Origin of the sequence: Cupriavidus necator A5-1 (genome assembly GCF_000744095.1) — a bacterium.
GTDB lineage: Bacteria > Pseudomonadota > Gammaproteobacteria > Burkholderiales > Burkholderiaceae > Cupriavidus > Cupriavidus necator_A.
This window is the reverse complement of record NZ_JQLI01000008.1, coordinates 283,974-511,782: the sequence shown is the minus strand read 5'-3', so window position 1 is coordinate 511,782 and position 227,809 is coordinate 283,974. Positions and strand designations below refer to the sequence as shown.

212 protein-coding genes and 6 pseudogenes (2 of these 218 only partly in view) are annotated in these 227,809 nt (G+C 65.8%); 92 read left to right on the top strand and 126 right to left on the bottom strand.

Translation table 11 applies throughout. The features are described 5' to 3' along the window. Positions 1–315 carry the 3' end of a LysR family transcriptional regulator gene (locus K307_RS26520; protein WP_042883830.1) on the top strand. It extends 621 nt beyond the left edge of the window, so only the last 315 of its 936 coding nucleotides appear in the window; the start codon falls outside the window, past its left edge; its stop codon occupies positions 313–315. Positions 316–538: 223 nt separating this feature from the next. Here K307_RS26520 and K307_RS26515 read toward each other — a convergent pair whose 3' ends face one another. Continuing rightward, positions 539–1,030, bottom strand: a complete 492-nt coding sequence (locus K307_RS26515) for a copper chaperone PCu(A)C (RefSeq protein WP_042883829.1) — start codon at positions 1,028–1,030, stop codon at positions 539–541. Between the two features lie 174 nt (positions 1,031–1,204). Here K307_RS26515 and K307_RS26510 point away from each other — a divergent pair, with 174 nt between their 5' ends. Then, a complete protein-coding gene (locus K307_RS26510) occupies positions 1,205–2,605 on the top strand; it encodes an ATP-binding protein (RefSeq protein ID WP_042883828.1) in 1,401 nt (466 codons plus the stop codon). 2 nt (positions 2,606–2,607) lie between these two features. Continuing rightward, entirely contained in the window at positions 2,608–3,219 is a 612-nt protein-coding gene (locus K307_RS26505; protein WP_042883827.1) for a response regulator transcription factor, read from the top strand. Between the two features lie 53 nt (positions 3,220–3,272). Here K307_RS26505 and K307_RS26500 read toward each other — a convergent pair whose 3' ends face one another. The 5 genes from K307_RS26500 to K307_RS26480 form a co-directional block, all read right to left on the bottom strand. Further along, entirely contained in the window at positions 3,273–3,569 is a 297-nt protein-coding gene (locus K307_RS26500) for a hypothetical protein (RefSeq protein WP_010813289.1), read from the bottom strand. Positions 3,570–3,886: 317 nt separating this feature from the next. Continuing rightward, the gene (hslU, locus tag K307_RS26495) at positions 3,887–5,218 is read right to left on the bottom strand and encodes an ATP-dependent protease ATPase subunit HslU (RefSeq protein ID WP_042883826.1); all 1,332 of its coding nucleotides are present in this window, start codon (positions 5,216–5,218) and stop codon (positions 3,887–3,889) included. Positions 5,219–5,296: 78 nt separating this feature from the next. Next, positions 5,297–5,833 carry an ATP-dependent protease subunit HslV gene (gene hslV, locus K307_RS26490; protein ID WP_042883825.1) on the bottom strand — a complete coding sequence of 179 codons (537 nt, stop codon included), beginning with the start codon at positions 5,831–5,833 and terminating at the stop codon, positions 5,297–5,299. Positions 5,834–6,083: 250 nt separating this feature from the next. After that, positions 6,084–7,070 (bottom strand): tripartite tricarboxylate transporter substrate-binding protein, encoded by a 987-nt coding sequence (locus tag K307_RS26485; RefSeq protein ID WP_042883824.1) that lies wholly within the window; start codon positions 7,068–7,070, stop codon positions 6,084–6,086. A 287-nt stretch (positions 7,071–7,357) separates the two neighbouring features. Beyond that, positions 7,358–8,257, bottom strand: a complete 900-nt coding sequence (locus K307_RS26480) for an alpha/beta fold hydrolase (RefSeq protein WP_042883823.1) — start codon at positions 8,255–8,257, stop codon at positions 7,358–7,360. 163 nt (positions 8,258–8,420) lie between these two features. Here K307_RS26480 and K307_RS26475 point away from each other — a divergent pair, with 163 nt between their 5' ends. Together K307_RS26475 and K307_RS26470 are read left to right on the top strand one after the other, a co-directional pair. Further along, a complete protein-coding gene (locus tag K307_RS26475) occupies positions 8,421–8,924 on the top strand; it encodes a Fur family transcriptional regulator (RefSeq protein ID WP_042883822.1) in 504 nt (167 codons plus the stop codon). Positions 8,925–8,957: 33 nt separating this feature from the next. Beyond that, positions 8,958–10,031, top strand: a complete 1,074-nt coding sequence (locus K307_RS26470; protein WP_042883821.1) for a CobW family GTP-binding protein — start codon at positions 8,958–8,960, stop codon at positions 10,029–10,031. Between the two features lie 182 nt (positions 10,032–10,213). Here the strand turns inward: K307_RS26470 and K307_RS26465 are convergent, their stop codons facing one another. Further along, on the bottom strand, positions 10,214–11,299 hold the full coding sequence (locus tag K307_RS26465) for an IS630 family transposase (protein WP_042875676.1): 1,086 nt from the start codon (positions 11,297–11,299) through the stop codon (positions 10,214–10,216). A gap of 488 nt (positions 11,300–11,787) precedes the next feature. Between K307_RS26465 and dksA the strand changes: the two genes are divergently transcribed. The 4 genes from dksA (at position 11,788) to K307_RS26445 (ending at position 16,492) form a co-directional block, all read left to right on the top strand. Next, entirely contained in the window at positions 11,788–12,207 is a 420-nt protein-coding gene (gene dksA / locus K307_RS26460; protein ID WP_010813282.1) for an RNA polymerase-binding protein DksA, read from the top strand. A 257-nt stretch (positions 12,208–12,464) separates the two neighbouring features. Further along, complete coding sequence (locus K307_RS26455) at positions 12,465–13,730, top strand: GTP-binding protein (RefSeq protein WP_042883820.1); 1,266 nt, start codon at positions 12,465–12,467, stop codon at positions 13,728–13,730. Then, the gene (locus K307_RS26450; protein ID WP_080745242.1) at positions 13,681–14,133 is read left to right on the top strand and encodes a hypothetical protein; all 453 of its coding nucleotides are present in this window, start codon (positions 13,681–13,683) and stop codon (positions 14,131–14,133) included. Before K307_RS26455 ends, K307_RS26450 begins: the two co-directional genes overlap by 50 nt. A 154-nt stretch (positions 14,134–14,287) precedes the next feature. Beyond that, positions 14,288–16,492 carry a TonB-dependent receptor gene (locus K307_RS26445; RefSeq protein WP_042883819.1) on the top strand — a complete coding sequence of 735 codons (2,205 nt, stop codon included), beginning with the start codon at positions 14,288–14,290 and terminating at the stop codon, positions 16,490–16,492. A 220-nt stretch (positions 16,493–16,712) separates the two neighbouring features. Here K307_RS26445 and K307_RS26440 read toward each other — a convergent pair whose 3' ends face one another. The 26 genes from K307_RS26440 to K307_RS26315 all read right to left on the bottom strand — a co-directional run bounded on the left by K307_RS26440 (position 16,713) and on the right by K307_RS26315 (position 41,906). Then, positions 16,713–17,669: an MBL fold metallo-hydrolase gene (locus K307_RS26440; RefSeq protein WP_051975195.1), complete on the bottom strand. Its 957-nt coding sequence runs from the start codon at positions 17,667–17,669 to the stop codon at positions 16,713–16,715. Then, positions 17,639–17,890, bottom strand: coding sequence for a DUF1289 domain-containing protein (locus K307_RS26435; RefSeq protein WP_419187202.1), 252 nt, complete (start codon positions 17,888–17,890; stop codon positions 17,639–17,641). The genes K307_RS26440 and K307_RS26435 overlap by 31 nt, the downstream gene beginning before the upstream one ends. A gap of 30 nt (positions 17,891–17,920) precedes the next feature. Further along, complete coding sequence (locus K307_RS26430; RefSeq protein ID WP_042883817.1) at positions 17,921–18,349, bottom strand: thioesterase family protein; 429 nt, start codon at positions 18,347–18,349, stop codon at positions 17,921–17,923. Continuing rightward, positions 18,346–18,846 (bottom strand): YbaK/EbsC family protein, encoded by a 501-nt coding sequence (locus tag K307_RS26425; RefSeq protein ID WP_042883816.1) that lies wholly within the window; start codon positions 18,844–18,846, stop codon positions 18,346–18,348. The genes K307_RS26430 and K307_RS26425 overlap by 4 nt, the downstream gene beginning before the upstream one ends. Before the next feature lie 13 nt (positions 18,847–18,859). After that, entirely contained in the window at positions 18,860–19,795 is a 936-nt protein-coding gene (locus K307_RS26420) for a hydroxymethylglutaryl-CoA lyase (RefSeq protein ID WP_042883815.1), read from the bottom strand. 50 nt (positions 19,796–19,845) lie between these two features. Next, positions 19,846–20,787, bottom strand: coding sequence for a 2-hydroxyacid dehydrogenase (locus tag K307_RS26415; RefSeq protein ID WP_042883814.1), 942 nt, complete (start codon positions 20,785–20,787; stop codon positions 19,846–19,848). A gap of 131 nt (positions 20,788–20,918) precedes the next feature. Further along, positions 20,919–22,937: an acetyl/propionyl/methylcrotonyl-CoA carboxylase subunit alpha gene (locus K307_RS26410; protein WP_042883813.1), complete on the bottom strand. Its 2,019-nt coding sequence runs from the start codon at positions 22,935–22,937 to the stop codon at positions 20,919–20,921. A 73-nt stretch (positions 22,938–23,010) separates the two neighbouring features. After that, positions 23,011–24,033, bottom strand: coding sequence for a biotin synthase BioB (gene bioB, locus K307_RS26405; protein WP_042887432.1), 1,023 nt, complete (start codon positions 24,031–24,033; stop codon positions 23,011–23,013). A gap of 19 nt (positions 24,034–24,052) precedes the next feature. Then, complete coding sequence (gene bioD, locus K307_RS26400; protein ID WP_042883812.1) at positions 24,053–24,787, bottom strand: dethiobiotin synthase; 735 nt, start codon at positions 24,785–24,787, stop codon at positions 24,053–24,055. After that, positions 24,784–26,001, bottom strand: a complete 1,218-nt coding sequence (gene bioF, locus K307_RS26395) for an 8-amino-7-oxononanoate synthase (protein ID WP_042883811.1) — start codon at positions 25,999–26,001, stop codon at positions 24,784–24,786. The genes bioD and bioF overlap by 4 nt, the downstream gene beginning before the upstream one ends. Next, positions 25,991–27,397 carry an adenosylmethionine--8-amino-7-oxononanoate transaminase gene (bioA, locus tag K307_RS26390; protein WP_051975194.1) on the bottom strand — a complete coding sequence of 469 codons (1,407 nt, stop codon included), beginning with the start codon at positions 27,395–27,397 and terminating at the stop codon, positions 25,991–25,993. The genes bioF and bioA overlap by 11 nt, the downstream gene beginning before the upstream one ends. Before the next feature lie 319 nt (positions 27,398–27,716). Then, the gene (locus tag K307_RS26385) at positions 27,717–28,505 is read right to left on the bottom strand and encodes an enoyl-CoA hydratase/isomerase family protein (protein WP_042883809.1); all 789 of its coding nucleotides are present in this window, start codon (positions 28,503–28,505) and stop codon (positions 27,717–27,719) included. 49 nt (positions 28,506–28,554) lie between these two features. Next, positions 28,555–29,457 carry a dienelactone hydrolase family protein gene (locus tag K307_RS26380; RefSeq protein WP_042883808.1) on the bottom strand — a complete coding sequence of 301 codons (903 nt, stop codon included), beginning with the start codon at positions 29,455–29,457 and terminating at the stop codon, positions 28,555–28,557. A 31-nt stretch (positions 29,458–29,488) separates the two neighbouring features. Then, on the bottom strand, positions 29,489–31,096 hold the full coding sequence (locus K307_RS26375; protein ID WP_042883807.1) for a carboxyl transferase domain-containing protein: 1,608 nt from the start codon (positions 31,094–31,096) through the stop codon (positions 29,489–29,491). A gap of 23 nt (positions 31,097–31,119) precedes the next feature. Next, positions 31,120–31,791, bottom strand: coding sequence for a glutathione S-transferase family protein (locus K307_RS26370; protein ID WP_042883806.1), 672 nt, complete (start codon positions 31,789–31,791; stop codon positions 31,120–31,122). After that, positions 31,788–32,240: a YchJ family protein gene (locus tag K307_RS26365; RefSeq protein ID WP_042883805.1), complete on the bottom strand. Its 453-nt coding sequence runs from the start codon at positions 32,238–32,240 to the stop codon at positions 31,788–31,790. Before K307_RS26365 ends, K307_RS26370 begins: the two co-directional genes overlap by 4 nt. Beyond that, entirely contained in the window at positions 32,237–32,923 is a 687-nt protein-coding gene (locus tag K307_RS26360; RefSeq protein WP_042883804.1) for an HAD family hydrolase, read from the bottom strand. Before K307_RS26360 ends, K307_RS26365 begins: the two co-directional genes overlap by 4 nt. Then, the gene (locus K307_RS26355; protein WP_042883803.1) at positions 32,920–33,594 is read right to left on the bottom strand and encodes a 2-hydroxychromene-2-carboxylate isomerase; all 675 of its coding nucleotides are present in this window, start codon (positions 33,592–33,594) and stop codon (positions 32,920–32,922) included. The genes K307_RS26360 and K307_RS26355 overlap by 4 nt, the downstream gene beginning before the upstream one ends. Before the next feature lie 104 nt (positions 33,595–33,698). Then, on the bottom strand, positions 33,699–34,829 hold the full coding sequence (locus K307_RS26350) for an acyl-CoA dehydrogenase family protein (protein ID WP_042883802.1): 1,131 nt from the start codon (positions 34,827–34,829) through the stop codon (positions 33,699–33,701). Between the two features lie 25 nt (positions 34,830–34,854). Next, entirely contained in the window at positions 34,855–35,535 is a 681-nt protein-coding gene (locus K307_RS26345) for an SDR family oxidoreductase (RefSeq protein WP_042883801.1), read from the bottom strand. Between the two features lie 218 nt (positions 35,536–35,753). Then, a complete protein-coding gene (locus tag K307_RS26340) occupies positions 35,754–36,932 on the bottom strand; it encodes an acetyl-CoA C-acetyltransferase (protein WP_042883800.1) in 1,179 nt (392 codons plus the stop codon). A 52-nt stretch (positions 36,933–36,984) separates the two neighbouring features. Next, complete coding sequence (gene can / locus K307_RS26335; RefSeq protein ID WP_042883799.1) at positions 36,985–37,656, bottom strand: carbonate dehydratase; 672 nt, start codon at positions 37,654–37,656, stop codon at positions 36,985–36,987. Further along, the gene (gene aceK, locus K307_RS26330) at positions 37,653–39,488 is read right to left on the bottom strand and encodes a bifunctional isocitrate dehydrogenase kinase/phosphatase (RefSeq protein WP_042883798.1); all 1,836 of its coding nucleotides are present in this window, start codon (positions 39,486–39,488) and stop codon (positions 37,653–37,655) included. The genes can and aceK overlap by 4 nt, the downstream gene beginning before the upstream one ends. Positions 39,489–39,590: 102 nt before the next feature. Then, positions 39,591–40,772, bottom strand: coding sequence for an isovaleryl-CoA dehydrogenase (locus K307_RS26325; protein ID WP_042883797.1), 1,182 nt, complete (start codon positions 40,770–40,772; stop codon positions 39,591–39,593). Positions 40,773–40,824: 52 nt separating this feature from the next. Then, complete coding sequence (locus tag K307_RS26320; RefSeq protein ID WP_042883796.1) at positions 40,825–41,304, bottom strand: PaaI family thioesterase; 480 nt, start codon at positions 41,302–41,304, stop codon at positions 40,825–40,827. Between the two features lie 137 nt (positions 41,305–41,441). Further along, a complete protein-coding gene (locus tag K307_RS26315; RefSeq protein ID WP_042883795.1) occupies positions 41,442–41,906 on the bottom strand; it encodes a MerR family transcriptional regulator in 465 nt (154 codons plus the stop codon). Positions 41,907–42,119: 213 nt separating this feature from the next. Between K307_RS26315 and K307_RS26310 the strand changes: the two genes are divergently transcribed. Next, a complete protein-coding gene (locus tag K307_RS26310) occupies positions 42,120–43,199 on the top strand; it encodes an MBL fold metallo-hydrolase (RefSeq protein ID WP_042883794.1) in 1,080 nt (359 codons plus the stop codon). Positions 43,200–43,204: 5 nt separating this feature from the next. On the opposite strand, the gene K307_RS26305 is transcribed toward K307_RS26310, so the two are convergent. The 5 genes from K307_RS26305 to argS all read right to left on the bottom strand — a co-directional run bounded on the left by K307_RS26305 (position 43,205) and on the right by argS (position 48,575). Continuing rightward, positions 43,205–44,041: a helical backbone metal receptor gene (locus K307_RS26305; RefSeq protein ID WP_042883793.1), complete on the bottom strand. Its 837-nt coding sequence runs from the start codon at positions 44,039–44,041 to the stop codon at positions 43,205–43,207. A 2-nt stretch (positions 44,042–44,043) separates the two neighbouring features. Beyond that, positions 44,044–44,847, bottom strand: coding sequence for an SDR family oxidoreductase (locus K307_RS26300; RefSeq protein WP_022533223.1), 804 nt, complete (start codon positions 44,845–44,847; stop codon positions 44,044–44,046). Between the two features lie 259 nt (positions 44,848–45,106). Beyond that, on the bottom strand, positions 45,107–45,742 hold the full coding sequence (locus tag K307_RS26295; RefSeq protein WP_042883792.1) for a thiol:disulfide interchange protein DsbA/DsbL: 636 nt from the start codon (positions 45,740–45,742) through the stop codon (positions 45,107–45,109). A gap of 181 nt (positions 45,743–45,923) precedes the next feature. Beyond that, positions 45,924–46,661, bottom strand: a complete 738-nt coding sequence (locus K307_RS26290; RefSeq protein WP_042883791.1) for an SPOR domain-containing protein — start codon at positions 46,659–46,661, stop codon at positions 45,924–45,926. A 126-nt stretch (positions 46,662–46,787) separates the two neighbouring features. Further along, positions 46,788–48,575: an arginine--tRNA ligase gene (gene argS / locus K307_RS26285; protein WP_042883790.1), complete on the bottom strand. Its 1,788-nt coding sequence runs from the start codon at positions 48,573–48,575 to the stop codon at positions 46,788–46,790. Positions 48,576–48,854: 279 nt separating this feature from the next. Here argS and K307_RS26280 point away from each other — a divergent pair, with 279 nt between their 5' ends. Then, positions 48,855–49,178 (top strand): DUF1840 domain-containing protein, encoded by a 324-nt coding sequence (locus tag K307_RS26280; protein WP_042883789.1) that lies wholly within the window; start codon positions 48,855–48,857, stop codon positions 49,176–49,178. Between the two features lie 164 nt (positions 49,179–49,342). Here the strand turns inward: K307_RS26280 and K307_RS26275 are convergent, their stop codons facing one another. Both K307_RS26275 and K307_RS26270 read right to left on the bottom strand, forming a co-directional pair. Continuing rightward, entirely contained in the window at positions 49,343–49,771 is a 429-nt protein-coding gene (locus K307_RS26275; RefSeq protein ID WP_042883788.1) for a DUF883 family protein, read from the bottom strand. 52 nt (positions 49,772–49,823) lie between these two features. Further along, positions 49,824–49,991 carry a DUF1328 domain-containing protein gene (locus K307_RS26270; RefSeq protein ID WP_010812883.1) on the bottom strand — a complete coding sequence of 56 codons (168 nt, stop codon included), beginning with the start codon at positions 49,989–49,991 and terminating at the stop codon, positions 49,824–49,826. A gap of 303 nt (positions 49,992–50,294) precedes the next feature. Here K307_RS26270 and K307_RS26265 point away from each other — a divergent pair, with 303 nt between their 5' ends. Continuing rightward, positions 50,295–51,698: a CHASE3 domain-containing protein gene (locus K307_RS26265; RefSeq protein ID WP_042883787.1), complete on the top strand. Its 1,404-nt coding sequence runs from the start codon at positions 50,295–50,297 to the stop codon at positions 51,696–51,698. A 76-nt stretch (positions 51,699–51,774) separates the two neighbouring features. Here the strand turns inward: K307_RS26265 and K307_RS26260 are convergent, their stop codons facing one another. The 5 genes from K307_RS26260 to K307_RS48065 all read right to left on the bottom strand — a co-directional run bounded on the left by K307_RS26260 (position 51,775) and on the right by K307_RS48065 (position 57,737). After that, positions 51,775–52,182 (bottom strand): response regulator, encoded by a 408-nt coding sequence (locus K307_RS26260; RefSeq protein ID WP_042883786.1) that lies wholly within the window; start codon positions 52,180–52,182, stop codon positions 51,775–51,777. Positions 52,183–52,227: 45 nt separating this feature from the next. Then, a complete protein-coding gene (locus K307_RS26255) occupies positions 52,228–52,860 on the bottom strand; it encodes a response regulator transcription factor (protein WP_022533215.1) in 633 nt (210 codons plus the stop codon). 346 nt (positions 52,861–53,206) lie between these two features. Continuing rightward, complete coding sequence (locus K307_RS26250; protein ID WP_042883785.1) at positions 53,207–53,647, bottom strand: hypothetical protein; 441 nt, start codon at positions 53,645–53,647, stop codon at positions 53,207–53,209. Between the two features lie 266 nt (positions 53,648–53,913). After that, the gene (metH, locus tag K307_RS26245) at positions 53,914–56,661 is read right to left on the bottom strand and encodes a methionine synthase (protein WP_042883784.1); all 2,748 of its coding nucleotides are present in this window, start codon (positions 56,659–56,661) and stop codon (positions 53,914–53,916) included. Between the two features lie 17 nt (positions 56,662–56,678). After that, entirely contained in the window at positions 56,679–57,737 is a 1,059-nt protein-coding gene (locus K307_RS48065; protein ID WP_042887431.1) for a homocysteine S-methyltransferase family protein, read from the bottom strand. A 204-nt stretch (positions 57,738–57,941) separates the two neighbouring features. Here K307_RS48065 and K307_RS26235 point away from each other — a divergent pair, with 204 nt between their 5' ends. Beyond that, positions 57,942–58,334, top strand: coding sequence for a rhodanese-like domain-containing protein (locus tag K307_RS26235; protein ID WP_042887430.1), 393 nt, complete (start codon positions 57,942–57,944; stop codon positions 58,332–58,334). 70 nt (positions 58,335–58,404) lie between these two features. Here the strand turns inward: K307_RS26235 and K307_RS26230 are convergent, their stop codons facing one another. From K307_RS26230 to K307_RS26215, 4 genes are all read right to left on the bottom strand, one after another. After that, entirely contained in the window at positions 58,405–58,662 is a 258-nt protein-coding gene (locus tag K307_RS26230) for a DUF3567 domain-containing protein (RefSeq protein ID WP_018314386.1), read from the bottom strand. A gap of 225 nt (positions 58,663–58,887) precedes the next feature. After that, positions 58,888–59,730, bottom strand: coding sequence for a 3-oxoadipate enol-lactonase (pcaD, locus tag K307_RS26225; protein ID WP_042883783.1), 843 nt, complete (start codon positions 59,728–59,730; stop codon positions 58,888–58,890). A 50-nt stretch (positions 59,731–59,780) separates the two neighbouring features. Then, the gene (locus K307_RS26220; protein ID WP_419187181.1) at positions 59,781–60,875 is read right to left on the bottom strand and encodes a DUF3108 domain-containing protein; all 1,095 of its coding nucleotides are present in this window, start codon (positions 60,873–60,875) and stop codon (positions 59,781–59,783) included. Next, on the bottom strand, positions 60,841–61,668 hold the full coding sequence (locus K307_RS26215; protein ID WP_042883782.1) for an IclR family transcriptional regulator: 828 nt from the start codon (positions 61,666–61,668) through the stop codon (positions 60,841–60,843). The genes K307_RS26220 and K307_RS26215 overlap by 35 nt, the downstream gene beginning before the upstream one ends. Positions 61,669–61,920: 252 nt before the next feature. On the opposite strand from K307_RS26215, the gene K307_RS26210 reads away from it, so the two are divergent. The 8 genes from K307_RS26210 (at position 61,921) to rfaE2 (ending at position 69,598) form a co-directional block, all read left to right on the top strand. After that, the gene (locus K307_RS26210; protein WP_042887427.1) at positions 61,921–62,877 is read left to right on the top strand and encodes a Bug family tripartite tricarboxylate transporter substrate binding protein; all 957 of its coding nucleotides are present in this window, start codon (positions 61,921–61,923) and stop codon (positions 62,875–62,877) included. Positions 62,878–62,967: 90 nt separating this feature from the next. Further along, on the top strand, positions 62,968–63,948 hold the full coding sequence (locus K307_RS26205; protein WP_042883781.1) for a fumarylacetoacetate hydrolase family protein: 981 nt from the start codon (positions 62,968–62,970) through the stop codon (positions 63,946–63,948). Between the two features lie 123 nt (positions 63,949–64,071). Next, positions 64,072–64,917 (top strand): enoyl-CoA hydratase/isomerase family protein, encoded by an 846-nt coding sequence (locus tag K307_RS26200; RefSeq protein ID WP_042883780.1) that lies wholly within the window; start codon positions 64,072–64,074, stop codon positions 64,915–64,917. Between the two features lie 69 nt (positions 64,918–64,986). Further along, on the top strand, positions 64,987–65,814 hold the full coding sequence (locus K307_RS26195; protein ID WP_042883779.1) for a PhaM family polyhydroxyalkanoate granule multifunctional regulatory protein: 828 nt from the start codon (positions 64,987–64,989) through the stop codon (positions 65,812–65,814). An 80-nt stretch (positions 65,815–65,894) separates the two neighbouring features. Beyond that, complete coding sequence (locus K307_RS26190) at positions 65,895–67,157, top strand: patatin-like phospholipase family protein (protein WP_051975192.1); 1,263 nt, start codon at positions 65,895–65,897, stop codon at positions 67,155–67,157. Positions 67,158–67,349: 192 nt separating this feature from the next. Continuing rightward, on the top strand, positions 67,350–68,207 hold the full coding sequence (locus tag K307_RS26185) for a ferritin (protein WP_042883777.1): 858 nt from the start codon (positions 67,350–67,352) through the stop codon (positions 68,205–68,207). Positions 68,208–68,791: 584 nt separating this feature from the next. Beyond that, positions 68,792–69,100 carry a hypothetical protein gene (locus K307_RS26180; protein WP_155301285.1) on the top strand — a complete coding sequence of 103 codons (309 nt, stop codon included), beginning with the start codon at positions 68,792–68,794 and terminating at the stop codon, positions 69,098–69,100. A gap of 3 nt (positions 69,101–69,103) precedes the next feature. Next, positions 69,104–69,598, top strand: a complete 495-nt coding sequence (gene rfaE2, locus K307_RS26175) for a D-glycero-beta-D-manno-heptose 1-phosphate adenylyltransferase (RefSeq protein ID WP_042883775.1) — start codon at positions 69,104–69,106, stop codon at positions 69,596–69,598. A 27-nt stretch (positions 69,599–69,625) separates the two neighbouring features. Here the strand turns inward: rfaE2 and K307_RS26170 are convergent, their stop codons facing one another. The 3 genes from K307_RS26170 to K307_RS26160 are packed head-to-tail and all read right to left on the bottom strand — an operon-like array spanning position 69,626 to position 72,126. Beyond that, positions 69,626–70,342 (bottom strand): SPOR domain-containing protein, encoded by a 717-nt coding sequence (locus tag K307_RS26170; RefSeq protein WP_042883774.1) that lies wholly within the window; start codon positions 70,340–70,342, stop codon positions 69,626–69,628. A 48-nt stretch (positions 70,343–70,390) separates the two neighbouring features. Continuing rightward, a complete protein-coding gene (locus K307_RS26165; protein ID WP_042883773.1) occupies positions 70,391–71,221 on the bottom strand; it encodes a type III pantothenate kinase in 831 nt (276 codons plus the stop codon). After that, positions 71,218–72,126 (bottom strand): biotin--[acetyl-CoA-carboxylase] ligase, encoded by a 909-nt coding sequence (locus K307_RS26160; RefSeq protein WP_042883772.1) that lies wholly within the window; start codon positions 72,124–72,126, stop codon positions 71,218–71,220. The genes K307_RS26165 and K307_RS26160 overlap by 4 nt, the downstream gene beginning before the upstream one ends. 182 nt (positions 72,127–72,308) lie before the next feature. Between K307_RS26160 and K307_RS26155 the strand changes: the two genes are divergently transcribed. The 5 genes from K307_RS26155 to K307_RS26135 are packed head-to-tail and all read left to right on the top strand — an operon-like array spanning position 72,309 to position 77,248. Further along, positions 72,309–73,445, top strand: a complete 1,137-nt coding sequence (locus K307_RS26155; protein WP_080745241.1) for an MlaE family ABC transporter permease — start codon at positions 72,309–72,311, stop codon at positions 73,443–73,445. Next, positions 73,442–74,326 (top strand): ABC transporter ATP-binding protein, encoded by an 885-nt coding sequence (locus tag K307_RS26150; protein ID WP_042883771.1) that lies wholly within the window; start codon positions 73,442–73,444, stop codon positions 74,324–74,326. The genes K307_RS26155 and K307_RS26150 overlap by 4 nt, the downstream gene beginning before the upstream one ends. Then, the gene (locus K307_RS26145) at positions 74,323–75,267 is read left to right on the top strand and encodes an MlaD family protein (protein WP_042883770.1); all 945 of its coding nucleotides are present in this window, start codon (positions 74,323–74,325) and stop codon (positions 75,265–75,267) included. Before K307_RS26150 ends, K307_RS26145 begins: the two co-directional genes overlap by 4 nt. A 52-nt stretch (positions 75,268–75,319) precedes the next feature. Then, on the top strand, positions 75,320–75,955 hold the full coding sequence (locus K307_RS26140; protein ID WP_419187180.1) for an ABC-type transport auxiliary lipoprotein family protein: 636 nt from the start codon (positions 75,320–75,322) through the stop codon (positions 75,953–75,955). A gap of 21 nt (positions 75,956–75,976) precedes the next feature. Beyond that, the gene (locus K307_RS26135; protein ID WP_042883768.1) at positions 75,977–77,248 is read left to right on the top strand and encodes a VanZ family protein; all 1,272 of its coding nucleotides are present in this window, start codon (positions 75,977–75,979) and stop codon (positions 77,246–77,248) included. 14 nt (positions 77,249–77,262) lie between these two features. On the opposite strand, the gene pcp is transcribed toward K307_RS26135, so the two are convergent. The 9 genes from pcp to K307_RS26090 form a co-directional block, all read right to left on the bottom strand. Further along, positions 77,263–77,931, bottom strand: coding sequence for a pyroglutamyl-peptidase I (pcp, locus tag K307_RS26130; protein WP_042883766.1), 669 nt, complete (start codon positions 77,929–77,931; stop codon positions 77,263–77,265). A 16-nt stretch (positions 77,932–77,947) separates the two neighbouring features. Further along, positions 77,948–78,898: a DUF979 domain-containing protein gene (locus tag K307_RS26125; protein WP_042883765.1), complete on the bottom strand. Its 951-nt coding sequence runs from the start codon at positions 78,896–78,898 to the stop codon at positions 77,948–77,950. 10 nt (positions 78,899–78,908) lie between these two features. Continuing rightward, on the bottom strand, positions 78,909–79,637 hold the full coding sequence (locus K307_RS26120) for a DUF969 domain-containing protein (RefSeq protein WP_042883764.1): 729 nt from the start codon (positions 79,635–79,637) through the stop codon (positions 78,909–78,911). Between the two features lie 102 nt (positions 79,638–79,739). Then, positions 79,740–80,480 (bottom strand): 5-oxoprolinase subunit PxpA, encoded by a 741-nt coding sequence (gene pxpA / locus K307_RS26115; RefSeq protein ID WP_042883763.1) that lies wholly within the window; start codon positions 80,478–80,480, stop codon positions 79,740–79,742. A 102-nt stretch (positions 80,481–80,582) separates the two neighbouring features. After that, positions 80,583–81,602 carry a biotin-dependent carboxyltransferase family protein gene (locus K307_RS26110; protein ID WP_042883761.1) on the bottom strand — a complete coding sequence of 340 codons (1,020 nt, stop codon included), beginning with the start codon at positions 81,600–81,602 and terminating at the stop codon, positions 80,583–80,585. Then, on the bottom strand, positions 81,599–82,249 hold the full coding sequence (gene pxpB, locus K307_RS26105) for a 5-oxoprolinase subunit PxpB (RefSeq protein ID WP_042883760.1): 651 nt from the start codon (positions 82,247–82,249) through the stop codon (positions 81,599–81,601). The genes K307_RS26110 and pxpB overlap by 4 nt, the downstream gene beginning before the upstream one ends. Positions 82,250–82,490: 241 nt before the next feature. Further along, complete coding sequence (gene lipA, locus K307_RS26100) at positions 82,491–83,486, bottom strand: lipoyl synthase (RefSeq protein ID WP_042883758.1); 996 nt, start codon at positions 83,484–83,486, stop codon at positions 82,491–82,493. Positions 83,487–83,526: 40 nt separating this feature from the next. Further along, on the bottom strand, positions 83,527–84,282 hold the full coding sequence (gene lipB, locus K307_RS26095) for a lipoyl(octanoyl) transferase LipB (RefSeq protein ID WP_042883756.1): 756 nt from the start codon (positions 84,280–84,282) through the stop codon (positions 83,527–83,529). A gap of 159 nt (positions 84,283–84,441) precedes the next feature. Further along, positions 84,442–84,810 carry a DUF2917 domain-containing protein gene (locus tag K307_RS26090; protein ID WP_042883754.1) on the bottom strand — a complete coding sequence of 123 codons (369 nt, stop codon included), beginning with the start codon at positions 84,808–84,810 and terminating at the stop codon, positions 84,442–84,444. A gap of 237 nt (positions 84,811–85,047) precedes the next feature. Here K307_RS26090 and K307_RS26085 point away from each other — a divergent pair, with 237 nt between their 5' ends. Beyond that, positions 85,048–86,010 (top strand): transcriptional regulator GcvA, encoded by a 963-nt coding sequence (locus tag K307_RS26085; RefSeq protein WP_042883752.1) that lies wholly within the window; start codon positions 85,048–85,050, stop codon positions 86,008–86,010. Here the strand turns inward: K307_RS26085 and K307_RS26080 are convergent. The 7 genes from K307_RS26080 to K307_RS26050 all read right to left on the bottom strand — a co-directional run bounded on the left by K307_RS26080 (position 86,007) and on the right by K307_RS26050 (position 94,309). Continuing rightward, positions 86,007–87,077: a tyrosine recombinase XerC gene (locus K307_RS26080; RefSeq protein WP_042883751.1), complete on the bottom strand. Its 1,071-nt coding sequence runs from the start codon at positions 87,075–87,077 to the stop codon at positions 86,007–86,009. The genes K307_RS26085 and K307_RS26080 overlap by 4 nt on opposite strands. 28 nt (positions 87,078–87,105) lie before the next feature. After that, on the bottom strand, positions 87,106–87,786 hold the full coding sequence (locus tag K307_RS26075) for a DUF484 family protein (protein WP_042883749.1): 681 nt from the start codon (positions 87,784–87,786) through the stop codon (positions 87,106–87,108). Positions 87,787–88,088: 302 nt separating this feature from the next. After that, a complete protein-coding gene (gene rodA, locus K307_RS26070; protein WP_042883748.1) occupies positions 88,089–89,231 on the bottom strand; it encodes a rod shape-determining protein RodA in 1,143 nt (380 codons plus the stop codon). Between the two features lie 11 nt (positions 89,232–89,242). Further along, positions 89,243–91,549, bottom strand: coding sequence for a penicillin-binding protein 2 (gene mrdA, locus K307_RS26065; RefSeq protein ID WP_042883746.1), 2,307 nt, complete (start codon positions 91,547–91,549; stop codon positions 89,243–89,245). A 53-nt stretch (positions 91,550–91,602) separates the two neighbouring features. Continuing rightward, positions 91,603–92,115 (bottom strand): rod shape-determining protein MreD, encoded by a 513-nt coding sequence (gene mreD, locus K307_RS26060; protein WP_042883744.1) that lies wholly within the window; start codon positions 92,113–92,115, stop codon positions 91,603–91,605. After that, entirely contained in the window at positions 92,112–93,077 is a 966-nt protein-coding gene (mreC, locus tag K307_RS26055) for a rod shape-determining protein MreC (RefSeq protein ID WP_042883743.1), read from the bottom strand. Before mreC ends, mreD begins: the two co-directional genes overlap by 4 nt. A gap of 188 nt (positions 93,078–93,265) precedes the next feature. Further along, positions 93,266–94,309: a rod shape-determining protein gene (locus K307_RS26050; protein WP_008648066.1), complete on the bottom strand. Its 1,044-nt coding sequence runs from the start codon at positions 94,307–94,309 to the stop codon at positions 93,266–93,268. A gap of 683 nt (positions 94,310–94,992) precedes the next feature. Between K307_RS26050 and gatC the strand changes: the two genes are divergently transcribed. From gatC to gatB, 5 genes are all read left to right on the top strand, one after another. Then, on the top strand, positions 94,993–95,292 hold the full coding sequence (gatC, locus tag K307_RS26045; RefSeq protein WP_042883741.1) for an Asp-tRNA(Asn)/Glu-tRNA(Gln) amidotransferase subunit GatC: 300 nt from the start codon (positions 94,993–94,995) through the stop codon (positions 95,290–95,292). An 84-nt stretch (positions 95,293–95,376) separates the two neighbouring features. After that, on the top strand, positions 95,377–96,882 hold the full coding sequence (gene gatA / locus K307_RS26040) for an Asp-tRNA(Asn)/Glu-tRNA(Gln) amidotransferase subunit GatA (protein ID WP_042883740.1): 1,506 nt from the start codon (positions 95,377–95,379) through the stop codon (positions 96,880–96,882). Then, positions 96,879–97,355, top strand: coding sequence for a hypothetical protein (locus K307_RS26035; protein WP_080745240.1), 477 nt, complete (start codon positions 96,879–96,881; stop codon positions 97,353–97,355). The genes gatA and K307_RS26035 overlap by 4 nt, the downstream gene beginning before the upstream one ends. Positions 97,356–97,384: 29 nt before the next feature. After that, a complete protein-coding gene (locus tag K307_RS26030) occupies positions 97,385–98,446 on the top strand; it encodes a dienelactone hydrolase family protein (RefSeq protein ID WP_042887423.1) in 1,062 nt (353 codons plus the stop codon). Between the two features lie 88 nt (positions 98,447–98,534). Next, complete coding sequence (gatB, locus tag K307_RS26025) at positions 98,535–99,992, top strand: Asp-tRNA(Asn)/Glu-tRNA(Gln) amidotransferase subunit GatB (protein WP_042883738.1); 1,458 nt, start codon at positions 98,535–98,537, stop codon at positions 99,990–99,992. A gap of 253 nt (positions 99,993–100,245) precedes the next feature. On the opposite strand, the gene K307_RS26020 is transcribed toward gatB, so the two are convergent. Then, positions 100,246–100,947: a tetratricopeptide repeat protein gene (locus tag K307_RS26020; protein WP_042883737.1), complete on the bottom strand. Its 702-nt coding sequence runs from the start codon at positions 100,945–100,947 to the stop codon at positions 100,246–100,248. A gap of 157 nt (positions 100,948–101,104) precedes the next feature. Then, a complete protein-coding gene (locus K307_RS26015) occupies positions 101,105–102,076 on the bottom strand; it encodes a magnesium and cobalt transport protein CorA (protein WP_022533168.1) in 972 nt (323 codons plus the stop codon). Positions 102,077–102,328: 252 nt separating this feature from the next. On the opposite strand from K307_RS26015, the gene minC reads away from it, so the two are divergent. The 4 genes from minC (at position 102,329) to K307_RS25995 (ending at position 105,740) form a co-directional block, all read left to right on the top strand. Further along, positions 102,329–103,141: a septum site-determining protein MinC gene (gene minC, locus K307_RS26010; protein WP_042883735.1), complete on the top strand. Its 813-nt coding sequence runs from the start codon at positions 102,329–102,331 to the stop codon at positions 103,139–103,141. Between the two features lie 69 nt (positions 103,142–103,210). Beyond that, on the top strand, positions 103,211–104,026 hold the full coding sequence (minD, locus tag K307_RS26005) for a septum site-determining protein MinD (RefSeq protein ID WP_042883734.1): 816 nt from the start codon (positions 103,211–103,213) through the stop codon (positions 104,024–104,026). Positions 104,027–104,047: 21 nt separating this feature from the next. Then, entirely contained in the window at positions 104,048–104,302 is a 255-nt protein-coding gene (gene minE, locus K307_RS26000) for a cell division topological specificity factor MinE (RefSeq protein ID WP_042883732.1), read from the top strand. Positions 104,303–104,642: 340 nt separating this feature from the next. After that, a complete protein-coding gene (locus K307_RS25995; RefSeq protein WP_042883730.1) occupies positions 104,643–105,740 on the top strand; it encodes a porin in 1,098 nt (365 codons plus the stop codon). A 51-nt stretch (positions 105,741–105,791) separates the two neighbouring features. On the opposite strand, the gene K307_RS49865 is transcribed toward K307_RS25995, so the two are convergent. Continuing rightward, positions 105,792–106,067 (bottom strand): hypothetical protein, encoded by a 276-nt coding sequence (locus tag K307_RS49865; protein ID WP_230626134.1) that lies wholly within the window; start codon positions 106,065–106,067, stop codon positions 105,792–105,794. Positions 106,068–106,069: 2 nt separating this feature from the next. On the opposite strand from K307_RS49865, the gene K307_RS49860 reads away from it, so the two are divergent. Next, positions 106,070–106,558 carry a hypothetical protein gene (locus K307_RS49860; protein WP_230626132.1) on the top strand — a complete coding sequence of 163 codons (489 nt, stop codon included), beginning with the start codon at positions 106,070–106,072 and terminating at the stop codon, positions 106,556–106,558. An 8-nt stretch (positions 106,559–106,566) separates the two neighbouring features. Here the strand turns inward: K307_RS49860 and K307_RS25985 are convergent. Further along, positions 106,567–107,284 (bottom strand): annotated as a pseudogene (locus K307_RS25985) (response regulator transcription factor). 251 nt (positions 107,285–107,535) lie between these two features. Between K307_RS25985 and K307_RS25980 the strand changes: the two are divergent. Beyond that, positions 107,536–108,216, top strand: coding sequence for a response regulator transcription factor (locus K307_RS25980; RefSeq protein WP_042883728.1), 681 nt, complete (start codon positions 107,536–107,538; stop codon positions 108,214–108,216). A gap of 20 nt (positions 108,217–108,236) precedes the next feature. On the opposite strand, the gene K307_RS25975 is transcribed toward K307_RS25980, so the two are convergent. From K307_RS25975 to K307_RS25965, 3 genes are all read right to left on the bottom strand, one after another. Continuing rightward, positions 108,237–109,229 carry a Bug family tripartite tricarboxylate transporter substrate binding protein gene (locus K307_RS25975; RefSeq protein WP_042883726.1) on the bottom strand — a complete coding sequence of 331 codons (993 nt, stop codon included), beginning with the start codon at positions 109,227–109,229 and terminating at the stop codon, positions 108,237–108,239. 123 nt (positions 109,230–109,352) lie between these two features. After that, positions 109,353–109,658 (bottom strand): hypothetical protein, encoded by a 306-nt coding sequence (locus K307_RS25970; protein ID WP_042883724.1) that lies wholly within the window; start codon positions 109,656–109,658, stop codon positions 109,353–109,355. Between the two features lie 62 nt (positions 109,659–109,720). Beyond that, positions 109,721–110,662 carry an EamA family transporter gene (locus K307_RS25965; RefSeq protein WP_230626131.1) on the bottom strand — a complete coding sequence of 314 codons (942 nt, stop codon included), beginning with the start codon at positions 110,660–110,662 and terminating at the stop codon, positions 109,721–109,723. A 107-nt stretch (positions 110,663–110,769) separates the two neighbouring features. On the opposite strand from K307_RS25965, the gene K307_RS25960 reads away from it, so the two are divergent. After that, positions 110,770–111,336 carry a MarR family winged helix-turn-helix transcriptional regulator gene (locus K307_RS25960; protein ID WP_051975191.1) on the top strand — a complete coding sequence of 189 codons (567 nt, stop codon included), beginning with the start codon at positions 110,770–110,772 and terminating at the stop codon, positions 111,334–111,336. A gap of 3 nt (positions 111,337–111,339) precedes the next feature. On the opposite strand, the gene K307_RS25955 is transcribed toward K307_RS25960, so the two are convergent. Then, positions 111,340–112,575, bottom strand: coding sequence for an MFS transporter (locus K307_RS25955; protein WP_042883723.1), 1,236 nt, complete (start codon positions 112,573–112,575; stop codon positions 111,340–111,342). 127 nt (positions 112,576–112,702) lie between these two features. On the opposite strand from K307_RS25955, the gene K307_RS25950 reads away from it, so the two are divergent. Next, positions 112,703–113,575, top strand: a complete 873-nt coding sequence (locus tag K307_RS25950; protein WP_042883721.1) for an AraC family transcriptional regulator — start codon at positions 112,703–112,705, stop codon at positions 113,573–113,575. 9 nt (positions 113,576–113,584) lie between these two features. On the opposite strand, the gene K307_RS25945 is transcribed toward K307_RS25950, so the two are convergent. The 3 genes from K307_RS25945 to K307_RS25935 form a co-directional block, all read right to left on the bottom strand. Next, complete coding sequence (locus K307_RS25945; protein WP_042883719.1) at positions 113,585–114,823, bottom strand: M20 aminoacylase family protein; 1,239 nt, start codon at positions 114,821–114,823, stop codon at positions 113,585–113,587. Positions 114,824–115,110: 287 nt separating this feature from the next. Then, entirely contained in the window at positions 115,111–115,959 is an 849-nt protein-coding gene (locus K307_RS25940; RefSeq protein ID WP_042883718.1) for a fumarylacetoacetate hydrolase family protein, read from the bottom strand. A 26-nt stretch (positions 115,960–115,985) separates the two neighbouring features. After that, positions 115,986–116,705, bottom strand: a complete 720-nt coding sequence (locus tag K307_RS25935; protein WP_230626129.1) for a GntR family transcriptional regulator — start codon at positions 116,703–116,705, stop codon at positions 115,986–115,988. 188 nt (positions 116,706–116,893) lie between these two features. On the opposite strand from K307_RS25935, the gene K307_RS25930 reads away from it, so the two are divergent. The 6 genes from K307_RS25930 to gstA all read left to right on the top strand — a co-directional run bounded on the left by K307_RS25930 (position 116,894) and on the right by gstA (position 123,276). Continuing rightward, a complete protein-coding gene (locus K307_RS25930; protein WP_042883715.1) occupies positions 116,894–118,192 on the top strand; it encodes an MFS transporter in 1,299 nt (432 codons plus the stop codon). Positions 118,193–118,313: 121 nt separating this feature from the next. After that, complete coding sequence (locus K307_RS25925) at positions 118,314–119,510, top strand: serine hydrolase domain-containing protein (RefSeq protein ID WP_042883714.1); 1,197 nt, start codon at positions 118,314–118,316, stop codon at positions 119,508–119,510. A gap of 68 nt (positions 119,511–119,578) precedes the next feature. Further along, on the top strand, positions 119,579–120,307 hold the full coding sequence (locus K307_RS25920; protein WP_042883713.1) for an aspartate/glutamate racemase family protein: 729 nt from the start codon (positions 119,579–119,581) through the stop codon (positions 120,305–120,307). A 4-nt stretch (positions 120,308–120,311) separates the two neighbouring features. Continuing rightward, positions 120,312–121,733, top strand: a complete 1,422-nt coding sequence (hydA, locus tag K307_RS25915; protein WP_042883712.1) for a dihydropyrimidinase — start codon at positions 120,312–120,314, stop codon at positions 121,731–121,733. Between the two features lie 43 nt (positions 121,734–121,776). Further along, complete coding sequence (locus tag K307_RS25910) at positions 121,777–122,514, top strand: aspartate/glutamate racemase family protein (protein ID WP_042883711.1); 738 nt, start codon at positions 121,777–121,779, stop codon at positions 122,512–122,514. Positions 122,515–122,649: 135 nt separating this feature from the next. After that, entirely contained in the window at positions 122,650–123,276 is a 627-nt protein-coding gene (gene gstA / locus K307_RS25905; RefSeq protein ID WP_042883710.1) for a glutathione transferase GstA, read from the top strand. On the opposite strand, the gene K307_RS25900 is transcribed toward gstA, so the two are convergent. The 3 genes from K307_RS25900 to K307_RS25890 all read right to left on the bottom strand — a co-directional run bounded on the left by K307_RS25900 (position 123,277) and on the right by K307_RS25890 (position 126,511). After that, the gene (locus K307_RS25900) at positions 123,277–124,062 is read right to left on the bottom strand and encodes an MBL fold metallo-hydrolase (RefSeq protein WP_042883709.1); all 786 of its coding nucleotides are present in this window, start codon (positions 124,060–124,062) and stop codon (positions 123,277–123,279) included. A 144-nt stretch (positions 124,063–124,206) separates the two neighbouring features. Further along, positions 124,207–124,851, bottom strand: coding sequence for a glutathione peroxidase (locus tag K307_RS25895; protein WP_042883707.1), 645 nt, complete (start codon positions 124,849–124,851; stop codon positions 124,207–124,209). A gap of 109 nt (positions 124,852–124,960) precedes the next feature. Further along, the gene (locus tag K307_RS25890; protein ID WP_080745239.1) at positions 124,961–126,511 is read right to left on the bottom strand and encodes an MDR family MFS transporter; all 1,551 of its coding nucleotides are present in this window, start codon (positions 126,509–126,511) and stop codon (positions 124,961–124,963) included. A 252-nt stretch (positions 126,512–126,763) separates the two neighbouring features. Between K307_RS25890 and K307_RS25885 the strand changes: the two genes are divergently transcribed. After that, positions 126,764–127,027: a hypothetical protein gene (locus K307_RS25885; protein WP_051975190.1), complete on the top strand. Its 264-nt coding sequence runs from the start codon at positions 126,764–126,766 to the stop codon at positions 127,025–127,027. A 77-nt stretch (positions 127,028–127,104) separates the two neighbouring features. Here K307_RS25885 and K307_RS25880 read toward each other — a convergent pair whose 3' ends face one another. The 3 genes from K307_RS25880 to K307_RS49850 all read right to left on the bottom strand — a co-directional run bounded on the left by K307_RS25880 (position 127,105) and on the right by K307_RS49850 (position 128,408). Next, positions 127,105–127,545, bottom strand: a complete 441-nt coding sequence (locus K307_RS25880) for a CBS domain-containing protein (protein WP_042883703.1) — start codon at positions 127,543–127,545, stop codon at positions 127,105–127,107. Between the two features lie 154 nt (positions 127,546–127,699). Then, complete coding sequence (locus K307_RS49855; protein WP_230626127.1) at positions 127,700–128,047, bottom strand: hypothetical protein; 348 nt, start codon at positions 128,045–128,047, stop codon at positions 127,700–127,702. Further along, positions 128,007–128,408, bottom strand: coding sequence for a TetR/AcrR family transcriptional regulator (locus tag K307_RS49850; RefSeq protein WP_230626125.1), 402 nt, complete (start codon positions 128,406–128,408; stop codon positions 128,007–128,009). Before K307_RS49850 ends, K307_RS49855 begins: the two co-directional genes overlap by 41 nt. Before the next feature lie 67 nt (positions 128,409–128,475). On the opposite strand from K307_RS49850, the gene K307_RS48060 reads away from it, so the two are divergent. Continuing rightward, on the top strand, positions 128,476–128,715 hold the full coding sequence (locus K307_RS48060; RefSeq protein ID WP_230626123.1) for a hypothetical protein: 240 nt from the start codon (positions 128,476–128,478) through the stop codon (positions 128,713–128,715). Here the strand turns inward: K307_RS48060 and K307_RS25870 are convergent. Together K307_RS25870 and K307_RS25865 are read right to left on the bottom strand one after the other, a co-directional pair. Then, complete coding sequence (locus tag K307_RS25870) at positions 128,692–130,233, bottom strand: RNA-guided endonuclease InsQ/TnpB family protein (protein WP_051974952.1); 1,542 nt, start codon at positions 130,231–130,233, stop codon at positions 128,692–128,694. The genes K307_RS48060 and K307_RS25870 overlap by 24 nt on opposite strands. Continuing rightward, complete coding sequence (locus tag K307_RS25865) at positions 130,214–130,855, bottom strand: IS607 family transposase (RefSeq protein WP_042883702.1); 642 nt, start codon at positions 130,853–130,855, stop codon at positions 130,214–130,216. The genes K307_RS25870 and K307_RS25865 overlap by 20 nt, the downstream gene beginning before the upstream one ends. Positions 130,856–130,896: 41 nt before the next feature. Here K307_RS25865 and K307_RS25860 point away from each other — a divergent pair, with 41 nt between their 5' ends. After that, entirely contained in the window at positions 130,897–131,820 is a 924-nt protein-coding gene (locus tag K307_RS25860) for a DUF2855 family protein (RefSeq protein WP_268989263.1), read from the top strand. A 33-nt stretch (positions 131,821–131,853) separates the two neighbouring features. Here the strand turns inward: K307_RS25860 and dbpA are convergent, their stop codons facing one another. The 3 genes from dbpA to K307_RS25845 form a co-directional block, all read right to left on the bottom strand. Continuing rightward, entirely contained in the window at positions 131,854–133,263 is a 1,410-nt protein-coding gene (dbpA, locus tag K307_RS25855) for an ATP-dependent RNA helicase DbpA (RefSeq protein WP_042883700.1), read from the bottom strand. A gap of 23 nt (positions 133,264–133,286) precedes the next feature. Next, entirely contained in the window at positions 133,287–134,192 is a 906-nt protein-coding gene (locus K307_RS25850) for a DUF72 domain-containing protein (RefSeq protein WP_042883697.1), read from the bottom strand. Between the two features lie 141 nt (positions 134,193–134,333). Then, on the bottom strand, positions 134,334–135,545 hold the full coding sequence (locus K307_RS25845; protein ID WP_051975189.1) for a DUF4382 domain-containing protein: 1,212 nt from the start codon (positions 135,543–135,545) through the stop codon (positions 134,334–134,336). Between the two features lie 540 nt (positions 135,546–136,085). Between K307_RS25845 and K307_RS25840 the strand changes: the two are divergent. The 5 genes and pseudogenes from K307_RS25840 (at position 136,086) to K307_RS25820 (ending at position 144,728) form a co-directional block, all read left to right on the top strand. Continuing rightward, positions 136,086–137,884 (top strand): annotated as a pseudogene (locus K307_RS25840) (methyl-accepting chemotaxis protein). 134 nt (positions 137,885–138,018) lie between these two features. Continuing rightward, positions 138,019–139,473 (top strand): DUF3375 domain-containing protein, encoded by a 1,455-nt coding sequence (locus tag K307_RS25835; protein WP_042887415.1) that lies wholly within the window; start codon positions 138,019–138,021, stop codon positions 139,471–139,473. A 2-nt stretch (positions 139,474–139,475) separates the two neighbouring features. Then, a complete protein-coding gene (locus tag K307_RS25830; protein WP_080745237.1) occupies positions 139,476–140,183 on the top strand; it encodes a DUF4194 domain-containing protein in 708 nt (235 codons plus the stop codon). Continuing rightward, a complete protein-coding gene (locus tag K307_RS25825; protein ID WP_042883696.1) occupies positions 140,176–143,550 on the top strand; it encodes an ATP-binding protein in 3,375 nt (1,124 codons plus the stop codon). Before K307_RS25830 ends, K307_RS25825 begins: the two co-directional genes overlap by 8 nt. Then, positions 143,550–144,728, top strand: coding sequence for a DUF3322 domain-containing protein (locus tag K307_RS25820; protein WP_042883694.1), 1,179 nt, complete (start codon positions 143,550–143,552; stop codon positions 144,726–144,728). The genes K307_RS25825 and K307_RS25820 overlap by 1 nt, the downstream gene beginning before the upstream one ends. A 53-nt stretch (positions 144,729–144,781) precedes the next feature. On the opposite strand, the gene K307_RS49845 is transcribed toward K307_RS25820, so the two are convergent. From K307_RS49845 to K307_RS25810, 3 genes and pseudogenes are all read right to left on the bottom strand, one after another. After that, positions 144,782–144,919, bottom strand: a complete 138-nt coding sequence (locus K307_RS49845; RefSeq protein ID WP_419187179.1) for a hypothetical protein — start codon at positions 144,917–144,919, stop codon at positions 144,782–144,784. A 131-nt stretch (positions 144,920–145,050) separates the two neighbouring features. Continuing rightward, positions 145,051–146,165: pseudogene (locus K307_RS25815) on the bottom strand (Fic family protein). Between the two features lie 103 nt (positions 146,166–146,268). Further along, a complete protein-coding gene (locus K307_RS25810) occupies positions 146,269–146,703 on the bottom strand; it encodes a helix-turn-helix domain-containing protein (RefSeq protein ID WP_042883693.1) in 435 nt (144 codons plus the stop codon). 74 nt (positions 146,704–146,777) lie between these two features. Between K307_RS25810 and K307_RS25805 the strand changes: the two genes are divergently transcribed. The 4 genes from K307_RS25805 to K307_RS25790 all read left to right on the top strand — a co-directional run bounded on the left by K307_RS25805 (position 146,778) and on the right by K307_RS25790 (position 150,592). Then, positions 146,778–147,668, top strand: coding sequence for a class I SAM-dependent methyltransferase (locus K307_RS25805; RefSeq protein WP_080745235.1), 891 nt, complete (start codon positions 146,778–146,780; stop codon positions 147,666–147,668). After that, entirely contained in the window at positions 147,661–148,167 is a 507-nt protein-coding gene (locus K307_RS25800; protein WP_042883691.1) for a DUF2938 domain-containing protein, read from the top strand. The genes K307_RS25805 and K307_RS25800 overlap by 8 nt, the downstream gene beginning before the upstream one ends. A 167-nt stretch (positions 148,168–148,334) precedes the next feature. Further along, entirely contained in the window at positions 148,335–149,327 is a 993-nt protein-coding gene (locus K307_RS48055; protein ID WP_042883690.1) for a hypothetical protein, read from the top strand. A gap of 233 nt (positions 149,328–149,560) precedes the next feature. Next, on the top strand, positions 149,561–150,592 hold the full coding sequence (locus tag K307_RS25790) for a hypothetical protein (RefSeq protein WP_230626118.1): 1,032 nt from the start codon (positions 149,561–149,563) through the stop codon (positions 150,590–150,592). A gap of 26 nt (positions 150,593–150,618) precedes the next feature. Here K307_RS25790 and K307_RS25785 read toward each other — a convergent pair whose 3' ends face one another. Beyond that, positions 150,619–150,942 carry a nucleotide pyrophosphohydrolase gene (locus tag K307_RS25785; RefSeq protein WP_042883688.1) on the bottom strand — a complete coding sequence of 108 codons (324 nt, stop codon included), beginning with the start codon at positions 150,940–150,942 and terminating at the stop codon, positions 150,619–150,621. A gap of 146 nt (positions 150,943–151,088) precedes the next feature. Between K307_RS25785 and K307_RS25780 the strand changes: the two genes are divergently transcribed. The 8 genes from K307_RS25780 (at position 151,089) to K307_RS25760 (ending at position 155,763) form a co-directional block, all read left to right on the top strand. After that, the gene (locus K307_RS25780) at positions 151,089–151,748 is read left to right on the top strand and encodes a methyltransferase family protein (protein ID WP_042883687.1); all 660 of its coding nucleotides are present in this window, start codon (positions 151,089–151,091) and stop codon (positions 151,746–151,748) included. Positions 151,749–151,999: 251 nt separating this feature from the next. Then, the gene (locus K307_RS49840) at positions 152,000–152,233 is read left to right on the top strand and encodes a saccharopine dehydrogenase NADP-binding domain-containing protein (protein ID WP_329955928.1); all 234 of its coding nucleotides are present in this window, start codon (positions 152,000–152,002) and stop codon (positions 152,231–152,233) included. Further along, positions 152,149–152,883, top strand: coding sequence for a saccharopine dehydrogenase NADP-binding domain-containing protein (locus K307_RS49835; RefSeq protein WP_230626116.1), 735 nt, complete (start codon positions 152,149–152,151; stop codon positions 152,881–152,883). The genes K307_RS49840 and K307_RS49835 overlap by 85 nt, the downstream gene beginning before the upstream one ends. Then, positions 152,807–153,394, top strand: a complete 588-nt coding sequence (locus K307_RS49830) for a hypothetical protein (protein ID WP_230626114.1) — start codon at positions 152,807–152,809, stop codon at positions 153,392–153,394. The genes K307_RS49835 and K307_RS49830 overlap by 77 nt, the downstream gene beginning before the upstream one ends. Beyond that, positions 153,394–154,071, top strand: coding sequence for a glutathionylspermidine synthase family protein (locus tag K307_RS49825; RefSeq protein ID WP_230626110.1), 678 nt, complete (start codon positions 153,394–153,396; stop codon positions 154,069–154,071). The genes K307_RS49830 and K307_RS49825 overlap by 1 nt, the downstream gene beginning before the upstream one ends. Continuing rightward, on the top strand, positions 153,986–154,570 hold the full coding sequence (locus K307_RS49820; RefSeq protein ID WP_230626108.1) for a glutathionylspermidine synthase family protein: 585 nt from the start codon (positions 153,986–153,988) through the stop codon (positions 154,568–154,570). Before K307_RS49825 ends, K307_RS49820 begins: the two co-directional genes overlap by 86 nt. Before the next feature lie 6 nt (positions 154,571–154,576). Continuing rightward, the gene (locus K307_RS25765) at positions 154,577–155,302 is read left to right on the top strand and encodes a hypothetical protein (RefSeq protein ID WP_042883686.1); all 726 of its coding nucleotides are present in this window, start codon (positions 154,577–154,579) and stop codon (positions 155,300–155,302) included. Positions 155,303–155,364: 62 nt separating this feature from the next. Next, positions 155,365–155,763, top strand: a complete 399-nt coding sequence (locus tag K307_RS25760) for a DUF350 domain-containing protein (protein WP_080745233.1) — start codon at positions 155,365–155,367, stop codon at positions 155,761–155,763. A gap of 222 nt (positions 155,764–155,985) precedes the next feature. On the opposite strand, the gene K307_RS25755 is transcribed toward K307_RS25760, so the two are convergent. From K307_RS25755 to K307_RS25725, 8 genes and pseudogenes are all read right to left on the bottom strand, one after another. Then, the gene (locus K307_RS25755) at positions 155,986–156,357 is read right to left on the bottom strand and encodes a type II toxin-antitoxin system VapC family toxin (protein ID WP_042883685.1); all 372 of its coding nucleotides are present in this window, start codon (positions 156,355–156,357) and stop codon (positions 155,986–155,988) included. Beyond that, on the bottom strand, positions 156,354–156,551 hold the full coding sequence (locus K307_RS25750) for a type II toxin-antitoxin system VapB family antitoxin (RefSeq protein WP_006159576.1): 198 nt from the start codon (positions 156,549–156,551) through the stop codon (positions 156,354–156,356). The genes K307_RS25755 and K307_RS25750 overlap by 4 nt, the downstream gene beginning before the upstream one ends. A gap of 325 nt (positions 156,552–156,876) precedes the next feature. Further along, positions 156,877–157,047, bottom strand: coding sequence for a tyrosine-type recombinase/integrase (locus K307_RS49815; RefSeq protein ID WP_230626362.1), 171 nt, complete (start codon positions 157,045–157,047; stop codon positions 156,877–156,879). A gap of 26 nt (positions 157,048–157,073) precedes the next feature. After that, positions 157,074–157,353 (bottom strand): annotated as a pseudogene (locus K307_RS49810) (IS21 family transposase); the annotation flags it as partial. 188 nt (positions 157,354–157,541) lie between these two features. After that, the gene (locus K307_RS25740; RefSeq protein WP_042883684.1) at positions 157,542–158,234 is read right to left on the bottom strand and encodes a helix-turn-helix domain-containing protein; all 693 of its coding nucleotides are present in this window, start codon (positions 158,232–158,234) and stop codon (positions 157,542–157,544) included. A 15-nt stretch (positions 158,235–158,249) separates the two neighbouring features. Further along, positions 158,250–159,620 (bottom strand): MFS transporter, encoded by a 1,371-nt coding sequence (locus K307_RS25735; RefSeq protein WP_051975187.1) that lies wholly within the window; start codon positions 159,618–159,620, stop codon positions 158,250–158,252. Between the two features lie 185 nt (positions 159,621–159,805). Beyond that, positions 159,806–161,194: a GABA permease gene (gene gabP / locus K307_RS25730; RefSeq protein WP_042883682.1), complete on the bottom strand. Its 1,389-nt coding sequence runs from the start codon at positions 161,192–161,194 to the stop codon at positions 159,806–159,808. 166 nt (positions 161,195–161,360) lie between these two features. Then, positions 161,361–161,711 (bottom strand): DUF2958 domain-containing protein, encoded by a 351-nt coding sequence (locus K307_RS25725; RefSeq protein WP_042883681.1) that lies wholly within the window; start codon positions 161,709–161,711, stop codon positions 161,361–161,363. Positions 161,712–161,991: 280 nt separating this feature from the next. Here K307_RS25725 and K307_RS25720 point away from each other — a divergent pair, with 280 nt between their 5' ends. Continuing rightward, positions 161,992–162,216 (top strand): helix-turn-helix domain-containing protein, encoded by a 225-nt coding sequence (locus K307_RS25720; protein ID WP_230626106.1) that lies wholly within the window; start codon positions 161,992–161,994, stop codon positions 162,214–162,216. 1,451 nt (positions 162,217–163,667) lie between these two features. On the opposite strand, the gene K307_RS44585 is transcribed toward K307_RS25720, so the two are convergent. The 4 genes from K307_RS44585 to K307_RS44580 all read right to left on the bottom strand — a co-directional run bounded on the left by K307_RS44585 (position 163,668) and on the right by K307_RS44580 (position 167,419). Then, entirely contained in the window at positions 163,668–164,501 is an 834-nt protein-coding gene (locus tag K307_RS44585) for a hypothetical protein (RefSeq protein WP_051975186.1), read from the bottom strand. Positions 164,502–165,011: 510 nt separating this feature from the next. Beyond that, entirely contained in the window at positions 165,012–165,527 is a 516-nt protein-coding gene (locus K307_RS25710; protein ID WP_042883679.1) for a hypothetical protein, read from the bottom strand. Beyond that, complete coding sequence (locus K307_RS25705; RefSeq protein WP_042883678.1) at positions 165,527–165,979, bottom strand: hypothetical protein; 453 nt, start codon at positions 165,977–165,979, stop codon at positions 165,527–165,529. Before K307_RS25705 ends, K307_RS25710 begins: the two co-directional genes overlap by 1 nt. Positions 165,980–166,438: 459 nt before the next feature. Continuing rightward, positions 166,439–167,419, bottom strand: a complete 981-nt coding sequence (locus tag K307_RS44580) for a DNA translocase FtsK (protein ID WP_051975185.1) — start codon at positions 167,417–167,419, stop codon at positions 166,439–166,441. A gap of 552 nt (positions 167,420–167,971) precedes the next feature. Between K307_RS44580 and K307_RS25695 the strand changes: the two genes are divergently transcribed. Together K307_RS25695 and K307_RS25690 are read left to right on the top strand one after the other, a co-directional pair. Further along, complete coding sequence (locus tag K307_RS25695) at positions 167,972–168,742, top strand: TIR domain-containing protein (RefSeq protein ID WP_042883677.1); 771 nt, start codon at positions 167,972–167,974, stop codon at positions 168,740–168,742. Positions 168,743–169,584: 842 nt separating this feature from the next. Next, positions 169,585–170,160 (top strand): hypothetical protein, encoded by a 576-nt coding sequence (locus K307_RS25690; RefSeq protein WP_051975183.1) that lies wholly within the window; start codon positions 169,585–169,587, stop codon positions 170,158–170,160. 808 nt (positions 170,161–170,968) lie between these two features. Here the strand turns inward: K307_RS25690 and K307_RS25685 are convergent. Together K307_RS25685 and K307_RS25680 are read right to left on the bottom strand one after the other, a co-directional pair. Then, on the bottom strand, positions 170,969–171,457 hold the full coding sequence (locus tag K307_RS25685) for an MbcA/ParS/Xre antitoxin family protein (RefSeq protein WP_042883676.1): 489 nt from the start codon (positions 171,455–171,457) through the stop codon (positions 170,969–170,971). Between the two features lie 524 nt (positions 171,458–171,981). Further along, positions 171,982–173,552, bottom strand: a protein-coding gene (locus K307_RS25680; RefSeq protein WP_155301284.1) for an IS3 family transposase whose coding sequence is annotated in 2 segments (ribosomal slippage) — positions 171,982–173,123 and positions 173,123–173,552 — 1,572 coding nt in all. Because the reading frame shifts where the segments join, the coding sequence is not laid out codon by codon here. A 173-nt stretch (positions 173,553–173,725) separates the two neighbouring features. Between K307_RS25680 and K307_RS25670 the strand changes: the two genes are divergently transcribed. From K307_RS25670 to K307_RS25645, 5 genes are all read left to right on the top strand, one after another. Beyond that, complete coding sequence (locus K307_RS25670; RefSeq protein WP_155301283.1) at positions 173,726–175,954, top strand: hypothetical protein; 2,229 nt, start codon at positions 173,726–173,728, stop codon at positions 175,952–175,954. Positions 175,955–176,307: 353 nt separating this feature from the next. Beyond that, the gene (locus K307_RS51175) at positions 176,308–176,886 is read left to right on the top strand and encodes a PGN_0703 family putative restriction endonuclease (RefSeq protein ID WP_051975182.1); all 579 of its coding nucleotides are present in this window, start codon (positions 176,308–176,310) and stop codon (positions 176,884–176,886) included. 9 nt (positions 176,887–176,895) lie between these two features. After that, positions 176,896–178,466, top strand: a protein-coding gene (locus tag K307_RS25655) for an IS3 family transposase (protein WP_155301184.1) whose coding sequence is annotated in 2 segments (ribosomal slippage) — positions 176,896–177,325 and positions 177,325–178,466 — 1,572 coding nt in all. Because the reading frame shifts where the segments join, the coding sequence is not laid out codon by codon here. Positions 178,467–179,380: 914 nt separating this feature from the next. Next, entirely contained in the window at positions 179,381–179,749 is a 369-nt protein-coding gene (locus K307_RS48600) for a hypothetical protein (protein ID WP_063771720.1), read from the top strand. 286 nt (positions 179,750–180,035) lie between these two features. Next, a complete protein-coding gene (locus K307_RS25645; protein WP_419187178.1) occupies positions 180,036–180,245 on the top strand; it encodes a phage tail assembly chaperone in 210 nt (69 codons plus the stop codon). Positions 180,246–180,666: 421 nt separating this feature from the next. On the opposite strand, the pseudogene K307_RS49805 reads toward K307_RS25645, so the two are convergent. Continuing rightward, a pseudogene (locus K307_RS49805) lies at positions 180,667–180,939 on the bottom strand (transposase); the annotation flags it as partial. Between the two features lie 1,123 nt (positions 180,940–182,062). On the opposite strand from K307_RS49805, the pseudogene K307_RS46575 reads away from it, so the two are divergent. The 7 genes and pseudogenes from K307_RS46575 to K307_RS25610 form a co-directional block, all read left to right on the top strand. Continuing rightward, positions 182,063–182,287 (top strand): annotated as a pseudogene (locus K307_RS46575) (transposase); the annotation flags it as partial. Positions 182,288–183,426: 1,139 nt separating this feature from the next. Continuing rightward, on the top strand, positions 183,427–183,981 hold the full coding sequence (locus K307_RS48050; RefSeq protein ID WP_155301282.1) for a hypothetical protein: 555 nt from the start codon (positions 183,427–183,429) through the stop codon (positions 183,979–183,981). A 12-nt stretch (positions 183,982–183,993) separates the two neighbouring features. Further along, a complete protein-coding gene (gene dbpB, locus K307_RS25630; RefSeq protein WP_042883670.1) occupies positions 183,994–185,124 on the top strand; it encodes a DGQHR domain-containing protein DpdB in 1,131 nt (376 codons plus the stop codon). Further along, positions 185,121–186,416: a tRNA-guanine transglycosylase DpdA gene (gene dpdA / locus K307_RS25625; RefSeq protein ID WP_042883669.1), complete on the top strand. Its 1,296-nt coding sequence runs from the start codon at positions 185,121–185,123 to the stop codon at positions 186,414–186,416. Before dbpB (K307_RS25630) ends, dpdA begins: the two co-directional genes overlap by 4 nt. Then, the gene (gene dbpB, locus K307_RS25620) at positions 186,413–187,483 is read left to right on the top strand and encodes a DGQHR domain-containing protein DpdB (protein WP_042883668.1); all 1,071 of its coding nucleotides are present in this window, start codon (positions 186,413–186,415) and stop codon (positions 187,481–187,483) included. The genes dpdA and dbpB (K307_RS25620) overlap by 4 nt, the downstream gene beginning before the upstream one ends. Further along, positions 187,483–188,199: a 7-cyano-7-deazaguanine synthase QueC gene (queC, locus tag K307_RS25615; RefSeq protein WP_042883667.1), complete on the top strand. Its 717-nt coding sequence runs from the start codon at positions 187,483–187,485 to the stop codon at positions 188,197–188,199. Before dbpB (K307_RS25620) ends, queC begins: the two co-directional genes overlap by 1 nt. Before the next feature lie 41 nt (positions 188,200–188,240). Continuing rightward, positions 188,241–188,606 (top strand): 6-pyruvoyl trahydropterin synthase family protein, encoded by a 366-nt coding sequence (locus tag K307_RS25610; RefSeq protein ID WP_042883666.1) that lies wholly within the window; start codon positions 188,241–188,243, stop codon positions 188,604–188,606. Here the strand turns inward: K307_RS25610 and dpdD are convergent, their stop codons facing one another. The 11 genes from dpdD to dnaA form a co-directional block, all read right to left on the bottom strand. Further along, a complete protein-coding gene (gene dpdD / locus K307_RS25605) occupies positions 188,607–190,847 on the bottom strand; it encodes a protein DpdD (RefSeq protein ID WP_042883665.1) in 2,241 nt (746 codons plus the stop codon). Further along, on the bottom strand, positions 190,837–191,361 hold the full coding sequence (gene dpdK, locus K307_RS25600) for a phospholipase D-like domain-containing protein DpdK (RefSeq protein WP_042883664.1): 525 nt from the start codon (positions 191,359–191,361) through the stop codon (positions 190,837–190,839). Before dpdK ends, dpdD begins: the two co-directional genes overlap by 11 nt. Then, positions 191,358–196,127 (bottom strand): protein DpdJ, encoded by a 4,770-nt coding sequence (dpdJ, locus tag K307_RS25595; protein ID WP_042883663.1) that lies wholly within the window; start codon positions 196,125–196,127, stop codon positions 191,358–191,360. The genes dpdK and dpdJ overlap by 4 nt, the downstream gene beginning before the upstream one ends. Further along, positions 196,118–196,864 (bottom strand): hypothetical protein, encoded by a 747-nt coding sequence (locus K307_RS25590; protein ID WP_155301281.1) that lies wholly within the window; start codon positions 196,862–196,864, stop codon positions 196,118–196,120. The genes dpdJ and K307_RS25590 overlap by 10 nt, the downstream gene beginning before the upstream one ends. Continuing rightward, positions 196,852–199,959: a protein DpdH gene (gene dpdH / locus K307_RS25585; RefSeq protein WP_042883661.1), complete on the bottom strand. Its 3,108-nt coding sequence runs from the start codon at positions 199,957–199,959 to the stop codon at positions 196,852–196,854. The genes K307_RS25590 and dpdH overlap by 13 nt, the downstream gene beginning before the upstream one ends. After that, positions 199,959–200,852 (bottom strand): protein DpdG, encoded by an 894-nt coding sequence (gene dpdG, locus K307_RS25580; RefSeq protein ID WP_042883660.1) that lies wholly within the window; start codon positions 200,850–200,852, stop codon positions 199,959–199,961. Before dpdG ends, dpdH begins: the two co-directional genes overlap by 1 nt. Then, entirely contained in the window at positions 200,849–203,422 is a 2,574-nt protein-coding gene (dpdF, locus tag K307_RS44575) for a protein DpdF (RefSeq protein ID WP_080745230.1), read from the bottom strand. Before dpdF ends, dpdG begins: the two co-directional genes overlap by 4 nt. Beyond that, positions 203,419–206,691, bottom strand: a complete 3,273-nt coding sequence (gene dpdE, locus K307_RS25570) for a protein DpdE (RefSeq protein WP_042883659.1) — start codon at positions 206,689–206,691, stop codon at positions 203,419–203,421. The genes dpdF and dpdE overlap by 4 nt, the downstream gene beginning before the upstream one ends. Positions 206,692–207,054: 363 nt before the next feature. Then, positions 207,055–209,580 carry a DNA topoisomerase (ATP-hydrolyzing) subunit B gene (gyrB, locus tag K307_RS25565; RefSeq protein ID WP_042883658.1) on the bottom strand — a complete coding sequence of 842 codons (2,526 nt, stop codon included), beginning with the start codon at positions 209,578–209,580 and terminating at the stop codon, positions 207,055–207,057. A gap of 239 nt (positions 209,581–209,819) precedes the next feature. Next, positions 209,820–210,935 carry a DNA polymerase III subunit beta gene (gene dnaN / locus K307_RS25560; RefSeq protein ID WP_042883657.1) on the bottom strand — a complete coding sequence of 372 codons (1,116 nt, stop codon included), beginning with the start codon at positions 210,933–210,935 and terminating at the stop codon, positions 209,820–209,822. Between the two features lie 358 nt (positions 210,936–211,293). Next, a complete protein-coding gene (dnaA, locus tag K307_RS25555) occupies positions 211,294–213,108 on the bottom strand; it encodes a chromosomal replication initiator protein DnaA (protein WP_042883656.1) in 1,815 nt (604 codons plus the stop codon). A gap of 819 nt (positions 213,109–213,927) precedes the next feature. Here dnaA and rpmH point away from each other — a divergent pair. The 5 genes from rpmH (at position 213,928) to tam (ending at position 217,614) form a co-directional block, all read left to right on the top strand. Next, a complete protein-coding gene (gene rpmH, locus K307_RS25550) occupies positions 213,928–214,062 on the top strand; it encodes a 50S ribosomal protein L34 (RefSeq protein WP_008650850.1) in 135 nt (44 codons plus the stop codon). Positions 214,063–214,235: 173 nt separating this feature from the next. Further along, positions 214,236–214,709, top strand: coding sequence for a ribonuclease P protein component (gene rnpA, locus K307_RS25545; RefSeq protein WP_155301280.1), 474 nt, complete (start codon positions 214,236–214,238; stop codon positions 214,707–214,709). A 10-nt stretch (positions 214,710–214,719) separates the two neighbouring features. Continuing rightward, positions 214,720–215,028 (top strand): membrane protein insertion efficiency factor YidD, encoded by a 309-nt coding sequence (yidD, locus tag K307_RS25540; protein WP_022537110.1) that lies wholly within the window; start codon positions 214,720–214,722, stop codon positions 215,026–215,028. A 21-nt stretch (positions 215,029–215,049) separates the two neighbouring features. Further along, on the top strand, positions 215,050–216,720 hold the full coding sequence (gene yidC, locus K307_RS25535; RefSeq protein WP_042883654.1) for a membrane protein insertase YidC: 1,671 nt from the start codon (positions 215,050–215,052) through the stop codon (positions 216,718–216,720). Positions 216,721–216,843: 123 nt separating this feature from the next. Continuing rightward, entirely contained in the window at positions 216,844–217,614 is a 771-nt protein-coding gene (gene tam / locus K307_RS25530) for a trans-aconitate 2-methyltransferase (protein WP_042883653.1), read from the top strand. 30 nt (positions 217,615–217,644) lie between these two features. On the opposite strand, the gene K307_RS25525 is transcribed toward tam, so the two are convergent. Both K307_RS25525 and K307_RS25520 read right to left on the bottom strand, forming a co-directional pair. Further along, complete coding sequence (locus K307_RS25525; RefSeq protein WP_042883652.1) at positions 217,645–218,031, bottom strand: VOC family protein; 387 nt, start codon at positions 218,029–218,031, stop codon at positions 217,645–217,647. Positions 218,032–218,057: 26 nt separating this feature from the next. Then, positions 218,058–218,495, bottom strand: coding sequence for a PaaI family thioesterase (locus tag K307_RS25520; protein WP_042883651.1), 438 nt, complete (start codon positions 218,493–218,495; stop codon positions 218,058–218,060). A gap of 180 nt (positions 218,496–218,675) precedes the next feature. Between K307_RS25520 and K307_RS25515 the strand changes: the two genes are divergently transcribed. The 6 genes from K307_RS25515 (at position 218,676) to K307_RS25490 (ending at position 223,903) form a co-directional block, all read left to right on the top strand. Continuing rightward, positions 218,676–219,494 (top strand): CHAD domain-containing protein, encoded by an 819-nt coding sequence (locus K307_RS25515; RefSeq protein ID WP_042883650.1) that lies wholly within the window; start codon positions 218,676–218,678, stop codon positions 219,492–219,494. A gap of 102 nt (positions 219,495–219,596) precedes the next feature. Continuing rightward, positions 219,597–221,024 (top strand): tRNA uridine-5-carboxymethylaminomethyl(34) synthesis GTPase MnmE, encoded by a 1,428-nt coding sequence (gene mnmE, locus K307_RS25510; protein WP_042883649.1) that lies wholly within the window; start codon positions 219,597–219,599, stop codon positions 221,022–221,024. Between the two features lie 106 nt (positions 221,025–221,130). Beyond that, on the top strand, positions 221,131–222,375 hold the full coding sequence (locus tag K307_RS25505) for a glycosyltransferase (protein ID WP_042883648.1): 1,245 nt from the start codon (positions 221,131–221,133) through the stop codon (positions 222,373–222,375). Positions 222,376–222,417: 42 nt separating this feature from the next. Next, complete coding sequence (locus tag K307_RS25500) at positions 222,418–222,996, top strand: OB-fold putative lipoprotein (RefSeq protein ID WP_042883647.1); 579 nt, start codon at positions 222,418–222,420, stop codon at positions 222,994–222,996. Between the two features lie 30 nt (positions 222,997–223,026). After that, on the top strand, positions 223,027–223,227 hold the full coding sequence (locus K307_RS25495; protein WP_022537101.1) for a hypothetical protein: 201 nt from the start codon (positions 223,027–223,029) through the stop codon (positions 223,225–223,227). A 133-nt stretch (positions 223,228–223,360) separates the two neighbouring features. Next, the gene (locus tag K307_RS25490) at positions 223,361–223,903 is read left to right on the top strand and encodes an Sbal_3080 family lipoprotein (protein WP_042883646.1); all 543 of its coding nucleotides are present in this window, start codon (positions 223,361–223,363) and stop codon (positions 223,901–223,903) included. A gap of 18 nt (positions 223,904–223,921) precedes the next feature. Here the strand turns inward: K307_RS25490 and K307_RS25485 are convergent, their stop codons facing one another. The 4 genes from K307_RS25485 to K307_RS25470 form a co-directional block, all read right to left on the bottom strand. Next, positions 223,922–224,896 (bottom strand): M14 family metallopeptidase, encoded by a 975-nt coding sequence (locus K307_RS25485; RefSeq protein ID WP_042883645.1) that lies wholly within the window; start codon positions 224,894–224,896, stop codon positions 223,922–223,924. A 112-nt stretch (positions 224,897–225,008) separates the two neighbouring features. Next, a complete protein-coding gene (locus K307_RS25480; RefSeq protein ID WP_042883644.1) occupies positions 225,009–225,980 on the bottom strand; it encodes a Bug family tripartite tricarboxylate transporter substrate binding protein in 972 nt (323 codons plus the stop codon). Between the two features lie 114 nt (positions 225,981–226,094). Beyond that, entirely contained in the window at positions 226,095–227,048 is a 954-nt protein-coding gene (locus K307_RS25475; RefSeq protein ID WP_042883643.1) for a LysR family transcriptional regulator, read from the bottom strand. 87 nt (positions 227,049–227,135) lie between these two features. Further along, positions 227,136–227,809, bottom strand: partial view of an AraC family transcriptional regulator gene (locus K307_RS25470; RefSeq protein ID WP_196251620.1) — the 3' portion only. Its footprint extends 391 nt past the window's final position; only the last 674 of its 1,065 coding nucleotides appear in the window; the start codon falls outside the window, past its right edge — the gene reads right to left on this strand; it ends in the stop codon at positions 227,136–227,138.

Sequence of the window (227,809 nt, the reverse complement as noted above, 5' to 3'; positions counted from 1 at the left end):
GCGATCGACACAGCCGTCGCCAAGCTCGGCGGGCGCCGCAAGATCGCCTGCGTGGTGCCGCACTGGAGCGTGGCGCCGGCGCTGATCGCCGGGACCAACCTGGTGCTCACCACCGCGCGGCGCAGCCTGGCCGCGCTGGAAGACGACCCCCGCTACGCCGTATTCACGCCGCCCTTTGCGCTGGACGACTTCACCTTCAGCATGATCTGGCACGAGCGCACCGAGGCCGATCCGGCCCACGCCTGGCTGCGCGAGCGCATGCTGGCGGCCGCTGCCAGTCAGGAATCGGAAGAGCCGATCAGCTTGCGCGGCTGACGGCGCGTTGTGGGCTGAGCGGGCCGAGCGGGCTGGGCGGGCTTGCCGCCAGCCGGCTTCGGCGGCTGCGCGCTGGCATCGCGGCGCTGGGTGGCGCCGGTGGCTGGCCTGGCCGGCCGCGTGTCCCCGCGAAAAACCAGCTTCTGCCGGGTACCGTGCTGCTTGTTGGCCATGATGGCTGGATGGATGAGGCCCGGCGGATCCGGCAGGGCCCGTCAGGCGATCAGTGCTTGTGCTCGCCGTGGCTGCCGCTCGCGCCGGCGGCAGCGGGCACCATGTCGCGCACTTCTGCCGTGACCTTCTGCTCGGTCACCTTGCCGCCCTGCTCGATCTTCAGCGTGATGGGCACGGTGTCGCCCTTCTTCAGCTGCGACTTCAGGTCCATCAGCATCACGTGGTAGCCGCCGGGCTTCAGCTCGACGTCCTTCATCTTGGGCAGGTCCAGCGACTTGATCTGCCGCATGCGCATCACATTGCCTTCCATCTTCATCTCGTGCAGCTCGGCCGTGCCCACCGGCGACGATACGCCGACCAGCTTCGCGTTCTCGTGCGCGTGCAGCACCATGAAGGCGCCCGATGCGGCCTGGGTCGGCACGGTGCCGCGCACCCAGGCATTGCTGACGTCGACCTGGGCCAGCGCGGCGCCGGAAGCCAGCGTGGCGGCGAGCGCGGCGAACGATGCGGCCAGCGTGGCCGCGCGGATCTTGGCTTGCATGAAAGACTCTCCTGAAAGCAGACATTAGACCATGCCGATGCCTGGCCGTGCCCGGCAAGGGGAGCGCCGGCGCGGCGCCTAGCCGGCTAGTCTGGCAGGCCGCGCGGCGCGCCGCCAATGCGGCAAGGTGTCGCACGCGCAGGTGCCCCGCGGCGGCATTGATACACTCGCGCCATGACCACCCGCGCCGTCGTGCCAAGCCTGCCCGAACTCCCCTTCCTGACGCCGCTGCCGGCCGGCTCCTCCGCCCGCCACGGCCAGGTGACGTTGCGCCGGCTGTTCTGGCTGCGCTGGGCGCTGCTGGCCGGGCAGGCGCTGACCATGCTGAGCTGCGACCCGATGGCCGGCATCCGGCTGCCCTACGGGCCGCTGCTGGTGGTGTTCGGGCTGCAGGCACTGTTCAACCTGATCACCGGCCTGCGCCTGCGCCAGCACACGCGGCGCAACAGCGCGCCCGGCGAGGCCGAACTGATGGGCCAGCTGCTGGTGGACCTGACCGCGCTGTCGGCGATCCTGTTCTTTACCGGCGGCGCCACCAACCCCTTCGTCTCGTTCTACCTGCCGGGCCTCGCCATCGCTGCCGCGATCCTGCCGTGGCGCCAGGTGATCGCGCTGGCGCTGTACGCGCTGGCCTGCTACACGGTGCTGCTGTTCGAGTACGTGCCGCTGGACCTGCACAACCCCGACAACGCGGTGAACTATCACCTGGCGGGCATGTGGCTGAATTTCGTCGCCAGCGCGGTGATGATCGCGCTGTTCGTCGCGCGCCTGTCGGGCGTGCTGCGCCAGCGCGAGGCGCAGCTCAATCTGGCGCGCGAGCAGTTGCTGCGCGAGGCGCGCGTGGAAGACCTCAACGGCCAGGCGGCCGCCGTGGCGCATGAGATCGGCACACCGCTGGCCACGCTCGCGGTGATCGCCGGCGAACTGCGCGCCGATGCCTCCGCCCCCGGCCGCGGCGCCACCGCGATCAGCGCCTACCTGCCCGACCTGCAGACCATGGAGCAGCAGCTCGGGCTGTGCCGCACCACGCTGGCACGGCTGCGCGAAGATCCCGCCACGCTGGCGCCGCAGCGCATCGACGGCTGGCTGCCGGCCTTTGCCGAACGCTGGCAGCTGCGCCATCCCGGCGCCGGCCTGCAGGCCGGCGCCACCCCGGGCGCCGGCGCCCAGGCGGTGGAAACCGCCCGCGTCGGCCAGATCCTGACCATCCTGCTCGACAACGCCGCGCGCAGCCAGCAGGCCGCCGGCCGCGGCAACGAACCGCTGCAGCTGCAGATCGCGATGGAGCCCGGCTACACCGCGCCGTGGCTGTCCTTCCGCGTGGCCGACCACGGCGACGGCATCCCCGAATCCCTGCGCGGCCAGCTCGGCGAAACGCCGGTGGCCAGCCAGCACGGCGGCCAGGGTATCGGCCTGTACCTGGCGCAAAGCGCCGCGCGCCAGATGGGCGGCGAACTGGCCTGGCACGACCGCCCCGGCGGCGGCACCGTGGCCGAGCTGCGCCTGCCCGCGCTGTCCGCGCTATCGACCTTTTCCGCGCCTGCCGCGCATCCGGAACCATCGCGCCACCACTGAACATGACCGACACCTTCCACCCGGTACCTGAAGCCACCGCACCCGCAGGCACGTCCTTCCTCGTCATCGACGACGATGAAGTCTTCGCCGGCACGCTCGCGCGCGCGCTGACGCGCCGCGGCTACTCGGTGCAGGTCGCGCACGACGGCCGCACCGCGCTCGCGCTGGCCTCGCGCACGGCCTTTGCCTACGTCACGCTGGACCTGCACCTGGAACCGCCGCCCGAGGCCGGCAGCACCGCGCCGGCCGAATCGGGCCTGCAACTGGTATCGCCGCTGCGCCAGGCGCTGCCCGACGCGCGCATCCTGATCCTGACCGGCTACGCCAGCATTGCCACCGCAGTGGCGGCGGTCAAGCAGGGCGCGGACGAGTACCTGGCCAAACCGGCCAATGTCGATTCGATCCTGACCGCGCTGATGGCGGGCGTGTCGGAAGAGGCGGCGCAGGCCGCGATGGAAGAGCCGGTGCCGCTGTCGGTGGCGCGGCTCGAGTGGGAGCACATCCAGCGTGTGCTGGCCGAGCACGGCGGCAATATCTCCGCCACCGCGCGGGCGCTGAACATGCACCGGCGCACCTTGCAGCGCAAGCTGGGCAAGCGGCCGGTGTCGCGCTAACGAAAAAGGCCACGCATATTGCACGGCCTTTCCGGTGGGAACTGCTGTCGGTGTTACAGGCGCAACTGGACGTAGTCCCAGTCCAGCCCGTCGGCGCTGCCCTGCGGCGTGCTGCCCTGCGCGACGATGCGCATGGCATCGCCGGCATGCCGGTCGGCCAGCGTGAACAGGCCGCCAGAATCCAGCGCCAGCTTCGCGGCCGCGGCAGTGGCCGCGCCGCGCGAACCCGATTGCGCCGCCTCGGCGGCGGGCACGGCGGGACGGATGCAAAGGAAGGCCGTCGCGGCGGCCAGCGCGGCCAGCAGGCCTCCTGTGGCTAGCACGACACGGCGGGTCTTGTAATGGACCATTCGATTTCTCCTGCCAGTGAGTTGAGTGGGATGCGGTGGCTCCCGCACCGGTCAATCGACCGTCAAGGTGACGAAGGGTCGCATTGGCGGGCGCTGGCGCGCTAGTGTGCTTACCAATGCTTACGATGCTTACCGGGATGTGGCAGGCGGATACGCATGGACGCAAAAAGGGCGCACCACGGTGCGCCCTTTTTTGCATGCTGCTGGTTGGCTCCCCTCTCCCCCTGAGGGGAGAGGGAGAACACCTTGCTTAGGCTAGCTCGGGCGGCTTTGGAGCACCCAAAACAGCTCTCCTTTTCTGCCCCGGGGGAACGCCCTTACAGCACGTAGCGCGACAGATCCTCATTGACCGCCAGGTCACCCAGGCGCTCTTCGACATACGCCGCGTTGATCGTCACGGTCTCGCCCGACGACCTGGTCGCATGGAACGACAGGTCTTCCAGCAGCCGCTCCATCACCGTGTACAACCGGCGCGCCCCGATGTTCTCCACCTTTTCATTGACCGAGAAGGCGATCTCCGCCAGCCGGCGGATGCCGTCATCGGCAAACACCAGGTCGACCGCTTCCGTGCTCAGCAGCGCCTGGTACTGCTTGGTCAGGCTCGCGTCGGTCTGCGTCAGGATGGCCTCGAAGTCCTGCACGGACAGCGAGTCCAGCTCCACGCGGATCGGGAAGCGGCCCTGCAGTTCGGGGATTAGGTCGCTCGGCTTGGACAGGTGGAACGCCCCCGAGGCAATGAACAGGATATGGTCCGTCTTGATCATGCCGTACTTGGTGCTCACCGTGGTGCCTTCCACCAGCGGCAGCAGGTCACGCTGCACGCCCTGGCGCGACACCTCGCCGCCGCCGATTTCGCTGCGGCTGGCGATCTTGTCGATCTCGTCCAGGAACACGATGCCGTTCTGCTCGACGTTGGTGATGGCCTTGTGCTTGAGCTCGTCGTCATTGACGAGCTTGGCGGCCTCTTCGTCGATCAGCAGCTTGAAGGCTTCCTTGACCTTCATCTTGCGGCGCGCCTTCTTGCCCTGGCCTAGGCCGGCGAACATCGAGCGGATCTGCTCGGTCATGTCTTCCATGCCCGGCGGGCCCATGATGTCCATGCTCGGCATGCCGGCGGCCAGCTCCAGCTCGATTTCCTTGTCGTCGAGCTGGCCTTCGCGCAGCTTCTTGCGGAACACCTGGCGCGTGTTGGAATCCTTCTCTTCCGGCTGCGCGAAGCCGATATCGCGCGCAGGCGGCAGCAGTACGTCGAGCAGGCGGTCCTCGGCCGCATCCTCGGCCTTGGTGCGCACCTTCTTCATCTCGGATTCGCGCGTCTGCTTGATCGCCATCTCGGCCAGGTCGCGCACGATGGTGTCGACGTCGCGGCCGACGTAGCCCACCTCAGTGAACTTGGTCGCCTCGATCTTGATGAAGGGCGCGTCGGCCAGCTTGGCCAGGCGGCGCGCGATCTCGGTCTTGCCGACCCCGGTCGGGCCGATCATCAGGATGTTCTTGGGGGTGATTTCCTGGCGCAGGGGCTCGGCCACCTGCTGGCGGCGCCAGCGGTTGCGCAGCGCCACGGCCACGGCCTTCTTGGCCTTGTTCTGGCCGATGATGTGCTTGTCGAGTTCGGAAACGATTTCCGACGGGGTCATGGTGTGCGACATGGTATCCGTTCAGTAGGGGCGCGGCGGGGCGTGCGGGCCGGCAGTGGATGGCCGTAGCGGGCAGTGGCCGGCCTTCGCTTATTCCAGCGTCTCGATGACGAAGTTGGTGTTGGTATAGATGCAGAGCTCGCCGGCGATGGTCAGCGCCTTCTCGACTACGTCCTTCGGCGACAGTTCCGTGTTTTCCACCAGCGCCTTGGCGGCCGACTGCGCATACGCGCCGCCCGAGCCGATCGCGGCAATGCCGCCCTCGGGGTCGAGCACGTCGCCGTTGCCGGTGATGACCAGCGTGGTGTCGCGGTCGGCGGTGATCAGCATGGCTTCCAGCCGGCGCAGCGCGCGGTCTGAGCGCCAGTCCTTGGCGAGGTCGACCGCGGCGCGGGTCAGGTTGCCCTGGTACTTCTCCAGCTTGGCCTCGAAGCGGTCCAGCAGCGAGAAGGCATCGGCCGTGCTGCCGGCGAACCCGACCAGCACCTTGTTGTTGTAGATGCGGCGCACCTTGCGCGCGGTGCCCTTCATCACGATATTGCCGAGAGTGACCTGACCATCACCGCCGAGTGCAACCTGGTTGCCGCGGCGGACGCTGACGATGGTAGTGCCGTGATACTGTTCCATGGTGGCTTCCGTGAATATGTCAGGACCGTAGTTGGCGACGCCCCCGGCCGGTTTCAAGGCCCTGTGCAAGGCCTCGTGCATGGCCCGGCGCGTGCGCCGGCCAACACGGGCGGTCTGACCAATATAGGATGCCTGCCGCCACGCTGCCGGGCGGCGCGCCCGAACAAAAAGGGCCATGCGTTGCCGCATGGCCCTCGTCCGCAACGCGCGAGGCCACGGCCCCGCGCGCCCCGCGCATCACTCCACCAGATCAGTCCGCATACACGCCGGCCTTCTTGATCACCGGGGTCCACTTGTTGATCTCGGCGGTCAGGTAGTTGCGCAGCGAATCCGGCGTGGCGCGCTGCGCCGGCACGGCCTCGGCACCCAGCTCGGCCATCTTGGCGCGGAAAGCCGGGTCGGCCACGGCCTTCTGCAGCGCAGCCGACAGCTTGTCGATCACCGGCTTGGGCGTGCCCTTGGGCGCGTACATGGCGTGCCAGACCTTCACTTCCACGCCCGGCAGGCCTTGCTCAGCCGCCGTCGGGACATCCTTGAACGCTTCCACGCGGCGTGCCTGCATGGCCGCGTACGGCTTGACCGAGTGAGCCTTGAGATGGCCGGCGAGATTGGTAGTCTGGTCGCACAGCAGGTTGACCTGGCCGCCCAGGATATCGGTCAGTGCGGGCGCGGCCCCCTTGTACGGCACGGTGGTCAGTTCGGTCTGGATCGCGCTCTGGAACAGCAGGCCGCACAGGTGCGAGGCCGAGCCGATGCCGGCATTGGCCAGCGACAGCTTGCTGGCGTTGGCCTTGATGTACGGCAGCAGGTCCTTGAAGCTGTTCGGCGGTAGCGACTTGTTGCCGACCAGGATCATCGGCACGTCGGCGATTTCGCCGACCATCTCGAAGTCCTTGAGCGGATCGAAGCCCAGGTTGCGGTACAGCGCCGGGGCCGTGGCCATGCCGATATGGTGGATCAGCAGGGTGTGGCCGTCGTTCTTGGCCTGGGCCACCTTCTTGGCGCCGATGGTGCCGCCGGCGCCGCCGAGGTTCTCGATCACGATGGTCGCGCCCAGATGCTTGGACATGATCGCGGTCAGCTCGCGCGAGACCTTGTCGGTCGGACCACCCGCGGCAAACGGCACCACCGCCGACACCGGCTTGCCGCCGGGATATTCCTGGGCGTACGCGCCCGACACCACACCCATTGCGCTGACTGCCAGCGCGGCCGCGACCATCTTTGCCACTCGTTTCATGCTCTCTTCTCCTGGTTCCTTCAAATACCCGTCTGCAATGCGTTGCCGCCGACCCGGCCCCGGCTGTGGGGGCGCTGTTTGCGCTGACTCTTTGGCCGCGCTTTGACCATGCCGGCAGGCACCGCCGCCCGCCGCACGCAGCGGCAGGGCGGGGGATGATGTTAGCAACGCCAGACAATGTGCAGGTATAGGGGCTAACCCGCCTGCAACGCTGCACATATGGCGGCATACGCCGAAGATATGGGAGGAATACGCGGAAAAACGCGCGGTTCGCAGCGGCGCGGGCGCTAGCGGAAAAAACCGAGCATGTCTTCCAGCAGCGGCTCGGGGGCTTCCTCCGGGATGTAATGCCCGCACGGCAGCGCGCGGCCGCTGACATCGGCAGCCACCTCCTGCCACAGCGCCATCGGCTCGAAGCAGCGCGCCACCACGCCGTGCTCGCCCCACAGCACGCGCAGCGGCAGTTCCAGCCGGCGCCCGGCCTCGCGGTCGGCGCGGTCGTGCTCCAGGTCGATGGTGGCGGCGGCGCGGTAGTCCTCGCACATCGCATGCACGTGTGCGGGGTCGCGCATGGCGGCCACGTAGGCGGCCATGGCATCGGGGGCGAACGGGCTCGGGCCGGCCTGGCGCAGGCCCATCAGTTTCTGCAGGTAGAACTCCGGCTCGGCGTTGATCAGCGTCTCGGGAAAGGGTGCGGGCTGGATCAGGAAGAACCAATGCCAGTAGGCGGCGGCGAAGGCCATGCTGGTGCGCTCGTACATCGCCAGCGTGGGCGCGATGTCCAGCAGCATCGCCCGGCTGACCGCCTCGGGATGGTCAGCGCACAGCCGGTGCGCCACGCGCGCGCCGCGGTCGTGGCCGCACAGCGCAAAGCGCTCGAAGCCGAACGCGGCCATCAGCGCGACCTGGTCCTGCGTCATGGTGCGCTTGCTGTAGCCCTCGTGTCCGGGGTTGCCCGGCGGCGCGGAACTGCTGCCGTAGCCGCGCAGGTCGGTGGCGATCACGGTGAAGTGGTCGGCCAGCGCCGGCGCCACGCGGTGCCAGATCAGGTGGCTCTGCGGGTGGCCGTGCAACAGCAGCAGCGGCGGGCCCGAGCCGCCCTGCACGCCGGCGATCTCGATCTCGCCGACCTGGCGCCGGAAGGGCTCGAAATTGGGGAACAGCAGCGCGCTGGCGTCGTTCAGCATGGGTGTCTCCACGTGTGTCTGCTCTGTTAGACGGACATCTCTGTGCCGATCATAGGCGCAAACAGCACCACGGAGGTGGTGCCGGCATTACAACGCCGCCCCCGGGTAGCCCCACTGACGCAACTGAATTGCATCAACCGGGGCCCTATGGTTAAATCGCCCCATGACCCATCCCAGCCCGGACCGGCCGGCCCTTGCGCCGGAACCGGCGATTCTAGAAGCCGCCCACGAGCGCCTGCGCCGCCTGGGCGCGCGCGTGACGCAGCCGCGGCTGTGCATCCTGGCCTGCCTTATCGGCAGCGACGAAGCGCTGACGCACCAGGCCGTGATCGACCGCCTGCCCGAGCAAGGCGAGACCGTCGACCGCGTCACCGTTTACCGCGTGCTGGACTGGCTGGTGGAACAAGGCGTTGCGCAGAAGCGCGCCGGCAACGACCGCGTGTTCCGCTTCAGCCTGGTCGAACACGAGGCTGCGCGCGCGCAGGAGCATCGCCAGCACAGCCATTTCCACTGCACCCGCTGCGACCGCACCTTCTGCCTGGACGATGCCAGTGCGCCGGCACTGCCGGTCGCGCCGCGCGTGCCCAGCGGCTTTGCCATCGAACATGTCGAACTGACCGTGAACGGCGTCTGCGCAGAGTGCGGCAAGCGCGCGCCCGCGCACTGAACACGGCCTTCTCAAATTCCCGGAGAACAACAAATGTCCAAACTGACCCCGGTCACGATCCTGACGGGCTTCCTCGGCAGCGGCAAGACCACCCTGCTCAAGCGCATCCTGAACGAGCCGCACGGCATGAAGATCGCCGTGATCGAGAACGAGTTCGGCGAAGAGAACATCGACAACGAGATCCTGGTGCAGGACGGCCGCGAGCAGATCGTGCAGATGAGCAACGGCTGCATCTGCTGCACCATCCGCGGCGACCTGGTGCAGGCGCTGTCCGGGCTGCTGACGCGGCGCGACGCCGGCGAGATCGACTTCGACCGCGTGGTGATCGAGACCACCGGCGTGGCCAACCCCGGCCCCGTGGCGCAGACCTTCTTCATGGACGAGGAAATCGCCTCGCGCTACCTGCTGGATGCGGTGATCACGCTGGTCGACGCCAAGCATGGACATATGCAGCTCGACAAGCAGGAGGAGGCGCAGCGCCAGGTGGGCTTCGCCGACGCCATCTTCATCACCAAGTCCGACCTGGTCGGCAAGAACGACGTGACCGAGCTGCGTCACCGGCTGGTGCACATGAACCCGCGCGCGCCGATCCGCCTGGTCAATTTCGGCGAGGCGCCGATCGACACCATCTTCGACCTGCGCGGTTTCAACCTGAATGCCAAGCTGGAGCTGGACCCGGAGTTCCTGCGCGCGGAGGATCATGACCACGACCATGATCACGACCACGGCGAGCACTGCGGCACCGACTGCGGCCACGATCACGACCACGATCATGGCCACGGGCACGACCACCACCATCACCACAACCATACCGACCGCATCGCGTCGTTCGTCTTCCGCAGCGACAAGCCCTTCCACTACGGCAAGCTGGAGGAATTCCTGTCCGGAATCCTGGCGGTATACGGGGAGAAACTGCTGCGCTACAAGGGCGTACTATATATGGAGGGCGTGGACCGCAAGGTGGTGTTCCAGGGTGTCCACCAACTGATGGGCAGCGATATCGGCGGCAAGTGGGAAGACGAGACCCCGGGCACCCGGATGGTGTTCATCGGCGTGGACCTGCCCCGCGACGCCATCCTCAAGGGCCTGGAGAACTGCCTGGCCTGAGTGCACCAGCCGCCCCTCGGGGCGGCTTCCTCCAGATACCGCCCTGCGGCGGCCCCCTCGTTCGGGGTACCGGGGAAATACCGAAGTGCTGGCTGGCTTTCCCCCGTATCTCGGAAAAATTTGTTCAAGTACAATAGGCCGGATTTGATACCGGGGGCGCACCTTTTTTCCGCTACCGGGATCTAGTGCAGCGTTCCATTCTGTTTGGAACTTAAGCGGCGGTTGGCGCGAATGACCTTCTGTAGGATGTCGCGAGCGCTCTTGGTCCAGATGAACGGCTTGGGGTTGGTGTTGTGGTGAGCGATGTATTCGTTGATGGCGTCGACCAGTTCCGGCACGCTGGTGAATACGCCGCGGCGAAGTCGCTCGGTTGTGATGTCGCGAAAGAACCGCTCGACCATGTTCAGCCATGATGCCGAGGTGGGTGTGAAGTGCATGTTGAATCGAGGATGCTTGGCCAGCCAGTCTTGCACCGCAGGATGCTTGTGGGTGGCGTAGTTGTCGGCGATCAGATGCAGCGTTTTGTCCTTGGGCGTCTCGCGGTCGATCTTGCGCAGGAACTTCAGCCACTCGGTATGGCGGTGGCGCTGCTGGCACTGGGCGATGACTTGGCCATCGAGCACGTTGAGCGCGGCAAACAGCGTGGTCGTGCCGTTGCGCTTGTAGTCATGCGTCATGGTGGCCGCACGCCCCTTCTTCAACGGCAAGCCGGGCTGCGTGCGATCCAGCGCCTGCACCTGGCTCTTCTCATCGCAGCACAGCACCAGCGCGTGCTCGGGCGGCGACATGTAGAGGCCAACGATGTCTTCAAGCTTCTCGACGAACTTCGGATCGCGCGAGACCTTGAAGCCGCGCACGATGTGCGGCTTCAACCCGTGGGCGTGCCAATGGCGCATGACGGTGCTGGCGCTCACGCCCAACTCGGCGGCCATCTTGCGCGTGCTCCAGTGCGTGGCTGCTTCGGGCTTGCTTTGCGTGGTCAGTTCCACCAGCCGCGCCGTGTCCACCTTCACCGGCGGCGCACCGCGCGGCAAGTCGCGTTCGATACCGGCCAGCCCCGATTGTGCATACCGCTCACGCCAACGCGACACCTGCACGCGTCCGATTCCCAACTGCTCGGCGATGTCCTTGTTCTGCATTCCGTTGGCGGCCAGCAGCACGATGCGCGCGCGCTGCGCCAGCCTCACGCTCGTGAGCTTTGACCGAACCAGCCTCGTCAACTTGGTTCGCTCCTCGTCGGTCAACATGATCTCGGGGGCAACTCGCACTCGCTCTCTCCACGTTGTGGTCGCAGTAGAGCATTGGAGACGCCGAATTCATATAGGTTCCATCAAGAACAGAACGCTACACTAGCAGGGCGGCGGTTGTCGTCAACACGAGGCAGGCCGCCGGGCAGGTGCGGTCGCAGTGCTTCGTGCGGAGACCGCCTTTCCGCTTGGGGTACCCCGGCACGCGCCGTCACTGACTGACGCGAGAGAGAGGTGTCCCCATGACAGCCGCAACGAAGACCAAAGAAAGCCGCAGCAAGACTGGTAGTGCAGCGGCAGAGACGCTCAAGGCGCAGCCTGTGAAGGCCGCGCCCGCTCCCCGCGGCAGTACGGCGAACGCCGAAGCGGGCGCATCGAAGGGAGGCCCGCGAAGCAGCAAGACTGCAGCCAGCCAGAGTGAAACAACCGTGGCGCGCAAGCCCGCGGACAGCGCACCCGAGCGGACCCAGACGCCGCCGGCCGCATCAACAAGAGAATCAGCAGCAACCATGAGCAGCAACAAACTTCTGACTGAAGCTGAAATCCTGAAGATGAGCGACAAGGATTACATGAACGAAGCGCAGCTCGCCTTCTTCAAGCATCGCCTGGAGCAGCTGCGCGACGAAATCCTGAAGAACGCTGACCAGACCACGGAACACCTGCGCGAAACGGTCATCGTGCCGGATCCGGCCGACCGCGCCACCATCGAGGAAGAGCATGCGCTGGAACTGCGCACGCGCGACCGCGAGCGCAAGCTGCTGAAGAAGGTCGAGCAGTCGCTGCAGCGCATCGAATCGGGCGACTACGGCTGGTGCGAGGAAACCGGCGAGCCGATCGGCGTGCCGCGCCTGCTGGCCAGGCCCACCGCCACGCTGTCGCTGGAAGCCCAGCAGCGCCGCGAACTGCGCCAGAAGCTGTTCGGCGACTGAGACTGCGCGCGCCGGCAACGCCGGCGCGGCAGGCGCGACGTGACGGCCCGGTTCTCCGGGCCGTTTGCGTTTGCGTTTGCATCAAAGCCAGGCGGCGCTTTGTCGTGGCGTCGCCACGGCCTACCATGGTCAGAATCCTCCGGCTGTCGCCGGGCCGGCCTTTCTGGTAAATTCGCAACTTTGTTGCAACAACGAGGCAACGGCCGCCGAGGTGCGCCCGCTGCCTGCGGTATTTTCTGTCCTTCTGCCCTCCTGCCATGGCTGATCGCCTGCCCGTCACCGTGCTGTCCGGTTTCCCCGGCGCCGGCAAGACCACGCTGCTGAACCACCTGCTTGCGCATAGCGCGGGCAGCCGCGTGGCCGTGCTGGTCTGCGGCGCGCAGGACGGGCAGACGCTGGCTCCGCTGCCGCCGGGCTGCGAGGCCACCGTGCTGCCGTCGGGCGATGCCATGCTCGCCGAAGCGGCGCGGCTCGCCGCCGAAGGCCGCTTCGACGCGCTGCTGGTGGAAGCCGACGGCCTGGACGATCCGCTGGCCATTGCCGAAGGCTTCCTGTTCGAAGCCGAGCATGGCACGGGGCCTGACGCCGCAGTGCAGCCCGACACGCTGGTGACGGTCATCGATGCCGCCACCTTCCTGCGCGACCTCAACGAGGCCGAGTTCCTCGGCGACCGCGGGCTGGCGCAGGGTGGTGGCGACGACCGTACCGTGGCCGAAGTGCTGCTCGCGCAGGTCGAGTTCTGCGACGTGATCGTGCTGAACAAGGCCGACCTGGCCGACGCCGCCGAGTTCGCGCGCCTGCATGCGGTGCTGCATGCGCTCAACCCGCGTGCCGACATCGTCGAGGCCAGCTTCGGCAAGGTGCCGACGCAGCGCGTGCAAGGCACCGGCCGCTTCGACTTCGAGGCCGCCGCCGATGCCCCGGGCTGGCTCGCCGCGCTGCGTGGCGAGGTTCCCGCCGCCGACGTCGCCACCGGCGTGTCCACGCTGGTCTACCGGCAACGGCGCCCGTTCCATCCGCAACGCTTCGCCGACCTGATCCATACCGAGTGGCTGCGCGAACACGGCAGCGTGCTGCGCTCCCGGGGCCTGTTCTGGCTGGCCAGCCGCATGGAAACCGCCGGCGACTGGAACCAGGCCGGCGGCGTCTGCCGCCACGGTGGCGCCGGCGCCTGGTGGGCCGCGCTGGACCCGGCCGAATGGCCGGGCGACCCGGCGCAGCGCGCCGACGTGGAAGCCGACATGCTGGTCGACGGCGCCCCGGCGCCGTTCGGCGACCGCCGCCAGGAACTGGTGCTGACCGGCCTCGGCCTGGACCATGCCGCGCTGCAGGCGCGACTCGATGCCTGCCTGCTGACCGATACCGAGATGGCGGCAGGCGCCGATGCCTGGGCGGCCTACCCGGATCCCTTCCCTGCCTGGGTCGACGACTTCGACGACGAAGATGGCCACGATCATGGCCATAGCCATGGTGATGACTGCGGCTGCGGCGACCCCGACCACCACCACGGCCATGCGCACTGACTGGTTCGCCCGCCTGCGCACGCACGGCCCGGGCCTCTGGTCCGCGCTGTGGCTGGCGCTGTGCCTGCTGCTCGCGCAGCATGCCGGGCTGACCCACCGTATCGTGCACGGCGGCGTGCTGACGCCGGCGGCTGCCCTTGCCGCCACGGTGACGGCAACTGACACCGCGCCAGCGGGCGATACCGACCCACACTCGCTGGCGCAGACGGTCACCGGCCACTCGTGCGTGCTGTTCGACGGCGCCACCGTTGCCGACACTCTGTGCGGCAAGCTGCCGCTGCCGGATCTCGCCTTCGGCAAGCCGGTCAAGCCGGCCAACCTGGCCTGGCGCTGGCCCGATCTGCCCGCTGCACAACCCTTCCATTCGCGCGCGCCACCGGCGCCGGCCATCGCCCTCGCCTGATCCGGGATGCGGCCCTCGCCGCGCGCCCGGCGCCATGAATCCGAGCTGAACGCCTGCCACCTCCGGCTGCGCGGCCACGCCCATCGCGGGCCGGCCGGCGCCGGGCGGCCGCCGTGCCAGCCGGGCCGATTGCCACTGCCTCACTCCGCGCGCCATGTCCAACCGCTCACACCCCAAAGCCAGCGCACCGCGCCTGACCCCGCTGGCGGCCTTTGCAGCTTCCCTCACCGCCACCGTGGCGACCGCCTTCGCGGCACCCGCCGCGCTGGCGCAGACTGCCACGCCGCCCGCGGCGCCCGCTGCCGACACCGCACCGGCCACGCCTGCGACGCCTGCTACGGCCGATGCGCCTGCCGGCGCGACCCTGCGCGAAGTCGTGGTCACCGCCAACCCGCTCGGCAGCGACCTCAACGACATGGTGGCGCCGGTATCGACGCTGGGCGGCGACGCCCTTGCCGTGCGCCAGGCCAGCACGCTGGGCGAGACCCTCGACAAGCTGCCCGGGGTCTCGTCGACTTACTTCGGGCCCAACGCCAGCCGGCCGGTGATCCGCGGCCTGGATGGCGACCGTATCAAGGTGCTGCAGAACGGCGGCACCACCGTCGACGCCTCCACGCTGTCCTACGACCACGCCGTGCCCGTCGATCCGCTGGTGGCCGAGCGCATCGAAGTCGTGCGCGGCCCCGCCGCGCTGATGTACGGCGGCAACGCCATCGGCGGCGTGGTCAACGTGATCGACAACCGCATTCCCAAGGAGCCGATCGAAGGCATCGGCGGCGCGGTCGACGCCAGCGCCACCGCGGGGGGCGACCAGGCACGCAATGCCAGTGCACTGATCGAGGCCGGCAACGGCAAGTTCGCCGTGCACGCCGATGCCTTCGCGCGCAAGACCAGCGACCTGCGCATCCCCGGCTTCGCCCGCAGCGACCGCCTGCGTGCCGCCCAGCCGCTGCCTGAAGGCGAGACCGAAGCCTACGGCCGCCTGCCCAACACCAGCGCCGAGCAGCAAGGCGGCTCGCTGGGCGGCTCCTACACCTGGGCCGACGGTTTTGTCGGCGCCAACTACAGCGCCTACCGCAACGAGTACGGCACCCCGGCCGAGGACGACGTGCGGCTGAAGATGCGCCAGGACCGCTTTGCGCTGGAAGGCGAGGCGCGCAACCTCGCCGGCAACACCGGCGGCTGGATCGAATCGGTCAAGGGCAAGTTCAGCTACACCGACTATGAGCACAAGGAAATCGAAGACGGCGAGACCGGCACGATCTTCAAGAACCGCGGCTGGGACGCGCGCCTCGAGGCCAAGCACGCCAGGATCGGCAACATGACCGGCGTGATTGGCACGCAGTTCGGCCACACCGACTTCTCGGCGCTGGGCGAAGAGGCGTTCGTGCCCAGCACCAACACCGACAACGCCGCATTGTTCGTGTTCGAGGAACTGCCGCTGACCGCCTCGGGCGACCTCAAGCTGAACCTGGGCGGGCGCCTCGACCACAGCAGCATCAAGGCCAGCGCCAACGGCAACGACCGCTTTGCCGACGCCAGCCGCAGCTTCAACGCCACCAGCGCCTCGGCGGGACTGCTGTACAAGGTCAATCCGCTGTGGTCGCTGACCAGCAACCTGTCATACACCGAACGCGCGCCGACCTTCTATGAGCTGTACGCCAACGGCCCGCACGTGGCCACCGGCGCCTGGGAGTTGGGCGACCCCAACGCCAACAAGGAGCGCGCCACGTCGATCGACCTCGGCGTGCGTTTCAAGTCGGGGGAACACAGCGCGAGCGTGTCGGGCTACTACAGCCGCTTTGCCAACTACCTGGCGCTGACCTCGACCGGCCGCGCGCGCGATGAAGCGGGCGACGTGGTCGCCGCCGGCAGCCCCAATTCGCTGCCTGAGTTCCAGTACCTGGGCGTGCCGGCCACGCTGTATGGCTTTGAGGCCGAGGGCAGGACGCGGCTGTTGCAGAAGATGCTGACGACCGGCGATACGCTCGACTTCGAAGCGCGTGCCGACTATGTGCGCGGCGAGAACCGCGATACCGGCGAGCCGCTGCCGCGGCTGGCGCCGCTGCGCTTGGGCGGCGCGCTGGTGTATGGCGCGGGGCCGTGGGGGGCGCGCGTGGATGTCACCTATGCGGCCAAGCAGACGCGCGTGCCGGTGAATGACACGCCGACCGATGCCTATACGCTGCTGAGCCTGGCGCTGACCTACAAGTTCAAGACGGCGGGCACGCAGACGCTGGTGTACCTGCGCGGGGACAACCTGACCAACCAGGATGCGCGCAATGCGGCGTCGATTCTGCGGGATATCGCGCCGTTGCCTGGGCGCAGTGTGAAGGTGGGGTTCAGGACGACGTTCTGAGGTGAACTCGGCATAGCGGCGGCGTTACTTCGTTGATGCGCCGGCCCTCTCCCCAACCCTCTCCCGCAAGCGGGAGAGGGAGCACGCAATCGGGAATTGATGGGGCGACGTGATTGCCATCGCCGCCGGTTTGCTCCCCTCTCCCGCCTGCGGGAGAGGGGCCGGGAGAGGGGCCGGGGGAGAGGGCAGGCGCGTCTATACCTGCGCCGCCCGAACCAGCTCAATCCCGATTCACCACCCACTCCCCATCAACCTGCAGCGCCCCCACACCCGCCAGCGCTGTCACCGTCTGCGCACAAATCTCCGCCACCGCCTGCCCCGGCATGAACCGCTCCCGGATGCGCACCATCAACGGCGCCGCCTCCATCCATGCGACCAGCTCAGCCCGCGCCATGCGCTGCTGCTCCAGAAGCTTGAACTTCACCAGCACCTTCACCGCATGGCTGGCATTGCGCGCGGGATCGGCACTCAGATAGCCGAGGCGCCCCTTCGCGCGCTCGAGCGCCGCGGCCACTTCGGCAAACATCCGCCCGTGCCCCGGGATCACCACCCGCGCATCGAGCTCCGCAATCCGCTCCAGCACCGCCGCCTGCTCGGCAAACCCACTCTCACCTTCGAGCTCGGGAAAAATCACGCCGAAGCCGTTCTCCCACAGCGCATCGCCCGAAATCAAGATGCGCTGCGCCGGCGCGAACAACATCACCGCATGCGGATCGTGCCCGGGCGCGGCCACCACCTGCCAGTCGATGCCGCCGAGGCGCAGTACGTCCCCATCCTGCAGCACGCTGTCGAACGTAAAGCGGTCGCACTGCTGCCCCGTGGCTACATAGCTGAGCGCATCGGTATCCCAGGCGGCCACGGCTTCGGCCTCGGCGGCGGGGATCGCGGTACGCGGCTGCCAGCGCGCCTGCAGCGCGGCGTTGCCGCCACAGTGGTCGGAGTGCAGGTGCGTGTTGACGATGCGCGCGAGCGGGCGGCCCTGCAGCGCAGCCTCCACCAACGCCACGGTCTGCGGCGCGTGCGTGACGTAGCCGGTGTCGACCAGCACCGTGTCTTCATCGTCGACAAACAGGATATTGTTGGCCGACAGCCAGCCGCGCTCGAATACGCGCATCGTGGCCGGCAGCTGCGGAACGGGTGCTTCGCTCAAGGGGATGCCTCCTCGCCAGCCAGCCATGCGGCGCGCTGCGGCAGTTGCGCCCAGATGCGGCGCTTGTCCTCGTCGCTGGCCGACGACCAGCCCGCGATCTCTTCGATGGTGCGCAGGCAGCCTTCGCAGTAGCCGCTGGCCGCGTCCATGCGGCAGACGTTGCGGCACGGCGACGGCACGGGTGCGGCCTGCAGCGCCGCGTCAGCCTGCGCAGCCATCTCTGCGGCGGACGTGACGGGCGCGGGCATGTCAGCCATGTCGATGCAGTCGGGCGGCACTCAGAGCGCCGCGCGGGCGGCCTTGGCTGCCACCTTCTCGTTGAAGCGGCCGGCGTCGATCAGGTGGCGCTCATGCACGCCCTCGGAGATCTTGTCCTCGTCGTCCCAGGCGCTGAGCTGGAAGCGCAACCGGCGCCCGTCCACCTCGACCAGCTCGCCCTTGACCGTCACCGTCATGCCCGGCGGCGTCGGCGCCAGGTGCGAGAAGCTGACCAGCGTACCGAGCGACTGCTCGCGCGGCCAGTCCAGGTGTTCGCGCAGCATCTGCAGGCAGGCGCATTCCATGATGCCGACCATATAGCCGGTGGCCAGCACGTCTGGCATCTCCGGGCAGCAGGGAATGTCGTCGTACATCCGCGGCACCGTGGCCTTGGGCGGCACCGTGTATTGCCAGCGGAAGGTCAGGCCGGGGCGCAGGTCGGGGCTCATGCAGCGGATCCCGCCGCTACGTCGGCCACTTCCGCACCGGTCATCTGCTGCAGCTGATGCGGCGTCAGGTTGAACACCGCGTGCGGATGCCCCGCCGCCGCCCACAGGCTGTCATAGCGGAACAGGTCCTGGTCCAGCAGCATCACCGGCGCCACCGCATGGCCGATCGGGCAGACGCCGCCGATGGCATAACCGGTCTTCTCGCGCACGAAGCGCGCGTCGGCTTTGCCCAGCGCGCCCACGCGCGCGGCCACCTTGGCCTCGTCGACGCGGTTGCTGCCGCTGGCGATCACCAGCACCGGCGCATCGTCGGCCACGCGCCGGAAGATGATCGACTTGGCGATCTCGGCCACGCTGCAGCCCAGGCCCGCCGCGGCTTCCGCTGAAGTCTTGCCGGTCGCGGGCAGCATCACCACCGGGCGATCGTGGCCGAGTTCGACCAGCAGGTCCGCGACGCGCTGCGCGGACTCGGGCAGCGCTTCGTTACTTGCCGTCATGCATTCTCCTTGCTCAAATACAGGCGGGCGCCGCGTCGCTGGCGGCGGCCCATTTGGTCAGCAGGGCGCGGCCCACGCGCGAACTGTTGGCGCGGCCGATCGCCTGCGAGATGTAGTCGCCGGTGCGCACCACCGCTTCCAGGTCGATGCCGGTGTGGATGCCCATGCCGTGCAGCATGTACAGCACGTCCTCGGTCGCCACGTTGCCGGTCGCGCCCTTGGCGTAGGGGCAACCGCCCAGCCCCGCCACCGAGGCGTGGAAGATCGAGATGCCCACTTCCAGGCTGGCCAGGATGTTGGACAGCGCCTGCCCGTAGGTATCGTGGAAATGGCCCGAGAGGCGGTCGAGCGCAAATTCTGCCGCGGCGGCACGCATCACTTCCTGCACGCGGCCGGGCGTGCCCACGCCGATGGTGTCTGCGATATCGATCTCGTCGCAGCCCAGCTCGCGCATGCGGCGCACCACGTCGACCACCGCGTGCACCGACACTTCGCCCTGGTACGGGCAACCCAGCGCGCACGAGATGCTGGCGCGCAGCCGCACGCCCTTTTCTTTCGCCGCCGCGGCGACGGGCTCGAAGCGCGCGATCGATTCCGCGATCGAGCAGTTGATGTTCTTCTGCGAGAACGCCTCGCTGGCCGCGCCGAAGATCACCACCTCATCGGCACCAGCGGCGATCGCGCCCTCGAAGCCCTTCATGTTCGGCGTCAGCGCCGAGTACAGCGTGCCCGGCCGGCGCTGGATGCGCGCCATCACCTCGGCACCGTCAGCCATCTGCGGCACCCACTTGGGCGAGACGAACGACGCCGCCTCGATATTGACGAAGCCGGCGTCGGTGAGCTGGTTGATCAGCGCGACCTTGACCTCGGTCGGCACCATCCCCTTTTCGTTCTGCAGGCCGTCGCGCGGGCCCACTTCAACGATCTTCACATAGTTCGGCATGGTCATGGCTGTCTCCTGTCCGTTGTTCGTTATCTTGGTGGCGCGCAGTGCCGGCGTCAGTAGCCGCGCTGCACGTCGACCACGCCCGCGATCGGCTGGCCCGCGCGCAATGCGCGGATCTTGCCGGCGATCTGGGCGATGCTGTCCTCGCGCAGCGTCAGCGCCGAGATATGCGGCGTGATGGTGATGCGCGGCTCCTGCCAGAACGGGTGCTCCGCCGGCAGCGGTTCGGTGCGGAACACGTCGAGCGTGGCGCCACCGATCTGCCCCGCTTGCACCGCGGCCAGCAGGTCCTCTTCGACCAGGTGCTGGCCGCGCGCCACGTTGATCACATACGCGCCCTGCGCCAGCCGCGCGAACAGCCCCGCGTTCAGGATGTTCTCGGTCTGCGGTGTCAGCGGCAGCACATTGACCAGCACGCGCAGGCCATCGAGGAACGGCGACTGGCCCGCATCGCCATAGAAACCGCTCACGCCTTCGATGGCGCGCGCGGTGCGGCTCCAGCCGCGCACCGGGAAGCCGAAGCCTGCCAGCGCGCGGGCGATATGCGTGCCCAGCGTGCCCACGCCCATCACGCCGACGGTGAAGTCGGCGCGGCGGTGCGGCTTGAGGAATTTCCAGGTGCCGGCGCGTTGCTGCGCTTCATAGGCATCGAGCTTGCGGAAATAACGCAGCACGGCATGGGTGACGTACTCGGCCATCTGCGCGGCCATGCCGGCATCGTCGAGCCGCACGATCGGCACGCCCGCGGGCAACGCATCCGGCGCTTCATCGCGCAGGCGCAGGATGCCATCGACGCCAGCCCCCAAATTGAATACCGCCTTCAGGTCGGTACGGCCACGCAGCATTTCCACCGGCGGGCGCCAGACCACGGCGTAGTCGGCTGGTTCGCCACGGCTGCCCTCCCAGGTCACGCATTCGGCTTCGGGGAGTGCTTCGGCGAAGCCTTCGATCCACGGATCATAGCGGCCATCGGGGACGTACAACTGCACCTTCATTTTGTCTCCAGGGGGATTCTGGTGGTGGGGTAAACGGGTATTTTGGCAGAGTAATGGGGTTGGCGTTCGCACGCCAACCGCCATGGCCGGCGCGGGGCCGCGGTCGGCGATCCCGGCCCCCACGATCTGGCTTACTTTCCTTCGAACGCCAGCAGCTGCGCCCCTTCGGCCACCTGCTCGCCGACGCCGTACAGCACTTCGCTGACCACCCCGTCGGCCGGTGCGCTGATGGTGTGCTCCATCTTCATCGCTTCCATCACCAGCAGCGGCGCGCCGCGCGTGACGGTGCTGCCGGCCTCGACCATCACGGCGATGACCTTGCCCGGCATCGGCGCGGTGAGCTTGCCGCCTTCGCTCTCGGCTTCGCCCGCATGCGCGAGCGGATCGAGCCAGGTCAGGCTGGCATGCCGCCCCGCATTGAAGACATGGAACGTCTCGCCATCGACATGCACCTGTCCGTGCGCGCGGCGCGTGCCAAGGTCGACGCGGATATCGCCCGCCTGGCAGGTGCAGGCGAACGGCGCGGCCTGGTCGGCATAGATCAGCGTGCTGCGGCGCTCATTGCTGTGCAGCGTCACGTCGAGCACCTGCTCGCCATAGCCAAAGCGCAACTGGCGCGTCGCGCCCCCGTTCAGCCGCCACGTGCCGCCGCGGGTCCACGGTGAATGCTGGTCGGCGGCGTCGATGCGGCGCTCGCGGTTCTCGCGATCCAGCAGCGCGGCCACGGCCAGTGCGATGATCTCCATGCCGACCGGCGCCGGCGGCGGGAACAGGACCTTCTCGTTGCGCTCGATCAGGCCGGTGTCGAGATCAGCGGTGCGGAACGCCTGCGACGACACCAGCCGCTGCAGGAAGGCAACGTTGGTCGACAGGCCGACCACGTGGTACGACGCCAGCGCCTGGCGCATGCGCGCCAGCGCTTCGTCGCGATCCTTGCCCCAGACGATCAGCTTGGCGATCATCGGGTCGTAGAAGGGGCTGATGGCATCACCTTCACGCACGCCGGCGTCGATGCGGATGCCGGCCGGGCCATGCATATCGCCGCCGCGCATGAACTGCACCGCCGGCGGCGTGCGCAGGAAGCGCAGCGTGCCGGTGGACGGCAGGAACTGATTGTCGGGATTCTCGGCGTAGATACGCGCTTCCAGCGCGTGGCCGTCGATGCGCAGCTGCTCCTGCGTCAGCGGCAGCGGCTCGCCAGCGGCGACGCGCAACTGCCATTCGACCAGGTCCTGCCCGGTGATCATCTCGGTGACCGGATGCTCGACCTGCAGGCGCGTGTTCATCTCCATGAAGTAGAAGGAGCCATCCTGGTTGGCGATGAACTCGACCGTGCCGGCGCCGACATAGCCCACCGCTTTGGCCGCAGCAACCGCGGCCTCGCCCATGGCGCGGCGGCGTTCTTCGGTCATGCCCGGCGCCGGCGCTTCTTCCAGCACCTTCTGGTGGCGGCGCTGCACCGAGCAGTCGCGCTCGAACAGGTAGACGCAGTTGCCGTGGGTATCGGCAAATACCTGGATCTCGATATGGCGCGGGCGGGTCAGGTATTTCTCCACCAGCACCTTGTCGTCGCCGAAGCTGGCCGTCGCCTCGCGCTTGACCGAGGCCAGCGCGGCCTCGAAGGCATCGCCCGACTCGACCACGCGCATGCCCTTGCCGCCACCGCCGGCGCTGGCCTTGAGCAGCACCGGGTAGCCGATGCGGTCGGCCTCGCGGCGCAGCAGCGCCGGATCCTGGTCCTCGCCGTGGTAGCCCGGCACCAGCGGCACCGAAGCCTTTTCCATCAGCTGCTTGGCCGCGCTCTTGCTGCCCATCGCGTTGATGGCAGACGCCGGCGGGCCGATGAAGACCAGCCCGGCTGCGGCGCAGGCCTCGGCAAAGGCCTCGTTCTCGGACAGGAAGCCGTAGCCCGGGTGGATGGCCTGGGCGCCGGTCTCCTTCGCCATCTCGATGATGTGGTCGGCGCGCAGGTAGCTGTCGCGCGCCGCCGCGCCGCCGATATGCACGGCCTCGTCGCAGAAGGCGACGTGGCGCGCCTCGGCGTCGGCATCCGAGTACACCGCGACGGTGCGGATGCCGAGCCGGCGGCAGGTGGCGGCCACGCGGCAGGCGATTTCACCGCGGTTGGCGATCAGGATCTTGTTGAACATGGCTCCCTCCTTGTTATCCCTGTGATTGGGATCTTACGGCGGCGAGCTGTCCAGCGGGCTATCTCCTACCTCGTCATCCCGCGTAGCCCTCTGCGCGGATATCGAGGCGAGCCAGCAGGGCGCGATCGCGGTCGGCCTGCGGGTTGCCTGTGGTCAGCAGCTTTTCACCGTAGAAAATCGAATTGGCGCCGGCCATGAAGCACAGCGCCTGCAACGCTTCGTCCATGGCCTCGCGGCCGGCGGACAGGCGCACCATCGCGCGCGGCATGGTGATGCGGGCCACGGCGATGGTTCGGACGAACTCGAACGGGTCCAGCGCTTCGGTGCCGGCCAGCGGCGTGCCTTCGACCTGGACCAGGTTATTGATGGGCACCGACTCCGGATACGGGTCCATGTTGGCCAGCTGCGCGATCAGCCCGGCGCGCGCCTCGCGCGACTCGCCCATGCCGACGATGCCGCCGCAGCAGACATTGATACCGGCGTCGCGCACATGGCCGATGGTATCGAGCCGGTCCTGGTAGGTACGCGTGGTGATGATCTTGCCGTAGAACTCCGGCGAGGTATCGAGGTTGTGGTTGTAGTAGTCGAGGCCGGCTTCCTTGAGCTGCTGCGCCTGTTCGGCCTTGAGCATGCCCAGCGTCACGCAGGTCTCCAGGCCCATGGCCTTCACTTCGCGCACCATGTCCATCACCGGCTCGAGGTGGCGATCCTTCGGGCTGCGCCAGGCGGCGCCCATGCAGAAGCGCGTGGCGCCGTTGGCCTTGGCCGCGCGCGCTGCGTCAAGCACCTCGTCCAGCGCCATCAGCTTTTCGGCCTTGACGCCGGCATCGTGGTGCGCGCTCTGCGGGCAGTAACCGCAATCCTCTTCGCAGCCGCCGGTCTTGATCGACAGCAGCGTGGAAAGCTGCACGGTGTTGGCGTCGAAGTTCTCGCGATGCACTTGCTGGGCGCGGAACAGCAGGTCGTTGAACGGCAGCGCGAACAGTGCGGCGACGTCGTCGACACGCCAGGCGGCATCATCAGGCAGGGCGTGCGAGCGCGCGGTCTGACGCAGGGAGTCGACGGAAACGGTAGTGACGATTTGGGCTTGGGTCATGATCGATTCGAATTCTGGTTCAGGCGGCGAGGCCACTGGCCTCGGCCTGATATTGATTGGCGGCAAACAGCGGCGAGAGATCTAGCCTGGCAGCGGCAGCGGCGGGTTCGAGTTGCCAGGGCAGTTCACCCAGGCAAGGCGCGTCCAGCGCCGCATGCAGCGTGGCGATGTTCTCGTCGGCGAGCAGCATGTCCGGGTCGACCCGGTTGGCGATCCAGCCGGCCAGGTTAAGGCCGCGCGCGCGGATGGCCTGGGCGGTCAGCACGGCGTGGTTCAGGCAGCCAAGCCGGATGCCGGCCACCATCACGACCGGCAGGCCGAGCATGTCCGCCAGGTCGGCGGTGCTCCAGCGCACCGCGCCGACATCCAGTGGCACGTGGAAACCACCCACGCCCTCCACCACCACGGCCTCGGCCTGGCGGCGCAGCGCGTCGAACGCTTCGCGGATCGGCGCGCGCGTGATGCGCACGCCCTCCTGCGCGGCGGCGAGGTGCGGCGAGCACGGCGTGCGCAGCAGGAACGGGCAGGTATGGCCGAGCGGCACCGTCACCGAGCTGGCGGCGCGCAGTTGCGCCACGTCGTCGTTGTGCCAGTGGCCGTCGCGCCAGTCGCTGCCGCTGGCCACGGGCTTCATGCCCGCGGTGCGGTAGCCGGCGGCGTTGAGCGCATGCAGCAGCGTGGCGCTGGCGTGGGTCTTGCCGACGCCGGTATCGGTGCCGGTGACAAAGCAGGCAAAAGGCTGGCGCACTGTCATGCGGCCTCCCGCTGCGCCACCGCGGCGCTCAGTACGTCGAGCAGGCGCTGCACGTCGGCTTCCGTATGCGAGGCCGACAGCGTGATGCGCAGCCGCGCGGTACCCTCGGGGACCGTCGGCGGGCGGATCGCGCCGACGCGGATGCCGTCGCCCTCCAGCGTTGCCGACAGCGCCAGCGCGGCGCCGTTGTCGCCGACGATCAGCGGCTGGATCGCGGTCTCGCTGTCGCCGAGCGACCAGCCGGCGATCGCGGCCAGTTGCGCCAGCCCGCCGCGCAGCATGGCGATGCAGCGCGTCAGTTGCGCGCGGCGTTGCCTGCCTTCTTCGCCTTCGATGATCGCCAGGCTGGTCAGCAGTGCATGCGCCACCGCCGGCGGCGCGGCCGTGGTGTAGATATAGGGCCGTGCGGTGTTGACCAGGTGCTCGATGATGGTCTCGTGCGCGACGACGAACGCCCCCGCCACGCCCGCGGCCTTGCCCAGCGTGCCGATATAGATAAAGCGCTCGGACGACAGGCCCAGCGCCTCCAGCACGCCGTGGCCCTGTTCGCCCAGCACGCCGAAGCCGTGCGCATCGTCGACGATGATCCACGCGTCATAGCGATCGGCCAGCGCCAGCAGTTCGCGCAGCGGTGCGACGTCGCCGTCCATGCTGAACACGCTGTCGGTGACGATCAGCTTGCGTTCGCTGGTGCTGGCCGCCAGCAGCGCCTCCAGCGCGGCGGTATCGCAGTGCGGGTAGCGCTGCACGTCCGCGCGCGCCAGCCGGGCGCCGTCGATCAGCGAGGCATGGTTGAGCAATTCGCAGAACAGCGTCGCGCCCGCCGCGCCCAGCGCGGTCAGCACCGCCATGTTGGCCATGTAGCCGGTGCAGAAATACAGCGTGCGCGCGTGCGGGATATGCGGCGCGAACCAGCGTGCCAGTTCCGCTTCGAGCTGCGCATGCGCCAGCGAATGGCCGCTGACCAGGTGCGAGGCGCCGCTGCCGGCGCCATAGCGATGCGCGCCTTCGGCCAGCGCGGCGATCACGTCGGGGTGGTTGGCCAGCCCCATGTAGTCATTGCTGCAGAAAGTCAGCAGCGCTTCCGGCTGCGTCTCGTCCACTTCGCCCACGGCCTGGTGCGGGGCGCACGCGGTGTGCGCGATGCGGCGGCGCCGCGTCAGGGCCAGCGCATGGCGTTGCTCGGCGGCCTGCTTCAGTTGTTCAAGCAGCATGGCGCACCTCCCCGTTCACCAGCGTGGTCACATCGTCGAGCGTGGCCAGCAGTTGCTCGCCCAGCCAGCGCGCCTGCGCGGCGTCGAAGACGTAGGGCGGCATGACGTACAGCGTATTGCCGATCGGGCGCACCAGCAGTTCGCGCGCACGCGCCGCGTGGTGGAAGCGCGAGGCAAAGTCGGCGCCCGCGACGTCATCGCGCACATCGGCGGCCCAGATCAGCCCGCGCTGGCGCACGTGCTGCAGGCGCGGGTCGGCGGCCAGGGTGGACATCGCCTCGGCCAGCCACTGCGCGCGTTCGCGGTTGCGCGCGAGCACGTCGTCCTGCGCGAACAGGTCGAGCGTGGCCAGCGCGGCGCGGCAGGCCAGCGGGTTGCCGGTATAGGAATGCGAATGCAGGAAGCTGCGCGCCAGCTCGTCGGCGACGAAGGCGCGCTGGATCTCCGGGCGCGACAACGCCAGCGACAGCGGCAGGTAGCCGCCACTGATGCCCTTGGACAGGCACAGGAAGTCGGGCCACAGGTGCGGGGGCAGCGGCGCTTCTTCAGCGCGCGACTGTTCCCACGCGAAGAAGGTGCCGGTGCGGCCGCAGCCGACCGCGATCTCGTCGGCAATCAGGTGGACCCGGTAGCGGTCGCACAGCGCGCGTGCGCCGTCGAGGTAAGACGGGTCGTACATCGCCATGCCGGCGGCGCCCTGCACCAGCGGCTCGACGATCAGCGCGGCGATCTGGCCGGCGCGCTCGCGCAGCAGCGCTTCCAGTTCCGCCAGCGCACGGGCGGCAACATCCGCCGCCGACTCGCCGCGCGCAGCCTGGCGTGCGTCGGGCGACATCACCACGTGCGCGCGCCGGATCAGCGGGTCGTAGGCGTCGCGGAAGACTTCCACGTCGGTCACGGCCAGCGCGCCCACGGTTTCACCGTGGTAGCCGTGGCGCAGGCAGACGAACTCGCGCTTGGCCGGCAGGCCGGTGTTGCGCCAGTAGTGGAAGCTCATCTTCAGCGCAATCTCGACGGCCGAGGCGCCGTCCGAGGCGTAGAAGACATTGCCGAGCGCGCCGCCGGTCAGTGCGGACAGGCGCTCGGCCAGTTCGACCGCCGGTGCGTGGGTGCAGCCGGCCAGCATCACGTGTTCGAGCGTCTCCAGCTGGTTTGCTAGCGCGGCGTTGATGCGCGGGTTGGCGTGGCCGAACAGGTTGACCCACCATGAGCTGGTGGCGTCGAAATAGCGGCGGCCGCTGGCGTCATGCAGCCACGGACCTTCGCCGCGCACGATCGCCAGCGGTACGGCGTCGTCGTCGGGGCGCAGGCGCGTGCAGGGGTGCCAGACCGCGTTGCGGCTGCGCTGGCCCAGGGCCTGCGAGTCGCTGCCTGGGGAAAGGGACAGGTGATCCAAGGTAGCCCTCCTTTGTTGACCGTCCGTGTGCGTGGCGCTGCCGGCTTGGCCGGGCAGTGCGACGGTGGCGGACTGGTTGGGGAGGGTCATGTTAGGAATGTCTCTTCAATGTTGGCAATGACGGCGGGATTTTTGCGTTAGCGGTGGTTTAGCTGAACTTGATGGATGTTACAAGGGCGAAGCATTCTCTTGTCGCTAGCGTGCTGCGATCTCCACCCAAGTCTTTTTTCAGCGCGGCACGCTTTCGCATGCTGCTGCGGGACTCCCCTCTCCCGCGCGCGGGAGAGGGGAGCAAACAAGCGGGCGGGAGACGCCGTCCTCAAGCCGGCCGCCACGACGGCGTCCGCTTCTCCAAAAACGACTTCACCCCTTCCCGCCCCTCCTCCGACGCCCGGATCTTCGCAATCCGGTCCGCCGTATCCGCCAGCAGGTCGTTGTCGATCACGCGCCCCGACACGTCCTGCACCAGCCGCTTGCTCTCGCGCACGGCATTGGGACTGTTGGCGACCAGCGCCGTAGCCAGCTCGCTGACCTTGGCATCGAGCCCCTCCGCCGGCACCACCGCATGCACGAACCCCAGCCGCAGCGCCTCGGCCGCATCGAAGCGTTCCGCAGTGATGAAATAACGGCGCGCCGCCTGCTCGCCCATCGCACGGATCACATACGGGCTGATGGTGGCGGGGAGCAGGCCCAGGCGCGCCTCGGACAGGCAGAAATGCGCGTGCTCGGCCGCCACCGCGATATCGCACGCGGCCACCAGCCCCATGCCGCCGGCATAGGTATCGCCCTGGATGCGCGCGATCACGGGGCGCGGGCACGACCAGATGGTGTGCAGCATCTGCGCCAGCGTCAGCGCATCGGCGCGGTTCTGGTCGTCGGAGTAGCCGGCCATCTTCTTCATCCAGTTCAGGTCGGCGCCGGCACAGAAGGCGGGACCGTTGCCCGCGAGCACGACGGCGCGCACCTCGTCCATGTCGCCGAGGGCACGGAAGGCCCCGGTCAGCTCGGCGATCACGGTCTCGTTGAAGGCGTTGCGCACGTCGGGCCGGTTCAGCGTGACGGTGGCCACGTGGCTGGCGATATTGACGGTCAGGGTGGTGAATTCCATGGTTCGTCTCCGTAGACAGATAGTTATCAGAGTGCCGCTCAGGTGCCGCTCAGGTACCGGTATCGAACGGTAGCCCTAGCGAGCGGAAAAAGTCGCCCACTTCCGGCAGCCACAATGGGATGCCCTCGCGCAGGCTGAACAGGCGGTGCGAGTCGGCGCCGAACTCGCCCACGTCAAACAGCCGCGCATTGGCCCCCGGGCCGGTGGCGCGCGACTTGAAGGCGTTGAACATGCGGCCGGGCAAGGGCACCGGCCAGTAGCTGTCGTTGTCGCCGTACACCCATAGCGAGGGGTAGCGGGCCGAGCTGCCGTAGCTGGCAAAGACATCGACCAGCCGCTCTTCCCAGTCCGGGCAGTTCAGGTTGCGCAGCCCGCCGGCAAAGTTGACCACGCCGCGCACGCCGGGATAGCCGATGGTGCTGAATGCCATCGTGGTCAACCCGCCCTGCGACTGGCCGATCACGACGATGCGCTCCATGTCCACGTAGGGCAGCGTGGCCATGTAGTCGAGCGTGGCGACGACATCGTCGGCCTGCATCAGGCCGTTGGTCTCGATGTCGCAGCTGCTGCCCACATAGGCGCCGCCCGAGCGCGCGAAGCCCTGCCGCATCGGCAGCACCACCACATAGCCGCGCCGCAGGAACTCGGCGCTCTGCGCCGCAAAGCGCGCGCGCCCCTGCATGAAGGGCCGGCCCGGCGCCTTGCCGTGGTTGATCACTACCAGCGGGAACGGCCCCTCGCCCGAAGGCTTGAACACCGTGGCCTCGAGGTCGATGCGCGACGGGATCGCCGCCTTGGGCAGCATCAGCACCTGCTCAGTGAAACGCATGCGCGGCGCCGCCTTGCCCGAGCCAGCGCCGTCGGCGTACTGCGCATGGCCCGCCGGCGGCTGCAGCACGGCGAGCGCCGCTACCAGGGCAAGACTGCGAAACAGGCGGACGACACTGCGCATGGTGATGGGTACGGCTGCGATGGCGTCGTGATTACATGCGGAATACGCCGAACTTCATGTCGTCGATCGGCGCGTTCAGGCTCGCTGACAGGCCCAGGCCGAGCACGGTGCGGGTCTGCGCGGGATCGATCACGCCGTCGTCCCACAGGCGCGCACTGGCGTAGTACGGGTGGCCCTGGTGTTCGTACTGGTCGCGGATCGGCTGCTTGAAGGCGTCTTCCTCCTCCGCGCTCCACTTGCCGCCCTTGCCCTCGATGCCGTCGCGCCGCACCGTCGCCAGCACGCTCGCGGCCTGCTCGCCGCCCATCACCGAGATGCGCGCATTCGGCCACATCCACAGGAAGCGCGGCGAATAGGCCCGCCCGCACATGCCATAGTTGCCGGCACCGAACGAGCCACCGATGATCACGGTGAACTTGGGCACCTGCGCAGTGGCGACCGCGGTCACCATCTTGGCGCCGTTGCGGGCGATGCCTTCGTTCTCGTACTTGCGGCCAACCATGAAGCCGGTGATGTTCTGCAGGAACACCAGCGGGATCTTGCGCTGGCAGCACAGCTCGATAAAGTGGGCGCCCTTAAGCGCCGACTCCGAGAACAGGATGCCGTTGTTGGCGATGATGCCGACCGGGTAGCCCCAGATGCGCGCGAAGCCGCACACCAGCGTGGTGCCGTAGCGCGCCTTGAACTCGTCGAACTCGGAGCCGTCGACCAGGCGCGCGATCACCTCGCGCACGTCATAGGGCTTGCGCGTGTCGGTCGGGATCACGCCGTACAACTCTTGCACCGGGTACAGCGGCTCCACCGGCTCGTGCAGGCGGATCTGGTCCGGCTTGCGGCGGTTCAGGTGCTGCACGATATTGCGCGCCAGCGACAGCGCGTGGTGGTCGTTCTGCGCGAAGTAGTCGGCCACGCCCGACAGGCGCGTATGCACGTCGGCGCCGCCCAGGTCCTCGGCGCTGACTTCCTCGCCGGTGGCGGCCTTCACCAGCGGCGGGCCGCCCAGGAAGATGGTGCCCTGGCTCTTGACGATGATGGACTCGTCGCTCATCGCCGGCACATAGGCGCCGCCGGCGGTGCACGACCCCATCACCACCGCGATCTGCGGGATGCCCTGCTTGGACAGGTTGGCCTGGTTGTAGAAGATGCGGCCGAAGTGGTCGCGGTCCGGGAACACATCGTCCTGGTTGGGCAGGTTGGCGCCGCCGGAATCGACCAGGTAGATGCAGGGCAGGTTGTTCTGCTCGGCGATCTCTTGCGCGCGCACATGCTTCTTGACCGTCATCGGGTAGTAGGTGCCGCCCTTGACGGTGGCGTCGTTGCAAACGATCACGCATTCCTGCCCGGCCACGCGGCCGATGCCGGTGATGATGCCCGCGCCGGGCGCGGCATCGTCGTACATGTCATAGGCCGCGAGCTGCGACAGCTCCAGGAACGGCGTGCCCGGATCGAGCAGCTGCTGCACGCGGTCGCGCGGCAGCAGCTTGCCGCGCGACAGGTGCTTGTCGCGCGCTTCTTCGCCACCGCCCTCCGCAAGCTTCGCGATCTTCGCCTTGAGGTCGGCTACCAGGGCCTGCATGGCCTCGGCGTTGGCCTTGAACGATTCGGAGCGGGCGTTGAGTTTGGTTTCCAGCGTGGGCATTGTTTGTCCCTTCCTGCTTCTTTTTACCGCCGATTGAGAGGATGTCCCGGCATCAGGTCGTAGGGATGCTTCCACCCCGGCAGCGCGCGCATGCGCTCGGCCCAGGCATGGATATGCGGATACTCCTTGCGCCAGTGCACGCCGATCTCGTCGTCGAAGAACACATAGCCCGCCAGCGAGAAGTCGGCGATGGTGGTGCGCTCGCCCACCACGAAGGCACGCCCGGCCAGATGCGCATTGAGCACGTTCCACGCGCCTTCGCAGCGCGCGCGGAAAAACTCCAGCACGGCCGGGTCCGGCGTCCTGGCGAAGTTGCGCATGAAGCGGTAGGTAGCGGTGTAGGAGGTGAACTTGTGGTTGTCGAACAGCAGCCAGCGCAGCACCTCGGCACGCTCAGCGTCGTCGCGCGGGCCGTAGGCATCGAGGCGCGCGGCCAGCGTCTCCAGGATGACGCCGGACTGCGACAGGCGCTGCCCGCCGAACTCCAGCACCGGCACCTCGCCCATCACGTTGATGGCACGGTACTCGGGGGTGCGGGTCTCACCGTTGAAGAAGTCGACGAAGCGCGGCTGCCACAGGCGCTGGCCGCGCTGCACGCCGACCGTCTCCAGCAGCAGCGCCACCTTGTAGGCGTTGCCGGACTGGGCAAAGCAATACAGCAGGTACTCAGGCTGGGTCTGCTTTTCGGTGCTCATGATGTCTCCCCGATCATGTCGCCATCCACATAGAGCCAGCGCGGCGCCTCGCCAGGCGCGCGCGGCTCGCGCACAAAGCGGCTGCGTTCGTGCAGCCGCATGGCGCGCCCGCCTACCTTGTAGCGCGCCACGAATTCCACTTCGGCATGCGTGTCGTCCTGCTGCGCATGCGCCTTGACGGTCAGCCCGAGCCAGCGCGTGGCGGTGTCCGGCAAGAGATCGGCCGGGCAGGTCGACGGGTGCCAGGTCTGCCGCAGCCAGTCAACATCGTTCAGCACATAGGCGCTGTAGCGCGAGCGCATCAGCGCCTCGGCATTGGGCGGCAGCGCTTCGCCACGATGGAAGCGGCCGCAGCAGGCGGCATAGTCCGCGCTGCCGCACGGGCACGGCAGCGGCCCGGCCTTGGGCAGGCGGCGTGCCGCGTTCTCTGCCGCCTTTCCCCTGGTCATCCCACCAGCTCCGGCAAGTCGCGCATGTCGGTGAAGATGGTGTGCGCGCCGGCCTCGCGCAGCAGCGCGGCGTCGTTGCGCTCGGCATAGCCGAACACCGTCATGCCGGCGGCCACGCCCGCGGTCACGCCGGTCGGGCTGTCTTCCACCACGGCGCAGCGCGCCGGCGCCACGCCCATGGTGCGCGCGGCCAGCAGGTACACATCGGGCGCGGGCTTGCTGCGCGCCACTTCGGTGGCCGAAAAGATATGCTCGCGCTCATCCTGCTGGAACAGCTCGACCAGGCCGGTCTTGGTCAGCTGCAGCTTGACCTTGATGCGGTCCGCGCCCGAGGCCACGCACACCGGCATGCCGGTGGCCGCGATCTTGCCAATGGCGTCGCGCACGTGCGCCACCGCGGCGACTTCGGCTTCCAGCACCGCGTTGCGGCGGGCGAGCCAGGTCGACAGCCAGTTCTCGGGCAGCGGCGCGCCGCGCATGCGTTCGATCATCTCCAGCTCCTCGCGCACGGCGCGGCCGAGGAACAGGCGCGTGGAGTCTTCCAGCGAGATCTCGATGCCGAGTTCGTTCAGCATCTGGTTGAGCACGCGGTTGACGATGGGCTCGCTGTCGACGAGCACGCCGTCGCAGTCGAAAATCACACAATCGAATCGGCCGGAATGGCCACGGGTTACTGCAGTCATGCGGGTTTCTTTTCCATGTTGTCCAGGCTCGCCGCACTGGGTACGGCCCGGAGTTCACCGATTCCGGCCTTGCGCCGGCTCTTCAGGTGCGCCTCGACCTGGTCGAAGCGGTCGAAGCCCCAGAACGGCTCGCCGTCGACGATGACGAAGGGCGAACCGAACACGCCCTTGGCCATCGCCACTTCGATCTCGGCCTTGAGCTGGTCCTTGATCTGGTAGCTGGTGGCGCCGGCGTCCAGCGCCTGCACGTCGACGCCCAGCGGTTCGGCCAGCTTCATGATCTCGGCCGGCTCGGCGATATTGATGTCGTCGACGAACAGCGCGCGGTACACCAATTTGGCGAAGGCCGCGGCGATATCGTCGCCGTGATGGTTCTGCAGCCACAGCATCGCACGCGCGGCGTGCGTGGTCGGCAGCGGGAAATGCGTGGGGCGCTTGTATTCGATGCCGTGGAAGCGCGCGGTGCGCTCGAAGTCGCGCCAAGAGTAGTCGCCCTTGAGCGGCAGCTGCGGCAGCGGCGAGGCGCCGGTGGTCTTGAACACCACGCCCAGCAGGATCGGATGCCAGGCGACGATGCGCCCGTACTTCTGCGCCAGCTCGTCGATGCGGGTGCTGGCGAAATAGCCATAAGGCGAAGAGAAATCGAAGTAGAAGTCGATCGCTGCGGTCATGTCGGGGGGCCCTTCTTGTTGGGGTTGCCGGTACTGGGATCAGGGGGTGTGCCGCTTGCGTGGCACGCCCCCTCATCGTACGCGCTTATTTGCGCAACAGGCCACTAAGCGAGTGCGCGTGCGATCAGGATCTTCTGGATATCGCTGGTGCCCTCGTAGATCTGGCACACGCGCACATCGCGGTAGATGCGCTCCACCGGGAAGTCGCTGACATAGCCATAGCCGCCGAACACCTGGATCGCGTCCGAGCACACCCGTTCGGCCATCTCGCTGGCAAAGAGCTTGGCCATCGCCGCTTCCTTCAGGCAGGGCCGGCCGGCATCGCGCAGCGCGGCGGCGTGCCATACCATCTGGCGCGCCACGTCGATGCGGGTGGCCATCTCGGCCAGGCGGAACTGCACCGCCTGGTGCTGGAACAGCGGCTGACCGAAACTCTCGCGTTCCTTGGCATACGCCAGCGCCGCCTCGAACGCGGCGCGCGCCATGCCGATGCTCTGCGAGGCGATGCCGATGCGCCCGCCTTCCAGCCCGGACAGCGCCATCTTGTAGCCGCCGCCCTCGTCGCCCAGCAGGTTGGCCGCCGGCACGCGGCAATCCTCGAACAGGATCTGCGCGGTGTCCGACGAATGCTGGCCGAGCTTGTCCTCCAGGCGCGCCACCACGTAGCCGGGCGTGGCAGTCGGCACGATAAAGGCGCTGATGCCGCGCTTGCCGGCCGCCTTGTCGGTCACGGCCAGAACGATCGCCACGTCGGCGTTCTTGCCGCTGGTGATGAACTGCTTGACGCCGTTGAGCACGTAATCGTCGCCGTCGCGGACGGCGGTGGTACGCAGCGCCGACGCGTCGGAGCCCACATGCGGCTCGGTCAGGCAGAACGCGCCGAGCATCTCGCCGCGCGCCAGCGGCACCAGCCATTGCTGCTTCTGCGCCTCGCTGGCAAACGACATCAGCATGCTGCACACGGGGCAGTTGTTGACGCTGATCACGGTGGAGGTGCCGCCGTCGCCGGCAGCGATCTCTTCCAGGATCAGCGCCAGCGACAGGTAGTCGAGGCCGGCACCGCCGTATTCCTCGGGCACGGCCACGCCGTAGGCGCCGAGCGCGGCCAGCTCGCGGTGGACATCCTTGGGGAAGGTCTTGTCGCGGTCCCACTGCGCGGCCTGCGGCGCGATCACCTCCTGCGCGAACTGGCGCACGGCGTCGCGGATCATTTCCTGTTCGAGGGTCAGCAGCATGTCGGTTCGGTGGTAGTGGCGCGCCTTACCAGGGGATAGGCATGCCGTCGTAGTTGTGGAAGGTACCGTTGTCGCGCCGCTTGACGCCGGCCAGCACCTGGCGCATGCCCTTGACGCTTTGCTGCACGGTCAGGTCGGCTTCCTGGCCGCCCATGTCGGTCTTGACCCAGCCCGGATGCAGCGCGACGCAGGTGGCGTGGCGCGCATCCAGCGACACCGCGCGCAGCGCCGCATTGGCGCCGGCCTTGCTGACGCGGTACAGCCAGCTGGTGTTGTGCTCCATCGCGCCGATGCTGCCCATGCGCGAGGACAGCACCGCCAGCACGCCGCCGTGGCCGGACTGGCCCGCTTCGACATAAGGCAGCAGCAGCGGCAGCGCCATCATCGGTCCGAGCACGTTGACGTGCATCACCTGGTCGAACTCCTGCGGCGTGACCGGTTGCGCGCCTTCCGTGCGCGGACCCAGCACGCCGGCGTTGTATATCGCCACGTCGAGCGCTTCGCCGTCTAGCTTCCAGCCCAAGCCCGCGACCGCGCCGGCATCGGCCAGGTCGACCTGGTGGGCTTCGGCGCCGAGCGCCTGCAGCGCGCCGACGCCTGCGGGCGTGCGTGCCGCCGCAATGACGCGCCAGCCGTCGGCACGGTACTGGCGCACGAATTCAAGGCCGATGCCGCGCGAGGCACCGAGGATCAGGACGGTTGGCAAGGCTGTGCTCCTTTTATAGGCTGCCCAGCGCGCGAAACGGCACGTCAGGCCACGGGTTCAGCAAACTGCCTCGGTCTTGCTCCCCTCTCCCGCTTGCGGGAGAGGGGTGGGGGTGGGCGCTGGCTCGAAGTGAGGGCGGTATGCCTGCGCCCCGCCCTCACCCCCGGCCCCTCTCCCGCGCGCGGGAGAGGGGAGGAACAGCGAGGAGAGGGAAAGCGTTACAGGATCTCGATCCCCACTGCGGTAGCTTCACCACCACCGATACACAAGCTCGCCACCCCGCGCTTGCCACCCGTCTTGCGCAGCGCGCCGATCAGCGTGGTCATGATGCGCGCGCCCGAAGCGCCGATCGGGTGGCCCAGCGCGCAGGCGCCGCCGTGGATATTGACCTTGTCGCGCGGGATCTTGAGGTCGTGCATGGCAGCCATCGGCACCACGGCAAAGGCCTCGTTGATCTCGAACAGGTCGACGCTGTCAGTGGTCCAGTCCAGCTTGCGGTACAGCTTGGAAATCGCTTCCACCGGCGCGGTGGTGAACCAGCCCGGCGCCTGCGCGTGGGTGGTATGGCCCAGCATGCGGGCGATCGGTTGCAGGCCCAGCTTCTTCGCGGTGGCGGCGCGCATCATCACCAGCGCCGAGGCACCGTCGTTGATGGACGACGACGAGGCCGCGGTGATGGTGCCGTCCTTGGCAAACGCGGGCTTCAGCGAGGGGATCTTGTCCAGCTTGATGCGGCGCGGACCTTCGTCGGTGTCGATCACGGTGTCGCCGCCCTTGCCCGACACGGTCACCGGCGCGATCTCCCAGCGGAAGTCGCCGTTCTCGGTAGCCTGCTGCGCGCGGCGCACGCTTTCCATGGCAAAGGTGTCCTGCTGCTCGCGCGTGAAGCCATACTTGGCGGCGCAGTCCTCGCCGAAGGTGCCCATGGCGCGGCCCTTGTCGTAGGCGTCTTCCAGGCCGTCCAGCATCATGTGGTCGTAGATCATGCCGTGGCCGATGCGGTAGCCGCCGCGGCCCTTCGGAATCAGGTACGGGGCATTGGTCATGCTCTCCATGCCGCCGGCGACGGCGACCTCGAACGAGCCGGCGATGAGGCCGTCATAGACGGTCATCGCCGCGCGCATGCCCGAGCCGCACATCTTGTTGACGGTGGTGCAGCCCACGCCCAGCGGCAGGCCTGCGCCCAGCGCCGCCTGGCGCGCCGGCGCCTGGCCCTGGCCGGCGGGCAGCACGCAGCCGAACACCACTTCTTCCACCTGCTCGGGCTTGAGGCCGGCGCGCTCGACGGCGGCGCGGATGGCCACGGCGCCCAGTTGCGGCGCGGTGACGCTGGCGAATTCGCCCTGGAACGCAGCCATCGGCGTGCGGGCGGCTGAAACGATGACGATCTCTTCCATGTCGGGTCTCCTGGATCGGTGTGTGATGAAGCGGTATTCGTTGCGGCAGCAGTCAGCGGATCGATGCCTGCGGCGGGTCGCCGTACTGGCGGTAGGCCGCGGCCAGTTGCTCGTGCAGTTCGTCGTTGTTGCTGGCGGCCATGCCCAGGTCGCGCAGCAGGCCGTCGGACACGCCGTAGACCCAGCCATGCACGGTCACGGCCTGGCCGCGCGACCAGGCGTCCTGGATCACCGTGGTCTGGCAGACGTTGTTGACCTGCTCGATCACGTTGAGCTCGCACAGCCGGGTATGGGCGTCGTCCTCGCGCAGCAGCGTGCCGAGGTAGGCCTCGTGCTTGTCGGCGACGTCGCGCACATGGCGCAGCCAGTTGTCGGCCAGGCCGATGCGCTCGCGCTTGAGCGCGACCTTGACGCCACCGCAGCCATAGTGGCCGACCACGGTGATGTGGCGCACCTTCAGCACTTCCACCGCGAACTGGATCACCGACAGCGCGTTCAGGTCACTGTGCGCGATCACGTTGGCGATATTGCGGTGGACGAACACTTCGCCCGGAGCGAGTCCCAGGATCTGGTTGGCCGGCACGCGCGAATCGGAGCAGCCGATCCACAGGTATTCCGGCGCCTGCTGGTTGGCCAGCCGGGTGAAGAAGGTCGGGTCCTCCGCATTGACGCGGTCGACCCACTCGCGGTTGTTGCGGAACAGCTGGGCGATGGCTTCAGTCATGCGACCCTCCTTGCAGGACCGGCGTCAGCTGCGGCGCCAGGCGCGCCGCCGGCGTTGCCGTAACGGTGGATGAATCGCTCTGTACTCTGATAGGCAAAGAAGTCATGAACATGTCCGGCCAGGAGCCGGTCCTTGTGGCCCTGCCACATGGCAGGGTCGAAAAAATCCGCATGATGGCGCAGGAACGCCGCGCGCACGCGCGGATCGCCCAGGAGGAAGGTGCGGAAGGTCTCTGGGAAAATATCGTGCGGACGCACCGTGTACCAGACTTCGCCCGACATCTCCTCTTCCTCGTTGCGCGGCTGCGGAACTTGGCGGATATTGCAGTCGGTCAGGTACTCGATCTCGTCGTAGTCGTAGAACACCACGCGCCCGTGGCGCGTGACACCGAAGTTCTTGTACAGCATGTCGCCGGGGAAGATGTTCGCGGCCATCAGCTCCTTGATGGCGTTGCCATATTCGAGCACGCCGTGCTCGACCTGCTCGTCTGTGCCCTCCTGCAGGTAGATGTTCAGCGGCGTCATGCGGCGCTCGATATAGACGTGGCGCACCACGATCTCTTCGCCGCCGTCCTTGCCGCGCTGGTATTCGATCATCGACGGCGCGTGCTGCTCGAACTCGCGCACCAGCGCATCGTCGAAGCGCGACCGCGGGAAGGCCACGTCGGAGTACTCCAGCGTATCCGCCATGCGGCCGACGCGGTCGTGCTGCTTGACCAGCTGGTACTTGGACTTGACCAGCTCGCGCGTGGTGTCCTTGGGTGCCGGAAAAAAGTCCTTGATGACCTTGAACACGTACGGGTACGACGGCAGCGTGAACACCAGCATCACCAGCCCGCGGATGCCGGGCGCGACGATGAACTTGTCCGACGAATGCTGCAGGTGGTGCAGGAAGTCGCGGTAGAACAGGTTCTTTCCCTGCTTCTGCAGACCCAGCGAGGTATAGATCTCCGCGCGCGGCTTGCGCGGCATGATGTCGCGCAGGAAGGTCACGTAGGCCGACGGGATCTCCATGTCGACCATGAAGTAGGCGTGCGTGAACGAGAACAGGATCAGCAGCTGTTCCTTCTTCAGCAGCACCGTGTCCAGCACCAGCTTGCCCGAGGGGCCGTGCACGATCGGGATCGCCAGCGGGAAGGTGTGGTCGCCGTTCAGGATGCGGCCGATGATGAAGGCCGACTTGTTGCGGAAGAACAGCGACGACAGCGTATGGATCTGGAAATTCGGCGCGATGCGCAGGTCGCCGAAATGCTCGCTGACCGCGCGCACCACGTAGCCGATATCGCGCTGAAGGTCTTCGAACGGGCGCTCGAGCTGGAAGTTGTGCACGATGCGCTCGAAGCACGCCGCCATGCCGGCGCGGCTGCCCGGGTAATACGCACGGAAGGTCGGGCGCGTGGGCGATTCCTCGTTCTCGATATATTCGGTCGAGATCGCCGGGCGCACGAAGATAAAACCGTTGTTGAAGTACGAGCGGTGCAGGATGCGCGTGCAGACCGAGTTGAAGAAGGTCTCGGCCAGTTCGGGCTGGTGATGGTTGGTCAGCAGGCCGATGTAGTGCAGTTTGATCTGCTGCCAGATCTCGTCCTCGATATTCTCGGCGTCGTACTCGTCTTCGAGGATGACGCTCGATTCGCGCACGCGCTCGTTGTAGAACGCGATGCGGTCGCGCTGGATCTGCTGCAGCCCGTGCCAGTCGCCGGCCTCGAACTTGATCTTGGCCTGGTGGCTGACCTCGCGGAACAAACGGTAGTGCTTGTCGAACCCGTCGAGCATCGTTCTCGCCACATCGTAGGCAATCTGCGAGGAGAGCAGTTTGGGGAAGTGGGACATGGGTCGACGGGGGGCGGCTGGCGCAGCGGTCTTGCGACGGGTAGTGAGATTGTAAATGGGTTCGGGCGGGGGCTCCGGGTGATTTCGGCGCCCCCTCACCTTTTACATGGTCTCGGCGAACAGTTCGCGGCCGATCAGCATGCGGCGGATCTCCGAGGTGCCGGCACCGATCTCGTACAGCTTGGCGTCGCGCCACAGCCGGCCGGCGGGGTATTCGTTGATATAGCCGTTGCCGCCCAGGATCTGCACGGTCTCGCCCGCCATCCAGGTGGCCTTCTCGGCCGTGTACAGGATCACCGCGGCGCAGTCCTTGCGCACCTGGCGCACGTGGTCGCTGCCCAGCCCGTCGAGGTTCTTGCCGACCGTGTACAGGTAGCTGCGCGCCGCCTGCAGCGTGGTGTACATGTCGGCCACCTTGCCCTGGATCAGCTGGAACTCGCCGATGCTCTGGCCGAACTGCTTGCGGTCGTGGATATACGGCGTGACCACGTCCATGCACGCCTGCATGATGCCGACCGGGCCGCCCGACAGCACCGCGCGCTCGTAGTCCAGCCCGCTCATCAGCACCTTGGCGCCGCCGTTCTCGGCGCCGAGGATGTTCTCGACCGGCACTTCCACGTCCTGGAACACCAGCTCGCCGGTGTGCGAGCCGCGCATGCCCAGCTTGTCCAGCTTCTGCGCCACCGAGAAGCCCTTCATGCCCTTCTCGACGATAAACGCGGTCATGCCGCGCGCGCCCAGGTCGGGCTCGGTCTTGGCGTAAACCACCAGCACGTCGCAGTCCGGGCCGTTGGTGATCCACATCTTGGTGCCGTTGAGCACGTAGCGGTCGCCCTTGAGCTCCGCGCGCAGCTTCATGCTGACCACGTCTGAGCCGGCGTTGGGTTCGCTCATCGCCAGCGCGCCGATCCACTCGCCCGACACCAGCTTGGGCAGGTATTTGGCCTTCTGCGCCGGCGTGCCGTTGCGGTGGATCTGGTTCACGCACAGGTTGGAATGCGCGCCGTACGACAGGCCCACCGAGGCCGAGGCGCGGCTGATTTCTTCCATCGCGATCATGTGCGCCAGGTAGCCCATGTTGGCGCCGCCGTATTCCTCGGCCACCGTGATGCCGAGCACGCCCAGGTCGCCCATCTTCTTCCAGGCGTCCATCGGAAACTGGTCGGTGCGGTCGATCTCGGCGGCGCGCGGGGCCAGTTCGGCCTGGGCCCAGGCGCGCACGGAGCTGCGCAGCATCTCGATGTCTTCGCCCAGATCGAATTTCAGGCCTGGCAGTTCGGTCATGATGATCTCCTGTTGGATTCGGGTGTCGTGTTTTTGTCGCCGGGTAGGCGGTTCAGACGTGGTCCAAGGTGCGGACCACACAAAGCGTCATCAGCATGGTGGCCACCTGCTTGCGGCTGCCGGCCTGCTCGACGTAGACCTCGCCCTGCGCCACGATCAGCGTGCGCCCGGGCTTGAGGACGCGGCCCACCGCCACCAGGCGTTCGCCCTGGGCCGGGGACAGCAGGTTGATCTTGTATTCGGCGGTCAGGCCCGCCTCGCCCTCGCCCACCATCGACAGCGCGGCGTAGCCGCAGGCGCTGTCGGCCAGCGCGCCCACCGCGCCGCCGTGGAAGAAGCCGTGCTGCTGGGTCACGCCGTCGGACCACGGCATCGCGATCTCGACCTCGCCGCGCTCCACCCGCTGCAGCGTGGCGCCGAAGGCGGTCATCAGCCCCTGGCGCGAGAAACTGGTGGCGATCGCGTCGGCGCGCGCGGCGGACAGAGCTTCGTCGGGTTCAGCGGGGGCGGCACAGGCGTTGGAGGACGGCATGGCGGGTTTCCGGTGTGAAGGCCAATCAAGGCGTTGGGTCGCGGCGCGCCGCCGCAGTGGCGGGCTGTCCGGGTATTCTATTTACGTTTACGTAAACGTCAATCCCGTCCGGCACGGATGCCAGGCAAAGTGCTGCATCAGGCCGATCGGGTACGGGCCGGCGCATCGTCGCCCTCCGGGGCCGGGGTCTTGCCGCCGGTTTGTGCGGCCAGCAGCGCCTTGCACTGGCGCTCGTGCTGGTCGATCTCGGCCAACTGTGCCTGCAGGTCTTCCAACTGGCGCTCGAGCGTGCGGCGGTGGTCGGCCAGCGAGTCCAGGAAGCGCTCAAGTTGCGGGGCGGTGTCGCGTGGCGACTCGTAAAGATCAAGGATCTCACGGATCTCATTGAGAGTGAGCCCTAACCGCTTGCCGCGTAGCGTCAGCTTCAGTCGGGTGCGCTCACGGCCGTTGTAGATGCGCTTGCGCCCGCCCGGGCCTTCGCGCTCCGGCGACAGCAGGCCTTGGTCCTCGTAGAACCGGATGGCGCGGGGCGTGACGTCGAACTCGCGGGCGAGATCGGTGATGGTGTAGGTGGCGGAGCCGGGGGATTGCGTGACTGCCATGATGCGCCCAGGAAGTGAACGGTCGTTCGTTGCGGAATCAAGTTTTCGCTTAAGATGGAGACGAACCGCTTGAGTTGACGTTTACGTTAGCGTCAACTCCGGCGACTGGCAACTAGCGCTTACACGCCCACAGGGCATGACGCAGCAACGAGAAAGCCCGCCTGCCCCCGATCCCCGATCCTCCGGCACAAGGCTTCGACCAAGAGACTCCTCATGAACGCACTCGAACACCAGCTCCAATACCCGTTCGGCGACACCATGCCCGAGCCCGGCACCAAACAACAGGTCGCCCCCGGCGTCTACTGGCTGCGCATGCCGCTGCCGTTCGCGCTCGACCATATCAACCTGTGGCTGGTGCGCGACCGCCTGGACGGCGGCCGCGAGGGCTGGACTATCATCGATTGCGGCATCACCAACGATGTCATCAAGGGCCACTGGGAAACCATCTTCGCCAATGAGCTGGAAGGCCTGCCGGTGGTGCGCGTGCTGGTGACGCACAGCCACCCCGACCACGTCGGCCTGGCGCACTGGCTGTGCAAGCGTTTCGGCGTGCGGCTGTGGATGAGCCTGGGCGACTACATGAGCGCGCGCGTGATGGGCAGCGGCACCGGCGCCGGCTCCAGCGCGGGCGGCGAAGCGGCCGCCGCGCACTTCGCGCTGCATGGCCTGACCGATCCCGACAGCCAGGAAAAGCTGCGCGCGCGCAAGACCTACTACCCGTCGCTGGTGCCCGACCTGCCGGCGCAGTACCGCCGGATGATGGAGGGCGAGACGGTGCGCATCGGCACCGATGCGGCCACCTCCGGCTGGCGCGTGATCACCGGCTTCGGCCATTCGCCCGAGCACGTGGCGCTGTATAACGAAGCCACCAATGTGCTGATCTCCGGCGACATGGTGCTGCCGCGCATCTCGACCAACGTCAGCGTGTTCGACATGGAGCCCGAAGGCAATTCGCTGCAGCTCTACCTGGATTCGCTCGGCAAGTACGAGCCGCTGCCGCAGGACGTGCTGATCCTGCCCTCGCACGGCCGCCCCTTCCGCAACCTGCATACCCGGATCAACCAGCTGCGCGAGCACCATGTCGACCGTCTCGCCGAGACGCTGCAAGCCTGCCGCGAGAAGGCCTGCAGCGCCCACGACATCGTCAGCGTGATCTTCAAGCGCCAGTTCGATATCCACCAGATGACCTTCGCGATGGGCGAGTCGCTGGCGCACCTGCACTGCCTGTGGCACCGCGGTGAACTGGTACGTGAGACGGGCGATGACGGCGTGATCCGCTTCCGCGCCGCCTGATTCGCTTAGTTGGCGGCCGCCAGCGCCGCCAGGTAGCGCACGCCAGCGACGGCGCGGCTGCCGTACCACGACAGCATCTCGCCATCGACCAGCAGCACCGGCTTGCCGAGCTGGCGCTCGAGCGCATCGGCGTGGTCCTCGGTAAAGCGGTAGGGCTCGGTCGACAGCAGCACGAGGTCGAGCTCGCGCACCAGCGCATCGCTCCAGCGGAAGGTGGGATAGCGTTCGCCGGGCGTGTTGGGGCGGCTGCAATCGCCGTCGACGCACGCCTGCGGCGTGCCGTCGGCGGGCTCCGGCCAGGTCTGCCAGTTGGCCAGCGCCAGCATGCGGCTGATATAGGTGTCGCGCGACACTGTCATCCACGGGTCCTGCCAGATCGCGTACAGCACGCGGCGCTGCGGCCACGCGCGTGCGCGGATGGCGTCCAGCTCGGCTTGCAGCGCGGCGCACAGCGCTTCGGCCTCGGTGTGGCGGCCGAAGATGCCGCCCAGCAGCCGGTACAGCCCGAGGTTGTCTTCCGGCGCGCACGGATGGGTGACGATCACGTTGGGCACGAAGGTACGGATCTCATCCACGGTTTCGCGCCGGTTCTCGTCGATATTGACCACCACGTGCGTGGGCGCCAGCTCGCGCAGGCGCACCACTTTCACGTCCTTGGTACCGCCCACCTTGGGCACCGCGCGCACGGCCGGCTCCGGGTGGATGCAGAAGCCGGTGCGCGCCACCATCTGCCCGCCCAGCCCGAGCGCGAACAGCAGCTCGGTCACTGACGGCACCAGCGAGGCGATGCGCACCTCGCCGCTGGCGGCGGCCTGCTGCTGGCCAATGGCGTCGCGCCACATGGTTAGGGCTCCTGGCTTTCTGCGCGCCGCGGCTTGCGCGGCGCGCCCGCGGCCAGCGCGTCATACAGCCAGCGCGGCATCACATGCAGCAGCGCCGCCACCACGCCCATCGGCCACGGAATCACACGGAAGCGCCGTCCGGCGGCAATTACGCGGACCGCTTTGCGCGCGAACACGTCGGCATCGGTCAGGAACGGCATGCGGTAAGGGTTGTGCGCGGTCATCGGCGTACGGATATAGCCCGGCGCGATCGTGACCACTCGGATGCCGTGCTCGCGCTGCTCCAGGCGCAGGCTCTCCAGCAACTTGATCACCGCCGACTTGGAAGCGCTGTAGGCGCCCGCACCCGGCAGCCCACGCACACCGGCGACGCTGGCGATGCCCACCAGCGTGCCGCGCCGCCCGAAGTGCCCGGGCTCGCGCGCCTGCATCGCATGCATGAAGGGCTGGAAGGTGGTCAGCAGGCCGAACCAGTTGGTGTCCATCACCTGGCGAAAGGCGTCGAGATCCTCGCGCTCGCTGGCGACCGTGCCGACCGAGACGCCGGCATTGGCGATCACCACGTCAGGGCAGCCGAAATGGCCGAGGAAGTCTTCCGCCGCGCGCGCCATGGCGTCGGCATCGCGCACATCGGCGCCGTAGACGCGCACCGCGCCCGGGTTGGGCAGCGTGGCGACGAACTCGCGCAACGCGTCCTCGCGGCGCGCCACCAGGCCAAGGATGGCGCCTTGCGACGCGTATTCGCGCGCGAGGGCCTGGCCTAGTCCGCTGGAGGCGCCAGTGAGGAAGACTTTGAGGGGACGCATGGGAGGCGAGAGAATGTCCAAAATAAAAAAGGCTGGTACATCGTACCAGCCGGCTAGCTATCCGCGCCCCATCCGCAGATCTTTGAAAGTCCCGCTTGGGTGCTCCCTCTCCCGCTTGCGGGAGAGGGTTGGGGTGAGGGCGGCCGTTTCGACGAAGTCCCAGGCAGCGGTATGCCAGTGCCTGCCCTCACCCCCTGCCCCTCTCCCGCAAGCGGGAGAGGGGAGCAAACTCTCGGCATGCGAAGGTTCCGTCAGCAGATTACAGCTTCTTGCCCCGCACCTGCTCCACCAGGTAATCCATGGTCTGGACCGCGCTGGTCTTGTTGCCGGCGATCGACGGCGAGGTCACGTACTTGCCCTGCACCACCACGGTCGGCACGCCGTCGATCTTGTAGGTGTCGGCGATCTTGTTGGCGCGCTGCGAGTTGGTGGTCACCGTGAACGAGTTGTACGCGTCCAGGAAGGCCTTGCGGTCCACGCCGTTCTTGGCCATGAAGTCGGCGATCTCGTTGGGATCGAGCATGCGCTTGCGGTCCACGTGGATGGCGTTGAAGACCTTTAGGTGCATCGCGTCGAGCTTGCCGATGGCTTCCAGCGCATAGAAGATCTTGGTGTGCGGCATCAGGTCGTCGCGGAAAGCGACCGGCACGCGCTTGAACACCACGTTGTTGCCCTGCTTCTTGACCCAGGCCTCCAGGTCGGGTTCGAAGTCAAAGCAGTGCGGGCAGCCGTACCAGAAGAACTCGGTGACCTCGATCTTGCCCGGCGTGACCGGCTGGGCCGTCTTCAGGATCTGGTATTCCTTGCCCTCGGCGGGCGCCGCCTGGGACGGGGCGGACATCAGCAGGCCGCCCACGGCGGCGAACATGGCGAACAGTGCGGCGAGTTTCTTCATTTGGTGCGGCCTTGCGGTTTGGACGATGAGCGTATGACAGCGGCGGCGGCGTCCGGTTCAGCGGGACGCCGGCCGCGGCGGTGACAAGGTGTTGCGGTGGTTACCGGGTATTAATCAGCTACCAGGCGCTGCGGCAATCCGCCGCAGCCATCCCGGATAACGCCTGACCCTGCGGTCCGGCTTACTGCTTGGTGTAGCGAATCACGGACGCCTCGAAGCCCGACGACTGCAGCCGCTCGCGCGCCTTGTTCATCTCCTCGATGCGATTGAAGGGCCCCATGCGCACGCGGTACATCTTGACGCCATTGACGTCGCGCTCGGTGATCTTGGCTTCGAAGCCCTGCATCGCCAGGTTGGCTTTCTGGCGGTCGGCGTCGTCCGACGAGCGGAACGCGCCCACCTGCAGCAGGTAGCCGACCTTGTTGGCGTCGGCCTGGGCGATCTCGGCGATCGGGTCAGCCACCGGCTTCTCGGCCGGCTTGTTGGCGAGGGGCTTGTCAGCCGGTTTTTCCGCCGGCTTCTCGATGGGCTTTTCCAGCGGCTTCTCGGCCGGGCGGGCCACCGCCACCGGTGGTTGCTGGCCGTTCTGGCCATGCTGTCCGCTCTGCTTCGGTTCCGGCTCGGGCGCCTGGCCCACCGGCTTGGCCGGGGTCTTGCTCCACAGCGGCTTGTTGGGGTCGCTCGGGCCCTCGTCGGCACGCTGGGCCGGCGGCGGGAGCTGGCTGGCGACATTGCCGGGCTCGCTCGGCCGCGGGGCGTTCTTCTGCTGGAACGGCGTCGGCGACTTGGTGATGTACAGGGCGACCACCACGGCGATGGCCAGCCCGACGATCAGCCCGAGCACCAGGCCCAGGAACGTACCGCCGCGCTGCTGGCTGCGGCGGACCTTGCGCGCGTCGCGCTTGCGTTGCTGTTGCATGAAGTCCTCTTTGGTGATGCCGGGATTATAGAGCCAGTGCCGCCACGGGCAGCACCGGCTGTTTTCCCGGGGCTGCGCACTCGGCGCGGCCCCACTTGCGCGCCCGGCGTGGCGCCGCGCGCTTCCTTACATGCGGCGCGGCGCCGAGACGCCGATCACCGCCAGGCCGTTGCGCAGCACCTGGCGCGTGGCGGCCAGCAGCGCCAGCCGGGCGCGCTTGACGGCCTCGTCGTCCACCAGCACGCGGTCGGCGTTGTAGAAGGCGTGGAAGTCGCCAGCCAGGTCGCGCAGGTAGAAGGCGACCGCGTGCGGCGCCAGTTCGGTGGCGGCGTCCGACAGCATGTCCGGGAACTCGGCCAGGCGGCGACCCAGCGCCAGCGCCTGGGCGCTGACCTCGGGGCCGGTCACGGCCGACAGGTCGGCGCCGGCCAGCTCGGCCAGGCGGCTTTCCCAGTCCGCGCCGCCCCACGACTCGAAGATCGAGCAGATGCGGGCATGCGCGTACTGCACGTAGTACACCGGGTTCTCGTCGTTCTGCTTGAGCGCCAGGTCGACGTCGAACACGAACTCGGTATCGGCCTTGCGCGACAGCAGGAAGAAGCGCACCGCGTCGCGCCCGCGCGTGAAGTGCCCGGGCCAGTCGGCCACGCCCGCATCCAGGCAGCCGCGGATGGTCTCGTCGCCGCCGTTGGACCATTCGATCAGGTCGCGCACGGTGACGTAGGAGCCGGCGCGCTTGGAGATCTTGACCTCCTCGCCGTTCTTCATCACCGTGACCATCTTGTGCAGCACGTAGTCGGGGTAGCCCTGCGGGATGCCCATGTCCAGGCCCTGCAGGCCGGCGCGCACGCGCGCGATGGTGCCGTGGTGGTCGCTGCCCTGCACGTTGATGACCTTGGTGAAGCCGCGCTCCCACTTGGTGGTGTGGTAGGCCACGTCCGGCACGAAGTACGTATAGGTGCCGTCGCTCTTCTTCATCACGCGGTCCTTGTCGTCGCCGTCGTCGGTGGTGCGCAGCCACAGCGCGCCCTCGCTCTCGTAGGTCCTGCCCTTGGCGACCAGCGACTGCACCGCGGCTTCGACGCGGCCGTCGCTGTACAGCGACGACTCCAGGTAGTAGCGGTCGAACTTGACGCCGAAGGCCTGCAGGTCGATGTCCTGCTCGTTGCGCAGGTAGGTGACGGCGAACTTGCGGATCGAGTCGATGTCCTCGACGTTGCCCGAGGCGGTCACCGGCTCGCCATCGGAGGCGCTGACGGTCTTGCCGGCCAGGAAGTCGGCGGCGATGTCGGCGATGTAGTCGCCGTTGTAGGCGGCCTCGGGCCAGTCGGCGTCGCCCGGTTTCAGGCCGCGCGCGCGCGCCTGCACCGACAGCGCCAGGGTCTGGATCTGCACGCCGGCGTCGTTGTAGTAGAACTCGCGGTGCACGTGGAAGCCCTGCCACGACAGCAGGTTGGCCAGCGCATCGCCCAGCGCCGCCTGGCGGCCGTGGCCGACGTGCAGCGGGCCGGTCGGGTTGGCCGAGACGAACTCCACCAGCACCTGGCCGTGCACGCCGCGCTCGCGCGCGCCGTAATGGTCGCCCTCGGTCAGCACCGCGCGCAGCACGTCGGCCTTGGCCGCGGGCGTCATGCGCAGGTTGATAAAGCCGGGACCGGCGATTTCCATGGCCTCGACCAGGCCCTGCGCGCGCGCGTCGGCCTGCACGGCCGCGACGATGCGCTGCGCCAGCTCGCGCGGGTTGCTCTTGAGCGCACGCGCGACCTGCATGGCGACGTTGCAGGCAAGGTCGCCATGGGCGGCCACCTTGGGCCGCTCGAAGGTGACGGCGGGCAGGGTGGCATCGGCCGGGGCGAGCGCACGCACGGCATCGGTGAACGCAGCGGCGAGATTGGAGGTCTGAACAGGCAGCATGGATGTCGGAAGCCCTGTGGGCTAGGTATTCAGGCACCGCCTTGGGCGGCGCCGTCGCCCGGAAGGCGGCAAGTGACGGCAAAGGAACAGTGAACGCCGCGCCGCGCCGCGTGACAGGCATTGGATTCGGGAACGCCGAATTTTATCAGGTGCTATGCTGACATCATGCGCGAGGATGGCCCCGGGCCACAATCCGGGCCACATTCGGGGCCACTATCGGCGCGGCATCCCGCCCCCGGGACCGCCGCGCGCCGCACTTCCGTGAAAGGAAAACACATCATGCTGATCACCTTCAAATCCCACGCCGCGCAGGACCTGATCATGATGAAGGATCTGGCGATGACGCTGCTGGGCATCATCGGCAAGCGTCTCGGGGAACGAGGGGTGATCACCGTTGAAGAGCTTCCAACCGCGATCCACAAGCTGGAAGCCGCGGTCGCCGATGCCCGCAAGCCCCATCCCGCCGACTCGGCCGTCGAAACGGCCACCAGCAGGGACGAAGAAGAGGAAGAACCGCTGCACCTGGGCCAGCGCGCCTACCCGTTCCTGGACATGCTGCGTGCCTCGCAGCGTGAGGGGACCAACGTGATGTGGGGCGTGTGACGGGAAAAGACGCCCGCTTGCGCCCGGCACGGATTGCCGCGCGGACAAAAAAACGCCCGGCACCGCAGTAGGGTTGCCGGGCTTCCGGACGAGGGTTCCGGAAAGGGGGGAATTCCTGCCGGGAGCCGTCGGCTCCCGGTCATGCGTCTTATCGCTGGCCGGGCCTATTCCTCATCGCCATGGTGGCGGCCGTTGGCCAGCAGCAAACCGATTAGCGCCCCCACGGCAGCAGCGAGCGCCACCGCCTTCAGCGGGGATTCAGCCACACGCTGGCGCGAGTGCTCCACGGCACCGTCCATGCGTTCGCGCGCGCGCATCACACCGTCGGTAGTCTGGGCGCGCAGGCGCTGGGCCATTTCCGAGGCCCGTTCGCGCAGCCGCTGCCCCGCACGCAGGCTCTCGGCCGAGCCTTCTTGCGCCAGCACTTGAATGGTGTGCTCCAGCTGGGCGATCAGGGCCTTGACCTCGCCCGACACCGGCGCAGCCGCTTCACGCGTGTCGCGCGCGGCGTGCTTGAGATGGCTGATGGCGCTGTCGGCACTGTCGGACAGGTGATTCAGTTCCTTTCGGACTTTGGGGTTCTGCGTCAGCATACGGGCTCCTCAGGTGTCGGTCGGCGGGGAGGAACCGGCTCGCGGCCGGTACTTAGCGTCCTCTGCGGACCAGGCCCATCACGGCGGCAACGAGCGCCACGACCAGGAAGATGAAGAACAGGATCTTGGCGATTTCCACGGCACCGGCAGCAATACCGCCGAAGCCGAAGATCGCGGCGATCAGGGCAATGACGAAAAATACGAGTGCATACTGCAGCATGGCTAGGCTCCGGAAGATGTCGGACCACGCCAGCGCACTGGCCGGGCCCATGTGAGGGCTTGCGCCAAGCGGTGCAAGCTCATAGCCTCATCGTAGGAAGCCAGCCGGCGCGCCAATACCGACAGGGAGCCTATTCCGCTGTCAGCCGAGTCCTACAACCACACCTATAGCCCCGACAGCGCCGTGGCCGCGCCCTCCGCGCGGCCACGGCGCCCCGGTTGACCCATGGCAATCGATGTGATTCCATGAGCGCTCCTGGCGCTGCGCGGGCAGGCGGCGCGCCTCCACTACAGGAATTGCCCCATGTTCAAGCAGTCCTTCCTCCCCCACACGCTGCTGCTCGCGGGCGGCATCGTGCTGACGCTGGCAGTGCTGGTGGCGTCCGAGACCGGCAATATCCGCTTGCGCGAAAGCTATACCGACGTGATCCGTTCGCAGCGCGTACAGACCGAGCTGGCCGCGCTCAACGGCGAGCTGGTCAACGCCGAGGCGGGCCAGCGCGGCTTCCTGCTGACCGGCAAGGAAAGCTACCTGGAGCCGTACTACAAGGCCCTGCCCCGCATTGCCGAGCTGATGGCGCAGGTCCGCGACGACTATGCCAACGACCCGGAGGCGCTGAAGCTCTTCGGCGACACCTCCAAGCTGATCAACAGCAAGCTCAACGAGATGGCGCTGACGCTGGTGTACGGCAAGCGCGACCTGGAAGTGGCGCTGGAGCTAATCCGCACCGACTACGGCAAGGAGACCATGGACAACGCGCGCCGCGGGCTGGACCAGCTGCAGGCGCGCGAGGCGGGCTCGGTCTCGCACCGGCTCGAAGGCGCCGAGACCGATGTGCAGCTGTCGCGCTACGGCATCGGCCTGCTCACGGCGATTAACATCATCCTGCTGATGGCCGTGGGCGTGGGCCACGCCAAGCGGCTGTCGATGGCCGAGGCGGCGCGCACCCAGCTGGAAGAGGAAAGCGCGAAGCTGGACCGCAAGGTGCGCGCGCGCACGCGCCAGCTGTCGGCACTGGCGGGCCACCTGCAGCGCGTGACCGAAGACGAGAAGACGCGCCTGGCGCGCGAGTTGCACGACGAGCTGGGCGCGATCCTGACCGCGATCAAGCTGGACCTGCACTGGGTGCGCCGGCAGATACAGCAGGACCACGCGGTGGCCGCCGAGCGGCTCACGCGCGTGATGCTGCACGTGGACCAGGGCATCCAGATCAAGCGCCGCCTGATCGAAGACCTGCGCCCAACCGTGCTGCTCAACCTGGGCCTGCGCGCCGCGGTGTGCCAACTGGTGGAGGAAGTGGGCGCGCGCAACAACTGGGAAACCGAGGTCAGCGTACCCGAGGACCTGCCACCGCTGCGCGACGAGGCTGCCATCGCGCTGTACCGGATCGTGCAGGAATCGCTGACCAATGCCAGCAAGTACTCCGAGGCGAAGCGCATCGACGTCTGCCTGGAATGCCACGAGGACCGGCTGACGCTGACCGTGCGCGACGATGGCAAGGGCATGCCGCCCGACTTCGACGCGGGCAGCACCTCAGGCCACCACGGGCTGCTGGGCATGGAGCAGCGCGTCACCGCGCTGGGCGGCAGCATGCAGATCGATTCCGCGGCGCACGCGGGCGTACGCATCCATGTCGAGGTGCCGCTGACGGCGTCGGTGCTGCAGCCGGCGGAGGAGCCGGAAAACCAGGAGCCGGCGCGCGCCTGAGGGGCGCGGAGGAATCAAGGGAGACGCGCGCGGCCTGCGTGGCCGGGCGCACAGACTTGCATGGCGCCGCCTGGTATCAGGGCGCGGGCGCCGCGTGCTCCTCGATCACGCGGAACACCTGCTCCAGTTCGAGCGACTTGTCGAAGAAGTAGTCCGCCCCAGCCTCGGCGCACTGGCGCCGATACATGTCGACCTGGGCATGGTTGGTGTAGACGATGCGCACCGTGCCGGAGCCGTTGCGCTGCATCGCGCGCAGCACATTGATGCCGTTGCCCTGGCGCAGCTGCAGGTCGACGATGGCGACATCGTACTTGCCGGCCGCGAGCAGGCGCAGGGCCATCGCCTCGGTATCGGCCCAGTCCACGTTCTCGATAAACGGGAAGTCTTTCAGGTATTCGAGCAGCATGCCTCGCAGGACAGCCGAGTCTTCAATCAGCAGTATGCTCAGCGCCCGGTAGGAAGTGTTCGAAGCCTGCTCCGACATATTCAGGTTTGCTCGCCCGGTCCGGCACAGCCCAGCCGCGGGCTGCTACTCGACCAGGCCATTTTTGATGGCGTAGTAAGTCAGGTCCGCGTTGGTCTTCATGCCCATTTTCTCGAGGATGCGGGAACGATAGGTACTGACGGTCTTGACGCTGAGAAACAGTTCGTCGGCGATCACCGACACGGACTGCCCGCGCGAAAGCTTGCAGAAGATCTGGAACTCGCGCTCGGACAGCATCTGGTGCACCGGCTGCTCGGTGGGCTTGTCGAGCCCGCCGATCAGCAGGTCGGCCACGGTTGCGCTCACGTAACGCCGGCCCTGGGCCACCGTGCGGATGGCCTTGACCAGGTCGTCCGGGGCGCTTTCCTTGGTCAGGTAGCCGGAGGCGCCGGCACGGATCAGGTTGATCGCGTACTGGTCTTCCGGGTAGGTGGACAGGATCAGGACCGGCAGGTCGGGCTTGCGCTGGCGGATCAGCTTGAGCACGTCGATGCCGTTGCGGTCAGGCATCGAGATGTCGAGAACCAGGACATCGAACTCGGCGTCGCGCAGCTTTGCCATGACCTGGTCGCCGCTTCCGGCTTCGCCTGTCACCTGGATGTCGGGCTCTTCGGAAATGAACTGGCGCAGCCCGGCACGCACAATCTCGTGATCGTCAGCGATCAGGACGCGGATCATGTGGGGCTCCACGGATAGAACGGACCGGCACACTGCCCGGTGCACGTCGGGGTGCAGGCGGAACCGCTTGCGTTGCTGTCATTGTAGTGCCGGGCGCCGGCGCGGGCTGTCAGTGTCAGGCTGACACGACGCGCGGCCACACGCGTGCGCAGCACATGGGGCCGGCCTATGCGGCATGCACGCCGCGCAGGGTGCGGACTTGCCGGATCGCCGCGCACAAATGGACGCACAAACGCAAAGCGGGACGGATGCGATCCGTCCCGCTTTGCTGCGGCGCGTCAGGGGTTGGGAGAATCCCGGGAGGGTCCTGGCGCCAGTGACTGCAGGGGGCTAGTACTGCAGGGAATTACTGCGCCTTGGCGCCTGCTTCGGCACCGGCACCCACGCCCACGCTGGCGTCAGCCTTCGACTTCTTGGTCGACTTGGCGGCGTGCTTGCCGGACTTGGCCTTGCTGCCGGCCTCTGCCTTGGCCGCACCCGTGGTGTCGGCCGCGGCGCCGGTGGTCTTGTCTACCGCCGCGCCGGCGGTGGACAGGCCCTTGTCCGCTGCCGTACCCGCTGCCGACAGGCCCTTGTCAGTTGCCGCACCGGCGGTCGACAGGCCCTTCTCGGCCGCGCTGCCCGCGGTGGACAGGCCCGACTGCGCGGCGCCAGTTGCCGGCGCTGCGTTCACCGAAGCGCCCGCATCGGCCTTCGTACCCACGGAGACGCCGGTGCCTTGTGCCATGGCGAGCGAGGAAGCAGCGGCGAGCGACAGAGCGGACAGGGAGATCAGCAGTTTCTTCATGGAAGGACTCCTTTCAGGATGCCCCGCGACGAAACATTCGCCGCGGTGTTCACGCCGTGGTGTTTGCGTGAATCGAGCCCTCAGTCTAGGGACCGGGGCTGCGCCGGTCTGTGAGGAGTTGAAAGGCTGTGTAAGGAGTTGTGTTGCGCCGCAAACAACGTCGACATTCGGCGGATGCGGCCTGCCACGCAGGTTTTCCCTGCTGCATCAAGGCCCCGGGCAGCAGTGCGGTGCCGATATCGGCACCGCACTACCGTCGCACCCGGTTACAGGTTGGGCGCGAGCGCGCGCTCCAGCGTCGCGCGGTCTTCATGGCGGCGCGCCGCCATGTCGTCGAGCTGGTCCTGTCCGATCTTGCCGATGGTGAAGTAGGTCGAGTCGGGATGCGCCAGGTAGAAGCCGCTGACCGAAGCGGCCGGCGTCATCGCCAGCGACTCGGTGATGCCCATGCCGATCTCGGCCGCATCGAGGAATTCGAACATCGGGCCCTTGACGGTGTGCTCCGGGCAGGCCGGATAGCCGGGCGCGGGGCGGATGCCGCGGTACGACTCGGCGATCAGCTGCTCGTTGCTGAGTTGTTCGCCCGCGTCATAGCCCCACAGGTCCTTGCGCACGCGCTCGTGCAGGCATTCGGCGAAGGCCTCGGCGAGGCGGTCGGCCAGCGCCTTGAGCATGATCGCGCTGTAGTCGTCGAGGTCGGCTTCGAACTGCGCTTCCTTCTTGTCCACGCCCAGGCCCGCGGTGACCGCAAACATGCCGACGTAGTCGGCGATGCCGCTGTCCTTCGGTGCCACGAAGTCCGCCAGGCAGCGGTTCGGGCGGCGCACGCCGTCGACCACCGGGCGCTCGCTCTGCTGGCGCAGGTTGTGCCAGGTCAGCGCGACCTTGCTGCGGGTCTCGTCGGTGTAGATCTCGATATCGTCGTCGTTGACCGTGTTGGCCGGCAGCAGCGCGATCACGCCGTTGGCGGTCAGCCAGCGGCCCTGGATCAGGCGCGACAGCATCGCCTTGCCGTCCGAGAACACGCGGCGCGCGGATTCGCCGACGATCTCGTCGTTGAGGATGTCGGGGAATTTGCCGGCCAAGTCCCAGGTCTGGAAGAACGGGCCCCAGTCGATGTAGTTAGCCAGCTCGGCCAGATCGTAGTTGCGGAACACGCGCCGGCCGATGAACTTGGGCTTGTGCGGCACGTAGCCGCTCCAGTCCAGCGGCGTCTTGTTGGCGCGCGCCTGCGCCAGCGTCACCATCGGCGTGGCTTTCTTGTTGGCGTGCTGGGTGCGGATGCGGTCGTAGTCGGACTTCAGTTCGTCCAGGTACTTCGCCGCGCCGTCATCCGACAGCAGGCTCGACGCCACGCTTACCGAACGCGAAGCGTCCGGCACGTACACCACCGGGCCTTCGTAGTTCGGCGCGATCTTGACCGCGGTATGCACGCGCGAGGTGGTGGCGCCGCCGATCAGCAGCGGGATCTTCTTCACGCGGAAGTAGTCGTCGCGCTGCATTTCCGAGGCGACGTAGGCCATTTCTTCGAGCGACGGCGTGATCAGGCCCGACAGGCCGACGATGTCCGCGCCCTCGACCTTGGCCTTGGCCAGGATCTCGTTGCACGGGACCATCACGCCCATGTTGACCACTTCGAAGTTATTGCACTGGAGCACCACCGACACGATGTTCTTGCCGATATCGTGCACGTCGCCCTTCACGGTGGCGATCACGATCTTGCCGCGCGCCTTGACGTCGCCGCCGGCCTCGGCCAGCAGGCGCTTCTCTTCTTCGATGTAGGGCAACAGGTGCGCCACCGCCTGCTTCATCACGCGCGCGCTCTTGACCACCTGCGGCAGGAACATCTTGCCGGCGCCGAACAGGTCGCCGACGATGTTCATGCCATCCATCAACGGGCCTTCGATCACCTCGATCGGGCGGCCGCCGCGCGCCTCGACCTGCTGGCGAACTTCCTCGGTGTCTTCGACGATGAAGGTGGTGATGCCATGCACCAGCGCGTGCGCCAGGCGCTCGCCCACCGGCACCGGCTGCTCGGGCGTGCCGCGCCAGGCCAGGTTTTCTTCCCTCTTCGCGCCGCCGCCCTTGTAACGGTCGGCGATTTCCAGCAGACGATCGGTGGAATCTTCGCGGCGGTTGAGGACCACGTCTTCCACGCGCTCGCGCAGCTCGGGATCGAGCTGGTCATACACGCCGAGCTGGCCGGCGTTGACGATGCCCATGTCCATGCCCGCGCCGATGGCGTGGTAGAGGAACACGGTGTGGATCGCCTCGCGCACCGTGTCGTTGCCGCGGAACGAGAACGACACGTTGGACACGCCGCCGCTGACCTTGGCGTACGGCAGGTTCTGCTTGATCCAGTGCGTGGCTTCGATGAAGTCGACCGCGTAGTTGTTGTGTTCCTCGATGCCGGTCGCGACCGCGAAGATATTCGGGTCGAAGATGATGTCTTCCGGCGGGAAGCCGACTTCATTGACCAGGATGTCGTAGCTGCGCTTGCAGATCTCGGTCTTGCGCTTGAAGGTATCGGCCTGGCCCTTCTCGTCGAACGCCATCACCACCGAAGCGGCGCCGTAACGGCGGATCAGCTCGGCGTGGTGGCGGAACTGCTCCTCGCCTTCCTTCAGCGAGATCGAGTTCACCACCGGCTTGCCCTGCACGCATTTCAGGCCGGCCTCGATCACCTCCCACTTGGACGAGTCGATCATGATCGGCACGCGCGCGATGTCCGGCTCGGAAGCGATCAGGTTCAGGAATCGAACCATGGCCGCCTTCGAGTCCAGCATGGCCTCGTCCATGTTGATATCGATGATCTGCGCGCCGTTCTCGACCTGCTGGCGGGCCACCGCCAGCGCCTCGTCGAACTGGCCGTTCAGGATCATGCGCGCGAAGGCCTTGGAGCCGGTCACGTTGGTGCGTTCGCCGACGTTGACGAACAGCGTGTCGTCGTCGATCGTGAAGGGCTCGAGGCCGGCAAGGCGCATCGGACGCGGGGGCAGTTTGTTGTCGCTCATGTTTTCAGGCTCCGGGCTCAGGCGGCGTCGCGATACTGGCCGGGCCAGGTGCGGGGGGTCTTGTCTGCCACGCGCTGGGCGATGGCGGCGATATGCTCGGGGGTGGTGCCGCAGCAGCCGCCCACCAGGTTCACCAGTCCGGAAGCGGCGAATTCTTCCACCAGCGACGAGGTGACTTCAGGCGTTTCGTCGAAGCCCGTGTCGCTCATCGGGTTCGGCAAACCCGCGTTGGGGTAGCACGACACCGCGGCGTCGCACACCTTGGCCAGCTCGGCGATATACGGGCGCATCAGCGTGGCGCCCAGCGCGCAGTTCAGGCCGAAGGTGATGGGCCGGGCGTGGCGCAGGCTGTTCCAGAACGCTTCCACGGTCTGGCCCGACAGGATGCGGCCCGAGGCATCGGTGACGGTACCCGAGATCATTACCGGCACGCGTTCGCCGGTGTCCTCGAAGAGCTGGTCGATGGCGAACAGCGCCGCCTTGGCGTTGAGCGTGTCGAAGATGGTCTCGACCAGGAACACATCGGCGCCGCCTTCGAGCAGGGCCTTGCCCTGCTCGTAGTACGAGACGCGCAGCTCTTCGAAGGTCACGTTGCGCGCGCCCGGGTCGTTGACGTCGGGCGAGATGCTGGCGGTCTTGGGCGTGGGGCCGAAGGCGCCGGCGACAAAGCGCGGCTTGTCGGGCGTGCTGTACTTGTCGCAGGCGGCGCGCGCTAGGCGCGCGGCCTCGACGTTCATCTCGTACGCCAGGTTGGCCATCTTGTAGTCTTCCTGCGCCACGCGGGTGGCGCCGAAGGTATTGGTCTCGATCAGGTCGGCACCGGCGGCCAGGTATTGCTCGTGGATCTCGCTGATGACCTGCGGTCGCGTCAGCAGCAGCAGTTCGTTGTTGCCCTTGACGTCCACCTTGTGTTCGGCGAAGCGTTCGCCGCGGTAGTCCGCCTCGGTCAGCTTGTAGCGCTGGATCATGGTGCCCATGGCGCCATCCAGGATCAGGATGCGTTCTTGCAGCAGCCGGGGCAGCTCGGCAGCCCGGGTGTAGGGGCGCGGCGTGGCGCGGGATTCAGGGGCACTCATGGCGGGGAACTCTGGAAAGGCGGGCCGGCGCAGGTTCGGCGGCGGGCCGCGGCTGTGGCCGATGCTGGCCAAAGAGATGCGATTTTATCAGGTGTATCAAGGCCTTGCGGCCGCCAGTGGTTGCCTGTCGGACGTTCCGGCGCCTACACTGAGAGACGTAACCGTCACCACATGGGCACTTCCGCGCCCTGTTCCTTCCCGACCATGCAACACCTCATCCCCGCCGACGCCCAGGCCCTGCTGGAGCAAACGCCCGAGACGCTTTTCATCGACTGCCGCAGCGAGATGGAATACCTGTTCGTCGGCCACCCCAAGGGCGCCCACAACGTGCCGTGGAACGACGGCCCGGACTGGGAGGTCAACCCGCACTTCGTACAGGTGGTGAAGAAGCTGGCCGGCCAGGCCTCGGCGCGGCCGGTGCTGCTGATCTGCCGCAGCGGCAACCGCTCGTCGGCGGCGGCGCGGGCGCTGGAAGGCGCGGGCTTTTCCAACGTCTGCTACGTGCTGCATGGCTTCGAGGGCGACCTCGACGCGCAGCGCCACCGCAATACGCTCAACGGCTGGCGCCATGACGGGCTGCCGTGGGAGCAGTACTGAGCGCGGCACGCTGCGCCCAGAAAACAAAAACGCCCGCCGAAGCGGGCGTGACTGTTCATGGCAAAGCCGCTCAGTGCATCACCAGCGGGTGCGTCATCACATTGTCGAACTTGCCAAGGAAGTCATCGACTTCCTCCACGGATGGCTCGCTTTCAATCAGGCGCTTCACATCGGCGCGGAAGCTTTCGGCCAGATGTCCACCAAGGAAAATCTCGCGCTTCAGGTTCTTGTCGACGATTTCATAGCCGCCGAACTCAAGCGGCGCCTGATCGACATCCGCACCGAATTCAACGATGCAGTAGTTGTCGCTGTTGTAGATCATTTGCATGGCACACCTCCTGGGCGTCATGGATGGGCGGCATGCCCTTGTGATTCTTGCCTCGTTGATGCCTTGAGGGGGGCGCCGCGGCTTTACCTCCAAACTTGGGATGACCTGCGGGAAATCAAGCTGCCGGTGCGGGTCACCACGTTGCCACGATTTTCTGCCTGACATAGGTTGGGCATCGGCCAATGCAACAAGTTTCTTGAGCGTTCTACATCAGTGTGTTGCTTGTCACGGAACGTCGCACTGGCCTCCGCATGCGGCGTTGCCGAGAAAAGCGTCCAGGACGGCGTGGAAGCGCTCGGGCTGCTCCACATGAACCAGGTGCGCCGCCTGTGGCATGACTTCAAGCCGGGCGCCGGGGATGGCAGCGGCGATGCTCTGTGCCATCGCCACCGAGGCGCCCTGGTCTTGCTCGCCCGCTACTACCAGCGTAGGACAATGTATGCGGGAAAGCGCGCCGGTCAGGTCAAAAGCCATGATGGCCTCGGCCACACCCACATATCCGCGCACTTGGGTGGCCACCAGCATGTCGCGGATCCGCGACACTTCTTCGGGATGGCTGGCACGGAACGGGGCCGTGAGCCAACGCTCGAGCGTGGCTTCGGCCATGCCGGCCATGCCGTGCGCCTCGGCCTGGCCAATGCGGTTATGCCACATCGGGTGCGCTTCCATCGGCGTCTGGCTGTTGGTGGCCACCAGCGCCAGCGACAACAGCCGCTCGGCATGGCGCAGCCCCAGCGTCTGCCCGACCATGCCGCCGACGGAAATGCCGCAGAAATGCGCCTGCGGTATCTCCAGCGCGTCCATGACCGCGACGACGTCGTCGGCCAGCCGCGTCATGGTGTAAGGGCCAAGCGGCGCATCGCTGGCGCCGTGGCCGCGCAGGTCGGGGCGCACCACGCGGTAGCGCGAGGCCAGGTGCTGCGCGGTGGCGTCCCAGAGCGTGTGGTTGGCGCCCAGTGCGTGGGCCAGGATCACCCACGGCCCGTCGGCACCGTCCAGCCGCACATAGATGTCGGCGCCATCGGCGCGGATGCGGCGGGTTTCGGCGGGTGGCATGGCATCGGTCATGGCTGGGCTCCTTGCAGTTGGCAATGCGTCAGTCAGTGTCGGCGGCGGGGCTACCGGCCCTCGGCGCCGCGATATACCAGGTCGATCTGGGTCCCGTCGGGCTCGGTCTGGCGCAGCCGCACCGGCATCCAGCCCAGCGACTGGGCCAGCCACAGTTCGACGCGGCGGCGGTCGTTGGCGCGGCGCTGCAGCCGCACGAAGTGCTTGGCACGTATCAGGCCCTGGCCGGTATCGATCTCGTCTTCTCCAACATACTGCACTTGCATGGGTTCCACATCGCGTGTATCGGCCACGAGGAACGTTTCCGTCACACCGGGCGTGGTGTAGCGCTGCGGGTTGCCGCGCAGCAGGCCCACGAGCTGGAGGAAGACACTGAAGCGGTCCTGCGCCCCGGGCGGGAATTGTGCCTGGGCGCCCGAGGCCAGCACGGCGGCGCCGGTCGCGGCGTCGAAGCGCGAGGCCTCCAGCTTGTTGCGGCGGCGCTCTTCGTAGCGCTCCGGCAACAGTCCCTGCTCGACCATCGCGCCGCTGCTCTGGAAGGCGAACTTGAACCACAGCACACGGGTCTCCACCGCGAGCCGGTAGCGCTTGCCGTCCTGCTCCCAGCGGATCAGGCCGTCCGGGTTCTGCACGCCGTTGACGAAGCTGGCGTAGTGCATCGTGGCCGACGGCGGCGCGTTGTAGCGGGTGCCATCCGGGGCACCCCCACCATTCGGTGCAGCGGGCGGCGCCGCGGGTCCGGCCCCAGTACCTTCGCCGCCAGTACCGGATGCCATCTCGGCCGGGCCTTGCGGGCTGGTGGCAAGGGGTGGCGCAGGCGTCTCTTGCGCTTCTGGGGCAGGGGTCGGCGCGGCCGGTTTCGGGCGCGGACGCGGGGCGGGGAGCGGCCTGGGCGGGGCGGGTGGCTTGGGCGGCGGCAGCAAGACCGCTTCCAGCGTGGGCGTGTTGGTGACGTCCACCGGGATCAGCGGCCCCGGCATGCGCACGAAGCCCACCACGGCCAGCAGGTGGACCAGCAGGACCAGCGCAATGACGATGATCCAGCGTCGCCGGCGCCAGACGCGGGGATCCGTGCCGGGCCGCGCGGGGTGGCGGGGGCCCGGGTCGGGTTTAGCCGGTTTGTCCGGCCGGAGGGGCGGCACCAAGGTAGCCGAGTTCCGATGAGAGCTGTTGGGCGATGTCGCGTACGCGGCAATCCATCGTACCGCCCCATTCTGCATCGAATATGCTTTGCGCGCCCAGTACGATCAGTCCCATCGAAAGGTGGCCGTTGGCGTCGAACACCGGCATCGAGAATGCATTGATGCCCGGCAGCACCCCGCCCCGCGTGCGCGCGGCACCATGGGCGCGCACCTCGGCGCAGATCGCATCGTACTCGGCCAGCGAGCGCGGCATGTCCGGCACGCCATCGTTGCCGCGCGCACCCAGTTCGCGCTCGATCAGCGGCAGCGTCTGCTTGCGCGGCAGGTAGGCGCCGTACAGGCGGCCGGTGGCGGAGTTCAGCATCGGCATCACGTCGCCCAGGCGCAGGCTGACGGTGACGGGGTGGCTGGATTCCTCCCAGTGGACGATGGTGGGGCCGTGGTTGCCCCAGACCGCGATGCCGGCGGTCAGGTCGATCTCGTCGCGCAGCTGCGACAGGATCGGGCGCGCCTTCTTGACCGGGTCGAGCCGGTTCAGCCCCGCCAGCCCCAGCTGCAGCGCGAATGGCCCCAGGTCATAGCGCCCGCTGACCGGGTCCTGCGCCACCGCCCCCAGCCGCATGAAGCTGACCAGGTAGCGGTGCGCCTTGGCTGGGTTCATGCCGGCGGCCGCGGCCAGGTCGCGCAGCATCATCGCGCGCGGCGATGCCGCCAGCGCCTGCAACAGTTTGAAGCCCACCTCGATGGACTGGATCCCGGAACGCAGCTTGGCGTCGTCTTCTTCGAATTCGGACATGCGGCGGATGGTTGGCTTTCTGATGGGCCCGGAAGGCCGCTTCCTGGCAACATTCCCGGGAAAATTCCTAGGTAAATTTACTATAGCGAAATCGATTTACCAATTTTTAAGTCATCGGTAGACTTCCTTCGCAACAGACCTGGCCGGCGCACGCATGGCATGCCCGCCGAGCCGTGCCCCTTTTTAACACGGAGACTACCGATGCGCCCCCTGCGTCCCTTGCTTCAGCTTCGTTCCACCCGCATCGTGCTGATGGCCCTGGCCGCGGCAGGCGCACTGTCCGGCGCCAGCACGCCTGCCCGCGCCGACGACTGGCCGGCGCAGCCGATCCGCTGGGTCGTGCCCTACCCGGCCGGCGGCGGCACCGACGTGGTGGCGCGCACCATCGGCCAGGCGATCACGCCGGGGCTGGGCAAGCAGGTGGTGATCGACAACCGACCGGGCGCGGCCACTATCGTCGGCGCCGATGCCGTCGCCCACGCCAAGCCCGACGGCTACACCGTGCTGACCGCCGACACCGCCACGCTGGCCGCCAACCCGTCGCTGTACAAGAAGCTGCCGTACAACCCGGACAAGGATTTCGTCTACATCGGCCAGCTGGCGCGCTTCCCGCTGGTGCTGGTGGCCAATCCCAAGTTCCCGGCGCGCACGCTGAAAGAGGCGGTCGAGTACGCGCAGAAGAACCCGGGCAAGGTCAACTTCGCCTCGCCCGGCGCGGGCAGCCCGCACCACCTGGCCATGGAACTGTTCATGGACCAGACCAAGGTCAAGATGACGCACGTTCCCTACAAGGGCGCCGCCCCGGCCGTGCAGGACCTGCTGGCGGGCCAGGTCGACCTGATGTTCCTGGACCTGGCCTCGGGCCAGCAGAACGTGACGGCAGGCAAGCTGCGCGCGCTCGGCGTGGCCACGCCCAAGCGCCTCGCCGCCCTGCCCGGCGTGCCGACCGTGGCCGAAGGCGGCGTGGCCGGCTTCGAGGCCTACGCCTGGCAGGGCATGGTGGCGCCGGCCGGCACGCCCAAGGCCGTGGTCACGCGCCTGAATGCCGAACTGGTCAAGGCGCTGAAAACGCCCGAGGTGCAGAAGAAGCTCGAAGGCGTGGGTGTCGAGGCGGTCTACAGCACGCCCGAGGAATTCGCCAGCTATGCGCGCGCCGAGGCCGACCGCTGGGGCAAGCTGATCAAGGCCAAGGGCATCACGGTGGACTGAATGTCGGCCACGGTAGACTAGCGGGCGTTGCGTCCGCCATGCGTGGACGCCCCCGCCTATTCCCGGTATCTACCGCACCGCACCGCATTCATGAAACTCGCAACCCTGAAGGACGGTTCGCGCGACGGCCAGCTGGTGGTCGTGTCGCGCGACCTGAAGCAAGCCCACTACGCCACCGATATCGCCGGCAAGCTGCAGACCGTGCTGGACGACTGGAATTTCTACGCGCCCCAGCTGCAGGACCTGTACGACGCACTGAACGCCGGCCGCGCGCGCCACCCCTTCCCGTTTGCCGCCAAGGACTGCATGGCGCCGCTGCCGCGCGCCTACCAGTGGGCCGATGGCTCCGCCTACGTCAACCATGTCGAGCTGGTGCGCAAGGCGCGCGGCGCCGAGATGCCGCCCGAGTTCTGGACCGATCCGCTGATGTACCAGGGCGGCTCGGACGACTTCGTGGGGCCGCAGGACGATATCGTCTGCGCCAGCGAAGCCTTCGGCATCGACTTCGAGGCCGAGGTGGCGGTGATCACCGGCGACGTGAAGATGGGCGCCAGCCCCGAGCAGGCCGGCGACGCCATCCGCCTGGTGATGCTGGCCAACGATGTCTCGCTGCGCAACCTGATCCCGGCCGAGCTGGGCAAGGGCTTCGGCTTCTTCCAGAGCAAGCCCGCCACGGCGTTCTCGCCGGTGGCGGTGACGCCGGACGAGCTGGGCGAAGCCTGGCGCGAGCGCAAGGTGCACCTGCCGATGACCGTGCACTGGAACAGCAAGAAGGTCGGCCAGCCCGACTGCGGCACCGACATGGTGTTCGACTTCGGCCAACTGATCGCGCATATCTGCAAGACGCGCAATGTGCGCGCCGGCAGCATCGTCGGCTCGGGCACGATCTCCAATGTCGACCGCAAGAAGGGCTACTGCTGCATCGCCGAGAAGCGCATGCTGGAGACCATCGACGAAGGCAAGCCGTCGACCGAATTCATGAAGTTCGGCGACGCGGTCAAGATCGAGATGTTCGATGCGCAGGGGCTTTCGGTGTTCGGCGCGATCGACCAGCTGGTGGCGGCGGCCTGAACGCCGCCCGGCCTGTCGGCGAGGCCGCGCCCGTCCGGATGCGCATATAATTAACCGACCGATCGGTTGGTAAATTCGCAATCCATCCGGCGCGGCCCGCGCCCCTCACCTGACAGGCCACCCATGACTGCCCCCAACGACTCGCACGACTCGCCTTCCGCTGAACTCTCCGAACGCTACGCCCGCTATCGCGCGCTGACGCTGCGCCGCCACGGCCCCATCCTGGAAATCATCATGGGCGCGGCCCAGTCGGCCAACCAGAAGCTGGCCACGGCGGACGCCAACATGCACCGCGAGCTGGCCGAGATCTGGCGCGACGTCTCCGCCGATCCCGAGGTGCGCGTGGCGCTGATCCGCGGCGAGGGCAAGGGCTTTTCCGCCGGCGGCGACCTGGCGCTGGTGGAGGACATGGCCAATGACTTCGAGACCCGCACGCGCGTGTGGCACGAGGCGCGCGACCTGGTCTACAACGTCATCAACTGCGACAAGCCGGTGGTCTCGGCCATGCACGGCCCGGCCGTCGGCGCCGGGCTGGTGGCGGGCCTGCTGGCCGATATCTCGATCGCCGCCAGGACCGCGCGCATCGTCGACGGCCATACCCGGCTGGGCGTGGCGGCGGGCGATCATGCCGCGATCGTGTGGCCGCTGCTGTGCGGAATGGCCAAGGCCAAGTACTATCTGATGCTGTGCGAGTCGGTCAGCGGCGAAGAGGCCGAGCGGATCGGCCTGGTCTCGCTGGCGGTGGAAGAGGACGAACTGGTGGCGCGCGCTTTCGAAGTCGCCAACCGGCTGGCGGCCGGGTCGCAGACCGCGATCCGTTGGACCAAGTACGCCCTCAACAACTGGCTGCGCATGGCCGGCCCCGCCTTCGATACCTCGCTGGCGCTCGAATTCATGGGCTTTGCCGGCCCCGACGTGCACGAAGGCATGGCGAGCCTGCGCCAGAAGCGGCCGCCACAGTTCAGATAACTACGACGCAGCCGCCGGCCCCCCCCTGTTGGCCGGCCCGGGGCTGCGTCGCACACGGAGCACGCGACCATGTTCGGACAGATTCCCGATTTCACCAACGGCTTCGACTTTGTGCGCCGATTGTGGGGCAGCGGTACCGGCATGCCCGGCGGCCTGATGCCCGGGCTGCAGGCGATGGCCCCGCCGATGGACCTCGATGAGCTCGACAAGCGCATTGCCGACCTGAAGGCGGTGGAGAGCTGGCTGCAGCTCAATACCAACCTGCTGCACACCACCATCCAGGGCCTGGAGGTGCAGCGCGCCACGCTGGTGGCGCTGCAGACGTTCGGCAACGCGCTCTCGCCCGAGGCCATGCAGTCAGCAATGGAGAACGTCGCGCGCGCGGCCAACGCGCCCAGCGCCACGCCGCCGCAGCGGTCCGGCGCCGATACCGGCGCCACTGGCCACCACGAGCCGCAGGCCGAGGCCCCGCCGCAGGAGCCTGCCGAGGCTGAAGGCGCACAGGCCGCAGCGGGCACCGGGCCCGCCGCGCAGCCCAACGCGGGGCTTTGGTGGGACATGCTGCAGCAGCAGTTCAGCCAGATCGCCAGCAGCGCCGCCGCGGCCAGCATTGCGCCGTTCGGCATGGGCGGCTTCGGCGCGGCCGGCCCCGCCACGCCTGCCCAAGAGCCCGCCGCAACGCCGAAGAACGACGCCCCGCGCAAGGCCGCCGCGGCCAAATCCGCTGCCAAGCCGGCGGCAAAGAAACCCGCTGCCAAGAAGGCGGCAGCCAGTAAGGCGGCCAAGGCCAAGCCCGCCAGGAATGCCGGGAATGGCAACGGCAACGGCAACGGCAGCAACGGCAGCAATGGCAGCAATGGCAGCAATGGCGCCAACGGCGGCAGCAACGCTTCCTGACCCCAACCGGCGCGGCCCCGCCGCGCCGACGCCCTCGACTCAACGTACCGGCCCCGCCACAACCCTCGCCCACGCCCCCAATGCACCGCGATCCCCTGGCGGGACCCCGCCCTGCCCTGCAAACCGGACCCAACCCCGCTGCCACCGCGCTGATCATGATGGGCGGCGGCGCCCGCGCCGCGTACCAGGCGGGCGTGCTGTGCGGGCTCGCGCGCATCGCCGCGCGCCACGGCAAGGCGCACGGGGCGCTGCCGTTCGGCATCATCGCCGGCACCTCGGCGGGCGCGATCAACGGCGCCGGGCTGGCCATCCACGCGGCCGACTTCCAGGCCGCCACGCAAAGCCTGGGCGCGCTGTGGCACAGCATCCATGCCGACGACGTCTACCGCACCGACGTGCTACGCGTGGGCATATCGGGCGCGCGCTGGCTGTCGACGCTGGCGCTGGGCTGGGCCACGCAGCGCCGGGCCCCGCGCGCGCTGTTCGACAACACCCCGCTGGGCAGCATGCTGGGCGAGCTGTTCGAGCCCGCGCGCGTGCAGGCCAGTCTGGACAGCGGCGCGCTGCAGGCGTTCGCGGTGACGGCACTGTCGTACAGCACCGGGCGCCACGTGACCTTCTACCAGTCCCACCACCGCATCCACCCGTGGCATCGCAGCCAGCGCATCGCCGTGCCGGCGCAGATCACGGTTGACCACCTGGTGGCATCGGCGTCGATCCCGTTCCTGTTCCCGGCCATGCCGCTGGAGATCGACGGCCACCACGAGTGGTTCGGCGACGGCACCATGCGGCAGATGTCGCCGCTATCACCGGCGATCCACCTGGGCGCGTCGCGCATCCTGGCGATCGGCGCAGCCTCGCGCCAGCGCTCGGGGTGGTTCGACACGGTGCCGGCCGGCGGCTACCCGTCGCTGGCGCAGGTGGGCGGCCAGGCGCTGGCCAGCATCTTCCTGGACGGCCTCAGCGCCGACCTGGAGCGGCTGCTGCATATCAACCGGCTGCTTTCGCGCATGCCGGAAATGGCCGGCGACCGCGAGGGCTGGCGCCCGGTGCAGGTGATGACGATCTCGCCAAGCGAGCCGATCGAGGCCATCGCCGCCGAGCACCAGAAGCAGCTGCCGCGCACCGTGCGCGCGCTGCTGGCGCCGCTGGGCGGCACCGAGGCGCGCGGCGCGGCCTTTGCCAGCTACCTGCTGTTCGAGCCCGAATTCACCCAGGCGCTGATGGCGCTGGGCGAACGCGACGCCGAGGCCCAGGCCGCCGAACTGGCGGCGTTCCTGTTCGGCATCGTGCCCGATGCGGCGCCCCCGGCGTTGGCGGCGGAGCAGGCGGTGTCGCCCTGAGCGCCCGGCGTCACAAAGACGGGGCGGCGTGAATGGCACTTGGCAGGCCCGGGCGCCGCTGATCGCCCCCAAAATGCAGCCGGCTGCGCCAAACCTCGCAAATAACGTTGCATTTGGCCCGATCCCGGCTAAAAAAGAAGAAGAGAATAATTCGCATCTGGTAGAATCTGCCCGTAATTTCAAAGGCTTACCATGCTCTACCCCGAACTGTTCAAATCGTTGGAAGCCGTCCGCTGGCACATGGACAAGGACATCCCGTGGGATACCTTTGACGCCAGCATGCTGACGGACGACCAGGCCAAGACCATCCGGATGAACGCGATCACGGAATGGTCCGCCCTGCCCGCGACCGAAATGTTCCTGCGCGACAATCGCCACGATTCCGACTTTTCGGCGTTCATGAGCATCTGGTTCTTCGAGGAACAGAAGCACTCGCTGGTGCTGATGGAGTACCTGCGCCGCTTCCGCCCGGACCTGGTGCCGACCGAAGAAGAGTTGCACGCGGTGCGCTTCGAGTTCGACCCGGCCCCGCCGCTGGAAACGCTGATGCTGCATTTCTGCGGCGAGATCCGCCTGAACCACTGGTACCGCCGCGCCGCCGAATGGCACACGGAACCGGTGATCAAGCATATCTACCGCACCCTGTCGCAGGACGAAGCCCGCCACGGCGGCGCCTACCTGCGCTACATGAAGAAGTACCTGGCCCAGTTCGGCGACAACGCGCGCGCCGCCTTCGCCAAGATCGGCGTGCTGATGGCCTCGGCGCGCCGCACCGAGAAGCCGCTGCACCCGACCAACCTGCACGTGAACAAGGCGCTGTTCCCCAACGACACAGTGCAGTCGCGCCTGCCGGATCCGGACTGGCTCGAGCACTGGCTGGACGAGCAGATCCGCTTCGACGAAGGCTGGGAGAAGAAGGTCATCGAACGGATCCTGCACAACATGTCGCTGCTGTTCGAGCGCACCTTCGAGACGGTGCAGGACCTGAACCGCTACCGCAAGGAACTGAATGCGCGCCTGCCCGGCGCGGGCGGCGCGCAGCCGGCCTGAAGTCGTTCGGTTGCAGTCAGTCAGGAAGGCCCCGCTTTGGCGGGGCTTTTTTCTTTGGGCTTCGCGACTGGCTTCAAGAATGCCGCCGGTGTGCTCCCCTCTTCCGCTTGCGGGAGAGGGGAGCGTTCGCCAGGGGCGGCGGGCAATCAGACGTCATCATTGCGCACCAGCCACAACGCCATAGGGACTGAAATCCGATGGCCTAATTGCGCGCCAAGAATCAGAACCTTCGCACCAACAAGCAATTTGCAATGCCGTCGTAATTTTCAATTATTTCAGAAAATAAGCGCACCACCAACGCCGCCACTAAAACCGTGAGCCCCACACCAGGCGCGGCTAACAAAGATTTTTATTTCACAAAATAAAATACTAAATTCACCCACCATCCATCACCGCACGCTAAAAGCAGCATTAAATCAATGCATTTTGTAATATCTCGCAATTCGGATAGCATCGCTTTCACCGCCGGCTTGGCAGGGGTAAGAATTGCGTCATATCGATTTCAAGGCGCTGGGCATCTTTGTCCAGGTCATGCGCTACGGCGGCGTCGGCAGTGCTGGCGCTCGCGCGGTGGCGTGACGCCGGTGCTGAAGTTCAACGTACCGTGGATCGAAGGCGCCAGCGCGGCCTATGTGGCGGACGTGCCCGAGGGCTTCCCGGCGTGGGCCAGCGTCAGCCTGCTTTACCTGGGCGGGCGCGCACAGGCCGCGCGCATCGACGCCGTGCGGCAGGCGCTGGTGGCGGTCTTGCGCGGCATTGCCGCCGCGAGCGTGCCGCTGCCGCTGGCGGGCCAGGCCGCAAACCCGCCCGCGGTGTCGGGCGCGAGACGGGGTACCATCTCGGACAAGCGCGCCGGGCCCGTTGCGGGGCCGGCCTCCAACTTCCGACCCTGACCCATGTCCGTACCCGCCTTCGAATCCAAGCTGACACCCTCCGACGACCCCGCCGCGCTGGCCGCGCGCATTGCCGCGCTGCCGCGCCCGCTGGTGTTCACCAACGGGGTCTTCGACATCCTGCACCGTGGCCATGCCACCTACCTGGCGCAGGCGCGCGCCCTGGGCGCGAGCCTGGTGGTGGGCGTCAACAGCGATGCCTCGGTGAGGATGCTGGGCAAGGGCGATGACCGCCCGCTCAACCATGAGTCGGACCGCATGGCGCTGCTGGCCGCGCTGGAATCGGTCGACCTGGTGGCGATGTTCCGCGAGCAGACCCCGGTGGAGCTGATCCGCCTGGTGCGCCCCGACATCTACGTCAAGGGCGGCGACTACGACATCGACACGCTGGAAGAAACCCGGCTGGTGCGCAGCTGGGGCGGCCAGGCCTACGCCATCCCCTTCCTGCACGACCGCTCGACCACCAAGCTGCTGACCAAGGTGCGCCAGGGCAACTGACGCCGGCGTGCGGCTCAGCGTGCGGGCTCAGGAGCAGGCCAGCACGTCCTCGGCGCCGTAGCGCTGGCGCATGTCCTCGAGCCGTGCGCGCGCCGCGTCATCGGCATCGCGCACGCGCAGCCACTGGCGCGTGAGCGGGCGCGCGGCCTCGGTCAGCATGGCGGTGCGCACGCCGTGGCCGCGCAGCGTGTCGAGGTAGTGCTCGGCGCGCTCGCGCTCGCGGAACAGGCCCAGCGACACCGTGTACGTGGCCGCCTCGGCCGGACCGGCGGTCACCAGCGAGTATTCCGTCACGTTGCGCCGGCGCAGTTCGGCGAGCTTGCGCTCGGCGTTCTCGCGGGTGGGCTGCGGCGGCAGGTGGATCCACCAGCGCACCTGTTCCTGGCGCTCGAAAGCCTCCACCCGCAGCGCGGCAGCGGCCAGGTCGTCGGCGGCGCGGCGCGCGGCCTGGGCGCTGAAGCCGCCGATTTCCATGCAGGCGGCAGCCAGCGTGGTCACCGTGCCTGCCGTGGTGGCGGGCAACCCGCTGCGCGGCGCGGCCTCTGCCGCCGATGCCGGTGGCTGCAACCGCATGCGCTCGCCGCGCACCTGCTGCTCCAGCCGGTGCGGCTCACGCGGCGATTCAAACCAGCCCGACAGCGGGTGCGCCCCGAACACCCCGAGCACTGCTGCCAGCAGAGCGACATTGGCGAGCAGCAGCAACAGCAGCGCGATGCGCAGCGAGCGTGGCAGGTTGGCAAGCATGGGGCGGGGACGGAATGAATCGTGTGGGAGAGCAGATGGCAGGCAGCGCTACGCCTCGGCCAACGCCATCGCATGCAGGCCGAGCAGCACCAGATTATCGTGCATCTCGCATGGCATCGCGAGCGCGCCGGCCAATGCAGCGCGCGCTCCGCCCGAGAGCAGGCAGCGCGTGGGACCGCGCTCGCCCAGCGCGCGCCAGGTGCGTTCGATCGCGCCAGCCTGCGCCGCCAGGCAGCCGGCGGCAATCGCGTCGTGGGTGTTGTCGGCCCAGCGCAGGTGCGCGCCGGCCACGGTGCCGGCGTCATCGACATCCAGCGCCGGCAGCTGCGCGGTATTGCGCGCCAGCGTGCCCAGCATCAGTGCCAGCCCGGGCAGGATCAGCCCGCCTTCGAAGCGCGCCTGGCCATCGGCCGAGACCGTGACGATATCCAGCGTCGTGGCCGTGCCCGCGGTCACCACCAGCAGCGTGTCGTGCGGCAGCCAGCGGTGCGCGCCGATGGCGCCGACCCAGCGGTCCACGCCCAGTTGCGTGGGCTCGCGGTAGCCGTTGGCGAGGTTGCCGTGCGCGGCGGCGCTGCGCGCCCATTGCACCGGGGCGCAGGCGCCGAAGGCATCGACCAGCGCCGCATCGACGGCCGCCGCGATCACCGGGCCGGCCACGTTGGCGATCCATACCGCCGGCATCGGGCCGCCGCCGCGCAGCGCGCGCAGGTCGGCGGCGAGCGTCTTCAGTGCGCCGTCGTCGGCATGCGTGACCGCGCCGCCGTGCTGCCATGGCGTGGGCAGGCCCGCGGCCGCCGGCACCGGCGCATCCGGCTCGCACCATGCCCATTTCAGGCGGGTATTGCCGATATCGATCAGCAGCCGCGGCGTGCTCATGCGGCGCCTCCCTGGCCCGGCGCAGGCCGCAGCGACAGTTCGCCGCTGGCGATGCGCTCCAGCCCCGCCGGCGTTTCCAGCAGCAGGTGGCCGGCCTCGTCGACGCCGCGCGCCATGCCCTCGGCGATCACCTGGCCGTCGTGCAGCAGCCGCACCGGCTGGTCGCGATAGGCATCGACGGCGGACCAGCGCCGCGCCATCGGCCCGAAGCCATGCGCGAGGAAGTCCGTGCGCATCACCGCCAGCCGCTCCAGCAGCGCGGCCAGCAGGCGCGGCGCGTCGCGTTGGGCGTCAAAGCCGGGCAGCGCCTCGGCCACGCCCGCCAGTTCGCGGCCCAGCGCCGCCTCCATCTGCGCGTCGCGCACCAGGTTCAGGCCGATGCCGATCACGGCCCAGACCCGCTGCGGGCCCGCGGGCACCGATTCGATCAGGATGCCGGCCAGCTTGCGGCCGTCGATCTGCAGGTCGTTGGGCCACTTCAGGCCGACGCGCGCGCCCAGCCGCGCATCGACATCGCCCAGCGCCTCGGCCAGCGCCAGGCCCACGCCCAGGCTCAGGCCGCTGAGTTGCGCCGGCGCCAGCGCCAGCGGCAACGCCACCGAGAAGGTCATGCCCGCCTGCCCCTGCCAGGCCCGGCCCTGGCGCCCGCGTCCGGCGGTCTGGCGGTAGGCAAGGCGCAGCCGGCCGGCGTCGGACCAGGGCGCCTGGCGGCAGGTGGCGGTCAGGTCGGCATTGGTCGAGCCGGTTTCCTCCACCAGTTCCAGCGTCCAGTCGCGCAGCGCGGGCGAGAGCGCGGCGCGCAGGGCGTCGGCATCGATGCGCCAGGAGAGGGCGGAGGTGGCGGACTGGGTGGACTGCGCGGACTGGGCAGACGAATTGGACGGGCTGGCAGGATCGGCGGGCATGCGGGACAAAGGGAGCAAGAGGACTGGGATCGACGGGGATCGTATAGCGCACAGGCAAACGCGGGCGCCGGCCACGGATGCCGCATTGTAGCCGTGCGGCGCGCCCGGCCAGGGCGGCGGCATGCCCGCGGTCGCGCCAGCGGGGCGGGTGGCTTAGAATCGGGACTCGGCCATCACATCCCTTGCCCTTGGAACAGCAGACGACGCCAGATTTCCAGATCACCCGCGGGGACGGAACCGTCAGCGTACAGCTGCGTGGCGACTGGACCGCGCTCGCGCTGGCCGGCTGCCACCAGGCGCGGCAGTTGCGGTCGCAACTGCACGAACTGGCCCTGGCGCCGGAGCATGCGCAGTGGTCGCTCGCCGAGGTGGAGCGCCTGGACCACATCGGCGGGCAGCTGCTGTGGCAGGCGTGGGATGGCAAGCTGCCGTCGCAGCTCGATGCCAGCGACGGCCAGCGCCGCGTGTTCGAGCGCATCGCCGCGGTGCAGGATGAAGGCTGGAAGAAGCACATGGTGGACCGCTTCAACCCGGTCACGCTGTTCGGCGCGAACGTGCTGTCGTTCGGCGAGCAGCTGGGCCGCGGCATCACCATGCTGGGCCAGCTCGCCTTCGACCTGCTGCGCTTCGCGCGCATGCCGCAGCGCGGACCGTGGCGCGAGATCTCGGCCAATATCTATAACGTGGGCTACAAGGCGCTGGGCATCACCGCGCTGGTCGGTTTCCTGATCGGCATCGTGCTGTCGTACCTGTCGGCCAACCAGCTGCGCACCTTCGGCGCCAGCACCTTTATCGTCAACATCCTCGGCATGGCGGTGATCCGCGAGCTGGGGCCAGTGCTGGCGGCGATCCTGATCGCGGGGCGCTCGGGCTCGGCCATCACCGCGCAGATCGGCGTGATGCGCGTGACCGAGGAACTCGACGCGATGCGCGTGATGGGCATCTCGCACGGCTTCCGGCTGATCATGCCGCGCGTGATCGCGCTGGCCGTCGCCATGCCGCTGCTGGTGGCGTGGACCGACGTGCTGGCGCTGGCCGGCGGCATGCTGGCCGCGCGCATGCAGCTTGGCATCAGCGCCGCCTTCTTCCTGCGCGAACTGCCCGACGCGGTGCCGGTGGCCAACCTCTGGCTGGGGCTGGGCAAGGGCGTGGTGTTCGGCATCCTGATCGCGCTGACAGCGTGCCACTTCGGGCTGCGCATCAAGCCCAACACGCAGAGCCTGGGCGAAGGCACGACCGCCTCGGTGGTGACCGCGATCACCATCGTGATCCTGGCCGACGCGGTGATTGCGATCCTGTTCAAGGACGTGGGCTTATGAGTTCCCTGCCATCCGCCTCGCAAGCCGCCTCGCATGCCTCGCAATCGAAGCCCACCCCGGTGATCGAGGTGCGCAACCTGGTCAAGCGCTTCGGCAAGGCCGTGGTGCACGACGGCATCGACCTGGACGTCTACCGCGACGAGGTGCTGTCGATCGTGGGCGGCTCGGGCAGCGGCAAGACCGTGCTGCTGCGCCAGATCGTCGGGCTGGAGCGGCCCACCTCGGGCACCATCCGCGTGTTCGGCGAAGAGCCACGCCGGCTGAACGCGGCGCAGCTGCAGGCGCTGCGCAACCGCTGGGGCCTGCAGTTCCAGCGCGGCGCGCTGTTCTCGGCGCTGTCGGTGATCGACAATATCGCGCTGCCGCTGCGCGAGCTGCGCGCGCTGCCCGACAACCTGATCTGCCGCGCGGCGCTGCTCAAGCTGCAGCTGGTGGGCCTGTCCGCGCGCGACGCCGACAAGATGCCGTCGGACCTGTCCGGCGGCATGATCAAGCGCGTGGCGCTGGCACGCGCGCTGGCGCTGGAGCCCGAGTTGCTGTTCCTGGATGAGCCCACCGCCGGCCTGGACCCCATGGCCTCGGACGACTACGTGGCGCTGATCCGGGAACTCCGGCGCGAACTGGGCCTCACGGTGGTGATGATCACGCATGACCTGGACACGCTGGTGGCGCTGTCCGACCGCGTCGCGGTGCTGGCCGACCACAAGCTGGTGGCCGCGGCGCCGATCGCAGAAGTAGTGAAGGTGGATCACCCCTTCATCCGCGAGTATTTCCTGGGCGAGCGTGCCCAGCGCGCCATGCAGGCGCTGCAGCAGCCAGGGCAGTCCGTGCCGTCCGCAAACCCCGCGCGACCGGATGCGGCGCCCTCTGGAGAAGCATGATGGAAAACAAGTCAAATGCATTCCTCGCGGGCGTGTTCACGATCGGCCTGGCCGTGCTGGTCATGTTCGCGATCTTCTGGTTCAGCAGCGACCACGCGGTGCGCGTGCCGTATGACCTGATCACGCGCTCCACCGTCAACGGGCTGGGCCCGCAGGCAGACGTGAAGTACCGTGGCCTGCCAGTGGGCAAGGTCGAAGCGATCAAATTCGATCCGCAGGTGCCGGGCCAGATCATTGTGCGCATCAGCGTCAACAAGGACACGCCGATCACGCGCACCACCTATGCCACGCTGGGCTTCCAGGGCGTGACCGGGATCGCCTACGTGCAGCTCGATGACTCCGCCGCGCACGATGGCGACGCCGCGACCTCGCCGCCGCTGCCCACCTCGCCCAAGGCGCCGGCGCGCATCGCTATGCGCCCCGGCTTCTTCGAGGAGCTGGAAAAGCGCGGCGACACGCTGCTGACCCAGGCCGAAACGCTGCTGGCCTCGCTCAACGACATGTTCCAGATCGCCAACCGCGCCGAGCTGATGGCGGCGATCCGCTCGGTGCGCAAGACCGCCGAGGATTACTCGCAGCTGTCGGCTTCGCTGGCGCCGGCCACGAACCGGCTGCCGAAAGTCACCGAGAACCTCAACGCCACGCTGGAATCGACCCGACGCCTGACCCAGGAGCTGGCCAACCCGAACGGCACCGTGATGCGCACCGTCGACAGCGTCGGGCGCGACCTGCAGGGCGCGTCCGCCTCGGTGCAGTCGGCGGCCGGCACCTTCAGCCAGGAAACGCTGCCGCAGCTCAACGGCCTGGCCCGTGACGCGCGCCAGACCGCGCGCACCTTCGAGCGCGCCGCCGGCCAGTTCAACGAGAGCCCGAGCAGCGTGCTGTTCGGCGCGCCGACGCCGACGCCCGGGCCGGGCGAGCCGGGCTTCAGCGCGCCCTGATGACAGCGCCATCCCGCCCAGACCCAGAAACCGCCAACGCCGAGACATCGCCGTGAACCCTGCCCCCGAGATGCCACGCCAACACCGCCGCGCCTCCGTCCCCGCCACGCTGCTGGGGCTGGTGGCCGCGGCGCTGGTGCTGTCGGGCTGCGCGCTGTCGCGCGGCACGCCCACCGTCACCTATGACCTGGGTCCGTCCGCTGCCCTGCCCGCGACAAATCCGGGCCCCGCGCCGCTGCCCAGGCTGCGCGTGGCGCAGACCGACGGCCCCGACTGGCTCGAAGGCAACGCGCTCTACTACCGGCTGCAGTACGCACAGGCGCAGCGGCTGCAGGCCTATGCCACGCAGCGCTGGGTGATGTCGCCCACGCGCCTGTTCGACGAGCGGCTACGCGAAGCCGTGGCGGCGCGCGGCGCGCTGACCTGGTCGGGCGATAGCAGCGTGCCGGCGCTCAAGGTCGACCTGCTCGAGTTCGAACAGGTATTCGACAGCGCCAGCACCAGCCAGGGCGTGGTGCGGCTGCGCGCCACGGTGTACCACCACGGCATGATCGGCCAGCAGACCTTCGAGGCGCGCCGGCCCGCGCCCAGCGGCGACGGCGCCGGCGGCGTCAAGGCGCTGGCCGACGCCAGCGACGCGGTGATCGCCACGGTGCTCGACTGGGCCGGCACACTGCAGCTAAAGTAAGACAAGCAAGGAGATATGCCCATGGAGCCGGCTCCCCCGCCGCCCTCCGCGCCGCCCTCGCCGCTGCCTGCGGCGGCAACGTCCGTACCCAAACCCGCCGGGCCGCAGGGGCCGCAGTATTCGCCGCTGTCCCGCGTGGGGCTGCTTTGCTTCACGCTGCTGGTGGTGTACGCCAGCCTGTACCCGTTCTCCGGCTGGGTCGACAACGGCATCTCGCCGTTCGCCTTCCTGACCGCGCCCAAGCCGCGCTACATCACCGACTTCGACCTGCTGACCAATGTGCTGGGGTATTTCCCCTTCGGCGCGCTGGTGGTGCTGGCGTTGCATCCGCGCATGTCAGGCGGGCGCGCCACGCTGGTGGCGCTGGTGGCGGGCGCGCTGCTGTCGGCGTGCATGGAGGCGTTCCAGACCTGGCTGCCGAGCCGGATCTCGTCCAACATCGACCTGATCACCAATGCGCTGGGCGCGCTGCTGGGCGGCGCGGTGGTGGCGCCCTTCACGCGCGCGCTGATCGACGACGGGCGTCTGACGCGGCTGCGCCATGCCTGGTTCGAGCCGCACGCCAGCTTTGCCATCATCCTGCTGATGCTGTGGCCGTTCGCGCAGATCTTCCCGCAGGAGCACCTGTTCGGCATGGGCGGCATCGTGCGCGAATGGCTGACCGATCCGGATTCGTGGCCGATGCAGGTGCTGCAGATGCTGTTCCCGCAGCTGGAGGCGTGGCAGGACCATATCGGACTGCGGCCCGAGGACATGCAGAGCCAGCAGTTGCTGGAATCGCTGGTGACCGCCAGCAGCTGGATCGGCACGGGGCTGTTCGCCTCGATCGCCATGCGCCGCAGCGCACCGTCGCTGCGCATCCTGGCCGGCCTGCTGGCGGCGGCGCTGCTGCTCAAGGCCACCGTGGCCGAGCTGCAGTTCCCGGCCGAAAGCGCCTTCGTCTGGCTGTCCGAAGGCGGCCGCTTCGCGCTGGTGACCAGTTCTCTGGTGCTGGCGCTGCTGCTGTACCTGCCGCGCTGGCTGCGCGCGATGCTGGCGATGGCGTCGCTGGCCACGCTGGTGGTACTGACCAACGTGCTGCCGTCCAATCCCTATGCGTGGATTTCCGAGCAAGGCTGGCGCATGGGCCGCTTCGTCCACTTCAACAGCCTGGCGCAATGGCTGGGCTGGCTGTGGCCGTTCCTGGCGTGCTGTTATGTGATCTGGCGCTTCGAGCAGGTCAGCGTGCGGCGCCTCGCCATGAAAAAAGCCGCGGCGCGCCGTGAGGCGGCCGCGGCCGGTACGCAGGAGTAGCCAGGGCCGGCAGGCTAGTGCAGCTGGCCGCCCTGCTCGCGTACGTCCGCTCGGGTCGCCAGCGCCGTCGCCACGGCCTGGCGCAATCCCTTGACCAGCGTTTCCTGCGCCAGGCTCGGCTGGCCGGGATGGCGCGCCGCCTGTTCCGGCAGGTAGGGGATGTGGATAAAGCCGCCGCGTACCTCACCGCCCTTGTGGTCCTTGTGGCCCTTGTGCTGCGCCAGCCGGTGCATCAGCCCGTAGAACACGTGGTTGCACACGAACGTGCCCGCCGTCTGCGACACCGAGGCCGGCACGCCCGCGGCGCGCATGTCGCGCACCATGGCCTTGATCGGCAGGGTCGAGAAATATGCCGCGGGACCGTCTTCGACGATGGCCGTATCGATCGGCTGCTCGCCGGCGTTGTCGGCGATGCGCGCATCGTCGACATTGATCGCCACGCGCTCCACCGACATCTCGGCACGCCCACCCGCCTGGCCCACGGCGATCACCAGCGCCGGCTGCAGCGCGCCGACCAGCTCGCCGATCGCGTCGATCGCCGCGCCGAACACGCACGGCAGCTGGCGCGCCACGATCACGGCATCGCCGACGCGCTCGCCATCTAGCGCGCGCACCGCCTCCCAGGACGGATTGATCGGTTCGTTCTCGAACGGCTCGAAGCCGGTCAGCAGCACGGTACGCATGGCAAGGGCTCCGCGGTTACATCAGGAAGTACAGCAGCGCGATATTGGCCGCCAGGATGGCGAGTGCGGTCGGCACCTGGGCGCGGATCACGGCGTTCTTGTCGTCGAGTTCCAGCAGCGCCGCCGGCACGATATTGAAGTTGGCCGCCATCGGCGTCATCAGCGTACCGCAATAGCCCGAGAACATGCCGATCGCCGCCATCACCGCCGGGTTGCCGCCGAACATGCCGACCAGGATGGGCACGCCCACGCCGCCGGTCATCACCGGGAAGGCCGCGAAGCCGTTGCCCATGATCACCGTGAACAGCGCCATGCCCACGCAGTAGACCGCCACCGCCACCAGCTTGTAGTCCATGTTGATGTAGGCAGTAGTCAGGTGCGCCACGGCCTTGCCCACGCCGGCGTCGGCGAACACCAGGCCCAGCATCGCCAGCATCTGCGGCAGCACCAGCGCCCAGCCGAGCGAATCGGTCAGCCGGCGCGATTCGCGCAGGCCCTGCGCCACGGTGTCGCGCGTGAGCCAGCACACCACGGCCAGCGAAATCAGGCAGCCGATGCCGAGCGAGACGAAGGTCACGTTCTTGGGATCGAGCAGCGGCAAGCCCGCCACCTTGACGTCCTTGAACAGCACGGTGCCGATCACGGTCACCAGCGGAATCAGCAAGGCCGGGATAAACAGCTTGTTGCCGAGGCGGCGGGCGCTGGTGCGGCGCTCTTCTTCCGGCAGGCTTTCATGCTTGCCGTGGGCAACGCCGCCAAAGCCCGCGATCAGCGCCATCACCACCGCGCCGATGCCGACCGCCGCCGGCGGCAGCCGGTCGCCGATCAGGAACACGATCGCGTACAGCAGCCAGAAGAGGCCGGTGCTGAAGCGACGGGGATGCGCGCGGTCGGTGAAGGTCATCAGCGCGGTGATGGCCAGCACCAGGCCGGCGAGCCAGTAGAGGTATTCGATGGAAACGATCATGGCTGGCTCCTTACTCGACGCTCTTGAGGGCTACGTCGCCCGCAGGGGCCTTGCCGCCCAGCTCGCGCTCCAGCCAGCCATCCAGGCGCTTCAGGCGCACCGCATGGATCAGGAAGGCGCAGATCGCGGTAGGGATGCCCCACACGGCGATATGCAGCGGTTCGACATCAATGTTCGACGACAGCAGGAACGTATGCATCAGCGCGATGGCGCCGAACGCGACGAAGATATCCTCGCCGAAGAACAGGCCCACGTTGTCGGTGGCGGCGCAGAAGGCCAGCACGCGCTGGCGCACCGGCTCGGGCAGGTGGCCGAAGCGGTTCTCGGCCGCGCCCTCCGCCATCGGCGCCAGCAGCGGGCGCACCATCTGCGGATGGCCGCCCAGGCTGGTCAGGCCGACCGCAGCGGTCAGCTCGCGCACGCCCAGGTAGACGATCAGCAGCCGCCCGACCGTGGCCGAGGCGATGCGCGCGATCCAGGCCTGCGCATGCTCGCGCAGGCCGTGCCGCTCGAGCAGGCCGATCACGGCCAGCGGCAGCAGGATGATCAGCGGCAGGTTGCGCGCCTTGACGAAGGCGGTGCCGATCGCGGTGAAGATCTGCATCAGCGGCATCGGCGCGGCCAGCCCGGTGGCCAGCGCGGCGAGCACCACCACCAGCATGGGATTGAAGCGCAGCACGAAGCCGACAATGATGACGCCGACCCCGACAAGGGGCCAAAGGTTAACTGCCTGTTCCATGGAAAACACCCGACTTTCTTGGTGAGACCGGACGGTACTTTGCCGTCCGGCTGAGGCAGCGCGGCGTGCCGCGCAAGGTACCGCCGACTGTGCTGCTTGCGCTCAGTCGCCGGCGCGGATCGCGATGCCTTCCGCGCCCAGCCGTTCCCGGATGCGGCGCGCAAAGGTAAGCGCGTGGGCGCCGTCGCCGTGCAGACACACGGTTTCAGCGCGGATCGGTACCCAGGTGCCGTCGATGGCGCGCACGCGCTGCTCGCGCACCATGGTCAGGGTCTGGTTCAGGGCAACTTCCTCGTCCTCGTGCAGCGCGCCGGGCGTGCCGCGCTTGACCAGCGTGCCGTCGGGGTTGTAGCCGCGGTCGGCAAAGACTTCCTGCTTGACGCGCAGGCCGGCCTCCTTGGCGATGTCGATCATCTGGCTGCCGGCCAGGCCGAAGAACACCAGGTCGGAATCGAAGTCGCGCACCGCGCGCACGATCGCGCGGGCCAGCGCGGGGTCGCGCACGGCCTGGTTGTAGAGCGCGCCATGCGCCTTGACGTGATGGAGCTGGCCGCCCTGAGCGCGCACGATCGCGTCGAGCGCGCCGATCTGGTACAGCACGTCGGCGTAGACCGCCTCGGGGTCGCGCTGCATCTCGGTGCGGCCGAAGTTCTCGCGGTCCGGGTAGCTCGGGTGCGCGCCGATGGCGACGCCACGCTCGATCGCCCACTTCACCGTCTGCAGCATGGTGGACGCGTCACCGGCATGCCAGCCGCATGCCACGTTGGCGGAACTGATCAGCGCCAGCAGCGCCTCGTCGTTGCCGCAGCCTTCGCCGAGGTCGGCGTTCAAATCGATCTGCATTGCCGTTCTCCTGTGCGGGGCGGTGCTATGCGCCGCCGCCTCTGTCTGCATGCCGGTGCGTGGCTGCGCGCCGGCGCGGTTATCTGTCTTGCGCCCGCGACGTCACGCCGCCGCGCGGGTCAGCGTGCGCCGGCGCGCGGCGATGGTCATGCCATCACCCTGCCATTGCAGCGCCTGGTCGATCTGGCGCAGGTAGCGGTCGACCTCGGCCTGCGCCGCCGTGGCCTGGTCCAGCGTGACCCGCACGAAGCGCACCGGCGCGCCCAGCGGCACCTGCGCCAGCCGCCACAAATCGGCGCCGATCACCACGCCGATCTTGGGATAGCCGCCGGTGGTCTGCGCATCGGCCATCAGCGCGATCGGCTGGCCGGCCGGCGGCACCTGCATCACGCCCGGGACCACGCCGTGCGACAGCAGGTCGGCGCTGCGCTCGGGCCGGCGCGCCAGCGCCGGTCCGTTCAGGCGCAGGCCCATGCGGTTGCTGTTGGGCGTGACGGTCCAGTCGGCCTGCCACAGCGCCTGCTGCGAGGCGGTGTCGAAATCCTCGTACTCGGGCCCGGGCAGCATGCGGACCGGCGTGGCCTTGCCGTCGACTTCGGCCGGCAGTGCCCAGGCCGGCGCCTGCACGCCGAGCCAGTCGCCTTCGGCCGCCAGGCCCGGGCGCCCCGCGGGGAGGCGATCGCCTTCCTGCAGCGCGCGCCCGCCCAGGCCGCCGAAACCGGATTTCAGGTCGGTGCTGCGCGAACCCATCACCGGCTCGACAGCGATGCCGCCGGCCACGCACAGGTACACCCGCGTACCGCCGCGCGTCGACGGCAGCGTCAGGGTCTCGCCCTTGTGCACGTCGAAGGCATGCCACGACCACACTGGAACGCCGTCCAGGTTGGCGCCGCACTCGGCGCCGGCCAGCGCCACGCGCAGGTCCGCATGAAAGCGCACCGCGGCGCGGCCCAGCGTGAATTCAATGGCGGCGCAGCCAGGGTCGTTGCCCAACAGCCGGTTGCCGACCGCCACGGCCAGCGGATCCATCGCACCGCAACGGCCCACGCCGAAACGGCGAAAGCCGGTTCGGCCCAGGTCCTGCACCGAGGCAAGCGCGCCAGGTCGGATGATCTCGATCACGCGATGATTTCCTCGGCGACAAAGCGCACGATGTCGCCGGGCGCGAACAGGGACGGCGGATCGCGGTCCGCCACGAAGAGTTCGGCTTCGGTATGCCCGATCAGTTGCCAGCCGCCCGGCAGCACCGCCGGATAGATGCCGGTCTGCTCGCCGCCGATGCCGACCGAGCCGGCCGGCACCGCCACGCGCGGCTCGCGCCGGCGCGGCGTGGCCAGCTCGGGCGCCAGGCCGCCCATATAGGCGAAACCGGGCTGGAAACCAAGGAAGTAGACGACGTACTCGCCAGCCGCATGGCGGCGCGCCACTTCCTGCGGCGACAGGCCGGTATGGGCCGCCACGTCGCCCAGGTCCGGGCCGTGCTCGCCGCCGTATCGCACCGGGATCTCCACCAGCTTGCCGGTTGCATTGCGCGCCTCGCCCGAGGCCCACGCGAGCTTCAGGTTGCGCTCCAGCGCGCCCACATCGGCACTGCCATCGAAGATCACCGTCAGGTTGTTCATGCCCGGCACCACGTCCACCACGCCGCGCCAGTCCGCCGCCCGGGCGGCCATCGCCCAGATGCGACGCTGGACTTCCAGCGATGCGGGCGGCGCCACGCTGTACAGCAGCGCCTGCTCGGCGAGTCGGTGGACGGTGCAGGAGTTCATGGGATTCCCGGTAGCGCACTTGCTACCAGTGTAGGCAGGCAAGCCGGAATGTGACGTAGCTGTATTTCATCGACAATTTATCGATGAATTCATCATATCGAAATGAAAGCGGGAGAAACAGTCAGGGTTGACCCTATGGGCGCATAGGCCACTGCAACCCGCCGCACCATGACGGGGCACCAAAGAAAAAACGGCCGGAAATCCCGGCCGTTTCTACTCGAACAGTGTGCAGTGCTACCGCTCAGGCAAATCCCGCCTGATGCGCCTGCTGGTCAGCGTGGTACGAACTGCGCACCATCGCGCCCACCGCGGCGTGGGTGAAGCCCATCTTGTAGGCCTCTTCCTCGAACATCTTGAAGGTATCGGGATGCACGTAGCGCAGCACCGGCAGGTGGTGGTTCGACGGCGCCAGGTACTGGCCGATGGTCAGCATGTCGATGTCGTGGGCGCGCATGTCGCGCATGACCTCGAGGATTTCCTCGTCGGTTTCGCCCAGGCCCACCATCAGGCCGGACTTGGTCGGCACGTTGGGGTTGCGGCGCTTGAATTCCTGCAGCAGCTTGAGCGAGTGCTCATAGTCCGCGCCCGGGCGGGCCTGCTTGTACAGGCGCGGCACGGTTTCCATGTTGTGGTTCATCACGTCCGGCGGGCAGGCCTGCAGGATGTCCAGCGCCTTGTCCAGGCGGCCGCGGAAGTCGGGCACCAGCACTTCGATGCGGGTGGCGGGCGACAGCTCGCGCGTCTGCGAGATGCAGTCGACATAGTGCTGGGCGCCGCCGTCGCGCAGGTCGTCGCGGTCGACGCTGGTGATCACCACGTAGTTCAGCTTGAGCTGGGCGATGGTGCGCGCCAGGTTGCCCGGCTCATTCACGTCGAGCGGATCGGGGCGGCCGTGGCCGACGTCGCAGAACGGGCAGCGGCGCGTGCACTTGTCACCCATGATCATGAAGGTGGCGGTGCCCTTGCCGAAGCATTCACCGATGTTGGGGCAGCTCGCTTCCTCGCACACTGTCACCAGGTTGTTGGCGCGCAGAATGTCCTTGATCTCGTAGAAGCGTGAGTTGCCGGTGGCGGCCTTGACGCGGATCCAGTCCGGCTTCTTGAGCTTTTCGGCCGGCACGATCTTGATGGGGATGCGTGCGGTCTTGTCGGCCGACTTCTGCTTGCGGGTCGGGTCATACTGCTCCGCGGGGGACTGCGGGGCTTCGCTGGAAGTGGCGATCAGGGCGTCGCTCATACATTTCTCCGCACGCGCTCAGCGTGCATTTCGCTTTTGACTAGGAGGCCAGGGCCGTTTCGCCCGGCTGCTTCGTTGCAGCCGGGGCGGCATTTCCTTCGGCCGCCAGCACACGGGCTTCGTGCGCTGCCAGCACCTCGCACAATGCCGCCGCCAGGCGCTGTGCGATTTCCGGTTGTGTTGCCGCGGTCACGGGCAGTGGCGCGCCACTGGCATCCGCCACCGGGCAGGTGGCGCCCGCGCTTGCCATGTCGACCGTTTCCAGTCCGGCATAGCCGCAGGGATTGATGCGCAGGAACGGCGACAGGTCCATCTGCACGTTGAGGCTGACGCCGTGGTAGCTGCAGCCGTTGCGGATCTTGAGGCCGAGCGCGGCAATCTTGGCGCCCTGGTGCGGCCCGTCGGACAGGTAGATGCCGGGGGCGCCGGGCTTGCGTTCGGCTGCGAGATTATACGCCGCGAGCGTGTCCAGCACCGCCTGCTCGATGCCGTGCACGAGCTCGCGCACCATCAGGTGGCGGCGGCGCAAATCGAGCAGCAGGTAGGCCACCACCTGGCCGGGGCCGTGGTAAGTGATCTGCCCGCCGCGGTCGATCTGCACCACCGGGATGTTGTCATCCGGCGACAGCAGGTGTGCGGGATCGCCCGCCTGGCCCAGCGTGTAGACCGGCGGATGCTCGACCAGCCAGATCTGGTCGGGCGTCTCGGGCGTGCGTGCGGCGGTAAAGGCGCGCATCGCGTCGAAGCACGGCTGATAGTCCTCGCGGCCGCGTTCGATGACTTGGATCGGATGCATGGCGAGAGTGTAACGAAAAGGGCCGGCTTGCGCCGGCCCCTGCCCTGCACCGCTTACGGTCGCGAGCGGGGCGAATCGTCCGATTCGTCACGCGACCAGACCAGGCGCAGGTGCGCGCGGCCCGGGCGTGAGGTGGACGATGCCGCGCCGGCTCCCGCGTCAGGATGCGGTGACCTGGTCCTGGTTAGGCGTCCACTCCGTACCTCGAACCAAACGGCGCAGGCTGCGATACACCAGGTGCGGCACATCGGCCAGTGCGAGCGCCGGGCGGCGCGCTTCGGCAATCAGCGCCAGCCGCACCGGCTGCTCCGCGCGCGGATCCACGCTGACCACCACCTCATCGCCGGAGCGCAGCAACAGGCTGCCGCCACAACGCAGCCAGTAGTCCTCCGAATCTTTCTCGCGCGTGAGCCATACGTCGGTGCCGCGGGCATTTTCCACGTCCAGGCGCTGGGCGGCGTGCACCGACAGCGCGGTGACTTCGCCAGGATTCAGGGTGAACACAGTCGTTGTGAGCACGGTTTTCATGAGGGTTCTCCATTCAGCCGGCTTCGGCAGGGGGCGCCGAAGTGTCGCGGGTTTCGCGGCAACTGGCACGGTATTGGGACCGGGCCAGTTAAATAACGTGGAAATCACCGTGAAAGAAATCGCAACAGCAGGGGCCGGTGAAGGAATATTAGTGATTGCCCGGGCACTATCAAAACGATATATTTTCTTTGTTCTTGTTAGGCAAATTCACATAACCCAGAGACTACGGAGGCGGCCATGGCCTGGAAAAGCGCCTGGGAAAAAGACCTGCCGCGCGGCTGGCATCGCGAACTGCCGCGCCTGCCCGCGCTGACCGCCTTGCGCGCGTTCGAGGCTGCGGCGCGACACGAAAGCTTTTCGCGCGCGGCGACCGAGCTATTCGTCACCCACGGCGCGGTCAGCCACCAGATCCGCGCGCTGGAAGAAGAGCTGGGCATGCCGCTGTTCGAGCGCCACGGCAAGCGCGTCGCGCTGACGCCGGCCGGCCGCGTCTATGCCGAGCGCGTGCGCGACGCGCTGCTGCAGATCGCCGATGCCACGCGCGTGCTGCAGGCCGGCAGCCGGGACAAGCGGCTGACGATCAGCACCATGCCGTCGTTCGCCGCGCGCTGGCTGACGCCACGCATCGGCAGCTTTATCGAGCGCCACCCGGAACTGGACGTCGAGCTGCTGTCATCCAACACGCTGGTCGACTTTGGCCGGGAGGAAGTCGATATCGCGCTGCGCATGGGCAGCGGCGACTATCCCGGCCTGTATGTCGAGAAGCTGATGGACGACGTCTTCTTCCCGGTCTGCAGCCCGAGCTTCAACGGCGGGCGCCTGCCCGAGCGGCCACAGGACATGGCTGGCCTGCCGCTGCTGCGCGGCGAGGGCGATCCGTGGAAGCCGTGGTTCGAGGCCGCCGGGCTGGACTTGCCGGAGCCGCGCAAGGGCCTGCTGCTGCAGGATTCGTCGCTGGTGCTGCAGGCCGCGGCCGAGGGCCAGGGGATCGCGCTGATCCGCTCGTCGCTGGCCTACAACGACCTGCTGGCGGGCCGGGTGGTGCGGCTGTTCGATGTCAGCATCCCGTGTCCGTGGTTGCTGTATTTCGTGTGCGCGCCGGGCATGCTGGAAGCACCCAAGGTGCAGGCGTTCCGCGCCTGGTTCCTGCCGGAGATGGAGCGCTTTCGCGAAGTGCTGGCGCAGTGGGCTGACGACTAGTCTTCAGCCGCGTCGTCCGCAGCCTCGGGTTCCTGCGGCGCCGCTGCCTTGCGCGCGCGGCCGGCGCGCGGATGGGCCTTGTCGTAGACGCGCGCCAGGTGCTGGAAATCCAGCGCGGTATAGACCTGCGTGGTCGAGATGCTGGCATGTCCCAGCATTTCCTGCACCGCGCGCAGGTCGCCGGACGACTGCAGCAGGTGCGTGGCGAACGAATGCCGCAGCATATGCGGATGCACGTCGGCCGGCACGCCCGCGCGCAGCGCCTGCTGCTTGAGCCGCAGCTGCACGGTACGCATCGACAGCCGCTGCCCGCGCGGCCCCAGGAACAGCGCGTGCGCGTCTTCCGGCGCGACGCCGGGTCGCAGCAGCGTGTCGCGCACCGCCAGCCAGGCACGCAGGGCCTCGACCGCCTTGCTGCCGACCGGCACCGAGCGCTGGCGCGATCCCTTGCCGGTCACCGTGACCTCGGCGCCGGCCAGGTCGAGCCAGCTGCCGGAGCGGTAGCCATCGGCATCGGCGTAGCGCACGTCGAGCTGCACCAGCTCGGACAGCCGCAATCCGCTCGAATAGAACAGCTCGTAGACCGCGTGGTCGCGCAGCGCCTGGGCGTCGGTGCCGGCCGGGTGCGACACCAGCGCCACCGCGTGCTCGACCGACAGCGCCTTGGGCAGTGCGTGGCCCGAGCGCGGTGCGCGTACGCCGTCGACCGGATTGACGGTGACGCCGTGGCCATGGCGCGCCGCCCACTGGAAGAAGCCGCGCCAGGCCGACAGCGTGCGCGCGATGCTGGTGCCGACCAGCCCGACGGCGTGCAGCCGGGCGGCGAAGTTGCGGATATGGTGGGTCTGCAGCGCCAGCAGCGCGACGCCGGGCGCGTAGCGTGCCGCGTGGGATTGCAGCACGCGCAGGTCGCGGCTGTAGCTGGAGAGCGTGTGTTCGGCCAGCTTGCGGCTTCCACGCAGCCAGTCGAGGTAGTGCGTGACGAGCGGATCGGGAGCCGGCGGCGGCGCGCTGTCGCTGGCCGGTACGGGATCGTTGGCCTGGCGGGGCGGCCGGCGTGCGGTCATGGCGTCAGCCGCTGGGGTCGGCCGCGCCTCAGTCGCGCAGCCGGTTCAGCGCGGCACCGGCGACTTCGCCGATCTGTGCCAGGTAGGCGGTGCCCATGCCTTCATGGAAGCGGCGCGGATCGGGCGAGCCCAGCACCAGCAGGCCGAAGGCGGCGCCCTGTGCGTCCACACCCGCGTCGGCGGCGCGCACGGGCACGCGCAGCGTCACCATCGCCAGCGAGACGATATCGTCGCGCTCCAGCAGCGCCGCGGCCTCGAAGCCACCGTTGGTGCCGCAGTATGGTGCGCGCAGGCCTTCGGCAAAGATGCGCAGGTCTTCGCTGGCGCCCTGCGCCACTTCCATATGGGCGTACTGCTCGGCCACGTCCCACAGCTTGAGGGCCACCGCCGGCACGTCGAACACCTGCTGCAGGCCGTCCTGCACGGCATAGGGCAGCGCGTGCGAATCGGCTTCGGCCAGCAGGCGCAGCTGCCAGTCGTGCATGCGCTGCTGGGTGCGGTCGTTGTCGTGGCCGTGGCGGACCAGGTCCGCCAGGCGCAGCTCCAGGCCCTTGTTCTTCTCGCGCAGGATTTCCATCTGGCGCTCCTGCAGCGACACGGCGCGGTGGCTGTGCGGGCTGGTCAGCTGCACCGCGGCCAGCAGCTCGGCGTGCTCTTCGAAGAATTCAGGGTTGCTCTGCAGGTAGGCGGCGACGTCTTGGGCGTTCATGGCGGGAACCGGTAGAGAAAATTGGGTGGCAGTTTAACAAACCCACCCAGCCAGACGAGGAGCGCGGTTTTGGGTGCTCCCAAGCCGCCCGAGCTTGCCTAAGCAAGGTGTTCTCCCTCTCCCCTCAGGGGGAGAGGGTCGGGGAGAGGGTCGGGGGAGAGGGGTGGGCTAGCTAGGAGCCACATCAAGCGGGGCCAACGGTTTTAACCCACCGACCTCAGCCTTTGACACTCCTGCCCTCTCCCCCGGCCCCTCTCCCGCAAGCGGGCGAGCGGAGCAAACCCTCAGCACGCTGGGCCGCGCTACGTCTGAATCAACCGCTTCTGCCGCGAAATACTCATCAGAATCCCAATCCCCGCCCCCAGCGTCACCAGCGCAGTCCCGCCATAGCTTATCAGCGGCAGCGGCACCCCCACCACCGGCAGGATGCCGCTCACCATGCCCATATTGACGAAGGCATAGGTAAAGAAAATCAGCGTGATCGACCCCGCCAGCAGCCGCGAGAACAGCGTCGGCGCGTTGGCCGCGATAAACAGACCGCGGAAGATCAGCAGCAGGTACAGCACCAGCAGCAGCGCATTGCCGATCAGCCCGAACTCCTCCGAGTACACCGCGAAGATAAAGTCGGTGTGCTTCTCCGGGATGAACTCCAGGTGCGTCTGCGTGCCCTTGAGCCAGCCCTTGCCCTCGACCCCGCCCGAGCCGATGGCGATGATCGACTGGATCGTGTGGAAGCCCTTGCCGAGCGGGTCGCTGGTCGGATCGAGCAGCGTGCAAATGCGATGCTGCTGGTAATCGTGCAGCACCGGCCAGTTCACGCCCGGTGCGCACATATCGTTCTGGAACGTGATCAGCAGCGTGACTGCCACCACCAGCAGCCCCAGCAGCGGCAGGATCAGCCGCCACGACAGGCCGGCAAAATAGATCACGTACACGCCGGCGGCCATCACCAGCAGCGCCGTGCCCAGGTCCGGCTGCTTGGCGATCAGGCCGATCGGGATCAGCAGCAGCACCAGCGCCACCACAAAGTCGAACCACTTGATCACGCCCTCGCGCTTCTGGAAGTACCACGCCAGCATCAGCGGCATCGAGATCTTCATGATCTCGGACGGCTGGATCACCATGCCGACATAGAGCCAGCGGCGCGCGCCCTTGCGGATCAGCCCGAACATGGCCACCGCGATCAGCAGCGCCACCCCGACCGTGTAGATGGGCACCGCCACCCGCATCAGCGTCTGCGTGGGCAGGTAGGCGATCACCAGCATCACCACGTACGACAGCAGGATGTTGCGCAGCTGGTCTTCGACCCGGCCCGGCATGTCGATGGCGGCCGAGTACAGCGCCACGATGCCGGTGGCGAACAGCAGGAAGACGATCAGTGAGAGCGGCTTGTCAAAACCGGTCAGCGCGGTCTTGATGAGCGACAGGACGCGGCGTCGATCCATGCGCGTCTCCTTCAGCGAGTGGCGTCGGCACCGCTGGCCGCCTTGGCGGACACGGGCTTGACGCGTGGTTTGGGCGCGGGCGCCTTGACCGGCTGCACGGCGGGCGCGGAGGCCGGCTGTGGCGCCAGGGGCTTGCTGTGGCCCAGCGCCTGCAGCATGCGTTCATCGAGCGACTGCACCGCCGAAGCCGGCGCGATCGCGGCCGGGTCGATGGCCGCGGCGATGGTGTCGGAGGCGCCGGCATGTGGTGCGGAGGCCGCGGCCACCGCGCTGGCGCCCGCCTCGCTCGCGGCCGCGCCGCCGGACATCACGGTGGCGCTGGCGATGCTGGCGGTCTGGCCGGTGGTGAACACGCTGGGCGTATCGACCGGGGGGCGGCCCGCCAGGCGCTCATTGGCCGGCGGCGCGATCGCTTCCAGTTCGCCCGGCCATTTGCCGGTCAGGTAGTAGTCCATCAGCTTGCGCGCGATCGGCGCGGCCACCGCGGCGCCGAAGCCGGCGTTCTCGACGATCAGCGCGATCGCGATCCTGGGGTTGTCGGCCGGCGCAAACGCGGTGTACAGCGAGTGGTCGCGCTTGCGCTCGTCCAGCGCGTGGTGGTTGTACTTCTCGCCCTTGCCCAGGCTGTAGGTCTGCGCCGTGCCGGTCTTGCCGGCGGATTCATAGGCCGCGCCGGCAAACGCGCGCGCGGCCGTGCCGGAATGCGTCACCGCCACCATGGCACGCTTGATCACGTCGATATCGGCCTGCTTGAGCGGGATGCGGTAGCTTTCCTTGGGCACGGTCAGCGTGCGCTTGCGCGTGACCGCGTCTTCCACCGCCTTGACCAGGTGGGGCTTCATCACGCTGCCGTTGTTGACGATGACCGATGTGGCCTGCGCCAGCTGCAGGATGGTGAAGCTGTTGTAGCCCTGGCCAATGCCCAGCGAGATGGTCTCTCCGTCATACCACTTCTGCTGCTCGGGCTTGCGGTACGCCTTGCGCTTCCAGTCGGTGGACGGCAGGATGCCGCGGCTTTCGCCCTCGATGTCGATGCCGGTGATCTGCCCGAAGCCCAGCGGCTTCATGAAGTCATGGATGCCGTTGACGCCCATGTCGCGCGCCAGCGCGTAGTAATAGGTATCGCACGACTGCACGATCGAGCTGTGCATGTCGACCCAGCCGTGCCCGCCCGGCTTGTCATCGCGGAAGGTGTGGTTGCCCAGCGTGAAGAAGCCCGGGTCGGACATGCCCCAGGCCGCGGTGCGCTTGCCGGTAGTCAGCGCCGCCAGCGCCATGAACGGCTTGTAGGTCGAGCCCGGCGGGTAGGTGCCGCGCAGCGGGCGGTTCAGCAGCGGCTTGTCGGGCGAGTTGTTGAGCTCGTTCCAGGTATTGGTGTCGATGCCTTCGACGAACATGTTGGGGTCGTAGGTCGGCTTGGAGACGAACGCCAGGATGTCGCCCGTGGACGGCTCGATCGCCACCAGCGCGCCGCGGCGGTCGCCATAGAGCGCCTCGGCCAGCTGCTGCAGGCGGATGTCGAGCGACAGGATCAGGTTGTTGCCAGGCGTGGCGGGCGAGGTGGACAGCGTGCGGATCGGGCGCCCGCCCGCGCTCACTTCCACTTCCTCGAAACCGGTCAGCCCGTGCAGTTCGGTCTCGTAGCTCTGTTCCAGGCCGATCTTGCCGATGTAGTTGGAGCCCTTGTAGTTGTCGGCGTCCTTGCGTGGGTCGTATTTGGCGCTCTCGGCATCGTTGGCCTCGTCCATGGCCTCGATGCGCTCCTGGTCGCGCTGCGAGATGCGGCCGATATAGCCGATCACGTGCGAGGCCGACTCGCCCAGCGGATACTGCCGGAACAGTCGCGCGCGCACGTCCACGCCCGGGAAGCGGAAGCGCTGCGCGGAAAAGCGCGCCACTTCCTCGTCGCTCAGCTGGCTGCGCAGCGGCAGGCTCTCGAAGCTGCGCGACTCTTCCATCAGCCGCTTGAAGCGGCGCCGGTCACGCGGCTGGATATCCACCAGCGCCGACAGGCCCTCGATGGTGCTGTCCAGCGTATCGGTCAGCTTGGACGGCGTGATCTCGAGCGTATAGGCGGAATAATTGCGCGCCAGCACGATCCCGTTGCGGTCCATGATGATGCCGCGGTTGGGCTCGATCGGCGCCACCGAGATGCGGTTGTCCTCGGCCTTGGCCGAGTACTGGTCATGCTTGTACCACTGCAGCCACAGGAAGCGCGTGAACAGCAGGCCAAAGCAGATCACCGTGAACAGGGCGGCAGCCGCCACGCGGATGCGGAAGCGGCCGATTTCCAGTTCGACGTTGCGAATTTCGGTCATGGTACTGCTTTGGCCAGGGATGAGCGTTTAGGTGCGGTCAGGTGCGTGCGGCGTCAGATCGGACGCGTCTCGTCGACATCGCTCGAACGGCGCTGCGGCGCCAGCAGCAGGCTGGTGGCCAGCGGCCACAGCAGCGCCTCGATCGCCGGCGCCAGCAGCAGCGGCCAGCCCGGCAGCGGCGCGCCCATCGCCAGCCGGATCAGCACCGGCACCGCGTGCGCGACAAACAGCAGCGGCAACACATGCAGCGCCTGGGTATAGACGGTGAACCACAGCACGCGCCGGTGGATGGTGATGGCGAAGTAGGCCAGCAGCGTGTAGGCCAGCGCGTGCTCGCCCAGCAGCCGCGCATCGTGCACGTCCATCAGCAGGCCGAGCGCGAACGCCACGCCCATGCCCACCTTGCGCGGCTGGTGGATGTTCCAGAACACCAGCACCAGCGCCACCATGTCGGGGATCCACAGCGTGTCGCCCCAGGGCATCAGGTTGAACAGGAACGCCAGCACGAAGCTGAGCGCGATAAAGGCGGGATTGACCGGCCGCAGCAGGTATTGGGGATTGGTCACTGTGACGCCTCCTTGGCGGGCGGGGCCTTGGCAGCGGCGGCGCTGGCGGCGGCCGCGCGCGCTGCGGCGGACTTGGCGCCCTTGACCGGCGCTTCCGGCTTGGCCTCGACGGTCTCGCGCGCCGGGATGGCGGCGTCATAGCGCACCACCAGTAGCTGGCGGTGCGCGCGCACGCCGGCCACCGGCTCGCAGTACACGCGCGAGAACGCGGTATCGGCCTTGCGCTCTATATGGACGATCTTTGCCACCGGCAGGCCCGGCGGATAGGTGCCGTCCAGGCCCGAGGTCACCAGCAGGTCGCCCTGCTGCAGGTCGGCCGCGGCGGCCATGAAGCGCAGGTCGAGCTGGCCCGCGCGCTGGCCGCCGAAGGCCACGCTGCGCAGGCCGTTGCGCACCACCTGCACGGGGATGGCCTGGTCCTTGTCGGTCAGCAGCGTCACTTCGGACTGGAACGGCGACACGCGCGTGACCTGGCCCACCACGCCGCGCTCGTCGATCACCGGATAGCCGGCACGCAGGCCGTGCTGGCTGCCCTTGTCGATCACGATGCGCTGGCTGTAGGGATCGCGCGCGTCATAGAGGATCTCGGCGGCCGTGACCGGCGTGGCCGACTGCTGCGCCAGCCCAAGCAGCTTGCGCAGCTGGTTGTTCTCGGCCTCGAGCTGCGCCTGGCGCACCGAGGCCTCGGCCTGCTGCACCGCGCTCTGGCGCAGTTCGCGGTTCTCGGTGGCGAGCCTGGCGGAGGACTGCGCATAGTCGAACACCGTGCGCAGCGCGTCGCGCGGCGTGAGCACCAGGCGTTCGACCGGCATCAGCACGGTGGCGGCAACCTGCCGGCCCACGCTGAGCGCGTCGAAGCGGGCGTCGACCACGAGCAGCGCCAGGGCGATGGTCACGTACAGGACCAGCCGGGCGACGGCCGAGGAGCCTTGCTTGAAGAGCGGCGGAGGGGAGTAATCCATTTACCCGATTGATAGCCGGTGCACACGCGGAAACGCCCCGCCGCCCGCCGTACCGCGCCCCAAAAGGGGGCGGCACGGCCAGGCGGCGGGTGCGGTGGGGGCAGGCCCCTGACGGATGCAGCGCCGCGACACTGCCCTGATCGCTGGATCCGGCAGGCCGCGCATCGCCACGTGAGCGTCCTTCTGCCTTACTCGTAGGAGAAGATGCTGCCCAGCTTGTCCATGCGTTCCAGCGCCATGCCGGAGCCGCGCACCACGCAGGTCAGCGGGTCTTCGGCGACCAGCACCGGCAGGCCGGTTTCCTCGGCCAGCAGGCGGTCCAGGTCGCGCAGCAGCGCGCCGCCGCCGGTCAGCATCATGCCGCGCTCGGCGATGTCGGCGCCCAGCTCCGGCGGGGTCTGTTCCAGCGCGATCTTCACGGCCGAGACGATCTGGTTGAGCGGATCGGTCAGGGCTTCCAGGATTTCGTTGGACGAGACGGTGAAGGCGCGCGGGATGCCTTCGGACAGGTTGCGGCCCTTGACTTCCATCTCGCGGACCTCGGAACCCGGGAAGGCCGAGCCGATTTCCTTCTTGATGGCTTCGGCGGTCTGTTCGCCGATCAGCATGCCGTAGTTGCGGCGGATGTAGTTGACGATGGCCTCGTCGAACTTGTCACCGCCCACGCGCACCGAACCCTTGTAGACCATGCCGCCCAGCGAGATGATGCCCACCTCGGTGGTGCCGCCGCCGATATCCACCACCATCGAGCCCGACGGCTCCGACACCGGCAGGCCGGCGCCGATCGCGGCCGACATCGGCTCCTCGATCAGGTACACCTGGCTGGCGCCGGCGCCCAGCGCCGATTCACGGATGGCGCGGCGCTCGACCTGGGTCGAGCCGCACGGCACGCAGATGATGATGCGCGGGCTCGGACGCAGCAGCTTGCTGTCGTGCACCATCTTGATGAATTGCTTGAGCATCTGCTCGGTGACGGTGAAGTCGGCGATCACGCCGTCCTTCATCGGGCGGATGGCTTCGATATTGCCCGGCACCTTGCCCAGCATCTGCTTGGCTTCCTTGCCCACCGCCGTGATGGTCTTCTTGGCGTTGGGGCCGCCTTCCTGGCGGATCGCGACGACCGAGGGCTCGTCCAGCACGATGCCCTTGTCGCGCATGTAGATCAGCGTGTTGGCGGTGCCGAGGTCGATCGCCAGGTCGTTGGAGAAGTAGCTGCGGAGAAATCCGAACATCAGGAATCCTGTCTGTGGTGGTGTTCGCGGGTAGGCGAAGCGGCCGGCGCCGCGAGCGGCCCGGCCACGAAATACGTGTGTTGAATACGGAATGGTTCTCGGCTTCCCGGCCCGCCCGCCGTCCGGCGCGGGGCGGCCGGGAGCGGAGTCGGGATCGGCACCGCCGCCGGCACGCGGTTGCAAAGTTGCAATCTAGCACTTTTGCGAATTTGCATTTTTGCGATTTGCAATGCGCGATGCCGGCCCTACGGGAACCTTTGATTAGACCTCGCGCAAAAGTTCGCGAGTATTTGTCGGGCGCTGGACCGGCATGTCATAAGACATTGAGACATAGTCCGGCCGGCGGCAGAGGCCTAATCAGAGGACCCAGGTTTTTTTCCACCTTCTGGCGCTTTCGGCGGCCCTGGCGCGGGGACGCCGGCCAGGGCTGTTTTGCAGCCAGTTTGGCAGCCATGTGACGAAGGCGTTGCCAAAGGTTGGAAGCACGCAATGATACCTTATAATTCCTGCTGCTTCGGGCGTTTACAGCCTGAAAATACCTGTAATTCCGACGACTCCGTGGCGTCTTTGCCGCGCTCCGGAGCCGCCTGTCCGGGCCGCGCGACGCCTGCGCCGCACGGCCGGCCGCCGGCCCCGCCGGCGCCTTCCGCATCCGAGCATCCGAGCATCCGAACCACCACGCCATGGCCCTCGACCTATCCGACGTCAAGCGCATCGCCCACCTGGCCCGCATCGAAACCAGCGATGACGAGGCCGCCCAGACGCTTGCGCAGCTGAACAACTTTTTCTCGCTGGTCGAGCAGATGCAGGCGGTCGACACCACCGGCATCGTGCCGCTGGCCCATCCGCTGTCGGTCGTGCGCGACATGGCCCAGCGCCTGCGCGACGACGTGGTCACCGAAGCCGACCGCCGCGAAGATTACCAGCGCCCCGCGCCCGCCACCGAAAACGGCCTGTACCTGGTGCCCAAGGTGATCGAGTGACCGCCGCCGCCGCCGCGAACCCCGCTATCGCGGCCGCCAGCTCACTACGTCACCCTGCGCCACCCCTGATGCCAACCGACTGTCATGCCCTTTTCCGCTGATTCCGTGACTTCCCTGCGCCAGCTCGCCGACGCCCTGGCCGCGCGCTCCGTCTCCGCCGAGGAGCTCGCGCGCGAATACCTGTCCCGCATCGAGCAAGCCGCCGCGCTCAACGCCTTTATCCACGTCGATGCCGAGCGCACCCTGGCGCAGGCGCGCGCCGCCGACGAACGCCGCGCGCGCGGCGAGGCCACGCCGCTGACCGGCGTGCCGGTCGCGCACAAGGACGTGTTCGTCACGCGTGGCTGGCGCGCCACCGCCGGCTCGAGGATGCTGGGCAACTACGAGAGCCCGTTCGACGCTACCGTGGTCGAGCGCATGGCCGCGGCCGGCATGGTCACGCTGGGCAAGACCAATATGGACGAATTCGCGATGGGCTCGTCCAACGAGAACTCGCATTTCGGGCCGGTGCGGAATCCGTGGGACACCAGCCGCGTGCCGGGCGGCTCGTCGGGCGGCTCGGCCGCTGCCGTGGCCGCCGGCCTGGCGCCCGCCGCCACCGGCACCGACACCGGCGGCTCAATCCGCCAGCCAGCGTCGTTCTCGGGCATCACCGGCATCAAGCCGACCTACGGCCGCGTGTCGCGCTACGGCATGATCGCGTTCGCCTCGTCGCTGGACCAGGGCGGCCCGATGGCGCACAGCGCCGAGGACTGCGCGCTGCTGCTCAACGCCATGGCCGGCTTCGATCCCAGGGATTCGACCAGCATCCCGCCCGAGCAGGGCGGCGTGGACGAGGACTACACCCGCCTGCTGGGCCAGCCGCGCGCCGGCGCCACCGCCGAGCGCCCGCTGGCCGGCCTGCGCATCGGCCTGCCCAAGGAATACTTCGGCAAGGGCCTGTCCGCCGACGTCGAGCAGGCCGTGCGCGCGGCGCTGGCCGAGTATGAAAAGCTCGGCGCCACGCTGGTCGAGGTGTCGCTGCCCAAGACCGAGCTGTCGATCCCCGTGTATTACGTGATCGCGCCGGCCGAGGCCTCGTCCAACCTGTCGCGCTTCGACGGCGTGCGCTACGGCCACCGCGCCGCCGAGTACCGCGACCTGCTCGACATGTACAAGAAGAGCCGCGCCGAAGGCTTCGGCCCGGAGGTCAAGCGCCGCATCCTGGTGGGCACCTACGTGCTCTCGCACGGCTACTACGACGCCTACTACCTGCAGGCACAGAAGATCCGCCGCATCATCGCCGACGACTTCCAGCGCGCCTTCGCCCAGTGCGACGTGATCATGGGCCCGGTGGCGCCGACGGTGGCGTGGAAGCTGGGCGAGAAGACCTCGGACCCGGTGCAGATGTACCTGGCCGACATCTTCACGCTGTCGACCAGCCTGGCCGGCCTGCCCGGCATGAGCGTGCCGTGCGGCTTCGGCGAGGGCAACATGCCCGTCGGCCTGCAGCTGATCGGCAACTACTTCGATGAAGCGCGCCTGCTGCAGACCGCGCACGCGTTCCAGCAGGCGACCGACTGGCACCTGCGCCGTCCCGCCAAGGCATGATCATGACCTCGCGCTCCACCCTCGCTCTGCGCCTGATGGCGGCGGCCGCGCTCGCCGCGGCGGTGGCGGGCTGCATCCCGCTGCCGGGCGGACTCGGCCGGCCCACGCCGATCGCCAGCCGCGACATCGACCTGGCCGGCGACTGCCGCCGCACCGAGGAAGACGGCTTCCGCGAAGACGCCCAGCTGCGCGTATCGGACAACAACGTGCAGCAGCTGTCGTGGAAGCTGTGGGTCGGCAAGCGCGGCTCGTGCAGCTTCAACCTGGCGGACTTCCGCCAGGTCCAGAGAAAGCCGCATATCGAGCTGCGCGCCAATGACGGCAGCGGCTGCAAGCTGATGGTCTGGCAGGATCCGCGCCGCGTCACGCTGGCGCACGCCAACTGCCAGCAGCGCTGCACGCCCGGCATCTACGAGCAGGCCTGGCCCGTGATGTTCGAGCCCGGCAGCGGCGCCTGCGCCAGCACGCGCTGATCCTGCCGATACCGCCAATGCCGACCGCCATGGCCACCGCCTCCGCCACCCCGCCCCGCTCCGCCAGCGCCGCCTGCCGGCTGCTGCGCTCGGCCGTGGCGCTGGCGCTGGGTGCGTGGCTGGCCGGCGCCGCGGCGCATATGCCTGACCTGCCCGCGCCTGCGCTGACGCAGCCGGCCCCGCTGACACCCGCCGGCGCGCTGGCGCCGAACGCGGTGACGCGGGCGACGCCCGGATCCGCAGCGGCACCCGTGCCAGCGCAGCGCGTCCAGCTGCGCGGCGACGCGACCACGCCCGCGCTGACCGCCTATTGGTTCCTGCCGCGCGAAGGCGCAACGGCGCGCGCGCTGCCGGTGGTGGTGGCGCTGCACGGCTGCGGCGGGCTCCTGTCGGCGCGCGCCGCGCGCGAGACCACGCCGGGCGGCGAGGTCTCCGCCATGCTGCAGCAGCGCTATGGCGAATACGCCCAGTGGCTGACCGAACGCGGCTACGCGGTGCTGATGCCCGACAGCTTCAGCGCGCGCGGCAGGCCCCAAGGCATCTGCACCGAGCCCAACGACACCCGCGGCATCGACGACCGCACCCGCCGCGGCGATGCACTGGCCGCGCTGCGCTGGGTCGCCGACCAGCCGGGCATCGATACCTCGCGCATCGTGCTGCTGGGCTGGTCCAACGGCGCGCAGGCGGTGCTGGCCACCGTCGACGCCAGCCGCCCGTGGCCGGCCGGCACGCCGCAGGTGGAACGCGCGGTTGCGTTCTACCCCGGCTGCAAGCGCGCGGTGCAGCAGCACAGTTTCCGCCTGCGCGCGCCGATACTGCTGATGATCGGCGGCGCCGACGACTGGACGCCCGCAACCCGCTGCGCCATGCTGCAGAGCGCCGTGCTGGCGCGCCAGCCCGGGGCGCGCTTCCGGCTGGAGATCTTCCCGGGCGCGTACCACGGCTTTGACGGCACCAGCGAGCTGCATATGCGCCGCGACGTGCCCGCTGCCGCTCGCAAGGTGCAAGGCGTTACCGTCGGCGGCGACGCGGTGGCACGCGTGGCCGCGCTCGCCCAGCTCGACTCATGGCTCGCCAGTCCCGATCCCTAGAAGGCGGGACGAAGCCAAAGAACACCGGGGCGGCAGCGCCGCTCCACCGCAACAGACAGAACCGAAAGAACCGAACAGGAATACCGCCATGCAATGGGAAGTGGTGATCGGCCTCGAAACGCACGCGCAGCTTTCGACGGCCTCCAAGATTTTTTCCGGCACCTCCACCGCCTTCGGGGCCGAGGCCAACACGCAGGCCTCGCCGGTGGACCTGGCGCTGCCGGGCGTGCTGCCGGTGCTCAACAAGGGCGCGGTCGAGCGCGCCATCCAGTTCGGCCTGGCGATCGGCGCCACCATCGCGCCGCGCAGCATCTTTGCGCGCAAGAACTACTTCTACCCCGACCTGCCCAAGGGCTACCAGATCAGCCAGTATGAGATCCCCGTGGTCCAGGGCGGCACCATCACCATCCAGGTCGAGGGCAAGAAGGGCGAGTTCTACGAGAAGACCGTCAACCTGACGCGCGCCCACCTGGAAGAAGACGCGGGCAAGTCGCTGCACGAGGACTTCGCCGGCATGACCGGCATCGACCTGAACCGCGCCGGTACGCCGCTGCTGGAAATCGTCACCGAGCCCGACATGCGCAGCGCCGCCGAAGCCGTGGCCTACGCCAAGGCGCTGCACTCGCTGGTGGTATGGCTGGGCATCTGCGACGGCAACATGCAGGAAGGCAGCTTCCGCTGCGACGCCAACGTGTCGGTGCGCCCGTTCGGGCAGAAGGAATTCGGCACCCGCCGCGAGATCAAGAACCTGAACTCGTTCCGCTTCCTGCAGCAGGCCATCGAGTACGAAGTGCATTGGCAGATCGCCGAGATCGAGGATGGGCGCAAGATCCAGCAAGCCACCGTGCTGTTCGACCCGGATACCGGCGAGACCCGCGCGATGCGCACCAAGGAAGATGCGCACGACTACCGCTACTTCCCTGATCCGGACCTGATGCCGCTGGAAATCGACGCGGCGTGGGTCGACCGCGTGCGCGGCGAACTGCCCGAACTGCCGGCAGCGATGCAGGCGCGCTTTGTCTCGCAGTACGGCCTGTCGGCGTATGACGCCACCACGCTGACCGCGACCAAGGCGTTCGCCACCTACTATGAGGCCGTGGTGGCCGACGCCGGCGTGGCCAATGCAAAGCCCGCGGCCAACTGGCTGATGGGCGACGTGGCCTCGCAGCTTAATCGCGAAGGCATCGCCATCGATGCCGCGCCGGTCACGCCGGCGCAACTGGCGAAGCTGCTGACGCGCATTGCCGATGGCACGGTGTCGAACAACACTGCCAAGAAAGATGTGTTCCCGGCGATGTGGGCGGGCGAGCATGGCGGTGATGCCGATGCCATCATCGCGGCCAAGGGGCTGAAGCAGATGTCCGACAGCGGTGAGCTGGAGAAGATCATCGACGACGTGTTGGCGGCCAATGCCAAGTCGGTGGAGGAATTCCGCTCGGGCAAGGAGAAGGCGTTCAATGCGCTGGTGGGGCAGGCGATGAAGGCGACCAAGGGCAAGGCGAATCCCGCGCAGGTGAATGAGTTGCTGCGCAAGAAGCTCGGCTGAGGTCAGAGGACTGAGACAGCCTCAACAGACCGCCTGTTTGCTCCCCTCTCCCGCTTGCGGTAGGGGCGGGGGAGAGGGCAGGAGCGTCAAAAGCTGAGCGCGGCGGCTTAACACCGTTGGCCCCGCTTGATGTGGCTCCTTGCTAGCCCACCCCTCTCCCCCTGAGGGGAGAGGAAGAACACCTTGCTTAGGCAAGCTCGGGCGGCGTTGGTGCATCCAACACCGTCGGCTTCGCTTTCTGCTTGCCTCTTCCCTACATCCCCGCCCTGCCCCGCACCGACTCCTGCAGCAACGACCTCAACTTCGCCAGCGCCCCCGGATCCCCATGCGCGGCCGAGCGCGCATACCAGATCTTGGCCTGCTCGATATCCCGATCGACCACGCCCGGCTCGCCGTGCTCATAGAAACTGCCAACGATGTACTGCGCGCCGCCGTCGCCGGCACTGGCCGCGCGGCTGTACCACGCGAACGCCTGACCATAGTCCCGCGGCACCCCGCGCCCGGTGAAGTAGTTGGTCGCCAGCGCCATCTGCGCCTGCACGTGCCCGCCCTGCGCCGCGCGCTCATACCAGCGGTTGGCTTCCTCGAGTGACTTGGGCACCAGCTCGCCGCGCTCATGCAGGTCACCCCAGGTGTACTGGGCATGGGTCATCTCGTTGTCGGCCGCCTTCTTCAGCCATACCAGAGCCTCCTGTGGCCGGGCGGGCGTGCCCTCGCCGCGCAGCAGCATCATGGCGTAGTTGAACTGGGCGAGGCGGTTGCCCAGGCGGGCGGCACTGGCGAAACCGCGCAGGGCCTGGTCGAAGTGGCCGGCCTCATAGGCCGTGACGGCGTCGCGGGTCTGGGCCTGCGCCGGCGCGGGCGGCTGCGGCGCGGCAGCAGCGGGTTGCACAGACAGCCATGCGGCGATGGTGCCGGCCAGCAAGACGGCAATCGGGGAACGGGCAATCGACATGGCGGACTCCGGGCGCGGCGCCTTCTTTGCTCCAGTGTAGGAGTCAGGACACGCGCCCGGTAGGCAGCCTCCATAGCAGCCTTACTATCCGTGCGAATAATCAACGCACCTGAATTTCACCCCCATCACATTCGTCGCGCAGATAGTCAGCAACGTTTCAGATCCATCCGGCCCGGTGCAGCCGCCGCCACAGCGCACCGCAGGCAAGCGCCGTCACGCCAATCACCGCCGGGTAGGCGTAGTGGAATTGCAGTTCGGGCATGAAGTCGAAGTTCATCCCGTACAGGCTGAACACCACGGTCGGGATCGCCAGGATCGCGCCCCAGCCCGCCAGCCGCTTGACTACCTCGTTCTGGCCCACGGTGACCAGCGCCAGGTTGACCTGCACTGCGGTGGTCAGCATTTCACGCACCACGTCGAGCGTGCGCACCAGCCGGCTGGCGTGATCCTCGATGTCGCGGAAGTAGGCGCGCAGCTCCTTTGGCACCAGGTCCTCGTGCAGCCGGATCAACTGGCCGCACATATCCTCAACGGGACTGACCGCATTGCGCAGCCGCAGCACCTGGCGCTTGATCCGGTACAGGCGCTCGATCGCCGCGCGGTCGAACTCGTCGCGGAAAATGCCTTGCTCCAGCGCCTCGAAGGTGTCTTCCAGCCGCGTCACGATCGGCAAGTAGTGGTCGACGACAAAGTCCATCAGCGCGTACAGCACGTAGCCGGGACCGTTGGCCAGGCCTTGCGGGTCGTGTTCGCAGCGCTCGCGCACCGGGGCGTAGGTGCTGCTGGCGCCGTGGCGCACCGAAACCACGTAGTTGGGGCCGACAAAGAGATGGGTTTCGCCCACCACGACTTCATCCTCCACCAGTTGCGCGGTGTTGAGCACGACGAAGACCGAATCGCCGTAGGCCTCCAGCTTGGGACGCTGGTGCGCGTCGAGCGCGTCTTCCACCGCGAGGTCGTGCAGGCCGAAGGCGTGCTGCACCTGGCGCAGCAGCGCGAGGTCGGGTTCGTGCAATCCGAGCCAGACGAAAGTGCCCGGCACGCTCAGCACCGAAGGAATCTCTTCCATGCCGACCGTGCCGAGCCGTTTGCCCTGCCGGTAGGCTACGCAATTGACGATGGCGCCCATGGGAACTCCGTATCAGATGACGCAATCGTAACAAGCCTTTGCCTTGCACCACGCCATGCCGTCACGCTGTCGCGCGGCGCAGGCCACGGCTGGCACACATTCGCCGCGCCACGCTGTGCCATCGCAGTGCATATGGAACGCACAGGCCACCCACCACGCCTGCATCGCAGCTACATCGCTTCAATCGCGCCAATTGTTACAGTTCGCGACAGAGACGACGTTAGAATGTGGCATTTCCACGGTCCCCCGGCTATGTCCCAGAAGAAAACGCCACGCTTCGAGCTGCGCAGTGGCAACGTCGACGCCCTCCTTCTCGCCCTCCAGACCGCCGACATGGCTGCGCTGCGGGATGACCTCCTCTCCCGCTTCGAAGCCACCCCCGACTTCTTCTCCAATGACGTGATCGCGCTGGACCTGCGCGCACTGGAAGGCGATGGCGCCGTTGCGCTCGGAACGGTGATCGATACGCTCGCCACGCTCAAGGCGCGTGCCATCGGCGTGGTGGCCCGTCCCGGCCAGCGCGAGTGGGCCGAGCGCTTCGGCCTGCCGCTGCTCGACAGCCAGAGCCGCCGAGGCAGCGCCACCGACCGCACCGCCGAGGCCAAGGCCGCTGCCGCCGCGGAACAGGCCGCCGAGCAAGCCGCTGCCGAACAGGCCGCGCGCGAAGACGCCGCCCGCGCCGCCGCTGCAGCCGCGACCGACGCCGCCGTGGCCGCCGCCATCCGCCAGACCCAGACCCTGCTGATCGACAAGCCGGTGCGCTCGGGCCAGCAGATCTACGCGCAGGGCGACGTGGTGATCCTCGACGTGGTCAGCTACGGCGCCGAAATAATCGCCGAAGGCAACATCCATATCTACGCCCCGCTGCGCGGCCGCGCGCTGGCGGGCGTCAAGGGCAATACCGGCGCGCGCATCTTCAGCACGTGCATGGAGCCTGAACTGATTTCCATCGCCGGCATCTATCGCACCGCGGAGCAGACGCTCCCGGCCGACGTGCTCGGCAAGACCGCCCAGGTCCGCCTGGCCGATGAAAAACTGATCCTCGAAGCGTTGCGGCTCAAATAAGCCAGTGCGCCCATCGGGATCCCCAATCAAAGCAGCGTAAGCTTCAACCCATTACTGGACCAAAGAGCCATGGCAAAAATCATCGTTGTGACCTCCGGCAAGGGAGGCGTCGGCAAGACCACCACCAGCGCCAGCTTTGCCGCCGGCCTGGCCCTGCGCGGCCACAAGACTGCCGTGATCGACTTCGACGTCGGCCTGCGCAACCTCGACCTGATCATGGGTTGCGAACGCCGCGTGGTGTATGACCTGATCAACGTGGTGCAGGGCGAAGCCAACCTGCGCCAGGCGCTGATCAAGGACAAGAAGTGCGAGAACCTGTTCATCCTGCCGGCCTCGCAGACGCGCGACAAGGACGCGCTCACGCGCGACGGCGTCGAGAAGGTCATCAACGGCCTGATCGAGATGGACTTCGAGTACATCATCTGCGACTCGCCCGCCGGCATCGAGTCGGGCGCGCTGATGGCGATGTACTTCGCCGATGAAGCGCTGATCGTCACCAACCCGGAAGTGTCGTCGGTGCGCGATTCGGACCGCATCCTGGGCATCCTGGCTTCCAAGACCAAGCGCGCCAGCGAAGGCGGCGATCCGATCAAGGAACACCTGCTGATCACCCGCTACAACCCCAAGCGCGTGCATGGCGGCGAGATGCTGTCGCTGACCGATATCCAGGAAATCCTGCGCATCAAGCTGATCGGCGTGGTGCCGGAGTCCGAAGCCGTGCTGCATGCCTCCAACCAGGGCACGCCCGCCATCCACCTGGAAGGCAGCGACGTGTCCGACGCCTATGGCGACGTGGTGGACCGCTTCCTCGGCAAGGACAAGCCGATGCGTTTCATCGACTACCAGAAGCCGGGGCTGTTCTCCCGCATCTTCGGCAACAAGTAACGGTCAGGAGGGCTCATCCCAATGTCGATCCTTTCCTTCCTGCTGGGAGAGAAGAAAAAGTCCGCGTCGGTCGCCAAGGAGCGGCTGCAGATCATCCTCGCCCACGAGCGCAACGGCCATTCCGCGCCCGCCGACTACCTACCCGCGCTGCAGCGCGAGCTGGTGGCGGTGATTTCCAAGTACGTCAAGATCAGCGACCAGGACCTGCGCGTGAGCCTCGAGCGCCAGGACAATCTCGAGGTCCTTGAAGTCAAGATCGAAATCCCGCAGGGCTGATTCCCCCAGTCCTCATCGCTGTTCATCCTGACCGCGGCGCTGCTCCTGCGCCGCGGGTTGTCCCGCCCCTCTCTCCCCCGCTTCTTTCCCGCTTCCTCCCGCTCCCCCGCCAGCCCAGTGCACGGGCAGGTTCCCGGCCTTGCCGCGTTGCACCAACTCGGCTTTGTGTAGCGGCCAGACAACGGAATTGCACCAAAATCCTGCTGAAAAGCGCGCTTTGGCGGAGTTTTGTGTCCTTAATGCCTACGTTTTGTTAGATTTTCGCGACGTCTACAACGAACGTAGACCTCGTCCCTGCCGTGATCCGGCGGAGAACAATACAAGACAGAAAAGGAGCACCATGAAGAAATCGGCCATCGTCCTCGCAGCCGGCAGCCTGTTGGCAGGTTCGGCGTACGCCCAGTCGTCCGTCACCCTGTACGGTATCGTCGACCAGAGCATCCGCTTCACCACGAACGCCAACGCCAACAACGACAAGCTGTGGGAGCTGACCAACGGCGCCGTCACCAACAGCCGTTGGGGCCTGAAGGGCAGCGAAGCCCTCGGCAACAACCTGAAGGCGATCTTCCAGCTGGAGGGCGGTTTCGATCCGGATACCGGCCGTTCCAACCAGGCCAGCGCCGCCAACCCGAATGGCCGTCTGTTCGGTCGTCAGGCTTACGTTGGCCTGTCGGGTGACTTCGGCGCGATCAAGCTGGGCCGCCAGTACACCGAAGGCTTTAACTTCTTCGGCGACTACGATCCGCTGACCATCGGCAACTACACCGCCAACGCCTGGCCGTTCTTCCTGACCCAGTTCCGCAGCGACAACGTGGTCAGCTACAGCGCCAAGTTCGGCGGCCTGGACGTGGGCGCCGGCTACGGCTTTGGCGAGCAGCCGGGCAGCATGACCAAGAACCAGTACTGGGGCGCTCGTGCCGCCTACACGTACGGTCCGTTCGGCGTCGGCGGCGTGTACCAGGAAGTCCGCGACATCAACGGCAACAAGCAGCAAATGTGGGGCGCTGCCGGTAAGTACTCGATCGGCCCGGCCAAGGTGTTCCTGGGTTACGTGGGTGGCAAGGACCGCACCGGCGTGATCGACAACGGCTTCCTGAACAACTCGGCGTCCGCGCCCCCCGCGCCCGTGGTCGCCGCCGGCGCTGTCAACAACCCGCGCAAGGACAACATCGGCTACATCGGCGTGACCTACCAGGCCACCCCGGCCCTGGCCCTGACTGGCGTGTTCTACGGCGACTACGTCGAGAACAAGAACGGCGTGAGCGACAACAACGGCCGCCGCTACACCGGCGTGCTGCTGGCTGAGTACTCGCTGTCCAAGCGCACCCAGGTCTACGGTACGGTTGACTTCAACAAGGTTTCGGGCGGCACCACCACCGAACTGCCGGGCCGTAACAACCAGACCGGCGCCGCTGTCGGCATCCGCCACATCTTCTGATCGTTTCCCGGTCAGCAGTACCTGGCAAAAGGCACCTTCGGGTGCCTTTTTTCATGGGCGGGGCCGGCGCCGCAGCCACAGGTACCAGCCTGCCTGCGGAGAGGCTTGCGTCGCGTCCCGGGCTGGTGGCACCGCCATCGGCTGCAGCGGCACCAGCACGCCGCCGTGGCGTGCCACCACGCGCTGCGCGCACAGCAGCGCCGGCCCGGGCTCGGCCAGACGCGCGGCGCTTTCGTCGCCGACGGGATCGAGTGCGATCTCCAGCGCCATGCCGCCCGCGTGGCTGCGGCACGTGACGCGCAGCCCGGTACCCCGCGCCGCGGGCACCCATGGCGCACGAAAGCAGCCATTCCAGCGTTTGCACCAGCATGGCGTGGTCGCCGCCGATGCGCGGCAGGCGCCCCCCGCCGGTCCAGCCGGATACCGGCCTCGCCGGCGGCGTCCCAGACACGGTCCAGCGCTTCATCGAGCAGGGTTTCCATGCCCAGGCGACGCATGTGATAGAGGTGGCGGGTTTCGCGCAGCAGCCGGTTCAGCGCATCGATATGCCGCAGCGAGCGGCGCGCATGGCCGTCGACCTGTGCCAGCAGCGCCGCGTCGGCCTGCGCCTGGGTGCGGCGCAGTGCCAGCCAGGCCAGCAGCGAGGCATGGGGCTCGCGCAGGTTGTGGCCGAGCACATGCAGCACCATGTCGCGCACGGCGCCGGGATCGCGCACGCCGGCGTCCGGTCGGCGAGCAGGCGCTGCAACGCCCCTGCGCCGGAGCAGCCAGTGCGCGCCCGCGCACAATACAGCGCCCAGCCCGGCGCCGCGCAGTAGACCCGGCCTCATGCGGCAGCAAGCCCGGCGCTGCCGGTGCGCTCCAGCCGATAGCCATGCGTGTAGACCGGCGTCAGCCGCAAGTCATGCGCGGTATGCAGGTCCAGCTTGCTGCGCCCGCGCGACACATGGGTATCGATGGTGCGCGACATCGGCGAGATCTCGCGGCCCCAGACCGCGGCGGTGATGTGGTCGCGTGTGACAATGCGCCCCTCGTTGCGGAACAGCAGCACCGCCAGGTCGAATCTCCTTGGGTGTCAGCCCGACCGGGTGGCCGTTGCAGGTGGCCTTGCGGGTGGCGCAGTCGAAGGCGTAGTCGCCGAGCCGCAGCGGCGCATGCGGCGCCAGGTAGGCGGGGCAGGCGCGCCGCAGCAGGCACTCGATGCGCGCGGCCAGTTCGGCCTGGCGCACCGGCTTGACCATGTAGTCGTCGGCGCCGCCCGTCAGCGCGTTGACGATGTCGTGCTCGGCATCGCGGCAGGTCAGGAACATCACCGGCACGCGCCGGTCGAGATGGGTGCGCACCCAGGCGAGCACCTCGCGCCCGGACAGGTCCGGCATCTGCCAGTCCAGCAGCAGCAGGTCGAAACCGGCGTCGCGCAGCGCCAGCAGCAGGCGCCGGCTTTCGCCGAAGCTCACGCATTCATGCCCGGCGCTGGCTATGACCTGGCGGATCAGCGCCGCATCCGCGGGCGCGTCCTCAAGCGATGCAATTCGCTTTCCCATATGTTGTCTCCGACGGCGCTTGCCCGGCCGGTTGGCGTCCCGTGGCCGCCGGGCCGTAGCGGCTCATTTAAGACCGCGTGCGCAGGCACACGAATAGGAAAGAACTCAAACTCGATCTTCAACAATCTTTTACTTCTCGCCTCAGCAGGCCGCTCCTACCGTGGGCTTCGCTGCGGGCCGCGACGGTCCGCGCTGTCTTGCAATTCTTTTCCATGCGCGCATTCCGATGCGCCCGCGCAGGAGCCACGCCCGTGAAGATCGCCGCGCTGCAGGCGGACTCGACCCTTGCCGTCAGCACCCAACAGACCCTGCGACTGGGCGGCCACCAGTGCACGCGCTACCTCAGCGGCCGCTCGATGATCGGCGCGCTGCGCAGCAGGTCGTTCGACCTCTTGATGCTCGATTGCGATACGCCGGGGATTCCGGCGCTGGAAGTGCTGGCGTGGGTGCGACGCACACACGGCCATAAGGTGCCGGTGATGCTGGCCGGCGCCTCGACTGAAGAGGCCTTTGTGGTGTCCTGCCTGGCCCAGGGCGCCGACAGCTACCTGCCCAAGCCGCTGCGCACGGGCGAGCTGGCCGCGAGCGTGCTGGCGTTGTTGCGCCGCACGCGCCTGGCGGGCGAGGCCTGCGACCTCACGCATGGCGCCTTCCGCTTTGCCACCGCGGAGCGGCGGGTGTGGGTACACGGCAAGCCGGTGCTGCTGGCGCCCAAGGAATTCGACCTCGCGGTACTGCTATTCCGCAACCTGGGTTCGCTGGTGCTGCGCCAGGCCATGGTCGACCAGGTCTGGCGCTACCACGTGGACCCGGCCTCGCGCACGGTCGACAGCCACCTGTCGCGCGTGCGTACCAAGCTGGCGCTGTGGCCGCACAACGGCGTGCGGCTGTCGTCGGTGTATGAGCTCGGCAGCCGGCTCGATGCGGCTTGAGCCGTGCTGCCCGTGCTGCCTCAGTCGGCCTTGATGCCAGCTTCCTTCACGATGCGGGCGTTCTCCGCGTACTCCTCGCGGATGGCCTTGGCGAACTGCGCCGGCGTACCGCCGGTGGGCACTTCGCCGCCCTTGAGCAGGCGCTCATGGACCTCCGGCTCGGCCAGCGCCTTGTTCAGCTCGGCGTTCAGGCGGTTGATGATGGCCGCCGGCGTCTTGCCCGGCGCGAACACGCCGAAGGTGGAAGTCAGGTTGGCCTTGGGATAGCCGAGTTCGGCCAGCGTCGGCACCGACGGCAGGCTCTCCAGCCGTTTCGGCGCGCCCACGGCCAACGCGCGCAGGCGGCCGGCCTGCATATGCTGCGTCAGCACCGGGCTGGCGTTGGTGCTCATCACCTCGAACTGGCCGCCGAGCGCATCGTTCATCTGCTGGCCCGCGCCCTTGTACGGAATCAGCGTGATATCGGCCTTCGACTTCTGCCGGATCTGCTCCAGCACCACATGGCCGACCGTGCCCAGGCCCGAGGTTGCCCAGCGCACCGAGCCGGGCTTGGCACTGGCCTGGCTGACCACATCGGCAAAGCCCTTGCCGCTGAAGTTGTTGGTGGCAACCACCAGCACCGGCGAGTACATCACGCTCATCACCGGCGCCACGTCCTTCTGCGGATCGTAGTTGACGTGCCCGACATGCGGATTGAGCGTCAGCGGGCTGGTCGACGAAAACCCAAGCGTATAGCCGTCCGGCGCGGCCTTGGCCACCGCATCGATGCCGATGCTGCCGCCGGCACCGGCCTTGTTCTCGACCACCACGGAGGTACCCATCTGCGCCGACAGCCGCTCGCCCAGCGCGCGCGCCACGGTGTCGCTGATGCCACCGGTCGGGTAGGCGACGATCAGGCGGATCGGGCGGCTGGGGTAGTTATCGGCTGCTGCTGCGGCGGCGGGCAGGGCGGCAGCCAGCAGGCCGGCGGCACAAGTCGCGGCCAGCAAGGTCGGGCGGAAAGGGAAGAGCATGAGGTCGGAAATGCGGGAAAAATTCGGTAGATCGCCTGGCGCGACTGCAACGTGCCGCGCTGGCTCGAGGCAGCCGCTATCTTAGCCGATCAGTTGCGTGCTCAACGCACCGTCAGCGCACAGTCAGCGCACCAGCGGCCGCTCGGGCACCCACGAGACAAAAAGCTCATTGGCCCGGTCATACAGCCGCCATACCGTGCCGCAGTCGCGGCAGGCAAAGGTCAACATGCTGAACGGCACGCCGGCCGCGCTCTGGCTGACCAGCGGCGCCGTGCCGCGCAGGGCCAGGCAGGCCGGCGGCTCACGCCGGCGCGGGTCGGCCGCCAGTTCCAGGCAACGCTCGCAGGCGGGCGTGGCAGGGGCGGCAGGCTGCGGTGATGAGGGCGGCGACATCGGGAGCGGGGGCACGGCGGACTTCATGCCCGCCATGATGCCGCAAAACGTCTCCCGAAAGCAGCCGGCGGCGGGCCATGCGGGATCGGCTGCGCGGATCAGGCCGTCCGCGCACGCGCCATCGCCGCCGGTACTGCCGCGCGCTGCCCCAGCCAGACGCTGGCCAGCACCAGCAGCGCACCGGCCGCCTGCACCGGCGTCAGCGCCTGCCCCAGCACCAGGAAGCCGAGCACGGTGGCGCTGACGGGGCTCAGCAGGCCCAGCGCCGACACCGCCGACGACGGCATGCGGCCGACGCCGCGGAACCACAGCGCATAGCTGAAGCCGGCGCCGACGATGCTCAGCCACGCATAGCCCAGCCAGTTGGCCAGCGTGAACTGCCCCGGCAGCGGTTCCAGCGCCAGCGCGAACGGCAGCAGGAACAGCCCGCCCGCGCACAGTTGCCAGGCGGTCAGCACCAGTGGCGAGACCGGCGGCTGCCAGCGCCGCGTCAGCACCGTACCCACCGCCATCGACACCGCGCCGGCCGCCGCCGCCGCCACGCCGATGGCATCGAGCCGCGCCGCCGGCCCCAGCACCAGCAGCGCCACGCCCAGCAACCCGCCCACGCCGGCCAGCCACGCCGCGTTGCGCGGGCGCGCACCCAGCCACGCCCACGCCAGCGCCACCACGATCAGCGGCTGGATCGCGCCGACCGTGGCCGCCACGCCGCCGGGTAGCCGGTACGCGGCGATAAACAGCATCGCCTGGAAGAAGCCGATATTGAGCACGCCCAGCACCGCGGCGCGCCACCACCAGCTGCCCTGCGGCAACGCGCGGCCGAATGCCAGCATCGCCAGGCCTGCCGGCAGCGCCCGGATCACGCCCGACAGCAGCGGCTGCCCCGGCGGCAGCCATTCGCTGGTGACCAGGTAGGTACTGCCCCAGATCGCAGGAGCGAGCCCCGTCAGCAGGATGTCACGCAGCGCAACGCCGCCCGCGGACGACGCGCGTGGCGCGTGCTGGGGCGCTGCGGAGGATGCCGGCTGGTTCGTCTTCATCTCAAGTTTCTTGATATCAAGATAAATCCACTTTACGAAGCGGATTGTTTGATGTCAAGATACTTCAGTCTTATCGCAACTCGCCTGCTTCCCGCACGCTGCGCCCGATGCCTTCCCGCCGCAAACCCCAGCCCGCTGAAACGCCGGATCAAACCCCGGACCACGTCGATGGCATTCTCGTGCAATGGGCCCGTGAGCGTCCGGACCTGGACGCCTCGCCGATGGGCGTGATTGGCCGGCTGGCCCGGCTCAACCGCCATACCGGGCGCGCGATCGAAGCCGCGCTGACGGTAACGGGGTTGTCGCCGTGGGAATTCGATGTGCTGGCGACGCTGCGGCGCGCCGGGCCGCCGTTTGCGCTGTCGCCGGGGGCGCTGATCGGCTCGCTGATGATCACCTCGGGCACGATGACCAACCGCCTCGACCACCTGGAGCGTGCCGGCCTGGTGCAGCGCCGGCCCAACCCGGACGACCGCCGCGGCTTGCTGGTGGCGCTGACCGATGACGGGCGCAAGCGCGTCGACCATGCGGTCGAACTGCACGTCGCCAACGAGCACCGGCTGCTGGAAAGCCTGACCGCCGCGGAGCAGGCCCAGCTCGCCGCGCTGCTGCGGCGCTGGCTGCGCCAGTTCGAGCCGCCACCGGCCGGTAGCGGCGAAGACAATAAGGCCTGAGCCTCAGGCCCGCTGCGCGCGCTCGCGCAGGTCCGGCAGGAACACCGTCAGCAGCCCCAGCAGCGGCAGGTACGCGCAGTACTCATACACCGCACGGATGCCGTGCGTATCCGCCAGCCCGCCCAGCACCGCGGCGCCGATGCCGCCCATGCCGAAGGCAAAGCCGAAGAACAGCCCCGACACCGTGCCGACCTTGCCGGGGATCAGCTCCTGCGCGAACACCAGGATCGCCGAGAACGCCGAGGCCAGGATAAAGCCGATGATGAAGGTCAGCACGCCGGTCCAGAACAGGCCCACGTGCGGCAGCACCAGCGTGAACGGCGCCACGCCCAGGATCGATGCCCAGATCACGCGCTTGCGGCCGATGCGGTCGCCGATCGGCCCGCCCAGGATGGTGCCGGCGGCCACCGCGAACAGGAACATGAACAGGTGCAACTGCGCGTCCTGCCGCGCCAGCGCGAAGCGCTCCATCAGGTAGAAGGTGTAGTACGAGGTCAGGCTGGCCATGTAGAAGTACTTGGAGAACACCAGCACCATCAGCACTACCATCGCGCGCACCACCACGCGCGTCGGCACCGGGTTTGCCACCGCGCCCGCGGCCTTGCGCTTGCGCGCGACGTGCGCCAACTGGCGCGCATACCAGCCGCCGATGCGCCACAGCACCACGATGCCCACCAGCGCCGCCAGCGAGAACCACGCAAGGCTGGCCTGCTGGTGCACGATCAGCGCGGCCAGCAGCGGGCCCATGGCGCTGCCGCCGTTGCCGCCCACCTGGAAGATCGACTGCGCCAGCCCGTGCTGCCCGCCCGAGGCCATGCGCGCCACGCGCGACGACTCCGGGTGGAAGATCGACGAGCCGGTCCCGACCAGCGCCGCGGCCACCAGCAGCACGCCGTAGCTCGGCGCCACCGACAGCAGCAGCAGGCCCGCCAGCGTGAAGGCCATCGCGATCGCCAGCGAATGCGGCTTCGGATGCTTGTCGGTGTACAGGCCGACGACCGGCTGCAGCAGCGACGCGGTGACCTGGTAAGTCATGGTCAGCAGCCCGATCTGGGTGAAGCTCAGGTTGAAGCCGCCCTTGAGCATCGGGTAGATCGCCAGGATCAACGACTGGATCATGTCGTTGAGGAAGTGGGCGAAGCTGATCGCCGACAGCACGCGGAATCCGGTGCGTTCGGCCTGCGCGAGCGTGGGGGAAGCTGATGCGCCGGTCGGCGCGGAGTCGATGGTTGTGCTCATTGGCGGCTCTCGACGGACGGAAAGCGGCCAGCGGGGGCGCCGGCCATGGAGAAGACAAGTCCCGATGCTAGCTGGCGTCGGTGCGCCTGTCCTGCGAGAATGGGGCCGCAACCTTGGAGAAAAGGACATGCAGCGCGCCCCTCGTCACACGGCCCTCGCTCCGGCCGACACCAGCCGCCGCCGGCGCGTCCGGGACCAGCCTGTACCCCCTGTCACCACGCAGGGCGACACCTACTCCAATCCCCCGCGCTACGCCCGCTATGACCGCGGCCCGATGCCGGTCGCCGCGATGGCCGCCGACTACCTGCCCGGCGAGGTGACCAAGCCGCACCAGCATCCGCACGCCCAGCTGATCCACGCGGTGCACGGCGTGATGGTGGTCTCCACCGACGAAGGCCAGTGGATCGTGCCACCCACGCGCGGCATGTGGATGCCGGGCGGCACCATGCACTGGATCCGCATGGTCGGCCGGGTGCAGATGCGCACCGCCTATATCCGCCCCGATGCCGCGCCCGACCTGCCGCAGCGCTGCACCGTGCTCGGCATCTCGCCGCTGCTGCGCGAGCTGATCTTGGCAGCGATCGACATCCCCCTGCCCTACGCGCCCGATACGCGCGACGCGCGCCTGATGCGGCTGCTGCTCGATGAAGTGATGCTGGTGCCGTCGCTGCCGCTGCACTTGCCGCGCCCGACGGACGACGGCTTGCGGCAGATCTGCGATGCGATCGTGAGTACGCCCGATACCGCGCTGACGCTGGCGGACTGGGGCGAGCGGCTGGGCGTCGATCCGAAAACCATCCAGCGGCGCTTTGCGAGGGAGACGGGGATGACCTTCGGGCAGTGGCGCCAGCAGGCGCGGCTGCTGGCCGCGCTGGAGAAGCTGGCGGCCGGAAGCAAGGTGGTGGACGTGGCGCTCGACCTCGGCTACGAGAGCCCGAGCGCCTTTGCGACGATGTTCAGGCGGCAGTTCGGCGTGCCGCCGAGCGTGTTCTTTCGCTGACCGGGGGCGTTAGCGGCCCAGGTACCGTTCCACCAGCCGCGTCCAGTAAGCCGCACCAACGGTCAGGTTCTCGTCGTTGAAGTCATAGCCCGCGTTATGCAGCAGCGGCTGGTTGGCGCCGTTGCCCAGACGCACGAAGCAACCCGGGCGCTCCTGCAGGAAGTAGGCAAAGTCCTCGCTGCCCGCAATGCGTGCGGCCTGCCCCACCACCTTGTCGGCGCCGACCAGTTCCTCGGCCACCTGCCGCGCGAACTCGGTTTCGCGCTCGCTGTTGACCAGCACCGGGTAGCCGCGCACATAGTCGATCTCGGCCATCGCGCCATAGCCCTCGGCATGCGCGGTGGCGAGCTGGCGGATGCGGTTCTCCAGCGAGGCGCGCACTTCCGGGCTGAACGAGCGCACGCTGATTTCCATGCGCGCGCTGTCGGGGATCACATTGGGCGCGTGGCCAGCGTGCAGCGTGCCGATGGTCACTACCGCGGTCTCGTTCGGGTCGACATAGCGCGCCACCACCGACTGCAGCGCCATCACCAGGCTGCCGGCCACCAGGATCGGGTCGATCGACTGATGCGGGCGCGCCGCGTGGCCGCCCTTGCCGCGGATGGTGATGGTGACCGTGTCGCAGGCCGCCATGAACGGGCCAGAGCGGAACAGGAAGTTGCCCTGCTCCATGCCCGGATGGTTGTGCAGCCCGAAGATCGCGTCGCACGGGAAACGCTCGAACAGGCCGTCGGCCAGCATGCGCTCGGCGCCGCCGCCCGCGCCGATTTCCTCGGCCGGCTGGAAGATCAGGTGCACCGTGCCGTCGAAGTTGCGCGTGCGCGCCAGCTGCTTGGCCGCGCCCAGCAGGATCGCGGTGTGGCCATCGTGCCCGCAGGCGTGCATGCGGCCCTCATTGACGCTGGCGTAAGGCAGCCCGCTGCGCTCATAAATCGGCAGCGCATCCATGTCGGCGCGGATGCCGACGCTTCGCCCGCCCTGCCCGCACTTGAGCGTGCCGACCACGCCGGTGCCGCCCACCGCGCGCGTGACCGTGAAGCCCCAGGTCTCCAGCAGGCTGGCGACCAGGCCGGAAGTACGGACTTCGTCGAAGGCGAGTTCGGGATTCTGGTGGATATTGCGCCGGATGGCTTCGAGTTCCGCGCGGCTGTCCAGGGTGTCGGTCAGCGCGCAGTACTGGCGCATCAGGGGAGAGGACTTCAGAGTGGTGCCGAGGTAAGACTCGATCTCGGGGGCGTGCTCGGACATGATGTTTTGCTCTCTGGCGAAACCTGTATAAACAGTATTTCACGCAGAAAACGCGAGCGAAACGCCAAGTGTGTGATTTCCTGTAAATCGATGTAATTCGGCCGTTTGGGGCACCGGAACTGTTGCCCTAATCGTACGCTTTGTGTGGAAACCAAACGCTTTGTGTGAAAGCGTTTCGACGGGGAACCTTCTGCAACCGACTTCCGAGGCCCTTCTTCCCGTTCGAAACGCGCGTCTTTGCCAACGCCAGCGCATGACGAGCACGCGCGGCGCTGTCCCCGCCTGCCCTACCGCTCGCCGTACGCCACCACCTTCTGCGTCTGCACGCCCAGCCCGTCCACACCGAGCCGCATGGTGTCGCCGGCCTTCAGGAAGCGCGGCGGCTTGAAGCCCATGCCCACGCCCGGCGGCGTGCCGGTCGCGATCAGGTCGCCTGGCAGCAGCGTCATGAAGCGGCTGACATAGCTGACCACGGTCGCCACGTCGAAGACCATGGTGGCGGTGGTGCCCTTCTGCACGCGCTCGCCGTTGACCTCCAGCCACAGGCCCAGCGCCTGCGGGTCGGCCACCTCGTCGCGCGTCACCAGCCACGGGCCGGCCGGGCAGAAGGTGTCGCAGCCCTTGCCCTTGTCCCAGGTGCCGCCGCGCTCGATCTGGAACTCGCGCTCGGACACGTCATTGACCACGCAGTAGCCGGCCACGTGGTTCAGCGCCTCTTCGCGCGAGACATTGCGCGCGGTGGTGCCGATGACCACACCCAGCTCCACTTCCCAGTCGGTCTTCTCCGAGCCGAATGGCAGCATCACCGCGTCGTTGGGGCCGTTCAGCGAGCTGTTGGCCTTCAGGAACACGATCGGCTCGGCCGGCAGCGGCATGCCGGCCTCGGCGGCGTGGTCGGCATAGTTCAGGCCAATCGCCACGATCTTGCCGATACCCGTCCAGGGCACGCCAAAGCGCGCGTCGTCGATCACCGGCAGCGACGCCGGGTCCACGTTTGCCAGCGCTTCCAGCGCCGCCGGCGCCAGTTGCGCCGCGCCGATCTCGCCCACCACGCCGGACAGGTCGCGCACGCGGCCTTGCGCATCGATCATGCCCGGACGCTCGGCGCCGGGGTTGCCTACTCGAACCAGTTTCATCGTCGTTGTCTTCTTCAGGGGGTTGTTCAGGCGGTTTGCTTGAGGCTGGCGTCGCGCGCGCCGGCCTCCGCCAGCGAGCGCGCCACCACGCTCAGCACCTCTTTCGCGGTGTTCTCGGAATGGTGGCGCAGCACCTGCGCCAGGCGCGGCCGGCCGGGCTCGCGCAGCGCCGCCATGATGGCCTCGTGTTCCTCATGCGACTCCTGCCAGCGCAGCATATCCGCATTGGCGGCGCCGCGCGCGCGGTGCACCTTGCTCATCAGCGTGGCGTAGACGCCGGCCAGCACCGGGTTGGCGGCACCGTCGATGATGAGCTGGTGGATTTCCTGGTTGATGCGGAAATAGTCGGTGCGCCGGCCCGCGGCATGCGCGCCGATCATCGCCTGGTGGCGCCGCTCGAGCTTGGTCATGGCGGCGTCGCCGAGCCGCTGCGCCGCCAACTCGCCGGCCAGCGCCTCCAGCCCGTGCAGGGTTTCGAAGGTGGCGCGCAGCTCGTCCAGGTCCAGCGGCGCCACGCGGTAGCCGATGTACTGCCGGTGCAGCACGAGCCCCTCGGACACCAGCACCTTGAGCGCCTCGCGCAGTGGCGTCTTGGAGACATCGAAGGCCTCGCAGAAGGCCCGTTCGTCGATCCGCGCGCCGGGCGGCAGTTCGCCCTCTTCGATCATCGTGCGCAGCCGCACGGCAATTTCAGCCGACATGCCGAGCGTGCGCAGGCGCGTGGTTTTTGAAAGTGTTTGTGTCACGGACGTCACCAGAATGGGGAAATGCACCACAGCAAGGCTACCACAGCCCGAAATTGTGCATGCGCAACATAGCAAAATCAATAACTTACACTCGTTGTAATTACAGATTACGTATCTTATACTCCGACCTGTTGCGCGACACGACTATTAAAACTGCCCATCCACGGACCAAAGAAGGAGACGCCGCCATGCAATCGACAAGCCGGGCGACAGTGCTTACGGAGGCCAAGACCTCCGTGCGCTGGAAGATTTTTTTGATGATGCTGTTCCTCATCGCGATCAACTACATCGATCGCGCCTCGCTCTCGGTGGCGATGCCGCTGATCGCGAAGGAGTTCGACCTCAGCCCCACCATGCAGGGCCTGATCCTCAGTTCGTTCTTCTGGACCTATGCGCTGATGCAGGTGCCGGGCGGCATGCTGGCCGACAAGTACAAGCCGCGCATCGTGATCGCCTGCGCCACCGTGTTCTGGGGCATTGCCCAGGCGATCGCAGCCTTCACCACCAACGCCACCGCGCTGCTGCTGACCCGGCTCGGGCTCGGGGCCGCCGAGGCGCCGATCTATCCGGCCGGCGGCAAGCTCAACGCGATCTGGATGACGCAGAACGAGCGCGGCCGCGGCGCCACCCTGCTCGACGGCGGTGCGCCGCTGGGCGCGGCGCTCGGCGCCATCATCATCACGTGGCTGATCGCCACGCTGGGCTCATGGCGGCTGGCCTTTATCGTGGCCGGCGTGGGCACCGTGCTGGCCGGCGTGGTGGCGTGGTATTACGTGCGCAATTCGCCGCGCGAGCACCGCGGCGTCAATGAACTCGAAGCCCGCTATATCGAGGAAGCGCAGGCCAACGAGCACCGCGCCGAACCGGCCAACCTGTCGGGCCGTTCGCTGGACTTCTTCAAGTACCGCTCGGTGTGGTGCATGGCGATCGGCTGGATGTGCTTCAACACCGTGTTCTACGGCCTGCTGACCTGGATGCCCAACTACCTGAACAAGGTGCACGGCTTCGACATCAAGCAGATGGGCGGCGCCAGCTTCATCATCTTCTTCAGCGGCTTCGTCGGCGAGCTGATCGGCGGCTGGATCGCCGACAAGTGGAAGGAAGCCGGCGGGCGTCCGAATGTGGTGATGCGCACGCTGTTCGGCATCGCCGCGGTGGTGGCCACGGCTTCGATCTTCTCGGTGGCCTACGTCAGCGATCCGATCGTGGTGGTCGTGCTGCTGTCGTCGACGCTGTTCTTCCTGCGCTGGTGCGGCCTGTTCTGGTGCGTTCCGTCGATGCTCGGCACGCGCAACAAGATCGGCTTCCTGGGCGGCGTGATGAATCTGGGCGGCAATATCGGCGGCATCACCGTGCCGATCATCGTCGGCATGATCGTGCAGTTCACCGGCTCGTACTTCCTGGCGCTGATGTTCTTCGCCGCGGCCGGCGTCGGTCTGCTGCTGGCATCGACCGCGATCGACTACGAGACCAAGATCCCGGTCTGATCGCGGCCGGCAGCTTCCGCCCGCACATCCAATAAATCCCCCACTCATGCCTTGCCTCGTGCAAGGCATCCCACCCACGCTGCGCCAGCTCCTGCCGGCGCGGCGTTGGAGGAGACATGTCATGACCCGCTTCCCACGTATGCTGGCTGCCGCCTTGCTCGTGCTGGGCGCCGCGCAGGCACATGCCACACCGGCGGCATCTTCGGCACCCGTCGGCGACGGACTGCCGACGGCACAACCCGAAGCCGTCGGCGTCGATTCGGCAAAACTCGTTGCACTGTCCGAATGGATCCGCCGCGACAAGCTCGATGTGCGCAGCCTGCTCGTCATCAAGGACGGCAAGCTGGTGTTCGAGCGCTATGGCGACGGCCTGTCGCGCGACTACAACCACGAGCTGTATTCCGTCACCAAGTTCATCAGCGCGCTGCTGGTCGGCACCCTTGTCGGCGATGGCAAGCTAAGCGCCGAAGACTCGCCTGCGCCGCGCCTGGCGGCCGCGCGCCCCGACCTCGCCAGCGCACTGGCAGACAAGCAGGCGATCCAGCTGCGCCATCTGATGTCGATGTCCAGCGGCCTGTCCTACAAGCTGGTGGAAGGCACCGACACGCTCTACTACGGCGTGCCGGACCGGCTGCGCGTGGCGGCCACCGCCGCGGTGCGCACCAAGGCTGGCGCCGAGTTCGACTACATCGACGTCAACCCCGTGCTGGTCGGCGCCACCATCACGCAAGCCGCCGGGCAGCCTGAAGACCAGTATGCAAAAGCCCGCTTGTTCGGCCCGCTCGGCATGAGCCACTACCGCTGGGACGGCGCCGACGGCAAGGGCGCGGTCTCGGGCGGCTGGGGCCTGCGGCTGCGCTCCATCGACATGGCCAAGCTTGGCATGCTGATGCTGAACCAGGGCCGCTGGAACGGCCAGCAGATCGTGCCGGCCTCGTGGGTAGAACGCATGACCACGCCCGCCGGTCCGGCGAAGGACTACGGCTTCTACTGCTGGGTCAACAACATCGTGCAGAGCGAACGCGAGTTCAGCGCCATGGGCTACAAAGGCCAGTTCATCACCGTGCTGCCGAAGCAGAACGCAGTGATCGTGATGAACAGCATCATGTCCACGCAAGGCGGCCTGCGCGATGCGGCGTACCTCGACCTGTACCGGCGCATGGTGAATGAGTACGTGCTGCCCGCGCTGCAGGCAGGCAAGTCCGTCAGGCCGGATGCCGCGCGGCAGGCTGCGCTGCAAAAGGAACTGCAGCTGGCACGCGCCAGCCAGGGCGTGCCCGGCACCGCCCTGGCCTTCAACGACAAACCCGAACAATAAACGCAAAGGCGCCGTCGCACTCATACGCTCCAAAGGCGGCGCCCGCCCTACTCCTGAGAACGACTGAAATGACCAAGCAAATCCGACTCGGCATGCTGACGCCGTCTTCCAACACCGCGCTCGAACCCATCACCAGCGCGATGGTCGCCGGCCTGCCCAATGTCAGCGCGCATTTCTCGCGCTTCACCGTGACCGAGATCTCGCTGCGCGACCAGGCGCTGGGCCAGTTCAATCTCGACAAGATCCTGGCTGCCGCCAGCCTGCTGGCCGATGCGCGCGTCGATGTCATCGCCTGGAATGGCACCTCGTCAGGCTGGCTCGGCTTCGACAAGGATGAAGCGCTGTGCAAGCAGATCACCGAAGCCACCGGCATCCCCGCCACCACCTCGGTGCTGGCGCTCAACGAGATCCTGGAAAAGACCGGCGCACGCAACTTCGGCCTCGCCACGCCGTACCTGGACGACGTGCAGCAGCGCATCATCGCCAACTACGAGCGCAGCGGCTTCAACTGCGTGGCGGAAAGCCACCTGGACCTGCACGTAAACTACAGCTTCGCCGAAGTCGAGGAAGACACCATCCGCGACATGGTGCGCGGCATCGCGCAGCACAAGCCGCAGGCCATCACCACCTTCTGCACAAACCTGCGTGCCGCGCACCTGGCCGAGGCGCTCGAGGCCGAAACCGGCATCCCGCTGTACGACACCATCTCCACCGTGGTGTGGAAGTCGCTGCGCCTGTGCGGCGTCGATACGCGCGAACTGCGCGGCTGGGGCCGCCTGTTCCGCGAAGTGGAGTAAGCCCATGTCCGCTCACGACAGCCTTGACCTGGTGATCCGCCGCGCGGACGTGGTCACCGCGTCCGACCGCTTCCGCTGCGATATCGGCGTGCGCGGCGGGCAGATCGTCGCGCTCGGCCACGCGTTGCCGCAGGGCGCGCGCGAGATCGATGCCGATGGCCTGCTGGCGCTGCCCGGCGGCGTCGACGGCCATTGCCACCTCGACCAGCCGATGCCCGACGGCCTGCGCATGGCCGACGACTTCTTCACCGGCACGCGCGCCGCGGTGTGTGGCGGCACCACCACCGTGATCCCGTTCGCCGCGCAGGAGAAGGGCGCATCGCTCAAGGCTGCCGTGGCGGACTACCACCGCCGCGCGGAAGGCCGTGCCGTGATCGACTACGCCTTCCACCTGATCGTGGCCGATCCGACGCCCGCGGTGCTGGCCTACGAACTGCCGGCGCTGATCCGCAAGGGCTACAGCTCGTTCAAGGTCTACATGACCTATGACGACCTCAAGCTGTCCGACCGCGAGATGCTGTCGGTGCTGGATGTCGCCAAACAGAACAACGCGCTGGTGATGGTGCATGCCGAGAATGCCGACTGCATCTCGTGGCTGACCGACAAGCTGGTCGGGGAAGGGCGCATCGCGCCGCGCTTCCATGGCCTGGCGCGCCCCGCCGCGGTGGAGCGCGAAGCCACGCACCGCGCCATCACCTTTGCCGAGCTGGTCGACGTGCCGATCCTGATCGTACATGTCTCCGGCAAGGAAGCGATCGAGCAGATCCGCTGGGCACAGGGCAGGGGGCTGCAGATCCTGGCCGAGACCTGCCCGCAGTACCTGTACCTGACCGCCGACGACATGGCCCTGCCAGGCGACGACGGCTACGAAGGCGCCAAGTGCATCTGCAGCCCGCCGCCGCGCGATCCGGAGAACCAGGCCGCGGTGTGGCGCGCGCTCACCAACGGCGTATTCAGCGTGTTCTCGTCCGACCATGCGCCGTTCGGCTATGACGACCCGCTAGGCAAGCAGCCGGGCGGCATGCGGCCTTCGTTCGAGCACATCCCCAACGGCGTGCCGGGTATCGAGACGCGCCTGCCGCTGCTGTTCGACGGCGTGGCGCGCGGCAAGCTGTCGCTGCATCAGTTCGTCGAGCTGACTTCGTGGCGGCCGGCTCGCCTGTACGGGCTGTATCCGCGCAAGGGCACCATCGCCATCGGCGCCGATGCGGACATCGTGCTGTGGGATCCGCACAAGCGTGTGCAGATCCGCAACAGCGCGCTGCATCACGCGGTGGACTACACGCCGTATGAAGGCATCGAAGTGACCGGCTGGCCGGTGCATTGCTTCTCGCGCGGCGAGATGCTGGTGCGCGATGGCCAGTACCTGGAACCGCAGGCGGGCAGAGGGCAGTTCCTGCCAGCCGGCGCGCCGATGCTTGGTTGATTGCCACGCTCCAGCCAACCCGCTCCAGCCAACCATTCAGACCATGCAACTCCTGATCGTCAATCCCAATATCAGCGAATCCGTCACCGCGCTGATCGAAGCCGAAGCACGGCGCACCGCCGCGCCGACCACAACCCTGAAGATGGCCACCGCGCCGTTCGGCGTGGCCTATATCGAGACCCGCTTCGAAGCGCTGGTCGGCGGCTACGCCACCGCCTGCGCCGCCGCAGAGCATGCCGGCCAGTTCGACGGCCTGGTGGTCGCCGCCTTCGGCGACCCCGGCCTGGCGGGCCTGAAAGAGCTGTTCGACGTGCCGGTCGTCGGCATGACCGAGGCCGCGCTGGCGAGCGCCTGCCTGCTGGGGCAGCGCTTCTCCATCGTCGCGATCTCGCACCGCATCCAGGCCTGGTACCGCGAATGCGTGGCGGCCAACGGCCTGTCGTCGCGTCTGGCGAGCGTGCGTTCGCTGCAGGAGCCGCTGCGCGATATCGGCAGCGTGCAGGAAGACCATGCCGCGCGGCTGGAACAACTGTGCCTGCAGGCGGTGGAGCAGGACGGCGCCGACGTGATCATCGTGGCCGGCGCGCCGCTGGCGGGGCTGGCGCGCTCGCTGCAGGGGCGCCTGCCGGTGCCGGTGGTGGATGGCGTGTCGAGCGCGGTGCGGCATTGCGAATCGCTGGTAGCGCTGCGCGCCGGCAGTGCCACGCAGGGCAGCTTTGCGCGGCCGCCGCGCAAGCCCAATGCAGGGCTGACGCCGGCGCTGGCAAAGCTGCTCGACTAAGCCAGGCCAACCGGTCTGTGCAGATTTGCAGGGCGCGTCCGCAAGGGCGCGCATTGCCGCACAGCCGGCGCGATCCTAGACTGCCTGCACGGCCGCCACACGGCGTGGCGGCCAGCCAACCATAACAGGATCGCGATGAAGCTCTACTACTCTCCGGGCGCCTGCTCGATGGCCGTGCATATCGCGCTGCGCGAAGCCGGCCTGCCCGTCACGCTGGCCAAGGTCGACCTGATCCAGCACAAGCTGGTGCAGGCCGAGAATGGCAGCGACGACTACTACACCATCAATCCGCGCGGCTACGTGCCGCTGCTGCAGTTCGACGACGGCTCGCGCCACACCGAAGTGGCCTCGCTGCTGCAACACATCGCCGATCAGGTGCCCGAACGCAAGCTGCTGCCCGCAGTTGGCACGCGTGAACGGCTGGAAGCCACCGGCTGGCTGACGCTGGTCTCCACGGAACTGCACAAGGTGTTCAGCCCGTGGCTGTGGCACAAGGAAACTGCGCGGAGCACGGTAGAGGCCTGCAAGGCCAAGCTGCAACTGCGCTTTGCTGAACTCGACAAGCACCTGCAGGGCCGCCAATACCTGACCGGCGACACCTTTACCGTGGCCGACGCCTACTGCTTCACCATCCTCGGCTGGGCCCGCATGCTGATGATGCCGCTGACGGCATACCCCACGCTGCAGGACTACCTGTCGCGCATCGCCGCGCGGCCGGCGGTGCAGGAAGCCATGCGCGCCGAAGGGCTCGTGCGCGACTGATCAGCGCATAGCGGGTGCGGGCACGCGATAGTGGTCCTGCGTCAGCAGGTCCAGCCCGCACGCCAGCGCGTCGATCCAGTCAATAAAGCGCGCCACCATCTGCTTGCCGCGAAACGACGGCCCGTGCTGCGGCACGATCCATTCGATATCCATCGACCGCGCCATGGCGGCCCACAGCCGGCACGCGCGGCTGCCGCTCATGTAGCGCTGGTGGAACGGCAGCATCAGGCGGGTATGCGCATCGAAATCCGTCACCGTGGTGCCGGCCGCTTCGGCGCCTGTCATGGCCGCGCCGAGATCGCCCGAGAACAGGATCTTGCTGACCGGATCGTAGAACTGGAAATTGCCTTCGGAATGCAGGAAGTGCGCCGGCACCGCGACCAGGGAGCTGTGCCCGAGCGGGATATGCATGCCCGCATCGGGAATCGTCACGATGCGCCCGGCCGTCTTGCCGGCCTGGCAGAAATGCGGCAGGAAACGCGCCCACACGCTGGAAATCAGGATGCGGCAGTCAGAGCCCGTCAGCCAGCGCCCGACCGACGCGACGATGTCCGGATCGGCGTGCGAAGCCAGCACGTAGTCGAGTTGCTTGGGCGGAAAGTAGCGGCTGATGGTGAGATACAGCTCGCTGTAGGTCATCTGCCCGCCGGGATCGATCAGCGCGCCATGCCCGTGGTCGACGACCAGGAACTGGTTGGTCTGCACCGCTTCGCCATGCGCTTCCTCGACCAGGTCGGTGAACATCAGGCAGGTGTGCCCGTCCGCGTCGTACAACGTGATTCCCATTGTCTCGCTCCGCTCTTCGCAAGCGGCGACGTTACTCAGCGAATCCCGTTGCAAACTTGATGCAAATCAACGGGGGAGGGAATACGCTCCCCCAGCGGCCGGACTGTCGTGAGGCGTGGACACCCCGGCCGGGGGTCGCGCGCGTCAGCGCGGGCTGGCCAGCAGTTCTTCGATCTTGGCGACGAACTGCTTGTCGTCAGGCGTGGTCTTGCTGTTGTAGCTGCCCACCACCTGGCCGTTGCGGCCGATCAGGTATTTGTAGAAGTTCCACTTGGGCGCGGTGCCGGTTTCCTTCGCCAGCAGCGCGTACATCGGATTGGCCTCGCTGCCGCGCACGTGCGACTTGCCCAGCATCGGGAACTTGACGCCATAGGTGTTGTAGCAGAAGTCCGCGATCTGCTTCTCCGAGCCCGGCTCCTGCGAGAAATCGTTCGACGGGAAGCCCAGCACGACCAGGCCACGGTCGCGGTACTTGCTGTAGAGCGCCTCCAGCCCTTCGTACTGTGGCGTGAAGCCGCAGTAGCTGGCGGTGTTGACCACCAGCACGACCTTGCCCGCGTACTGGCAGAGGTTTTGCTCGGCTTCATCCTGCAGGCGCGGGAACTTGAAGTTGAGCGACGCCGGGCAGGCGCCTGCTGCCTGCGGTGCAGGCGCGGCGGCCGGCTTGTCGGCGGCGCGGGCAGGGTGCGGCAATAGTGCGGCGCCGGCTGCGGCCAGCGCCAGCGCGCCGGCGAGGGCGGCCGGGCGCAGTTGTCGGAGTGTGGCGGACAAGGGGAAACGACGAGTCATGGCGATGGGGCTCCGGAAGGCGGCTCGCTGTATCGGGTACGCATAGTCTACGCCGACGACGGCCGATCGGATGCACCGCGGTGGCCCCGGCGCCACCGTCCAGCGCCAGTCAGTCCATCGCCAGCGTGGCGGCGTGTTCGGTGACGCTGCTGCGCAGCTCCAGGTCCGGCATGCGGCGCACGATCAGCAGCGCCAGCACCGCTGCCACGGCACCTGCGGCAAAAATCAGTTGGAAGCCCGACTCCACGCCGCCGGCCAGCACCTGCCGCACCGCCGGCGACAGTTGCGCCAGTGCTTCGCTGCCATGGCGCAGCGCGCCAAGGTCCAGCGCCTGCGTGACGCCCGAGGCGGCCAGCGCATGGCGGAACTCCAGCGTCAGCAGCGTGCCGGCCAGCGCCCCGCCGATCGCGCTGCCCAGCGAGCGCAGCACCAGCAGCGCGCCGGTGCCGGCGCCGGTATCGCGGCGCTCGAGCGCGTTCTGCACGCTCATCAGCGTCGACACCATGGTCATGCCCAGGCCCACGCCCGCCAGCGTCATCGCCGCCAGCACCACGGCCAGCGGCATCGCCGGGGTCACCAGCGCCAGCACGATCAGCCCCAGCGCGGCAGCGATATAGCCGCCCGTCAGGATGCCGCGCATGCGACCCACCCGCGGCGCCAGCCAGGCCACGATGAAATTGCCCGCCACCGTGGCCAGCAGGAACGGCATCACCAGCAGCCCCGAAGTCGACGCATCGGCGCCACGCACCAGCTGGAAATGCAGCGGCAGCGCAAAGATGCACAGGAAGATATCGAGCGCGGCCAGCGCCGAGGCGGCCACGCCCATCACATAGGCGCGGTTGGCAAACAGCCGCGGCGGCAGCATCGGATCGCCGGCGCGGCGTTCCTGCCAGGCGAGCAGCGCCACGGCGGTCGCGGCGGCCAGCAGCAGGGCGCCCAGTTGCGGCGAGACCCAGTCATAGACGTCGCCGCCCCAGCTCATCGCCAGCAGGAAGGCGACGATGGCCACTGCCAGCAGCAGCGCGCCCAGCCAGTCCACGCGCGGGCGCCCGCCACGCGGCTGCAGCGCCGCCAGGCCGCGGTAGCACATGAACATCGCCAGCAGGCCCAGCGGCACGTTGACCCAGAACAGCCAGCGCCACGACATATGGTCAGAGACCCAGCCGCCCACCAGCGGCCCAGCGATCGACGCCACCGCCCATACCGTGGCCAGGTAACCCTGGTAGCGCCCGCGCTGGCGCGGTGCCACCACATCGGCAATGGCCGCCTGCGCCAGCGACATCAGCCCGCCGCCGCCCACGCCCTGCAGCGCGCGGAACAGGATCAGCTGCCCCAGCGTCTGCGCCATCGCGCACGCCACCGACGCCGCGATAAACAGCGTGATCGCCATCATCAGCAGCCGCCGCCGCCCGAAGCTGTCCGACAACTTGCCGTACAGCGGCGTGGTCACCGTCGACACGATCAGGTACGCGGTCACGATCCACGACAGGTGGCCGAAGCCGTTCAGGTCATTGGCGATCGCCGGCACCGCCGGGATCACCACGGTCTGGTCAAGCGCGGCGAGCAGGATGCACAGCACGATGCCGCCGATCACCCGCATGATGGCGCGATGGTCGTGAACGGGAACCTGGGCGGGTGCGGCAGAGGAGGGTGAAGACATGGGCAGGCATGAAACCGCAGCAATGTGCGGTGAAATCAACGTCAGAATGCAGGGGAATATCGGGCCGGAAACCGATTTGGAGGGGGCGTAACGCCGTCGCGGCTGGCCGTTATTCAGCAACCGCATAATTATATGCCCGTGACGAATATCGTGCCGACACCGCAGTAAGATCCCGATCATGACCAGACCCCACGACAAGAAACAGGTCACGCCGCCAGCGCGGCCGGACCCGAACTGGGCCAGTGGCACCCCGTGCTGGCCATCGCACAGGCCCAGGGCGACGGCCCCTTCGAAGCCCGCCTGTTCGGCCGCGCGCTGGTGCTGTGGCGCAACGCCGATGGCTGGCACGCCTGGGACGACCGCTTCCTGCAGGACAAGCCGATCGTGGAATCGCAGCAGCCGCGACGGCTGCCGCTGCGCACCGGCGTGGAAGTGCCGCAGCCGGCCGACAAGCTGGCAGGCGCGTACCGCCGCTACCTGGCGGCGCATGGGGTGAAGTTCGGCACGCTGGAGTAAGCGGCGGTCGCTTCGACGACCGCCGGGTTGCTCTCCTCTCCCGCACGCGGAAGAGGAGCCTGGGGCAGACCGCCAGCTCAGCGCCCGCCGCCCGTGATGTAGTGCTCTAGCTGCTCGATGATGAACTGCTGCTCCGAGATGATGTCCTTCACCAGGTCACCGATCGACAGCATCCCGACCAGTTCCGCGCCTTCCATCACCGGCAGGTGGCGCAACCGATGCTGGGTCATAAGCGCCATGCATTCGTCGGTGCTCTGGTTAGCGCTGACATAGATGACCGCGGTGGTCATGATGTCGCGCACCAGTGTCTCGCGCGAGGTGCGCGACATCAGGATCACTTTGCGTGCGTAGTCGCGCTCGCTCAGGATGCCCTTGATCTGGCCGTGCTCGATCACCAATAGCGCGCCGATGCCCTTCTCCGCCATCAGCTGCAGCGCGGCGTACACCGTCGCCGTGGGCGGGATGCTGTAGATAGCCTGACTTGGCTTGGATTCCAGAACCTGGCGTGCGGTTTTCATCACCAACTCCTTTTCCCGTCGAAAATGCGATGCGGCTGGCGGTACCTGCTTCGTGCCAATGCAACCAGAGTAGCAAAGTAACGCGCACCCTTACAGGGTGACTTACGCGAATCTTTGTAAGCAACGTTGTGAAGAACGCACTGCGGCAGGTGCATCATTCCGCACCATCGCCGCCCTCTCCGCCCAGCGTCGCCAGGCAAACGATCTGCATCTGGCGGACCCATTGCTGCGGTTCCAGCGCCGCGCCCTGCAGCAGCAGCCGATAGCGGCGCGCGCCCCAGACCGCGAGCACCAGCGCCTGCACCGTCGCGTCGTCGGGTGCGCGGGGCAGGTCGGTGCAGGCCGCCAGCGCCCGCTGCCAGGCCGCGCAGAATTCCTCGAACACGCGCCGGTGGTGCTTGGGTTCGGCGATGCGCGGCTCCAGCCCGATGATGCCGGCATCGAACACGATGCCCGCCGCATCATCGTCCGCGCCACAGGTGATGGCGACCAGCCGGCGCACGCGCGTGCGCCACTCCGCGTCGGCTGCTTGCGTCACCTCGGCGTCGATCTAGCAGGGTCTCGACCGTATGGCGCACGTAACCGGAGACCAGCGCCTCCTTGCTGGGAAAGTACTCGTACAGCGTGCCGACCGAAAAGCCGGCCTCCAGCGCCACGGCGCGGGTGGTCACACCGTCCCAGCCGTGCCGGCGCCAGATCCGAACAAAGGCGTCGTAGATAGCGTTGACGGTGAAGTGCGCGCGCTGTTGCGACGGGCGCTTGAGCGGCTTGCTGCGCGGCGCGGCGGGTGTTTTGGCCTCGCTGGCCGCCGGCGCGCCCTTTCCGAACCCGGCGGCGGTGGCGCGGCGATAGATTCTTGGCATCGGCCTCACGGAAGTCATGGCGGGCACTGCGCCTGGCGGACCGCGGCCGCGAACCAGGAGAACACCTATGTCAAACCCGGAACCGACCCTCGCCGTCACGCGGCTGTTCAGCCGCAAGGATGCCCTAAACGAAAGCCGGCTGGAAGCCGCGCACGAACCCGCCAGCGCCGCGCCCGGCGAAGTGCTGCTGCGCCTGGACCGCTTTGCGCTGACCACCAACAACATCCCTACGCCGCCTTCGGCGAGGCCATGCAGTACTGGGAGTTCTTCCGCTCTTCCAAATCTAAGCAAGCCTACGCATCGCTGATGGCGACGTCTTTGCAGATTTGGACGCGCGGTCACCAACCCGAGCGCGCGGTAACGCGCGCATTCGCTGCCGGTACTCCGGCAGGCGCATTGAATTCACATTGGCGCCCCCTCTCGGGACTCCCGTCCATCCTTGCGGATGGAATCGCCAATCACACCGCCCGATAATCTGAACGGGGCCCGAGCAGGGCAGATGGGAGCAGTCCACAGCCTCGCCGACTTGCGTCAGCAGCCGCCGCAGACCGTTTTGACAGGCATTCTCGTCGCGCAGGTGGCAGGTGCCGCAGCCCGGGCAATCCCACTCCCGAATTGCGGGCGCTATCCCGCCCTCGACAACGTGACCACACGCATGGCATGTTCGCGTGGTGCCGGTTTCATCCAGCACCAGCGCATGCTTTCTGGAGCGCGTCGCGACCCACGAGAGAATGTCCTTGAATGCACCGTGCATCGTTCTGTTTCTTACCGCGCGGTTGTATTTGCGGCCCTTGCCGTGGTTGGTGTTCTCCGGCACGTAGTTGCCGATCCCAATCACGTCGTAGTGCCTGCAGAGCTGGTTCGCCAGCGAATACATGAAGTGCTTTTTCTGTTCTCGCACTTTGGTTTGCATTCGCTCCACAGCGTCGTCCAAACCCTTCCAGCGGCGACTGGGACGCCAATGCGTCGACACCGTGCCATCGCCGTGGACGGTATCTACCCACAGCGACTTTGCTATGCACCGGTCACGCAGACTCGTTAGCCGATCGAGAATGCGCTCCGACTCCTTCAACTTCTCAAGATTGGACAATTCGAAGGCGCGCCCCTCAGTATCCAGAGCGTAGCCAAAGTTCTTCAGGTTCGGATCGATGTAGACCACGCGCGTGCCGCGTTGCCTGGCCTTCTTCTGCCCCTTGAACGTGAACACAGCGAAATAGCGGTCGCGGCCCTCGCGGACGATCCGGCAAGTGCGAGCGCTCGCGAGCTCCTTGGGTGTCTTCTCCATCTTCAGGCGCAGCGACAGCCGCTGTCCTTGCGCGTTCGCGCCGAACGACAGGTTGAGCCAACCGAACTGGGAAACATTCCAGCCTTTGCCTGGCTCGTCGTATTCCAGGCTCATCCAGTGCTTGGCCCATGCCTTGTACTTGACCCAGCCCACGTCTGGGCCGCAGCGCTGTCCATTCTTCGACTTTCGATGCGAGGCAATGGCCTTGGCCATGCGCAGCGCGACATTCTTCAGCGGTGAAGAAAACACGCAGCGCAAGAACGGATGACGCTCCTTGAGCGGCGGCACGAGGTTGCGAAGCCCGATCTCGGAATAGACCTCCGACAGGAGCTTCTTGGTTCGCGCCTCATCAAGATAGCCATAGCCGCCGACGATGGACAACTCCGCCATGCGCGTCTCGACTTCGTCCTTGAGTCGATTCCATAGCCAGTTGCAGATTTTGGATTGCCCGTCGAGCTTGCCCGCAGCATCAGCGTCCACCACCAGACGGACCTTCCTCGCGAACTGGATAGTGGTGGGATCAGCCCTCTTGAATGGCATCTGCAGCCTCTTTCAGGGCTTTCATGGCGTGACGATTCTTGTGGGAACGGCTGCCATAGAGGCGCGCCGAAAAGACGCTAATGATCTCAAGCACGTCGCAGGCAAGATCCTCCTCATACGTCGAATCGCCTTTGGCATTGATGATGACGACTTCCGTTCCGAATTGCTCGCACAGAGCAAAAACGAGCTCTGCACCAAATCGCAAGAGCCGGTCCTTGTGTGTGATGACAAGCCGATCAACGCCTCCGGCACAGATACGTTTGAGCAGTTGCTTGAGGCCCTTCTTCTCATAGTTCATGCCGGAGCCGAGATCCCGGATGAGTTCGAAGGGCCATCCCTTCGCAGCGCAGAACGACTCCAGCACCTGGCACTGACGCTCCAGATCGGCCTTCTGGTCGTGGCTGGAAACGCGCGCATAGGCGAGCGTAGTACGCCCGCGCTCTGCTTCCTCGACCTTCTTGCCGGCCAACTCCATTAGAGCGGTCAAATTATAGCGACGATGACCACCCGGAGTCCGATCGGCGGAGATCTTCCCGTCGAACTCCCATCGGCGAAGCGTGCCAGGGTGGATGCCCAGCATCGCGCACGCCTCCTTCATCGTAACTTTAGCAAGTATGCTCATGGGTGATCATAATTGCACACCTATAAGCAGTTTACAAGGGGCTGCTCACTTGCCCCACCGGCCAGCCGGAATGGGGGCACATGCCGGTGTGGGGCTTTGCCGATGTGGTCGCGTCCGCCGTCGACGGCATCGCGGCCGGCGAGCGCTTCTACGGTTATTTCCCCATCGCCAGCCATATCCGCATGCAACCCGAGCGCGTCACCGCGCGCGGCTTCTACGATGCCGCCGAGCACCGCGCAAAGCTGACCTCGGCCTACAACCAGTACACCCGCGTGCAGAACGACGCCGCTTATGCGCCGGAACTCGAGCACTACCAGATGCTGTACCGGCCGCTGTTCATCACTTCGTTCATGCTGGCCGACTTCCTGCAGGACAACCATTTCTTCGGCGCGCAACGGCTGGTGGTGTCGAGCGCGTCGAGCAAGACCGCATACGGCACCGCCTTCTGCCTGCGCAACCTCGACGGCATCACGCTGGCGGGCCTGACCTCGGCGCGCAACCGCGGCTTTGTCGAAGGCCTGGGGTGCTACCAAAGCACCGTCACCTATGACGAGCTGTCGTCCATGCCGGCCGACGTGCCGACGCTCTACGTCGATTTTTCCGGCGATGAGTCGTTGCGCGCGCGCGTGCATGCGCACTTCGGTGACAGCCTGGTGTACGACTGCTTTGCGGGCTCGGCGCAGAACACCAGCTTCCTGCGCGACCTGCGCCTGCCGGGGCCCAAGCCTGAGTTCTATTTCGCGCCGGTGCAAATTCGCAAGCGCAATGCCGACTGGGGTCCGCAGGAGGTCAACCGACGCTTCAACGCCGCGCAGCGGAGGTTTATCGACCATGCGCGCGATCCCGCTAATGGCTGGTTGGCGCTGGTGGAAGAGCAGGGATTTGAAGCCGCGCAGGCGCGCATCGCGCGATTGGCAACCGGAAGCGGGGCGCCGAAGGAGGGGTATGTGTTGGTAGTGGGCTAAACGAAAAGGGGCCCCGCAACCAGGGCCCGCGGCTTACTCCGTCAACATCCGCACCTTCACCTTCTTGCCCTTGACCTTGCCCGCATTGAGCCGCTTCACCGCCTCGCGCCCGATGCTGCGCTCCACCGCGATATAGGTCGACATCTCCAGCACATTGATCTTGCCGATCTGCTCCTTGGTAAAGCCTGCTTCGCCGGTCAGCGCACCGAGGATATCGCCGGGGCGGATCTTTTCCTTGCGGCCGCCCAGCATCTGCAGCGTCACCATCGGCGGCAGCAGGCGTTCGCCGCTGGCGGGCCTCAGCTCGGCCAGCGCATGCCATTCGAACTCGCCGCCGTGGTGCTGTTCCAGGTTGCCCACGCGGCCCATCTCGTCCATGCTGACCAGGCTGAAGGCCCAGCCTTCCTGGTCGGCGCGGCCGGTGCGGCCGATGCGGTGCACATGCACTTCGGGGTCGGGCGTGATCTCGACATTGATCACCGCCTCAAGCTGCGCGATATCGAGCCCGCGTGCGGCCACGTCGGTCGCCACCAGCACCGAGCAGCTGCGGTTGGCAAACTGCACCAGCACCTGGTCGCGCTCACGCTGCTCCAGCTCGCCGTGCAGCGCCAGCGCCTGGTAGCCCTGTGCGCGCAGCAGTTCCACCAGCTCGCGGCAACGCGCCTTGGTATTGCAGAACGCCAGCGTGCTGACTGGCCGGAAGTGGTCCAGCAGGCGCCCCACCGCGTTCAGGCGCTCGCCTTCCTCCACTTCATAGAAGCGCTGGCGGATGGTAGTGTTGTCGTGCGTCGCTTCCAGCTTGATGGACTGCGGCTTGCGCAGGAAGCGGTGGCTGAGCTTGTCGATGCCGGGCGGGTAGGTGGCGGAGAACAGCAGCGTCTGCCGCTCTTTCGGGCAGCGGCTGGCCACATAGGCGATGTCGTCGAAGAAGCCCATGTCGAGCATGCGGTCGGCCTCGTCCAGCACCAGCGTATTAATGCCAGCCAAGTCTAGGCTGCCGCGGTCGATGTGATCCAGGATCCGTCCGGGCGTGCCCACCACGATATGCGCGCCGTGGATCAGGCTGTCCACCTGCGGCCGCATCGGCGCGCCGCCACACAGGGTCAGCACCTTGATGTTCTCTTCGGCGCGCGCCAGGCGCCGGATTTCCTGCGTCACCTGGTCGGCCAGCTCGCGCGTGGGGCACAGCACCATCGCCTGCACGTCAAAGCGGCGCGGATCGAGCCGGTGCAGCAGCGCCAGCCCGAAGGCGGCGGTCTTGCCGCTGCCGGTCTTGGCCTGCGCCACCAGGTCCTGGCCTGCCAATGTGATCGGCAGGCTGGCCGCCTGGATCGGCGTCATTTCGTCATAGCCGAGCTGCGCCAGCGTGGCGAGCATGGTGGGCGACAGCGGCAGGGTGGAAAATTCGGTGCCGGCTTGCGGCTGGGCGGGGGTCGTGTTCATGCGCGGATTATAGCGATCCGTAGTCAACGATCGGCCGGCGGCGTCCAGCCAAGCCGTGCCAGCAGCGCCTGCGCCGCGGCCGGCGCGCGCTCCTTGGCGCCGTTGATAAAGAAGACAAAGACCTCGCGCTTGCGCGCAGCGGGCTTGCGATCTTCCACCGCCGGCAGGTCGTCCGGCTGCCCCCCCTTCGCCCACGCCCGCGTGCGTTCCGCCCACGCATCGAGCGCCTTGGGGGCGTAGCCGGTCTTCAGCTTCTCGTTGCTGTCCATCAGGCGGGCGTAGACGAAGTCAGCGGTCAGGTCTGCCATCGACGGGAACTTCGGTGAATCGGTAAAGACCGTGGCGGCCTTGTACTTGCGCGCGAGCTTCAGGTAATCGGGCGACATGAAGCTCTCGTGCCGGACTTCCAGCACATGGCGCAGCTTCACGCCTTCAGCGGAGGCGGGCAGCAACTGCAGGAAGGCCTCGAAGTCTTCCGCATCGAACTGCTTGGTCGGCGCGAACTGCCACACCACCGGACCCAGCTTGCGGCCCAGCTCGGCAATGCCGCTGTCGATAAAGCGTTCGATCGATTCGCTCGACTCGGCCAGCACGCGCCGGTTGGTGGCAAAGCGCGAGGCCTTCACCGCGAACACGAAATCGTCCGGCGTTTCATCGCGCCATTTGGCGAACGACGTGCGCTTCTGCGTGCCGTGGTAGGTGCTGTTGATCTCGATCGCGCTGAGGTGGCGGCTGGCATATTCCAGCTCGCGCGACTGCGGCAGTTTGGCCGGGTAGAAGTTGTCGCGCCACGGCGCGAAATTCCAGCCGCCGATGCCGACGCGCACCAGGTCAGCGCGCGCGGACGGCTTGCGAGCCCTGGCCTTGGATGTGGGCTCGGACTTTGCTGCAGGCGGGGATGCGGACTTTGCCGCGGTGCGTGCTGCCATGGCGCGATCTCCCGAGACGCGAGACTGGCAGTCTAGCGGGAAATCCGTGCAAACGTGAATGGGGCCGAGGGGGACGCCAGATAAAACAAAGCCGGAAGCGGACTCGCGCCCGCTTCCGGCTGCAGCGTCAGGTCAGAACGCTCAGAACGAGAAGTTCTGGATCACGTCGGCGACATTCACATCGACCTGCTGCGTCACCACCGCACCGCTGGCGCTGGTGGCCTGCACGCTGTACTTGCCCGCGGCGGCGCCATCCGGCGACAGCGGGATCGGCAGCGCGGCCTGGTAGGTGCCGATCACCGGCGCGGCCACCGGCAACGCTGGCTCGGTCGCGAACAGGCTATAGGCGCCGGTATCGGTCGCGGCAGCGGTCGCCGCGATCTCGAAGTTGCCGCCGCTGACCAGCTGCAGCGCACGCAGCGTGGCTTCAGCCGTAGCCGGCGTGACCGTGCCCGAGACCCGGCGGTACGTCGACGACGGCAGCGTCATCGGCGCGGCCGCGGTCGAGATCGCGGTGCTGCCGCCCGCCACCACCGGCACGCTACGCACGATGCCAGTGCCGCGGGCATTGGCCGCGCCCGGCACCACCACCACGTCGACCGTACCGGCGGTGCTGCTCTGCTCGATCGGCGACAGCGTGAAGTTGCCGTTGGCGTCCGCCACCGTCGCTTTCACCACCACGCCGTTGCGCTCGGCATAGACGCGCGCGCCCGGGGCCGAACCGACCACACCGGTCACCGCACCGCTGACCAGCGTCGGGATCGCCGTCACCACCGGCTTCAGGCCAAAAGTGCCATTACCGCGCTTGACCACCGACTTGCACGCATCGAAATCCAGCACCAGGTCGGTCAGCGTGCCTCGCGCCACGGTGAACGGCCGGTTGATCTTGATGCCGGACTGCACCGCGCTCGGCGTATCCAGCGTCTGCTCGGTGCCCCCGGTCGGCACTATGGAGTTGGCCAGCGCGCCGGCACCGCCCCCGCGGTTGGCGTCGAGCACGAGCCGCACCTGCTGGTAATCGCCGGCGGGCAGCGCAGTCTGGCCCAGCGTGGTCAGGACGCCGTTGGTCAGCGACAGCAGGTCGATCTTGCGTGCGGGCACCACGTCGATATTGACCCAGCCGCTGGCGTTGGCTTCAGCGCTGGCGCTGCTGTGCACGCGCACCTGGTTGACGGTGACAAAGACATGGTCGAAGCCGCAGGCCGGTGCATCGGTCATCGAGACCTTCAACGTCCCCTGGCCGCCACCACCGCCGGAATCATCCCCGCCGCCGCCGCCACAGGCCGCCAGCGCGAGGGCGCCGCTCAGCGCAAGGATGCGCAGCGGCGCAGAAGTCAATGAATAGGCTGACACAGTAGTCTCTCCGCTTTGTTGTTTGTGGGTAACCGGAGAATATGTTGCAGCTCACATAACCGCTGTAAGTCTTTGTAATCGTTGTTAAAAAGCCATCAGCATGTCTGCATGACAGATCAGCCAGCCTTTGCGACTGCATAGAGCGTGACCCCGGCCTTGTCGATGCAATGCGCAAGCGGTTCTGCTGCAAGTGCCACCAGCCTCGAAGCGCGTTTTCACCTGACCGCGAATTTTCACATTGCCGCAATGCGATCCTGTTCGCATTGCGGCGCACCGCAGCCGCGCAATGCCGCAAGCGCAAATGTTCGGAATACCAGTTCGTATTACGAACAGCAGGTTTAGAGGGTGATCGCTTCAGGCAGCGGGAAGCGCACGATCGCGCACCAACCTGTTGCGTTGTGCCGTCAACTCGATGGCAATCGACAGGATTTCGCCAACCCGCCTCAAGTCGGCCGCACGCGCTCCGCTCCGCTCCGTATACAGACTACAGACCGTATACAGCGGGGTGGAAATCCCACAAGACGACAAACGCCCCCAACGATTCCTTACGAAGGATCTCCCGCTACCATTCGCGCGCGGATCGTGGCCCTGAGCGTGGCCATTGTCATCGCCGCGCTTGCCATCAACACGGCACTGAACCAGTTCGTATCCAGCCGCTACAACGAGGACCTCGACAGCAGCCTGGCCGCGGTGCAGAGCGGCCATACCAGCGCCATCGTCGAATGAGTCGCCTCGCACAGCCAGATGATCCAGTCGCTGCAGGACGCCGTGCTGCAGCCCGAACGCGACGCTGCGCTGAAGCAGGTTGCCGACGCCGGCCGCTTCGCCAACGTCTACGTCGGCTATGCCGACAAGACCGCGAAGTTCTCCAAGCTGGAAGGCATCCCGCCCGGCTATGATCCGACCGCCCGGCCCTGGTACAAGCAGGCCGTCGCAGCCGGCCAGCCGGTGGTGACGCCGCCCTATGTCTCTGCAAGCACCGGCAAGCTGGTGGTGACATTTGCCACGCCCGTGGTGCGCGATGGCGGCGTCAAGGCCGTGGTGGGAGGCGATGTGGTGATGGACACAGTCGTGGCCAACGTCAAGGCGATCCATCCCACGCCGGCGAGCTTCGGCATGCTGGTGGCAAAGTCCGGCGAGATCGTCGCGCATACCGACGACAAGCTCACGCTCAAGCCCGTCACCGAACTCGTGCCGGCGCTCAGCACCGACAAGCTCGCCGCGCTGATCGACGCGAAGAGCCCGATGGAAGTCGACGTCGCCGGCAGCGCCAAGCTGCTCGGCGCCCGCGCGATCCCCGGCACAGACTGGATGGTGATCGTCGCGCTGGACAAGGGCGAAGCCACCGCCGGCATGCGCTCGGTGCTGATCGCCTCAATAATTGCTCTGGTGCTGATTGCGGGCGTGGCCGCCATCGTGGTGTGGGGCGTGGCGACCATGTCGCTGCGTGGCCTGTCCACCGTGCGCGACGCCATGGACGCGATCGGCTCCGGCGACGGCGACCTGACCCAGCGCCTGCCCGCCGACGGCAACGACGAGGTCGCGCAGATCGCGCGCGCCTTCAACACCTTTGCCGACAAGCTCTGCACCATCATGCGCCAGATCCGCGACGCCAGCGAATCCGTGCGCGCTTGCCGCCGGCAATATCGACCTGTCGCGCCGCACCGAATCCGCCGCCGCCAGCCGCGAGCAGACCGCGGCCTCGATGGAAGAAATCACCGCCACCGTCAGCCAGTCCGCCAACTCAGCGCAACACGCCAACGAATCCGTCACTGCCGCCTCGCGCGTGGCGGCGGATGGCGGCGTGGTGATCGGGGAAGTCATCACCACCATGGGCCAGATCGAAAACGCCTCGGTCAAGGTCTCCGACATCACCGGCGTGATCGAAGGCATCGCCTTCCAGACCAACATCCTGGCGCTCAACGCTGCGGTCGAAGCCGCTCGGGCCGGTGACCAGGGCCGCGGCTTTGCGGTGGTGGCGGGTGAAGTGCGCGCGCTCGCCCAGCGCAGCGCGCAGGCGGCAAAGGAGATCAAGACGCTGATTGAAACCACCGTGGGCAGTGTCACCTCCGGCTCCGGGCAGGTTCGCCGGGCTGGGAACACCATGAATGAAATCGTCAGCAACCTCTCGAAGGTGACCGGAATTATTTCCGAGATCACTCATGCGGCGATGGAACAGACGCGTGGTATTCAAGAGGCGAATAAAGCGGTCAGCCAGCTCGATGAGATGGTGCAGCAGAATGCGGCGCTGGTGGAGCAAGTCGACTGCGGCGGCGGCGGCGTTGCAGACGCAGGCGGGAAGTCTGGCGGGGGCGCTGGGACAGTTCAGGTTGGGGTAGAAGGGGTTGGTTATTGAGCAGCGGGGAGAGCCACAGAAGCGTCCGTCGCATCACTTGCCGCAACCCCCGCTGGCGTACAATCTTGCATCCATCGCGCCCCGCCGCGCAGCATGCGTACGCCGGCCAATTTCCAAGTGAACCTCGACTTCGAAACCCTCGAGCGCCTGCGCCAGGGCCATCCTGCCTGGCGCTTGCTGCGATCCGATCATGCGAGCCTGGTCGCCGCATTCCTCCATCGTGTCTTTGTCGCGCCTAACCAGCGTTCAGTGGGTCAGTCCGACCTGGCCGAAGCCTTGGAAGACGAGCTCTTCGCCTTGCGTGAACGGCTCGGCCAGGACGCCTTCCCCCGCTCAGCACTCGATTACCTGAACGATTGGGCCGCCAACGAGAAAGGCTGGCTGCGCAAGTTCTATCGCCAGGGATCGGACGAACCCCAGTTCGACCTGACGCCGGCTACCGAGAAGGCAATTGCCTGGCTCGGCACGCTGGCAGAGCGCAGCTTCGTCGGCACGGAGTCGCGCCTGCTCACACTGTTCGACCTCCTCAAGCAAATGCACGAAGGCACGCAGACCGACCCGCGCGTGCGCGTGGCCGAGCTGCAGCAGCGGCGCGACGAGATCGACGCCGAGATCGCGCGCGTGGCCGCGGGCGACCTGGCGCTGCTGGACGACACCGCGCTGAAGGACCGCTTTCAGCAGTTCGTCGCATTGGCGCGCGAACTACTGACAGATTTTCGTGAAGTCGAAGACAACTTCCGCACGCTGGACCGCCGCGTGCGTGAGCGGATAGCGCTGTGGGAAGGCTCCAAGGGGGCATTGCTCGAAGAGATCATGGGCGAGCGCGACGCCATCGCAGACTCTGACCAGGGCCGCAGCTTCCGTGCGTTCTGGGATTTCCTGATGAGCAGCCGGCGGCAGGAAGAGCTGTCGGCGTTGCTCGAACATGTGCTGGCGCTAACGCCCGTTTCGGAGCTCAATCCCGACGCGCGCCTGCGCCGCGTGCACTACGACTGGCTGGAGGCCGGCGAGCATACGCAGCGCACCGTGGCACAGCTATCGCAGCAACTGCGCCGTTTTCTCGACGACAAGGCATGGCTGGAGAACCGCCGCATCATGGATATCCTGCGCGGCATCGAAGCCAGGGCGCTGGCCGTGCGCGACGAGCCGCCCACGGGCAACGTGATGACGGTGAACGACACCGCCGCCGATATCGAACTGCCGATGGAGCGGCCGCTGTTCACGCCCGCCGTCAAGCCGCGCATTACAGAAACCGACATCGCAACCGGCGAAGGCGACATCGACGCAAACGCGCTGTTCTCGCAGGTTGTGATCGACAAAGCAGAACTTGCCGCGCATGTGCGGCAGGCCCTGCAAGGCCGGGCCCAAGTCACGCTGCAGGAGTTGTGCGCCCTGCGGCCGCTGCAGCACGGGCTCGCCGAACTGGTTGCCTACCTGCAGCTCGCAGGCGATACTTTCCGCACCGTTGTGGATGAAAGCGCCACCGATTCCGTTACCTGGACGGTGCAGGCAGCCGATGCCGGCACGCTGGTGAGGCAGGCCCGGTTACCCCGCGTGATTTTTGTCAGATAAGCATGGTGCAAGACGACATTTTCGATGACGTGGCACGGCCCACTCCCGGTGCTGCCACGCCGCCCGACCTGGCCCTGTCCACGCTGGTGGTCCCGCTGCTCAAGGGCGTGCTCTACCGCGACGCCGATGCCAGCCTGTGGCATGCCTTGCTCAACCTGCAGCCCACGGTGCGCGACTATGTCGCCGTTCTGGGCCTGGAACTCGTGCTCGATGACGCCGAGGGCTACGCCTTCCTGCGCTCGCAGCCAGACAGCGACGACGACAGCGCCGAACGCCCGCCGCGGCTGATTGCGCGGCGCCAGCTCTCTTTCCCGGTCAGCCTGACGCTCGCGCTGTTGCGCAAGAAGCTGGCCGAGTTCGACGCAACTGGGGGCGATACCCGGCTGGTGCTGACGCTGGACGAGATCGCCGAGCTGCTACGCGTGTTCCTGCCTGCCGGCACCAATGAAGCAAAGCTGATCGACCAGATCGAGCTGCATGTGAACAAGATCGTCGAGCTGGGCTTCCTGCGCCGGCTCAAGGCCAACATCAGCACTGGCACGAGCGCGCGGGCTGGAAGCCAGGCCGGGTATGAGGTGCGCCGCATCCTGAAGGCGTTCGTCGATGCGCAATGGCTTTCGGAGTTTGATGCGCGGCTGGCGGCCTACCAGATCCAGCTGTCCGGGCAGCAGGGAACGCCGGCGGCAAACGCAGGAGCATCCGATGCATGAGTCGCAAACCCTGAGCCTGGATTTCACCAGCGACGACACGCTATCGGGTTTCCGGCTGTCGCGGCTGGAAGTCTTCAACTGGGGCACGTTCGGCGAACGAGTCTGGACCATTAGTCCTGAAGGCAGGAACGGGCTGCTTACCGGCGACATCGGCTCCGGCAAGTCCACCCTGGTCGACGCGGTGACCACGCTGCTGGTGCCCGCGCAGCGCATCGCGTACAACAAGGCCGCCGGCGCCGAAAGCCGCGAACGGACCTTGCGCAGCTATGTGCTGGGCCACTACAAGTCCGAGCGCAATGAAGTCAGCGGCACCGCGCGGCCGGTCGCGCTGCGCGATCAGAACTCCTACTCCGTCATTCTCGGCGTTTTTCACAACGCCGGCTACGACCAGACCGTGACGCTGGCGCAGGTGTTCTGGATGAAGGATGCCCATGGCCAGCCGGCGCGCTTCTATGTCTGCGCGGAACAGGACCTGTCCATCGCCACCGACTTTGCGCACTTCGGCCCCGACATCGCTTCTCTGCGCAAGAAGCTGCGCGGGGTGAAGGCCGAGCTGTTCGACGCGTTTCCGCCCTACGGCGCCTGGTTCCGGCGGCGCTTTGGCATCGAGAACGAACAGGCGCTCGAACTGTTCCACCAGACCGTGTCGATGAAGTCGGTTGGCAACCTGACCGACTTCGTGCGCAGCCACATGCTGGAGCCGTTTGACGTGGCGCCCCGCATCGTGGCCTTGCTGGGCCACTTCGATGACCTGGACCGCGCCCATGAAGCCGTGCTGAAGGCCAAGCACCAGGAGGCCATGCTGACACCGCTGGTGACGGATTGCGAGCGCCACGCGAAGCTGGTGGCTGCGTCCGAGCAACTGCGCACATGCCGCGAGGCGCTGCGCCCGTACTTCGCCCGGCTCAAGCTGGATCTGCTCGACAAGCGCATCGCCGGGCTCACCGACGAGTGGGAACGCCAGGACACCCACGTGCGGCGGCTGCAGGACCGGCGCGACGCACTGCGCAACGATGAGGCCGAGCTGCGCCGCAATATTGCCGAGAACGGCGGCGACCGTATCGGCCGGCTGACCGAGGAAATCCGCCAGCAGCACGACGAATCCGCGAAACGCCGGCACAGGTCGGATCGATATGCCGAGCTTGTGCGCGCCGTCGATGAAACGCCACCCGAGCAGGAAGCCGCCTTCCTGTTGCTGAAGACACGCTTTGCCGAGCTTGCCGAGCGCTCCAGGTCGCGCGAGGCGGAGGTGGACAATGCGTTGACGGAACACGGCGTCACGCTGCGCCAGGGCAAGACCGAGCATGATGCCTTGAGCGAGGAAATCCGCAGCTTGAAGGCGCGCCGCAGCAATGTCCCGGCCGCGCAGGTCGCGATGCGCAGCGCGCTGTGCGAGGCTCTGTCGCTGGACGAGGAGGACATGCCTTTTGCCGGCGAGCTGCTGCAGGTGCGCGAGGACGAGCGCGACTGGGAAGGCGCGGCCGAACGCCTGCTGCGCAATTTCGGCCTGTCGCTGCTGGTGCCGGACGACATCTACCCGCAGGTGTCTGCGTGGGTGGACCGCACGCACCTGAAAGGCCGGCTGGTCTACTTCCGCGTGCGCGAAGGTGGCAGGGCTGAGTTGCCCGCGCTGCATCGCGATTCGCTCGCGCGCAAGCTGGCCATCAAACCCGATTCACCGTTCTACGGCTGGCTCGAACGCGAGGTGGCCGCGCGCTTCGACGTCGCGTGCTGTGCCACGCATGAACAGTTCCGCCGCGAGACGCGCGCCGTCACGTGCGCCGGCCAGATCAAGATGCCCGGGGAGCGGCACGAGAAGGATGACCGCCACCGGCTGGACGACCGCAGCCGCTACGTGCTGGGCTGGAGCAATGCCGCCAAGATCGCGGCACTCGAAGGCGAGACCCGTGCCCTGGAAACGCGGCTGGCCGAACTGGGCGCGCTGATGGCTGGGCTGGCGAAGGAGCGCGACACGCTCAGGGAGCGGCTCACGGCGCTGTCTCGGCTCGACATGTTTGCCGACTTCGAGGAGCTGGACTGGCAGACGCCGGCGCGCGAGGCCGCGCGCCTGACCGAGGAGAAGCGTCACCTGGAATCGGCCTCCGACGTATTGCGGCAACTGACGCTCCGGCTAAAGGAAGTGGAAGCGGAACAGGAAGCCAACGAGGCGCAGCTTGACGACCATCGCGACAAGCGCTCCAAGGCTGAGGGCAGGAAGAGCGATGCGCTGGAGCAGCGCGCCGAAACTCAGACGACGCTGGATGCCTCCGGCGACTTCGCCGCTGCCGTACCGACCGAAACCATCGACGCGTTGCGCGCCGAAATCCTGGGCCAGCACACGCTGACCGTAGAGTCATGCAGCGGCCGTGAAACCGACATGCGCAACGAGCTCCAGGCCCGGCTCGATGCGGAGAACAAGCGGCTGGTGCGCCTGAGCGAAAGCATCGTCAAGGCCATGTCTGCCTACAAGGAAGCCTTCAAGCTGGAGACCAGCGAAGTCGATGCCAGCGTTTCGGCCGGCTTCGAGTACCGTAACATGCTCGACAAGCTTCGCGCCGACGACCTGCCGCGCTTCGAGGCCCGCTTCAAGGAGTTGCTGAACGTCAACACGATCAACGAGATCGCCAACTTCAACGCCCAGCTTGGCAAGGAACAGCAGACTATCCGCGAACGCGTCGAGCGCATCAACGAATCGCTGACGCAGATCGACTACAACACAGGCCGCTACATCAGGCTGGAAGCGCAGGTCACGCCGGACGCCGAGATCCGCGAGTTCCAATCGGAGCTGCGCGCCTGCACCGAAGGCGCGCTGACCGGCTCGGAGGACAGCCAGTATTCCGAGGCCAAGTTCCTGCAGGTCAAGCGCATCATCGAACGCTTCAGGGGCCGTACGGGCCTGACTGACCAGGACCGGCGCTGGACCGCAAAGGTGACCGACGTGCGCAACTGGTTCGTCTTCGGGGCCAGCGAACGCTGGCGTGAGGACGATGCGGAACACGAGCACTACTCCGATTCCGGCGGCAAATCAGGCGGCCAGAAGGAGAAGCTGGCCTACACCATCCTGGCCGCAAGCCTGGCCTACCAGTTCGGGCTGGAATGGGGTGCGGTGCGCTCGCGCTCGTTTCGCTTCGTGGTGATCGACGAAGCGTTCGGGCGCGGGTCCGACGAATCCGCGCAGTACGGGCTGCGGTTGTTCGCCAAGCTCAACCTGCAACTGCTGATCGTCACGCCGCTGCAGAAGATCCATATCATCGAGCCCTACGTGTCCAGCGTCGCGTTCGTGCAGAACGAAGAAGGGCGCGCCTCCAAGGTGCGCAACCTGTCGATCGACGAATACCGGGCCGAGAAAGCCAGGATGACAGCTTGATGAACTGGAGCCGCCCCGCCGACCTGCGTGCCCAGGTGCAGAGGCTTTGGGACCGTGGGGACATGCTCAGTGCGCTGGTGAGCGGCGACACGCTTTTCCCCAAACGGCTCACCCTGCGCGTGCCCACATCCGGCGAGCTGACCGAGGGCTTCGAGGCGGTTCGCAACTGGCTTGGCGATCTGAAGCAGATGCCGCATTGCCGTCTCGAAATGCGCGAGTTCCGCCATCGCGTCTTCGGCACCAATATGCTGCCGAGCGCCGCCTGGATCGACTCGCTGGACGATGCAGCAGCGCTGCTGGGCAAACGCCGCGAGATCGAACGCTTCACCGCAGTGCTGGCGGCCACGCGCGAAGCGCAGCCGCTGCTGTTGCCCTGGCTGGCACAGCGTTCGCTGCGGGCGCTGGAACTTTACGACGCCTGGGAGCGGCTGCTGGAGATCGTCGGCTGGCTGCAACGGCATCCGCGCCCCGGCGTGTACCTGCGGCAAGTCGATCTTCCTGGCGTGCACACCAAGTTCGTCGAGGCTCACCGCGGCATACTGGCCGAGCTGCTGGACCTGGCGCTGGCGCCGGAAGCCATTGATCGTGAGTATGCAGGCATGAGCCAGTTCGCCGCACGGTATGGCTTTCGCGACAAGCCCGAGCGCATCCGCTTCCGGATACTGGATCGCGGCAACCGCATGCTGCCCGGCGACGCACCGACGCATGACCTGACCCTCGACGCAAACAGCTTTGCCGCGCTGCGGCCGGGCTTGTCGCGCGTGTTCATCACTGAGAATGAAACCAACTTCCTGGCCTTTCCCGAGGCGGCGGACAGCCTGGTGATCTTCGGCGCAGGCTATGGCTTCGGCTTGCTTGCCAAGACGGCATGGCTGTCGCACTGCCGGCTCCACTACTGGGGCGACATCGATACACACGGCTTCGCCATCCTCGACCAGCTACGCAGCGTGTTCGAACACGCCGAGTCGCTGCTGATGGATCGCGCCACGCTGATGGCCTTCGAGGCGCAATGGGGCCAGGAAGAGAACCAGACGCTGCGCGACTTGTCGCGGTTGCGGCCCGAAGAGCAGACGCTCTATGACGACCTGCGGGACAATCGCATCCGGAAGAACCTGCGGCTGGAGCAGGAGCGGGTGGGGTTCGAGTGGGTGCGCGAGGCGGTGGCCGGGTTGGGGTAGGTCAGGGTGTTGGAGCATTGGTGTGCGCCGAGCCTGTCCATCGGACTCTAGCTCTAGCGTCGGACATTTGAGTCACGGCCCGTCCTTGCCCTCCTGATCCGAGATAACGAAATGCTTCTTGAATAGCCTTTCGCATTCGCTTTGGTAGCGGGATTCTCGACCAATCCCCGTGCATGGAGTCGATCCAGCACCTCCCAGTCAAAGCCGTTCCAGGCGCGGTCATAATCATGCAGGGTGAGATAAAAAAGCGCGAGGACGACTCGTCGATCGCCTCAGATGATGTTCACGGCTGTCATTCACTAGACTAGAGATGAAATCAACGTCAGTCTGCCATCTCATACGACGTACTGCGCCCACCAGCGCCAGACTTGCGTAGCACGCCACGCGCCACCAGCTCGTTGATATCGCGCAGCGCGGTGTCCGCCGAGCATTTGGCGATGGCAGCCCATTTGCTGCTGGTCAGCTTGCCTTCGAACCCGTCAAGCAAGCGATTCAGCAACTTCGTTTGCCGCTCGTTCAGCGGCGTCGCACCCCAACGCTGCCAGAAGCGTGCTTTCGCCAGCACGGCATCGAGTGTGTGCTGTGCGCTTTGTACAGCGCGCAGCAGCGCATCGAGGAACCACGACAGCCACCCGGTGACGTCCAGCGAACCCTTTTGCGTACGCTCCAGGATGTCATAGTAGGCCTTGCGCTCGCGCTGGATCTGCGCGGACACACTGTAGAACCGCTGGGGACTGCCGTCTGCCCTGGACAGCAGCAAGTCGCCAACGGCCCGCGCAATGCGGCCATTGCCGTCATCGAACGGATACAGCGTGACGAACCACAGGTGCGCAAGACCCGCCTTCAGCACCAGTGGATCAGAGTGGTCGGTATTGGCCCAGTCCAGAAATCGCGTGACCTCCTGCTGGAGGCGATCAGCCGGCGGGGCTTCGAAATGCACGCGCTAGCGGCCGTAAGGTCCGGAGATGACCTGCATGACGCCCTTCGCATCGTCGCGCCACGCGGCGACGCGTTTCTGTGATATGCCGCTATAACCTGTAGGAAACAGCGCTGCGTGCCAACCGAACAGCCTTTGATGGCTGAGTGGCTCATCGCAGCGAGCAGTCGCGTCGAGCACCATCTCCACGACAGCCTCCACATGACGATCCACGGCGCCAGCGCGCCGAAATCGACGCCCAGCCTGCGTGCGATCGACGACCGTACCGAATCGACATTGAGCCGTTCGCCTTCGATCTCGCTCGTCTTGACCACGTCGTCCGTGAGCGCCGCGAGGCTCGCCTGGTCACGCAGGGCCATGCCGACATCGGCAAGACGGCCGAGCAGCAGCCCTTGTGCGCGTGCTACGTCCGCCAGCGGCTGCACGAGCACGGTCACGTCGTAATGAAATTGCGGCCACTCTGGCGACTGCCAGATATAGAGCCAATCCCCGCGTTTCATGCGGAGATTATGGCAGGTATCACGGCGAATACAATGTTATTCTCCGCAAAAATTGCGGCTAATAGCGGCTGACAAGCACCGCAAGCCGAAGAAAACGCGCGCCCTACGCCACTTTTACGTGCGCCCGGTTCTTCCGCTCGCCGATCGCCCCCGACGACGCCGCCTTCACAATCCGCCTGAAAGTCTGGCACTCCATATGACTAGGCGCCGGACAAGCCGCAGCATGCCGCAACCCATCGCGCATCGCACTCAGCTTGCGGATGGTCCGATCCAGTTCATCCGCCTTGGCCGCCAGCATCTGCCGGTCGATGCGCGGCTCCCCCTGCGGCGCGAACATCTGCGCAATGTCATCAAGCGAGAAACCGGCGGCACGCCCTAGTGCAATCAACGCCAGCCGCTCCAGCACGCCGGCATCGAATACGCGCCGCATCCCGCGCCGGCCGATGGATGCGATCAGGCCCTTTTCCTCATAGAACCGCAGCGTCGATGCGGGGACGCCCGCCTGCTGCGCCACTTCTGCGATATCCAGGCTTTTCACCGCTTGACCTCAAGTTGACTTGAACTGGCACAGTGTAGCTTCCACGCCGCGATGGCGTGCAAGGGGATACAACCATGGGTGACATGCAAGCACCCCGCAGCGACGGTGACGAGCAGACCGCGCTGTGGAATGGCCCGTCGGGCCATGCCTGGGTCGAGGCACAGGCGTTGATCGACCAGATGTTCAAGCCGTTCGAGGATCTGCTCGTTGAAGCCGTCAGTCCGGGAGCCGCGCAACAAGTGCTCGACGTCGGCTGCGGTGCGGGCGGCACCACGCTCGCACTGGCGCGGCAGGTCGGGGCGGGTGGACACTGCACCGGCATCGATATCTCCGGGCCACTGATCGACGTTGCCCGGGCACGCGCGCAACGGGAAGGCACGCCCGCGAGCTTTATCCGCGCCGACGCACAAACCCATGCCTTTGCGCAGGCAAGCTTCGACACCATCGTGTCGCGCCTGGGCGTGATGTTCTTCACCGACCCGGTGGAGGCCTTCGCTAACCTGCGGCGCGCCGCAAGGGATGGCGCCGGGCTGCACTGCATCGCCTGGCGCAGCGCCGCGGAAAACCCCTTCATGACGACCGCCGAGCGCGCCGCGGCGCCACTGCTACCCAACCTGCCACCCCGGCAGCCGGGTGCGCCGGGGCAGTTCGCCTTCGGCGACCGCCAGCGCGTGCTGTCCATCCTGGAAGAGAGCGGCTGGACCGGGATCGACATCCGGCCGATCGATGTCGACTGCTCGCTGCCCGAGCCCGCGCTGGAGGGCTACTTCACGTGTCTCGGTCCCGTCGGGCTGGCGCTGCCGGACGCAGATCCGGGCACGCGCGCCCAGGTGATCGAAACCGTCCGCACCGCCTTTGAGCCCTACGTGCATGGCCAGACCGTGCGCTATACCGCTGCCTGCTGGATGATCACCGCGCAGGCGCCGACTGCTTCGCAAGCACCCAAGGTGGGCAGCCATGCCTGATGCCGTGGAATTCATGCTCGCCGCACCCCTGATCGGCGCCGGCGCAACGCTGGTGATGGACGCCTGGACGGTCGTCCGCAAGCGGATGCTGGGCGTGCCTGCGCTGGACTACGCGCTGGCAGGCCGCTGGCTCGGCTGGCTGGCGCGAGGACGGATGCGCCACCATCCCATAGCCGCTTCGGCGCCGGTGCGCGGCGAGCGGCTGCTCGGCTGGGTCGCGCACTACCTGACCGGCATCGCCTTCGCGGCAATCCTGCTGGCGGGCTGGGGGACGGAATGGGCACGCCTGCCGACGCTCGGTCCTGCGTTGATCGTCGGCATTGGTAGCGTGGCCGCACCGTTCCTGCTCATGCAACCGGCGATGGGTGCCGGCATCGCTGCCAGCCGCACGCCGCGGCCGAATGTGGCACGGGTGCATAGCCTGGTGACGCATGCGGTGTTCGGGCTGGGACTCTATATGGCGGGCTGGGTTATGAGTGTGGTGGCGGAACCGATCTGACAAGCGATTCCACGCAATGTGGCCCGCGATGCGCATCAAGCCAGCACCCGAGGCGCTAATCGCGCCATTGTGTGGGCTATCGCACGGCACATCGGTTACGCCGTACCAGAATAGGAAGTCTTCGGCGCCATCGCGCGCCGCCTTCCCCAATTGCATGGGGAGACAGGATGACAAGGCTTCCGGGCCGTCTGGCCGCCTGCATCGCGTTCAGCCTTCTGCTCACCGCCAGTGCGCAGGCGTCGGATATTGCCTGCAATAGCGGGTTGGGTCCGCACGCCGCCCGCTGCGACGATCAGTTGGCCGCAGGGAACGCGTGCGGGCATGCGGACAAGTCGCCGACTGCCGCCACGCTGATCTGCGACTACGCGATGCTCCGTAGCAAGCATGAACACATCCATGCCGAGCAGCAGCGGCTGCTGAGCGCCGGGGCGATCGAGCCGGACGATGTCGCCGCATGGCGAAGACGGCGGGATGCCTGTACGTCGGTGGCATGCCTGGACAGCGTCTTTGCCAGCTGGCGCGAGCACAAGAGCCAGACGCCGATTCCCCGCGCCGCCGAGCCGCCACCGAGAGCGCCCGACGCGCCCATGCGCAAAGTTTCGAAGAGCAAGCCGGCCGCCGTCAGACCCATGGCCGAGATCCGGCGACCGCCGCCGGTGCCGAAGATGCCGACGCGGGCCACGCAGCCGGCGCCGCCGCTGCCCGCTCCACCACTCGCGCCGCAGCCTCCGCTCGGGCTCATGCTGCCTGCGGAAATCCGGGAACACCCAGCCTACCCTGTCGCGATGGATCAGCCGCCCCCGGATCCCGCCCCTCCACCTGCGGCGCAGCCTCCGCCTGAGGCCGTGGTCGATACGGAAATCCGGGTGCCCCCTGTCGACCCGGTCGGGATGGATCGACCGACTCCGGTTCCCGCCCCCCTATGGACCCCCATATATCCCGTGGAAGCACCACAGCCAGACGGATGGAAATTTCTTGGCGCGCTGGCGTGGTTTGGCGTGTGCGGCGCGGTCTTTATCTGGTGGCTCCGAAGGATGCCGGGTGAATGGCTGCCGGGTACCTCTCGCCTGCGCGAGCGGGCGCGAACCGCGACGTGGAGCGTGCTGGTGTCGGCCGGGCTCGTCCTGAACAGCATCCTGCTGATATACATCCTGACGTAGAGCCAGCCATTGCCCTGAGTCCAGGCCGTGGACACCGTCCCGCGCGTGCCTGGTCGCCGTCTTCCACCGCAGCTCAGCACTCTCGCCGCCAGCCGCAGGCCACTGAGCGGATGCGTCACGCAATGCCGCACTTGCTCGCTGCGGCATTCGCCAAAGAGGCACCACGTGCAGAAGTGCTCGCACGTGGCCTGGGCCGTCCGGAAGCCCGTTTAGCCTGTATCGAGTCCCGCGTTATGTGGCCCGCGATGCGCATCCAACCAGCGCCCAAGGCTTTCGTCCTGCCGTTCTGTGGGCTATCGCACGACATATCCGCCACGGAGTACCAGAATAGAAGGTCAATCCGCGCCCTTGCGCGCGCCGCCTCCCCGTTGCAATGGGGCGACAGGATGACAAGGCTTACCGGCCATGTGGCCGCCTGCATTACGATCAGCCTTCTGCTCACCGCAAGTGCGCAGGCGTCGGATATCGCCTGCAAGAATGCACTGCGTCAGCCGGCCGTCCGCTGCGACGATCCGTTAGCCACCGGGAACGCGTGCAGGCGTGCGGACACGCAGCCGACTGCCGCCACGCTGATCTGCGACTACGCGATGCTCCATAGCAAGCACGAATACATCCATGCCGAGCAGCAGCGGCTGCTGCGCGCCGGGGTGATTGAGCAGGACGATGTCGCCGCATGGCGAAGACGCCGGGATGCCTGTACTTCGGTGGCCTGCCTGGACAGCGTCTTTGCCAGCTGGCGTGCACACAAGAGCCACAAGCCGATTACCCGCGCTGCCGGACCGCAGCCGAAGGCGCCTGACGCGCCCATGCGCAACGTTTCGAAGAACATGCAACCGCCGGCGGCGCCGAAGATGATGGCGCCGCCGGCCACGCGACTCGCCACGCCGCTGCCTGCTTCCCAACCCGCCCCGCAGCCTCCGCCTCCGCCCGTGGTCGATACGGAGCTCCGGCAATACCGCGCCCACCCTGTCGTGACGGATCGGATCAGCCCGGATCCCGTACCCATGAGGACTTCCACTCACCCCGCCCAGGCACCACGGCCAAGGGGGTGGGAATCGCTTGGCACGCTTGCGTGGCTGGGTGTGTGCGGCGCGGGCTTTGCCTGCTGGTCCCGGAAGATGCGGGGTGAATGGCTGCCGGGTGCCACCCGCCTGCGCGAGCGGACGCGAAACGCGCCGCCGATCGTGCTGGCGGTGGCAGCGTTACTCGTCCTGAACGGCATCCTGCTGTTATGTATCCTGACGGAGAGCCAGCCAGTGCCCTGAACCGCGCACCGCGGTCACCTGGCGACTCACTCCGGGAGCGGATACTTCGTGGCATTCATCTCCATCTTGGCCCGAATCGCCGCATCCAGGTCCACGCCCAGTGCCGTCACGAGCTGCGCCAGGTAGATGGTGATATCGGCTAGCTCCTGCTCCACGTGCTCGCGCTTATCGGTCGACATGATGTCGCGCGATTCCGCCTCGGTCTTCCACTGGAAGATCTCGACCAGTTCGGACACTTCCACGCTCAGCGCCATCGAGAGGTTCTTGGGACTGTGGTACTTGCCCCAGTTGCGGGCTTCGCCGAAGGCATAGGCGGCTTGCTGGAGGTTCTTGATGTCGATCAGCGGCATGATGGTGTGGCGGTAGCGTTTTCACTTGGCTCCGGCGCAGGGCGTCGGGGCGAAAACGGTCATTTAAGCACGACCGCGCGCTCGACAGCCGCACCACCAAAGGCTTACGCTTCGCATTCGCATCCCCCGTCGCAGCGGAGGTATCCATGCGTCCGACTTTCGGCTTAGCGCTCGCCACCCTTGCCGGCACACTCGCCTACCTGGCCATCGCCATCGCGGGCTGGGGCGGCGTTGGCCCCTTCTTCGCCCATCCGGGCCGCGTCGCGCTGACGCTGGTGCTGGCGGCCCTGTCCGTTGCCGCGCTTTTTTCGGGCGGCAATATCAGCAGCGGCGTGCGTGAGGACCGAAGCAATCGCTGGGTGCTGGCTGTGTTTGGCGTGCTCGGGTTGCTGGCGGCTTACCTGCCGGCCTATACCGACCGCATCGGCTTCTGGCCGCTCGATGGTGATGCCGTGCGCTGGCTTGGCGTGGTGCTGTTCGCTGGCGGCGGCGTGCTGCGGCTGTGGCCGGTGTTTGTGCTCGGGCACCGGTTCAGCGGGCTGGTGGCGATCCAGCCGGGGCATACGCTGGTGACCACCGGGATCTATGGGGTGATCCGGCACCCGAGCTACCTGGGGTTCCTGGTCAGTTCGTTCGGGTGGGTGCTGGGTTTTCGATCGGGAGTGGGCGTGGTGCTGACGCTGCTGATGGTGCCTGTGCTGACCGCGCGCATTCGCGCGGAAGAGGCGCTGCTGCGGGACCAGTTCGGGGAACAGTACGAGGCGTACTGCGCGAAGACGTGGCGGATGGTGCCGGGGATTTACTAGATGCAACCAGCGCTCGCCCGTGACCCGCAGCGCCCTACCCGGTTAGCTCTGTGAGAGCATCCTGGTTTCCCTCGCCACCAGGGCTCAATCCCCGCCTTGGCAGCAACGCGGGCCCGCTATAGTATTGCCCTTCGTCATTTTTGGCGAATTTGGTCAGTATTGATAAAGGGAGGCGAGGCTGTCCAGCGCCGGCGCGATCATCATGCCGCGCCCCGGACCAGCGAGCGCCAATTTCGGACTGAAAGGTCAGCGTGATCGAACAAATCGTCATCATCGGCTTTGGCTGCATCGGCCAAGCCGTGCTGCCGCTGCTGGAACGGACCTGGCCGCAGGCAGCGATTACCGTGGTGGACCGGGGTGCTGGACGGCGCCCCGCCGCCACCTCATCGCACAACACAAGGTGGAAGCGATCGACGCCACCATCACGGCAAGCAACTTCGAACCGGTGCTCGGCCCGATGCTGCGGCCCGGCGCTTTCCTGCTGAACCTGGCGCCGTCCGTCTGCAGCCGCGACCTGATCGCACTGGCGCAGGCACGCGGTGCGTTCGATGTCGATGCCGGCATCGAGCCGTGGGACTATGAGGGCGGTCAGCACACCTCGCACCTGAGCAACTACGCGCTTCGCGAAGAGATGCTCGCCTTTGCCCGCTGCCGCGACACGCAGACGACCGCGCTGGTGGCCCACGGCACCAATCCCGGGCTGGTCTCGGTGCTGGTCAAGGCCGCGCTGATGGAGCTGGCCGGCAACGCCGGCTTGCGCCAGCCGGAACCCGCGGACCGCGCCGGCTGGGCTGCGCTAGCCCGCGCGCTGGACGTGCGCGTGATCCAGGTCGCCGAATATGACTGCCAGCAGGCGTCGGGCTATCCGCGCGACGGCAAGTTCGCCAACCCTGGTCCGCCGAAGGGTTTATTACCGAATGCCTGCAGGACGCCGAGCTCGGCTGGGCAGCCACGAGCGCGCGCTGCCGCACGGCGGCTATCGCCACCACTACGGCAGCGGCGCGGCGATTGCGCTGGACCGGCCCGGGCGTCGCACGCGCGTGCGATCGTGGTCCCCGGTGCATGGGCCCTTCGATGCGTACCTAATCACGCAGAACGAATCGATCTCGATCGCCGAGTACCTGACCGACGATAGCGCCGGCCAGCCGCCATACCGCACCACCGTCTACTACGCGTACCGCCCTACCGCCGCCACTCAGGCCTCGATGCAATGGCTGGACGAGCGTGCCGCCCCACGCGTGCGCGGCGAACGCATCCTGCGCGACGAGATCCAGTGTGGTGAAGATGAACTTGGCGTGCTGCTGATGAGCCGCCGGCATGGCGCGGTCTGGTATGGCTCGCGCCTCTCCACGCAGCGCGCTCGCTCGCTGGCGCCGTACAACACCGCCACCAGCCTGCAGGTGGCATCGAGCCTGGTCGCCGGCATGCAGTGGATGCTGGCCAACTCGGCGCGCGGCGTGGTGGAATCCGATGCGCTCGACTTCCGCCCCGTGCTGGCCGATGCCGCGCACTGGTGGGCACCGCTCAGCCTCCAGTTCACCGACTGGCTGCCGCGGCCCGGCGCCACGTCGCTCGCCTTCACCGACTTCCTGCTGGACGACGCCATGGCCCAGCCCGATCCATCGACCCTGACAATGGCCTGCTGATGCAACGCATCCCCCAGACCCCGCACCGCAACTGGCCGCGCGAACTTGAGAAGGTCGGCTTCCACTTCCATTCGCTCGACGAATTCAACGTCCCGCGCGAAGTCGATGACAACACCTTCTTCTACTGGCGCGAAGACGCCGCCTACGCCTTCAGCAAGCAGGAGGTGGAAACGCTCTACGCCGCCGCGTACGACCTTAACCAGCGCTGCCTGGAAGCCGTGCAGCACGTGATCGACCACGACCTGTTCGCGCGCCTGGCGATCGACAAGGACTTCGCGCAACTGATCCGCACCTCCTGGGACCGCGACGAGCCCACGCTGTTCGGCCGCTTCGACATGACGCTGGACGAGCACGGCGTACCCAGGCTGTACGAGTTCAACGCCGACACCCCAACCTCACTGATCGAATCCGCCGTGGCGCAATGGTACTGGAAAGACGCCGTACAGCCGCGGGCCGACCAGTTCAACAGCCTGCACGACGCGCTGGTGGCACGCTGGCAATGGCTGCGCAACCACTACCGCAACGCCAGCGTGCTGAACTTCGCATGCATGTTCGACAGCCAGGAAGACAATCTGCAACACCGAATACCTGATGGACACCGCGCTGCAGGCCGGCTGGTCCGTCAAGCTGGTCGACCTGCAAGACATCGGCACCGACGGCCGCGGCAACTTCTATGACGCCGACAACTTGCCGATGGAAGTCGTCTTCAAGCTCTACCCGTGGGAATGGATGGCCACCTCCGACTACCGCGAGCAGCTGGCACACAGCCCCGTGCGCTGGGTCGAGCCGCCGTGGAAGGCCGTGCTGTCCAACAAGGCCATCCTGCCGATCCTGTGGGAGCTCTTTCCCGGCCACCCCAACCTGCTCGAAGCCAGCTTCGACCCCAGCCACTTCGCCGGTCAGCCGCACGCCAAGAAGCCCTTCCTGTCACGCGAAGGCGAGAGCGTAACCCTGGCCACTCCGGAAGGCGGCCACGTCCACAACCCCGGCGAATACGGCGCCGAAGGCTTCATCTACCAGGCCTATTCCCCGGCGCGTCGCTTTGACGGCCGCTACACCACGCTGGGCGTATGGATTGTCGACGACGTGCCCAGCGGCCTGTGCGTGCGCGAGGAATCCGGGCCCATCGCCAAGAACACCAGTTTCTTCGTTCCACACTACTTCATGAACGAGTAAGGACCGATGGCAAAGAAGAACAACAACGGCCGCAAGCCGTCAAAGTACGACAGCCCGTACCAGCCCAAGTCGAAAGGATCGCCCCGGTCCGCGTGGCAGCCGCAGCCCTCTGCGGGCGAGCAGAAACGCAGCTCGCCCACGTTATGGATCATCGGCGCCTGCGCCGTGGTGGCCGGCGTGGCGGCACTCGGCTCCTGCAGCGACGACGCCGACGACGATCCCGGCGTGACCGTGCGCCGCGCCAGCTACGCCACGCTGGAAGACTGCGAAGCCGACTGGAACACCCCCAACGACTGCGAAAGCGTGCCGGTCGACGACCCCAGCACCATCTACAGCTCCAGCCTGAACGCATCCGCCAGCGACGCCGCCACCGGCGGCTCCGGCACCAGCCACGGCAGCAGCATGTACTACGCGCGCTGGTACGGCCCGTACTACACCGCCAGCGGCACCGTCTACCATCCCAACGGCACCCAGACCCAGCGCGACATGTCCGCCGGCCCGCTGCGCCCGATGGATGTCTACGACAGCAACGGCACGCGCACGCAAGCCTTCACCAACGCCACCCCGCGCGCCGCGATGGTGGAAGAAGCCACCGTCCGCCGCAGCTCCCTTGGCGGCGGACGCTCCATGGGCCTGTCCATGCGCGCCGCAGCCGTGTCGCGCGCACCAGTCGTATCGCGCGGCGGCTTCACCAGCCGCTTCGGCAGCTCCGGGCGCTCCGGAGGCGGCTGAGTGCCGCCTGCTGATCGCCATGTCGTACTCATATCCCTGACAACTGACAACGAGTCCAACCTATGGTCAATGCCATGCACCCGGCGCTTGCCTACCTGATCTATATCGTCACCAGCTTTGCCATGCTGGGACTGTTCCTGCTGGTCTATACGCGGGTGACGCCACATCGGGAATTCCAACTGATTCGAGAGGGGAATGTCGCGGCGGCGTTGTCGCTGGGCGGGGCGGTGTTGGGGTTCTCGCTGACGTTGTCGTCGAGCATTCAGCACAACGCTACGTTTGCGATGTTTTTGTTGTGGGCGTTTGGGGCGTTTGCCGTGCAGGTAGTGGCTTACCTAGTGGCGGCGCGGGCGTTGGGAGGCGTTAGCGAGGCAATCTCCAGTGACAACCGTGGGGTTGGGGCGGTGATGGGGGTGATTTCGTTGTCGGTGGGGGTGGTGAATGCGGCTTGTTTGACTTGATGCGTCGCATCCCACGAACTGCAGTCGAGGAATGGGACTAACCCTATTCTTTGGCAACTGTTGTCAGAGATTTCAGATTAATGGAATAGTAGAAGCAACGACATACCAGCGTAAGAACAGCGTTTATCCCATACGGTAGTAGTGGCAGCAAAGCAGCAAGATTCGCCTTATGAAGCGATGATCAGGTTGCTCGGTAGACATGTCTTTACTCTACTCCGGTATCTAGTGCGCGAGCACCGCGCCGAGATTGAGTTCATCGGCAACTTTCTTCAATCGCTTGTCGCGCGTCCAAATGGTGATGCCTGGTTGTAGGCGCGCGGACGCCAATAGTGACGTGTCGACGTATCCGATTCCACGATTGAACAAGCCTTCGCGCTCGATCAGATAAAACGTCTCCTCCGGCGTTGCAAGTGGCGCGCGCGGCAGATCGAGCAACGCGCCAAGCACGACATCAAGATCACGCAGACTACCGAGCGAAATCTCGCCTATTACATATGGATGAGCCAGCACACGCTCCTCAGCAAGCAGGCTAATCAGCCTAGGATCAGAAGCGTTGATGTGGTCAATCCAGACCGACGTGTCGACAAGAATCATTCGACGTCCTGCCGGCGACGCGGCGCCCCCTTGATTCCCGGTTGGCTACCGCCAAGATTCGCGAGTCGTTTCGCGGCTTCACGCTGGATCAAGGCCTTTAGCGCTTCGCGCACGAGTGCCGTCTTTTCCTCCAGCCCCGTATAGGCTTGAGCCTTGGCGATCAAGTCGTCATCAAGCGCAATAGTCGTACGCATGGGAACCTCCGTAAGTATGCACTAATGATAGCATCGTTTGATGCCTATAATGGTGCATTTGCTCGTCTCGCAATGTCGGTGCGATGCCACGAGGCGTGTGGCAGTAGGCCTCGGCTGGTGCGACCGCTGGGCGAGACCGTCGGTACCTACTCCGTCGAGTCCGAATATCCGTCTGCCAAGACCCTTACGTAGTCACCGACCTTGTGCAGGACACGTGGCCGATCATCAACAGCGTCAAGCGCTTCGCCGGCCGGCTTGTACAACGCGAGCCCGAGCAGTTTGACCGACTCGAGTTCGCTCCCGGTGAGTAATCGCAAGCTTGCGATTAAGCAGAGGGTTGGATCCGGCGCACGTCGGCACAGCTCTCCAGCAGATGGGGGGCAAACGCATGCCGCAGCGAATGCGGGGTGATGGGTTTCTGGATACCGCTGCGCTGGCGCGCGATGCGGCACGCCAGCCCAACTGCGGACGAGGTGATGGGATGCCCGAAGTCCACCACACAACTCACGGTGTTCCTGGGATTGCGCCGGTGAAGCCGAACTGATCGACCAGGCCCTGGTAGATGGCCGTGTAATTGCGCCGCAGGTGCAACTGCGCCTCGATCCACTCCCGATACGGCTCACAGGACGAGAGGCGATTCGCCGGTGACCGGGGTGGGGGAACTTACCTCCGCCTGACGCTGTGCAAGGCGGCGGATGGTTTTGCGGTCAACGCCGGTGACGCGCTCGATCTCACGCTGGCTCTTGCCGGCAGCCAGCAGCGTCAGGACGGTAGTTTGCAGATGTGGCTTCAAGACGTTCACCCCCTTGCGTCTGGAAGGTCCGCCATATCGGCGGCCATGACTTGGGGCTACAAGACAAGATCAGTCTTGGATCGAGCCATCCAGGTGCGCAGTGCGCGTCTCCCTTCTTCATTATGTGCAATGCCTAGGGCGATTCGGGCGGCTGGGCTTAGAGCGGCGCTGGCAAGTGTGAATCTTCGCCCTTCAGGCTACAGACGGATATCAACGGAAGTTGGCGTCGCGAATAGCTTGGGTTCCTTGCCGAGCGGAAACCCGATCACGTACAGGACGTTAGCTGGCATTGGCCTGTCCGGGTCCGAGCCCCCCTTCAGCAGCACATTGCGCTCGGCATAGCGTAGCGAAACGCCAAGGGTCTTGAGCACATCGATGTTGGCTTGCATCGTGTCAGCCGCCTCGCGTTTCTGCGCTTCGGTGTAGGCGTCCAGGCCATCCCGGTAGTTGCGGAAATATTCCATCAGCGCGGCGAAGCATTTATCCGCTTCGCGGCCCATCTCGAAGGCCAGCTGCGACATGTCCATCGTGCTGGTCTGCGCCAACGCCGCCAACTGCTTACCCGTGGTCAGCGGAATCGCCGCGAAGGTGACGTGTTCGTGGCCGAACTGTTCCTGCGCAGCGTTGAGTTCGTCTTCCGGTGGAATCGCGAATGGCTGGTTGAGCGCGTCGATTTCCAGGAAATCGAATGCGCTGGCCAGCGCCCGGTAGGTGTCGGGGCCGGCGGGCCAGCCTTGCTCGACGCGCTGAACGATTCGCACGTTGAGCCCGGCGATCACGGCCAACTGCTCTTGAGTCCATTGCCGGGCGTCGCGGAACACCTTGATGCAGACAGCCAGCTCGGCGGGGGTCAGCAGGCGTACTGGTGGCGTGCTTTCAGTGGCGTTCATTTCGTCGCTCCATCGTTATCGACTGACGTGGCCAGCCGTGCTGGCCACGCCATTGCGCATGGAATGGCCGCACTTGGCGAGGGGCCAGAGCGCAAGCAAGAATCCGACAGCGGCCAGCACTGCCACATAGTGAGCAGGCGCCATGGTGTCGTGCTGCAGCCACAGCGTGAGAATCATCGGCGTGAGGCCGCCAAAGACTGCGTAAGACATGTTGTAGGCAAACGAGAGACCGGTGAACCGCACTGGTGCCGGAAAGGCGCGCACGCCGGCAATCGGCACGGTGGCGATGGTGCCGACGAACAGACCCAGCAGCCCGTAATGCCAGTAGAGGGTGGCAGGTGTGCCGGGCAGGCTGCCGTAGAAGAGGTAAGCGGTCATGAACAGTCCGCCCCAGCCGATCAGCATGACGGCGCGGGTGCCGATGCGGTCGCATGCCCACCCGACAATCACGCAGCCGATGGTCAGCGTGAGGGTGGCGAACGCATTGGTCTCGAGAGCAAGCGCGGCGGGTATGTGGTGGACCTTCTGCAGGTAGGCGGGCGTATACAGCACCACCACGACGATAGAGGTAGAAAGTATCCAGGTCAGCAGTGCAACGAACATGCTGGCCGAACGGTGCTCGCGCAGCACGGTGCGGATCGGCAGTTCGCGCGCCAGATTGCTGCGGCTAGCCAACTCGCGGAACACGGGGGTCTCATGCAGAAAACGGCGCAGGTACACGGACACAAGTCCGAAGACGCCGCCCAGGAGGAAGGGAATGCGCCAGGCGAAATCGCTTACCTGTTCAGGCGTGTAGTGTCGATTGATGGCGACCGCAACGAGCGAACCCAGCAGGATGCCGCCAGTGATGCCCGAGGTCAGGGTCCCGATGCCGAAACCATAATGCCGGCTCGGCACGTGTTCGCCGACAAACACCCCGGCACCAGGCATCTCGCCCCCGATGGCCGCGCCCTGCAGCACGCGCATCGCCAGCAGCAGCAGCGGCGCCGCTACGCCGATGCTGGCGTAGGTGGGCAGCAGGCCGATCATCAGCGTGGGCGCGGCCATCAGCAAGATCGACAGCGTGAACATGCGCTTGCGGCCAAACCGGTCACCAAAGTGGGCGATCACGATGCCGCCAAGCGGGCGTGCAAGGTAGCCGGCGGCGAAAATGCCGAACGCCTGCAGTTGTCGCAGCCAATCTGGCATGTTGGGCGGGAAGAATAGCGCCCCCAGCACAGTGGCGAAGAAGACGTAGATGACGAAGTCGTAGAACTCAAGCGTGCCGCCGAGGGCGGCAAGACCCAAGGTCTTGTAGTCGCGAGCAGCCAGCGTGCGTGCCGGAGCGGGCAAGACGCCGCCCGGTACGCTCCGGGGATTCACATGGGGTTCCTGTTGTGGATTCATGTTCAGGTCTCTTTGCGTAGTGGTATGTACGCCGTCGGTCAGAGCCCGGCTTCGTGTGGGTCTGGCGGGCCCGCCACAATGGACGAGCCGGTTCGCTCAGCGGTCCGCTCAGTCGACTTTCGAGCCATTGACCCACGCCAGACTTGTGTACTCACGTAACCACCGCGTGGGCCGAACGTACCTGTTCACAGGTCATCCATCGCCAGTGCTTGCCCGTCTGCGCTTCGGTTACGCGAATTTAGCCAGGCACCAGCCAGCACGCCCGCAAGCAGCGTCGCTGTCGCGAGAATTTCCATGCGATGGGCGGGATGCCAGACCATCGCCGCGAGGACACCGAGAATCACCACGACGACCGACCACGTCAACCACGGGTAGCCCCACATACGCAGCGGCAGCTCTGCCGCGCGTCGTTCCAGTACTGCGCGCATGCGCAGCTGCGATACTGCGATCACGAGGTAGACCAGAAGCGCCACGGCGCCAGAGGTAGCCAGCAGGAAGGCGAAGACGCGTTCTGGCATAAGGTAGTTCGCCAGCACGCACACAAAGGCGAATGCAGTGGACACCAGTACGGCAGCGCGCGGCGTGCCACACGCGGCAGTCCGGCTTAGGCCGCTCGGGGCATCGCCCCGCGTCGACAGCGAGAACAGCATGCGGGAGGCGGTGTAGAGCGCCGAGTTCAGGCAGCTCATTACCGCTGTCAGAACGATGACGTCGACGATCGCCTTGGCGTGCGGCACGCCGAGGATCTCCAGCGCGCGCTGGTACGCCCCATGGGTGACGAGCAGCGGGTCATTCCACGGCACCAGCGCAGCAACAATGAAGACGGAGCCCAGGTAGAACAGCGAAATGCGCCACACTACCGAGCGCGTCGCGCGCACGATTTGCCGGGCCGGGTGTTCCGCTTCGGCCGCCGCAATGGTGACGATCTCTGCCCCCATGAATGCGAACATCGTTGTCAGGACGGCAGCGATGACAGCATTTGCGCCATTCGGCATGAACCCGCCATAGTCAACCAGCCGCACCACGCCTGATACCTGAGCCCCCGGAAGCAGACCCAGCAACGCCAGACCGCCAACGGCAATGAACGCCACGATGGCGATCACCTTGATGAGCGCGAACCAGAATTCGAACTCACCATAGCTCCTGACCGAGAACAGATTGGTGCCGGTCAGCGCGAGCGTGATCGCCAGCGCAAACGTCCACGGGGGTACGGCGGGCAACCAGGCGCTCAGAATGGCCGCCGCCGCTGTCGCTTCAATCGGGATCACGAGGACCCAAAACCACCAGTACAACCAGCCAATCGTGAAACCGGCCCAATGTCCGATGGCACCGTCCGCGTAGGTCGAAAACGATCCGGTATCCGGCTGTGCCACAGCCATCTCGCCCAGCATGCGCATGACCAGCACCACCAGCAGCCCAGCCATGGCATAGGCCAGCAGAGCGGCCGGGCCGGCCTCGGCGATAGCTCGCCCGGAGCCTACAAACAGTCCGGCGCCGATGACGCCTGCAAGCGAAACCATCGTGACGTGACGCGGCTTGAGTCCATGGCTCAGCCGTTTCCCTGACGGGTTCATGTCTCTCTCCTCGGTGAAGCGCGACCTACACGAGCCCGCTCTTGGTCCCCTATGAATGGAAATTCACCGCGCTGGCGTTCCAGCAAGCCGCGGTCGTCTGACCCCAAATGCGGCAGGCCGCATCGCATTGACGCGAACAACGGGGTTCTGCAGATTGCCCACTCGATCAATCGACGATCGACCCACTGGACTGTGCCAGCCGGGCGTACTCGCCTAACGACCGCGTTGGCCGGAAGTACCGGTCACGAAGAATCGGCCTCTTGAGCGGCCCAACGATGGATGCCAGGTCGGACAGCTTCACATGGCCCAGTTCGGGCATGCCGATGCCCACGTCGCACAAACCGTAGGCGGTGTCACCATCGGTCGGATCCAGCGCGGCCAGTAGCCAGGTCGCATGCGCGTCAGGGGTAAACAGCCGCACTACGGGCAGAGGGTCGCTTCCGTGACCGGCTGCGTACGCGTGGCCGTTTGCGAGCAGCTGCTCGCGTTGTTCGGCGGTGATGAGAGGTTGGATCATGGTCGTTGCCTCCTGGAAGGTTCAATCCACGGCGAAGCGAGCGGATACAGGGCGCACGCTCCGGGCCGCCGTCGCGCAACAAGCCGCGTGCGCCAGAGTTGAGCACTTCTCCGCTTGCCCATGGCTTCCCTGGTTCTGCCTAAGCTGCGTAAAAAACACACTTTGCGTTTGGCTCCAACGGCAACGTTACCACAAACCAAACTCAAAGTGTGTGGTACTGAATGCCCGGGTCGGAAAAACTTCCGCCATGGGGAACCAAACGCAAAAGTGTAGGGCACAGATGCTATTCGCCGCCAATATGCGGCGCATCCGCAAAGACAAAGGTTTGACGCAAGAGAAGGTTGCGGAAGCGGCCGACCTTCACGTCAACTACATCAGCTCGGTGGAGCGCGGCGAACGCAACATCTCGATCTGCAATATCGAGAAGATTGCTGTGGCGTTGGGCGTGGCCATGACCGCCCTCGTCGATGAAGCCGGGCCCTCGAAGGGCTACCAAAGCTCCTGAATCGTGCAGGCATTCGGCTATTTGTGTCGGAAGACAATAAGTCCGCTGCGGGCGATTGGGGCAATCCGTGAACCGACTTACAGGCCCGGGTTCAGCGCCTTTACCTGCCCTGCACATAAAAACTGACAGCCCCTCCCGTCGGGCCCGGACGCCACCCGAGCGTCAACCAGCGCGATCGCCGCGCTCCTCCACATAACCCGATGCAACAGGCTATGTTGCGACCGAATTTATGTTGCGGCGACGGTTTCGAGTCAGGGCTTGTCCAATGACCGCTGACTCGTGTCCGCACATAAAATTCCCCCTACAAACTAAAGTTGCTTCAGAAACGTCATCAGTGAAGGCAGCGTGGTTGCGCGCCTTGATGCTGCGGGCAGGCCCGAGAGGTCGACGCGAGCAAGCGCCTTTGCTTTCATTTCCAGGTCCACCTCGGCGTAGATGTGTGTCGTATCCAAAGAGACATGCCCTAGTCGCGCGCCCCGATAGCCGTGCGTCGATCCGGAAACCAGAGCTGCGCGCGAACGTCCACTATTTGTGTGGACCTGACACCCGAGTACCGCCCTGAGCGCTCAGGCGAACGGCCGGAAATGGCTCACAGCGGTCATGCGCTGTCCCCCAGCGCCGAACCCCGGCTTCTCGGCCATAGAGCCGTTTCGGCCGACCGTCCCAGCCGCCGACGGGGCGAGAACGACTATGTCCGTCACCCTGGAGCAGCGGCCCCACATCAGCTGCACGGCAATCCAGCTAACTCCGGCTTTCTAGTCCAGCAAAGGGAGCCCGCAAGCCCTGATCTGGGCCCCCCATCCGCTGAGGCAGGGTGAGCGATTTGTTCACCAGCGCGCCTCCAGCAATGAAGAAGGGGCTGCGCTGAAAGCGCAGCCCCTTCTTCCGCGAGTCTTGTTCGTGTCATCAACTCGGCACAAATTTCACGCTAGTCCAGCTAATTCTGAAAATCCAGTTCAGCAAAACGGTACGTAGTCCAGCTAATTCCGGTTTCCTACACTACTATGGCACTGTAGCAGGGGTTGCTACCTGACAGACGAGCCCACGATGCCACGCGCTTTCCGGGACATTCTGGAATCAATTGTTGACAGAAAATTTATTAGTTACTGTCAATCTGCAACCACCGACTCTCCCAGAGGCGGAACGCCAGAATTCTTACCATCTGCTCGTTCCGCTTTCACCTCAAATTGCGTCAGTACGCAGCCGACAACCTCCGACCTTCCAGAGGCGTGGCGTGAGCGAAACCTCACACTATCGTACACATGATGCACCTCATAGCCCTGCTGGGCAAGAAATTAATTGACGGACGAATTACGTACACGCGACGCCCCGTTGCCCAGCGAGTTTCAGTCGCCCGGTCTTAGTCGGAGAGCGCCCAAAAAGCGGACGCTCGCCTGTCATAGGCGTTATAGGGTTCGCCTGCACTCAGCATGCGGGATCCTGCGCTTTAGCTATTTGGCCGGGCGGCAAATGCCGTCGATGGCAGCCTTTAGCTTCGGAATCAGTGCAGCTCGGACGGTTGCCTTGTCTTCATCTTCCTTGGCACACAAATAGGGAATCACTCGATTGAACCCTAAATCAAAGGGGAGATCGCTAATGCTGCCGAACGCAGTGTTGCAGACCATGACAATGCCGTCTGGTCCAAGCACACTTAGTGCATAGCCAAGCTCGACCATCACGTTAGAGTTCGCCTGTTTGCCGGCAACCAACGAGACATCGGCGATAAAGACATCACAGTCCTTTATCTTCTCAAGAATCGTGTCGAAGATTTTCGGAGAACCTGGCCGCCCGCTTGTGTCACTGTCGACCCGAAGCGAATCCTCGACATTCATTTCAGCATTGAGAGCATCCACTGCCTTGTCGATGCAGGTACGGATGAGTCCTCTGTTGGTCGAGTTCGGCAAGCTCGATTGCCACGAATAGAAAACAGTCCACGGCCCATTCTCCTTCTTTTTTGGTAACGTTGTCTTCCGCTGATACTGTTCAAGAGCGACCTTGATGTTCAAGACCGCCGTCGCGTACTGCTGCTGCGCTTGGCCGTTGATAAATGATGTAGCGCCTTGCAATGCAAAAACGCTGCGCTTTAGATTGAACAGTTCCGTCGACGGAATGGCTTGGCGCAGTTCAGGAATCAACTCGTCTCCCGACAAGAGCGGCGCAACAATGGTGCGGAATGTCGTCGCTATCTGCAAGTTACTGTAGTCAGTGCCACCGTCGAAGCGCTTTAGATCGTTGATGGCGCGGTCGCATAGCTCGATCAAACTTACGGCGTCTTGTGGAGTCATAGCTTAACTTACGTCGGATCCATGGGTGCCCGATTATATGCTTGAGCCTCAATCTCGGATCATTTCGGCCGTGAGTCTCAGCGCGTTCTCCGGAATTCAGGGCTGTGCGTCGCCCGCATCCGCATCGTCAAATGCATCTCAGGTGTGCGCTATCGCGTGGATTTTGGTAGCCGCCGGTAGTCGCTCGATTGTGGAAAAGCAAATCAATGATTTATCGACGTCAGTGGACGTCGAGAGCATTCTTTCCACAAACCGCGCGGTTATGTGGAATCGGCCCGTAAAGTCCTTGCCCGGTAAGGGCGTGCCTTCTGATGGTCGCCGATATACCGTCAGAAATACCGCCGCAAGTCCGAGCCTAGGGTGAGGACGTACCGAACGGCAGTGAAGGTGTGCCAATGTCCGCCCTAGCGCGGGAACCGGCAGCTTGAGCACTTGGGGACTGTCCTGCTTTCGCGGCGGCGCATGAACGCGGGAGGGGCCGCCGCGTGGCGGTCCCTGGGTCACGGCTGGCTAGCCGTTCGAGACGTCGCGGCTTTCGTCCAGCGCACCATGCCCAATCAGATAAAACGCGCGCTGTGCCCAAAGCGTTTCGAGGTGTTCCCGATCTTCCGGGATCAATGCCCAGAGGCTATGGCCGGAGAGCTTCGCGGCAGCGCCGGCGAGCTGGAACGGCGGCGGAAACTTGCGGGCGGCGAACGACGCTTCGATACCGAGTTGCCGGGTCGTCGCGTCCTCGACGAACGAGAACCGGTTGGTGTTCCCCGTCCTCGTCTTGATGTAATCCGACTGCAGCGTCAGATCCACAATCCGCGAATCTTCGCCAAACCCGATAACCGCCCGAAACGACAGGTAGCGCGGCTTGCCGCGATTGCACGCATTGCGCAGAAACGTGAAGATGCCGAAGCCGAGCGGCGCGATTTTTCCGTCTTCTTGGGCGACCAGATCGCCAGGCAGGAACAGATCGATGTTCTCGCCGTCGCCGCGGCGCTTTGGTATTAGATAGAAAATGCGGTCCACGTCGTCCATCACAGTTTGGTGATCCTCTTGTTGACGTCGGACGAATTCAGAAAAGCGGCCGATTTTGCGCCTTCCCATTTCAACTGGGTCGGTGTGTCCTTGAAGTTCTTGCCGACGATCGGCGCAGCCACGACGTCAACGTTGAAGACGTGCGTGCGCCGCGTATCGGCCTTCGCAATCGTGATCGCATGTTCCTTGGCGCCCAGCCAGCTCAGTTCGTGCTTTTTCAGGCTTGCCACCCCGGAGTTGTTCACCTTCAATTCGACCACGGTCGGCTTCTTGCCTTTTGCGACATACCACGCCCACGCACTGGCTTCATGTCCGTAATTGCCTACATAGAACCCTTGCCCTAGTTCTCCGCCACCGAGCTTCGTATCGATCTTGCTCGCAGCTATCTGTTGAATCGATGTCAACGCCCCGCCGTGGTACCAAGTACCGTCGATTTCATAGTTCTTTTTCAACACATCCTCTGCGAGTGTCGCAGCAGTCTAGCCTTATCCACACACACCTGCGGATACCCCCTAGAAATCCGCCTGACTGCCTGTGAACGGAATGGGGACAAGCGATATGCCTTTGCCGCGGTCAAAAAAGTTATCAGCGGCAGCCGCGCGTTGTTCACGCGGGCCGCGCGCAGTCATAAAACGGCTACGACTTTGATTATCATGGCAACGCCGACACCTCCTGCAATGTAGTTGTAGCAGCTTGGTAACTGACTGGAAGCAAACGACCGTGTCCAATGCAAGCACTGACGCTGCCACAATGCTACATGAGAGCATAAGGCGAACGCTCGGGCCGACGTCGTCGGATGGTCGAAGATTTTGACGGCTGCGTCGAACGTCTGTTCATGGCCGGGAGGCGCCCGACCACATGATCGAACCTGAGGAGGGGTAGCCATGGACCGCCTTGTCGCCCATGTGCGCTTAGATGTCGCAGACAGCCGCGGGCGTCCTGGCGGGCGGGTCGAACGCAATGCCCGCGACATGAAGTCGCGCGAAAATGTCCCCCGTCTCGAAGTCCCAATTTGCTGGCATGGCGTCTTTCAACCCCAAGCCACCACAGGCAGGACCGTTGTCGAGGTAGGTGCATTCTGCTTCGGTAAGCATAACGATGACCAAAAATGGCCGGATCTCCTGCGCCACCTCTTCAGCCGAGGCGCCTTGTGCAAGTCTGGCAATGCATCGGTCCCGCAGGAAGGCGCATGGCACTACGTGCTCAGGGTGCTTGCCGCCGTTCTTTCCATAACCCGTCGGCACTTGCTCTGCTGCTAGGTAGTATTCGAAGCAGCGGGAGTGCGCACCCTCGTGGGCGAGACGCGTTTGCTGCAGGTACCGAACAAGGCGAACGAAGGAGCGCTGGATGATCGTCTCGGCGTCGGTGACGGTCTGGAAGGGCTTGCCCGCGTTGGCGCAGAGAATAGCTAGATCGGCGTCCATGGCCGCGTCGAAGGCGGGTGCCGCATCCTTTAGTTCCAGCCCTTTCGCCAGCTCGGCGGCAGCCTCGTATAACGATAGCCCTCGTTGCTTATAGAAGTCACCGAGCACTAGGTCTCGGATCGACGTATTCGATATTTTCGAGGGCTTGTGGAATTCGATGGCGCGCGTGTCTCCCAGCGAGCCTTCCTCCCACATTTCCCAGAAGAATCGGACGGTTTCAAACACCTTCCGGACATATGCCGCTCGCTTTGCTGTTTCCGGCGTTTCATAGTGGGAAGTCAACCGGCGGAGCCCGTCGTACTGAGGCGTGACCACCTCGAACGCCTCTAGAGCCGCCATCAAGCCCTCGGCTGGACCAAATCCGATGTGCAGGCGACGCTGAAGGAGGGAAACCGATGGACTTTGTTCGTCGATAACGATGGCCTTTGCCTGGGCGATTAGGTCTTGCGTGGGGATGCTACTGGTCATGTCTTGAGCCCTCAAAGAGTCGGGTTGGGGGCGCGGGACCGCGCCTTCGCGTGTAACAGCATCGAGGAGCTGGCAACCTTCCCGTTGTTACAAATTAGTTTGATTCATTGCAGGGTATTTTGCAGCCGGTAAATCCCAGCCTGATACTTGCTCAAAATGCCTGGGGGCGGATATCTCCCCTGAGTGGGGCTAGGCGTCGTGCGTCGCATCGTGGTAAGCGGAAATTGAGTATCTACTGCCTGCGACCAAGCATCTCGAGCCACGGAACGTCCCCCGACCTGAGTGTGGCAATGCTGTGATGCCAGAAGGGGCCCGACGTCGGCCGTTGCGGCATGAGTAGGAGAGACCGGCCGGTCAGGGCCGGTTGCTGCCCGTCAAGCCGCGGTTGTCTCTGACCGCCCCATCTGCGCCATTCGAGACGTAGCGCCGGAAGGCCGAGTCGGCCGATTTTGCGAAATTCGCCGATACCGCTCGTATGGCCGTTCCTCGGGCTCGGAGCGGACGTCCAGCCCTCGGGTAATATTGTGCGATTACTGAGACGGGAGACTAAGCTTGACCAAAATCGCAACAGTGATGGCAAAACTGGCAGGCATCCGCAAAGCTGTGGATGTCACCTCAAACGAGCGGGACCGAGCTGGCCGCAATAAGGTAGTGTTCTACCGAGACGATGCAGAACACTACTTTAAACAGGCGGTGGAGTGCATCGATCAAATGCGTGCTCTGCTACCGGACTTGTATGCAGATTTTCCGACAATCGCCATCCATCCAACCGTCGAGTTGACTACGAAGGACGCCGACGGGAAGCCGAATCTCGCCTACGGAAGGGAGCAACTTACGCGCCTCGTTCGGGACATCGACCATGCTTTCGAAATCCGGGCAAATAGTGGGCAAACTGCCCCAAGCTTAGCTCCTGTTAGGCGCGTATTCGTTTCACACGGTAGAGCGCCTGACTGGAGAGAGGTTCAACTATTCATCGAGAAGGATTTACAGTTGGACAGCTTGGAACTAGCACAAGAAGCAAGCGGCGGCCAAACCATTATTGAGAAGCTGGAAGCAAACTCGCGCTTGTGCGACGCCGCAGTGATTGTCATGACTGGCGACGATTCAACGCTAGACGGTGAAAGTCGTGCGCGCGAGAATGTTATCCACGAAATCGGGTACTTTCAAGGCAAGTATGGGCGCGCGAAAGTATGTCTGTTGCACGAAGACGGAATAAGCATACCTACAAACATAGCCGGTATCGTGTACATCCCTTTCCCCAAGGGAAATATCAGCGCAGGCTTTTCCGTGCTAGCCCGTGAGATCAGGGCGATGTACAAGTAGAATGCGTCATTCTCACAAGACGGAAGCAGCTTCGCACGGGGCGCAGCCGACTTTCGGCTGAAAAGCGTAGAAGTCGCCGCGGCCTGTTGCAGAAAGCCGATCGGGCCGACATCCATCTGAAACTCCACAACTGCGTCACGATGGTCGGTGCAGTACAGTGTGGCGCGGCATTGAGCCGGGCAACTATGGTAGGCGCTTCCCCAAGTAGTCGCGAAGGTGCTCTTCGAGCGCGAACACGCCGTTGTCCAGTCGGTCGCTTCGACGGCTCGACGATCGGCGATGTTTTTTGCCGACACCATCTGCCACGCGGGCGGTCAGCGAGCCTTCAGCAGCATACAATCGCTACTTGGCTTCCGGTTCCGGTGGAATGGGGAAAGAGGTCCATTGGTTCGGCATAAATTGGGGTGAAAACTATTCCGCTAGCAGACCATGCATGTGCGAATACCCCAATCTTTGAAAACGATCGAATCTGTGTCCTGTTGATAAATCGATGTCGAAACCTCGCATCTCTCTTATTTCGGTCGCTTTGTGCTCCATGAGATAAACGGGACCCGCCGTTCTCTTTGACTTGTTACAATACACAAAGACAGGCTCTGCGATTCCTGGTAAGTCATTTATACTTTGCTACCCGACTTTTTTTGCATGAAAATGCTATCCTTTTAACTGTGTTTGCAAGAAAGGGGGGTTCGCTGAGCCCTATCTGACGGGTAGCCGAGTCAATGGCGCATTGACGAACCGTGGTCAACCCGGAGTTCGAAGGGGCTTCCACGGAACTGTTAACTGTAGCAGGCCTTCAGAGCTGCTACCTACTATGGTCGAGTGTGTGGAGAATATAGAGCGAAATGAACGACGAGGAATTGGCTGAGGAATTGGAAAGGCGGAATGCAGTCGTGGTGCATTTTTCGCACCACGCTAACATGCGTGAAGGTGGCACGTTTCCCGAGGACTTACAGGCAGTGATCTGCGATGGAGAAGAATGGCCGCTCTCATGCTCTGTCCTGTTTCCCGGGCATTGCATGGAGCCGTGCGGCAGCGTTGGGGTGATATTCAAGCCAAAGGTCACGAATGTGATCTCGGTCTCCAACACCGACTCGGGCTCCTACGTCGGTATGGACGGGGTCGATTATTCTTTGGGTCGGCCTCTCGACGAGCAAAGCTTCAAGGAAACGTTCGAAGTAAAGGGCGCATACAACGAGTGGAGGGTTCGGGGAGATGCAGAAGTGATGGGCATTTTCGTCCTGGATCCCGACAACATTTGCGTGAAGAAGCCGATCGAAATCTGGGACCCAATGCGCGACGCCTACACCCAAGAGATTGCGATGGCGTCCATTGGCCTCGCTGATGTCTTCGCAGCTTTCCCCGAAGAGCAAGTGTTCTCACTGGGCCCCGCTGGGTTGGTCAAGGTCGAAGCCCCCTAGCGCGCTACATCAAGCGACACGCACGTCTTGATCCATTGCCGTTCACCATCTGATAGGCCTCGCGGAAAAACATACGCAGCCTGGTCGTTTTATATCATTGGGTTTTGGTAAGTTCAATATGCCACTGAAGACTGCTTAGGATTGGACGGGCGTCCGTAGGTGGCACAGAAGCGTTCGTCCCTTTCTCGTGGAACGAACGGCGGAACTTCGAGGCCGGTACGGTCGTTCGTCGCCCACGTGTGAACGGCAGAAGCTAGCCGACCTCAGTCAATTGAATGACACCGTGCCATCCCGTAAATTCGCTGTCCACTCGGACAGACATGGCGCGCAATGGTGACGTTTCAAAGCGAATTGGCCAAATGCCTGTTTCGCTTTGAAACGCCCCACAGTCCCAGCAGGCACAGCGCCGAGAACAGGATGGCCAACGCTGCTGCCGCAGCGACTCCGATCATGGTGCCTCTCGGTGGGTGCGGCCGTCCGGGTCGTCGTCGAAGGCGGCGGGCTCCGGGGCGAGTTCAGCCGGGTCATAATCAACGATCCTCTGCGTCGCCGCAATGTACGCCAGCGTCTCATCCAGCGCCGCTTCGGCGGCCCGCGTCGAGGCCACCACCCGCGCGACCAGGATCAGGCGCCGATTGAGCCAAGCGCGCGCGCCGCAGGGCCCGCATTTTCATGGCGGCCCGCAGTCGGACCACGTCCGACCGTCATCTCGAACAACCAGGTCAGGATGATCGCCGAAGCGCGGCAGATCGTCGATGCCGACCGGCTCATCGTCCTCGGGCCGTGGGCCCACCTCAGCGGCCCCATGCTACGCCACCCCCTTGTCCGTGCAAGAAGGGGGAGTCGGGCCTGCCGCCGCGGCCAGCGCGTCATCCAGCGCCGCGTTGGCCGCCAAAATGGAGGCTTTCGCCCCGGCATGGAGGGTATTCAGGCGCCGATCGCGCCAGGCGCGACGCTTCGGGGTGGGTAGTTTCATTTCACTCCCCAGGGTCGTGGCCCTCGGCAATTTGCGTGAGCAACTCAGTAACGCGCCGCCGCCGTCCTCGGTCACGACGGCCTGCAGCGGCGTCGAGCCACCGAGCCGCGCGAGCGGCTTTGACAGCCAGGTGAGCGCGCGTGCGCGATCTCCGAAGACTGCGCAGGCTTCCTGTATGGGGTCCATAGCGCCGGCCTGAGGGATTCTCAGAGGAGGTGCGAAGTTGTCGGGTAAATCCGCGCGTGGAATTGATTCGGCGGGGACGCGCAACGGGAGCGTCTCGATCAGCTCGAACACCGTGCGCTTCTTAGGGGCAGCCATTTTTCTCCTCACTCCATAGGACGACCTGGAGGCTGGGACCCGGGCCAAAATCGCGCGCGGCGCGGGCGCGCTCGGCTCCTAGGTGGGGCGGATCGGCGCGAAGCAGCCTGGACGAAGCTGCTAGGGAAGTAGTGACTTGCAGTAGCGACTTGCTCCAGAGCAGCCTCCCCCCTTCTGCATCTTGGCATGTGCCACCTTCCAGTTCCGCAAGCTGCTCTTCGGCTAACGGCCCGTCGTCGCGCCGGCGTCTTCGGGCTCGGCTCCATGGGGGCCTCCGCTCCTCATCCTTCATGGTAGTCGACCTTCATCTGTGCCGGCTTGCGCCGCCGCCAGACGTCCGTCCAAGCGCCTCGCCATCCGGATCGCTGGGCGGCAATGCGGCTCGGACCGGATGCCTCCATGGTACGCCGCAGGCACCTGGACCAGCATTGGCTCGCCCTTCCGGCAGTGCGGCCGTGGGACTGGGGGAGAACGTGTACGTGCCATCAGCGGTGCGGCGCGCGTCAAGGTAGATGTCGCCTCATTCATGCAGCCAAACGCTGTTTTTCGGCGCCTGGCTTGATACCGGTGGGCACGGCAATCTCGCGCTCCGGATTGAGCGTGACCGTGTCGATTGGCGACCAGTCTCGCGTGTCGCATGTCCAGCGACGCGGGTTGCGCTCACGGGCCTGAACATACAGCGCGTGGCGCGCGGCCAGAATCTTGTCGTCTTGTCCGGCGTGGCGCTGTGCCGGGCTCACGTAGCGGATGCCGCTGTGCCGATGCTCATGGTTGTACCAGTGGACGAAGTGCGCCGCCCAGGTGCGCGCCGCGGCCAGATCGGCAAAGCCCGTGGACGGGAACTCGGGTCTGTACTTGGCCGTGCCGAACAGGCTCTCCACAAAGGCGTTATCGTCGCTCACGCGTGGGCGCGAATACGAGGGCTTGACGCCCAGCCAGTGCAACATCGCCAGCACCGTGGTGGCCTTGAGCGTAGCACCATTGTCCCCGTGCAGCACCGGCTTGGTCGCCATGGCGTGAATACCCTCGGCCAGCGCCGTGCGCTTGACCAGATGCGCCGCGTGGTTGGCGTCGTCCCGATCGTGGACCTCGAAGCCCACGATCTTGCGGCTGTATACGTCCAGGATGAGGTACAGATAAAACCAGCGCCCAGCGACCTCGGCCGGCAGGTAGGTCATGTCCCAGCACCACAGTTGGCGCGGCCCCGTTGCCACGTGCGTGGTGGGCGGACGGCTTTGGCGCGGCGCCTTGGCACGCCCCCGATGCCGGGTCTGCCCATGGGCGCGCAGCACCCGACCGAAGCTCGATTCGCTGGCCAGGTAGACACCCTCATCGGCCAGCATGGGCACGATGCGCGCCGGCGGCATGTCGGCGAAGCGCGGCTCGTTGGCAACGGCCAGAATGCGTTCGCGCTCCTCGATGCTCAGCGCATGCGCGGGCGTGGGCCGCTCGGCCCCGGGGCGGCGGTCGCCGACCACCAAGCCATCGTGGGCCTTCCAGCGTTGCAGCGTGCGCACGGTTATGCCAGCTACCTCGCAGGCCAGGCGCAGGCGAGCACCGCCTGCGTGAGCGGTTTCGATATGGCGGACCATCGTTTGGCGATCTTCCAGGCCGATCATGCGTCCTCGTCCTTGTCCTTCGGGAAGATCCCCTCGAGCTTTTTTGAGAGTATCAACAGGGCGGCAGCTTCGGCCAGGGCCTTCTCCTTGCGGCGCAGCTCGCGCTCGAGTTCCTTGATACGGCGCCGATCGGCCTTTGTCTCACTATGGGTGGCGCGCGCATCCTCGGGCTCAGCCAGCGCCTGCGTGGCCGCAGTGCGCCACTGCTCCAACTCCTGCGGATACACACCGTTCTCACGGCACCAGGCGTTCTTGCTGGCCTCGTCCAACGCAGCCGTCGCCAGCACCGCCTCAAACCTGGCCGCCGCTGTCCATGCCCGCTCGCGAGCGGGCATGGACATAGCGTCCGCACGCCAGCGCTCCAGCGTGGCCACTGCCACACCCAATTCCCTTGAAACCACTTCCACCGCCGCACTCTCCGGCGGTAACAACCGTGCTACCGCCCGGTCCTTGAATTCTTGTCCGTAACGAGCCACTTCTATCTCTTATCGCCCCCAGGGTTCAAATTCTATCGGGGCGACATCTATTCTGCCGCGGGGGGCCTTGAACGCAGCCATCTAGCTATCTAGCCATTCCATCGGCATTCAGTCATCAGGGCGTTTGGTAAACTTGGGGGAAATGCAGCCATCATGAACTTCCTTTAGAGCTAATGCCAAATAATTCCAGTTCGGCACTACAAACTCAGATGGTAAATCCTTATGAGCAACGATTTCAGACGTTGCTGGCTAAAGGCATGGGCAGCTCTGCCGCCGCTCTGATGACCACTGAACGCTACGTCGATCAAAAGCCGGTAGTGCGCAACAAGAAAAAACTACCTCTTGGAGAGCATGACGAAGCCTTCTGGTCGAGTAGTTTCTTGATGCTGATTTCACCTGATGGCTGGGGGAGCGAGATTGGCCGATTGGCAATCGTGCGCTATTTGAAGCAAAGCCGCATTTCGCGCCTTGATTTGCTGATTGTAATAGCTCGGACTGCGCCAGACGCCTTACTCTGGGCCATTCGGCGATCTCGGGTGGGGCTGTCCTCGCATCCCGATCGATTTTCTGAACTACAATCAGTAGGAATGTCATGCTCGGTAGTCGCTGAGCAATGCGAGATCATCTCCATCCTTTCTGAAGCCTGCCAAGCCAAAACTGACGAACTGGAACGTTGCAAAACCCGGTTGGCCGAGCTAAGTCCATTTGAGCTTTTGTTATACGGAAGCCTGTTCGCCTACGCAGAGTTGGTACCATTGCCGGGCAGTAACCATCATCCTGAGATGGAAGAATATTGGGAGGCGATCAACGATCTATTGATCTGGAAGATTGCTTCGGTACCCGAGTCGGGTATTAAGCTCAACATCGACAAGGCCAGGCGTTCTTTGGCGACACATCTTTCTCCGCTGATTTTTCCAAGCTCCCAAGGTCAGCCGGCTCGACATGACTTATACGAGGCCTTTGAGGAACTTCTCGCCGCTCAACTGGAACTCAATGCCATTAACTCTCGTTCTGTCGATGCGTACTGTTACGACGATAGCATTCTCTTTGTCCGTAACGGTAAGGTTCTAGAAATCGAGCAAACCGATCCTGCCGTCAGAGACAAGTGGCATCGTGATGGTGAAAAGCTGGCTAAGCTTCATGGCTATTGGCTATGTCGTGGGATGCAGGAATTTTTCAGATCCCCCTTTGCGGGGAAAATCATTGGCCGGCCAGAGAATCATGAACTGAACGAAATGGCACTCATCCGGGCAGTGAGCAATCGTTTGCTCCTGGATGAGGTATATGGCATCGACGACCGAGTGCTGCTGGCTACCGGCACGCGTGTGCCATTATTCAACGCCCTGCTGGCGTTGGAGCTAAGCTCCTTCTTTTACCAACGCGAGTTTCTTTGCCCCTTCGGCGAACTGCTGAAGCAAACCGGCGACTGCCTGGTGGCTTTGCGCACGTTGTTCATGCGTGGGTTGATTGACGGCATGCAGAATCGGCTGCCACTGACTTTTACGACTCGCATGGACAAGATCAACGCCATTTGTGGCTGGGTCGTAAGTGATGCTCAGCCTCATGGTGACCCAGTGATGGCGGCAGCGGTGCTGGATTTCTGGACCAGTGACTGGTCAGCATTATCTAGCCGTCTGCGTAACCACAGTGACGGCAAGGAGCCGAACCTGCTGGAGCGCCCTTTCCTCAAGATGGGCGAGCTTATCGTTCAGTTGCCTTGGCTCACTGGCCTCCAGAACAATCGCTCCGCGGCGATCAATAATCTGCGCCGGGTTGATTCTAAGCGCTCGGAGGTAAAAGAGGAAACCACACGCATTGAGCACCGATTAGGGGCGCTATTTGCGCAACGTGGCTTCCAAGTTAAGGTGGGATGGGTGCCCGATCGAGACACCTACGGCGACGCCGGTGAGGTCGATCTGATTTGCGCAATGGACGGGATCGTGCTTGTCATTGAGGTCAAATCCTCCTACCTCCGCAAAACCCAGTGGGAGGCTTGGCTGCATGCCAGTACTACCCTGCGAAAGGCTGGCAAACAGTTGCAGCGCAAAACTACGGCGCTGATGCAGGCATTGACCATGGATGCGGGATTGTGTGCCGATCTGGGATTGCCGCCGGGAACAGTCCCATCCATGACGGGTTGGATCGTCGATACTTCCATCGAACTCGATCATGAACGGTTCAGCGGCTTTCTCAAGATATCGCTGGAGGAGGTCATCATTGCTCTACGGAACGATTGTCACCTTCTATCTGACCCAGACGGGATACTGAAGGCAATACAGGATGGTGTGAATCTGGATGAGGCTGATCATGTTGTGGATGAGGCGGCTTCGCTATACCCGCAGTCATTTTCTGCGGCTCGCTTTGTGGATGTAATCGAGTCTGAGGCGGTTTGGTCGTATTGAATCGGTACGAGAGGGTCGGAAGCGCTGTTCGTCTTCCCCGGTCGAACTTCGCTCTTCAGCCGCCCCCTCCATTGGGCAAGCCATTTGGGACATTCAGCGCCATGCGTCCAAACTGCCGAACGGTTGTCCAGAACCGAACTTCAGCCGTTGGTGCGATGATGGGCGATTGGCTGAAAATGGCCAGGATGCGACGTTCGCCTGCTTTCGGTCGGCCGTTCAAGTCCGTTTCGGTCAACCGCCACCTAGTCGGACGACCGAATTTGGCCGTCCGACCTCATCCGCATGGCCGATTTCATTGGCGACGGCCGGAAAGGACACTGTTTGTACAATGCTAGGCGAAGCGGGGACGACGGATGAGCGGACTGAAAGCGATTTGCGATGCCCAGCGTGAGTGGGCCGCGGCGCATGGTGTCGGGCTTGACGATGGCTACGCTGACTACGTGCGCAGCCTTGAGTTGAACCTGTGGAGGCCCCTGTCAGCTCCCGCGCTGGCTGCGTTCAGGTCAGGAGGCGGCGGGGAGTTGTCAGATCGCAGGAGTCGAAGCGGAAAACTCATCCCTGCCAAGATACGGGCTTTGCGCTCCTCAGCAGCGCTTGCGTCAAATTTGTTCGACAATTGGCCTGAAGGGGGCCTCGTTGATCTCGGACACGCGATGGGTATCCACGGAAAGCCAAGCTCGATCGCCTTCGAAGCCCAAGTGCCGACTGGACTGGAGCGCTGCGCCAATTTGGATGTCATCTTGTCCATGCCAGGTGACCAGGTGGTCGGTGTCGAGAGCAAGTTCACCGAATGGCTTAGCCCCAAAGAAGTTGGTCCGGGAGACGCATTCCGCCCCGCTTACTTCGAGGGGGGCCGCGGCCGCTGGGAAGAGGTAGCCCCCCGCGGCAGAATAGATGTCGCCCCGATAGAATTTGAACCCTGGGGGCGATAAGAGATAGAAGTGGCTCGTTACGGACAAGAATTCAAGGACCGGGCGGTAGCACGGTTGTTACCGCCGGAGAGTGCGGCGGTGGAAGTGGTTTCAAGGGAATTGGGTGTGGCAGTGGCCACGCTGGAGCGCTGGCGTGCGGACGCTATGTCCATGCCCGCTCGCGAGCGGGCATGGACAGCGGCGGCCAGGTTTGAGGCGGTGCTGGCGACGGCTGCGTTGGACGAGGCCAGCAAGAACGCCTGGTGCCGTGAGAACGGTGTGTATCCGCAGGAGTTGGAGCAGTGGCGCACTGCGGCCACGCAGGCGCTGGCTGAGCCCGAGGATGCGCGCGCCACCCATAGTGAGACAAAGGCCGATCGGCGCCGTATCAAGGAACTCGAGCGCGAGCTGCGCCGCAAGGAGAAGGCCCTGGCCGAAGCTGCCGCCCTGTTGATACTCTCAAAAAAGCTCGAGGGGATCTTCCCGAAGGACAAGGACGAGGACGCATGATCGGCCTGGAAGATCGCCAAACGATGGTCCGCCATATCGAAACCGCTCACGCAGGCGGTGCTCGCCTGCGCCTGGCCTGCGAGGTAGCTGGCATAACCGTGCGCACGCTGCAACGCTGGAAGGCCCACGATGGCTTGGTGGTCGGCGACCGCCGCCCCGGGGCCGAGCGGCCCACGCCCGCGCATGCGCTGAGCATCGAGGAGCGCGAACGCATTCTGGCCGTTGCCAACGAGCCGCGCTTCGCCGACATGCCGCCGGCGCGCATCGTGCCCATGCTGGCCGATGAGGGTGTCTACCTGGCCAGCGAATCGAGCTTCGGTCGGGTGCTGCGCGCCCATGGGCAGACCCGGCATCGGGGGCGTGCCAAGGCGCCGCGCCAAAGCCGTCCGCCCACCACGCACGTGGCAACGGGGCCGCGCCAACTGTGGTGCTGGGACATGACCTACCTGCCGGCCGAGGTCGCTGGGCGCTGGTTTTATCTGTACCTCATCCTGGACGTATACAGCCGCAAGATCGTGGGCTTCGAGGTCCACGATCGGGACGACGCCAACCACGCGGCGCATCTGGTCAAGCGCACGGCGCTGGCCGAGGGTATTCACGCCATGGCGACCAAGCCGGTGCTGCACGGGGACAATGGTGCTACGCTCAAGGCCACCACGGTGCTGGCGATGTTGCACTGGCTGGGCGTCAAGCCCTCGTATTCGCGCCCACGCGTGAGCGACGATAACGCCTTTGTGGAGAGCCTGTTCCGCACGGCCAAGTACAGACCCGAGTTCCCGTCCACGGGCTTTGCCGATCTGGCCGCGGCGCGCACCTGGGCGGCGCACTTCGTCCACTGGTACAACCATGAGCATCGGCACAGCGGCATCCGCTACGTGAGCCCGGCACAGCGCCACGCCGGACAAGACGACAAGATTCTGGCCGCGCGCCACGCGCTGTATGTTCAGGCCCGTGAGCGCAACCCGCGTCGCTGGACATGCGACACGCGAGACTGGTCGCCAATCGACACGGTCACGCTCAATCCGGAGCGCGAGATTGCCGTGCCCACCGGTATCAAGCCAGGCGCCGAAAAACAGCGTTTGGCTGCATGAATGAGGCGACATCTACCTTGACGCGCGCCGATGTCTTGAAAGTACTCAATCCCATATTTCTTCAGGGTAGCGGCAAATTCCAGAACCGCCTCAACCTTGGTTATTCCGTTGACCGCCGACGTCCGTTGACGGTTGTCTAATATCTCTTCGGTCATAACCCCGAAGCCACGCTCAATGTAGCGTTCGCAAAGGGCGCTTACAGACTCTTGCTCCTCGCGGGATGGGATTGACGTGCGGTCACGTCGAAATTTACGCAGGCCGAAATGCTGGCAGTACCTCGAAACAACGTTTTGCGTGCTTTGATACTTCACATTTATCGAAAAAACGGCATCAATGATGCACAACGGCAAACTTTGGTAGTAATACTCGTCGCCTAGGCTGGCAGAATGAAGCGGCAGGACACGGTTGCAATATTCCAGTTCGCCATCAAACAGCACGGCATACACGCCAGTCCGCTTGCCGTAGGCGACAATTTGCACCGTCTGGCCGACGAGAAACTCCGTGCGCGGGGTACGTGCGTTTAGCACTTTGACTACCATACCGGCTTCAAGCGGGGTGTCGATAGCTCACCTTCCCAACAGCGGACGCTCGTCGCGCCCGTTTCTTGCCTCCCGCTTCCAGCGGCGCTAACTCGCGATGGCTGAAGGTGCCGCCCCGCTTCATGCACCCGCGTTACTCTGCTGGTCTTGATGTCTGGTGCGATCTGGGCAACTGGCATACCGCTATTAGACAGTGGCATGGTGTTCTCTCTTTGGTAGATCAATCGAAGCCCACGTCTTCCTGTTTATGCCTTCGACCCCAGTGGTCAATCCGCCATTTGGTCATCATCCTGTTGTGGCTTCGCGCTTCCCTTGTTGCCGCAAGTCGGTGTAGGACAATACCGTTCCTGACACATCAGTCTGCTTCCCACTAGCATGGGCGTCTTCCTTCCTGACGACTTGGTCCAGCAATGTCAGCGCCTACCATCGGGCAACGGGGACTACCTTGAACAGGCTCTGGACCTTCGCCGGGCGAGCCATGCCCGCTGGTTAGGGGTTGAACCACCGTTCGACGGCGGCGTTTTCGTGTGGAATGGCACACGCTACTACCACGTCGGCGGCATCGATACCACCAGGCACAAGGTTCTCATCGAAGTATTCCGAATCAACGCTGAAGACAAGCTGGAAGCCGTCCTGGCGTTCCAATATCCGCCGCCGATTCGCGATCTTTACCCGGCTGAGTATCAGCTTCTGTATAAGGATGATCCGTGGGACGGCGCGTTCCCGCCTAGCGGAAAAGAATAAGTCCACCGCATTTCACGTCAGGCTTCTGCCTTCAGCTTCGCGTCCCATCACCCTGCCGCAACGACACCTTCTCGCGCCAGCAAGGTTGTGCGGCCTGCTGGTAAACACTGTCATGAAATATTCATGGCATGCATTGATAATGCGTGCCCCGCAGTATTGAATTGATTTTCCCGGGCGTTCGCGGTAGGTGTGGCTGCGGCCCCGGCGATGGTCGTAAGTTCTGCGGCAAGCGGAGCGGCGCTGCGGCCACGGCAGATGACGCTTCCAGCAGACCTTACATAAAAACATGGAGACATGGATGCTGACTCCTCACGAAGTGGCCACACTAATATTGGTCAAGGACACCCCAAATCACGCCGAACTGGATCGCGCTGCCCTGGACGCCCTACTAGAACACCAGCTCGTTAGCCTAGAGGAGTCCGCATCTGGTCACCAGCGTCCCTGCATTACGGTCAGGGGCGGTGCTTTCCTCAGCGCCGTCGCCAGAATGCGCTGACCAATATGTGCTGAAAGCCGTCAAGACTTGACGGGTAAATGATTTGCTCAGTGGTACAGGCCAGTGCATGAGTTGCGAACCCGCCCCATCATGGGGCGAGATACTATCTTGCCCTGGCTGCTTGTCTTGTGATCCCGGGTCCGATTGACGCAGCCTGGTTCCTTTTGATGGAGCACTGTGGCTGCTTTGTCGTTTTCAGAGGGCACTACGTCTCCGAGGAAACTGTCACTCCTTCCCGGACCCGCATCACGGTCCGCCTGCTGGTCTTCATCTCTCGTGCAATTTGGGCAACGGGGGGACCTTATCCGCTGTAGCTTCGCCAGCCTTCGCGCGGATAAGTTGGCTTGACGCCCCGCTTTGCGACATCGCCAATGCTTTCTACGATCCATTCTTTTGGGACCATCCAATAGTGGGTCATCTCGGTCTGCTGGCCCCCGGGGGGCTGGCCACTGCTGCGCCATCGGATGCTTGCCCGGCTCCAATCGATCTGGTCATGCTCGCGCAGGCGGGTCAGCATTGCCAGGTGCAGGCGCTCCCAGACTCCGCTGGCCTGCCAGTCACGCAGACGACGCCAGCAAGTGATGCCGCTGCCGAAGCCTCCCACGGAATCCCGGGTCTTCAATACAAACAAAATGCCGTTCAGCGCTGCTCGGTCGTCCACTCTGGGTCGGCCACCTTTTGGCGAAGGCTCCATCGTCGGCAGAAGCGGCTGCAATGCCTTCCAGAATTCGTTGTTGATCTTCTTTCACGCCATGCCATCGCTAACGCCCATCAGGCGCCGTTTGATGACATGGTTTTGCTAGCCGCTCTAAGTGCTGATATCGCTTAGAGATTCAAGGCTCTTGCCATACACTACATTTGGAGTATTTTTTCCTCAATTCAGGTCAGGAGCTATTCATGGTACGCCCCGTCGCCATGGATGATGAGAATCCACGTTGGCCACGATGATTGAGCCAGGGTAAGAAGGTCGCGCAGCTTATCGATGAAGGCATTGCTGGCAGCAGAGACTACGCAGCGACGGAAGTAGGACTCAAGGATGTTGGGCTCGCTTCCCGGACAGCACGAAGGTTTGAGTCGCTATACCGCTTTCTCTTGCGCGTGTATCCTGCGATGTTGCGACGAAGGAAAGTCTTGGCGGGTTCGACTGCCGTTATGGAGTTCATGAAGTTGCATGAGCACTCCGCCAAGCTCGCCGATAAGGTAGTTGCGGATGTTCTTTCTGGCATCCTAACCCACGACAAGGTACGGGCTCAGCGCGAAAGAGTAATGCCCTCAACGGGAGATACAGCGCGCAAGTTTGGAACTGCTAAGCGCATAGCAGACTTCGAGCATATGGCGGTTTCCCAGATCCGGCGAAAGCCGGAGTTGCTAGGGCTAGCCAAGAAGGGTCGAGTCGAACTACCAGTCCCACGGAAGCCGCTCTTTCCTGATCTCTTGTTCAAGCAAGGTGATTGCACAATTGCCGTGGAGATTAAGGCGGCAGGGCCGAGGCGTGACAGCTACATTGTTGGAAGCTATCTGGCTCGTCTTGCGCAACTACTGCAACGATACAACCGGGCTATCCTGGTTCTGCCAGGAGGATGCGAAGAGCTAGCCCAAGCAACAGTAAAACTCCAGCGGGAATGGGGACCAGCAGATATATCGATAGTCTGCCTATCGGAACCTAGGCCGCGAGTGTTCGAAGTCCGTACTACCGAGCTTGGAGCCTGCCTGGCTTTCCAGCCTTCTAATCGATAATGCCCTCCCAGATAATCGTGACAGCACATCCGAAAGACTACTTGAGCCGCTTCGTTCCCGTTGACTGAGACTCAGCGTACCTGCTGCCACCGTGGACGAATGGTAACCGGGCGATCACCTTGCGCGCTTCGTGGTCGAAGGCATCAAGCAACTTGATCTGAGCGAACTGACGCGCCAATATGCGGGCCGGCGCACCATCCGGCAGTGTTGTGGGCCTGCTGATCTACGGCTATGCCAACGGCGTGCACTCCAACCGCAAGATCCAACGCGCGACATACGACTCGGTGGCCTTTCGCTACGTGTCACCCGGCATGTGAGCCAGGCGCGCAACGACAAGCGAAAGAGCGTGCCCATACTGGAGCAGATCGTGGCGTTGCCCGCGACGCTGGGCGAGGTGGCGGGCGCACGCACTCAGCAGCTTATTCTCGCCATATCGATATAGCGCGTTGTCATTTGATGCTGCCTCCGGAATCGCAAGCTACAGCGCACACTGGTGCCCCATGCGCAAGCACTCCCCCAGTAGTAGATAGCATTCCGACGCTACCATTGTCGCTCCACTTCCCGGACTGCCACCTCGCTTGCCTGTTGTGAGTCCACAAGGAAAATCGGTTCGAGTATAGCGACGAAAGGCCATAGCCTCGGCTTGCGGATGTACTTCGCATCTGCATGTCGCATGCATGGGGTCTACTGGGTTATCAGTCCAGGGGTTGCTAGTGGGACGCCATATTGCGCCCCGGCCTCCATAGGACATGACGGCAAGACCACACACCTATCACCCCTGGAGCTTCATTGACTTTGCGTCCGCGTTCGCTGCAACACCGGCGAAACGGCATCGCTCTACAGTTCTATCTGGCAGCCCCAGATAAGTGGCTCATACGCAACTTTTTCAACAATCCGACTTCGGTGTCGGAGGGCGTCGCGAGGCTTCATGTGTGAACTCGCAACCAGACTTTGATGGTTTACTGCTGCCCATGATTTGCATTTGAGTCGGATAACTGCAACGTGTAGAATTGTGGCAACTCAAATTACTGCACGCGCTCCAGACACTCCAGCGCCGCAAAGACACGCTGCCATGGATGTACTTGTGCTCACAAACTGCACCAGTAGGAAGCGCGGCCGGATGACTTCAGGCTCTTCGGCTAGCTTACGTGATGCCTCCTTCTCTGAAGTCAGGTCCGTAGCTGACCTCGCTTGCCTGTGGAAGAAAGAGCTCTCACGGTCCGCCAACCATCAGCTCGCGTCCGATCTCTACCTAGGCAGATCTGTTGTCGACGCCCGCGCGACCGCCAATTTGCTAGGTGCCCGCCTCGCTTTCGTTTCTGCCGGCCTGGGGCTCACGCACGCAAGTGCGGAAGTTCCCCTCTATGACCTTACAGTGTCGCCCGGGGTCGGTTCGATCGCACCCGCGCTTGCGAATCTCAAATCGACGCCTGCGGATTGGTGGATGGAACTCAACGCAGGTCCTGCAATAGCGCGGCTTGTCTCCGACCAAACTACCAAGGCCGTCCTCCTGGCGTTGCCCAGCGGTTACCTCGAAATGGTCTCGGGCGATTTGCAAGGCTGCGCGGAAGATTGCGCCGAGAAGCTGAGAATCTTCACTTCCGAGAGAGGACGCATTGCTGTTCCGGAACACCTCAGGCGCTGCGTCATGCCCTATGATGATCGGCTTGAAGCCACCGCATTCCCTGGGACGCGAGCAGATTTTCCGCAGCGCGCGCTTCGACATTTCATCGAAGAACTGCATGGTCATCGCCTTTCGCTGGAGAAGGGGTTCTCAGCAGTGACATCGGCCTTGTCGGGCCTGGTAGCCCCCCAGATTCCTCGTCGAGCCAAACTGGGAGACGAGGAAATAGCTCAATTACTACGCAGAAATTGGGAAGACTTCGGCGGCAGTTCCACGCAATTGCTGCGATTTCTGAGGGACGAGGCACAGGTTGCTTGCGAGCAGGGTCGGTTCCGTCGGATCTGGCATGGCCTGTGCCAGGAGTTCGCTTCGTGAGGCGATAACGCAGTGACCACAAACACCAAAGAGATCGTCGTTCGCGCGCTCCACACAACTCAGGGTGGTGGCGTGGACGTGTACGCGTTCTTCATTGGCGGAGCAGACATCACGAAACTGGCTGATATCAGCCGCATCGAGCGCGACGCCAAGGATACCCTGAAGGGGTTCCAGAGGCCCGAGATCCGTAGTCACGTAAAAGGCATCGTCGAGTACCTCAACCAGGGAAACGTGCTGTTTCCAAACGCCATCATCCTGGCCATGTCGCCAGACGTGCGGTTCGTAGCTGCGCGTGGCTCCAAGCCAACTGGTGACATGGGCATTTCGCAGGCGGGGACGCTGACCATCCCGGTGTTCGAGGAAGGAGCCCGCGTTGCATGGATCGTGGATGGGCAGCAACGATCTCTTGCATTGGCCCAGGCCAGAAACTCGGCAATTCCAGTACCTGTGATTGGGTTCGTGTCCGACAGTATCGATATACAGCGCGAGCAATTCATTCTGGTCAATAAAGCGAAGCCGCTACCGACTCGATTGATCAACGAGTTGCTGCCCGAAACTTCTGGAATACTTCTCCCGCGCGAACTCAACGCGCGGCGCGTGCCATCGGAACTATGCAGCCTGCTGAATCGGGACCCCCACTCCCCGTTTCACCGCCTCATCAAGAGAATGACGGATCGCTCGGTCTCCACAGCGGTGATCACGGATACGGCCGTCATTACGATGATACGCAATAGCCTCAACAATCCGCTTGGTGCCTTGGCAGCGTATAAGGCAGCGCGCGCGAATGAGGCGGCGGATGTCGAGGCAATGTATCGCGTTCTGCTGACGTTCTGGTCAGCAGTGCGCGACGTCTTTCCGGATGCATGGGGTTGCGATCCACGTCAGAGTCGCTTGATGCATTCCGCCGGTATCGAGGCAATGGGCGTGCTCATGGACCGCATCTACGCAAAGCTTTCCGGGGTTAGCGAAGACTACAAGACGGTTCGCGGCGAGTTGGAAAGTGTCGCCCCCCGCTGCGCCTGGACCAAAGGCCATTGGGAATCGCTGGGAGTGGGATGGAATGAAATCCAGAATACTCCACGAGACATCAAGAGATTGCAGGATGCGCTGGTGCGCGCCTATGCCAACCAAGTAAAGAAATGAAGTTCTTGTACTCCGACACGCAGGACTACGTCGATCCGATGTATGACTTCCAGCAAGACCGAAATGCATCCGGCCGGAGGCGCTATTGGGATGATTGCTACGCGCATGAGCTCATGGAACCTGCGCCTTATGATGGGCTTCTTGTCTCCATGAGTGCGGTCCGGCAAGCGGAAGGCGTTGCCAATTCCAAAGTGAGATACTCGACCGCTGAGGAGCAGCGAATGCTCCGTGACGGTGCTCGGAAATTTCTGCGCTTTGGCGGCCCGAAGCATAAGGACAAGATGCTGATGGGTGACTGCGGCGCATTTGCATACGTGGAGCACCCTAAGCCAGCATACTCCCCGGCGGAAGTGGTGGAGTTTTATTCGGACGCCGCGTTCACGCACGGATGCGCCCCCGACCACATTATCTTCGCCTGCGACACAAGCAATCCGCCACGTGCAGAGCAACCCCGTGATGTCACGGACCGCTTTGACATTACCCTCTCGAACGCCGAAGAGTTCCTTCGATTGACGGAAGCGGAAGGGTGGCCATTCGAGCCTCTGGGGCCGATCCAAGGTTGGTCGCCAGAAAGTATGGCGGAGGCGGCCGTGGCATTGGAAAAGATGGGCTACCGCTACCTAGCTGTGGGAGGCCTGGTTCCATTGAAGGTCGACGTCATCCACCAGGTACTGCAAGCGATTCGCAAGGCCATCAAGCCGGGGACCGACATTCATTTGCTCGGATTTGCGAAAGCCGACAAGATCCAGGAGTTCACCGGCTACGGCATCACGAGCTTTGATTCAACGTCGCCGCTGATTCGCGCCTTCAAGGATGCGAAGGCAAATTACTACAGCAGTAATGGAGATGGCACGCTGGACTACTACGCCGCCATCCGCATTCCACAGGCGATCGAGAACCCCAGGCTGATGCAGGGCATCAAGCGGGGCATTTTCAGCGCTGAGGATCTTCTCAGGCGCGAGCAGCATGCCCTGGAGGCCATACGTGCCTTCGACAAGCGACGAATGCCGCTCGCGACGGCGCTGGATGCCCTCACCGACTATCAGCGCTTCCTGACTCAAGGAGAGGCCATGTCGGAGGAGCAGCGCGAACGGGAACTCAAGAAGCAAAGAGACCTGATGGCGAGGACTCTCGAAGCCAAGCCGTGGAAGCAATGCGGGTGTCCGATCTGCCGTGACGTCGGCGTGGAAGTCATCATATTTCGAGCAAGTAATCGCAACAAACGCCGTGGGTTTCACAACCTCGGCGTCTATCACAAGCACGTACAGAACATTCTCGAGGAGCGCCAGTGAGCACTTTCCGATTCAAGGCCATTCGGGCGCAGCAAGCCAAGGGCCATGACGTCTTTTCCTTTGCAGCGACTCCCGAACAGGTTCTGGCGTTCTCCGAAATCGAGCGGATCGGGCGTACCGAAGACGGCCACCTGAAAGGATTCCAACGGCATCAGGTCGCCTCTCATATCAAGGAAATCCGGGACTACCTGAACCGCGATGATGCGCTGCTGCCCAACGCAGTCATCGTTGCCTTCATCGACGGTGTGCAGGTAAAGGAGCTCGGCGACGGCCTGGTCAGCGTAAAGATCAACACGGGGTCAGGTAAGCCAGGCTTTGTAGTGGATGGCCAGCAGCGTCTCACTGCGCTCGCCGGCATCAAGAAGCCGGGCTTCCAGGTGTTCGTGTCGGCACTGGTTTGCAAGGATTACAACGAACTTCGGCAGCAGTTCGTCCTGATCAACAACACGCGGCCATTACCCAAAACGCTGATCTACGAACTTCTGCCCAATGTCGAAGGACTTCCCGACCGGTTCACATCGCGAAAGTTCTCTGCCCGCATCGTCGACCGCCTGAACTATCAGCGGGGCTCGTCGCTGTTCGGCGAGATTCGCCAGCATACCAACCCGCAAGGTGTAATCAGCGACACGGCCATGCAGCGCCTGGTCATGAATTCGACCTCGGACGGCGCCATCCGCGACTTCATCAAGGAGGAGGACTTTGAGGAACTGTCCATCTCCCTGATCGACGAGTTTTTCGCAGCGGTCGTGGAGGTGTTCGGGCCCGAGTGGGTAGGCATGGTGCCAAGAACGTCACGGCTCCGCCATGGGGCCGGCATCGTCGCAATGGGGTTCGTCATGGAACTACTCTATTCGATGGAAGGCGCGAGACTGAAAGACGAGTTCGCGCGAGGACTTGAACTGCTGAAGCCGTACACTGCCTGGACCAGCGGTACCTGGGAGTTGTCGCAGAACGATGTTCGTCCATGGAATGGCATCCAGAATACGCCATCGGATATCGATCTGCTTGCCAACTACCTGACCCGCACACTCAAGCGCCTTCTCCGTAAACCCCGTCGCATTGCCTAATGGGTGAAACTATGCATCAGCGAGCACTGGTTCTCTTTTCTGGTGGTCAAGACTCTACGACGTGTCTGGCGTGGGCCCTCCAGCGGTACAAGCATGTCGAGACGATCGGATTCGACTACGGACAGCGCCACAGCGTGGAATTGGAATGCAGACAGACGATTCTCCGGAAGATCAAGTCTGCATTTCCAAACTGGGCGGGGAGGCTTGGCGAGGACCATATGCTGGACCTTGGCGTTCTCGGCTCCGTGAGTGACACCGCCCTGACGAGTGAAAAGCAGATTGAGTTCAACGCCTCCGGTCTGCCGAACACCTTCGTTCCCGGCCGCAATCTGATCTTCTTCAATTTCGCGGCTGCGCTCGCCTATCGGCGAAATCTGCCCGTATTGGTTGGAGGGATGTGCGAGACCGACTATTCCGGCTATCCCGACTGCCGTGAAAACACGCTGAAGTCTCTCCAGGTCGCGCTCAGCCTTGGCATGGATTGGCCGCTGCTAATCGAAACGCCGCTCATGTGGCTTACCAAGGCGGAAACATGGGCCTTGGCGGCAAAACTGGGAGGGCCCCAGTTCGTCGATCTTATTCGATACGACGCTCACACCTGCTATGTCGGCAACCGCTCGACAAGCCATACGTGGGGCTACGGATGTGGGACTTGCCCTGCCTGCGAGTTGCGCGGCAAGGGATTTGAGGAATACCTTCAGGCCGCTTCGCGATAACCAGGCGTCGTGACGACTCCACCAACAGCACATTGACGCCGATGAGATACGAGGTCAGTCAAAAATTCTACTTTGAGGCCGCACACACGTTGCATCGCGAGATCGATGCCGAGGGGAGTCGGCGCATTCACGGGCACACCTATCATGCAAAGGTAACAGTGAGCGGTGTGCCCGCCGCGGGGTCCGGCATGATCGTGGACCTCGGCATCCTCAGGCGTGAAATCGACCGCGTGCGCGACATGCTCGACCACCGTTTCCTCGACGAGATAGGTGACCTGGGCCCAGCCACGCTCGAGAACCTGTGCAGCTTCATCGGCAAGCGCCTGCGGGAGTCGCTGCCCCAGATCGTTCGTATCAGTGTCAGCCGCCCGGCCAGCGGCGACGCCTGCACGCTGCATCTCGACTAACTATCGCACCGGCTGAATCGCGTTCAGAACGGTTTCCACGATTCTCGTCGTACCGGTTCCCGGCACCTGCCGAAGTGCGTCGTCATCGCGAATCGCGCTCTTGATGCAGTAGAAAGCCTGATGCGTCGCGACACTGGAAACGAAGACGACATATTTTGCGTGACTTGTGTGTTGGCGCAACCGCTGGGTGCATTCTGTATCGCTATTCGTCGTAACGTGCAACCGGGGCACCAGCGTTCTCAGCACGTTCGCGGCCCGCTGTGTCGCCTGGCTGTCGAGGCTGTACAGCATGACACGCGTTCCCTCGTCCACCGCGTCCACCGCGTCAAGCGTAGCCATGCCGTCTGCTTCCGATGCCATGGTGAACGACACTTCATGGGCAAGCAGCAGCAATAGTGCCTTCTGCGTGGGCGCCAGGCGCGCCATGTACTCCTGTCCTGCCACGAGGACGCCCATCATCAGGCGCAGGCGCGCGTCCTCGCTTCGGACGGGGGCGATCATCAGGCCATCCATCAGATCGAGCCCCCATCCCATGGAATGCGGGGAGCGCACTTGGGTAAAGATGTCTGCCAGCCGCTGCATCAGCGCCTCGTATTGCTCCGGCGTGGGGCCCGCCATGACGAGGTGAAGCGCCGCCCGCTTGATAAGCTCCAACTCGCTGTCAGGGAAGCGGTCGCGGACCTGCATCGCTTCGATCAGGCACCGATACAGCGGGATGAATCGCACTTGGGGCGCAGTGCGCTCGACAAGCCATCCGAACCAGATCGGCAGAAGGGCATCAAAGGTGCTGGCGTTGCCGAGCGCTTCGTCCTCCATGCTCTGCACCAGGTTCTGCACCATCGCGTCGTCCAGATGGGTAGAGGCGTCGGTATTCGCCAACTCCCGCCAGTATTCGACGATGTCTTTGACGGCGGCCTCATCTTCCGGTTCGGTACGAAGCTGCGATGCCAGGCTCGCGGCCGGCTTGCGCCCAGCCAGACTCCGGACATCGGCCAGTAGCCGCGGCCGCTTTTGCTGGATGGCGTCCTGAAACGCAGCGGCGCCCGCTTGCACGCGGCCGATGACGTCGTGTGCACGCACGGAATCGTCGATCTCTTTTGCACACCGTAGCAGCGCGGCAAGGACCTCCATGCTGTCGGGCAATTGCCAGAGCAGATCGTAGGCATCTTCATAGCGCTCGAATTCCATGCTTTTTCGGGCGGCTTCGAGCCCATGCCGCGGCGTCAGCGCCGCGATGCAGTCCTGGACGGAAGTGGTTGCACGCCCGAAGGCATCATCGCCAAGTTCGGAAAGCCATTGTTTGCATAGGTCCGCCGACGGTTGCGCCCGCGACAGTTCGTGCAGCAGGAACGACTTGAGCGCCGCCGGCCGGCGTGAACGGCCAAGCGTGCGCAGCAGGTGTCCGGTGCCGGGGCGTACCTCCTGATCGAATTCTGCGATCAGGCGCTGCGCATTACCCTGCTGCTCGAGCGGACGAAGGTGTACCTCATAGAGCGCGTCCCAGATGTCGCCGAACGTCTCCGGTGGCAAGCGGATCTTCAGCAAGTGCGGGAAACTCGGATGCGCGAGGATCTCTTCCCATCGGCCGAAGGCAGCCGCGATGCGAATGTCGAGGAATGCCCGGTTCTCCGCGCTGAGGCCGTGGTGCTCGCGCAGGGCCGCGTAAGCCGCCCGCACGTCGTGCTCCTGTTTCGCAAGAAGCGCCCGATCGAGCGCCGCGCGCCGCTGCGCGAATGTCCGGGGTTCCAGCGTGCGGCGAACTGGCCGACGCTGCAGCAGCGCCCAATAGGTCCTCCATTGTCCGGCAATTCTCGCCTCGTAGGCAGACCGGGAAGCGATGAATGGGACGGGGAGGAAATCATGCCGCGCGAGGATCGCGTCAGCGGCGGTCGCCGCGTCGGCGGCCAGGTCAAAATCGGCGTAGGTGGGCCCGATGAATGCGTGCAGGTCGGCACGCAGGTCGCGCTGGCTGGCCTTGTCGCGCGCGCAGGCATACCATGTGATGCTGTCCCCTTCGTTGGCTTGGAAGGGCAGTAGAACGGGAAGGTCGTCAGCGCCCTTCAGGCAACGCCGGATGGCGTCCACTAACTCGGCGGGGACGACTTTGCCGTCCGGCAGGCTGGCCGCGCCGGTCTCATTTTGCGGTGCAACGGGATTGGCAAACCGGTTTGGTGGCGCAAAGAACGCGTTTAGGCATTCTGCCGCCGCCGTGGCATGCACCGCTTCAAACTCAGATCCCATGATCAAGGAACTCCATCTTGGCCTGGGCCACGTGTTGCGGATCGAAGTCGATGGTGATGACTTCTTCATTGAGCGAAATGCCGCGCTCGGTGAAGTTCATGGACCCCGATATCAGCACATGATCGGTCAGGAGGCTCTTGGTATGCAGTGTCTCGCTTTCGTTCCAAGTGCATTTGTCCTGGAGGCCGGCGTCGGACAATACATTGAATAGGCGCCTGTGAAACGGCTTGTTATGGCTTTCCTGGCGAACGCGAATGTCCAGGGCGGTATCGTTTGCCGCAATGGCCACCAGCACATCGATGAGGCGAATCTCGCGGCGGCCCCATTCGGGATTGATCCCATCGAAGCTGCCCATGGAATTGTCGAAGATGACGATGTTGCTGATCCACGGCGCCAGCAGGTGAACCGTTTGGCTCGGCGCCAGCAACTCTTGCGCGAATACGGCTGCAAGCGCTTCCCGCGCCGCCTCCGGCGCAGACGTGGCCGACTTGAAGATGCGGCGGAATGTACTCATGCGGAGTCCGGAATCGAAAAATGCAACTCGATGATGTCTTCCCTGCGCTTGACGGCAGACAGCGTTGCAAAGACGTTGAGGTAGTCGAAGTGTATGGGTTCCACCGTGAGCGTACGGACGATGGCTGGCACCATTTCCCCGGCCTGCGACGCTTCGACGGCCACCACCGTCTGCGATTCGGTGGCGAGCTGCTCGCGCGCGATGTCTTCCCATCCGGGCAGGGACGGATCGAGCGGGGCCTTGCGCTGGGTCAGCCACTGTTCGAGCAGCAGGCGCTCGGTGGAAACCATCGGCGTGAACCGGTTCGACACGGCCAGTCCGACTGCGCGCAGGGCGTGCCCTTGCGGCCACAGCAAACCCATCAGGACGCCGAAGCGCCAGCTCGCGCGGCCGGTGTCCGGCAGTCGCATGCCCATCTTTTCGAATGCCACATCGAGACGCGCGTCGTCACTGAAGATGCCGCACACCACCCGCACGTCGATCTCAACACCGAGTTGCGTCTCGAGCGCCAGCCATTCGGCATGAATGCGGGCGATCAACCTGTCGATCTCTTCCGGACTGTTGGGCCGCAGCAGCCGCAGGCTCACAGCCACGGAGTAGCCATGGAACATGGCTTGTCCGCGCCGCACCAGTTCCGCGCGCAGCTTGGCGAACTCTGCCTGGGCCCTCGTCGGGCTGGTGGAGTTCCGCACGCGGCTGACCGCCTCGACAAGCCCGGCATCGGGCGTATCGCCACTGATCCAGCCCACCAGTTGCTTCAACTGTGCATTGGTGCGTTCGACATCGCTGACATCGAGTGCGGCCTCGACGTGCCGGTAAAGGCAGTCAGGACGCGCGGCGAGCAATTCGACGACCTGCTCGATCATGCCGTTGCCGCCCGGACTGGTCTCGGAGATCCAGATCTCGGCACGGTCGGGGAGCGTGCCATCCAGACGAATACCAGGATCAATGTCGACGATGAGGCCATCGGGGTCAACTTGTGGACACGCCTGCTGGATAGCATCCAGGAACGCCGCGCCCAGCGTCGTGCGAAGCGTTTGGCAAAGCCACGCTTCCCATTCCTGGTCGATGGGATCGACCAGCACGCGGGCCGCTTCCCGGACAGCCTGACGGACGGTGTCGTCCCGCAGCGAAGCATCGAGCGCCTGGCGGAGCCGATCGGGCCCATCCTCGCCGGCCTCGACTTCAGGCAACTGAAAAACGGCGGCCAGCACATTGAGGAGGACATCCATCTGTGCGCCGGTGGCAACCGCGTCCAGCGCCGCTGACAATGGCACGTTGGTCTTCCTCGCGACGAAGATGGCGGCAATCTGGAAGATCTGCGCGATCCATCCGCGCAGGAACGAGTTAGGCACCGCCTCGACGAACGCCGGGCAATGCTGGGCCTCCCAGTTGTAGCGCGCCGCCCGCGCTGCGCGCACGCGCGCGGCATTCGACCAGTCGATCGTACGCTGGATTTCGGAGGGCAGGTCGAGAACGATCACGAGCGCGTCGGCGTCGATCTCGAAGCCGACGCCGCAAGGCTGGCCGTCGTTCTGGAATTGCCAGTTGACCGTCAGGCGATGCGATGCCCCCTGCCACCTCATGCGCATTTCCGCTTTCGAGGCCACGGCATAGCGCCGGACCAGAGCTGCCGACTGGCCGGCATGGGTATGCGCGACAACCGACTTGACCAAGCGGCTGATGCCGATGTGCACTGGCGGAACGAATACCGCTCCGTCCTGCGGAGCCTCCAGGTGCGAACTCCAGGTCAGTTGCGCATTGGACAAGTCGCTCACCTCCGGCACCTGCGATTGCCGGAAAGGGAGCAATTGCAGCTTGGCGGCGACCGGTCGGAACGCCCGACAAGCCACGACCTTGCCATCCTCCAACCGGTGGAACATTCGCTCCGCCTCGGCCTCATACCATTCGGAAACCTCCGCACCCTGCTCCAGGATCGACTGGCCGTCCTCAAGGTAGCCGATCAACGTCTGCGGCAGCACGCCCAGCCAATGGGCACGGTCGAAGCGGCGCGAAACCTTGCCTGGCGCGAACTCACCCAGCCCTTGCTGCACCGGCAGATACTCTGGCGCCGCAACGTCAGGCAGTTCGAGGCGCATTTCCGGCAGGCTGAGATCGTCGAACAGGCTGGCCGGAATGTACTCCGGCAGCGGATGGCCGGCGTGATAGTCGCGGCACGACTCACCATGCGCGCGCCAGTTTGATGACAACCGCCGCAGGGCGGTGGGAACGGCGCCTAGCAGCAGCGGACGCGGCTGATTCCACAGCAGGACATCCATTTCCTCGCGATTGATCGCCAGTCGCTTGCACAGCGATTGCGCGAGGCTCTCCATTACCGACGTGTCGGCGAGCATCCGGGCGAGCAACGCAACGAGACGTCGCTGCCGCAGATGTCCTTCCAGCCAGTTGGAACCTGCCCAACGCACACTCGCTGTGGGTGAAGGAACAAGTTGCAGCGCCTTGGCGCGTAACTGGGGCCAGGCAGCGGCAAGGGCGTCCAAGTTACCGCTCGCCACGAGTTGCTTCAGTTCCGCCACCTTGTCGGCGGGCCATGACTGAAGACGACTGGCGTCGACTGGCCCCCCAAAGTCCCGCCATACGGCACTCCCGAACCCCTTATTCGTAGCGTCGCTCTGAGTCAGGTCGCCCAGTTCGTCGAGCAAGGCGTAGACGGATTGCATGCGCTGGACATAGCGGTTTGCCAGCGGCAACTGGCGCGGCGGCAGTTCCGGATCGAAGAGTTGGTCGTAGGTCTGATACGCGAGCCGGTCACGGCCATAGTCCGTCAGCACGACAATCGTCCACGGCCGCATATGCCGCGTGCGCCCTGCGCGCCCCTTCCGCTGCAGGAACGACGCGATGTCGCGTGGCGCCTTGTGCTGCACGACCACGCCCACCGCGGGATCGTCGAAGCCCACTTCCAGCGCTGCCGTGGCGACGACCACTTCGCTGTTCTGGCTCACGCCAGAATCGTAAGCGGTGGTCCGGCCGATCTCCAGTCGCGCGCTGAGGTCGTGCCCGATGTCCTGCGCCACCCGCCAATCCTGCCCCGCGTGATAGCGCCGCCCCGCCGGATCGACGCGATTTCGCAGTCGTGCCAGACCACCGTCGGGGTGCTTGCGCGTATCTGGCGAGCCATATTGATTTCTGCCTTCTGCATCCTGCAGATTGCGGTACAGGCGATTGGCGGCGTCAAGTTGGTCGGTAAAGGCAAACGCCCGCCACCCGAAGAAGGGCCGCGCGCTTTTGTCAAATTGCTGGCGCGGATCGAGCAACCTCCCACCCAGCATCAGTGTCTGGATGGTCGTGGACAACAACGCCGCCTGCGAAACGGGGTCGCCGCGCAAGGCAAGCAGATACTCCGCGCCCTCGTCGGTGATATCACCTTCCTGAGGCTTGATTTCCTGTACAACCGTCTCGCTCAATCCGGTCAGGCCTGCGAAGAAGCGCCTGCCTTCAGCAATCGTTGCCGACAGGCCGACGAAACTCGAGCGCCTGCCGCTCGCAGACCACCATCGCCGCATCAAGTAGGCAACCTGTGCACCGTAAGCGCCGGCATAGAGGTGCACCTCGTCCATGAGGACCAGACCGGGCGCCTCGGTGACATTCGGACCAACGCCAAACAGGTGGCGCATTTCCGGATTGCAGAGATGACGATTGAGTGTCTCCACGGAGGTGAAGAGGATGTCAGGCGGGCTCTCCGACATGGCCTCGCGCGTGAACGCCAACCGGTCCTCCCGCACGCTGTGTCCGCAACGCTGGCAAGCAAGACGCTCAACCCCGTTCTTCGCGTCAGATGCCGACACCGCCATTTCCGCGCCGCAACCCGACGTTGGGCACCGGAAGAACGGACAGATTGCCCCGCCCTTGGCGAGTCGCCATCCTTTGTGCTTGGACACACTCTGCAACTTTCGGGGCGTCTCCCCATAAAGCACGCCAACTCGAAGCGGCGAGCCGCCCCGTGCGCCGATCCAGTCATCGAACTTCCGACATTGATCGTAGACCTCGGCCAACTGGTCTTTGAGCAATTCATTGCGCGGATACAGTGCCAGAACGCGCACCGCCCTGCCTTTCGGCTCGGCAAGCCTGCGCTGCGCTAGCCACGCCAGCGCCGGCAGATAAAAGGCCAGCGTCTTTCCGCTGCCGGTTCCCGCAGACACTAGAGTGCCCGAGCGCGAGTCGTTCGCGAGTCCGCCGAGGATACGCGCGGCCGCGTCGACCTGGAAGCGCGACATCCCGGCGCCCGCTGGCATTTGCTGCAGCCAGTGCAATAGCGCGGCCAGCATTTCGGGGGCCGTCACGCTATCGCTGAGCGCGGCCATCACGGCGTGCCGGTCCATGTCGCGCTTCGGGTAACGCCGGGCGCGCCGCAAGAAGCGGTAGTCCGCCACCAGCGTGGGCGCCGAGGCCCAGCGGGTATCGCCGGCGTGTTGCGGGAACAACTGGCGCAGCCGCGCGATCAGTCGCACCCCCTCCGCCATCCGGGTGCGCCAGTACGTTCCTTCCAGAGTGGGGCCAGGCACGTCGAACAGCATGCCGAGTCGCACAATCTGCTCGCGCAAGTCTCGCGCAGTGACGATGCTGCATGCCGGGTCCTGGCGCACTGCCACGTTGCGCGCATCGTCCAGCACGCGGCGCAATGCGTCATCGACTTCCCTAGTATCGAGAGCATTGTCGACCAGGCCCCAAACCAGCGCGCGCGCCTCGATCTGCTCGAGTTCGTCTAGGCCGCGTTCGGCGAGCAGAAGATCGGGTGTCAGCGCCATGCGTTCCCCACACGAAGCCTGACGACGAACCTTCCCCAGTCATCATGGCTCTTCAGCCATATCAGGACCTCTTCCGTCATGAGATCCAGCGTCGCGCCGCCGGCTTCGATCGCCTTGAAGAACTTTTGTACGGCGACCGGCGCCGGCGTCAGCGTCGCATGGATCTCGCGCAATTGCTCAACGCACGCCCGTAACTGGTCCGCGGAGCCTTCGTCGGCGGGCATCGCGGTGCTCCTGAGCGCGGTGTAGCGCGCATGGAGTTCGCGATAGCGCGCCAGTACCCCTTCGTTGGCGGGCGTGGCGGGAATGCGCGATGCGACGGTGTTTGCGGGTTCCACTTCGCCCAATTCCTGGATCAGCAGGCGCCAGGCCGCGCGGATCGCTTCTTCGCGAAGCTTGTTTGCACTCTCTGCCTTTGCCAACAACTGTACCCAGAGCTCATCCTCTGCAAGTGCCTGAATACTTCCGCTTACCTGCAGGCGTTGCCGCGCCTCGGAACACAGGGCCCGGACCGACTCGTCGGCATTCGCCAATTGCGCCGAGGCGAAATCATCGAGGCGAAGATAGCCCGCCTTCATCCGCAACTGCGCATGTTGCCGCTTGCGTGCTGCCCACTCGACGCTTCGCTCCTGAATCACGGCCAACTGGTGACGCAACTGATTCGCGCGTGCGACCTTTTCGGTACCGGCCTGCGCCTGCCGGGCTTGTTCAAGCAATGTTGGCATCATTCCCCCCATGCCAGATTGTCCACCAGTGCTTCGTGTGCCTCGATCGCGGCCTGGTCGTCAAGCGATCTCGTCTGCATGCCAATGCGTTTGTCGAGTGCAGCAAGAAATCGCTGCAAGAGCGTAACGTCCTTGTGCAACGCGATTAGCTGCGGTAACGGCACGGCGGACAATGCCAGCATCCGGCGATGGGCTTCCGGACCTTCCTCGGCCGCGAACATCGAGCGAAGGCGTCCAATCGTCGATTCAATGGTGGCGCCAGACAGGCGCTCAATCGCGCCGTGCAGTTCGCTTGCAGCGGGGCCATCGGTAGGAAAGACTCCATCCTCACGCGCGCGCTGGAGGACGGCTCGCATCGCCTCTCTCCACGCCACGCGCGCGTGGTTCTCGCCGAACGCCTCGACCACCGCCGGCAAGTACAGTTTGACTGCCGCGCCCAGTTGACTCAGAAACGCGTCAAAGTTTTGCGGGGCAAGTCGCTCGAGAATGTCTCGCACGGCTTCGCTCTCCCCCCCCCCAAGGCCGAATGTCCATTTTTGCGGCACATCGAACTTCATCGCCTGGCGCAGTCGCTCGGTGTCGATCGCCAACATCGTGCTCCCCCGGCTTCCCTGAAAGCATGCAAAAAAATTCCTGAACTGAGCCTGAAGTTCGGAGCGGCCACCTGTCGCACGGCGACGCGACTCCAGCGCGCTGCGGCCAGCGGCTTCCAGTCCATCCTCCGCGATATTCGCTTCGTCAGGGGCAGTGGCCAGAAGATCCTCAAGACCGGGATTCGCCGGCCGTTCGGCGATGCCCAGCAGCAGGTTCTGAAGATGCAGGGCCCGCGCCGCAATGCCAGTATCGCGCACTGCCTCGCCCAGCATCAGGTCGAGCACCTGCCCTTCGAGGTCGCCGAGCAGCGCGCTGGCAGCCGCGTAATCACTTTCCGCATTGGCGTAGTTCCACGACCTGTTGTTGCTGTCCCACCGGTCCAACGCCTTCAGGCCAACGATGACCCGAGGTGAAATCGGGGTGTCTGGCGGCGAGATCCGGATCATGGGTCCGAGCGTGGGGTTGCTCGCGCTGATAGCGGGCGGCATCCACAACCAGGCAGGGTTCACTTTCTGGCCGTGCAGGCACCAGTCGTCCGCGACAAAGCGCTGTGAGAGTGCTGCCACCAGCAATGTTCGTGTCCGCCGCGCGAAATCATTAGGCAGGCGCGTGTCGTACGTCCAGGTTTCAATGGCCTGCGCGTAAGCGCTGACGGGTTGCGCAAGGGGGGGAGGGGGATTTACAACGGCGACAGGGGACGTGGCGCGCCCCTCTACATCATTGGCGTCGCGCGCATGCCTGGGATCGACGGAAGTCGACGCGCCCGCGTTCGCCAATAGTGCGTCCGACTTTGCCTGCGCCGGCATTTCCCTGTCCGCCTCGAATGGCCAGCGCACGGAAAATGCATCGAACACGGCCCGAGGCACGTGTGGCGCCATGGCCAGCGATTGCGGATTACCACCCCAATGAAACAACGCGGACTTCACTCTGCCCGCCTGCTCCGGCGCCATGCCTTGATACTGTAGCGAGACGACTACTTCGTTCAGCAGTGCCGGATTGCGGAAGTCGGCTGGCGGGAAGTTCCCCTCCTCGAAAGCAAAGCGCTGCTGCAGCGTCTGTCTGAGCACCTCGTTAATAAATGCCCGCGGATTGAACGTCCATGCGTTGCCGATCTTCAACACGCCCGCGGCGAGCGAGCGGACTGCCGCCGCGTTGAACGGAAACAGGCTGTAGCCCGCAGCGCTTTCGCCAAATGCGCGAAGCGTGTCCGACGACGCCGCGTCGAGTAGCGGTTCGTACTTCGGCACCCAGGAATAGAGGTTCCCGAGATCGAGGCCCGCGCCCATGAAGTCCGCGCGCAGTTTTTCAACACCCCAGCGGGCAGCGTTGAGGTAGCGGCCCGTCAACTCGACCAGCAGTCTCGCAATGGTGTCCTCGCTGATCCCCTCGCTCGGCACCACCCACTGCTCGCGCGCGCGCGTGAGTACCGTCTGCCGCCCCGCGAGGAAGCCGTCGGTGACCGCCACGGCGGTACGAATTGGGGCGCGCACAGGGACACCATGCTCGTCACTTTCGGCGATCATGATATCGAGCAAAGGTTGCTGGATGCCAGACAGCGCCGCCAAGTCCTCGATCAGCAGCACCAACTCCTTGCCGTCGGCAAGCAATTGCTTCCGGATGTCGTTAACGACTTCCTGGATAGTCCGCTGCTGCAATGCCTCGGTAAAGCGGAAGATGGTCCGCAAGGCGGGGTCCAGCACTTCCTGCAGCACCTCTGCGGCAAGCGTCAGGTTGACGCCATTGTTGCTTGCCAGAAATCGCAGTGCCTGCTGCGTCTCGTTAACCAATTCCAATCCGGCCGCGGCGTCCGGCACTGCGAAGTCCGCTGCCTGAAATTGCCGGTTCACCGGATCGGCCGTTCCGCCAAGGCTGGCGCCGAGGATGCGCGACAGCACGCTCCTGAACCACAGATCCCGAATCTTTGGATCGCGCATGAGCACCCGGAGTTTGCGGGCAGCGTCAATGCGAGGTCCGAGTGCCATGCTTCGGGCTGCCTGAGCTTCCTGTGCCAGCCTCTTTGCAAGTCGCTCGAGTTCCTCGGCCAGCGCAGTGGCCAGCAGTTCGGCCGCCATTTGCGGCTCCAGCGTCTCGACGACCCGGCCAAGGCCTTGTCGGAATGCCTCGTACTCCGAGCCGCCGAGCGGCTCGAGAATCAACTCCACCACGCGACGAAGACTCGCCGTCTTGGGAATCGACACCACAACCATGCCAGAGCGTCGTGGATGACGATCCAGTTGCGCGCCGAGCCAGCGGACCATGTGCGACTTGCCCACGCCCGAAGCGCCAGTCACGGCCACAACCACCGCGCTGCCATCGTCGGCCGGGCGGAGCAATGCTTCCAGCAAATCGCTTTCGGTGGCATCGCGCTCGACGCCTGCCTGGGCTGCGCGCCGCTTCAGTGTCACCGGCACGTGTACGGCTAGCAGCAGCGCTTGGTCGGCGGTCTCGGCTTCCGTGCGCAGGCACTCGTCCACATGCGCGGGGGACGGCCAGTAGTCGATCAATTTGGTCATCAGCGCACTCCTGCCCGGGGTCTTTCGATCCAACTGAATTCAAGGTCGTTGCGAATGCCTTGCTGGCCCGTCAGCGCGATAGAAGTGTTCACGTCCGACCGGCGCAGCAACTGCAATTCGCCGGATTCCCGCAGATTGAGCAACGCGCGCGACAAGGCCGTGGACAATTGCCCCGATCGCAATGGGGTCAGCGCGTTGGGATCGAGGGCGGCACGCATTTCGCGCTGCCAGCGTCCATTGTCTATAACCGGCAGTTTTCCGGCCAAACGGTCGACGAACCCAACGGCGTCGATGCCTTCGCCTTCCTCCAGCACGCTGGGCAAGACATCGCGCACCGCCACCGTCGGATCGATGTCCGCAAAGGGCTCATGGCTGAATCCGAGAAAACGCGCCCAGTACCGCAAGCCTGTGCGCCGCGTGCCGTTGCGCAGCAGCCACTGATTTTCATCGAGCAATTGTCGTGACTCCAGCGCTTCGAAGGCCCCGAACGGCGTGCAATAAATGTTTTGAGCGAGCATCCAGGCAAGGCCGCGAGTCAAGTCGGCGGCCATGGCGCCTTCCAGCGCCCAGAAGTCGGGATTGTTTTCGGAGGCCAGCACCCGTGCACAGGCGGTCCGGCGCGTAAATGCCAGCAACACCTGCGGGCTGCTCAAGGATACGGGCGGTCGCTCGTTCACCGTTATCGCGCCGCCGCTCTCCTGAAAGAGGCCGAGTTGCGTCCATCGGTTGAGAGTCTGACGCGCCTGTGTGCCGTCGTCCTGCACTACCTTCGGGGGTGCCACGGTGTCGAGCAATTCATCGATCGGAATGGGCTTGCTGGCCCGCAGCACCGTTGCATGCAACTGCACCAGGACGTTGGGCAAGCCGTCGTTGGTGATGTTCAAAAGGCTCATGTTCTCAGGGCTTGGAGGACGGATTCTTCATCGGTGTGCGCCAGGACGCTCGGCCACGCCCGGTCGGGGCGCTCGGGGTCCCGGACCGTGCGGGGAATGATCATCACGGTCATGGCGCATTCCGACGCTTGCAACACGGTATGCAGGGCTTGCGGTACGGTTTCAGCCGACCAGACGATGAGCCTGACCTCGTCCTTCCCTCCGGCCAAGTCATCGGGAGCAGCCTCGCTGAAGGTGTCGATGAAGGCGTCGGTTTGCAAGCGCCGCAGGCGCGCCCGCAACGCACGCACCAATTCTGGCGGCGTCTCGTGCGCTACGGCGATGGTGTGCGGCCGCAAGCGGCTTGCCAGCGCATCCAGCAGTCCGGGCCTAGGCGCCTGCAATAACTGGCAGATATCATCCACCACGACGAACGACAGATTCGGAAGGGTCCGAGGCAGCGCACGCAGCACTGTGTCGGACAGCGGTCGAACCGCAAAGCAGGGCAAGCGGCCCACGAATGGCGTGACCTTGGCGGCACCGGTCGGGCGTGTGCCCCAATGCGAATGGCAGCCCCCGCAATAAGCGCGAACCGGTCCCCACGCATTGGGCAGGGACAACCGGTAGAGCGTGCTGAGCGCCTCGTCGACGGAACGTTCGTTGCGCGCGATCGCCATCATCAGTTGAAACGCCTGATGGCTCGCGCGCCTGGCTTTCGCCCGGGCCTCGTGCATCATCGCCGCGAAAACCGACGGCACTCTATGATCGGCGTTCGGGATACGCACTGCCGCATAGGCGATAGCTGTGTCGGATTCCTTCAGGTCGCCCTCGATTTTTCCGAAGGCGTCCGGTCGCGTGGCGCTGAGCGCTGTCACTTCGATCAGTCCTGCCGACGCCATCAGGGTGAGCGTGCGCAGATTCCAGAGAAGATTCGACTTACCACGAATCCTGAGTTGCGGCCGCAGGCTGTGCAGATCGATCCAGACTTCGCCGGATCCCGCGCCCTGGACGATCGGCTGGTTGATCATGGTCGTCCAGCGCTCATATCCGAGCACGTTACCAATGTAATTTGCGCCCGCCATGCGCATCGCCTGCCTGATGTCTTCAGTCGCATAGAGCAACAGGCTTGCCGACGCGACGCCATCCCGGCCACTGCGTCCCACTTCCTGATAGAAGCGGTCGAGAGACTCCGGCAGCGTTGCATGGACAATGGTGCGCACATCGCTCTTGTCCACACCGAGCCCAAATGCCGACGTGGCGATCATCCCGTCGAGCTTGTTGTCTTTCCATTGATCGAGCCGCGCCTTGCGGGCATGAGCCGGCGTCTCGCCGGTGAACGACGCTATCCGCTCGAATCCCTCTTCGCGTAGCAAGCGCAGCCAATCTTCCGCTTCCGCCGGCCGCGTGACATAAAGGATGAATGGCCGGGGCGCGGCTTTCAGGGCGTCGACGACGCACTGCTGCTTCTGCGCGGACGTGTGGCAAAAGTGGGATGCATAGCGCGGTTCCGGTCGCAGATAGACGCCCGAGATCAGCGTGGTCTTCTCTGCCGGCCCGAATTGCCGCTGCAACACCTCCAGCGTATGCGGGGTGATGGTGGCGGAGGCCAGCGCGACGCGAATCGCATGCGGTGTCAACGCGCGCAACCGCGCGATCAAGGCAGGCAGCAACTGGAAGGCCGGCCGGAACCCGCTTCCCCAGGTGGCGACGAGGTGCGCTTCGTCGATGACGACATGCGTCAGCCCGCCTTGCTTCGCGCAATCCTCCAGCAGCGTGCGAAGCGAGCCGGTGGCCGCTTCCGGCGAAGTAAAGATCAGACGCTGCGTGCCATTGTGCACTCGCCGGAAGACCTCGGCGCGCTCCTCGGACGTGAGATCACCGTGAAAGGCCAGCGCATGTGCCTGCCAGGCCGGTTCCAGTTGCGAAATGAGTTCGGCCATGCGACTGCCCTGATCGATGGCCAGCGCTACCGTTGGCACGATCGCCAGAACGAGACGGCCCTGACCGTTCAGCAGTGGGGGCAGTTGCGCGAGCAGGGATTTGCCGTTGCCCGTCGGTAACGCTACGATAAGCGTCGTGTCCGACGGCATATGGATCAGGCTGCGGACCGCCTCGCGCTGGCCCGCGCCCTTGAAGGACGGCGAGCCAAGCAAGTCGGCGATAAACGGTTCGGCCGGCACCGATTGCTGATCCAGCGCCTGGATGTGATCGAAAGCATCATCGAACAGGTCGCTTTGGCCGCCCAGCCACGCCAAGCGTGGTTTCGTCGCCTGGATATCGAGATGGCTCGCGAATGCCGCCACGCGAAAGCCCGCGCCCTCCCATGTCTTACTGTCAGGCCAGCCCGGTCTCGTCGGTATGGCAAGCCAGTCGCCTCCGCCCATTCGGGATTGCAACAACATCCACTGCCGGATCAGCGAAACCAGTGCAAGATGCGACCTCGGCGGCTGCGTTGCAGCATAACCCGACAACACCTGCCGCAGGCGTTCCAGCAAGGGACTCGCGCCGCGCGCTTCGAGCAGGCGCGGAGCAGACGACCATTTCGCGAGACATTCACGGAGCGCCGCGTCGCCAAACGAAGTACCACTCATGACTCGGAGAGGCCTTCGGCGGCTAAGAACACAGCACCTGCGACATCAAGCTCTAGCGACGGGCGGGCGAGCGCATCGCGTATGGCAGCGTGGAGTGCATCGTCGGTCGACATGTCTTCGCGCGCCAACTGCTTCTGCGCCCCCTCCAAGCGCGCAAAGCGCGACTCCGCCTGCGCCCGCCGCATGGCGAATTCCTGTTCCACCGCATTGAGGGCACGAGCGATATGCTGCTGGCAGGCCGCGGATCGCAGTGCCGCCGCCTCCGCGTGCCTGCGAGCTTCATTGCAGATGGTGCCCCAGTTTCGCATCCAGGTCGAATGGACGCCGGCGGGCAACTCGCGCCACCGCTTTGGATTCAGGTTGAAGTCGCGCCGGCCGTCTTTCCAGTTCCTCTGATATGGCGCGGTAAGCGACTCAGCCGGTTCGGCAATGACCGCCGCCATTCCGTCGACCCATATGCGCACGAACAGCGGGGGAAAGTACGCCTGCGACTGGCGCAGGAGCGCGCTTCGGGCCATGGTATTGGTGCCGGTCGGGTCGTCGTCCTGGCCGAGCATGCCGAGCGCCGGTCGGATGACAAAGTCGAAGCGAAAATGGAGATCTGCCCCGCTCGAATCTTTTACCTCGTAGTTACGGTCGGCGCGCCACATCGCAAAAGCGCGTCCGCGGTCGTCCTGCGTAGCAAACTGCTCGAGCGCGGCGACGAACGGATCGCCAATGCGCAACACCCGGACGCCCTGCGCACGTGCAGGAGGGGTCAGAGCATTCTGTCGCCGGAAGACGTACCGATAGGTAAGTGGCGACTGCGAAGTGCTGCCATGGGCCGTCAGATCGACACTCTGAAGAAACTGGCGGAGGTAGCCACGTAACGGAATGAGCGTTCCACGAGCATTGCCTGGCGGCACGTAACCGATCCGGAAAGCCTGTTCCCCGATGACGGGCAATTGTGCTTCCGGGCGCATCTGAAACCCCAGCAAGCCGATGGCAAAATCGTTGAAAGCCGTCTGCCAGTCGCGCCACGCCTCATCCTGCTCACTCACGTCATCGAAGGCCGCCGATTCCGGCTCGCTCAAGGCGTCCAACGCGTCTTGCTGGTCGATCTGCCGCAATTCCTGTTGCACGCGCCCCTCGGGACCGGCAAGCCACACGAGATGGTCCCGGATTGCTTGCGTTCCCTCCGCAAACCAATCCTCGGCAAGCTTCTGTGACGCTGATTCGATCAGATATTGCAGGCTTGCTACGGAGCGATCGAATACCCGCCACCCGGTATCGAGCGTTTCGATCCAGGCCGCCTCGTCTGGGTTGGCTTCATCCAGCAGGGCGTGGGAAACGATAGGATCGCCCGAACCGAAGCGGTCGAGACGACCTAGACGTTGCTCGCACCGGTTGGGCGACGCGGGCATGTCGAAGTGAATGGCGATCTTCCTGCCGCCGTGCAGGTTGACACCCTCCTCGGCCCTCGCATCGCAGACCAGGACGCGAACATTCTGGGGTGCCGCGAGAAACTGCCGCCATGGCATCGGCGTATGGGCATCGTCCGCGTCGTCGAAATCAATATGCACTTCGTGCCGAACCACCTGTTCGTCGAACAGCCGCTGCAGGTGCGCAGCGGCCCGGTCGGCATCCTCGCGCTGACTACAGAACACGACGACCTGGGCGCCGGGTGCTTCCAGCGTCTGCCTGACCAGGACTGCCAGTGCGTCGAAGCGCGTCTGCCCCTCGCGCATCCGCGCCGCACTAGCGTCGAGGGCCATCGCAATGCCGCGCGCCTCCTCATCCTGCACGTCGAACTGTTCGAGCTGCGCGAGAAAGCCGGTTTGCTGGCGTGGATTCACCGCACACTCCAGCAACGCGGACCGCAGCGAATCCGTCAACGCCTCCAGATTGACCAGGCAATAGCGGAGTTCTTCGATCCGGCGGTGCCATCGCTCCGTGCCTTCGCTACGGAATGACACGCGCTTCAGGCCAGCACGCCGTGGCGTCGCCCATTGCACCGCCGCACGGCGATTGCGCACAAGTCTACGGTGCAGGCGGTACGATTCGACGAGATGCGTCTTCAGGTCGGCAAGCGCCGCCGTGTAGCGCTCGTCCTCCTCGTCGGGGAACGTATCAATGACGACGCGCAGGGCCTCGACCTTTTCCATCAGGATGCGGTCGTTCCCATAGGCTTCCTTCAGCCGATCCAGGTCGGCCTGCAAGCCCCACAGGTTTTCCGGCTGCAGGGCGGCGACCACCTCCGCTACGACTTGGCGGGTTGTAATGCGACGCTGGAAGCCAGCAAGATCATCCAGCGGAAAATTAACGGGATCAAGCAGGTGCAGGACGCGCAGGAAGCCCTCCGGATCGGAGAGAACTGGCGTCGCGGAAAGCAGGAGGAGGCGGGGAATCCGTTGCACATGGGCCTGCAGCAGACCGTAGAGCTCTCTCTGGCTTTCGCTCTCGAGGCGGGAAAGATGGTGTGCTTCATCGATGACGAGCATGCCTGTGTCGGGCAATGTTTCCCTCAGTGACGTCAGGTCGTCGCTGCAGATCACATGAAGAAAATCGCCAAACTCGTCGCCCAGACCGAATCGGGTCGATAGCTCTTCGCGCCACTGCGGCACGAGCGCGGCGGGTGTCAGCACGATGGCTTTCGCGCTTTGCGGCAGATCCAGGAAGTACTGCCGGATAATGACGCCAGCCTCGATGGTCTTGCCCAGTCCCACTTCGTCGGCCAGCAGATAACGCTGCACCGGGTCGGTCAGCACCCGGCGCATGACCTCGAACTGGTAATCGACGAGTTCGATGTTCGCCGATAGCGCCGCCGTGATGCCCGAGGCCGCTGCGTACTGCAGTGCTGTCTGCCGGACGAAGGCACTCCGTGCGTCGGCAAGAAACGGCGTTTCAGTAGCCTCGCTGATCAGCAAAGGAAGCGGGTCGCGCAGCGGACGGTTCCACCTGACCTGCAAGTCGGCCGCATCGACATTGATCGCTTCCCCATTGGGGAACTGAACGAAAAGCGTGTTGCCATCGCCGTCCAGTACCCTTCCCGCCTGCCAGCGGCCAGAGCCATGCCGCCTATATACCCGTGTCTGTTCTGGTAGCGCAACAGGCTTGATCCGGGTCAGCGCACATTCGACGACTTGCGGCATTTCCGCGCCCGGGGCGTCAAAATATTGCACCCGGCCACGACCCGCCTCCGCGCCGAGAAACTTGCCTACTCCCCAGGCTGCATAGGGGGGCTGACTAGTCTGCACAAAAGCGCCGACTTCTAAACGAACTTCCACCATTTTTTTTCTCGAATAGAAATGGAGTTCATTGCACTCGCACATACACCCATTGGGCCTTGCGCCGTCAGTAATTTCAGCTCTTTATGGCTGTTGACCCGTTTGCGTCTATTTTTCCTTAAGCGTCTCTCTCCCGATTCCGCACGCTAGCCTTGCTGCGCGGATTGTCGATGGTGTCGTATGGGAATCTGTACAAACGCTGCCTGCGGCGTGCAGGCGGCGTTTGTACAGATTCCCATACGACGGAGGCGCCACGAACGCCAAGTTTGCCGTAATGATCTCTGCGCGGACCATCATGCGCCCCTTGGCTAACTTTGCCACTAATTGGGGCGCTATTTGTCACCAATTTGGTCCTGCTACAGGCACTCAAACATCAATATTCCGCGCCACCAACGCGTTAGATTCGATAAAGTTCCGCCGCGGCTCCACCTCATCCCCCATAAGGGTGGTAAAGATCTGATCAGCAGCAATGGCATCCTCAATCTGCACCTTCAGCAGTCGCCGCTGGGTAACGTCCAGGGTGGTCTCAAACAACTGCTCAGGATTCATCTCCCCCAGCCCCTTATAGCGCTGACGAGAAACCCCACGCTCAGCCTCGGACAACAGCCACTGCATTGCACCGTGGAAGTCGTTGACAGTCTGATCCCGCAGCTTGTCCCCTTCACCCCGCTGCACCTTGGTCCCTTCCGGCGTCAACCCCTGGAAAGTCTTGGCAGCATTTGACAGCGCAGCGTAATCCGCCCCATGAACAAAATCCGCATCCAAATGCGACAACCGCACGTTGCCATGATGCCGCCGCGCAATCATCAGCCGATGCTTGTCAGTCTTCTCATCAAACTGCGCATACACATCGGCAGTACCGTCATCATTCACGGCAGCACCAAGCAGCGTCTTGGCATGCATCTCAGCCAGCTTGGCCTTCAGCGCCACAGCTGAGGCTTCCGCCGCAGCAGCACTATCCAGGTCCAGCGCCACGCCGTCCGCAATGGCACGCAGAGCGTCCGTATCAACAACCCGTGACAGGCGACCAATCACCCCTTCAGTCAGCTGGTACTGACGGGCCAGCTCCGTCAGAGCATCACCGCTGATTTCTGTGCCATCCGGCCGCACCAGCACAGCCTTCTCCATTGCCAACTTCAACAGATAAGCATTGAGCTCAACATCATCCTTGATATAACGCTCTTCCTTCCCATGCTTGATCTTGTACAGCGGCGGCTGCGCGATATAAACATAACCACGCTCGATAATGTCAGGCATCTGCCGATAGAAGAACGTCAGCAGCAGCGTCCGAATGTGCGATCCATCCACGTCAGCATCGGTCATGATGATGATGCGGTGATAGCGCAGCTTGTCCAGGTTGTAGTCATCCTTGCCGATCCCAGTACCAAGCGCAGTAATCAGCGTCAGCACCTCCTGGCTCGACAGCATCTTGTCAAAGCGCGCACGCTCGACGTTCAGGATCTTGCCCTTCAGCGGCAGGATGGCCTGAAACTTACGATCGCGGCCTTGCTTGGCAGAGCCACCTGCAGAGTCACCCTCCACCAGGAAGAGCTCAGACAGCGCCGGATCCTTTTCCTGGCAGTCAGCCAGCTTGCCCGGCAGCCCCATACCGTCCATCAACCCCTTGCGGCGCGTCATTTCACGGGCCTTGCGGGCGGCCTCACGGGCGCGGGCGGCGTCGACGATCTTGCCGCAGATGATCTTGGCATCGCCCGGGGTTTCCAGCAGGAAGTCGTTCAGGGCCTTGCTGACGAGTTCTTCCACGGGCAGGCGCACTTCGGACGAGACCAGCTTGTCCTTGGTCTGCGAGCTGAACTTGGGCTCGGGCACCTTGACGGAGAGCACGCAGGACAGGCCTTCGCGCATGTCGTCGCCGGTGGTTTCCACCTTGGCTTTCTTGGCGACTTCGTTTTCTTCGATGTACTTGTTGATGACGCGCGTCATCGCGGCGCGCAGGCCGGTCAGGTGGGTGCCGCCGTCACGCTGCGGGATGTTGTTGGTGAAGCAGAGCACCTGCTCGTTGTAGCCGTCGTTCCACTGCATGGCCACTTCCACGCCGATGCCGTCTTTTTCGGTATTGGCGTAGAAGATGTTGGGGTGCAGCACGCTCTTGGAGCGGTTGATGTATTCGACAAAGCCCTTCACGCCGCCGGAGAAGGCAAAGTCTTCTTCCTTGCCGGTGCGCTGGTCGACCAGCTTGATGTGGACGCCGTTGTTCAGGAACGAGAGCTCGCGGATGCGCTTGGAGAGGATCTCGTAGTGGAACTCGACGTTGGTGAAGATCTCTTCATCGGCCAGGAAGTGGACTTCGGTGCCACGCTTGTCGGTGGCGCCGATGATCTTCATCGGCGAGACTTCAACGGGCTGCCCGTCGGGGCCGGTCACGGTCTCGACGATGCGGTTCTGTACGTCGCCCTTGGCGAATTCGATCAGGTGGACCTGGCCGTCGCGGCGCACGGTCAGGCGCAGCCACTTGGAGAGTGCGTTCACGCAGGACACGCCCACGCCGTGCAGGCCGCCGGATACCTTGTAGCTGTTCTGGTTGAACTTGCCGCCGGCGTGCAGCTCGGTCATGGCGATTTCTGCCGCGCTGCGCTTGGGTTCGTGCTTGTCGTCGAACTTGACCAGGGGCGGGATGCCGCGGCCATTGTCGACGACGGAAATCGAGTTGTCGCTGTGGATGGTGACCTGGATCTCGGTGCAGTAGCCGGCCAGCGCTTCGTCGATGGAGTTGTCCAGCACCTCGAACACGAGGTGGTGCAGGCCGGTGCCGTCGGAGGTGTCGCCGATATACATGCCCGGGCGCTTGCGTACCGCCTCCAGGCCTTCCAGGATCTGGATCGAGGAGGCTCCGTAGGTGTTTTCCTGTTGCGGTTTCTGCTGTTCGGTCATGTCTTTCCTACTTACGGCGAATACGGGATTCGGGCCGGGCCGGCATGAACGTCATGCTGGCGGGGCGCGAAGGGTCCGCATGGCGGGTTACTAAAAACGGCAAAAGGGGCGGATCGTCATTTCGATCCTGCCCCTGCTGCGGGATGTTCATCCCCAGGACTTCCCGGCCGGGCCGGGTGTCATAGCGTGCCGTTTGCTGCTCCGGTATCTCGTCTTGCGCGTGTCCTGTTACCGGATCATCAGATGCGCATCGGCATGACGACGTACTTGAAGTTGTCGTCTTCCGGCACGGTAATCAGCGCACTCGAATTCGAGTCGCCGAGGCTGACCTGCACCTGCTCGCTCTTCAGGTTGGCGAGTACGTCGAGCAGGTAGGTCACGTTGAAGCCGATATCGAGCGCGTCGCCCGAGTAATCGAGTTCCAGCTCTTCCTGCGCCTCTTCCTGGTCGGCGTTGGTGGAGCTGATCTTGAGCATGTGCGTGTCGAGGATGCAGCGCACGCCCTTGAATTTGTCCGTCGTCAGGATCGCGGTGCGTTGCAGCGCCTGCTGCAGCCGCACGCGGTCGATCGCGAAGGCATTCTTGTAGCCCTTGGGGATCACGCGCTGGAAGTCGGGGAACTTGCCCTCGACCAGCTTGGAGATCAGTTCGATATTGGCGAACGTGAACTTGACCTGGTTGGCGGCGAGCTGCACCTGCACCGGATCGTCGTTGTCTTCCAGCAGGCGCTGCAGTTCCAGGATGGTCTTGCGCGGGATGATGACTTCCTGGCGCGCGCCCACACCGGCGGCTTCGGTTTCCAGCTCCACGCCGCAGTACGCCAGGCGGTGGCCGTCGGTGGCGACTGCCATCACCTTCTTGCCTTCGACCACCAGCAGCATGCCGTTCAGGTAGTAGCGGATGTCCTGCTGCGCCATGGCGAAGTGGACCATCGCCAGCAGGTGCTTGAAGGTCTTCTGCGGCAGCGTGACGCTGGCGTTGAATTCGCTGGCTTCGGCAACGGTCGGGAATTCCTCGGCGGCCAGCGTCTGCAGTGCGAAGCGGCTCTTGCCGGATTGCACGGTCATGCGCTTGTCGTTGAGCGACAGGGCCACGTCGCCGTCAGGCATGGCACGCAGGATGTCGAGCAGCTTGCGCGCGGCCACGGTGGTGGCGACGCTGTCGTTGCCGACGCCGCATTCGGCGTGCGTGGTGATCTGGATCTCGATGTCGGTCGACAGGAAGGAAACGTTCGACCCGGACTTGCGAATCAGCAGATTGGCCAGGATCGGGAGGGTGTGGCGGCGCTCCACGATGCCGCTCACGATTTGCAGCGGACGCAGCAGGTTGTCTCGCGAGGTTTTGACCAATTGCATTGAATTTATCCTTCGTCGTTTGTAGTCGGCGACCGCAGAACGCAAACAACTCCAAATTCACTTAGGAATCAAGGAGTTAATATACCATTGTACCAAGGATAAGCCGCTGCGGTGAAGCGGGGCGGGACCGGCCGGCGGGCCAGCTGTGCACAAAAAGCCACGCTGGCGCATAACGCACTTGCCATCCCGTCCCGACTCACCGCAAAGCCTTATCGGTGGCCACTTTCCGGTCACTTGCCCCGGCGTCGCTGACGTTAATTCCCCAGGCGCCACGGGTTGTCCGTGGCGCGCACCCTACAGTATGCCAGCCCCGCGGGGCCGACCCTTCAAAAATGCCTTCTAGCCGGGACTGATCCCGTCAGCCCTTGAGCGTTTGCTCCAGCACGTGCAGCTCGTGGTTGAGCTGCGCATCCTTGCTGCGTTCGTCGGCGATCTTGCGCACGGCGTGCAGCACGGTGGTGTGGTCGCGGCCGCCGAACAACTCGCCGATCTCCGGCAGGCTCTTCTGCGTCAGCTCCTTGGCCAGGTACATCGCGATCTGGCGCGGCCGTGCAATATTGGCAGGCCGCTTTTTCGAGTACATGTCAGCGACCTTGATGTTGTAGAAATCCGCGCAGGTCTTCTGGATGTTCTCCACGGAGATCTGGCGGTTCTGCACGGTCAGCAGGTCCTTGAGCGCTTCGCGCGTCACCTCGATGGTGATGTCCTTGCCATGGAAGTTCGAGAACGCGAGGATCTTGCGCAGCGCGCCTTCCAGCTCGCGCACATTGGAGCGCAGGTGCTTGGCGACGAAGAACGCGACCTCTTCGGGCACGTTCACGTTCTCGGCGGCGGCCTTCTTCATCAGGATGGCCACGCGCATTTCCAGCTCGGGCGGCTCGATGGCCACGGTCAGGCCGGAGTCGAAGCGCGAGATCAGGCGGTCGTCGATGCCGGTGATTTCCTTCGGGTAGGTATCGCTGGTGATGATCACCTGCGCCCGGTTGGCGATCAGGGCCTCGAAGGCGTAGAAGAACTCTTCCTGCGTGCGGTTCTTGCCGGAGAAGAACTGGATATCGTCGATCAGCAGCAGGTCGAGCGAGTGGTAGTAGCGCTTGAACTCGTCGAACGCCTTGCGCTGGTACGCCTTGACCACGTCGGACACGTACTGTTCGGCGTGGATGTAGCGGATACGCGCGCGCGGGTTCTCCAGCAGCATGTAGTTGCCGATGGCGTGGATCAGGTGAGTCTTGCCCAGGCCCACGCCGCCATAGAGATACAGCGGGTTGTACGACTTGCCCGGGTTGTTGGCGACCTGGATGGCTGCGGCGCGGGCCAGCTGGTTGGCTTTACCGGTGACGAAGTTGTCAAAGGTCAGGATCGGGTTCAGGCGCGAGCGCTCGTGGACCGTGTCGCTGGGCTGGTGGCCGGGCATCGGCGTGGCGCCGCCCATCTGGGGCTGGTGCTGCGGGTGCTGCGGGTGCTGCGGGTGCTGCGGGTGCTGCGGCTGGTGCTGTGGCTGGCGGTAGGAGCGGGCGCTGGCCTCGGCGGGGTCCATGTGGACCACGTCGATCTCGCCCATGTCATTCACGTGCTGGTTGCCGTGGCCCCCATGCTGGCCGGGGTGCGTCTGCCCGCCCTGGCCCATGCCGCCCATCTGTGCCCGCGCGCCAGCCGGGATCGGTGCCGCCGACGGGTTGCCGTAGGGCTGTTGGCCCATGCCGTAGCCGACAGCCTGGGCAGGGTACTCGCCATAACCGGGCTGGCCGGGCATGGCGTAGGGGGGCTGGCCGCCCATCTGCTGGGCGCCGGGATAGCCGCCCAGGCCAGTACCCGGGGCTGCGTGGCCCTCCATGCCCATGCCGGCGGTGGGCGCGTGCGTGCCCAGGCTATTGGGGCCGATCCCCGGCTGCGGCGCCTGCATATAGGCAGCGGCGCGGCCGGAGGCGGCGGGGTCCAGCACGAACTGGACGCTGACCTGCGCTTCCCAATACTCGCAGGCGAGCGCGGTGATGCGCCCGGAAAACTGGCTCTTGACCCAATCGAGCTTGAAACGGTTAGGCGCGGCAATCCTCAGCGCGTGCGTTTCTTCATCGAACGCAACGGGCGCCAGCGGCTTGATCCACGTTTTGAACTGTTGCGGCGTCAGCTCGCGCTCGAGTTGCGCTGCTGCCGCCTGCCAGAAATCTTGCATTGTTTGTTGTTTAGTAATCGCACCCGGTGACCGCGGTCCGGGCACGCCACGGGCGACGCATACGCCGCGCGATCCGGGCCTCCCTCACCGTCATGGAACCGAATGGGAATCAGTTCCGGCCAGCAAGACCTCCGCAGCATGCCATGCCGCCGCCGGCGAGCCTTCAGGTTCGCCGCGCTGGCGTGCGTTCAGTCATGCGTTGCCGCGGAGGGAGCCCGGGTTGCGCCTGCGCCACGCAGCCCGTGTTGTGTTTGGACCCGGATTGTACCCCCGCCTCTGAGTTATCCACAAAGGATAAGTCTGTGGACAACTTGTGCAAATGCAGTGGATTGCTGTGCACAACCCTAGCTGTGAAGCGGGTTTCCGGGATGCCAAAACAGGCGAAATCTCTGGCAAAACAGGGACTTCGACCGCAAATGTCCTCTCCCCAGGTGGCATCTACAGCACATGCACTTACCCACCGACCATTGTGGACAATGGGCCACCGACGGCGCCGCGGCGGTGTAGCAATTGTGCTCGCGCACACAGACGTTCGCCTTGACAGTGCGCTCGAAACTGGGTTAAATGCCGGGTTCTGCGATGCGGCAGGGGATCACGTATGCGCATCGCCGAGTCTGGCCTGTCCGTGCCGTCCGCGCCCACAGGTCACTGGCCTGCAGCGCGCGCCACACGGCCGGCAGCAAAGACAGAACCAGAATCGTCGGACAAGCCGCGGCAGTTCCTTGCCAGCGGCAACCCCCATGCGAACCATACGCGGCGGCCACGGCAGCCCGGCACCGGCCGGAGTCGGGCAAGCCCAGATCAACCAGAGAGTGCAACATGAAACGTACCTACCAACCTTCCGTTACCCGCCGCAAGCGTACCCACGGTTTCCGCGTGCGCATGAAGACCCGCGGCGGCCGTGCCGTCATCAACGCACGCCGCGCCAAGGGCCGCAAGCGCCTGGCCATCTGAGGCCCGGGCGACCGGCCTGACGGCGCGCCCGGCGCCGGCTGCAGCGTACCGCAGCCGTGCCGCGCAGCCGTCAATGCCTCCCGCCTCGGCTTCAGGACGGCCAGCAGCTTGCCGCAGGGCGCCGCTTTTGCGCCAGCAGTATTCTTCGCCAGCGCTCGCAAGTGTTACCCAGCGTGTCAGCCCATGCCTTCCCCAAAGCCGCAAGGCTCACAAAGACGGATGAGTTTTCATCCGTTTTTGCTTTGCGGCCCCGGCGGCGCAGCCCGCATTTCGTGCTGTACGTGCGCGCCAATGACCGGCCGGAAGGCCGGCTTGGCGTGGTGGTGGGCAAGAAGTTCGCGCCGCGCGCGGCCGAGCGCAACCTGGTGAAGCGCATGGCGCGCGAGCTGTTCCGTCAGCGCCGCGAAGAACTGGCGGGGCGCGACGTGCTGCTGCGGCTGCAAGCCAAGTTCCCGCGCGCGGAATTTGCGACGCGCGCAGCGGTCCGAAGAGCGTGCGCGGCGGAAATCGCCAGCCTGCTCGAGGTAGCGGCAAGGCCTCTGCCTCCACCGGCGCCGCCCGCACCGCCTGCCTCGCCATCGGCACCGCCTTCCGCGGCGCCACCGGCGAGCACTTCGCAAAGCCAGCCACCGAGCCTTCCCGCCTGACCGCCCCGCCATGAAGCGAATCCTGCTAGCCCTGCTGCGCATCTACAAGATCGCCCTGAGTCCCTACCTGGGCTCGCAGTGCCGCTTCCTGCCGACCTGTTCCGACTACGCCCGCGACGCCATCGTCCATCACGGCGCCGCGCGCGGCAGCTGGATGGCCGCCTGCCGGCTGTGTCGTTGCCATCCCTTCACCGAAGGCGGGTATGATCCCGTGCCGGGCACGGAAGCCGACACTGCCAGGCCGGACACCCGCACGGGCCGTTCCGTCCATGCCGCGACAGGCCATGCGCCTGCCGCGATCCGTCTGCCCAGACCCTGATTTCTCCGACCACAGCCAGACATGGATATCAAACGCACCATCCTCTGGGTCATCTTCTCGATGTCCCTTGTGCTGCTCTACGACAACTGGCAGCGCGCCCAAGGCCATGCGTCGATGTTCTTCCCGAGCACGACGCAGCAGCAGGCCGCCTCGGCGCCGGCCGCCAGCGGCGCGGCCGCGCAGGGCGACGTGCCCAAGGCCAACGTGCAGCCGGGCGCAGCCGCCCCGGCCGCAGGCGCTGCCCCGCAGGCCGCCGCCCAGCCCACCGGCGAGAAGATCGTGGTGACCACCGACACGGTGCGTGCCGAGATCGACACCGCCGGCGGCATCGTGTCGCGCCTGGAGCTGCTCAAGGAGCACGAGAAGGACGGCAAGCCGGTGGTGCTGTTCGAGCGTGACAACGTGCGCACCTACATGGCGCGCTCGGGCCTGATCGGCGGCGACCTGCCCAACCACACCACGGTGTTCACCGCCGCCCCGGGCCCGCGCTCGCTGGACGGCGCCGAACAGCTGGAAGTGACGCTGACCGCCGAGAAGAGCGGCGTGAAGCTGACCAAGACCTATGTCTTCCACAAGGGCACCTACGTGGTCGACGCGAAGTTCGCGGTCACCAACGCGGGCACCGCGCCGGTCTCGCCGACGCTGTACATGGAACTGGCGCGCGACGGCAGCAAGGTCGAGCAGTCGCAGTTCTACAGCACCTTCACCGGCCCGGCGATCTATACCGACGCCGACAAGTACCACAAGATCAGCTTCGAAGACGTCGCCAAGGGCAAGGCCAGCGTGCCGGCTGCGACCAACAGCGGCTGGGTGGCGATGGTGCAGCACTACTTTGCCTCGGCCTGGATCCCGCAGACCGGCAAGGAGCACAGCTTCTACGTCCAGCAGATCGATCCGAACCTGTACCGCGTGGGCATCCAGCAGCCGCTGGGTGAAGTGGCCCCGGGCGCCACGGTGAGCACCGATGCGCGCCTGTTCGCCGGTCCGCAGGAAGAGCACATGCTCGAAAAGATCGCCCCGGGCCTGGAACTGGTGAAGGACTACGGCTGGCTGACCATCCTGGCCAAGCCGCTGTTCTGGCTGCTGGAGAAGCTGCACGGCTTCCTGGGCAACTGGGGCTGGTCGATCATCGCGCTGACCGTGCTGATCAAGCTGGTGTTCTTCCCGCTGTCGGCGGCAAGCTACAAGTCCATGGGCAAGATGAAGGACCTGCAGCCGCGCATGACCGCGATGCGTGAGCGTCACAAGAACGACCCGCAGAAGATGAACCAGGAGATGATGGCGCTGTACCGCACCGAGAAGGTCAACCCGCTCGGCGGCTGCCTGCCCATCGTGATCCAGATCCCGGTGTTCATCGCGTTGTATTGGGTGCTGCTGTCGTCGGTGGAAATGCGCGGCGCGCCGTGGCTGGGCTGGATCCATGACCTGTCGGTGCCGGATCCGTTCTACATCCTACCGATCGTGATGGCCGTGTCGATGTTCGTGCAGACCAAGCTGAACCCGACCCCGCCGGATCCGGTGCAGGCCAAGGTCATGATGATCATGCCGCTGGTGTTTTCGGTGATGTTCTTCTTCTTCCCGGCCGGCCTGGTGCTGTACTGGGTGGTGAACAACATCCTGTCGATCGCCCAGCAATGGCAGATCAACCGCATGCTCGGCAAGGGCAAGGCGGTGGTGGTGGCCAAGAGCTGATCCCGTTACAGGACGATGCGGTAACCATGAAGCCCGGCAGCGATGCCGGGCTTTTTGTTTGTAGCGGGCGTATGCTTTCCGGCTGTACCGACGCCGCATGCGCCATCCAACAGGAGATTCCCGATGAACTGGTCCGCCCAACAATACGTCGCCTTCGAAGACGAACGCACCCGACCGGTCCGCGACCTGGTCGCCGCCATTCCCAACGAGATCGTGCGCAGCGCGGTCGATATCGGCTGCGGGCCGGGCAACTCCACCGAGGTGCTGCTGGCGCGCTATGCAGGTGCGTCGGTGACCGGGCTGGATAGTTCGGATGACATGGTCGAGGCGGCGCGCAAGCGTTTGCCGGACGTGCAGTTCCGCGTGGCAGATATCGGCGCCTGGGACGAGGCCGGGCCTTACGACGTGATCCTGGCCAACGCCGTGCTGCAGTGGCTGCCCGACCACGCCGGGCTGTTCCCGGCGCTGGTGTCGAAGCTCTCCCCCGGTGGCACGCTGGCCGTACAGATGCCGGACAACCTGGAAGAACCCGCGCACCGGCTGATGCGCCAGGTGGCGGCGGAAGGCCCGTGGGCCGGCAAGCTTGCCGGCGCCAGCAAGGCGCGCGCCGAACGCGCTTCTGCGCAGTGGTACTACGAGTTGCTGCGCCCGGTGTGCCAGCGCGTGGACGTGTGGCTGACCACGTACCACCATCCGCTGGCCGGCGGCCCGGCCGCGGTGGTGGAGTGGTTCAAGGGCAGCGGCCTGCGGCCGTTCCTGCAGCCGCTCGATGAGGCCGAGCGCGCCGCGTATCTGGCGCGCTATGAGGCTGCGATCGCCAAGGCCTACCCGCCGCTGGCTGACGGGTCGGTGCTGCTGCCGTTCCCGCGCTTGTTTATCGTGGCGACGCGCTGAGCTTGTCGCGCAAACCCGGGCCGCCGGGGATCAGCCCGGCTTGTGGCACACCGCCTCGATGTTGTGCCCATCCGGGTCCAGCACGAAGGCACCGTAGTAGTCCGGGTGATAGTGCGCCCGGATGCCCGGCCCGCCGTTATCGCGTCCGCCCGCGGCAAGCGCCGCGCGATAGAACGCATCGACCGCCTCGCGGCTGTCCACGCGGAACGCCACGTGTATCGGCGGCTTGTTTGGCTCGCCACGGATGACCCAGAAATCAGGCTTGCCCGGCGGCCCGAAGCCCGCCACATCGGTGCTGCCGGTGACACTGGCGGGGAATTCCTTGACGATGCCGTAGCCGATGGCGCCCAGCGCCGCGAGGTAGAAGGCGCGGCTCTTGCCGTAGTCGCTGACGCTCACGCCGGTATGGTCGATCATGGCTCGCTTCCTTTCGAGGTTGGCGCTCAGGCCAGGTCCAGCACGCTCATGGTCGCGTTGAGGCGACTGACCAGCACGGATTCGCCATGGACGTCGGCGAACACATCCGCCTCCACCACGATGATCGAGCGGCCGGACTTGAGCACGTCGGCGCGGCAGCGCAGCCGGTCGCTGCGCACGGCCCTGAGCAGGTTGATCTTGAATTCCGCGGTGACCACATGCTGGCCCGCTGCGAGGATGGTCGACGCCGCCGCGCCCGCGGTGTGGTCGGCCATGGTGGCCTGCACGCCCGCATGGACGATGCCGCCTTGCTGCAGGTGGCGCGGCGTGATGGCCAGCATCGATTCGCACCAGCCGGGGCCACAGTCCGCCAGCGCGATGCCGATGTCGTTGACGAACGCGGCCTGGCGGAAGCCGGCCTCGATGGTCTCGCGCAGCAGGAGTCGCTCCTGTTCGGTGGTCATGGCTGTTCCTCGTACGGTCTCTGCATCACCAGGCGGTGTGCGCATTGCAGCGCGAAGGGGCGGGGCTGTCAACCGCCCGTGCGCCTTGTGCGCCGCACGAAGGCGCGGGCGCGTGCTGTCGCCTACACTGGAAGCATCTGCGTCACGCCTGCACCGCGCCTGATCGCATCCAGACCTCCCATGAACGCCGACGCCAAACCCGCACTGCGCCGCAAGACGCGGCCGGCCGCTGCCTTTGCCGCACTGACCGAGGCGAGCCTTGGGCGCATCGAAGCATGCCTGGACCAGTTGCTGCGCCGCGACGAGCCGGAAGACCTGCACGAGCTGCGCGTGGCGGTACGCCATGCGCGCGCGGTGCTATGGGCATTGGGGCCGTCCTTGCCGAAGCAGGAACGTGAGCGCTGGAATCGCGACCTGCGCGCGCTGGCCCGCACCACCAGCGAAGTGCGCGACTGGGACGTGTTTCTGGCCGAGACCATCGCCCCGGCGCGCGAGCTGGAGCCTGACGAGCCCGTGCTGGCCGCCGTGGCCGACACCGCCCGCGAGCGCCGTGAAGACGCGCGCGTAGCCATGCTGGCGACACTGGCTGGCTACCACGACTGGCCGCTGCCGGCGCTGCACCGCGATCTCGCGCACTTGGCGCAGCTGGCGGCAAAGGCAGGCAAAGACAGCGGCGACCGCCTCGGGCCGTTTGCGCGCAAGCGCGTGCGCCGCGGACGCCAGCGCCTGCGCAAGTTGGCCCGGGCCGCACGCAGCGGCGATGCGCGCGCGGTGCATGCGCAGCGCATCGCCGGCAAGCGGCTGCGCTATGCGATCGAGGCGTTCGAGCCGGTACTGCCGTTGCGCATCACCAAACGCCTGCACCGCAAGCTGGTGAAACGGCAGACAAAGCTCGGCAGCCTTGTCGATGCCATGGTCGCGCGCCGGCTGATGGCCGACTGCCTGCAAGTGCAAACGCTCCCCGATGAAGCGCCGCTGCAGTTGCCCGGCGCAAGCTGACGCCCCGCCAGCCACGGCGGCCAATCCACCGCGCGCCGCTGGCGCCGATTGCCACCAGCCCGCGCGCCACGCCAACCGCACACGATCTGCGACAATACCGCCATGACTGCTCCCCAGGTTCCCATTGCCGCGATCGCCACCGCGCCCGGACGCGGCGGCATCGGCGTGGTGCGCGTGTCGGGCCACGATGTCGGCCCCGTGATGCGCGCCGTCTGCGGCCAGGCGCTCAAGCCGCGCCACGCCACCTACCTGCCGTTCATCGACGCCCATGGCAAGGTCATCGACCACGGGCTGGCGCTGTACTTCCCGGCGCCGAACTCCTACACGGGCGAGGAGGTACTCGAGCTGCAGGGCCACGGCGGCCCGGTGGTGATGCAGATACTGCTGACGCGCTGCCTGCAGGCCGGCGACGGCATCGGCCTGCGCCTGGCCGAGCCGGGCGAGTTCACGCGCCGCGCCTTCCTCAACGACAAGCTCGACCTCGCCCAGGCCGAGGCCGTGGCCGACCTGATCGAAGCCAGCACCGAGGCCGCGGCGCGCTCGGCAGCGCGTTCGATGGAGGGCGAGTTCTCCAATGCGATCCGCAAGCTTGTGGATAAGGTCATCCACCTGCGCATGCTGGTGGAAGCCACGCTGGATTTTCCCGAGGAAGAGATCGATTTCCTCGAGCAGTCCGACGCGCGCGGGCAGCTCGCCACCATCCGCAATGAACTTGGCGCCGTGCTGGCGCAGGCGCGCCAGGGCGCGCTGCTGCGCGAAGGGCTGTCGGTAGTGCTGGCGGGCCAGCCCAACGTGGGCAAGTCCTCGCTGCTCAACGCGCTGGCCGGCGCCGAACTCGCCATCGTCACGCCGATCGCCGGCACCACGCGCGACCGCGTGCGCGAGACCATCCAGATCGACGGCATCCCGCTGCATATCATCGACACTGCTGGCCTGCGCGAGCACGCCTCCGACGAGGTCGAGCGCATCGGCATCGAACGCACCTGGGACGCAATCCGCCGCGCCGATGTCGTGCTGCACCTGGTGGATGCCACCGACTACCTGCGCCACGGCCTGTCCGAGGCCGACGACGCCATCGACGACCAGCTCAGCGGCCAATTGCCGCCGGGCTCGCCGATCGTGCGCGTGGTCAACAAGATCGACAAGGCCCCGGCGGTGGGCGACACGATGTTTGGCGGCAACCGGCCCCACGTGGTCGCCGCCAATGGACCCAACCCGACCGAGATCTGGATCTCGGCGCGCACGGGCGCCGGTATCGAGTTGCTGCGCCGCGAACTGCTGCGGCTGGTTGGCTGGCAGTCGGGTAATGAGGGCACTTTCCTCGCGCGCGAGCGACATCTGACGGCGCTGCGCAGTGCGCAGTCGCATCTCGATATTGCGGCGGAGCAGGCCGAGCACCAGGCGCAGGCGCTGGATCTGTTCGCGGAGGAGCTGCGGCTGACGCAGGAGTGCCTGAACAGCATTACGGGTGAGTTCACCAGCGACGACCTGCTGGGCACGATCTTCACGCGCTTCTGCATCGGCAAGTGAGCGCGGCCGCGCGGCACCAAGCCACGCCACGCATCCCCCCGGCCGCAGGTAAACTGCAGGCCACCTCCTCATGCCAGGCGCCGGCCGCTTGCGGCGCCCCCTCTCGATGCGCCTGATCCTCATCACCTTCGGTACCCAGGGCGACTGCCGCCCGATCGTTGCGCTGGGCCTGGGCCTGCGCAATGCCGGCCATGACGTGCTGATGCTGGGCGAACGCTCGGCTGCCCCATTGGCCGTGGAACACGGTCTGGCGTTCGCGCCGATGGCGGGCGATATCCAGCAAACGCTGGCGCCGGGCGGCGCGTTGCACAAGCTGATGACCGAAGGCGGCAACGTGGCCGAGGCCACGCGTGCCTTTGCGCGTATTGCCGAGGACAACACCGAGGCGTGGATGGCGCAACTGGCCGAGGCCGCAGGCGATGCCGACGCCATCGTGTTCTCGGGCCTGACGGGCTACGTGGCGCTCACGGTGGGCGAGCAGCTCGGCAAGCCTGTGATCGCCGCGGGCATGTTCCCGATCTCGCCGACGCGGGCCTTCCCGTCCGCGCTGTTGCCACCGTTCAGGATGCCGGGGTGGGCCAACCGCGCCAGCCATCACGTCATCAACCACGTGCTGTGGCGCATGTTCCGTACCGCCACCAACGCCGCGCGCGGCAAGCTGTTCGGCGTGCCGCCGCGCAAGGCGATGTGGCGCGATTTCCCCACGCTGTACGCGATCTCGCCGCACCTGGTGCCGCGCCCGCGCGACTGGCATGCCGACTGGCTGGTGAGCGGCGCGTGGACCATGCCGCCGCAGCGCGACTGGCAGCCTGGTGCGCCACTGCGGGATTTCCTCGCCGCGGGCGAGCCGCCACTGTATATCGGCTTCGGCAGCATGGCGGGTTTTGACCGGCTGAGGGTGGTGACGGCGCTGGTAAAGGCGGTCGATGGCCGGCGCGCGTTGTTCTATCCGGGCTGGAGCGGCATCGACGTGTCCGCGCTGCCGGCCAGCTTCCACGTGATCGGCGCCACGCCGCATGACTGGCTGCTGCCGCGCGTGTCGGCGGCGATTCACCATGGCGGCGCGGGCACCACGCATGCGGTGGCGGCGGCGGGCGTGCCGTCGATCGTGCTGCCGTTTGCGGGCGACCAGTTCTTCTGGGCGGGCCGTCTGGCGGCGCAGGACGTGGCGCCGCCCTATGTCGAGGGGCACAAGATCGATGCGGCGCGGCTGGCGTCGATGATCGGCTTTACCGAGCAGCCCGCCACGCGCGAGAAGGCCGCCATGCTGGGCCGCGCGATCGCCGCCGAACGCGGCGTGGACAATGCCGTGGCGGCAATCGAACGTTTCTGCGGCCGGCGCGGGGCATAATCCGCTTCCGACCTTCGCATTTCACCCAGGCAGGACCTCCAGATGTTGAACCGTACCCAGCAAATCCTCGTTGCCATCGTTGCCGTAGCTGTCCTTGGCATGTTGTGGTTTGCCGGCAATGACCGGCGCGACGATGTCGGCGGCGCCCAGCCCGAAGCGCAGGCCGAAGCCAGCGCCGCAGTCCCGGCAGCGGCCAGCGACGTGCGCGGCGTGCCGCGCGACGGCACGCTCGACCCGATCAGCATCGATCCCGAGCGGCCTGCCGACCGCCTCCCGCAGTACCAAGCCAGCACGATGCTGGACGACTATCGCGACAACCCCAAGGCCGCGGACGCGCGCTACGTCGGGCTGTACCTGATCGTCGAAGGCGTCGCCAGCGGCATTCGCCGCGAGGGCGACCAGGTCTTTGTTGATATCCGCACCAACGATCCCGGGGTGAATGTGCGCGCACTGCTGCTGGAACGCCAGATCTGTGGCCCGGCCGGTCGGGTGTGCGGCGTGGAAGCCCGGGCTACGATGGTGCGGCGCGGCCAGAAAGTGGCGCTGGAATGCAACGGCGCGGGGCTGGCGGACGGCACGCCACTGCTGCGCGACTGCCTGCTGCGCGGCGGCGCGAACTGATCGTCGCATCGACCATTCCGGAGTTTCGCTATGCAATCCGTGCTGTCCGTCCTCGCCATCCTGATCGCGGTTGCCACCATCGTGGGCGTGGTTTCTCCCGCCTGGCTCAGCCAGACGCTGCTCGGCGGCAAACCCGTCACTCGGCTGCAGGTGGCGATCATCGGCATCTGCCTGGCCGGGCTCTGCCTGATCCTGGTGGGCCGGCTGGCGCAGGGCGGGGCAGGCGGCTAAGGCGCTACGCCGGGCCGAAAACACGGGTTTTGCCGTTCTGTTCGGCCGATTGGATGGGCGTGCCGGCGCCTACAGTGTGAAGGCAGGCTGCCCGCATTGCGCGCCGCGCCGACCCATGCCATCCAGGAAACCCATGAACAAAGCTCTGCTGGCCGCCAGCCTCGGCCTGCTGATCGCCGGCTGCTCGACCTACCAGGCGGTGACTCCGGTCGACCGTCCCGACGTCTCCGACGCCTTCGCCGCGTTCCAGCCGGCCGGCGGCGATCCGCGCGGCAACTATGGCGCCAACGGCACGCTGCTATGCGTAGTGGTGAACCCAGTCGCCGGCAATGACTATGTCGAGGCGTTCCGCGCCTCACTGGAGCAGCGCAATTTCGAGGTGAAGCTGGTGCGGCCGGATGCGTCCGTGGCCGCGTGCCCGATGGTGGCGCTGTACAGCGCGCGCAGCGCCTGGTACTGGGCCTCATACCTGAACAGCGTGGACATCACCGTGTTCCACAATGGCGAGCGCGTCGGCAAGGCGATCTACAACGCCAACCGCAGCGCGGGCGGGCTGAACCTGAGCAACCTGGTGCAGCCGGCGTCCAAGCTGGAGGAGCTGGTCGAGCAGTTGTTCCCGGGCATGCTGCCGCCGCCTTCGGCGCCAGCCGTGACGTACGCGGGGCCGAACACCTGAGCGGGCAGCACGGCCCGATCAGCGCTCCAGCCGGCCCAGGCGCACCACGGTCACGCCGGGGCGCAACTGCCGCAGCGACGGCATGACCAGCACGCAATCGGGATAGGGCGTCACCACCGGCTCGCCATCGCGCCAGGCGATCACGGTGCCGGCCTCGGCAAAGGTCTCCAGGCCGGTATAAGGGCCGGCAAAGCGGAAATCCATGCTGGTGGCCACCACCGGCTCGGTCACGCGTACCACCCGCTGCGTAGCGGGCAGCGGCTGCAGCCAGCCGGCGGGCAAATCGCTTGTATCAACCACGCCGGCATGCAGCAGGAAGCGCGCGGTGCTGTCCTGCGCCACCGTCACCGCCGCCGGCTCCCAATGCTGGCCGCATTCGATCAGCAGCGCATTGCGCCGGCTGGCGGGGTCGCCGAAGCCGTCGTAGTCGCGCATGCGGCGGCCTTCGGGGTGGCCTTCGTCGACGATCACGTCGGCCGGCGCGCCCAGCGCGCGGGAGAGCGCGATGCCCTTGTCGAGCGGGCCGGAGACGATCAGCGGCCGGCTCTTCTCATGCATCGAATGCAGGTCGAGCAGCAAGTCCACGGTGTCGATCACGGGCCGCATGGCGCGCGCGCGGCGCAGCTCGGACGAATCGCGGCTGGTGTCTTCGAGCGTCGCGGCGGTCCAGACACGGTTGAAGTCCTGGTCGACGAAGCGCGACGCGTCAGGCTTTGCGGGATCGAAGCGGTGGTATGCGTCGACGTTGGCAAAGGCCAGCGTCAGCCGGCCGCGGCGCGGGCGCAGGCCGTGGTCGAGCAGCGCCTTGACGGCGATGGCGCCGCAGACTTCGTTGCCGTGGGTCAGGGCGTTGACCATCACGTGCGGGCCGGGCTGGCCGCTGTCGAAGGTGTAGAGGTAGGGCACGCCGGTGTTGCCGGCGGCGTAGGGGCGGATGTCGGGGAATTCGACGTCGACGGGGTAGGCGTCGAGAGGGGCGGGTTGCTGTGTCATGGGGATCGGTGCTCTCAGGATGCCTGGCGGGTCGGTGCACGCCGGGTCGTGTTGTGTCGATCAGCTCTGGTGAAGGGGTATGGGTACTGCCAGCGCCTGCCCACTACCGCACTTACTCGTGAATGCCAGCAGTCTGCACAATCGTGCGATAGCGCCCTGTCTCGCGCTTGATAAAGCTGCCAAACTGCGCCGGATTGCCCGGCGTCACTTCCACGCCAGCCTCAGCCAGCTTCTTCTTCACATCCGGCAACGCCAGCACGGCCTGCATCTCCGTATTCAGGCGATCCACCACCGGCTTGGGCAGGTTGGCCGGCCCCATCAGCCCGAACCACACGCCCATGTCCACGCCCTTCAGAGCCGGCGTCTCGGCCAGCGCCGGCACGTTCGGCGCCACCGCGGAGCGCTTGGCAGCGGTCACCCCGTAGGCCTGCACGCGGCCCGCCTGGATATGCGGCAGCGCCGACGACAGCACCATCACCGCCAGGTCGATCTGTCCGCCCAACAGGTCCGTCGCCATGGCAGACGCGCCCTTGTACGGCACGTGGGTGATATTGACCTTGCCCTGCTGCTTGATCAGCTCGCCGGCCAGGTTCAGCGGCGTGCCCACACCCGACGACGCATACGAGAGCTTGCCCGGCTGCGCCTTGGCCAGCGCGATCAGCTCGGCGGCGTTCTTGGCCGGCAGGCCGGGCTTGCCGACCAGCACCATCGGCTGCGTGCCGACGAAGGTCACCGGCGCCAGGTCCTTCTCGCCGTCATAGCGCACGGCCGGGTTGGTCAGGCGCGCGATCGAGACCTCACTGCCGGAACCCATCAGCAGGGTGTAGCCGTCGGCCTCTGCCTTGACCACCTTGGATGCGCCGATGGTGCCGCCGGCGCCGCCCAGGTTCTCGATCACCACGCTCTGGCCAAGGCGCTTGCCCAGCTCCGGCGCGATGGTGCGGGCGACGAGATCGACGCTGCCGCCGGCGGTGTAGCCGACCACCAGCGTGATCGGCTTGGCGGGCCAGGTGGCGGCAACGGCGCCGCCGGTGAAGGTGGCGACGCAGAGTGCGGCAGCAGCCGCGCGCAGGATGGTCTTCATGGTCTTGGCTTGGGGGTCCAGGTTTGGAGGTTGTGGCCTGATGTTAGAGAGCGCCGGACCGGACCGGCGTGCGGCTTTGGCAAGGGGGGTTGCCGTTTCGGCAATGGTGGCGGCTCAGCGCGGCGCCTGCACCGCGGCACGCCAGAAGGCCTCGGCCAGCGGGCGCATCGGCGCGCGCGGGCGGTACAGGCGGATATCGAGCGCCAGGTCATCACCCTCGGCGCCAGTGCCGCCGATGGCGCGCACCAGCCGCCCGGTGTGCAGGTCGTCAGCGATCAGCCGCGCCGGCAGCCAGGCCAGCCCCATGCGCTGGCGCACCATCTCGTGCACCGACTCGGCAAAGTCGCTGACCGCGATCACGTCGAGCCGCGGCGCCAGCTTGCGGCGCGCGATCTCCTGGTTGACCATGCGGCCGAGCGTCAGGGTCTCGGCGTAGGCGATCATCGGCACCGGCTTTGCGGCTGACCTCGCAGCGGTCTTGCCGGTCCCGAGCCGGTGCAGGGGTGCGCCGCGCGCGTCGGCGGCACTGACGCACACGAGCCGCTCCACGCCGGCCAGGTGGAACTGGTAGCGGGCATCGTCAAGCATCACCGGCAGGTCCGGCGGGCTGTAGCACAGCAGGAAGTCGGCATCGCCCTCGGCGAACATGGCCAGCGCGTCATGCATGGGGAAGGCGGACAGCCGCGTGCGGAAGCCGGCCGCATCGGGGTCATGCCGCAGCGCCTCGCGCAGGCCCGCCAGCCAGGCCGGCACCATCGAGCGCGCCAGCGTCTTGCCGGTGGCGATGGTCAGGGTGCTGGCATCGGCCCGGTGCGCGGCGCGCAGCGCCAGGCGCGTTTCGTCCAGCGTGCGCAAGGCGCTCTGCGCCGCTTCCAGGAACTGGCGTCCCTCGGCGGTCAGCCGGACGGGGAAAACGCTCCGGTCGATCAGTGGCGCGCCCGCCCAGACCTCCAGCGCCTGCATGCGCCTGCCGAACGCTGGCGGCGTCACGTTGCGCAGTTCGGCGGCGCGCGCCAGGCTGCCGGCCTGGGCGAGGCAGACGAAGTCTTCGAGCCAGCGGATGTGCATGGAAGCGGAGAGGTGAGGATTGAGCGGCGATGCCTTCATTATCGGCAAAACCGGCCGTCCCTTTGCGTTCACAGGCGCGGCAGGGATCTAGTCCCCGGTCACCCGGCATCTCCACCCGTGCGGTGTCTCGCCCGTCCACCGTTTGAATGCATGCGTAAAGGCGCTCTGCTCCGAATACCCCAGCCGCATCGCGCACTGCGCCAGGCTGAGCGCGGGATCGGCCAGGTACTGCTCGGCCAGCGTCCGCCGCACGTTATCCACAAGCGTGGAATAACTGATCCCCCGCGCCTGCAGCCGCCGCTGGAGCGTGCGCACAGGCATGCCCAGCTGCGCGGCGACGTCCGCGATCGGCAATTCGCCGTCCTGCAGGCGCGCACTGATCATGGCGCGCGCCTGCGCCAGTGCATCGGCCCCGGCGGGCACGCACAGCTGCAATTGCGATTCGGCGATCCGCGTCATCTGCGCCTGCATGCCCGCATCGGCCTGCAGCGAAGGCAGGTCGAGCAGCGCGGGCGCGATATGCATCGCATGGCGCCCGGTGCCGAACGCCACCGGGCAGCCGAACACCTCGGCATGCAGGCTGGTATCGGCAGGGGCCGCATGGGGAAACTCCACTTGCGTCGCGAAGTAGCGCTCGCCGATCAGCCAGCGCGAGAACACGGCCCAGGTGGCCATGTGCAGTTCATGCGCATGCCGCGACAGCGGCCCATGCTGCGCTTCCCAGGTCATGCAGGCGGTGCTTGGCGTTTCAATCAGCCGGG

Bases quoted from the DNA above. Each gene is read 5' to 3' on its own strand.
- K307_RS26515 (WP_042883829.1), bottom strand. From the start codon at position 1,030: ATGCAAGCCAAGATCCGCGCGGCCACGCTGGCCGCATCGTTCGCCGCG.
- K307_RS26510 (WP_042883828.1), top strand. From the start codon at position 1,205: ATGACCACCCGCGCCGTCGTGCCAAGCCTGCCCGAACTCCCCTTCCTG.
- K307_RS26505 (WP_042883827.1), top strand. From the start codon at position 2,608: ATGACCGACACCTTCCACCCGGTACCTGAAGCCACCGCACCCGCAGGC.
- K307_RS26500 (WP_010813289.1), bottom strand. From the start codon at position 3,569: ATGGTCCATTACAAGACCCGCCGTGTCGTGCTAGCCACAGGAGGCCTG.
- hslU (WP_042883826.1), bottom strand. From the start codon at position 5,218: ATGTCGCACACCATGACCCCGTCGGAAATCGTTTCCGAACTCGACAAG.
- hslV (WP_042883825.1), bottom strand. From the start codon at position 5,833: ATGGAACAGTATCACGGCACTACCATCGTCAGCGTCCGCCGCGGCAAC.
- K307_RS26485 (WP_042883824.1), bottom strand. From the start codon at position 7,070: ATGAAACGAGTGGCAAAGATGGTCGCGGCCGCGCTGGCAGTCAGCGCA.
- K307_RS26480 (WP_042883823.1), bottom strand. From the start codon at position 8,257: ATGCTGAACGACGCCAGCGCGCTGCTGTTCCCCAATTTCGAGCCCTTC.
- K307_RS26475 (WP_042883822.1), top strand. From the start codon at position 8,421: ATGACCCATCCCAGCCCGGACCGGCCGGCCCTTGCGCCGGAACCGGCG.
- K307_RS26470 (WP_042883821.1), top strand. From the start codon at position 8,958: ATGTCCAAACTGACCCCGGTCACGATCCTGACGGGCTTCCTCGGCAGC.
- dksA (WP_010813282.1), top strand. From the start codon at position 11,788: ATGAGCAGCAACAAACTTCTGACTGAAGCTGAAATCCTGAAGATGAGC.
- K307_RS26455 (WP_042883820.1), top strand. From the start codon at position 12,465: ATGGCTGATCGCCTGCCCGTCACCGTGCTGTCCGGTTTCCCCGGCGCC.
- K307_RS26450 (WP_080745242.1), top strand. From the start codon at position 13,681: ATGACTGCGGCTGCGGCGACCCCGACCACCACCACGGCCATGCGCACT.
- K307_RS26445 (WP_042883819.1), top strand. From the start codon at position 14,288: ATGTCCAACCGCTCACACCCCAAAGCCAGCGCACCGCGCCTGACCCCG.
- K307_RS26440 (WP_051975195.1), bottom strand. From the start codon at position 17,669: ATGGCTGGCTGGCGAGGAGGCATCCCCTTGAGCGAAGCACCCGTTCCG.
- K307_RS26435 (WP_419187202.1), bottom strand. From the start codon at position 17,890: ATGCCCGCGCCCGTCACGTCCGCCGCAGAGATGGCTGCGCAGGCTGAC.
- K307_RS26430 (WP_042883817.1), bottom strand. From the start codon at position 18,349: ATGAGCCCCGACCTGCGCCCCGGCCTGACCTTCCGCTGGCAATACACG.
- K307_RS26425 (WP_042883816.1), bottom strand. From the start codon at position 18,846: ATGACGGCAAGTAACGAAGCGCTGCCCGAGTCCGCGCAGCGCGTCGCG.
- K307_RS26420 (WP_042883815.1), bottom strand. From the start codon at position 19,795: ATGACCATGCCGAACTATGTGAAGATCGTTGAAGTGGGCCCGCGCGAC.
- K307_RS26415 (WP_042883814.1), bottom strand. From the start codon at position 20,787: ATGAAGGTGCAGTTGTACGTCCCCGATGGCCGCTATGATCCGTGGATC.
- K307_RS26410 (WP_042883813.1), bottom strand. From the start codon at position 22,937: ATGTTCAACAAGATCCTGATCGCCAACCGCGGTGAAATCGCCTGCCGC.
- bioB (WP_042887432.1), bottom strand. From the start codon at position 24,033: ATGACCCAAGCCCAAATCGTCACTACCGTTTCCGTCGACTCCCTGCGT.
- bioD (WP_042883812.1), bottom strand. From the start codon at position 24,787: ATGACAGTGCGCCAGCCTTTTGCCTGCTTTGTCACCGGCACCGATACC.
- bioF (WP_042883811.1), bottom strand. From the start codon at position 26,001: ATGCTGCTTGAACAACTGAAGCAGGCCGCCGAGCAACGCCATGCGCTG.
- K307_RS26385 (WP_042883809.1), bottom strand. From the start codon at position 28,505: ATGGAATTCACCACCCTGACCGTCAATATCGCCAGCCACGTGGCCACC.
- K307_RS26380 (WP_042883808.1), bottom strand. From the start codon at position 29,457: ATGCGCAGTGTCGTCCGCCTGTTTCGCAGTCTTGCCCTGGTAGCGGCG.
- K307_RS26375 (WP_042883807.1), bottom strand. From the start codon at position 31,096: ATGCCCACGCTGGAAACCAAACTCAACGCCCGCTCCGAATCGTTCAAG.
- K307_RS26370 (WP_042883806.1), bottom strand. From the start codon at position 31,791: ATGAGCACCGAAAAGCAGACCCAGCCTGAGTACCTGCTGTATTGCTTT.
- K307_RS26365 (WP_042883805.1), bottom strand. From the start codon at position 32,240: ATGACCAGGGGAAAGGCGGCAGAGAACGCGGCACGCCGCCTGCCCAAG.
- K307_RS26360 (WP_042883804.1), bottom strand. From the start codon at position 32,923: ATGACTGCAGTAACCCGTGGCCATTCCGGCCGATTCGATTGTGTGATT.
- K307_RS26355 (WP_042883803.1), bottom strand. From the start codon at position 33,594: ATGACCGCAGCGATCGACTTCTACTTCGATTTCTCTTCGCCTTATGGC.
- K307_RS26350 (WP_042883802.1), bottom strand. From the start codon at position 34,829: ATGCTGCTGACCCTCGAACAGGAAATGATCCGCGACGCCGTGCGCCAG.
- K307_RS26340 (WP_042883800.1), bottom strand. From the start codon at position 36,932: ATGGAAGAGATCGTCATCGTTTCAGCCGCCCGCACGCCGATGGCTGCG.
- can (WP_042883799.1), bottom strand. From the start codon at position 37,656: ATGACTGAAGCCATCGCCCAGCTGTTCCGCAACAACCGCGAGTGGGTC.
- aceK (WP_042883798.1), bottom strand. From the start codon at position 39,488: ATGTCCCACTTCCCCAAACTGCTCTCCTCGCAGATTGCCTACGATGTG.
- K307_RS26325 (WP_042883797.1), bottom strand. From the start codon at position 40,772: ATGACCGAACTGCCAGGCCTGAAATTCGATCTGGGCGAAGACATCGAG.
- K307_RS26320 (WP_042883796.1), bottom strand. From the start codon at position 41,304: ATGCCGTCCTCCAACGCCTGTGCCGCCCCCGCTGAACCCGACGAAGCT.
- K307_RS26315 (WP_042883795.1), bottom strand. From the start codon at position 41,906: ATGGCAGTCACGCAATCCCCCGGCTCCGCCACCTACACCATCACCGAT.
- K307_RS26310 (WP_042883794.1), top strand. From the start codon at position 42,120: ATGAACGCACTCGAACACCAGCTCCAATACCCGTTCGGCGACACCATG.
- K307_RS26305 (WP_042883793.1), bottom strand. From the start codon at position 44,041: ATGTGGCGCGACGCCATTGGCCAGCAGCAGGCCGCCGCCAGCGGCGAG.
- K307_RS26300 (WP_022533223.1), bottom strand. From the start codon at position 44,847: ATGCGTCCCCTCAAAGTCTTCCTCACTGGCGCCTCCAGCGGACTAGGC.
- K307_RS26295 (WP_042883792.1), bottom strand. From the start codon at position 45,742: ATGAAGAAACTCGCCGCACTGTTCGCCATGTTCGCCGCCGTGGGCGGC.
- K307_RS26290 (WP_042883791.1), bottom strand. From the start codon at position 46,661: ATGCAACAGCAACGCAAGCGCGACGCGCGCAAGGTCCGCCGCAGCCAG.
- argS (WP_042883790.1), bottom strand. From the start codon at position 48,575: ATGCTGCCTGTTCAGACCTCCAATCTCGCCGCTGCGTTCACCGATGCC.
- K307_RS26280 (WP_042883789.1), top strand. From the start codon at position 48,855: ATGCTGATCACCTTCAAATCCCACGCCGCGCAGGACCTGATCATGATG.
- K307_RS26275 (WP_042883788.1), bottom strand. From the start codon at position 49,771: ATGCTGACGCAGAACCCCAAAGTCCGAAAGGAACTGAATCACCTGTCC.
- K307_RS26270 (WP_010812883.1), bottom strand. From the start codon at position 49,991: ATGCTGCAGTATGCACTCGTATTTTTCGTCATTGCCCTGATCGCCGCG.
- K307_RS26265 (WP_042883787.1), top strand. From the start codon at position 50,295: ATGTTCAAGCAGTCCTTCCTCCCCCACACGCTGCTGCTCGCGGGCGGC.
- K307_RS26260 (WP_042883786.1), bottom strand. From the start codon at position 52,182: ATGTCGGAGCAGGCTTCGAACACTTCCTACCGGGCGCTGAGCATACTG.
- K307_RS26255 (WP_022533215.1), bottom strand. From the start codon at position 52,860: ATGATCCGCGTCCTGATCGCTGACGATCACGAGATTGTGCGTGCCGGG.
- K307_RS26250 (WP_042883785.1), bottom strand. From the start codon at position 53,647: ATGAAGAAACTGCTGATCTCCCTGTCCGCTCTGTCGCTCGCCGCTGCT.
- metH (WP_042883784.1), bottom strand. From the start codon at position 56,661: ATGAGCGACAACAAACTGCCCCCGCGTCCGATGCGCCTTGCCGGCCTC.
- K307_RS48065 (WP_042887431.1), bottom strand. From the start codon at position 57,737: ATGAGTGCCCCTGAATCCCGCGCCACGCCGCGCCCCTACACCCGGGCT.
- K307_RS26235 (WP_042887430.1), top strand. From the start codon at position 57,942: ATGCAACACCTCATCCCCGCCGACGCCCAGGCCCTGCTGGAGCAAACG.
- K307_RS26230 (WP_018314386.1), bottom strand. From the start codon at position 58,662: ATGCAAATGATCTACAACAGCGACAACTACTGCATCGTTGAATTCGGT.
- pcaD (WP_042883783.1), bottom strand. From the start codon at position 59,730: ATGACCGATGCCATGCCACCCGCCGAAACCCGCCGCATCCGCGCCGAT.
- K307_RS26215 (WP_042883782.1), bottom strand. From the start codon at position 61,668: ATGTCCGAATTCGAAGAAGACGACGCCAAGCTGCGTTCCGGGATCCAG.
- K307_RS26210 (WP_042887427.1), top strand. From the start codon at position 61,921: ATGGCCCTGGCCGCGGCAGGCGCACTGTCCGGCGCCAGCACGCCTGCC.
- K307_RS26205 (WP_042883781.1), top strand. From the start codon at position 62,968: ATGAAACTCGCAACCCTGAAGGACGGTTCGCGCGACGGCCAGCTGGTG.
- K307_RS26200 (WP_042883780.1), top strand. From the start codon at position 64,072: ATGACTGCCCCCAACGACTCGCACGACTCGCCTTCCGCTGAACTCTCC.
- K307_RS26195 (WP_042883779.1), top strand. From the start codon at position 64,987: ATGTTCGGACAGATTCCCGATTTCACCAACGGCTTCGACTTTGTGCGC.
- K307_RS26190 (WP_051975192.1), top strand. From the start codon at position 65,895: ATGCACCGCGATCCCCTGGCGGGACCCCGCCCTGCCCTGCAAACCGGA.
- K307_RS26185 (WP_042883777.1), top strand. From the start codon at position 67,350: ATGCTCTACCCCGAACTGTTCAAATCGTTGGAAGCCGTCCGCTGGCAC.
- rfaE2 (WP_042883775.1), top strand. From the start codon at position 69,104: ATGTCCGTACCCGCCTTCGAATCCAAGCTGACACCCTCCGACGACCCC.
- K307_RS26170 (WP_042883774.1), bottom strand. From the start codon at position 70,342: ATGCTTGCCAACCTGCCACGCTCGCTGCGCATCGCGCTGCTGTTGCTG.
- K307_RS26165 (WP_042883773.1), bottom strand. From the start codon at position 71,221: ATGAGCACGCCGCGGCTGCTGATCGATATCGGCAATACCCGCCTGAAA.
- K307_RS26160 (WP_042883772.1), bottom strand. From the start codon at position 72,126: ATGCCCGCCGATCCTGCCAGCCCGTCCAATTCGTCTGCCCAGTCCGCG.
- K307_RS26150 (WP_042883771.1), top strand. From the start codon at position 73,442: ATGAGTTCCCTGCCATCCGCCTCGCAAGCCGCCTCGCATGCCTCGCAA.
- K307_RS26145 (WP_042883770.1), top strand. From the start codon at position 74,323: ATGATGGAAAACAAGTCAAATGCATTCCTCGCGGGCGTGTTCACGATC.
- K307_RS26135 (WP_042883768.1), top strand. From the start codon at position 75,977: ATGGAGCCGGCTCCCCCGCCGCCCTCCGCGCCGCCCTCGCCGCTGCCT.
- pcp (WP_042883766.1), bottom strand. From the start codon at position 77,931: ATGCGTACCGTGCTGCTGACCGGCTTCGAGCCGTTCGAGAACGAACCG.
- K307_RS26125 (WP_042883765.1), bottom strand. From the start codon at position 78,898: ATGATCGTTTCCATCGAATACCTCTACTGGCTCGCCGGCCTGGTGCTG.
- K307_RS26120 (WP_042883764.1), bottom strand. From the start codon at position 79,637: ATGGAACAGGCAGTTAACCTTTGGCCCCTTGTCGGGGTCGGCGTCATC.
- pxpA (WP_042883763.1), bottom strand. From the start codon at position 80,480: ATGCAGATCGATTTGAACGCCGACCTCGGCGAAGGCTGCGGCAACGAC.
- pxpB (WP_042883760.1), bottom strand. From the start codon at position 82,249: ATGAACTCCTGCACCGTCCACCGACTCGCCGAGCAGGCGCTGCTGTAC.
- lipA (WP_042883758.1), bottom strand. From the start codon at position 83,486: ATGAGCGACGCCCTGATCGCCACTTCCAGCGAAGCCCCGCAGTCCCCC.
- lipB (WP_042883756.1), bottom strand. From the start codon at position 84,282: ATGCATCCGATCCAAGTCATCGAACGCGGCCGCGAGGACTATCAGCCG.
- K307_RS26090 (WP_042883754.1), bottom strand. From the start codon at position 84,810: ATGAAAACCGTGCTCACAACGACTGTGTTCACCCTGAATCCTGGCGAA.
- K307_RS26085 (WP_042883752.1), top strand. From the start codon at position 85,048: ATGGCCTGGAAAAGCGCCTGGGAAAAAGACCTGCCGCGCGGCTGGCAT.
- K307_RS26080 (WP_042883751.1), bottom strand. From the start codon at position 87,077: ATGACCGCACGCCGGCCGCCCCGCCAGGCCAACGATCCCGTACCGGCC.
- K307_RS26075 (WP_042883749.1), bottom strand. From the start codon at position 87,786: ATGAACGCCCAAGACGTCGCCGCCTACCTGCAGAGCAACCCTGAATTC.
- rodA (WP_042883748.1), bottom strand. From the start codon at position 89,231: ATGGATCGACGCCGCGTCCTGTCGCTCATCAAGACCGCGCTGACCGGT.
- mrdA (WP_042883746.1), bottom strand. From the start codon at position 91,549: ATGACCGAAATTCGCAACGTCGAACTGGAAATCGGCCGCTTCCGCATC.
- mreC (WP_042883743.1), bottom strand. From the start codon at position 93,077: ATGGATTACTCCCCTCCGCCGCTCTTCAAGCAAGGCTCCTCGGCCGTC.
- K307_RS26050 (WP_008648066.1), bottom strand. From the start codon at position 94,309: ATGTTCGGATTTCTCCGCAGCTACTTCTCCAACGACCTGGCGATCGAC.
- gatC (WP_042883741.1), top strand. From the start codon at position 94,993: ATGGCCCTCGACCTATCCGACGTCAAGCGCATCGCCCACCTGGCCCGC.
- gatA (WP_042883740.1), top strand. From the start codon at position 95,377: ATGCCCTTTTCCGCTGATTCCGTGACTTCCCTGCGCCAGCTCGCCGAC.
- K307_RS26035 (WP_080745240.1), top strand. From the start codon at position 96,879: ATGATCATGACCTCGCGCTCCACCCTCGCTCTGCGCCTGATGGCGGCG.
- K307_RS26030 (WP_042887423.1), top strand. From the start codon at position 97,385: ATGGCCACCGCCTCCGCCACCCCGCCCCGCTCCGCCAGCGCCGCCTGC.
- gatB (WP_042883738.1), top strand. From the start codon at position 98,535: ATGCAATGGGAAGTGGTGATCGGCCTCGAAACGCACGCGCAGCTTTCG.
- K307_RS26020 (WP_042883737.1), bottom strand. From the start codon at position 100,947: ATGTCGATTGCCCGTTCCCCGATTGCCGTCTTGCTGGCCGGCACCATC.
- K307_RS26015 (WP_022533168.1), bottom strand. From the start codon at position 102,076: ATGGGCGCCATCGTCAATTGCGTAGCCTACCGGCAGGGCAAACGGCTC.
- minC (WP_042883735.1), top strand. From the start codon at position 102,329: ATGTCCCAGAAGAAAACGCCACGCTTCGAGCTGCGCAGTGGCAACGTC.
- minD (WP_042883734.1), top strand. From the start codon at position 103,211: ATGGCAAAAATCATCGTTGTGACCTCCGGCAAGGGAGGCGTCGGCAAG.
- minE (WP_042883732.1), top strand. From the start codon at position 104,048: ATGTCGATCCTTTCCTTCCTGCTGGGAGAGAAGAAAAAGTCCGCGTCG.
- K307_RS25995 (WP_042883730.1), top strand. From the start codon at position 104,643: ATGAAGAAATCGGCCATCGTCCTCGCAGCCGGCAGCCTGTTGGCAGGT.
- K307_RS49860 (WP_230626132.1), top strand. From the start codon at position 106,070: ATGGCGCACGAAAGCAGCCATTCCAGCGTTTGCACCAGCATGGCGTGG.
- K307_RS25975 (WP_042883726.1), bottom strand. From the start codon at position 109,229: ATGCTCTTCCCTTTCCGCCCGACCTTGCTGGCCGCGACTTGTGCCGCC.
- K307_RS25970 (WP_042883724.1), bottom strand. From the start codon at position 109,658: ATGGCGGGCATGAAGTCCGCCGTGCCCCCGCTCCCGATGTCGCCGCCC.
- K307_RS25965 (WP_230626131.1), bottom strand. From the start codon at position 110,662: ATGAAGACGAACCAGCCGGCATCCTCCGCAGCGCCCCAGCACGCGCCA.
- K307_RS25960 (WP_051975191.1), top strand. From the start codon at position 110,770: ATGCCTTCCCGCCGCAAACCCCAGCCCGCTGAAACGCCGGATCAAACC.
- K307_RS25955 (WP_042883723.1), bottom strand. From the start codon at position 112,575: ATGAGCACAACCATCGACTCCGCGCCGACCGGCGCATCAGCTTCCCCC.
- K307_RS25950 (WP_042883721.1), top strand. From the start codon at position 112,703: ATGCAGCGCGCCCCTCGTCACACGGCCCTCGCTCCGGCCGACACCAGC.
- K307_RS25945 (WP_042883719.1), bottom strand. From the start codon at position 114,823: ATGTCCGAGCACGCCCCCGAGATCGAGTCTTACCTCGGCACCACTCTG.
- K307_RS25940 (WP_042883718.1), bottom strand. From the start codon at position 115,959: ATGAAACTGGTTCGAGTAGGCAACCCCGGCGCCGAGCGTCCGGGCATG.
- K307_RS25930 (WP_042883715.1), top strand. From the start codon at position 116,894: ATGCAATCGACAAGCCGGGCGACAGTGCTTACGGAGGCCAAGACCTCC.
- K307_RS25925 (WP_042883714.1), top strand. From the start codon at position 118,314: ATGACCCGCTTCCCACGTATGCTGGCTGCCGCCTTGCTCGTGCTGGGC.
- K307_RS25920 (WP_042883713.1), top strand. From the start codon at position 119,579: ATGACCAAGCAAATCCGACTCGGCATGCTGACGCCGTCTTCCAACACC.
- hydA (WP_042883712.1), top strand. From the start codon at position 120,312: ATGTCCGCTCACGACAGCCTTGACCTGGTGATCCGCCGCGCGGACGTG.
- K307_RS25910 (WP_042883711.1), top strand. From the start codon at position 121,777: ATGCAACTCCTGATCGTCAATCCCAATATCAGCGAATCCGTCACCGCG.
- gstA (WP_042883710.1), top strand. From the start codon at position 122,650: ATGAAGCTCTACTACTCTCCGGGCGCCTGCTCGATGGCCGTGCATATC.
- K307_RS25900 (WP_042883709.1), bottom strand. From the start codon at position 124,062: ATGGGAATCACGTTGTACGACGCGGACGGGCACACCTGCCTGATGTTC.
- K307_RS25895 (WP_042883707.1), bottom strand. From the start codon at position 124,851: ATGACTCGTCGTTTCCCCTTGTCCGCCACACTCCGACAACTGCGCCCG.
- K307_RS25890 (WP_080745239.1), bottom strand. From the start codon at position 126,511: ATGTCTTCACCCTCCTCTGCCGCACCCGCCCAGGTTCCCGTTCACGAC.
- K307_RS25880 (WP_042883703.1), bottom strand. From the start codon at position 127,545: ATGAAAACCGCACGCCAGGTTCTGGAATCCAAGCCAAGTCAGGCTATC.
- K307_RS49850 (WP_230626125.1), bottom strand. From the start codon at position 128,408: ATGCCAAGAATCTATCGCCGCGCCACCGCCGCCGGGTTCGGAAAGGGC.
- K307_RS48060 (WP_230626123.1), top strand. From the start codon at position 128,476: ATGTCAAACCCGGAACCGACCCTCGCCGTCACGCGGCTGTTCAGCCGC.
- K307_RS25870 (WP_051974952.1), bottom strand. From the start codon at position 130,233: ATGCCATTCAAGAGGGCTGATCCCACCACTATCCAGTTCGCGAGGAAG.
- K307_RS25865 (WP_042883702.1), bottom strand. From the start codon at position 130,855: ATGAGCATACTTGCTAAAGTTACGATGAAGGAGGCGTGCGCGATGCTG.
- dbpA (WP_042883700.1), bottom strand. From the start codon at position 133,263: ATGAACACGACCCCCGCCCAGCCGCAAGCCGGCACCGAATTTTCCACC.
- K307_RS25850 (WP_042883697.1), bottom strand. From the start codon at position 134,192: ATGGCAGCACGCACCGCGGCAAAGTCCGCATCCCCGCCTGCAGCAAAG.
- K307_RS25830 (WP_080745237.1), top strand. From the start codon at position 139,476: ATGGTGCAAGACGACATTTTCGATGACGTGGCACGGCCCACTCCCGGT.
- K307_RS25825 (WP_042883696.1), top strand. From the start codon at position 140,176: ATGCATGAGTCGCAAACCCTGAGCCTGGATTTCACCAGCGACGACACG.
- K307_RS25820 (WP_042883694.1), top strand. From the start codon at position 143,550: ATGAACTGGAGCCGCCCCGCCGACCTGCGTGCCCAGGTGCAGAGGCTT.
- K307_RS25805 (WP_080745235.1), top strand. From the start codon at position 146,778: ATGGGTGACATGCAAGCACCCCGCAGCGACGGTGACGAGCAGACCGCG.
- K307_RS25800 (WP_042883691.1), top strand. From the start codon at position 147,661: ATGCCTGATGCCGTGGAATTCATGCTCGCCGCACCCCTGATCGGCGCC.
- K307_RS48055 (WP_042883690.1), top strand. From the start codon at position 148,335: ATGACAAGGCTTCCGGGCCGTCTGGCCGCCTGCATCGCGTTCAGCCTT.
- K307_RS25790 (WP_230626118.1), top strand. From the start codon at position 149,561: ATGTGGCCCGCGATGCGCATCCAACCAGCGCCCAAGGCTTTCGTCCTG.
- K307_RS25785 (WP_042883688.1), bottom strand. From the start codon at position 150,942: ATGCCGCTGATCGACATCAAGAACCTCCAGCAAGCCGCCTATGCCTTC.
- K307_RS25780 (WP_042883687.1), top strand. From the start codon at position 151,089: ATGCGTCCGACTTTCGGCTTAGCGCTCGCCACCCTTGCCGGCACACTC.
- K307_RS49825 (WP_230626110.1), top strand. From the start codon at position 153,394: ATGCAACGCATCCCCCAGACCCCGCACCGCAACTGGCCGCGCGAACTT.
- K307_RS49820 (WP_230626108.1), top strand. From the start codon at position 153,986: ATGGACACCGCGCTGCAGGCCGGCTGGTCCGTCAAGCTGGTCGACCTG.
- K307_RS25765 (WP_042883686.1), top strand. From the start codon at position 154,577: ATGGCAAAGAAGAACAACAACGGCCGCAAGCCGTCAAAGTACGACAGC.
- K307_RS25760 (WP_080745233.1), top strand. From the start codon at position 155,365: ATGGTCAATGCCATGCACCCGGCGCTTGCCTACCTGATCTATATCGTC.
- K307_RS25755 (WP_042883685.1), bottom strand. From the start codon at position 156,357: ATGATTCTTGTCGACACGTCGGTCTGGATTGACCACATCAACGCTTCT.
- K307_RS25750 (WP_006159576.1), bottom strand. From the start codon at position 156,551: ATGCGTACGACTATTGCGCTTGATGACGACTTGATCGCCAAGGCTCAA.
- K307_RS25740 (WP_042883684.1), bottom strand. From the start codon at position 158,234: ATGAACGCCACTGAAAGCACGCCACCAGTACGCCTGCTGACCCCCGCC.
- K307_RS25735 (WP_051975187.1), bottom strand. From the start codon at position 159,620: ATGAATCCACAACAGGAACCCCATGTGAATCCCCGGAGCGTACCGGGC.
- gabP (WP_042883682.1), bottom strand. From the start codon at position 161,194: ATGAACCCGTCAGGGAAACGGCTGAGCCATGGACTCAAGCCGCGTCAC.
- K307_RS25725 (WP_042883681.1), bottom strand. From the start codon at position 161,711: ATGATCCAACCTCTCATCACCGCCGAACAACGCGAGCAGCTGCTCGCA.
- K307_RS25720 (WP_230626106.1), top strand. From the start codon at position 161,992: ATGCTATTCGCCGCCAATATGCGGCGCATCCGCAAAGACAAAGGTTTG.
- K307_RS44585 (WP_051975186.1), bottom strand. From the start codon at position 164,501: ATGACTCCACAAGACGCCGTAAGTTTGATCGAGCTATGCGACCGCGCC.
- K307_RS25710 (WP_042883679.1), bottom strand. From the start codon at position 165,527: ATGGACGACGTGGACCGCATTTTCTATCTAATACCAAAGCGCCGCGGC.
- K307_RS44580 (WP_051975185.1), bottom strand. From the start codon at position 167,419: ATGACCAGTAGCATCCCCACGCAAGACCTAATCGCCCAGGCAAAGGCC.
- K307_RS25690 (WP_051975183.1), top strand. From the start codon at position 169,585: ATGAACGACGAGGAATTGGCTGAGGAATTGGAAAGGCGGAATGCAGTC.
- K307_RS25685 (WP_042883676.1), bottom strand. From the start codon at position 171,457: ATGGCTGCCCCTAAGAAGCGCACGGTGTTCGAGCTGATCGAGACGCTC.
- K307_RS25670 (WP_155301283.1), top strand. From the start codon at position 173,726: ATGCCAAATAATTCCAGTTCGGCACTACAAACTCAGATGGTAAATCCT.
- K307_RS51175 (WP_051975182.1), top strand. From the start codon at position 176,308: ATGAGCGGACTGAAAGCGATTTGCGATGCCCAGCGTGAGTGGGCCGCG.
- K307_RS48600 (WP_063771720.1), top strand. From the start codon at position 179,381: ATGGGCGTCTTCCTTCCTGACGACTTGGTCCAGCAATGTCAGCGCCTA.
- K307_RS25645 (WP_419187178.1), top strand. From the start codon at position 180,036: ATGGAGACATGGATGCTGACTCCTCACGAAGTGGCCACACTAATATTG.
- K307_RS48050 (WP_155301282.1), top strand. From the start codon at position 183,427: ATGGAACTCAACGCAGGTCCTGCAATAGCGCGGCTTGTCTCCGACCAA.
- dpdA (WP_042883669.1), top strand. From the start codon at position 185,121: ATGAAGTTCTTGTACTCCGACACGCAGGACTACGTCGATCCGATGTAT.
- queC (WP_042883667.1), top strand. From the start codon at position 187,483: ATGGGTGAAACTATGCATCAGCGAGCACTGGTTCTCTTTTCTGGTGGT.
- K307_RS25610 (WP_042883666.1), top strand. From the start codon at position 188,241: ATGAGATACGAGGTCAGTCAAAAATTCTACTTTGAGGCCGCACACACG.
- dpdD (WP_042883665.1), bottom strand. From the start codon at position 190,847: ATGGGATCTGAGTTTGAAGCGGTGCATGCCACGGCGGCGGCAGAATGC.
- dpdK (WP_042883664.1), bottom strand. From the start codon at position 191,361: ATGAGTACATTCCGCCGCATCTTCAAGTCGGCCACGTCTGCGCCGGAG.
- dpdJ (WP_042883663.1), bottom strand. From the start codon at position 196,127: ATGGCGCTGACACCCGATCTTCTGCTCGCCGAACGCGGCCTAGACGAA.
- K307_RS25590 (WP_155301281.1), bottom strand. From the start codon at position 196,864: ATGGGGGGAATGATGCCAACATTGCTTGAACAAGCCCGGCAGGCGCAG.
- dpdH (WP_042883661.1), bottom strand. From the start codon at position 199,959: ATGACCAAATTGATCGACTACTGGCCGTCCCCCGCGCATGTGGACGAG.
- dpdG (WP_042883660.1), bottom strand. From the start codon at position 200,852: ATGAGCCTTTTGAACATCACCAACGACGGCTTGCCCAACGTCCTGGTG.
- dpdF (WP_080745230.1), bottom strand. From the start codon at position 203,422: ATGAGTGGTACTTCGTTTGGCGACGCGGCGCTCCGTGAATGTCTCGCG.
- dpdE (WP_042883659.1), bottom strand. From the start codon at position 206,691: ATGGTGGAAGTTCGTTTAGAAGTCGGCGCTTTTGTGCAGACTAGTCAG.
- gyrB (WP_042883658.1), bottom strand. From the start codon at position 209,580: ATGACCGAACAGCAGAAACCGCAACAGGAAAACACCTACGGAGCCTCC.
- dnaN (WP_042883657.1), bottom strand. From the start codon at position 210,935: ATGCAATTGGTCAAAACCTCGCGAGACAACCTGCTGCGTCCGCTGCAA.
- dnaA (WP_042883656.1), bottom strand. From the start codon at position 213,108: ATGCAAGATTTCTGGCAGGCGGCAGCAGCGCAACTCGAGCGCGAGCTG.
- rpmH (WP_008650850.1), top strand. From the start codon at position 213,928: ATGAAACGTACCTACCAACCTTCCGTTACCCGCCGCAAGCGTACCCAC.
- yidD (WP_022537110.1), top strand. From the start codon at position 214,720: ATGAAGCGAATCCTGCTAGCCCTGCTGCGCATCTACAAGATCGCCCTG.
- yidC (WP_042883654.1), top strand. From the start codon at position 215,050: ATGGATATCAAACGCACCATCCTCTGGGTCATCTTCTCGATGTCCCTT.
- tam (WP_042883653.1), top strand. From the start codon at position 216,844: ATGAACTGGTCCGCCCAACAATACGTCGCCTTCGAAGACGAACGCACC.
- K307_RS25525 (WP_042883652.1), bottom strand. From the start codon at position 218,031: ATGATCGACCATACCGGCGTGAGCGTCAGCGACTACGGCAAGAGCCGC.
- K307_RS25520 (WP_042883651.1), bottom strand. From the start codon at position 218,495: ATGACCACCGAACAGGAGCGACTCCTGCTGCGCGAGACCATCGAGGCC.
- K307_RS25515 (WP_042883650.1), top strand. From the start codon at position 218,676: ATGAACGCCGACGCCAAACCCGCACTGCGCCGCAAGACGCGGCCGGCC.
- mnmE (WP_042883649.1), top strand. From the start codon at position 219,597: ATGACTGCTCCCCAGGTTCCCATTGCCGCGATCGCCACCGCGCCCGGA.
- K307_RS25505 (WP_042883648.1), top strand. From the start codon at position 221,131: ATGCGCCTGATCCTCATCACCTTCGGTACCCAGGGCGACTGCCGCCCG.
- K307_RS25500 (WP_042883647.1), top strand. From the start codon at position 222,418: ATGTTGAACCGTACCCAGCAAATCCTCGTTGCCATCGTTGCCGTAGCT.
- K307_RS25495 (WP_022537101.1), top strand. From the start codon at position 223,027: ATGCAATCCGTGCTGTCCGTCCTCGCCATCCTGATCGCGGTTGCCACC.
- K307_RS25490 (WP_042883646.1), top strand. From the start codon at position 223,361: ATGAACAAAGCTCTGCTGGCCGCCAGCCTCGGCCTGCTGATCGCCGGC.
- K307_RS25485 (WP_042883645.1), bottom strand. From the start codon at position 224,896: ATGACACAGCAACCCGCCCCTCTCGACGCCTACCCCGTCGACGTCGAA.
- K307_RS25480 (WP_042883644.1), bottom strand. From the start codon at position 225,980: ATGAAGACCATCCTGCGCGCGGCTGCTGCCGCACTCTGCGTCGCCACC.
- K307_RS25475 (WP_042883643.1), bottom strand. From the start codon at position 227,048: ATGCACATCCGCTGGCTCGAAGACTTCGTCTGCCTCGCCCAGGCCGGC.